The sequence below is a fragment of the Proteus sp. fly-1008 genome, from assembly GCF_040140305.1.
Taxonomy (GTDB): domain Bacteria; phylum Pseudomonadota; class Gammaproteobacteria; order Enterobacterales; family Enterobacteriaceae; genus Proteus; species Proteus vulgaris_B.
The window spans coordinates 1-230686 of sequence record NZ_JBEEWH010000004.1; the positions used below are offsets into that span (position 1 = coordinate 1).

Annotated in this window: 204 protein-coding genes, 2 tRNA genes, 5 pseudogenes, 1 riboswitch and 1 other annotated feature; of the genes and pseudogenes, 128 read left to right on the plus strand and 83 right to left on the minus strand. The window is 38.0% G+C overall.

What is annotated here, in order from left to right; translation table 11 throughout:
- Nucleotides 1-144 precede the first annotated feature (144 nt).
- The 24 genes from ABN256_RS08505 (at nucleotide 145) to ABN256_RS08620 (ending at nucleotide 20626) form a co-directional block, all read left to right on the plus strand.
- On the plus strand, nucleotides 145-408 hold the full coding sequence (locus ABN256_RS08505) for a hypothetical protein (protein ID WP_049257606.1): 264 nt from the start codon (nucleotides 145-147) through the stop codon (nucleotides 406-408).
- 196 nt (nucleotides 409-604) lie between these two features.
- Entirely contained in the window at nucleotides 605-787 is a 183-nt protein-coding gene (locus ABN256_RS08510; RefSeq protein ID WP_004247755.1) for a hypothetical protein, read from the plus strand.
- 16 nt (nucleotides 788-803) lie between these two features.
- Complete coding sequence (locus tag ABN256_RS08515) at nucleotides 804-1226, plus strand: DNA-packaging protein (protein WP_163897759.1); 423 nt, start codon at nucleotides 804-806, stop codon at nucleotides 1224-1226.
- Entirely contained in the window at nucleotides 1207-2451 is a 1245-nt protein-coding gene (locus ABN256_RS08520; protein WP_349439362.1) for a PBSX family phage terminase large subunit, read from the plus strand. Before ABN256_RS08515 ends, ABN256_RS08520 begins: the two co-directional genes overlap by 20 nt.
- Nucleotides 2451-3800 carry an anti-CBASS protein Acb1 family protein gene (locus ABN256_RS08525; protein WP_349439363.1) on the plus strand — a complete coding sequence of 450 codons (1350 nt, stop codon included), beginning with the start codon at nucleotides 2451-2453 and terminating at the stop codon, nucleotides 3798-3800. Before ABN256_RS08520 ends, ABN256_RS08525 begins: the two co-directional genes overlap by 1 nt.
- Nucleotides 3757-4686, plus strand: a complete 930-nt coding sequence (locus ABN256_RS08530) for a phage minor head protein (protein ID WP_349439364.1) — start codon at nucleotides 3757-3759, stop codon at nucleotides 4684-4686. Before ABN256_RS08525 ends, ABN256_RS08530 begins: the two co-directional genes overlap by 44 nt.
- Before the next feature lie 3 nt (nucleotides 4687-4689).
- On the plus strand, nucleotides 4690-5967 hold the full coding sequence (locus ABN256_RS08535; RefSeq protein ID WP_349439365.1) for a hypothetical protein: 1278 nt from the start codon (nucleotides 4690-4692) through the stop codon (nucleotides 5965-5967).
- Nucleotides 5967-6404: a gp53 minor capsid family protein gene (locus tag ABN256_RS08540; RefSeq protein ID WP_349439366.1), complete on the plus strand. Its 438-nt coding sequence runs from the start codon at nucleotides 5967-5969 to the stop codon at nucleotides 6402-6404. The genes ABN256_RS08535 and ABN256_RS08540 overlap by 1 nt, the downstream gene beginning before the upstream one ends.
- Before the next feature lie 16 nt (nucleotides 6405-6420).
- Nucleotides 6421-7515, plus strand: a complete 1095-nt coding sequence (locus tag ABN256_RS08545; RefSeq protein WP_349439367.1) for a major capsid protein — start codon at nucleotides 6421-6423, stop codon at nucleotides 7513-7515.
- Nucleotides 7516-7524: 9 nt separating this feature from the next.
- Nucleotides 7525-7698: a hypothetical protein gene (locus ABN256_RS08550; protein ID WP_004247764.1), complete on the plus strand. Its 174-nt coding sequence runs from the start codon at nucleotides 7525-7527 to the stop codon at nucleotides 7696-7698.
- Nucleotides 7699-7756: 58 nt separating this feature from the next.
- Nucleotides 7757-8155: a DUF7370 family protein gene (locus tag ABN256_RS08555; RefSeq protein ID WP_036905480.1), complete on the plus strand. Its 399-nt coding sequence runs from the start codon at nucleotides 7757-7759 to the stop codon at nucleotides 8153-8155.
- Nucleotides 8155-8496, plus strand: coding sequence for a hypothetical protein (locus ABN256_RS08560; RefSeq protein WP_049257615.1), 342 nt, complete (start codon nucleotides 8155-8157; stop codon nucleotides 8494-8496). The genes ABN256_RS08555 and ABN256_RS08560 overlap by 1 nt, the downstream gene beginning before the upstream one ends.
- Nucleotide 8497: 1 nt before the next feature.
- Nucleotides 8498-8866, plus strand: a complete 369-nt coding sequence (locus tag ABN256_RS08565; RefSeq protein WP_049257616.1) for a hypothetical protein — start codon at nucleotides 8498-8500, stop codon at nucleotides 8864-8866.
- A complete protein-coding gene (locus ABN256_RS08570; RefSeq protein WP_277273098.1) occupies nucleotides 8863-9231 on the plus strand; it encodes a phage tail termination protein in 369 nt (122 codons plus the stop codon). Before ABN256_RS08565 ends, ABN256_RS08570 begins: the two co-directional genes overlap by 4 nt.
- Before the next feature lie 64 nt (nucleotides 9232-9295).
- A complete protein-coding gene (locus ABN256_RS08575; RefSeq protein WP_349439368.1) occupies nucleotides 9296-10051 on the plus strand; it encodes an Ig-like domain-containing protein in 756 nt (251 codons plus the stop codon).
- A gap of 49 nt (nucleotides 10052-10100) precedes the next feature.
- A complete protein-coding gene (locus ABN256_RS08580) occupies nucleotides 10101-10793 on the plus strand; it encodes a DUF6246 family protein (RefSeq protein ID WP_349439369.1) in 693 nt (230 codons plus the stop codon).
- Between the two features lie 69 nt (nucleotides 10794-10862).
- Nucleotides 10863-11246 (plus strand): hypothetical protein, encoded by a 384-nt coding sequence (locus tag ABN256_RS08585; protein WP_211823912.1) that lies wholly within the window; start codon nucleotides 10863-10865, stop codon nucleotides 11244-11246.
- Nucleotides 11247-11312: 66 nt separating this feature from the next.
- Nucleotides 11313-14747: a tape measure protein gene (locus ABN256_RS08590; RefSeq protein WP_349439370.1), complete on the plus strand. Its 3435-nt coding sequence runs from the start codon at nucleotides 11313-11315 to the stop codon at nucleotides 14745-14747.
- 3 nt (nucleotides 14748-14750) lie between these two features.
- Nucleotides 14751-15227: a hypothetical protein gene (locus tag ABN256_RS08595; RefSeq protein ID WP_349439371.1), complete on the plus strand. Its 477-nt coding sequence runs from the start codon at nucleotides 14751-14753 to the stop codon at nucleotides 15225-15227.
- Nucleotides 15227-15697: a DUF1833 family protein gene (locus ABN256_RS08600; RefSeq protein ID WP_349439372.1), complete on the plus strand. Its 471-nt coding sequence runs from the start codon at nucleotides 15227-15229 to the stop codon at nucleotides 15695-15697. The genes ABN256_RS08595 and ABN256_RS08600 overlap by 1 nt, the downstream gene beginning before the upstream one ends.
- The gene (locus ABN256_RS08605) at nucleotides 15694-16086 is read left to right on the plus strand and encodes an NlpC/P60 family protein (RefSeq protein ID WP_349439373.1); all 393 of its coding nucleotides are present in this window, start codon (nucleotides 15694-15696) and stop codon (nucleotides 16084-16086) included. Before ABN256_RS08600 ends, ABN256_RS08605 begins: the two co-directional genes overlap by 4 nt.
- Nucleotides 16073-18541, plus strand: coding sequence for a host specificity factor TipJ family phage tail protein (locus tag ABN256_RS08610; RefSeq protein ID WP_349439374.1), 2469 nt, complete (start codon nucleotides 16073-16075; stop codon nucleotides 18539-18541). The genes ABN256_RS08605 and ABN256_RS08610 overlap by 14 nt, the downstream gene beginning before the upstream one ends.
- Before the next feature lie 57 nt (nucleotides 18542-18598).
- Nucleotides 18599-19843 carry a glycerophosphodiester phosphodiesterase family protein gene (locus ABN256_RS08615; RefSeq protein ID WP_349439375.1) on the plus strand — a complete coding sequence of 415 codons (1245 nt, stop codon included), beginning with the start codon at nucleotides 18599-18601 and terminating at the stop codon, nucleotides 19841-19843.
- Between the two features lie 12 nt (nucleotides 19844-19855).
- Entirely contained in the window at nucleotides 19856-20626 is a 771-nt protein-coding gene (locus tag ABN256_RS08620; protein ID WP_349439376.1) for a hypothetical protein, read from the plus strand.
- Between the two features lie 56 nt (nucleotides 20627-20682).
- Here ABN256_RS08620 and ABN256_RS08625 read toward each other — a convergent pair whose 3' ends face one another.
- The 3 genes and pseudogenes from ABN256_RS08625 to ABN256_RS08635 form a co-directional block, all read right to left on the minus strand.
- Nucleotides 20683-22137 carry a glucosyltransferase domain-containing protein gene (locus tag ABN256_RS08625; RefSeq protein ID WP_349439377.1) on the minus strand — a complete coding sequence of 485 codons (1455 nt, stop codon included), beginning with the start codon at nucleotides 22135-22137 and terminating at the stop codon, nucleotides 20683-20685.
- A pseudogene (locus ABN256_RS08630) lies at nucleotides 22137-23054 on the minus strand (glycosyltransferase family 2 protein). The gene ABN256_RS08625 and the pseudogene ABN256_RS08630 overlap by 1 nt, the downstream one beginning before the upstream one ends.
- Complete coding sequence (locus ABN256_RS08635; protein WP_349439378.1) at nucleotides 23054-23416, minus strand: GtrA family protein; 363 nt, start codon at nucleotides 23414-23416, stop codon at nucleotides 23054-23056. The pseudogene ABN256_RS08630 and the gene ABN256_RS08635 overlap by 1 nt, the downstream one beginning before the upstream one ends.
- Before the next feature lie 309 nt (nucleotides 23417-23725).
- Between ABN256_RS08635 and glnS the strand changes: the two genes are divergently transcribed.
- The 3 genes from glnS to ABN256_RS08650 all read left to right on the plus strand — a co-directional run bounded on the left by glnS (nucleotide 23726) and on the right by ABN256_RS08650 (nucleotide 28769).
- Nucleotides 23726-25393, plus strand: coding sequence for a glutamine--tRNA ligase (gene glnS, locus ABN256_RS08640; RefSeq protein ID WP_197269430.1), 1668 nt, complete (start codon nucleotides 23726-23728; stop codon nucleotides 25391-25393).
- Nucleotides 25394-26040: 647 nt separating this feature from the next.
- Nucleotides 26041-27435 carry a chitoporin ChiP gene (chiP, locus tag ABN256_RS08645; protein WP_099075900.1) on the plus strand — a complete coding sequence of 465 codons (1395 nt, stop codon included), beginning with the start codon at nucleotides 26041-26043 and terminating at the stop codon, nucleotides 27433-27435.
- Nucleotides 27436-27929: 494 nt separating this feature from the next.
- The gene (locus ABN256_RS08650) at nucleotides 27930-28769 is read left to right on the plus strand and encodes a DUF817 domain-containing protein (RefSeq protein WP_072070223.1); all 840 of its coding nucleotides are present in this window, start codon (nucleotides 27930-27932) and stop codon (nucleotides 28767-28769) included.
- An 84-nt stretch (nucleotides 28770-28853) separates the two neighbouring features.
- On the opposite strand, the gene fur is transcribed toward ABN256_RS08650, so the two are convergent.
- From fur to ybfF, 4 genes are all read right to left on the minus strand, one after another.
- Nucleotides 28854-29300: a ferric iron uptake transcriptional regulator gene (gene fur, locus ABN256_RS08655; protein ID WP_006537692.1), complete on the minus strand. Its 447-nt coding sequence runs from the start codon at nucleotides 29298-29300 to the stop codon at nucleotides 28854-28856.
- A 189-nt stretch (nucleotides 29301-29489) separates the two neighbouring features.
- Complete coding sequence (fldA, locus tag ABN256_RS08660) at nucleotides 29490-30017, minus strand: flavodoxin FldA (protein WP_115351382.1); 528 nt, start codon at nucleotides 30015-30017, stop codon at nucleotides 29490-29492.
- A 271-nt stretch (nucleotides 30018-30288) separates the two neighbouring features.
- Nucleotides 30289-30597, minus strand: coding sequence for a LexA regulated protein (ybfE, locus tag ABN256_RS08665; protein WP_109410031.1), 309 nt, complete (start codon nucleotides 30595-30597; stop codon nucleotides 30289-30291).
- 203 nt (nucleotides 30598-30800) lie between these two features.
- Nucleotides 30801-31583, minus strand: coding sequence for an esterase (gene ybfF, locus ABN256_RS08670; protein ID WP_349439379.1), 783 nt, complete (start codon nucleotides 31581-31583; stop codon nucleotides 30801-30803).
- Nucleotides 31584-32044: 461 nt separating this feature from the next.
- Here ybfF and seqA point away from each other — a divergent pair, with 461 nt between their 5' ends.
- From seqA to ABN256_RS08705, 7 genes and pseudogenes are all read left to right on the plus strand, one after another.
- Nucleotides 32045-32596, plus strand: coding sequence for a replication initiation negative regulator SeqA (gene seqA / locus ABN256_RS08675; RefSeq protein ID WP_072070220.1), 552 nt, complete (start codon nucleotides 32045-32047; stop codon nucleotides 32594-32596).
- 74 nt (nucleotides 32597-32670) lie between these two features.
- On the plus strand, nucleotides 32671-34311 hold the full coding sequence (gene pgm / locus ABN256_RS08680; protein WP_196553431.1) for a phosphoglucomutase (alpha-D-glucose-1,6-bisphosphate-dependent): 1641 nt from the start codon (nucleotides 32671-32673) through the stop codon (nucleotides 34309-34311).
- 141 nt (nucleotides 34312-34452) lie between these two features.
- Nucleotides 34453-34935: a YehS family protein gene (locus ABN256_RS08685; protein WP_072070218.1), complete on the plus strand. Its 483-nt coding sequence runs from the start codon at nucleotides 34453-34455 to the stop codon at nucleotides 34933-34935.
- Between the two features lie 140 nt (nucleotides 34936-35075).
- A pseudogene (locus tag ABN256_RS08690) lies at nucleotides 35076-35409 on the plus strand (type II toxin-antitoxin system RelE/ParE family toxin).
- A gap of 1 nt (nucleotide 35410) precedes the next feature.
- Nucleotides 35411-35695: a NadS family protein gene (nadS, locus tag ABN256_RS08695; protein ID WP_197269428.1), complete on the plus strand. Its 285-nt coding sequence runs from the start codon at nucleotides 35411-35413 to the stop codon at nucleotides 35693-35695.
- Between the two features lie 336 nt (nucleotides 35696-36031).
- Nucleotides 36032-36238 (plus strand): YbfA family protein, encoded by a 207-nt coding sequence (locus tag ABN256_RS08700; protein ID WP_072070216.1) that lies wholly within the window; start codon nucleotides 36032-36034, stop codon nucleotides 36236-36238.
- A gap of 226 nt (nucleotides 36239-36464) precedes the next feature.
- Nucleotides 36465-37208 carry a type 2 GTP cyclohydrolase I gene (locus ABN256_RS08705; RefSeq protein ID WP_349439380.1) on the plus strand — a complete coding sequence of 248 codons (744 nt, stop codon included), beginning with the start codon at nucleotides 36465-36467 and terminating at the stop codon, nucleotides 37206-37208.
- Nucleotides 37209-37277: 69 nt separating this feature from the next.
- Here the strand turns inward: ABN256_RS08705 and ABN256_RS08710 are convergent, their stop codons facing one another.
- The 7 genes from ABN256_RS08710 to ABN256_RS08740 form a co-directional block, all read right to left on the minus strand.
- Nucleotides 37278-39347 (minus strand): SWIM zinc finger family protein, encoded by a 2070-nt coding sequence (locus ABN256_RS08710; RefSeq protein WP_349439381.1) that lies wholly within the window; start codon nucleotides 39345-39347, stop codon nucleotides 37278-37280.
- Complete coding sequence (locus ABN256_RS08715; RefSeq protein WP_072070213.1) at nucleotides 39344-40498, minus strand: VWA domain-containing protein; 1155 nt, start codon at nucleotides 40496-40498, stop codon at nucleotides 39344-39346. Before ABN256_RS08715 ends, ABN256_RS08710 begins: the two co-directional genes overlap by 4 nt.
- Complete coding sequence (locus tag ABN256_RS08720; protein WP_349439382.1) at nucleotides 40485-43067, minus strand: DUF5682 family protein; 2583 nt, start codon at nucleotides 43065-43067, stop codon at nucleotides 40485-40487. The genes ABN256_RS08715 and ABN256_RS08720 overlap by 14 nt, the downstream gene beginning before the upstream one ends.
- 97 nt (nucleotides 43068-43164) lie before the next feature.
- Nucleotides 43165-44274, minus strand: a complete 1110-nt coding sequence (locus tag ABN256_RS08725) for an ATP-binding protein (RefSeq protein ID WP_349439383.1) — start codon at nucleotides 44272-44274, stop codon at nucleotides 43165-43167.
- Between the two features lie 25 nt (nucleotides 44275-44299).
- Nucleotides 44300-48028 carry a DUF4132 domain-containing protein gene (locus ABN256_RS08730; protein ID WP_349439384.1) on the minus strand — a complete coding sequence of 1243 codons (3729 nt, stop codon included), beginning with the start codon at nucleotides 48026-48028 and terminating at the stop codon, nucleotides 44300-44302.
- Between the two features lie 397 nt (nucleotides 48029-48425).
- Nucleotides 48426-51044 (minus strand): DUF4132 domain-containing protein, encoded by a 2619-nt coding sequence (locus ABN256_RS08735; RefSeq protein ID WP_349439385.1) that lies wholly within the window; start codon nucleotides 51042-51044, stop codon nucleotides 48426-48428.
- Between the two features lie 110 nt (nucleotides 51045-51154).
- Complete coding sequence (locus ABN256_RS08740; RefSeq protein ID WP_349439386.1) at nucleotides 51155-52285, minus strand: multidrug effflux MFS transporter; 1131 nt, start codon at nucleotides 52283-52285, stop codon at nucleotides 51155-51157.
- Nucleotides 52286-52386: 101 nt separating this feature from the next.
- Between ABN256_RS08740 and ABN256_RS08745 the strand changes: the two genes are divergently transcribed.
- Nucleotides 52387-53148 (plus strand): AraC family transcriptional regulator, encoded by a 762-nt coding sequence (locus ABN256_RS08745; protein WP_072070207.1) that lies wholly within the window; start codon nucleotides 52387-52389, stop codon nucleotides 53146-53148.
- Nucleotides 53149-53224: 76 nt separating this feature from the next.
- On the opposite strand, the gene ABN256_RS08750 is transcribed toward ABN256_RS08745, so the two are convergent.
- Nucleotides 53225-54508, minus strand: coding sequence for a citrate synthase (locus tag ABN256_RS08750; RefSeq protein ID WP_196553422.1), 1284 nt, complete (start codon nucleotides 54506-54508; stop codon nucleotides 53225-53227).
- Nucleotides 54509-55138: 630 nt separating this feature from the next.
- Here ABN256_RS08750 and sdhC point away from each other — a divergent pair.
- The 12 genes from sdhC (at nucleotide 55139) to ybgE (ending at nucleotide 69465) form a co-directional block, all read left to right on the plus strand.
- Nucleotides 55139-55519 carry a succinate dehydrogenase cytochrome b556 subunit gene (sdhC, locus tag ABN256_RS08755; RefSeq protein WP_129586864.1) on the plus strand — a complete coding sequence of 127 codons (381 nt, stop codon included), beginning with the start codon at nucleotides 55139-55141 and terminating at the stop codon, nucleotides 55517-55519.
- Nucleotides 55513-55857: a succinate dehydrogenase membrane anchor subunit gene (gene sdhD / locus ABN256_RS08760; RefSeq protein ID WP_006537664.1), complete on the plus strand. Its 345-nt coding sequence runs from the start codon at nucleotides 55513-55515 to the stop codon at nucleotides 55855-55857. The genes sdhC and sdhD overlap by 7 nt, the downstream gene beginning before the upstream one ends.
- Complete coding sequence (gene sdhA, locus ABN256_RS08765; protein ID WP_072070206.1) at nucleotides 55857-57623, plus strand: succinate dehydrogenase flavoprotein subunit; 1767 nt, start codon at nucleotides 55857-55859, stop codon at nucleotides 57621-57623. Before sdhD ends, sdhA begins: the two co-directional genes overlap by 1 nt.
- A 34-nt stretch (nucleotides 57624-57657) precedes the next feature.
- The gene (locus tag ABN256_RS08770) at nucleotides 57658-58374 is read left to right on the plus strand and encodes a succinate dehydrogenase iron-sulfur subunit (RefSeq protein ID WP_006537662.1); all 717 of its coding nucleotides are present in this window, start codon (nucleotides 57658-57660) and stop codon (nucleotides 58372-58374) included.
- A 243-nt stretch (nucleotides 58375-58617) separates the two neighbouring features.
- Complete coding sequence (gene sucA, locus ABN256_RS08775) at nucleotides 58618-61422, plus strand: 2-oxoglutarate dehydrogenase E1 component (protein WP_197269422.1); 2805 nt, start codon at nucleotides 58618-58620, stop codon at nucleotides 61420-61422.
- Nucleotides 61423-61435: 13 nt separating this feature from the next.
- Nucleotides 61436-62641 (plus strand): 2-oxoglutarate dehydrogenase complex dihydrolipoyllysine-residue succinyltransferase, encoded by a 1206-nt coding sequence (gene odhB / locus ABN256_RS08780; RefSeq protein ID WP_109410020.1) that lies wholly within the window; start codon nucleotides 61436-61438, stop codon nucleotides 62639-62641.
- A 161-nt stretch (nucleotides 62642-62802) separates the two neighbouring features.
- Entirely contained in the window at nucleotides 62803-63969 is a 1167-nt protein-coding gene (gene sucC, locus ABN256_RS08785) for an ADP-forming succinate--CoA ligase subunit beta (RefSeq protein WP_072070203.1), read from the plus strand.
- The gene (gene sucD / locus ABN256_RS08790) at nucleotides 63969-64838 is read left to right on the plus strand and encodes a succinate--CoA ligase subunit alpha (protein ID WP_349439387.1); all 870 of its coding nucleotides are present in this window, start codon (nucleotides 63969-63971) and stop codon (nucleotides 64836-64838) included. The genes sucC and sucD overlap by 1 nt, the downstream gene beginning before the upstream one ends.
- A gap of 1476 nt (nucleotides 64839-66314) precedes the next feature.
- On the plus strand, nucleotides 66315-67883 hold the full coding sequence (gene cydA / locus ABN256_RS08795) for a cytochrome ubiquinol oxidase subunit I (protein WP_072070597.1): 1569 nt from the start codon (nucleotides 66315-66317) through the stop codon (nucleotides 67881-67883).
- 14 nt (nucleotides 67884-67897) lie between these two features.
- Nucleotides 67898-69055 (plus strand): cytochrome d ubiquinol oxidase subunit II, encoded by a 1158-nt coding sequence (gene cydB, locus ABN256_RS08800; RefSeq protein WP_115350854.1) that lies wholly within the window; start codon nucleotides 67898-67900, stop codon nucleotides 69053-69055.
- Nucleotides 69056-69067: 12 nt separating this feature from the next.
- Entirely contained in the window at nucleotides 69068-69181 is a 114-nt protein-coding gene (gene cydX / locus ABN256_RS08805; protein ID WP_004244425.1) for a cytochrome bd-I oxidase subunit CydX, read from the plus strand.
- On the plus strand, nucleotides 69181-69465 hold the full coding sequence (gene ybgE / locus ABN256_RS08810; RefSeq protein ID WP_072070595.1) for a cyd operon protein YbgE: 285 nt from the start codon (nucleotides 69181-69183) through the stop codon (nucleotides 69463-69465). The genes cydX and ybgE overlap by 1 nt, the downstream gene beginning before the upstream one ends.
- 89 nt (nucleotides 69466-69554) lie before the next feature.
- Here the strand turns inward: ybgE and ABN256_RS08815 are convergent, their stop codons facing one another.
- Entirely contained in the window at nucleotides 69555-70442 is an 888-nt protein-coding gene (locus ABN256_RS08815) for a LysR family transcriptional regulator (protein WP_196553419.1), read from the minus strand.
- A gap of 89 nt (nucleotides 70443-70531) precedes the next feature.
- Between ABN256_RS08815 and ABN256_RS08820 the strand changes: the two genes are divergently transcribed.
- From ABN256_RS08820 to ABN256_RS08870, 11 genes are all read left to right on the plus strand, one after another.
- On the plus strand, nucleotides 70532-71902 hold the full coding sequence (locus ABN256_RS08820; protein ID WP_349439388.1) for an MFS transporter: 1371 nt from the start codon (nucleotides 70532-70534) through the stop codon (nucleotides 71900-71902).
- Nucleotides 71892-72299 carry a hypothetical protein gene (locus ABN256_RS08825; protein ID WP_196553417.1) on the plus strand — a complete coding sequence of 136 codons (408 nt, stop codon included), beginning with the start codon at nucleotides 71892-71894 and terminating at the stop codon, nucleotides 72297-72299. Before ABN256_RS08820 ends, ABN256_RS08825 begins: the two co-directional genes overlap by 11 nt.
- Before the next feature lie 310 nt (nucleotides 72300-72609).
- On the plus strand, nucleotides 72610-73005 hold the full coding sequence (gene ybgC / locus ABN256_RS08830; RefSeq protein ID WP_072070591.1) for a tol-pal system-associated acyl-CoA thioesterase: 396 nt from the start codon (nucleotides 72610-72612) through the stop codon (nucleotides 73003-73005).
- Nucleotides 73005-73691: a Tol-Pal system protein TolQ gene (gene tolQ / locus ABN256_RS08835; RefSeq protein WP_072070590.1), complete on the plus strand. Its 687-nt coding sequence runs from the start codon at nucleotides 73005-73007 to the stop codon at nucleotides 73689-73691. Before ybgC ends, tolQ begins: the two co-directional genes overlap by 1 nt.
- Before the next feature lie 22 nt (nucleotides 73692-73713).
- Nucleotides 73714-74139, plus strand: coding sequence for a colicin uptake protein TolR (gene tolR / locus ABN256_RS08840; RefSeq protein ID WP_072070589.1), 426 nt, complete (start codon nucleotides 73714-73716; stop codon nucleotides 74137-74139).
- A gap of 27 nt (nucleotides 74140-74166) precedes the next feature.
- Complete coding sequence (tolA, locus tag ABN256_RS08845) at nucleotides 74167-75234, plus strand: cell envelope integrity protein TolA (RefSeq protein ID WP_340895642.1); 1068 nt, start codon at nucleotides 74167-74169, stop codon at nucleotides 75232-75234.
- Nucleotides 75235-75376: 142 nt separating this feature from the next.
- A complete protein-coding gene (tolB, locus tag ABN256_RS08850; RefSeq protein WP_072070587.1) occupies nucleotides 75377-76672 on the plus strand; it encodes a Tol-Pal system beta propeller repeat protein TolB in 1296 nt (431 codons plus the stop codon).
- 46 nt (nucleotides 76673-76718) lie between these two features.
- Nucleotides 76719-77213, plus strand: a complete 495-nt coding sequence (gene pal, locus ABN256_RS08855) for a peptidoglycan-associated lipoprotein Pal (RefSeq protein WP_072070586.1) — start codon at nucleotides 76719-76721, stop codon at nucleotides 77211-77213.
- Between the two features lie 9 nt (nucleotides 77214-77222).
- Nucleotides 77223-77999 (plus strand): cell division protein CpoB, encoded by a 777-nt coding sequence (cpoB, locus tag ABN256_RS08860; RefSeq protein WP_196553415.1) that lies wholly within the window; start codon nucleotides 77223-77225, stop codon nucleotides 77997-77999.
- Nucleotides 78000-78153: 154 nt separating this feature from the next.
- Nucleotides 78154-78229: transfer RNA gene (locus ABN256_RS08865), tRNA-Lys, on the plus strand.
- A 31-nt stretch (nucleotides 78230-78260) separates the two neighbouring features.
- A tRNA-Lys gene (locus ABN256_RS08870) sits at nucleotides 78261-78336 on the plus strand.
- Nucleotides 78337-78507: 171 nt separating this feature from the next.
- Here ABN256_RS08870 and ABN256_RS08875 read toward each other — a convergent pair.
- Nucleotides 78508-79392 carry an aminoglycoside 6-adenylyltransferase gene (locus ABN256_RS08875; protein WP_115350859.1) on the minus strand — a complete coding sequence of 295 codons (885 nt, stop codon included), beginning with the start codon at nucleotides 79390-79392 and terminating at the stop codon, nucleotides 78508-78510.
- A gap of 251 nt (nucleotides 79393-79643) precedes the next feature.
- On the opposite strand from ABN256_RS08875, the gene pnuC reads away from it, so the two are divergent.
- On the plus strand, nucleotides 79644-80372 hold the full coding sequence (gene pnuC, locus ABN256_RS08880) for a nicotinamide riboside transporter PnuC (protein ID WP_115350860.1): 729 nt from the start codon (nucleotides 79644-79646) through the stop codon (nucleotides 80370-80372).
- 245 nt (nucleotides 80373-80617) lie between these two features.
- On the plus strand, nucleotides 80618-81670 hold the full coding sequence (gene aroG, locus ABN256_RS08885; protein ID WP_072070584.1) for a 3-deoxy-7-phosphoheptulonate synthase AroG: 1053 nt from the start codon (nucleotides 80618-80620) through the stop codon (nucleotides 81668-81670).
- 78 nt (nucleotides 81671-81748) lie between these two features.
- On the opposite strand, the gene ABN256_RS08890 is transcribed toward aroG, so the two are convergent.
- Nucleotides 81749-82555 (minus strand): tetratricopeptide repeat protein, encoded by an 807-nt coding sequence (locus ABN256_RS08890; RefSeq protein WP_196553414.1) that lies wholly within the window; start codon nucleotides 82553-82555, stop codon nucleotides 81749-81751.
- 88 nt (nucleotides 82556-82643) lie between these two features.
- On the opposite strand from ABN256_RS08890, the gene ABN256_RS08895 reads away from it, so the two are divergent.
- A complete protein-coding gene (locus ABN256_RS08895) occupies nucleotides 82644-83111 on the plus strand; it encodes an Hcp family type VI secretion system effector (protein ID WP_349439389.1) in 468 nt (155 codons plus the stop codon).
- 4 nt (nucleotides 83112-83115) lie between these two features.
- On the opposite strand, the gene ABN256_RS08900 is transcribed toward ABN256_RS08895, so the two are convergent.
- The 3 genes from ABN256_RS08900 to modF all read right to left on the minus strand — a co-directional run bounded on the left by ABN256_RS08900 (nucleotide 83116) and on the right by modF (nucleotide 86896).
- Nucleotides 83116-84021 (minus strand): hypothetical protein, encoded by a 906-nt coding sequence (locus ABN256_RS08900; RefSeq protein ID WP_349439390.1) that lies wholly within the window; start codon nucleotides 84019-84021, stop codon nucleotides 83116-83118.
- A 265-nt stretch (nucleotides 84022-84286) separates the two neighbouring features.
- Nucleotides 84287-85039: a 2,3-diphosphoglycerate-dependent phosphoglycerate mutase gene (gene gpmA, locus ABN256_RS08905; protein ID WP_036938379.1), complete on the minus strand. Its 753-nt coding sequence runs from the start codon at nucleotides 85037-85039 to the stop codon at nucleotides 84287-84289.
- A 390-nt stretch (nucleotides 85040-85429) separates the two neighbouring features.
- The gene (modF, locus tag ABN256_RS08910) at nucleotides 85430-86896 is read right to left on the minus strand and encodes a molybdate ABC transporter ATP-binding protein ModF (protein WP_349439391.1); all 1467 of its coding nucleotides are present in this window, start codon (nucleotides 86894-86896) and stop codon (nucleotides 85430-85432) included.
- A 181-nt stretch (nucleotides 86897-87077) separates the two neighbouring features.
- Here modF and ABN256_RS08915 point away from each other — a divergent pair, with 181 nt between their 5' ends.
- The 10 genes and pseudogenes from ABN256_RS08915 to ABN256_RS08960 all read left to right on the plus strand — a co-directional run bounded on the left by ABN256_RS08915 (nucleotide 87078) and on the right by ABN256_RS08960 (nucleotide 99223).
- A complete protein-coding gene (locus ABN256_RS08915; protein ID WP_349439392.1) occupies nucleotides 87078-88622 on the plus strand; it encodes a ShlB/FhaC/HecB family hemolysin secretion/activation protein in 1545 nt (514 codons plus the stop codon).
- A 16-nt stretch (nucleotides 88623-88638) separates the two neighbouring features.
- Nucleotides 88639-93972: a DUF637 domain-containing protein gene (locus ABN256_RS08920; RefSeq protein ID WP_349439393.1), complete on the plus strand. Its 5334-nt coding sequence runs from the start codon at nucleotides 88639-88641 to the stop codon at nucleotides 93970-93972.
- Nucleotides 93972-94478, plus strand: a complete 507-nt coding sequence (locus tag ABN256_RS08925; protein ID WP_196553409.1) for a contact-dependent growth inhibition system immunity protein — start codon at nucleotides 93972-93974, stop codon at nucleotides 94476-94478. Before ABN256_RS08920 ends, ABN256_RS08925 begins: the two co-directional genes overlap by 1 nt.
- A gap of 591 nt (nucleotides 94479-95069) precedes the next feature.
- Nucleotides 95070-95576, plus strand: coding sequence for a contact-dependent growth inhibition system immunity protein (locus ABN256_RS08930; protein ID WP_196553408.1), 507 nt, complete (start codon nucleotides 95070-95072; stop codon nucleotides 95574-95576).
- A gap of 57 nt (nucleotides 95577-95633) precedes the next feature.
- Nucleotides 95634-96047: a hypothetical protein gene (locus ABN256_RS08935; RefSeq protein ID WP_349439394.1), complete on the plus strand. Its 414-nt coding sequence runs from the start codon at nucleotides 95634-95636 to the stop codon at nucleotides 96045-96047.
- A 100-nt stretch (nucleotides 96048-96147) separates the two neighbouring features.
- The gene (locus ABN256_RS08940; RefSeq protein WP_502929695.1) at nucleotides 96148-97485 is read left to right on the plus strand and encodes a DUF637 domain-containing protein; all 1338 of its coding nucleotides are present in this window, start codon (nucleotides 96148-96150) and stop codon (nucleotides 97483-97485) included.
- A gap of 6 nt (nucleotides 97486-97491) precedes the next feature.
- Nucleotides 97492-97686, plus strand: coding sequence for a hypothetical protein (locus ABN256_RS08945; RefSeq protein ID WP_349439395.1), 195 nt, complete (start codon nucleotides 97492-97494; stop codon nucleotides 97684-97686).
- A gap of 149 nt (nucleotides 97687-97835) precedes the next feature.
- A complete protein-coding gene (locus ABN256_RS08950) occupies nucleotides 97836-98435 on the plus strand; it encodes a hypothetical protein (protein ID WP_196553405.1) in 600 nt (199 codons plus the stop codon).
- 108 nt (nucleotides 98436-98543) lie between these two features.
- Entirely contained in the window at nucleotides 98544-98729 is a 186-nt protein-coding gene (locus ABN256_RS08955; RefSeq protein ID WP_196553404.1) for an endonuclease toxin domain-containing protein, read from the plus strand.
- 3 nt (nucleotides 98730-98732) lie between these two features.
- Nucleotides 98733-99223, plus strand: a pseudogene (locus ABN256_RS08960) (contact-dependent growth inhibition system immunity protein).
- A 158-nt stretch (nucleotides 99224-99381) separates the two neighbouring features.
- Here the strand turns inward: ABN256_RS08960 and modE are convergent.
- Nucleotides 99382-100176: a molybdenum-dependent transcriptional regulator gene (gene modE, locus ABN256_RS08965; RefSeq protein ID WP_196553403.1), complete on the minus strand. Its 795-nt coding sequence runs from the start codon at nucleotides 100174-100176 to the stop codon at nucleotides 99382-99384.
- Between the two features lie 159 nt (nucleotides 100177-100335).
- Here modE and ABN256_RS08970 point away from each other — a divergent pair, with 159 nt between their 5' ends.
- The 4 genes from ABN256_RS08970 to modC all read left to right on the plus strand — a co-directional run bounded on the left by ABN256_RS08970 (nucleotide 100336) and on the right by modC (nucleotide 103500).
- A complete protein-coding gene (locus ABN256_RS08970; RefSeq protein ID WP_071788544.1) occupies nucleotides 100336-100479 on the plus strand; it encodes an AcrZ family multidrug efflux pump-associated protein in 144 nt (47 codons plus the stop codon).
- Nucleotides 100480-100961: 482 nt separating this feature from the next.
- On the plus strand, nucleotides 100962-101732 hold the full coding sequence (gene modA / locus ABN256_RS08975; protein ID WP_072070568.1) for a molybdate ABC transporter substrate-binding protein: 771 nt from the start codon (nucleotides 100962-100964) through the stop codon (nucleotides 101730-101732).
- A gap of 17 nt (nucleotides 101733-101749) precedes the next feature.
- Entirely contained in the window at nucleotides 101750-102442 is a 693-nt protein-coding gene (gene modB / locus ABN256_RS08980; protein WP_006537607.1) for a molybdate ABC transporter permease subunit, read from the plus strand.
- A complete protein-coding gene (gene modC / locus ABN256_RS08985; RefSeq protein WP_349439396.1) occupies nucleotides 102436-103500 on the plus strand; it encodes a molybdenum ABC transporter ATP-binding protein ModC in 1065 nt (354 codons plus the stop codon). The genes modB and modC overlap by 7 nt, the downstream gene beginning before the upstream one ends.
- Before the next feature lie 76 nt (nucleotides 103501-103576).
- Here the strand turns inward: modC and ABN256_RS08990 are convergent, their stop codons facing one another.
- Nucleotides 103577-104398, minus strand: a complete 822-nt coding sequence (locus tag ABN256_RS08990) for a pyridoxal phosphatase (RefSeq protein ID WP_340895669.1) — start codon at nucleotides 104396-104398, stop codon at nucleotides 103577-103579.
- 149 nt (nucleotides 104399-104547) lie between these two features.
- On the opposite strand from ABN256_RS08990, the gene pgl reads away from it, so the two are divergent.
- Nucleotides 104548-105537 (plus strand): 6-phosphogluconolactonase, encoded by a 990-nt coding sequence (gene pgl, locus ABN256_RS08995; RefSeq protein ID WP_349439397.1) that lies wholly within the window; start codon nucleotides 104548-104550, stop codon nucleotides 105535-105537.
- A gap of 51 nt (nucleotides 105538-105588) precedes the next feature.
- Here the strand turns inward: pgl and bioA are convergent, their stop codons facing one another.
- Nucleotides 105589-106863 (minus strand): adenosylmethionine--8-amino-7-oxononanoate transaminase, encoded by a 1275-nt coding sequence (gene bioA / locus ABN256_RS09000; RefSeq protein WP_349439398.1) that lies wholly within the window; start codon nucleotides 106861-106863, stop codon nucleotides 105589-105591.
- A gap of 103 nt (nucleotides 106864-106966) precedes the next feature.
- Here bioA and bioB point away from each other — a divergent pair, with 103 nt between their 5' ends.
- The 6 genes from bioB to ABN256_RS09030 all read left to right on the plus strand — a co-directional run bounded on the left by bioB (nucleotide 106967) and on the right by ABN256_RS09030 (nucleotide 114198).
- A complete protein-coding gene (bioB, locus tag ABN256_RS09005; protein WP_349439399.1) occupies nucleotides 106967-108004 on the plus strand; it encodes a biotin synthase BioB in 1038 nt (345 codons plus the stop codon).
- A complete protein-coding gene (bioF, locus tag ABN256_RS09010; protein WP_349439400.1) occupies nucleotides 108004-109167 on the plus strand; it encodes an 8-amino-7-oxononanoate synthase in 1164 nt (387 codons plus the stop codon). Before bioB ends, bioF begins: the two co-directional genes overlap by 1 nt.
- Entirely contained in the window at nucleotides 109142-109906 is a 765-nt protein-coding gene (gene bioC / locus ABN256_RS09015; protein ID WP_349439401.1) for a malonyl-ACP O-methyltransferase BioC, read from the plus strand. The genes bioF and bioC overlap by 26 nt, the downstream gene beginning before the upstream one ends.
- Entirely contained in the window at nucleotides 109899-110582 is a 684-nt protein-coding gene (gene bioD / locus ABN256_RS09020; protein ID WP_196553396.1) for a dethiobiotin synthase, read from the plus strand. The genes bioC and bioD overlap by 8 nt, the downstream gene beginning before the upstream one ends.
- A gap of 470 nt (nucleotides 110583-111052) precedes the next feature.
- Entirely contained in the window at nucleotides 111053-113062 is a 2010-nt protein-coding gene (uvrB, locus tag ABN256_RS09025) for an excinuclease ABC subunit UvrB (RefSeq protein WP_072070559.1), read from the plus strand.
- A gap of 185 nt (nucleotides 113063-113247) precedes the next feature.
- Entirely contained in the window at nucleotides 113248-114198 is a 951-nt protein-coding gene (locus ABN256_RS09030) for a DUF1266 domain-containing protein (RefSeq protein ID WP_340895682.1), read from the plus strand.
- Between the two features lie 105 nt (nucleotides 114199-114303).
- Here ABN256_RS09030 and yvcK read toward each other — a convergent pair whose 3' ends face one another.
- A complete protein-coding gene (gene yvcK, locus ABN256_RS09035; RefSeq protein ID WP_196553394.1) occupies nucleotides 114304-115242 on the minus strand; it encodes a uridine diphosphate-N-acetylglucosamine-binding protein YvcK in 939 nt (312 codons plus the stop codon).
- A 279-nt stretch (nucleotides 115243-115521) separates the two neighbouring features.
- Nucleotides 115522-115664, plus strand: a riboswitch (molybdenum cofactor riboswitch).
- On the opposite strand from yvcK, the gene moaA reads away from it, so the two are divergent.
- The 5 genes from moaA (at nucleotide 115654) to ABN256_RS09060 (ending at nucleotide 118763) form a co-directional block, all read left to right on the plus strand.
- Nucleotides 115654-116634, plus strand: coding sequence for a GTP 3',8-cyclase MoaA (moaA, locus tag ABN256_RS09040; RefSeq protein WP_115350881.1), 981 nt, complete (start codon nucleotides 115654-115656; stop codon nucleotides 116632-116634). (Overlaps the previous riboswitch by 11 nt.)
- A 39-nt stretch (nucleotides 116635-116673) precedes the next feature.
- Nucleotides 116674-117153, plus strand: coding sequence for a cyclic pyranopterin monophosphate synthase MoaC (gene moaC, locus ABN256_RS09045; RefSeq protein ID WP_023581221.1), 480 nt, complete (start codon nucleotides 116674-116676; stop codon nucleotides 117151-117153).
- The gene (moaD, locus tag ABN256_RS09050) at nucleotides 117150-117395 is read left to right on the plus strand and encodes a molybdopterin synthase sulfur carrier subunit (RefSeq protein ID WP_072070557.1); all 246 of its coding nucleotides are present in this window, start codon (nucleotides 117150-117152) and stop codon (nucleotides 117393-117395) included. Before moaC ends, moaD begins: the two co-directional genes overlap by 4 nt.
- A 1-nt stretch (nucleotide 117396) precedes the next feature.
- Nucleotides 117397-117858 (plus strand): molybdopterin synthase catalytic subunit MoaE, encoded by a 462-nt coding sequence (gene moaE / locus ABN256_RS09055; protein ID WP_197269407.1) that lies wholly within the window; start codon nucleotides 117397-117399, stop codon nucleotides 117856-117858.
- A gap of 194 nt (nucleotides 117859-118052) precedes the next feature.
- Nucleotides 118053-118763 (plus strand): Bax inhibitor-1/YccA family protein, encoded by a 711-nt coding sequence (locus ABN256_RS09060; protein ID WP_072070555.1) that lies wholly within the window; start codon nucleotides 118053-118055, stop codon nucleotides 118761-118763.
- A gap of 105 nt (nucleotides 118764-118868) precedes the next feature.
- On the opposite strand, the gene ABN256_RS09065 is transcribed toward ABN256_RS09060, so the two are convergent.
- Genes ABN256_RS09065 through ABN256_RS09085 form a run of 5 tightly spaced genes read right to left on the minus strand, consistent with a single transcriptional unit; the run spans nucleotide 118869 to nucleotide 124613 of the window.
- Complete coding sequence (locus tag ABN256_RS09065; RefSeq protein ID WP_197269406.1) at nucleotides 118869-119978, minus strand: ABC transporter permease; 1110 nt, start codon at nucleotides 119976-119978, stop codon at nucleotides 118869-118871.
- A gap of 13 nt (nucleotides 119979-119991) precedes the next feature.
- Nucleotides 119992-121143, minus strand: a complete 1152-nt coding sequence (locus ABN256_RS09070; protein ID WP_072070553.1) for an ABC transporter permease — start codon at nucleotides 121141-121143, stop codon at nucleotides 119992-119994.
- Entirely contained in the window at nucleotides 121136-122905 is a 1770-nt protein-coding gene (locus tag ABN256_RS09075) for an ATP-binding cassette domain-containing protein (RefSeq protein WP_197269405.1), read from the minus strand. Before ABN256_RS09075 ends, ABN256_RS09070 begins: the two co-directional genes overlap by 8 nt.
- Nucleotides 122906-122916: 11 nt before the next feature.
- On the minus strand, nucleotides 122917-123903 hold the full coding sequence (gene hlyD, locus ABN256_RS09080) for a secretion protein HlyD (protein ID WP_196553390.1): 987 nt from the start codon (nucleotides 123901-123903) through the stop codon (nucleotides 122917-122919).
- An 11-nt stretch (nucleotides 123904-123914) separates the two neighbouring features.
- Nucleotides 123915-124613 carry a CerR family C-terminal domain-containing protein gene (locus tag ABN256_RS09085; RefSeq protein ID WP_072070550.1) on the minus strand — a complete coding sequence of 233 codons (699 nt, stop codon included), beginning with the start codon at nucleotides 124611-124613 and terminating at the stop codon, nucleotides 123915-123917.
- Between the two features lie 371 nt (nucleotides 124614-124984).
- Between ABN256_RS09085 and rhlE the strand changes: the two genes are divergently transcribed.
- The 3 genes from rhlE (at nucleotide 124985) to ABN256_RS09100 (ending at nucleotide 127805) form a co-directional block, all read left to right on the plus strand.
- Nucleotides 124985-126412: an ATP-dependent RNA helicase RhlE gene (rhlE, locus tag ABN256_RS09090; protein ID WP_196553389.1), complete on the plus strand. Its 1428-nt coding sequence runs from the start codon at nucleotides 124985-124987 to the stop codon at nucleotides 126410-126412.
- Nucleotides 126413-126421: 9 nt separating this feature from the next.
- Nucleotides 126422-127354 (plus strand): tRNA dihydrouridine(16) synthase DusC, encoded by a 933-nt coding sequence (gene dusC, locus ABN256_RS09095; protein WP_196553388.1) that lies wholly within the window; start codon nucleotides 126422-126424, stop codon nucleotides 127352-127354.
- 202 nt (nucleotides 127355-127556) lie between these two features.
- Nucleotides 127557-127805 (plus strand): GlsB/YeaQ/YmgE family stress response membrane protein, encoded by a 249-nt coding sequence (locus tag ABN256_RS09100; RefSeq protein WP_036938310.1) that lies wholly within the window; start codon nucleotides 127557-127559, stop codon nucleotides 127803-127805.
- Nucleotides 127806-127882: 77 nt separating this feature from the next.
- On the opposite strand, the gene sseA is transcribed toward ABN256_RS09100, so the two are convergent.
- From sseA to metC, 4 genes are all read right to left on the minus strand, one after another.
- Nucleotides 127883-128725 (minus strand): 3-mercaptopyruvate sulfurtransferase, encoded by an 843-nt coding sequence (sseA, locus tag ABN256_RS09105; protein WP_197269403.1) that lies wholly within the window; start codon nucleotides 128723-128725, stop codon nucleotides 127883-127885.
- A 13-nt stretch (nucleotides 128726-128738) separates the two neighbouring features.
- The gene (locus ABN256_RS09110; RefSeq protein ID WP_036912140.1) at nucleotides 128739-128924 is read right to left on the minus strand and encodes a YohO family small membrane protein; all 186 of its coding nucleotides are present in this window, start codon (nucleotides 128922-128924) and stop codon (nucleotides 128739-128741) included.
- Nucleotides 128925-129189: 265 nt separating this feature from the next.
- Nucleotides 129190-130557: a C4-dicarboxylate transporter DcuC gene (gene dcuC, locus ABN256_RS09115; RefSeq protein ID WP_072070545.1), complete on the minus strand. Its 1368-nt coding sequence runs from the start codon at nucleotides 130555-130557 to the stop codon at nucleotides 129190-129192.
- A gap of 34 nt (nucleotides 130558-130591) precedes the next feature.
- A complete protein-coding gene (metC, locus tag ABN256_RS09120) occupies nucleotides 130592-131767 on the minus strand; it encodes a cystathionine beta-lyase (RefSeq protein ID WP_196553386.1) in 1176 nt (391 codons plus the stop codon).
- Between the two features lie 403 nt (nucleotides 131768-132170).
- On the opposite strand from metC, the gene purB reads away from it, so the two are divergent.
- Nucleotides 132171-133538, plus strand: a complete 1368-nt coding sequence (gene purB, locus ABN256_RS09125) for an adenylosuccinate lyase (RefSeq protein ID WP_196553385.1) — start codon at nucleotides 132171-132173, stop codon at nucleotides 133536-133538.
- A gap of 81 nt (nucleotides 133539-133619) precedes the next feature.
- Entirely contained in the window at nucleotides 133620-135008 is a 1389-nt protein-coding gene (locus ABN256_RS09130; protein WP_196553384.1) for an MmgE/PrpD family protein, read from the plus strand.
- A gap of 99 nt (nucleotides 135009-135107) precedes the next feature.
- On the opposite strand, the gene ABN256_RS09135 is transcribed toward ABN256_RS09130, so the two are convergent.
- The 3 genes from ABN256_RS09135 to ABN256_RS09145 form a co-directional block, all read right to left on the minus strand.
- The gene (locus tag ABN256_RS09135; protein WP_196553383.1) at nucleotides 135108-135533 is read right to left on the minus strand and encodes an ApeP family dehydratase; all 426 of its coding nucleotides are present in this window, start codon (nucleotides 135531-135533) and stop codon (nucleotides 135108-135110) included.
- Nucleotides 135534-135721: 188 nt separating this feature from the next.
- Complete coding sequence (locus ABN256_RS09140) at nucleotides 135722-136603, minus strand: dihydrodipicolinate synthase family protein (protein ID WP_196553382.1); 882 nt, start codon at nucleotides 136601-136603, stop codon at nucleotides 135722-135724.
- An 80-nt stretch (nucleotides 136604-136683) separates the two neighbouring features.
- Nucleotides 136684-137586, minus strand: a complete 903-nt coding sequence (locus ABN256_RS09145) for a LysR family transcriptional regulator (protein WP_072070539.1) — start codon at nucleotides 137584-137586, stop codon at nucleotides 136684-136686.
- 254 nt (nucleotides 137587-137840) lie between these two features.
- Here ABN256_RS09145 and dinG point away from each other — a divergent pair, with 254 nt between their 5' ends.
- A complete protein-coding gene (gene dinG / locus ABN256_RS09150; protein ID WP_197269401.1) occupies nucleotides 137841-139949 on the plus strand; it encodes an ATP-dependent DNA helicase DinG in 2109 nt (702 codons plus the stop codon).
- Between the two features lie 67 nt (nucleotides 139950-140016).
- Here the strand turns inward: dinG and dps are convergent, their stop codons facing one another.
- Both dps and rhtA read right to left on the minus strand, forming a co-directional pair.
- Nucleotides 140017-140523, minus strand: coding sequence for a DNA starvation/stationary phase protection protein Dps (gene dps / locus ABN256_RS09155; protein ID WP_072070537.1), 507 nt, complete (start codon nucleotides 140521-140523; stop codon nucleotides 140017-140019).
- 275 nt (nucleotides 140524-140798) lie between these two features.
- Complete coding sequence (gene rhtA, locus ABN256_RS09160) at nucleotides 140799-141689, minus strand: threonine/homoserine exporter RhtA (protein ID WP_196553380.1); 891 nt, start codon at nucleotides 141687-141689, stop codon at nucleotides 140799-140801.
- 329 nt (nucleotides 141690-142018) lie between these two features.
- Between rhtA and ABN256_RS09165 the strand changes: the two genes are divergently transcribed.
- Both ABN256_RS09165 and ABN256_RS09170 read left to right on the plus strand, forming a co-directional pair.
- Nucleotides 142019-142597 carry an LOG family protein gene (locus ABN256_RS09165; RefSeq protein WP_115350889.1) on the plus strand — a complete coding sequence of 193 codons (579 nt, stop codon included), beginning with the start codon at nucleotides 142019-142021 and terminating at the stop codon, nucleotides 142595-142597.
- 9 nt (nucleotides 142598-142606) lie between these two features.
- Nucleotides 142607-143071, plus strand: coding sequence for a GNAT family N-acetyltransferase (locus tag ABN256_RS09170; RefSeq protein ID WP_072070534.1), 465 nt, complete (start codon nucleotides 142607-142609; stop codon nucleotides 143069-143071).
- Between the two features lie 89 nt (nucleotides 143072-143160).
- On the opposite strand, the gene ABN256_RS09175 is transcribed toward ABN256_RS09170, so the two are convergent.
- The 3 genes from ABN256_RS09175 to moeA all read right to left on the minus strand — a co-directional run bounded on the left by ABN256_RS09175 (nucleotide 143161) and on the right by moeA (nucleotide 147144).
- Nucleotides 143161-144861, minus strand: coding sequence for an amidohydrolase (locus tag ABN256_RS09175; RefSeq protein ID WP_349439402.1), 1701 nt, complete (start codon nucleotides 144859-144861; stop codon nucleotides 143161-143163).
- 268 nt (nucleotides 144862-145129) lie between these two features.
- Complete coding sequence (moeB, locus tag ABN256_RS09180; protein ID WP_349439403.1) at nucleotides 145130-145897, minus strand: molybdopterin-synthase adenylyltransferase MoeB; 768 nt, start codon at nucleotides 145895-145897, stop codon at nucleotides 145130-145132.
- A gap of 5 nt (nucleotides 145898-145902) precedes the next feature.
- Nucleotides 145903-147144, minus strand: a complete 1242-nt coding sequence (gene moeA, locus ABN256_RS09185; protein WP_349439404.1) for a molybdopterin molybdotransferase MoeA — start codon at nucleotides 147142-147144, stop codon at nucleotides 145903-145905.
- A gap of 219 nt (nucleotides 147145-147363) precedes the next feature.
- Here moeA and ABN256_RS09190 point away from each other — a divergent pair, with 219 nt between their 5' ends.
- From ABN256_RS09190 to yeiB, 3 genes are all read left to right on the plus strand, one after another.
- The gene (locus ABN256_RS09190) at nucleotides 147364-148533 is read left to right on the plus strand and encodes a YbfB/YjiJ family MFS transporter (RefSeq protein ID WP_340895718.1); all 1170 of its coding nucleotides are present in this window, start codon (nucleotides 147364-147366) and stop codon (nucleotides 148531-148533) included.
- Between the two features lie 147 nt (nucleotides 148534-148680).
- Nucleotides 148681-149340: a GTP cyclohydrolase I FolE gene (gene folE / locus ABN256_RS09195; protein WP_072070529.1), complete on the plus strand. Its 660-nt coding sequence runs from the start codon at nucleotides 148681-148683 to the stop codon at nucleotides 149338-149340.
- Between the two features lie 12 nt (nucleotides 149341-149352).
- Complete coding sequence (yeiB, locus tag ABN256_RS09200; RefSeq protein ID WP_349439405.1) at nucleotides 149353-150504, plus strand: DUF418 domain-containing protein YeiB; 1152 nt, start codon at nucleotides 149353-149355, stop codon at nucleotides 150502-150504.
- On the opposite strand, the gene sanA is transcribed toward yeiB, so the two are convergent.
- The 6 genes from sanA to metG form a co-directional block, all read right to left on the minus strand.
- Nucleotides 150501-151232 carry an outer membrane permeability protein SanA gene (sanA, locus tag ABN256_RS09205; RefSeq protein ID WP_196553374.1) on the minus strand — a complete coding sequence of 244 codons (732 nt, stop codon included), beginning with the start codon at nucleotides 151230-151232 and terminating at the stop codon, nucleotides 150501-150503. The genes yeiB and sanA overlap by 4 nt on opposite strands.
- Nucleotides 151233-151363: 131 nt before the next feature.
- Nucleotides 151364-153061, minus strand: a complete 1698-nt coding sequence (locus tag ABN256_RS09210) for an NAD-dependent malic enzyme (protein ID WP_072070526.1) — start codon at nucleotides 153059-153061, stop codon at nucleotides 151364-151366.
- Nucleotides 153062-153274: 213 nt separating this feature from the next.
- Complete coding sequence (gene cdd, locus ABN256_RS09215; protein WP_196553373.1) at nucleotides 153275-154159, minus strand: cytidine deaminase; 885 nt, start codon at nucleotides 154157-154159, stop codon at nucleotides 153275-153277.
- Between the two features lie 200 nt (nucleotides 154160-154359).
- Nucleotides 154360-155055, minus strand: coding sequence for a CidB/LrgB family autolysis modulator (locus ABN256_RS09220; protein WP_072070598.1), 696 nt, complete (start codon nucleotides 155053-155055; stop codon nucleotides 154360-154362).
- A gap of 2 nt (nucleotides 155056-155057) precedes the next feature.
- On the minus strand, nucleotides 155058-155531 hold the full coding sequence (locus ABN256_RS09225) for a CidA/LrgA family protein (protein WP_072070524.1): 474 nt from the start codon (nucleotides 155529-155531) through the stop codon (nucleotides 155058-155060).
- A gap of 134 nt (nucleotides 155532-155665) precedes the next feature.
- Nucleotides 155666-157693, minus strand: a complete 2028-nt coding sequence (gene metG / locus ABN256_RS09230) for a methionine--tRNA ligase (protein ID WP_196553372.1) — start codon at nucleotides 157691-157693, stop codon at nucleotides 155666-155668.
- 204 nt (nucleotides 157694-157897) lie between these two features.
- Here metG and apbC point away from each other — a divergent pair, with 204 nt between their 5' ends.
- From apbC to dcuC (ABN256_RS09255), 5 genes are all read left to right on the plus strand, one after another.
- Entirely contained in the window at nucleotides 157898-159010 is a 1113-nt protein-coding gene (gene apbC, locus ABN256_RS09235; RefSeq protein ID WP_115350896.1) for an iron-sulfur cluster carrier protein ApbC, read from the plus strand.
- Between the two features lie 220 nt (nucleotides 159011-159230).
- Nucleotides 159231-159872 carry a uridine kinase gene (gene udk, locus ABN256_RS09240; RefSeq protein WP_072070521.1) on the plus strand — a complete coding sequence of 214 codons (642 nt, stop codon included), beginning with the start codon at nucleotides 159231-159233 and terminating at the stop codon, nucleotides 159870-159872.
- 67 nt (nucleotides 159873-159939) lie between these two features.
- Nucleotides 159940-160521, plus strand: a complete 582-nt coding sequence (gene dcd, locus ABN256_RS09245) for a dCTP deaminase (RefSeq protein ID WP_072070520.1) — start codon at nucleotides 159940-159942, stop codon at nucleotides 160519-160521.
- A 47-nt stretch (nucleotides 160522-160568) separates the two neighbouring features.
- Nucleotides 160569-162503: an outer membrane assembly protein AsmA gene (gene asmA, locus ABN256_RS09250; protein ID WP_196553371.1), complete on the plus strand. Its 1935-nt coding sequence runs from the start codon at nucleotides 160569-160571 to the stop codon at nucleotides 162501-162503.
- Nucleotides 162504-162778: 275 nt separating this feature from the next.
- Complete coding sequence (dcuC, locus tag ABN256_RS09255) at nucleotides 162779-164140, plus strand: anaerobic C4-dicarboxylate transporter DcuC (protein ID WP_072070517.1); 1362 nt, start codon at nucleotides 162779-162781, stop codon at nucleotides 164138-164140.
- A 113-nt stretch (nucleotides 164141-164253) separates the two neighbouring features.
- Here the strand turns inward: dcuC (ABN256_RS09255) and ABN256_RS09260 are convergent, their stop codons facing one another.
- Nucleotides 164254-164553, minus strand: a complete 300-nt coding sequence (locus ABN256_RS09260) for a hypothetical protein (protein WP_196553370.1) — start codon at nucleotides 164551-164553, stop codon at nucleotides 164254-164256.
- Between the two features lie 76 nt (nucleotides 164554-164629).
- On the minus strand, nucleotides 164630-166210 hold the full coding sequence (locus ABN256_RS09265; protein ID WP_340895733.1) for a TerC family protein: 1581 nt from the start codon (nucleotides 166208-166210) through the stop codon (nucleotides 164630-164632).
- A 244-nt stretch (nucleotides 166211-166454) separates the two neighbouring features.
- On the opposite strand from ABN256_RS09265, the gene gnd reads away from it, so the two are divergent.
- The gene (gnd, locus tag ABN256_RS09270) at nucleotides 166455-167861 is read left to right on the plus strand and encodes an NADP-dependent phosphogluconate dehydrogenase (RefSeq protein ID WP_023581264.1); all 1407 of its coding nucleotides are present in this window, start codon (nucleotides 166455-166457) and stop codon (nucleotides 167859-167861) included.
- 66 nt (nucleotides 167862-167927) lie between these two features.
- Here the strand turns inward: gnd and ABN256_RS09275 are convergent.
- Nucleotides 167928-168077: pseudogene (locus ABN256_RS09275) on the minus strand (pyocin activator PrtN family protein); the annotation flags it as partial.
- Nucleotides 168078-168101: 24 nt separating this feature from the next.
- Nucleotides 168102-168284 (minus strand): hypothetical protein, encoded by a 183-nt coding sequence (locus ABN256_RS09280; RefSeq protein ID WP_349439443.1) that lies wholly within the window; start codon nucleotides 168282-168284, stop codon nucleotides 168102-168104.
- Between ABN256_RS09280 and ABN256_RS09285 the strand changes: the two genes are divergently transcribed.
- Together ABN256_RS09285 and ABN256_RS09290 are read left to right on the plus strand one after the other, a co-directional pair.
- A complete protein-coding gene (locus tag ABN256_RS09285) occupies nucleotides 168205-169596 on the plus strand; it encodes a colicin E3/pyocin S6 family cytotoxin (protein WP_349439406.1) in 1392 nt (463 codons plus the stop codon). The genes ABN256_RS09280 and ABN256_RS09285 overlap by 80 nt on opposite strands.
- A 14-nt stretch (nucleotides 169597-169610) precedes the next feature.
- The gene (locus ABN256_RS09290) at nucleotides 169611-169868 is read left to right on the plus strand and encodes a colicin E3-like toxin immunity protein (protein ID WP_036894997.1); all 258 of its coding nucleotides are present in this window, start codon (nucleotides 169611-169613) and stop codon (nucleotides 169866-169868) included.
- 146 nt (nucleotides 169869-170014) lie between these two features.
- On the opposite strand, the pseudogene ABN256_RS09295 reads toward ABN256_RS09290, so the two are convergent.
- Together ABN256_RS09295 and ABN256_RS09300 are read right to left on the minus strand one after the other, a co-directional pair.
- Nucleotides 170015-170465: pseudogene (locus ABN256_RS09295) on the minus strand (tyrosine-type recombinase/integrase); the annotation flags it as partial.
- 77 nt (nucleotides 170466-170542) lie between these two features.
- On the minus strand, nucleotides 170543-170911 hold the full coding sequence (locus ABN256_RS09300) for a winged helix-turn-helix transcriptional regulator (RefSeq protein WP_072069721.1): 369 nt from the start codon (nucleotides 170909-170911) through the stop codon (nucleotides 170543-170545).
- A 98-nt stretch (nucleotides 170912-171009) separates the two neighbouring features.
- Between ABN256_RS09300 and nfsB the strand changes: the two genes are divergently transcribed.
- A complete protein-coding gene (gene nfsB, locus ABN256_RS09305) occupies nucleotides 171010-171663 on the plus strand; it encodes an oxygen-insensitive NAD(P)H nitroreductase (RefSeq protein ID WP_197269393.1) in 654 nt (217 codons plus the stop codon).
- 82 nt (nucleotides 171664-171745) lie between these two features.
- On the opposite strand, the gene ABN256_RS09310 is transcribed toward nfsB, so the two are convergent.
- From ABN256_RS09310 to ABN256_RS09320, 3 genes are all read right to left on the minus strand, one after another.
- Nucleotides 171746-173098: a dicarboxylate/amino acid:cation symporter gene (locus ABN256_RS09310; RefSeq protein WP_197269392.1), complete on the minus strand. Its 1353-nt coding sequence runs from the start codon at nucleotides 173096-173098 to the stop codon at nucleotides 171746-171748.
- 708 nt (nucleotides 173099-173806) lie between these two features.
- On the minus strand, nucleotides 173807-175156 hold the full coding sequence (locus ABN256_RS09315; RefSeq protein WP_072069718.1) for a dicarboxylate/amino acid:cation symporter: 1350 nt from the start codon (nucleotides 175154-175156) through the stop codon (nucleotides 173807-173809).
- 427 nt (nucleotides 175157-175583) lie between these two features.
- Nucleotides 175584-176081 carry a YbaK/prolyl-tRNA synthetase associated domain-containing protein gene (locus ABN256_RS09320; protein ID WP_072069717.1) on the minus strand — a complete coding sequence of 166 codons (498 nt, stop codon included), beginning with the start codon at nucleotides 176079-176081 and terminating at the stop codon, nucleotides 175584-175586.
- 312 nt (nucleotides 176082-176393) lie between these two features.
- Here ABN256_RS09320 and yiaY point away from each other — a divergent pair, with 312 nt between their 5' ends.
- Complete coding sequence (yiaY, locus tag ABN256_RS09325) at nucleotides 176394-177545, plus strand: L-threonine dehydrogenase (RefSeq protein WP_072069716.1); 1152 nt, start codon at nucleotides 176394-176396, stop codon at nucleotides 177543-177545.
- 146 nt (nucleotides 177546-177691) lie between these two features.
- On the opposite strand, the gene hisIE is transcribed toward yiaY, so the two are convergent.
- Genes hisIE through hisG form a run of 8 tightly spaced genes read right to left on the minus strand, consistent with a single transcriptional unit; the run spans nucleotide 177692 to nucleotide 184817 of the window.
- Nucleotides 177692-178309, minus strand: coding sequence for a bifunctional phosphoribosyl-AMP cyclohydrolase/phosphoribosyl-ATP diphosphatase HisIE (gene hisIE / locus ABN256_RS09330; RefSeq protein WP_082151811.1), 618 nt, complete (start codon nucleotides 178307-178309; stop codon nucleotides 177692-177694).
- Nucleotides 178309-179082, minus strand: a complete 774-nt coding sequence (gene hisF, locus ABN256_RS09335) for an imidazole glycerol phosphate synthase subunit HisF (RefSeq protein ID WP_072069714.1) — start codon at nucleotides 179080-179082, stop codon at nucleotides 178309-178311. Before hisF ends, hisIE begins: the two co-directional genes overlap by 1 nt.
- On the minus strand, nucleotides 179064-179801 hold the full coding sequence (gene hisA, locus ABN256_RS09340; protein ID WP_196553366.1) for a 1-(5-phosphoribosyl)-5-[(5-phosphoribosylamino)methylideneamino]imidazole-4-carboxamide isomerase: 738 nt from the start codon (nucleotides 179799-179801) through the stop codon (nucleotides 179064-179066). The genes hisF and hisA overlap by 19 nt, the downstream gene beginning before the upstream one ends.
- 6 nt (nucleotides 179802-179807) lie before the next feature.
- A complete protein-coding gene (gene hisH, locus ABN256_RS09345; protein WP_196553365.1) occupies nucleotides 179808-180398 on the minus strand; it encodes an imidazole glycerol phosphate synthase subunit HisH in 591 nt (196 codons plus the stop codon).
- Complete coding sequence (hisB, locus tag ABN256_RS09350) at nucleotides 180398-181465, minus strand: bifunctional histidinol-phosphatase/imidazoleglycerol-phosphate dehydratase HisB (protein WP_349439407.1); 1068 nt, start codon at nucleotides 181463-181465, stop codon at nucleotides 180398-180400. Before hisB ends, hisH begins: the two co-directional genes overlap by 1 nt.
- 45 nt (nucleotides 181466-181510) lie before the next feature.
- Nucleotides 181511-182593, minus strand: a complete 1083-nt coding sequence (gene hisC, locus ABN256_RS09355) for a histidinol-phosphate transaminase (RefSeq protein WP_349439408.1) — start codon at nucleotides 182591-182593, stop codon at nucleotides 181511-181513.
- Complete coding sequence (gene hisD, locus ABN256_RS09360) at nucleotides 182583-183911, minus strand: histidinol dehydrogenase (RefSeq protein ID WP_349439409.1); 1329 nt, start codon at nucleotides 183909-183911, stop codon at nucleotides 182583-182585. Before hisD ends, hisC begins: the two co-directional genes overlap by 11 nt.
- A gap of 6 nt (nucleotides 183912-183917) precedes the next feature.
- Nucleotides 183918-184817, minus strand: coding sequence for an ATP phosphoribosyltransferase (gene hisG, locus ABN256_RS09365; RefSeq protein WP_072069708.1), 900 nt, complete (start codon nucleotides 184815-184817; stop codon nucleotides 183918-183920).
- A gap of 44 nt (nucleotides 184818-184861) precedes the next feature.
- Nucleotides 184862-184992: a sequence feature (His leader region), on the minus strand.
- 360 nt (nucleotides 184993-185352) lie between these two features.
- Here hisG and ABN256_RS09370 point away from each other — a divergent pair.
- Nucleotides 185353-186174, plus strand: coding sequence for an SDR family oxidoreductase (locus ABN256_RS09370; protein ID WP_072069707.1), 822 nt, complete (start codon nucleotides 185353-185355; stop codon nucleotides 186172-186174).
- Here the strand turns inward: ABN256_RS09370 and ABN256_RS09375 are convergent.
- On the minus strand, nucleotides 186171-186791 hold the full coding sequence (locus ABN256_RS09375; protein ID WP_196553361.1) for a glutathione S-transferase family protein: 621 nt from the start codon (nucleotides 186789-186791) through the stop codon (nucleotides 186171-186173). The two genes, ABN256_RS09370 and ABN256_RS09375, sit on opposite strands and share 4 nt — an antisense overlap.
- Nucleotides 186792-186948: 157 nt before the next feature.
- Here ABN256_RS09375 and ABN256_RS09380 point away from each other — a divergent pair, with 157 nt between their 5' ends.
- A complete protein-coding gene (locus ABN256_RS09380; RefSeq protein ID WP_072069705.1) occupies nucleotides 186949-188151 on the plus strand; it encodes a serine hydrolase in 1203 nt (400 codons plus the stop codon).
- A gap of 149 nt (nucleotides 188152-188300) precedes the next feature.
- Here the strand turns inward: ABN256_RS09380 and ABN256_RS09385 are convergent, their stop codons facing one another.
- The 4 genes from ABN256_RS09385 to ybjG all read right to left on the minus strand — a co-directional run bounded on the left by ABN256_RS09385 (nucleotide 188301) and on the right by ybjG (nucleotide 194674).
- On the minus strand, nucleotides 188301-189971 hold the full coding sequence (locus ABN256_RS09385; protein ID WP_349439410.1) for a formate--tetrahydrofolate ligase: 1671 nt from the start codon (nucleotides 189969-189971) through the stop codon (nucleotides 188301-188303).
- Nucleotides 189972-190349: 378 nt separating this feature from the next.
- The gene (locus ABN256_RS09390; RefSeq protein ID WP_349439411.1) at nucleotides 190350-191714 is read right to left on the minus strand and encodes an L-serine ammonia-lyase; all 1365 of its coding nucleotides are present in this window, start codon (nucleotides 191712-191714) and stop codon (nucleotides 190350-190352) included.
- Nucleotides 191715-191838: 124 nt separating this feature from the next.
- The gene (locus tag ABN256_RS09395; protein WP_072069703.1) at nucleotides 191839-193155 is read right to left on the minus strand and encodes an HAAAP family serine/threonine permease; all 1317 of its coding nucleotides are present in this window, start codon (nucleotides 193153-193155) and stop codon (nucleotides 191839-191841) included.
- 907 nt (nucleotides 193156-194062) lie between these two features.
- Nucleotides 194063-194674, minus strand: coding sequence for an undecaprenyl-diphosphate phosphatase (ybjG, locus tag ABN256_RS09400; protein ID WP_072069702.1), 612 nt, complete (start codon nucleotides 194672-194674; stop codon nucleotides 194063-194065).
- 239 nt (nucleotides 194675-194913) lie between these two features.
- Here ybjG and ABN256_RS09405 point away from each other — a divergent pair, with 239 nt between their 5' ends.
- Nucleotides 194914-195339 carry a secondary thiamine-phosphate synthase enzyme YjbQ gene (locus ABN256_RS09405; protein ID WP_196553358.1) on the plus strand — a complete coding sequence of 142 codons (426 nt, stop codon included), beginning with the start codon at nucleotides 194914-194916 and terminating at the stop codon, nucleotides 195337-195339.
- 253 nt (nucleotides 195340-195592) lie between these two features.
- On the opposite strand, the gene ABN256_RS09410 is transcribed toward ABN256_RS09405, so the two are convergent.
- Complete coding sequence (locus ABN256_RS09410) at nucleotides 195593-195856, minus strand: GrxA family glutaredoxin (RefSeq protein ID WP_036938187.1); 264 nt, start codon at nucleotides 195854-195856, stop codon at nucleotides 195593-195595.
- 171 nt (nucleotides 195857-196027) lie between these two features.
- Between ABN256_RS09410 and ABN256_RS09415 the strand changes: the two genes are divergently transcribed.
- The 4 genes from ABN256_RS09415 to ABN256_RS09430 all read left to right on the plus strand — a co-directional run bounded on the left by ABN256_RS09415 (nucleotide 196028) and on the right by ABN256_RS09430 (nucleotide 199481).
- Complete coding sequence (locus tag ABN256_RS09415; RefSeq protein ID WP_072069700.1) at nucleotides 196028-196330, plus strand: YbjC family protein; 303 nt, start codon at nucleotides 196028-196030, stop codon at nucleotides 196328-196330.
- 168 nt (nucleotides 196331-196498) lie between these two features.
- On the plus strand, nucleotides 196499-197011 hold the full coding sequence (locus ABN256_RS09420; RefSeq protein WP_072069699.1) for a type III secretion system chaperone family protein: 513 nt from the start codon (nucleotides 196499-196501) through the stop codon (nucleotides 197009-197011).
- Nucleotides 197012-197041: 30 nt separating this feature from the next.
- Nucleotides 197042-198175, plus strand: a complete 1134-nt coding sequence (gene rlmC / locus ABN256_RS09425) for a 23S rRNA (uracil(747)-C(5))-methyltransferase RlmC (protein WP_349439412.1) — start codon at nucleotides 197042-197044, stop codon at nucleotides 198173-198175.
- 106 nt (nucleotides 198176-198281) lie between these two features.
- Nucleotides 198282-199481: a multidrug effflux MFS transporter gene (locus tag ABN256_RS09430; RefSeq protein WP_349439413.1), complete on the plus strand. Its 1200-nt coding sequence runs from the start codon at nucleotides 198282-198284 to the stop codon at nucleotides 199479-199481.
- A gap of 96 nt (nucleotides 199482-199577) precedes the next feature.
- Here ABN256_RS09430 and artM read toward each other — a convergent pair whose 3' ends face one another.
- From artM to ABN256_RS09460, 6 genes are all read right to left on the minus strand, one after another.
- Entirely contained in the window at nucleotides 199578-200246 is a 669-nt protein-coding gene (gene artM, locus ABN256_RS09435; protein WP_196553355.1) for an arginine ABC transporter permease ArtM, read from the minus strand.
- Nucleotides 200246-200950, minus strand: a complete 705-nt coding sequence (gene artQ / locus ABN256_RS09440; protein WP_072069696.1) for an arginine ABC transporter permease ArtQ — start codon at nucleotides 200948-200950, stop codon at nucleotides 200246-200248. The genes artM and artQ overlap by 1 nt, the downstream gene beginning before the upstream one ends.
- Nucleotides 200951-200967: 17 nt before the next feature.
- Complete coding sequence (artJ, locus tag ABN256_RS09445) at nucleotides 200968-201702, minus strand: arginine ABC transporter substrate-binding protein (RefSeq protein ID WP_349439414.1); 735 nt, start codon at nucleotides 201700-201702, stop codon at nucleotides 200968-200970.
- Between the two features lie 14 nt (nucleotides 201703-201716).
- On the minus strand, nucleotides 201717-202445 hold the full coding sequence (artP, locus tag ABN256_RS09450; protein ID WP_072069731.1) for an arginine ABC transporter ATP-binding protein ArtP: 729 nt from the start codon (nucleotides 202443-202445) through the stop codon (nucleotides 201717-201719).
- 112 nt (nucleotides 202446-202557) lie between these two features.
- A complete protein-coding gene (locus tag ABN256_RS09455) occupies nucleotides 202558-204015 on the minus strand; it encodes a DUF2867 domain-containing protein (protein WP_196553354.1) in 1458 nt (485 codons plus the stop codon).
- 52 nt (nucleotides 204016-204067) lie between these two features.
- Nucleotides 204068-204970, minus strand: a complete 903-nt coding sequence (locus ABN256_RS09460; protein WP_072062825.1) for a LysO family transporter — start codon at nucleotides 204968-204970, stop codon at nucleotides 204068-204070.
- 337 nt (nucleotides 204971-205307) lie between these two features.
- Between ABN256_RS09460 and ABN256_RS09465 the strand changes: the two genes are divergently transcribed.
- From ABN256_RS09465 to macB, 3 genes are all read left to right on the plus strand, one after another.
- Nucleotides 205308-206984 carry a DUF2813 domain-containing protein gene (locus ABN256_RS09465; protein ID WP_196553353.1) on the plus strand — a complete coding sequence of 559 codons (1677 nt, stop codon included), beginning with the start codon at nucleotides 205308-205310 and terminating at the stop codon, nucleotides 206982-206984.
- Between the two features lie 123 nt (nucleotides 206985-207107).
- Nucleotides 207108-208217, plus strand: a complete 1110-nt coding sequence (gene macA / locus ABN256_RS09470) for a macrolide transporter subunit MacA (RefSeq protein WP_197269386.1) — start codon at nucleotides 207108-207110, stop codon at nucleotides 208215-208217.
- The gene (gene macB / locus ABN256_RS09475) at nucleotides 208217-210163 is read left to right on the plus strand and encodes a macrolide ABC transporter ATP-binding protein/permease MacB (protein ID WP_349439415.1); all 1947 of its coding nucleotides are present in this window, start codon (nucleotides 208217-208219) and stop codon (nucleotides 210161-210163) included. Before macA ends, macB begins: the two co-directional genes overlap by 1 nt.
- A 136-nt stretch (nucleotides 210164-210299) precedes the next feature.
- Here the strand turns inward: macB and cspD are convergent, their stop codons facing one another.
- Nucleotides 210300-210509, minus strand: coding sequence for a cold shock domain-containing protein CspD (cspD, locus tag ABN256_RS09480; protein WP_072062820.1), 210 nt, complete (start codon nucleotides 210507-210509; stop codon nucleotides 210300-210302).
- A 288-nt stretch (nucleotides 210510-210797) separates the two neighbouring features.
- Here cspD and clpS point away from each other — a divergent pair, with 288 nt between their 5' ends.
- Both clpS and clpA read left to right on the plus strand, forming a co-directional pair.
- Nucleotides 210798-211112 carry an ATP-dependent Clp protease adapter ClpS gene (gene clpS / locus ABN256_RS09485; protein WP_036938154.1) on the plus strand — a complete coding sequence of 105 codons (315 nt, stop codon included), beginning with the start codon at nucleotides 210798-210800 and terminating at the stop codon, nucleotides 211110-211112.
- A 30-nt stretch (nucleotides 211113-211142) separates the two neighbouring features.
- On the plus strand, nucleotides 211143-213434 hold the full coding sequence (clpA, locus tag ABN256_RS09490; RefSeq protein ID WP_196553350.1) for an ATP-dependent Clp protease ATP-binding subunit ClpA: 2292 nt from the start codon (nucleotides 211143-211145) through the stop codon (nucleotides 213432-213434).
- 122 nt (nucleotides 213435-213556) lie between these two features.
- Here clpA and infA read toward each other — a convergent pair whose 3' ends face one another.
- The 5 genes from infA to trxB form a co-directional block, all read right to left on the minus strand.
- Complete coding sequence (gene infA / locus ABN256_RS09495; protein WP_004244560.1) at nucleotides 213557-213775, minus strand: translation initiation factor IF-1; 219 nt, start codon at nucleotides 213773-213775, stop codon at nucleotides 213557-213559.
- A gap of 341 nt (nucleotides 213776-214116) precedes the next feature.
- Nucleotides 214117-214809 (minus strand): leucyl/phenylalanyl-tRNA--protein transferase, encoded by a 693-nt coding sequence (aat, locus tag ABN256_RS09500; protein WP_349439416.1) that lies wholly within the window; start codon nucleotides 214807-214809, stop codon nucleotides 214117-214119.
- Between the two features lies 1 nt (nucleotide 214810).
- Nucleotides 214811-216562 carry a heme ABC transporter ATP-binding protein/permease CydC gene (gene cydC, locus ABN256_RS09505; protein ID WP_196553349.1) on the minus strand — a complete coding sequence of 584 codons (1752 nt, stop codon included), beginning with the start codon at nucleotides 216560-216562 and terminating at the stop codon, nucleotides 214811-214813.
- Nucleotides 216563-216564: 2 nt separating this feature from the next.
- A complete protein-coding gene (gene cydD / locus ABN256_RS09510) occupies nucleotides 216565-218334 on the minus strand; it encodes a heme ABC transporter permease/ATP-binding protein CydD (RefSeq protein WP_196553348.1) in 1770 nt (589 codons plus the stop codon).
- Nucleotides 218335-218474: 140 nt separating this feature from the next.
- Nucleotides 218475-219434, minus strand: coding sequence for a thioredoxin-disulfide reductase (gene trxB / locus ABN256_RS09515; RefSeq protein WP_036938142.1), 960 nt, complete (start codon nucleotides 219432-219434; stop codon nucleotides 218475-218477).
- Nucleotides 219435-219977: 543 nt separating this feature from the next.
- Here trxB and lrp point away from each other — a divergent pair.
- The 8 genes from lrp (at nucleotide 219978) to ABN256_RS09555 (ending at nucleotide 230655) form a co-directional block, all read left to right on the plus strand.
- Nucleotides 219978-220472 carry a leucine-responsive transcriptional regulator Lrp gene (gene lrp, locus ABN256_RS09520; RefSeq protein ID WP_004244566.1) on the plus strand — a complete coding sequence of 165 codons (495 nt, stop codon included), beginning with the start codon at nucleotides 219978-219980 and terminating at the stop codon, nucleotides 220470-220472.
- 133 nt (nucleotides 220473-220605) lie between these two features.
- Nucleotides 220606-224316, plus strand: coding sequence for a DNA translocase FtsK 4TM domain-containing protein (locus ABN256_RS09525; protein ID WP_349439417.1), 3711 nt, complete (start codon nucleotides 220606-220608; stop codon nucleotides 224314-224316).
- A gap of 112 nt (nucleotides 224317-224428) precedes the next feature.
- Nucleotides 224429-225037, plus strand: coding sequence for an outer membrane lipoprotein periplasmic chaperone LolA (lolA, locus tag ABN256_RS09530; RefSeq protein ID WP_196553346.1), 609 nt, complete (start codon nucleotides 224429-224431; stop codon nucleotides 225035-225037).
- A gap of 7 nt (nucleotides 225038-225044) precedes the next feature.
- Complete coding sequence (locus ABN256_RS09535) at nucleotides 225045-226394, plus strand: replication-associated recombination protein A (RefSeq protein ID WP_072069730.1); 1350 nt, start codon at nucleotides 225045-225047, stop codon at nucleotides 226392-226394.
- 117 nt (nucleotides 226395-226511) lie between these two features.
- Nucleotides 226512-227801: a serine--tRNA ligase gene (gene serS / locus ABN256_RS09540; protein WP_072069685.1), complete on the plus strand. Its 1290-nt coding sequence runs from the start codon at nucleotides 226512-226514 to the stop codon at nucleotides 227799-227801.
- Between the two features lie 304 nt (nucleotides 227802-228105).
- Nucleotides 228106-229092, plus strand: coding sequence for a methionine ABC transporter ATP-binding protein (locus tag ABN256_RS09545; RefSeq protein ID WP_197269381.1), 987 nt, complete (start codon nucleotides 228106-228108; stop codon nucleotides 229090-229092).
- 1 nt (nucleotide 229093) lies between these two features.
- Entirely contained in the window at nucleotides 229094-229780 is a 687-nt protein-coding gene (locus tag ABN256_RS09550) for a methionine ABC transporter permease (RefSeq protein WP_349439418.1), read from the plus strand.
- A gap of 50 nt (nucleotides 229781-229830) precedes the next feature.
- On the plus strand, nucleotides 229831-230655 hold the full coding sequence (locus tag ABN256_RS09555; RefSeq protein WP_082151810.1) for a MetQ/NlpA family ABC transporter substrate-binding protein: 825 nt from the start codon (nucleotides 229831-229833) through the stop codon (nucleotides 230653-230655).
- The last annotated feature ends 31 nt before the right edge of the window (nucleotides 230656-230686 follow it).

Consider the following 230686-nt stretch of genomic DNA (forward strand, 5'->3'; position numbering starts at 1 on the left):
TTACAGCAATCACTTGAATACCTAAATTGTGGCAGGGTTGATGATGGGCGGATAGTTGCTGAAATCGTCGAGCGAGAGTTAGGCAAGCTAGTCAACAAACAGAAAACCAAATAGGCCCTAGTGGCCTTTTTTATTGGGTGGAATATGAAAAATAATGACAACTTAGAAAACGATACCGATATCGCTATTGGATTGATTCCAGTATCTGATAATGGTCGTATTACCGCTTTCACATCAGATGGAAAGCCTATCCGAGGATTAGTCTGTTGTAATGTCGATAGTGATCATGGTGATTTAGTAAGAATGACATTAACAGTGGAAGTTACCAATCGAGATGGGAAGCTTGCAATATGTAACTTCAAAAAAGATGAAATTGAAGAAATAAGAGCAAACTTCTTAATGAAATAAACACCTGCATGCACTTTTCGCTTATTAGATAAGGTGGTGATTATGGGCAAAACACGAACATTTGATTGCAAAGTTACATTACGCCGTTATATGAAACCAGTGCTAATCATCGCTGCGTTAACTAATTGGCGATGACTTACGGGCTTATGCTTTAAGGTTGAAGTTGTACATCAAGGTCAAGAAGTGGAGTTGAGTAGTGAATAAATATCACGTAATAGCAACTAAGAAAGACGGTACAACCTACGAAGGCATGATGACCACTAAAGAGCCTCGTGTAACTAATGGTTTAATCGGTATCGCATCACTCGATGGATCATGGGTATACATATCACCTGATGAGATTAGTGATATTAAATATGTGCCAGTAGTTGAACAGTAAATATTAAGGAAATGGTATGGGACAACAATCTAAACAGGTTGGTTGCCCTAGCAAGCTGACTAATGAGCTAATCGCTAAGGCAAAGGAATACCTGTACGGCGGTTACAAAGAAAATGAAGGTCAGGTTATACCTAGTATTGCAGGTTTGGCGTGTTATTTGGGAATAGCTCGTTCAACTGTTTATGAGTACGGAAAGCAAGATAGTGATCTAGGTCGTGAGTTTTCGGACACGTTAGACGGAATTATGGCTTTTCAGGAAATGAAGCTAATTAATAGCGGATTGACTGGTGACTTTAACGCAACAATCACAAAACTAATGCTGGCTAATCACGGATACTCTGAGAAGCAAGAAGTTGATCACACCTCATCTGATAATTCGATGTCACCAACAAAAATAGTTCTGGTTGCCGGAGGTAACAATGACGGTAGCGAGGATTGAAATACCACCTAAACTAATTCCAGTTTTTGAAGGTGATTATCGCTATCGATGTTCGCATGGTGGACGAGGATCTGCAAAGACAAGAACATTTGCATTAATGACGGCAATTCGTGGTTACATGGCCGCAATGAATGGTCAATCTGGCGTGATACTTTGTGCTCGTGAATACATGAACTCGTTAGAAGAATCATCAATGGAAGAGGTAAAGCAGGCAATACGCTCTGTGCCTTGGTTGAATGACTTCTATGAACTCGGTGAGAAGTATATCCGCACAAAATGTCGTTCTGTTAATTATGTGTTTGCAGGGTTACGACACAACTTAGATAGCATTAAGTCTAAGGCGAGAATATTAATTGCTTGGGTTGATGAAGCTGAATCAGTATCAGAAATAGCATGGACTAAATTAACACCCACTGTTCGTGAGGCTGGATCTGAAATATGGGTGACATGGAACCCAGAAAGAGACGGTAGCGCTACTGATAAACGATTTAGAAAGAATCCTCCTGATAATGCCGTTGTTGTTGAGATGAACTACGGAGATAACCCGTGGTTTCCATCAGTGCTTGAAGAAGAACGATTAAGCGATCAGGAAAGATTGGACTCTGCTACTTACGCATGGATTTGGGAAGGCGCTTATCTTGAAAACTCCGATAAGCAGGTATTAGCCAATAAATACGTTGTTAAATCGTTCCCTGATGACTTATGGCAGAAAGCAGACAGATTACTATTCGGTGCTGACTTCGGTTTTGCAAAAGACCCAAATACATTGCTACGTCAGTTCATTTTAAACGACTGCCTGTACATCGAGTATGAGGTATATGGTGTAGGCGTTGAACTTGATTATATGCCAGCGTTTTACGACAAGATACCTGAGTCTCGCAAGTGGCCGATTAAAGCAGACTCCGCACGACCCGAAACAATCAGTTACCTAAAACGCCAAGGTTTCAATATCTCTGCCGCTAAAAAATGGCAGGGTAGCGTAGAAGATGGCATTACACATCTACGCGGATTCAAGCAAATAATCATCCATCCTCGCTGTAAAGAAACAGCAAAAGAAGCCCGTCTTTACTCGTATAAAACAGACCGGATCACAGGTGAGGTTCTTCCCGTTATTGAGGACAAGAACAACCACTGCTGGGATGCGGTTAGATATGGGCTTGATGGGTATATCACACAAAAATCAAATGCAGGCCTATTGGTTCCAAAACGATTACTGAGGCGATAATGCAAGAAAACATGAAACTAGCCGTCAATCACATGGTGAGTGATGCGATAGCTCGTGCCCGTATGGCTTTGGTTAATCCAACCATGGGGCTTGATGCAAAGCGATCATCTGCTTGGTGTGAGTACGGATTTAAACAAGATTTAACCTTTGAGGATTTATATAAGCTATTTCGCCGTGGTGGGATTGCCTTTGGTGGAGTAACAAAACTCGTAGGTAATTGCTGGAAAACATCACCTCAAGTGATTGAGGGTGACAAAGCAGATAAATACAAGAAAGAAACCTCTTGGGAAGCTTCATTTAAAAAGTACGTGAACAAGCGTATTTGGAAAGCTTTCAAAGAAGCAGATCAGAAGCGCCTTGTCGGTCGTTATGCAGGCTTAATTCTTCATATCAATGATAGTGGAAAGTGGAATGAGCCTGTCACGAAATCAAAGTTACTTAAAAAAGCCACTCCAGCTTGGGCGAATGCAATTAAGCCTACTGATTGGGTGACTGATATTAATTCTCCTAACTACGGTCAGCCTAGTATGTGGCAGTACACGGAGACGCTACCGAATGGCGGAACGAGAAATATCAATATCCATCCTGATAGGATTTTCATTTTAGGTGACTATTCAGTTGACGCTATCGGCTTTCTTGAACCTGCCTATAACGCCTTTGTAAGCCTTGAAAAGGTTGAGGGTGGTTCTGGTGAATCATTCCTTAAAAACGCAGCAAGACAGCTAAATATCAACTACGACAAAGAGTCTAGGTTAGATGAAATAGCACGGATGTACGGCGTTGATGTCTCTGGTTTGCAGGAAATATATAACGAAGTTGCCAGAGAAATTAACATCGGTAACGATTCGGTTCTTGTTACTCAAGGGGCTAACGTTTCACCACTGGTTAGTGCTGTATCAGATCCGACACCAACCTATATGGTTAACCTACAAACCGCATCAGCCGCAATGGATATTCCATCAAAAATACTTGTTGGCATGCAGACTGGCGAAAGAGCTAGCACGGAAGACCAGAAATATTTCAATGCACGATGCCAATCACGCAGAGAAAGCGAACTGTCATTTGAGATAGAGGACTTCATCGACCATCTAATTAACATCAAGGTGCTAGAGCCTATCGGTGAGAAAACGGTTGTTTGGGATGATTTGAACGAGCAATCAGCTATTGAGAAGCTCGATAGTGCTGAGAAGATGAGCCGAATTAATCAAACGGCTCTCGCTACTAGTGAGCCGGTGTTTAGTGTAGAAGAAATTAGGACGGCGGCTGGCTATGAAAATGATAGTGAAGAGCCATTAGGTGAAACTGATGAAGATACAGAAGATAAGGACGGCGATAAGACCTGGAACTAAAGCTGATCCAACATCAGTTGATAAACTAGAGCGTGGCGCAATGAGAGAGTTTGCGAAACGTATTCTGAGAATATCAAAAGGCTATATTCAACTTCTTAACAGGATCCCCTCTGAGCCAGTCGTCAATAGAAAATACCAATTCGATTTAGATCCTAACTATCTATCAATACTGTTGAGAGATGGTGAGCTAATGGTTGATGAGGTGCTTTTGAATGGTGGCGAGTTCGGTAACTTTCTTTTCCTCGAATACGTCAGTACAGCATACGAGAGAGGAACAGCGCAGCAGTATGCAAACTTAGCACAGCAATCAACTGTCTACGCAGCAACTCAACAAAGTGTTGCAACGATACTGATGAGTGAACCATATCAGTTAAGAATGGCTCTAGTTCGCGCTCGTGTGTTTGAGGAGATGAAAGGGTTGTCAGGTCAGGTTAAAGCTGACATGGCTCGCATTCTTACGGATGGTATCGCGAGAGGTTTAAATCCTCGTGAAGTGGCGAGAAACCTAACTAATCAAGCTGGCATTGAAACTCGCCGAGCGAATCGGATAGCAAGGACAGAGATAACAAGCGCATTACGTAGAGCGCGATTAGATGAAGCTGACGAAGCAAAGGAAATCCTTAACCTTGAAACTCGTGAAATTCATATCTCTGCACTAAGCCCAACGACAAGATCTAATCATGCCGCTAGGCACGGGAAGATGTTTACGTCTGATGAACAACGTGATTGGTGGGCTCGTGATGCTAATTCAATTAACTGTAAATGCTCAACTGTAACCGTTCTTGTTGATAAAGACGGCAAGCCTTACAACAAAACTCTCATCAATAAACTGTTAGAGGAAAAAGAAGCCATGAATAAACGTGGTTATCAATGGGCGGAGGAATAACTGATGCCAATTCAAGTAAACGTCACGACAAAAGTTAATAGCGCATCTATTCGGCGTGAAACATACAACGGTCGTGAGCACATTATTATCCCAAGTTACACGCTACCTGCAAATGTCATTATGAATGGCGAGTTTTACCCAGAAGCGGAAATCAAAGCTAACTACAAAAGCATGGAGGGCACGATAGCGCCATTAGGTCATCCAACGATTGAAGGTCATTTCGTTTCTGCTTTTTCACCGGAAGGGCTTAACCAGGGGTTTGTTGGTGCGTGGAATAGAAACGTAACTTTAAAAGGTAATCGCGTTTATTCCGAAAAATGGGTTGATGTTGAAAAAGCTATGGAGTCATCTGGCGGTCAGCGACTCATGGCTAAGCTGGTAGCCTTGGAAAAAGGCGAATCGTCAGATCCTATCTGGTCAAGCGTGGCAGTATTCAGGGAGCGCACAGAAGCACCAAAAGAACTGCAAGAGCAGGGCGCACAGTGGGTGGTAAAGATACACTCTATTGATCATGATGCCATTTTGTTAGATGAGCCACCTGCTGCTGGGCCAGATAAAGGCGTCGGCTTAATGGTTAACGCAGATCAAGCCGTTTCACTAAAACCAAACTCTGGCGCTCTTATCGGTGAATCTTACAGAGAAAAAGAGAACAGAATTGAACAAGCAGTGAAAGATAAATTCGTTCTTGCCAAGGATGATTACGCTTGGGTTGCTGATTTCACAGACTCGCAACTCGTAATTATTAAAAATGGCGGTAAGGCCGAGGTATTTGGCTACACGGACGAAGGCGGAAAGATACTAATCGATGACTCTGGGACTCAGGTGGCTAGACAGGAGTCATGGGTAGTTATTGCTGCCAATAAATTTAAATCATTATTCAGTAAACCGCAGGCAAGCCCTGCAATCAATAACAGCACGGAGGGCGACATGCCTTTAACTCAAGAAGAAAAGAAAGAACTCGTAGGTGATATCACTCAGGCATTAGCAGCGAACCTTGCCGAGCAACTAAAGCCAATTAACGAAAAGGTTGATGCGTTACAGGTTAACCACAAAAAGCTGGAAGAATCATTAACCGCAAATCAACGCGCAGAAGAAACAGAAATGCGTAAAGCAGTTGCCGAAAAATACGGTGAAGTGGTGGCTAACTCACTACAAGGCCAAGCGCTGATCGACATGCATAAACAAATTGGTGACGCAGCAAGCTTGGCTGGCAACTCAGGCGCAAAACAAGAGCAAACTGGCGCACCAGACTATGCGGAATACTTTGGAGGTGCTAAATAATGGCTACTAGTCGCTATCGCCGTGTAAACCTTGACGGCAAATCAATCACAGAAACTCGTGCAGCAAAAGCAGTTACGTTGCCAGGTACTTTTGTTGTTATTAACGCAGATAATGAGTTCGCTCAAGCCACTGCATTATCCGGTCGCATTTATGTAGCCAATCCAGCATATCACCAAGGGCTATCTATTCGTGATGGCATTCCTGCTGGTGATTCTCTAGTTGGTGAGTATGTAGAAGAAGGTCGAGAGCTGGCTGTATTGGTTCCTGCTGGAACTTATAAAAAAGACTCTCCGATCAAACTTGGTGCTGATGGTAAAGGCGCTCTTGCATCCGCTGATACGGAATCAGTAATTGGCTACTCTCAAGATGAAGTTACGCTAAAAGATGATGATTTCATTCGTGTTCGCTTTCGTGTTGGCACTGTGGCTGCTGCGTAATTAAAAGGAAAAAACTATGTTTTATACTGCTGAAACTTTAGCAACAAATAGCCGACTGCAACGCCAGTGGGATAGCCTATGGGCTACACGTAATATTTATAACACGCAACATAACTTGATGATTAACCAATATCAAAGCGTTATGGATGGTGAAACTTTAGCGGCAAACCAGTCAGGTGGTTTTTCTAAAGACTTTTGGAAAGAAGTTGATAACAACATCATTCAGTTGCGTGACCAAGAGACAGGCATGGAAATCGTCAATGATTTAATGGGCCTGCAAACAGTGTTAGCAATTGGTAAGACAGCAAAACTGTATAACGTGGTTGGCGATATTGCTGATGACGTATCAATCAGTATTGACGGTCAAGCGCCATACTCTCATGATCACACTGATTATGGTTCTGACGGCGACCCAATCCCAGTATTTACCGCTGGCTTTGGTGTTAACTGGCGTCATGCGGCTGGCTTAAGCACAGTTGGTATTGATCTTGTTCTTGATTCTCAAACTGCAAAAATGCGTCAATTCAATAAGAAAGTAGTTAACTACTTCTTAAATGGTGATGCATCTATTAGTGTTGAGGGATACAAAGGCCAAGGCCTGAAAAATCACCGCAACACAGCGAAAATCGATCTAGGTACTTCTGGTGCTAATATCGATTTAACCACAGCTGATTTGCCTGCATTGTTAGCGTTCTTTGGTTTTGGTGGTGCGTTCGGTCAGACTGCATTCAACAACAAAGTAGACGCCTACGATGTTATGTGGGTGAGTTACGAAGCATGGGGTAACTTAATTAAGCCTGTGGTTGTTTCTGTCGGTGCTGGTGCTGGTAATAGCGTGGTAAATGGTCGCATTATCGATACATTACTACCGTATGCTGGCGTGAAAGAAATTCGCCCTACTTATGCGCTTAAAGGCTCTGAGTTTATCGCTTATCAACGCCGTAAAGATGTAGTGACTCCGTTAGTTGGTATGGCAACAGGTGTTGTTCCTAAACCCCGCTTTATGCCACAGGAAAACTACAACTTCCAAATCATGAGCGCAGCAGGTCTGCAAATTACTCGTGACGGTGACGGAAAGTCAGGTGTGGTTTACGGTGCTAAACTGAGCTAAGGATCTGCAATGACAAAGTACGAGGTTATTATCCCTTGGCATGGTGTCGAAAAGGGTCAGGTGGTTGAGTTAGAAAATCTTCATCCAGCCTTTAAGGCTAATGTTAGAGCATTATCTAATGATGCCGCTGAGTTGGTCCCAGCCACACCAAAAGCCAAGTCTAAAAAAGACAAAGACGAATAGCCGCGAAAGCGGTTTTTTTATGCCCTCGAATTCGGGGGCTTTGCTTTGTGAGGTAATCATGATCACAAAAGAGCAAGCAAAAGAGTACCTGACAGGGCAGGGAATAGAATTACCTGATTTTATTCTCGAAGCACTTATTGAGCAGGTAGGCAGTATTCAGGAATGTCTTGATAAACACTATCCATCAGCAACCGCACTGTTAATCCAGATGTACTTACTATCACTTATGGCGCTTGGTCAAGGTGATAAGTATATCAGCTCACAAACAGCACCTAATGGCGCATCACGCTCATTTCGATATCAATCGTTTGGTGATAGATGGAAATCGGCTGCGTCACTACTGCGTGGTTTAGATAAGCACGGTTGTGCTAATGGGTTAATACCAGACGATCCAACTCAAACTGCTCATGCTGGTTTGTGGATAGCGAAAGGTGGCTGTATGTGTAGGGGGGCGTAATGAGTTCAGTTGCGAATTGGGCTTACACCTCGTGGGCTACTTTATGGCGACCAAACGGAAAAGATAAATACGGCAAAGTTACATTCTCAGAGCCGGTTCATTTTCTTTGTGGCTATGGTAGTGAGCTTAAATCTGGAAAGTTGGATGTTGGCTCTGAAATCACCATTAAGTTGGTTTTCTGGACTGAGTATGCTGATGCTAAAAAAGGTGACTTTATCGCTATTGGTAAGCACTCAGGCGATCCGTTATCTGTCGGTGCTGATGAAATAAAATTCATCAAACGCGATGAAGACCTATTTGAGCATATTGCAGATGACTACACTCTGATAACGGCGGTGTGATATGGGCGCAAAAGTAAGGGGTATTTCTCAGGCTAACGCAAACCTTAGAGCGCTTGTTGGTGATATACAGGGCAAGAAAGTGATGAGAGCTATTCAGTCGGCTTTGTTGATTGGTAGTGCTCAGGCGGCTATATACACACCTATTGATACATCAACACTTATCAACTCCCAATTCAGGGAAGTCACAGTTAATGGCACTAGAGTAACCGGTCGCGTCGGATATACAGCAAACTACGCGGTTTATGTTCATGATCCAAGAATTAAGCAAAACTTTAGGCGTTCAAGTGCTCGTAAAGAGTTCTTATCTCGTGGTTTTGAAGATGAACGCAAGGCTATTGATGACGCGGTGAGACGGGAGCTTCAAATATGATACACGAGAAGTTTGAGCGCTACTTAAACAGAGGTAATTTACTCGATGGTTTCATCGTTCAATATCTGACGTGGAATGAGCAACCAGACGAAAAGACTCAGCAATATGCTGTTATTCAGCCTGATGATGGTAGCGGACGATTTGCTGATTTGGGTGCTGATGATTTCGTGACGCTTGTTCTTGTGTCTGCACAGCATGATCCTGAGCCTGCACTGATAAGAGCTAATGAAATTCTAAAATTTGTTGCTAACAACTCGTTAGATTGCGAACTCAATTCAATCTACAACTTAGGTGGCCTACCAAGGCCCATACCAACAGAAGAAGGGCGGTTTATCCTTAAGCTTTCTTTCCGCTGTACATCTTAAATTAAACACATCTCAACAGGTCGCTTATGCGGCCTTTTTTATTTGCAAATAAAGAGGTTATAACATGTCACAATGTCCTGACAAAAAAGGGTTGGTGATGGGTAATGCGGGAATTATCCGTATTGCAAAAGGATGCCCTGACCAAGTACCAGCACAAGATCAGTTCTTACGTTTAGGTGCGTTAACAAGCAAGTCATTCGATTTTGGTATGGAGACGGTAACGTCTAATGCTGATGATATCAAAGGGTTAACAGAATCAATCGTCACTGGTGCTGATTTCACCATTAGTTTTGATGGTGAATTGAAGAAGGCTGGCGTAACTGGATCTACTTCTGCTTTCGATATTGCAAAAGAAATTCTTGATGAAATCAAAGCTGGTCGCCAACCAGATTATTGGATTCAACTTGATATGAAAGGTGATGGTTCTGATGTTGTTCAGGGCTATATGTTATTTACATCATGGTCTATGGAGTTTCCAACAAAAGAAATTTCCACTTACTCAGGTGAATTGAAAGTTGCCGATGCAGAAACGGTTGAGTGGCTACAAGAAGAAATCGTTGTTGAGAGTGTCGCAGTAGAACCAGCTACTCTGTCTGTAAAAGTGGGTGAAACTAAGACATTTACTGTCAAATTTACCCCAACCGATGCGACGAACAAAAACTATACTGCCGTAAGCGATAATCCGAACTTTGCAACAGTTACCCAGCTTGTGAATGTGGTCACTGTGCGTGGTGTTGCCGAAGGTACTGCAAATATCACTGTCACATCTGAAGATGGCAGTAAAACAGCAAAATGCGTGGTCAATGTTACTGCTGCTTAATATTACAAAGGGTGCTTTCGAGTGCCCTTGATAATATTCAGGAGGGATTATGACGCCTATTTTAGAAATCGGGGAGATGGTTATCTCTACTGATAAAAAGGATTACTTATTTAGACCATCGTTCATCAATATCACAAAAATTGGTGAGCCTAAACAGATTGTGAAATCCTACGGTCAATTAAATGGTGCCGAGGTGCAAGAGTTAATTACTCGTGCCGTAATGAGCTACAGGGTTATTCCTGAGTGGTTAATAAAGGCCATTAGCAAGCCAACATACGGACGCAATATCCTACAAACTGCAATGATGGTTATGCAGGCGTGCTGTGATGATGATTGTTCAGAAATTATTGGTGAATGGAGATCGGGTAAGCGAGGTATTGTCTATAAAAACGGTAAGATGCCAATCGCTGACATTATCGTCATTGCTCGAGAATTATTCACTCACGGAATTATCGGTAAAGCTAAGATCCGCAAACTTCAACGCAATGAGGGCAAAAACGAATTCTCAGATGAGTTTATGGCAATTGATTACATTAGTTCTGCTCGTGCGCACTTTGGAATGAATCGTGATGAAGCCGAACAGTTAACCATGACTGAATTTCAGATGATGCTCAAAGCTAAATATCCAGATGAGAAAGGATTCACTAAAGAAGAATACGACAACATCATGAAGCAAGATGACAAGCGTAATGATGAGCTGATCAGTGGTAAGCGTCGACTAGTTAGCAGGAAACGTAAATGAGTTAGTTTGCTTCCTTTTGCATCACCATCTATATAACATAATAACAAATTAACTAACGAGGATGGTGTTGTGAGGAAAATAGTATTAATAACCTTATCAATAATTTTTTGCGCATTCACATTCAATGCTAACGCTCTAGAAAAAAAACGTGATTTAACTAATGAAGAAAAAATAAAAGTAGAGGAAGCTGTAAAGAAAACATTAAAGGATCCTGATAGCGCTAAATTTAGGCATAGCAAACTTATTTTAATGGATGGAAGTGCAACTAGTCCATACTGTGGAATGGTTAACGCGAAAAACTCATATGGTGGATACACTGGTTATTCTATTTTCTTTGTTGGGGTAACGACAAATAAGAGTGGTGAGAGGGTTGTTATGTATCTAGGTCCAAATGATGAATCAGATACAGAACAGAGAGCAATGATTAATGTATGCGCTAAGTATGGTTATTAACCATAACGCATAACAACAAAATAACCCTGCCAATCGGCGGGGTTTTTTATTTTAAGGAGCCGATAAATGGCAAATGTAGGCGAAATCGTTTATCAAGTTCAAATGGATGTTCGGCAATTGCTTACATCGCAACAGCAGTTAGAGCAACGCCTTAATCGAATGGATAGCAGCTTTAACAGAACGTCTCAGTCGGTAAATAACACAGAACGTTCAATGCAGTCTCTATCTAAAGTTGCGGCGGCTCTGACTGGTTATTTGTCGGCTTCAATGGTTGCTAGTTACTCAGAGGCATGGACTGAATTAAACAACAAACTATCAAACTCAGTTCGCGCAAGTGAGTCACTGATTGATGTCACTCAACGAGTATTTGATATCTCTCAAGCAACGCGATCTAGTCTCGATGCCACTGCTACACTCTACGCACGACTTGAACGAGGAACGAGAGAATACAACACATCAGCGGCAGACCTAGCAAAATTAACATCCATTATCAACCAAGGCTTTATCGTCTCTGGTGCTACTGCGCAGGAAGCAGAAAATGCCATTATTCAGCTATCACAGGGTATCGCGTCAGGTGTTCTACGTGGTGAAGAATTTAACTCGGTAGCAGAACAAGGTAGCCGCTTAATGGTTGCACTTGCTGACTCGATGGGGGTTGGAATTGGTCAGCTTCGTAAGATGGCAGCAGAAGGCAAGCTAACCACTGATGTTGTTGTGAATGGTTTGCTGTCTCAGGGGGACTCGATAGGCAAAGAGTTCGCAAAAACTACTCGAACAATGTCACAGGCTTTCCAAGAGGCTGGTAGCAACTTAACTAAGTTTCTCGGTGAGAATACGACAATAAAGGCATCTATTAATGTATTCAGTGATGCTGTAATTACCGTTAGTCAAAATTTATCAGAAATGGGTGCTATTTTAACGGCGGTTGCTGCGGTAATAGGATCAAGATATGTTGGCGCTTTAGCTATGGCTAGCGTAGCGCAGATAAAAAAAGCTAGAGATACAATAACGGCTGTCATGGCAACTAGACAGGCAACCATAGCTGAAAGAGATGCGGCTGCAGTTCTTGCAAGGAAGGCTTTAGCAGATAAAGAGGCAGCCGCCTTCGCGCTAAAAAGAGCGAGAGATCAGCATCAGCTAACTATCGGAACAAATGCTGAGGCGACAGCATTGGCTAACGTTACTAGATTAAGAACTGCCTATACAAATGCCGCTATCGCATCAACACAAGCAAATCAGGCATTGAGTGCATCCCAAGCAAGAGTTGCGGCAACCGCTTTGACCATGTCAAATGCAATGAAGGCGCTTAATGCAGCGTCTGCCCCTCTTGGCGGTCCCATGGGTGCTTTAATGCTTATTGGTGCTGCTGTTTACTATGTAATAGATGCAATGAAAAGCGCCAAGCAAGCAGCTAGAGATTATAGTAATGAACTGCCAGATCTAATTGAAAGATTGAAGGAGCTAAACAAGGTACAGCTTGACGCAGCAAGGGTTAAAACCACTCAAAATATAAATCAGACGAAAAATGACATATCTGATTTAAAAGATGAGGTTGAGTCATTAACTAATCAGTTAAGCATACAGAAAAAACTTAATGAGTCTGGAGTTTGGAGACCTGACTCTGCAAGAGAAAAGGAAAGGGAATTAACTGATAGTTTAGCTATTGCAAAAGCAAATCTTGATAGTAAGACAACTCAACTTTCTTATTCTGAAAATGCGTTATTGCAAATAGATAAGCAAATAAATAAAGCTATATCAGATCAGATGGAAGAAGCTAGAAAGCTTCACGACGAACTTGGAAATGGTGTTCAGAAAGTGCAAATGCTATCTGATGCACAAGACTTCTTCGCTAAAAAATTAGGCATATCCACCCAAGCTATTAAAGACTTTAATGCTGAGAAGATTTCTGTTCAGTGGTCGGATAAGGGGCTTGATTTAAGAAAAACGCTGGAGCGAGAAACTAAGCTAGCAAACGCAAAAAGCGAAGTTGATAAAAGGTTACTTCAAGTTAAATTCTATGCTGAGGATAATGACTTATCAGAACAAGAAGTTCTTTCGTTAAATCAAGTGGCAATAGCTGCGCAAGAAGCAAGAGATGCTGAGTCAGAGAGAAATAGAACAACCAAGGAGTCAACTAAGTCAACAGACGCAGCATACGAAGCACTAAAGCGCCAAAGAGAAGAAATTGAGCTTTTAAACAAAGGTTACAAAGACGGCTCTCTTGAAATGGCTAAGTATGATGCGGTTAAATCTCTTGGTGACACTGCAACATCAAGTCAAATTGAAACCGCAAAGCAGTTAGCAGAAGAAAAGTACAATATACAAAGAGTAGCTAAAAACAAGGAGCTTGCTCTTGAGATTGACACGATAAGAAAGTTAGATGAAGAGAGAAAATCAAGATTAAACACACTGGATGAGTTACTAGCTAGTGAGGATATATCTTTTGAACTTCATCAAATAAAGCGCCTTGAAATAGCAAACGAGTATTCTCGCAAAATAGCAGAAGAAAACGCCAAGCTTTCAGCCAATCCAATTGAAGATAATAGGGCTCAGTTCGATCCTATTCAGCAATTAAAAAATGAGAACGCTAAAAAACTAGCGCTCATGGATAAGTATTATGCTGATGAAATGGCAATCATTAATCAAGCGTATGCAAATCAACAGATCTCACACGAGCAATTTACGACTGCCAAACAAATCACTGATGCACAATACCTTCAAATAAGAACAGCCCAGGAACGTCAATTCAATGAACAGCAAACTGCTGCACAGTGGCAGATGTTAAGTCAGCAAAGCTTAGGTTTTGACATGCTTACATCTGCTGTTGATGCAATGGCTGGAAGCGCATCTAACGCTATTACTGGATTATTGACTGGTACCATGACTGCCGCCGATGCAATGCGATCACTAGGTAACACAATACTAAACAGTGTTGTTAATTCCATCGTTCAGACTGGTGTTGAAATGCTGAAGAACTTCATCATTGGTAAAACAATGGGCGCTGCCGCCGCAGCAGCATCTATGGGTGAAGCTGCAATAGTTGCTTCCGCATGGGCTCCCGCTGCTGCTTTTGTTTCTCTAGCTACAATGGGTGCTAATGCCGCGCCAGCTAACGCAAGCTTAGTTGGTACCACTGGACTTGCTTCAACACTGGCAATTGCTGGCGCCCGTAAAAATGGCGGACCTGTTGATGCTGGTTCAATGTATCGAGTTGGTGAGGGTGGAAAACCTGAGATATTCAAGGCTAATAACGGTCGTCAATACATGATCCCCGGTGACAATGGAAAGGTTATTTCCAATAAAGATATGCAGGGTGGCGGTATGAATGTGAATGTTGTTTTTAATGACTATTCATCTGGTGGCCACAAGTTTGATGCGCAGACATCACAAGATGGAAACACGCTAACTATTCAGGCATTCATTATGGATATGGATAATAAAGGCCCTATGCTTCAATCCATCACAAGAAACACATCGGCAACAGCGAGAGCAAGAGGTTGATATATGGTTATTAATTACCCTGATTGGCTTCCTCTGGCGCAGAAAGCCGATAAAAGCATGACGCTAGATACTGGATTTTTGACTGATCAACCACAGGTTGGTGCGCGTATATTTCAGAAGCTCACTGATGACTTAAAAACTGTATGGAGTGTGAATTGGATATTTACACTTCAACAGGAGCGAGCGTTTGCCCAATGGTTGCGAAGTCCTAACTATCTTGATAATTGCAATCGCTGGTTCAGGATGAAAATTAATCTTGGTGGTAGTGGGTTACAGGAGCAGGAATTGCATTTTGTTTCATATCCAGTACAAACCAGTATTAATGGATCTTCTGTAACATGGACTGGTCAAGTTATTAGCAATAAACTTTATAATTCAGATGATGAATTCGACGATATTATTGTTGAGTTTCCGCCATCATTTGGAAGTTGGCTTGATATTATCGTCACTGAGACTCTACCTAAGCATAAGGAGTTGTAATGACTACACTAAGAGAGTATCGGGTGCAAAGGCCAAACAGAATACTTTATGAGACGCTGCAATTTAGTCATCCGTCATTTGGCGATATCTATCTCGTGTCTTATCAGGTATTCCCAAAGGTTCTAGGTGGTGTTGAATATCAACCTTGTAATTTCGAACTATCTGACAGTCAGCAAAGCAGAACGCCCATCATTGACGCTAGTGTTAAATTCAGCCGTGTCGCACAAGACTTTAAGCAGAAACTTAAACTATGGAAATCATTCAATAGAATGACACCCATAGAGGCCACCTATCGCTTATTTGACGAGAAAGATAAAGGCACAGCAATTACTCGATGGAAATTATTTGTGAAAGATGTGTCGATGGATCATGAAAGTGTCACTGTCACGCTATCTATGAGCAACCCATTGAATAAAAACATCGGGCGCATTTATGAGCCGCAAGAATGGCCTGGCTTGGAGGCTGTATGACAACTCAGGAATTCATCGATAAAGTTATCGGAAAGCCTTGGAAAAACAGGTCTTGTACATTTGATGCTATGGACTGTTGGGGGCTCGTCGTTCTCTATTATCGTCATGTGCTAGGTATTGAGATCCACCATGACGCTGGATATGAGTCGGAAATTGATTTTGTGACTTGCTATAAAAATGAAGTTGAGTTTTGGGAGAAAGTAAATCAACCAGAAAATAACGGAATATTTATAGGATATATAGGCTCAAAACCCGCTCATATTGGCTTGATTATCGATGGTAATGCATTACATAGTCGTGGTGAAAGCGGCTCTGTGAGAATGGATAGGCTGATTATTCTTGAGAGAAAGTTCACCAAGTTGGAGTTTATGAAATATGCCAATAATTGAAATTCAGCGTGTCGCTGGAGTGCCGAAAGAGAGAGTCGAGATAAAATCCGGCTCTCTTTTTTTTGATTGGTTAAAAGAGCAAAACTTTCATCATGACGTTGATATCTATGTTAATGGTGTAAAACTTAACGATGATGATAGGCTTGATTTTATTGTTAGTGAATTTCATCACATTCAAATATTCGACCAACCGAAAGGGATTATTGGCGACATTCTTAATCCAGTATTTAAGTTTGTTTCTAAGATATTTTCATTCTTAGCGCCCAAAGCGCCCTCATTTAGCGCGGCGGATGTAAATGCAAAGGAAAGCCCTAATAATCGTTTAACAGGTCAAACTAATATAGCGAGAACATATCAGGCTAGACCTGAAATTCACGGACAAGTTAGAGCCTTTCCCGATCTCATTCAGCAATCAATGTTTGAATACATCGACAATAAAAAGATGGTTACTGAATGGATGAACTTTGGTATTGGTTACTACACCATAGAAAATGTGAAATATTCAGAGTCTGAATTAATCGCTCTTGATGGTGCTAGTTATCAGATATTCCAACCGGGTGAAGTAATCCCCCAAATATTCGAGGGTTTCGAGTTCCCTGATGTTGATGGGCAAGAAATACCGGGTCCGAATGAAAGTGACGAAATTCCACAATATGAGGCCACTGCTAATAATGTTATTTCTGGTGAAATTAAAGGTGGTGAGGCGGCCATAAAGATAGGGAAGCAAGATGAGTTTCGATATTTTATGGATATCGTAAAGCCTAGATCAGTAAGCCTTGTTGTTAATGTGACTTATGATACTCCACAAGGTTCGGTTACAAAGGATATTAAGGTTGATGCTTATCTATCAGATGCGAAAGAAAGTGATGACGGGGCAATTATCTCACCAAAATATTACTACGAATTCTTTTTCACTAATCTAACCGGTGGTGATTTAGCGACTCTACCGCCTAATGCAATTGTTAACACATCCAAGTTCATTCTCTATGATAATCAATTCCTGACAGTAGGACCTTTCTTTTCCCCCTTAGATGGTGGTGAGTTATGGGTGCATTTAAACGCCCAGCTTGGTGATGGAGATTGGGCTAGCGCAAGAATTGAGTTCTGGAAGGTTGATGAGAATAACAATGAAATAACTGGAACAAGAGAGTCATTCAATAGAGGATTCCCATCTGCACCAAAAACAAAAACATACTATCTAACGGAAAAGTTCAAGCCGTTGGCTGGATATGGAAGGTATGCGCTTCAATTAACTCGATTAGAAAACAGTAATGATCACAGCATTCTTAAGCTAGAGGAAGTCTTTATTGTTAGAGAGAGGATTAACGAAGTACATGAAGAAGATACTCTTGTTAAAGTAACAGTGAGGGCAACAGAAGCACCAACAGGAGCAAGGGAGCGTAAATATAACGCACTAGCCACGCGCCATGTTATTAGCTACGACATGAATAGCCGTAGCGTTGATTATACATTAAGACCATCACGATCATTTGCTGATGCTGTCGCTCACACTTGGTTAGTTACTGCAGGGCAACCAGAAAGCACCATAGATTTATATGGTTTGTATTCAATCTATGAATCACTTCCAGATAAGCGCTTAGGATATTTTGATTACACGTTTGATGATGAAGATGTATCGCTGGGTCAGCGTATAGAAACAATATGCAATGTTGCTCGTGTTATTTCATTTTGGGATAACGGCGTGCTTACATTTACTCGTGAGGAGGAAAAGAAATATCCATCTGGCACCTTCAATAGAGCTAACACGACAGGAAATGGATTTTCTCTTTCTTATGATATGACAATGCCGAGCGGTAATGATGGTGTTGAAATTGAATATGTAAACCCTAAAACCAACAAAAAGACCTACCTTAAATATCGTATTGAAGATAACGAGATAGTTAACAAACCCGCTAAAAACCCTAACAAAATAACCATTCACGGTTGTCGTAATGAGTATCAGGCGACAGATAGGGCACTATTAGAAATGGATAGGTTAATACATCAGCGTATGAGTATCAGTGTGCAAACTCTCGCAGATGGTGATTATGTTTATCCGGGTGACTTAATTATTGTTGCTGACACATACGATAATAATCAACAGGCTGGTTATATAGTTGAGAGGATAGGCAATCAATTTTCAACAAATGAAAAAGTTGCCTTTGATGGTGAGATGTTTGTTTGTATCACTGATCACCTAGGTAACACAACAGAAAGGTTTAAAGCCACACCAAGAAGCGATACCGCTTACGGATTTATCGCTGATATACCTGATATCCAGATAAATATCTATGACGGCATGAATGTTCAGTCTCCGTCACGTTATGTTATATCCAATATCGTTGAAATGGACTCAATGAGATGGACTGTAAGCGACAAAAAGCCTAATGCAGACGGAACTTTCAGCATTACAGCAAGTGAGTATTTTTCTGCAAAGAAAGATTACAACGTTTAATTAAATTCATTTCAATCATAGCCAGCCTAATCGCTGGCTTTTTTATTGGGAAAAATTATGTCTACAATTCCAACACAAAATCAAGTTCCAAGCGAAGCAGCGAGCGATCTGAAGTACAACTCAGGTAAAGTTGACGAGTTCATTACGTCAAATAACCACTTTTACGTTGATCGCTTTGGTAAAAAACACTATACAATAGAGGGTATTAATTATTTATCAAAACAGGCAATGCTTAACTATGGCTATATCACGAAGAGGTCTTTTGAATCGGGTAATACCATCATCAATCCTAACGATGTTCTTCTCTGGGAAAGTAATGGCGAATACTACAGATGGGATGGCAAACTCCCCAAAGTAGTTAGCGCTGGCTCAACCCCTGAGTTAGCGGGTGGTATTGGTGACGGTAAATGGAAAGGCGTTGGTGATGCAACTTTAAGAACTGAATTAGCATCAAATAAAGGCGCATCAATCATAAAAACAAATAATGAGAATACAGTTCAACACGAGCTTGAACTGTCAAAAGAGTCAGTAAAAGAAACAAAGAACGTACAAAGGATGCAGATTCCAATATCTGACAGACGACTAATTATCAATGCACATCGTGGTTATTCTGAAACTTATTTTGAACAGACGTTACTCGCGTTTAGTCAATGTAGAGCTGATGCGATAGAAATTGATATGCAAACAACATCAGATGGGGTAGCTGTCTGTTTTCATGATGACGATTTATCAATCCAGACAACTGGAAGTGGGGCAATAAAAGACAACACTATTCAACAAATTAGAACGTACCGATACAAACGTGCTCAAGATACTCGTTATGCAGACATGCTGTCTATTCCTTCTCTTAGTGCTGTTTGTAAGGTTGCCGCAAGAACGGGTAAAAAGTTGTTAGCTGAAATTAAAGGGTATAGGACAATAGATGATTGCGCACAATACAATTCTATTATTTCAACGTATGGATTAGCATCCACAACAACATTCATTTGTTTTGATTTTCAAGTACTACAATATCTGCACAATATTAACCCGTTAGCATCCTACGGTTTAATATTGGCATCATACAACGAAGGAATGGATGAAAATATAAATGAGCTGATTTCTTGGGGTGGTGGGGTTATAGCACCGAGCAGGAATATAATTAGTGCCATAGGGATAGAGAAACTAAGGCAATGGGAAGCAAGTGGTTTAACTATAAACTCGTGGACAATCTATACGGTTGAACAATTAAACGAGGTTCTATCCTATGGTATTAGGCATCTAACGTTAGATAAAGATTTTGCTGATATTCTAAATAAATAACAGGAGATAGAAATGAGTTATGTTCACTCTGAAAGAGATTTTAGCAATTGGGCGTTTGGCACATCAGGGACAGGAAATGTACAAGTAACTAAAGATGGAATCCTTAGATTGCAAAACTCTGACGCATCATCTAGGGCGTTAGTATCAAGAAAGGTCATGTTAATGGCTGGTGATGAGGTTATTGTTAGTTGTATAGGACAAACTACCAGCCTCCAATCAGGTCGATTTATATTGGCTATTGAACAACCGTTTACAATTAGACGAAATCTAACTTACTTTGAGCACAATGAAGATGCTGTGTTGAGATCGGTAGCTTGGAAAGTGCCGACAGAATTTCCACCGACAGAAGTTTATCTTACAGTTGGTCTACCTAATGGGACTGAGGGAATCGCTTACATTACAGATTTAAGTTTTGAAGTAAAATCACAAAACTTAGGTTCTAGGCGAATTCTAATGGATGGTGTTGTAAAATTAACAAATGGCGTTGCTACATTGGATAACTCTTACGACCACAGAAATGTAGGTGAAGTAATAGCGTCGAGTATTAACCTAGATGTAAGACCAAAAGAGATTGTAGCTCTAGACAGACTTCCCATCGTAAACATAACATCAATTTATAACGCTGATGATAAACCAGTAAGAAACGCAATATTACAGCCTGTTGCATCATTTACAAAAGCAGGGGCGCTGAATATTAGATTACAGCACCCCATAGATGGAACGATGGTAGGGGTTGCTACGGAAGGGATAAATAAAACAATATCATTTTCTATTTTTATATAAAATGATGTATCAATATTATACTGCCTCCATGCTTTAAGCAAAGAGGCAGTAATTAATTATTTACATTTTTTATCAGAGTCAACAACTATTGTTTCACCAACTAAATATAAGTTGAAGTTTTTGCCACGAATATAGTCATCTGCATTACACATATTTTTTATTGCATAACTTGAAACATTATTAGCATTAGCTGGTCTACGAAGAGACAGGTTTTCCATTAGAATGCGCCTGTATGGCCAGTAAAAATTATTAAAATATTGAGGCACACTATATTTTAATAATGGAAAATTCTTTTCTGAATTGATTAGCATATTAGGTTTCATTTGTTTTCCTGTAAATGCAATATTACTATACTCCCAATTAACAGATAGAAATTTAATCTCATTAATTATAGATGTTGTATATTTATCTTGGACGTTTAATGCATTTCCATAAGCATATAAATACACAACTGTATACATAGAAACAATTGCTGAAGCTATTAATGATAATATGCTCACCAATTTTATTTCTAATAAGCTTAATGAGTAAAAAAGTAAAAATATAACGCCACCAAATCCAACGTAAATCCTAGTAAAATAAGGTATTGAAGATTTTAAAAATAACAGAGCTCCAACACAAAAGAACAGAGATATAAATGGTATGATAAGCATCACTAGTGATGAAATGAAGGACTTTATATTTTTATTAAAGCCCCTACTTACTAAAAATAACATACATATAAACATTACTACAACATAAGTTATGAAAAACAAATAAGCATGCTCACCAAATACATTTTTATTCAAAAAAGAATAGTATTTATTAATATTTAATAAAAAAGATGATATGAAATCACCTTCGGCTAACATTGGGTGATTCCCACCATGATTCCCACCAAAAAAATATGGTAAAATAATTTTAAGGTAGAGAATGGCTCCTATAATGAAAGATATAAACATTTCAGATAGAAATAACAATGGGTTATTTTTTTTGTTGAACCTATTGATGAATTCGCACATGGAAATTAAGATCAATAGGTTTATTGATGCTTGATAGGTTGAATAAGTCATACATACAATGGTTGTATATAAAATTATTCTTATATAACTTTTAGATGAATTAACTAATAATAGCAGTGTTGGTATGGCAATACTTGCAAGCATTGGAAGAGAATCAAATCTATATGATAAAACTTCACTCAATGCTGGGCTTATTATATAGATAAGTGGTAGTAAAATTGAGAAATAGTCAGTTTTATTAATTAATTTTCTATGTATAATAAATAAAGAAACAGATAGTAAAAATAAACCTATAAAAAGAGGTAGTGGATATAAATCAACAATATGAGTATTGAAGTTTAACAATATCATTAACAAATCGGAGAATGGTCTGCCATCTATTCCCCAATTTGTATATCCAATAGCAGCCCTTCCCATGTCATCAACATAATATGTGTTTGCAAGTAATATAGGAAAAGATATTAATAATAGTATTATAAAGTATAATACTATTTGCTTTCTGGCGTTCATCAGTTTTTCCCTTTTAATAAATATTTAGGTCTTTTTTTGCTTTCAACGTATATCCTTCCGATGTACTCGCCAAGAACACCGATTCCAATAAGCTGAATTCCACCAAGAAATAAAATAGAAACTAGTAGTGATGGGTAGCCTGGAACTGGATTGCCCCATATCATTTTATCTATAATCATCCATCCGCCATAAACAAATGAAATCGCACCAACAAATAATCCAATATAGGTCCACATACGCAGTGGGAAGGTTGAAAAACTGGTAATTCCTTCTAATGCAAGATTCCAAAGCTTCCATCCATTAAATTTTGACTCACCTGCAGAACGCTCAGCACGAGAATATTCGACGATATCTACTTTCCCGCCGACCCAAGATAGGACTCCTTTCATGAATAGATTACGCTCAGGAAGCAATTTAATATTCTCAACTGTTTCACGAGACATTAAACGGAAATCACCCACGTTTTCTTCAATCTTTGGTGTACTGATTTTGTTATGCAATTTATAGAACCATTCTGCTGTTTTTCGCTTCAACTAGCCATCAGTAGATCGATCAGTTCTTTTTGCTAAAACAACATCAGCACCTTGTTTCCATTTTTCTATTAATTGTGGAATAACTTCTATTGGGTCCTGAAGGTCAACATCAATAGGAATTATGGCTTCCCCCGTTGCATGATCTAAGCCAGCAAAAAGTGCGGGTTCTTTACCAAAGTTTCTAGTAAAGCTCAGTGCTGTTATTTTCTCATCAGCTAACGACAACGCATTGATGATATTTTCAGTTGAATCTTTACTACCATCGTTAATAAAAATAATTTCAACATCGTATTTTTTTAGTTCTTCATTTTCACGAACCGCTTTATAAAAAATAGGTATCGCTTCTTCTTCGTTAAAAACAGGAACAACTAAAGAAATTTTCATTACTCTATTCCTTTAAAGACAAATAATTTTGAGTAGAAAAAACCAATAACAAGGCTAATTGCTGAAAACGCAATTAAGGTAATTATAGGCATCACATCGAGTTTATCGGCAATAAACCCAGTCAAATAACTGAGTACACCCATAAATACTGTGAATGCTATGTATCTACCTCCAGTTGCTTTCTTTTTAAATGTAAACTTAGCATTAGCAAAGAAGGAGAAAGTGACGGCAATGATGAATGCGATCAGGTTCGCAGTGGCCTGTGTTGTGGAAACTAAATAAACCAAAATACCAAACACTACCCAATGCAAGAGAGTGTTAATAATGCCAACAGAGAAGTACCGTGCAAATAACTGGAGCATATTAAATTATCTATAATAAAAATTGATGGGAGAGTTTATCACTAATGTAAATTTAGGTCAGTAGTGGATATCCATCCAAGCGTTTTTTGGATGTTATGGTGGGGCATTTTTATGATAAAATGCACTCATTAAAACTTGTAATGCGTTGATTTATTTGTCTGGTATTGTCATGTTTTGACATGTATTTTCTTGTTAATTACATAATAATTCAATTGTAAATTGTTGATTTTAAAACAATAGCTTGATTTGAGTAAACTTATTGGATTATAGTGGGTTAATTATGCGTTTTGCTTTGAGGAAAAAATGACCATGAATGAGGCAGATGCCCGCCCAACTAACTTTATTCGTCAAATAATTGATGAAGATCTGGCAACAGGGAAACATGATAGCGTGCATACGCGTTTCCCACCTGAACCTAATGGCTATCTTCATATCGGCCATGCGAAATCAATTTGTCTGAATTTTGGTATTGCTAAAGATTACCAGGGTAAATGTAATTTACGTTTTGATGATACCAATCCAGTAAAAGAAGATATTGAGTACATCAACTCAATTCAAAAAGATGTTCAGTGGTTAGGTTTCCAATGGGAAGGTAGCGTTCATTACTCCTCAGATTATTTTGATCAACTTTATCAATATGCGATTGAGTTGATTAATAAAGGCTTAGCTTATGTTGATGAACTGAGCGCTGAAGAAATTCGTGAATATCGCGGTACATTAAAAGAGCCAGGTAAAAACAGTCCTTATCGCTCACGTAGCGTAGAAGAGAACTTAGCGCTGTTTGAAAAAATGCGTGCGGGTGGCTTTGAAGAAGGTAAAGCGTGCTTACGTGCGAAAATTGATATGGCATCACCTTTTATCGTTATGCGTGATCCGGTGCTTTATCGTATTAAATTCGCCGAGCACCACCAAACTGGAAATAAATGGTGCATTTATCCAATGTATGATTTTACCCACTGTATCTCAGATGCACTGGAAAATATCACTCATTCTTTATGTACGTTAGAATTCCAAGATAACCGTCGTTTATATGATTGGGTGCTGGATAATATCACTATCCCTTGTCATCCTCGTCAATATGAATTCTCTCGTCTTAACCTTGAATATACTGTGATGTCAAAGCGTAAGCTGAATCAGCTTGTGACAGAAAACATCGTCAATGGTTGGGATGATCCTCGTATGCCAACGATTTCAGGCTTACGTCGTCGTGGTTATACCGCTGACTCTATTCGTGAATTCTGTTTACGTATTGGTGTAACGAAACAAGAAAATAATGTTGAAATGGCTGCATTAGAATCTTGTATTCGTGATGATTTAAACGAAAATGCACCTCGTGCAATGGCTGTTATCGATCCAGTTCGTTTAGTTATTGAAAATATGCCAGAAGGTGAAGAGATTTTAACTGCGCCGAATCACCCAAATAAACCAGAAATGGGTACGCGTGAAGTACCATTTAGCCGTGAAATTTATATTGATCGCGCTGATTTTAAAGAAGAAGCAAATCGTCAATATAAACGTCTGGTACTAGGTAAAGAAGTTCGTTTACGTAATGCTTATGTTATTAAAGCTGAGCGTGTTGAAAAAGACGAGCAAGGTGAAATCACAACCATTTACTGTACTTATGATGCAGAAACATTAAATAAAGATCCTGCTGATGGACGTAAAGTAAAAGGAGTTATTCATTGGGTAAGCATTCCACATGCTGTTCCTGCTGAAATTCGTCTTTATGATCGTCTATTTAGTGTACCAAACCCAGCGGCAGAAGATGATTTCTTATCAACAATTAACCCTGAGTCTTTAGTTATTCGTGAAGGTTTTGTTGAACGTAGTTTAAAAGATGCGGTGGTTGAAAAAGCGTATCAATTTGAGCGTGAAGGCTACTTCTGTGCTGATAAGCTATCAACAGCAGATAAGTTAGTATTTAACCGTACAGTAGGCTTACGTGACACTTGGGCTAAGATTTCTCAACAAGGTTAATTTGAACCTTATTTTGAGTTGCATTAAGTATAGTTAGCGCCAAAATTAATAGAATGCTCGGTAATTATTTATCGAGCATTTTTTTATCTATTTTTCTTTTTAATGTCGTACAATTTTTCATCTATTTATATCCAGCATTTATTCTTTAGGGATTAATTAATCTTAATTTTTTCATTTAAAATGATAATTTTTTATTTGTTTCATTTGAAATAATTAACTTGTTATCACTTTATTCTTCTGTTTTTTCATAACATCTCATTAAATAAGGCTGTAGTAAGAAAAGTGTGATTAAAAGCACATATTTCACATCGTTAAAAAAGTTTATTTATAAGCGCTACTTATTATTCTTTTTAATAAAAACGAAATCTAATATTGTTTAAAGATTGATATAAAAAACAAATAAAATCAATTTGTTATATTTATTTTTAACGAGAGATTATAAAAGAAAGAAAATGAAACGATTATTTAGTTATGTGCCCTTGGTCATATTTTGATAAAAATTCTTTTTTTTTGGTTGATAATTCGCGTCGCGAAAAATATGCTGTTTCTAACCTAATTTAGGTTTTTTCCCCACTTGGGGTTTTATATTTGGAAATAGGCATTGTGCTTATTTCTTTTTTAGTCAAAGTCAAAGAGGAAACAATGCTATGGTTATGCAACATGCTAAACCAGGCAGGGTGGCACTTGCCGTTATGGGCGCATTGCTTGTAACTGCACTACCTGCAAAAATGTCTCATGCTGAAGGATTTATTGATGACTCAACCTTAACGGGGGGGCTTTTTTATTGGCAACGTGACCGTGATAGAAAAGAGTTAACACCAAATAGTCCTGATTACGGCAAATACAAAGCTAACTTACACCATTCTACTTTTAACGCTAATCTAGACTTCTCATCAGGTTACCTTGGTGATTTTATTGGTATTGATTTAGCCGCCTTTGGTGCTGCTGAATTGAATAACAGTGGCCCTGCGGCACCTAATGAAATCGGTTTTAGTGATGCAAAAAGTCGCTGGGATGAAAAATGGACAGGCGATCGCAGTGGTATGAGCGTGTATAAAGCCGCTGCAAAATTCAAATTAGGTAATTTCTGGGCACAAGGTGGATATATTCAACCTAAAGGCCAAAGTTTATTACGCCCGCACTGGAGCTTCTTACCGGGAACTTATCGTGGGGCGGAAGCTGGAGCAGTTTTCGATTTTGATAAAAGTGGTGAATTATCTTTCTCCTATATGTGGACAGATGAATACAAAGCACCATGGTATCGGAATATGTATAACTTTCGCAAAGCTGATCTAGAAACGAATATTAGCTATCTTCACTCTTTCGGCGCCAAATATGATTTTAAAAACAGCCTAGTGTTAGAAGCTGCATTTGGTCAGGCCGATGGTTATATCGATCAGTATTTTGGTAAAGTTTCTTATGATTTCCCAATTGCTGACAATGCATTAAGAACGTCTTACCAATTCTACGGTGCTAAAGATAAAGTGACCGGTGGTGGCGTTAATGATGTTTATGATGGGCTGGCATGGTTACAAGCACTGACTTTTGGTTATACCTACAATGTATTTGACTTCAAAGTAGAAGGAACGTGGGTTAAAGCTGAAGGTAATCAAGGTTATTTTTTACAGCGTATGACTCCGGGTTGGGCAACATCTAATGGTCGTCTTGATGTCTGGTGGGATGGTCGTTCTGACTTTAACGCTAATGGTGAAAAAGCACTTTATGCGGGTGTAATGTACGATCTGAAAAACTGGGATCTATCTGGCTGGGCGGTAGGTACTTCTTATGTTTACGCATGGGATGCTAAGCCAAGTGGTAAAGCCATTTATGATCAAGGTCAGCGTATTAGAGAAAGCGCATGGAATGCGGATATTATGTATACGGTTCAAGAAGGTCGAGCTAAAGGCACTCTCTTTAAACTTCACTATACCCGTTATGATAACCACTCCGATATTCCAAGTTATGAAGGTGGTTTTGGTAATATTTTCCAAGATGAAAAAGACGTTAAATTTAACGTGATAATGCCATTTACTATTTTCTAATATCAGCATAAGGATAAAGTGTATTCATTACACTTTATCCTGAATAAAACTAAAAAAGCTAAATACGATTACGATAAGTAAAAACAAACCTCATTAATGAAGTGAAATTGTCAGTAGTAGTAAGAAGTAGAAGAGTCGAAGTAAAAAGTAGTAAAGAGTCGTTTTAAAATCGCAGTATATAGTAAAAGTAATGAAGTAAAGTCGTCATGTCATGTCATGTCGTCTGAGATAAATGTGAGTGGGTTATGTTTATCTCTTGTGTTTCAGTTATTTCGCAAAATTTGCGTAAGGTATTTACCCTAAGTAAAGGCAGTCAGAGTGGGTATCGTAGTGGGGGGTAAATACCTTTATTTTTTCATTCCTTCCTTTTTCGTCCTTTTCATCCTTGTAGGTTTTTTTATTCTATGGCAAATTTCTTGCCATTCATTTTATCTCATCTTATTTATTATTCTGCATTGAATGCAGTTCGATAATGCACGTTTTCAGGAAGAAGCATGTTAAAGCGATTGGATGATTTTTTATTAGAACCACCATTGAAGCCCTTTAAAGGTATAAAACGATTTATTGTTGAATTTCTTTTTTTTGGTGTGAAAGAGGCGCGTTCTTGTTTATTTGCGGGATTTTTCTTTTTTATTTTATTTGCAACACCAAGTAAAGGAATATTAGGGATACCTCGTTATGATGTTTTACTTATTCTCGCTATTGCTTTCCAATTATGGATGGTATGGGGAAAACTTGAAACATGGGATGAATTAAAAGCGATCTGTTTTTTCCACATCGTTGGTTTTGTGATGGAATTATTTAAAACATCAGCAGCAATTGGATCGTGGAAATACCCTGATTTTGCTTACACTAAATTGTGGGAAGTGCCTTTATTTACAGGATTTATGTACTCTGCGGTAGGAAGTTATTTAATTCAAGCATGGCGTTTTTTAAAAGTACGAATTGAACATTATCCACCTTATTGGATGGCAACTTTAGTTGCACTCGCTATCTATATTAATTTCTTTTCTCATCACTTTATCGGTGATTATCGCTGGTATTTAACTGCTTTTATTTTAGGTCTTTATGCTCGTAGTGTGGTTTATTTTACGCCTTATGATACAGAGCGAAAAATGCCACTATTATTGGCTTTTGTTCTGATAGGTTTCTTTATTTGGCTTGCTGAGAATTTCGGTACATTTTTTGGTGTTTGGCAATATCCTAACCAGATTGGTGCTTGGTCTGCTGTGCATGCAGGGAAATGGGGCTCTTGGTCACTGTTAGTCATTGTTACATTTACTATCGTGGTTCATTTAAAACATATTAAACACAGTATCAGTGTGCCTAAGTAGAGTTATTTTATCCTCAAATTTAAGGTAATAAAAAAGGAACTGTGAACAGTTCCTTTTTTTTACTGAGAGATTATCCAGAATGAATTATTTCTCATCATGTGCGTGGCTATCTTCTTTACAATTGCCTTCAGCGCAGTGGCCATATAAATAAAGGCTATGATTGGAAAGCTTGATACCATGACGTTCAGCGATGTTTCTTTGGCGCACTTCAATCGCATCATCTGTAAACTCGATAACTTTGCCACAATCAAGACAAATTAAATGATCGTGATGGTGTTGTTGAGTTAATTCAAATACTGATTTACCACCTTCAAAATTATGTCGGGTAACAATACCAGCATCGTCAAATTGGTTTAAGACGCGATACACGGTTGCCAGACCAATCTCTTCACCGATATCGATGAGTTTTTTATAGAGATCTTCAGCACTGACATGATGGCACTCAGGATCCTGGAGCACTTCCAAGATCTTTAAGCGAGGAAGTGTAACTTTTAACCCAGCATTTTTTAACGCTTTATTATTGTCGGTCATGCGGATTTAATCCTGTTGCTAATGGTGAATTTAATTTTTGTGCTCACTAATAGGGTTGATTCATTAACACTCGGGTGAATAAATAACCTTATTGATTATAGGCATGATATTTAAAAATAAACACCCCTACCTATCACACTATCTTAGCACACCATTGAATAATTATCATTCTCAATATTGAGTATTTATTTATCCCAGAATTTCATCTAGGCTCATTTCTTCTTTGATTTGAGCAACCCAAGCATCAACACGCTCTTCGGTTAATTCTGGTTGACGGTCTTCATCAATCGCAAGGCCGATAAAGTGATTATCATCTGCAAGCCCTTTAGAGGCTTCAAAATGGTAACCTTCTGTTGGCCAGTGACCCACAATGACAGCACCACGAGGTTCGATAATATCGCGAATTGTGCCCATTGCATCACAGAAGTATTCTGCATAGTCTTCTTGGTCGCCACAACCGAACAGTGCAACCAACTTACCTTCAAAATTAATATCTTCTAGTGTTGGGAAAAAGTCATCCCAATCGCATTGTGCTTCACCATAATACCAAGTAGGAATACCTAGTAACAGAATATCAAATGCTTCGATATCTTCTTTACTGGATTTTGCGATATCATGAACTTCGGCATTATCAGCGCCCAGTCTTTCTTGAAGCATTTTGGCAATATTTTCAGTGTTGCCGGTATCACTGCCGAAGAATATACCTATGATTGCCATAAAGTGAGATAACCTCTTTTATTCTATATTCGTTATACTTCAAATTGTCGCGTTGTTGACTACGTTGATTCGTACTGATTACATACTTTGTATGTAACAGTAACGCCTTTACTTGCCAATTAGCCACACTTCGAAATAGTTAGAGTATATTTGTCTGTGTTTGAACAATTACTAGTGAAAAATAAACATCTTGTTTTCATAATAGAAAACTAAAAAACGTATTTTGACGAAAATAGCAGGGTAATTCTGTCAAATTTGTGTGGTTTAGCTACTAGCTATTCTCATTTTGATGTATTTTCAAGGCGTGATTTTGCGCCAATTGTTCTAGTAATATTTCTTCAATAAGTTCGCTACGGCTAACATTTCTTGCAGTCGCCAACTCATTAAGTGCATTCACAGCATCTTCATTTAATTTCAATTCAACTCGACGTAAACCATTGACTCTGTCTCGTCTTAATTGATTGCGTTTATTAATTCTAAGCTGTTCATCCCGAGAAAGCGGGTTTGTTTTAGGTCGCCCAGGTCTGCGTTCATCTGCGAACAAATCCAGTGTGGTGCGATCAGTTTGTTCTTTTGCCATAAATTTTGCTGTGAAAGGGCGTATACCAATGACTAAATTGCGAAACGCCCAATAATACCCCACATAGTGACGTCCTGCCACTGCTTCCTGAGTTTAACCTATTGTCATTTGGTGTTTTTATCGACAGACTGTGTGATTAAGTACAATAATTATACATTCAGCTAAATTATTACTTCCTTAATTACGCCACTTTCAGTAATAAATTATGCTTTTGATAAAAAACGACGAATAGCGTTAATAACAGTGTTAGGTTTTTCTGAATGTACCCAATGTCCAGTGTTTGCTACGACAAAAGCGCTAGCTTGCGGAAATTGGCGTGCAATATCATTACGATATTCATCTAATATGTAAGGCGATAAACCACCACGAATAAATAGCACCGGATAATTCCAAGCAGGGACTTCTTGCCAACCAATAATCTTTGAATAGGCATTTTTGATCGCAGATAAATTAAATAGCCATTCTCCACTTTTAAATGATTTAAGTAAAAACTGAATAACGCCCTCTTCTTTAATAAAGGGGCTCATAATTTCTACTGCATCTTGACGTCGTGTAACTTGAGCTTTAGTGACGGCTTCGAGTGCCGCAAAAATGTTATCGTGGCGGCGAACATTGTAAGCTACAGGTGACATATCTATTACGACAATGCGAGCAATTCGCTCAGGCGCTAATGCTGTCATTGCCATTGCAATTTTGCCTCCCATGGAGTGCCCGATAATGATGGCTTTTGAGATATGTAAACTATCGAGTAATGTAAGTACATCTTGTGCCATATCTTGATAGTTCATACTTTCACTATGAGGGGAATGTCCATGATTACGCACATCAATTTGGATCACGGTGTGGTCTTGGCGTAGATCACGCCCTAAGACGCCTAAATTATTTAAGTCACCAAAAAGGCCGTGGATCAAAACAATAGGTAAATTGGATGCAGGTGCTGTTTCAGGCTGATGTAATTGATAATTTAATAATGTATTGAGTTTCATGTTAATGACCAAAAAATAATTGTGATTTTTTCTATGATGACATGCACAAGATACTAAGCCAACTTATCGTAATAATATGCGTGAGTGATTAAGAGTAGAAATAATTGATAAGGGAGATTTATAAAAAACCACATAATTGACATTATTTAGATGTTTATTCTAAACTTATTTAAAAAGTTGAAATCTTGGCATTGCTCAAAAATAAATATTTAGAATTTTATATTATTTGATGGTTGGTGTGGTGTGAGAAGGCGGTATTTGAAGCAGGCTTTGTTTGAATAAGTTCAAAGAATAGAAGATGATACCGAGATAAACAATAGGATAAATACCAAGCTTAGCCATTGAAATGGCTGGATCTTGTATAGATCTTCTTTAAGTTATTGAAATTTTACCTATTTTGTTTTTAAAGATTATATCTTATAATCCTAATTACTTTTTTTTGAAAACAGTACTGGGTAGCAATGAAAAAGATAGAAATTGATGACGAACTTTACCGCTATATTGCTAGCGAAACTAGACATATCGGTGAAAGCGCTTCAGATATTTTAAGGCGTCTACTGAAGCTTGATGCCAAACAGCCCGTACAGCCAGTCGTTGTCACTGAGTCAGTACAAGCACCTGTTATTAAACAGGAAGCTGAACCTAAATCGATTACACCAGCAAAAAATCCGGTCCGTGAAATGCGAGAACTGTTGTTATCTGACAGCTATGCAGAAAAAACAAAATCAGTTGATCGTTTTTTACAGATCCTTTCTACGTTATATAGCCTAGATAGCGCTACTTTTACTCAATCTGCTGAAACAGTACATGGACGAACACGCATCTATTTTGCTGGTGATGAACAAACATTACTCGATAGTGGACGTCATACAAAACCGCGCCATATTTCAGGCACGCCATTTTGGGTTATTACTAACTCCAATACAGAGCGTAAAAGAACAATGGTACAAAGCATCATGCAGGATATGCAATTTCCTGCGAATGAGATTGATAAGGTGTGTGGAACTATCTAACCACTATTGTTAATTGATGCATTGCAAAGGCTTTTGTTTAAAGCGTGCTTGTGATGTCAAATAGGAGAAGATTTGTGGCAATTCATCCAAGAGCAGGGCAGCATACTCGCCAAAGTGATCTGATTAACGTGGCGCAATTAACGTCGCAATATTATTCACTTAAACCACAAGCTAGCATTAATGCTCATCGTGTGAAGTTCGGTACCTCTGGCCATCGCGGAAGTGCAAATCGCCATAGCTTCAATGAAGCCCATATTTTGGCAATTGCACAAGCTATTGCTGAAGTACGCGCAAAAAATGGAGTAACAGGCCCATGTTACGTGGGTAAAGATACCCATGGACTGTCAGAGCCTGCATTTATTTCTGTTTTAGAAGTACTCGCTGCTAATAAAGTGAAAGTGATTATCCAAGAAAATAATGGTTATACACCGACGCCAGCGGTCTCTTTTTCTATTTTGACTTACAACGATGCGCATCAAGATATTGCTGATGGTATTGTGATCACTCCATCACATAACCCCCCTGAAGATGGCGGTATTAAATATAACCCATCAAACGGTGGACCTGCTGATACCGATTTAACTTCTGTTATTGAAAAACGCGCTAATGAACTGCTTGAAAATAATTTAGCAGGGATCAAACGTCTTTCTTATGATGAAGCATTGGTGAGTGGTTATATTGAAGCTCAAGACTTAATTATGCCTTATGTCAAAGCGTTAGGTGACGTTGTTGATATGGAAGCCATTAAGAAAGCAGGCTTAAAATTAGGTGTTGACCCATTAGGTGGTTCCGGTATCGAGTACTGGAAACGCATTGGTGAATATTATGGTCTTGATCTTGAATTGGTTAACGATCAAGTCGATCAGACATTCCGTTTTATGACTCTTGATCATGATGGCGTTATTCGTATGGACTGTTCATCACCATGGGCAATGGAAGGTTTATTACAATTGCGTGATAAATTTGACTTAGCATTTGCCAACGATCCTGATTATGACCGTCATGGTATTGTGACGCCGTCAGGTTTAATGAACCCAAACCACTATTTAGCAGCTGCGATTAACTATCTTTTCCGTCATCGTCCGCAATGGGCTAACGATGTAAAAGTAGGTAAAACACTGGTTTCAAGTGCAATGATTGACCGTGTTGTAGCTGACTTAGGTCGTGAGCTAGTTGAAGTGCCAGTTGGTTTTAAATGGTTTGTTCAAGGCTTATTTAGTGGTGAATTTGGCTTTGGTGGTGAAGAGAGTGCAGGAGCATCTTTCTTGCGTTTTAACGGTAAACCATGGTCAACCGATAAAGACGGTATCATTTTATGTTTGTTAGCTGCTGAAATGAAAGCAGTCACAGGCAAAGATCCACAAGAACATTACAATGAACTAGCGCAGCGTTTTGGTTCACCAAGCTATAACCGTATTCAAGCATCAGCAACTCATGAACAAAAAGCATTGCTGTCACGTTTATCACCAGAAATGGTAACAGCAAGCACCTTAGCAGGCGACCCAATTACGGCTCGTTTAACACATGCTTCAGGTAATGGTGCCTCTATTGGTGGTTTAAAAGTGATGACAGATTACGGCTGGTTTGCGGCTCGTCCATCAGGCACTGAAGAAGCGTATAAAATTTACTGCGAAAGCTTCCGTGGTCCTGAGCATCGTGAGTTAATTGAAAAAGAAGCCATTGAAATAGTAAATAATGTCTTTGCTAACAAATAAGTTAGTGTAATAAGCTATTTATATAGAATACACTCTACCAAAAGGTAGAGTGTATTTTTTTAATCATTAAATATTTTTAGATCACAGCATTGATATCCATCATTGAGGTTGATTTAGAATTAAAAATAGAGTGGATAATCAATGCAAAATAATTTTGTTTTACGCAGTGTACGTTACATGCTGGATCTCAGTGATGCACATATGGTTGAGATCATGAAGCTAGCTGATTACACCGTTACGAAAGAGTTAGTTAATAGTTGGTTGAAAAAAGATGATGAACCTGAATTTGTCGAGTGTGACGATAATGCAATGGGGCATTTTTTAAATGGTCTAATTTTTTATCGTCGTGGAAAAGATGAAAACTTTCCAGCACCTGAAGTTGAAAAGCGTATTACAAATAACATTATCTTGAAAAAATTACGTGTCGCTTTTGAACTCAAGGATGTGGATATTCTAAAAATTTATGAGCTTGCGGACTTCCGTGTTTCTAAGCCTGAACTTAGTGCGGTATTCCGCAAACCAGGACATAAAAACTACCGTAACTGTGGTGATCAGCTGGTAAGGTATTTTCTTAAAGGATTAACCGAAACCCTACGTGGTAAAGGTAAAGCAGTTAAGAAATAAATAAATCTCAATTAAGAATTATTCCCTCTTTAATAGAGGGTTTTTTTTAAATGTTCTGTAGTACGAGAACCCGTATTTAATCTTTAATTTTTATGGTGTACATTGTACGCTTCAAGGTGACAGATTAGAAAGGGAACTTAATGAGTCATGCAATAGAATTTATTGAAACGTCAATATTTACTCAGCAAATCAAGTTATTAGCTACAGATGAAGAAATACGAACATTTCAAAATGAACTGATAGGTAGACCTGATAAAGGCGATCTAATTCAAGGAACTGGCGGGTTACGTAAAATAAGAATGGCGGTAGGTAACCAAGGAAAAAAGTGCAAGTGCTAGAGTTATTTATTTTTTAGCAACTAAAAGAGTTATCTATTTAGTTATGGCGTACCCAAAAAGAGTAAAAGTGAGTTTAACTGCTCTAGAAAAGATTGAGTTAAAAAAACTCACAAAACGACTTAAAGGCGAAATGTGATATGAGTTTCTTCAATGATTTAAAAGCCTCTTTAGAAGAAGCCGTAGAAATTAAAAATGGCGATAAAAAGGCATCGAAAGTTACTCGTTTTGAAGTTGCTGATGTAAAAGCAATTAGAAAACAACTTAACGTTTCACAAAGCGAGTTTGCAAATGCGCTGGGGACTAGTGTTGATACAGTCAAAAGTTGGGAACTGAAAAGACGTAATCCAACAGGGCTTACCGCAAAAGTGCTTATCGCAATTCATAACAATCCTAGCTTATTTAAAGAGTTAGCTAGTATCTAATTCCTTTAACTTTTTTACTGCTAAATTTGTCTTATTTGGCAGTAAACCCCTATTTTAGAATATTGCATATCTCCTCACTGGTTTGATTTTTTTCTTTTTTGATAATTTATCCTCGAAATTATTTACTATTCACTCAGTTAAGTAAAAACACTGATCTTGTTTTGTTAACAATTATGTCATTTATGTTTTATTTTTGTTTCTATTCTGAAATTTAATTACATATCAAGCAAAATAAAGGTGATTTTTCGCACGAATTGAGTGGTCTGATCAGTAGTAAAATTTCATCAAATGAGGTAAAATTTCAACATCAAATTAATCTCTATACAGGAGAGCACTATGCCAGCTTATAACGAATATACAAAAAAACATGTTTTAGCCCGTCGTACTGGTGCTGTTGCGCTAGGTGTTGCGGCATTTCCTGTTATGGTTTTTCATCCTAAACGCGCACAATTTTATAGCTATATACATCGTGTATGGTCTAAAACAAGTGATAAACCAGTTTGGCTGGCAAAATCAGAAGTGGCATTAAATAGCCACAAATAACAGAACATTAAAATAACGCCTACATATGTAGGCGTTATTTTTATCCTCTCTTTTTTAAGCATTTTAGCAATGCTATCTTCTCGTTTTTTCTTAACTTCAAATAATTCGCAAATTTTACGTTACAATAAAGAATAATAGTTTACTTAAACGGGTGCTTTTAACCTATTGCTATTTATTAGATTGTTATATAAATAGTGGCATTCGTGATAACAGGGAGATGAATGAAATGAAAAACACTGATCTGGAACGAGTGATTAATGAGAAACTAAGCATTGAAAACTTTCAAGATTATGCACCTAATGGCCTTCAAGTCGAAGGGCGCCCTCATATTCAAAAAATAATCACAGGGGTGACCGCTAGCCAAGCATTACTTGATGAAGCGGTACGATTAAATGCGGATGCGATTTTAGTTCACCATGGCTATTTTTGGAAAAATGAGCCGGTTGTAATTCGTTCAATGAAGCGTAACCGCTTAAAGACATTACTTTGCAATGACATTAATCTTTTTGGTTATCACTTGCCATTAGATGCGCACCCAATCTTAGGTAACAATGCTCAATTAGCATTAAAAATGGGCATTAAAGTTGAAGGTGAAATCATGCCTTTAGTTCCTAAAGGCGTATTTGATTTACCTTTAGCACCGCTTGAATTAAAAGCACGTTTAGAAAAATCATTACAACGCAATGTATTACATTGCGGTGATAATGCACCTGATACTATTCGTACTATTGCTTGGTGTACAGGAGGCGGACAAGGCTTTATTCAAGATGCAGCAGAGCATGGTGTAGATGCTTTTGTGACAGGCGAAGTCTCAGAACAGACCATTCATATCGCAAGAGAAATGGGGGTTCATTTCTTTGCTGCGGGGCACCATGCAACAGAGCGCTATGGCATTAAAGCATTAGGTGAATGGCTGACTCAAACACATCATTTAGATGTGACATTTGTTGATATTGATAATCCAGCGTAAACCCATTTATTGTTATCTTAAAAGCTATCTCTCTTTAATTTGAGAGATAGCTTTTTTTGTTAATACCAATTACTCGTTAAATTGAATAGGTAATGGACTTTGCAATTGTTGCAGGTTATCGCATAGCCAAATTAACTGTAATAACGCCCGTGAGTCACGGGAAGTTAATGTCAAATAATAAGCTAATTGATCAGCAATTAATGTCATTCCTAAATCATCTGCGGTGTGTTTGCTTATTTCTAATTGCTCTTTTTGCATTTCAGAGAGTAACTCCCGCCCAGTACATGCTTGGGCTTCTAATACTGACAAAATAGGGCGACAGAATTTTTGTGCCAAGGTCGGCTCACTGTGATGCATTGCTGTTTGTTGCTTACGTTTAGCCATATATTCTTGAATACGGCTAATAAAGCCTGATTGTTTTTTCTTATGTGGAAATTGGTCAAAATCGAGATAAAACAGTTCAATGCCTTTTTCTGTATTGATCCAAATGGTCGTTGGCAATAAGTCTATATTGAGATCGCGTCGAACGGGTTGTACTGTGATTGCGACAATTTCTAACTCTTTTTTGGTAATAAAGCGCAACTCTTCTAGATTATTTTGTGTTGTTCCTTCCCAATAAAGGCGCAAGAATGCTGAGTTTTCATGATTATCGGATACTTCCCAAATTACACATTGCTCTACCTCATACCAAATTAAAGGTTTGTAGTTTTTGATATGCAGAACAAGAGGGGAGAGAAATCCTTCTGTTTGATGGGCGAAGTAATCGGGTAAATCTTGCCAATTATTGATGCCTAGCTCAGTTTGTAAATTGTTATAGTTTGTAATACCAAGAAAATCCGCTTGATTTTGAGCAAAACTATCACCAATGGTGGCAAGCTTTCCTTCATCAGAAATACGAGGCTCTTGTAATAAAAAAGGACGACGCATTAATTTATCCGCAGTTTGTTTCCATAATGACAAACTGTTCCAAACACCATAACGATTAAACAAGGTATCTAGCTGATTAGGGCGAGCTTGTGTTGCTTGTAATAGCTGTTTTTCTTCACTATCCCAAAAGGTAAATGTTGCTCCTAATGCGCCACTTTGTGCTGTCCACCAATTTGCACCAATTGGAATAAGCGAGAGACTCTTTTTTTTATCGTCATATTGACGACGAAGTTGTCCTCGTAACACTTTTAGCTGTTCTGGTGTTGCATTAGATAATTGGAATAGATAGGCAGAAATATGGGCTAATAAACGCAAGACACGGCTTTCATCCATTGTGAAATGTCTTTCTGCTAACAGTTTAACTTGAGTACTTAATGTTCGTAAATAAGATGCTAAACGAGGCAAACCTTCCGCTCGGGCGGACATATTTAATAAGTGCAACTGTGTTGCACTGCTTAAGCTAATATGTGATAGCCCTTGACGTAATAAATCATAAATGAAGAGTTCGATGGTCTTAATTAGAGCTATTTCTTCATCATTCAGAGGACGTTTAGAAGATTGCACCGCAATTAAATTTTCAGGCCACGTCCAAGGCTTCGAGTGTTGCTCAAATAATTTAGCCACGATAGCAAGATGAAAGGCTTTTTTCTGTGAGTCAGAAAAAGGCGATAACATGCCATCATAACCACTCGCTTGTAAGAAAATAACAGGTTCATTCACATCAGGAAGTTGAATTTTTAACTGAGTTCCAGTGTCTTCTAGATTGAACGTTATATTTTCCCATTGCTCAATTAATTTAATCGCTGTTCGACACGCAGGTTTACCTGCTTTCTTGATCAGTAGTTCAGGATCAAGTGTAAATAAAGTGGGTAACAATGGCGTGATTTCAACAGATTCATTAATAGTTTCTGCTGATGTTTCAATACTATTATCGCTGTTTGAATGATCGACATTATTAGCTTGGAGCCACAAAACAGCAGCTAAAATATGCTTACAGCAACCAGAAGCAGAACAATCACAACTTGCTTGTTGAATCCCCGCTTCGTGTAAAACAACATTTTGTCCATCACTACTAAACTGCCCTGTATTGGGATCAGTGAGTGAAACTTTTTCGTTATCAACGTCTTTTTTAGCACGTCTTAGCAATCCTGCATTAGCAAAGACGGTGAGTGCATCTTCATCGTAATGAAAGTAAACGGTTTGCCAACTCATTGCATTACCTCTGCTAACCATTGCGCGAAATGTTCTGGTGTTAATGCCGCCACTTGCATACCTCTATCCGCGAGTTTTTGTGCAATCGCAGAGTCATAAACAGGTTGAGCTTCATCATCAAGTGCCGCAAGCCCTAATAATTTAACTTGTTGGCTATTAAGGCGTTGTGTGCAATCTAATAAGCGGTTTAATGAGCCACCTTCTTCAAAGTCGCTGATCAGTGAAATAACTGTACGTTTAGGGTTTTTGATCAAACTTTCACAGTATTGCATTGCACCAGCAATATCTGTACCGCCTCCTAATTGTACGGTCATTAAAACCTCAACAGGATCATCTGCTAAATGAGATAAATCGACAACTTGAGTATCAAAAACGACTAAAGAGACATTTACGGCAGGCAATGAAGCTAAAATACTGGCACAAACAGCCGCATACATAATGGAACTAGACATTGATGCACTTTGGTCAACGCAGAGAATAACATCCCACGGAAAATGCTGTTGCATCCGTGAGTTAAAATAAGGCGTTTCAATGACTAAGCGACGATTTTGGGTATCGTAATGTTTTAAATTTGCGGCAATCGTTGCACGCCAATCAAAGTTACGACTATTAGGCACCAAAGAGCGTCTAAAGCGATTACGACGTCCCGTTAATGATTGGCGAAAATTATTACGAATCTGACGTAAAATGTCTTCAACTACTTTGCGAATAATAGTTTTAACAGCATCTCGTGTTTCTTCGCTCATTCGCCCACGCAAGCTTAATAGTGTTTTGGCTAACGCTTTTGTAGGTTCCATTGCTTTTAACGTATTGGGATCTTTAAGAAAACTACTGATTTGATAACGCTCAATAGCTTGTGATTGCATACGTTCAAAGGTGCTATTAGGGAATAGCTTACGTGCTTGATTTAGCCAGTTTACCGCAGTAAGTTGCGATGCATCGAGTGAACCATGACGTCCTCGCTCTTGGCGAAGCCCTCGGCGCTGATATTCTCGGCGATAGAGAAAGTCGAGTGTACGTTCAACTTTTAAATCATCAGCATTAAAAGTCGCTTGCCCCAGAGCATCATCCGCATATTGACCTAAAATCAGGCGCCAGCGCTTTGCTTGTTGTATTTTATCTTCTGGCATATCGTCATTATGCTGACTCATGGACATTGTCTCCTTTCTCTGCTTTCTTAGTATCAAACCAAGAAATCATGCCTTGTTCCGTTATACGCTGTTGCAGTTTTTGATTGAGTTTTGTGGCTTCAATCATTTGTTTAGCACTAAATTCTGACTGCCATAATGATAGCGCTTGTGTGTCTAAACCAATATCGTTGGCAATATATTGTGCAAGCTCTGCATTTTGCTTGGGATTAAGTTGGCTAAAGGCAAAACGCAGATCAGGTAAGATCTGAATAAAACGTTCTTCATCCCATTGTTGTAACAAGGTATTTAAGTGATCAACCAATAAAGGTAAGCGGATCACAAGCTCTGGTGCTGTTCGCATAATTCCGACAAAATAGCCAATAGCCTGCTCAGGAGAACTTCCGGTACTAAACGTGGCATTTAATGCGTTTGTTAGAGTGGTTTCATCAATATATGAGCCTAAATAACGCAATGCATCAACAGCACCTTTTAATAAAGGCACTGCATCTAGTTGACCATCAAGGCGATTGAGCTGCTGATAGAAATCACTTTTGTAATCATGTGGATTATTAAGTGATGGCATAAATTCAATCAGTTCACGTAAAGAGAGCAAGGCTTGTAAATTGCTTTCTTGTTGTTGTTCATCACCTTGAGCGAGTTGTTCTAAGCAAAAAAATGCTTGAGGGATAACTTGATGTAGTCGATTTTCCAGTGCCAGTTCATCGGTAATATCAAGGTATTGACGACCTCGCCATAAATGGATCAATTTATGTCCACATTGAGTTAATGACTCAAGACGAAAATCTTGCTGAATATAGTTATCTAATAGTTTAAAGAGTGATGGAATACGCTGGTGGAGGCCAATTAATGCTACTTGGATTAATAACGTGACCGCACTCTGGCTTGAACGGCTTTGCCCTTGTTCTTCAAGCTGTTTTTCCATTGATAACAGCTTACTTAGGGCGATAGCTTCAAGTTGTGAGCCTTTCTCTGATAATGAAATCAGCTCACCTTCTACATTGGGTGTCCAAGCGTATTGCCACTCTTCAAATAACAGATCTAGTTGATGACCAGAAAGAAAATCAGGGCCATTTACACGGTGTGCAAAATGAATTTCTAAGAAGGCCAGTAAATGTAAAAAACGACTTCTTAAGCGATGTTGAGGATTGCGGTACACATCACATTTAGTGGTTTTTGCTAATGTATCATCAAGTTTAAAACGAAAACCTCTAGCACGTTCATAGGTTTCATTTACCAACGGTGGGGTTGCCGTGCCTAATGGAATTTTGCCTAATAGATAGCCGGAAAAACAGGTTTTAATTTCTGTCCACAACTCGTTTTGACTATCATCTAAACTGCCTTTAATAAAGGCACTTTGTAAACCATCAAGCAAATCATAGCGACCCATACCAGCGTGATCTCTAAGTAAAGCGAGACGTAAACTCTGTTCAGCCGCCAGTTTTACAGCTAAATAGCTCGGCGGATTATCAAATTGTTTTTCTCTGATCGCCTGAGCTACCGAGCTTAGAAAAGCAATCCCCATTTTATTGCGATAAATTTGAGTTGGTTGTTTTGCAGCATCATTATTCTCTAATTTATCATGATGTTGTTGCATCAAACTTTGCCAAACTTGTTGATAAAAAGCCGGAGATGGCATACCAGAAGAATAGCCATTCAGTGCATCTAATCTGTCAAAACTGTAGCGAATAAGCCAAGCTTGTTCATTTTCACCCATTTTTTGCATTTTAGTGAATTGCTTTTGTTCTGTGCTAGAAATGGCGAAAGATTGAGATTGTGGATCGGCTAGACCTTCAATTAATGCAAGGGTATGGAATCCCCCTGTGACGATTAAAATTTTGGCATTGGGCTCTTGTTGTTTGATGGTTTGAATATGAGTGAGCATATGTGCTTCACGTTGCGAAGAGCCTTCAGATTCAAGCACTTCAGGTTCATAATCAAGACGCGCAAGTGCACACCAAATAAAGGTATCATTAAAGAGTGCTTGCCAATCTGCTAAAGCTTCAATATTGCGTAGCTCAAAAAGATGCTCCCAAACATCATCATGATCACGGCAATGACATTTTTTGGCTAATTGTGCAATAAATTGGCTATGGGCTAAATAACGTTCTTTTTGTAAGCTACGACTTTGTGAATCACTATATTCTTCGTTATTAACTTGAGCGCCCCAAGGTAAATCGATAAAGCGTGTTTTTGCATTGATGCGTAAACCACCTCGTAATGCTTGCCATTCAGGTGAGTATTCACAAAATGGGAAATAGGCAGAGTGCAGTGATTTTTCTCGTTCTTCTTGGTTACCATCATTATGCAAATATTCTGCTTGCCCCATAATAGCCACCGGAGGCAGGGTATCTTTATCAATTAGGCTTGGAATAAGAGAATTAAAGGTATCAGGGCCTTCAATTAAAATATAGTCAGGCTTTACCGAATCAATTAGTGATAAGACGGCATAAGCACAAGCGGGGCTGTGATGGCGTACAGGGGCAAAATAGAGATGTTGTTGCTGTAACGACGTCCATTTCAGTCGTGCTTGGTCAATTCTTTCTGGCAAAGGTATTGAAGGTAGCGTCACCGTGTCGATCCCTTTTCTGGGTGAAAAGGCAGAGTCAGTAACTCTGCCTTTAATTGATAAATAACGTATTTATTTTGTAGCAATTAATCTCAGCGTGTTATTGCCAAAACTCTTTTGATGCATCAAAGAACGCTTTCCACTCTTTACTATTTCTTGCGCGTTCTCTAGCTACATTGTCCATGTAATAACGAATACGTTTAATATCATCAGCATTATCTTTTAATACAACCCCGATTAATTGGCGCGCAATCGCACCCGCATTCATTACGCCATCACCTAAGTAATGTGCTTCTAATGCACAAGCATAAGCAATATTGACCGCTTCTGCGGTAGACATAACCGCATCAGGGGTTTTGATATTACCGCCATCTTTTGTATTACCTGAACGCAATTCTTGGAAGGTGGTTACCAGCAATTCCACTACATCAGCAGGTACAGTCACTTCATTGGCTAAAGAGCCTAATTCATTTTCTAACTGTGATTGAATTAAGCTGATTTCAAATGCCGGATCACGAATGGGTTTTACAGTTTCGAAATTAAAACGACGTTTTAATGCAGCAGACATCTCGTGGACACCGCGATCACGTAAGTTTGCTGTACCGATAAGGTTAAACCCAGGTTTTGCACTAATACGCGCACCGTCACCCATTTCGGGGATCATTAACTGTTTTTCTGACATCAAAGAAACCAGTACGTCCTGAATTTCTGGAGGACAACGGGTTATCTCTTCAAAGCGAACAATTTTACCTTGTAACATACCTTGATAAAGCGGCGATCCCACTAAAGCGCGTTCTGTTGGGCCTTCTGCTAATAACAACGCATAGTTCCATGAGTACTTGATGTGATCTTCTGTTGTGCCCGCAGTACCCTGAATAGTTAGTCCTGAATCACCACTGATGGCAGCTGAAAAAAGCTCTGAGAGCATTGATTTTGCTGTACCTGGCTCACCAACTAGCATTAAACCTTGCTTGCCTAATAATGTGACAATTGCGCGATCAACCAAGGCATCGTCGCCGAAAAATTTAGGCGTGATACCTAATACATCATCACCTAAAATAAATTGGCGTACAGCACGAGGAGAGCGAAGCCATCCTTGTGGTTTAGGATTATTAACATCTGCTTTTGTTAAACGCTCTAGCTCTTGAGCAAATCGAACCTCAGCACTTTCCCTGATTGCTTGTTGTTCCGTGGGTACTTTTTTAGCCATATTCTTTCCTAGTTATCCCTAATTATTACCAAGGTGTTTTCTTTTCCCATTCAGGATCGAATCCTGCACAAGCTTCAGCGATTTTTAGATAATCAGCATAGCTTTCTGCTAATAAAATTGGCGGAACTTCTTTTAGCTCAATATTATTGCGATCCCAGTAATCTTGCTGATTTTTCTCAAAACTTAAATCAAATAAGACCGCAGGGATGTTTTCTTCTGGTACATAGCTACCACTGAAACCGATATTTACATAGTAGTTTAAACTAGAGAAGAATTTGTAATAGTGAGAGAACGAACCACCATCTTCAGCTGGCCCACGTTGATAGCCCATTTTGGTTAAAATGCCACGTAGTGTGAAGGTATCAGTGATCCAACCTTTTCTATCTTCAATCTCAGTCAGTTTTAGATCTAACTCAGGGATTTTATGTTCCATTTGTGAGAACAAGAATTTCACTTTGTAATCTTTGAAATGAGCAATCCATGCTTTACGTTCATCTTCATTAACTAATGCCGCGTGGGCTAATTGAATAAATGAGTCGTTTTGTAAAGTGACTTCGTCATCTTCAAGGTTAAGTAATGCGCCATCATCAGAAGGGCGGAACGTATTGATCACTTCGCCATCTTTTACTTCCTGCCAAACTAATTGTTCAATTAATTTATGCATAATTGGGTGAGCTAAAATATATTCCTGCCAATCTGCGCTTAACCACTGACGTTGAGCACACATGGCTTCATATAAACGCACACTTTGTAATTCAATAACTTGTTTAAGTTCTTTTTTACTTGAAGTGAAAAGTTTTTTCGCTTCTTTAATCAGCTCTGCATCATCATTTTTGCGCGCGGCAGGTAACGCTTTAACTTCTTTACCTTCTGGATTAAACAGAACAAGCTTTTGTTTTGCATCCATTTTTGCAGTGAAAATACGTTCACCATATTCCAGCACTAATGTTCCGGTATCATCAAAACCTGCGGTTGGAATAGTTCTATCGGCTAATTCATCAGCACTCCAGCCATTACGCTCTGCGATTTGCGTAACTAAATTACGGGCTTTTTCCTGAACAGATGCAGTGCGATAGCGACGAGATAACGAAAGAAGAAGCTGAATGATAATAGGATCATTGCTTGATGCTACCGCATCAATCATTGCTTCAATTTGTGCACGGCGCTGATAATGATCGCGCATATAGTTGCGCAATACAGATACCGCAACATGGCCTTCAATTCCGCAGATAAGCGCAAGCATACCTTTATCACTGATTGCTGAGCCTAAATAACGACGTAATACCTCATTTTTAATCTCTTCAACCACTTGTTCTAAAGTGAAATTTTCATATTTAGCATAATATTCAGGATAACGTTTAGCCCAGTTTTGATAATTACTTAAACGCCCCGGCGCTTCACGTTGTGCTTCTACCATCGCTTCTTCCAGTGATGGCCCTTTAATATCCTGAGCAACGAAGGTATGTAGAATAAAGCTTGAAAGTTTATGTTGGCTATCGGTAGAAAGCAGTCCGATATAACGTTGCAATAACGCGTTGCCTCCTGGCATTTTTAATTTTACTGCCAGAATAATCCACCAACGGATAATCGCGGGATCAACCGCTTTTTTATTTTCCCATGTGAGTGCTGGGATTGCCTCAAAGTTAAACCAAGCAAGGCTTGCTGGTGCTTTGGCTTTAAGGCCTTTTTCAGCTTCTGCTAATAACGTTTTTGGCGATAAGTAGCCTGAAATGTCTTCACCTAATTGCTCTAATGCAGTGAGTAAAGAGGCTCGAACTACTTCGCGTTTCTCTTTTTTCAATAAGGCATTAAGTGCAGGTAAGGAATCCGGATTATTTAAGCGAGCTAACCATTCAATGGCTGTAACACGGATCTCTTGTTTACTAGAGGTTAATCCTTCTTGTGCACTTAAATGAATATTAGGTAGTGTTTCTAATAATTTTTGTGCAGAAACGCGGTGTGTTTTATTTTCACCTAATGCCAATTCCATGATGCGTGGAACAAATTGTGCAGGAATTGTTGGGAAACGACCTAATACTTCAATACCTTGTGATGTTTCAAATTGGCGATAGCGATGTTCACTTTGGTTTGGCATTAAGTTTAGTGCTTCTGCAATATAATCAGTATGTTGAGAGAAAAAAGGCCAAACTTGTTCTGGTTTACGAAAACGACGTAAGCCATCTTGATAAGATTCTAAGCATAGTGCGGCGGTGATACGGGCTGCGCGTTTGAAGCTACATCTTTCTAATGCATTTTCAACTTGTCGTAATTCAATATCACTAAATAAACGCTCAGGAATATCGCCATTAAAGTAGTGAGAAGAAAAGTGATCGGCATGTTGGCGGTTGTTGGTTATCACACGCACAGCATGGAAGAATGTGTATTCTGGTAAATTAGGAATACGATTTTTGTGTTTAATAATTAGGATTTCATTCGACTGAATAGTACCTTGCCCGCTGTTGAGTTTATCAACTAATGCACGACATTGTTTTTCATCGATTTTAGATAAATCTTTATAATGACGTTGTGCCCAATTATAAGAGTGCTTCGATGTTTTATTTTCTTCAATTTCGCGTTCAGCATTTTCTTTCGCTTTAGCTAACATCTCATTGAAGTTACTGACCATAATATCACGGGCACTATCGGGTAATGGAGTATCTTCTAATGGCGTAAAATCAGGCGCTTCGATGGCATCAACGGTGTTTGCGTTATCAGCAACGCTAAAACGTTGTAGGGCACTTTCAATGCTCTTGATGACTGCTTTTGAGGTTTCATGTTTTAATGCTTCTTCAAGTACATCACGGTTTTCACCTTGGCGAGCAAATAAATCAGCTGCTTGTGTACGTTGTTTTGGCGTACCATTCATTAAAACATGGGTTAAATTTTCTTTTACAATTTTAGCCGGCAAGGTATTCAAAATAGGTTCTGCGGCTTTTTTCACTGTTTTTAAACTGCTGGTGGCAAGTAAAACAATAATATCTGCAAAGGTATCGCGTAATATCGTATTTTTATTTAGATAGTTAATTAGCTCAACTAAACCATTTGCTGAAAGTTTTTCAATTAATTCTGTTCTAATAAACTCTTGATGTGAAAGCAGATAATCTTTTAAATCATGGAGTTCATAAATACGCTTAAGATTAGAAGCATAATATTCAGAGATATCTTTTCTATCGAATACCGCGAATAATGCATTTTCACCTGCAATATTGGCCTCTGCTTCGGCCATTTTGGCGATAAATTCCATACTCCAATGTTTACGATGCTCTAAATTAAGATTACGTGCATTATCATAAGTGGTGTAAAACGCATCAACTAACAGGTAAATAACCCAAGTTGGCACTTCAGTTGTTGTTACTTTGATATTGATATCTTGGCATGCGGCTGCAATGACTTTCGCATAACGAGCAACTTGTTCTAAGGAAAAGCTTTCGCCAACTTTAGAGTAGAGTTTATGGCGGGCATTAAGACCTTGGGTGATAACTTTACTATATTTTCCTGTATCAATATTACTGGCATACCACCATTCTAATGTTCCTGCACGATGAAAATAAACGGCTGCTTTTGCTGCATCTAGTTTATTTAATTCAAAAAGAATTTCAGGGTTTTTACCTGTAAGTACATAATCTAATGCACGTTTAGGTAATCCTTCATCAAATATAGCAAGCAGTACAAGAGATTCTTGGAGATATTTCTCAGTAATATTGACGTCTTTTTTCCCAAAAATAGGAAAAATGTCTAAGATTTTTTTTATCACGCCAGTTCCTTAAGCTATGTATGGATAAACAGTTTTTTTTACCATGAAATAGCGAAACGAACAATTTGATTATTACAGTTGGGATCGTGGGCAAGATATATCATTTGTTAAATTTATAGATATAAACGCTAAAAAAGCTAACCTAGCTTTATTAATATTCAATTCTGCAATATATAAAACACTATATCAGGAAAAAGTGCTGAAAATGAAGAAGTGATAATAAAGGCATTTTTTGTGGTATTTAAAAAATTTAAGAATTGTCTGTTTAATAAAGTAAGCGTTAACCCTTAGCTAAACTGATTGAAAATTAACAGCAAAAAATGAAGCTTAATTCTGCTGGAAAAAATCCCGTACTTTTTATTTAGTACGGGATAAGAAAATCATCAGTGAATAGTGTTTACCAAGGTAGCTTCTTTTCCCAATCAGAAGAAAAACCCGCGCAAGCATCTGCGATTTTTAAGTATTCCGCATAGCTTTCTGCTAATAAAATAGGTGGAATATTTTTGATAGCTAATTGATGCCTATCTAATCCACTTTGGCGACCTTTTTCAAAAACTAACTCTAATAATGCGACAGTGACATTTTCTTCAGGTACGCAGTTACCACTAAAGTTGATAATGACACTGAGATCTAAGCCAGAAAAATATTTGTGATAACAGTTATAAAATCCAGCATCTTCTACTGATCCACGTTGATAGCCTAATTTTGTCATTGCGCTTCTTAATGTATAGGCGTCTGTTAACCAACCTTTTTTCTCTGTGATCTGGGTTTGTTTATCTTCTAATATTGGCATGTCATGTTCTAATTGGTTGAATAAAAACCTTACTTTGTAATCTTGAAAATGTGCTAACCATATGTGTTTTTCTTCTTTATTTAAAAATACACAATGTGCTAAACGAAGAGATGAATCACTTTGTAATGTAATTTCTTCATCTTCAATATTTAATAAAGCACCATCATTTGAAGGACGAAATGTATTAATAATTTTATCATTCTTGATTTCTTGCCAAATTAATCGCTCCATTAATTTATGCATAATTGGATTAGCTTGAAGAAATTCTTGCCAGTCAGTGCTTAACCATTGACGTTGAACGCACATTGCTTCGTATAAACGTAATGTCTGTGATTCGATAATCTGCTTTAACTCTTTTTTACTTGATGTGAGGTATTTTTTTGTCTCTTTAATTAGTGTGCTGTCCTCATTAACGCGAGGAGCTGGCAATGCTTTTATCACTTTGCCCTCGGTGTTAAATAGGATAAATTGCAGTTTGTCGTTAATTTTTGCAGTGAATGTGCGTTCACCATAATCTAAAGTCAGTACACCTGAGTCATCAAGTCCGGCAGTTGGTATGGTTCTATCTGCCAGTTCATCTTCAGTCCAATTATTGCGTTGGGCTATCTGGGTGATTAACTGTCGTGCTTTAGTTTGAATAGATGCTGCACGATAACGGCGAGAAATAGAAAGTAAAAATTGAATAATAATTGGGTCATTACTTCCACCAATAGCGTCAATCATCGCTTCTATTTGTGCTCGGCGTTCATAATGGTCACGCATATAATTTCGCAATAAAGGTACAGCAATATAGCCTTCAATTGGAAAAATAAGCCCTAACATCCCTTTTTCTTTAATTGCTGACATAGATGCTGAATAAGACACTCCTGAGCTTAAGTAAATTCTCTCTTCTGATGGCGTATCAACATCTTGAGTAATAAAGGCAATTAATAAGAATTGAGCCAGTGTTTGTTGGCTTTTCAAAGAAAGCAAATTGATATAACGGTGTAATAATGCGTTACTCGCAGGGAGCTTTAATTTTACCGCCAATACTATCCACCACTGAATAATTCTTGGTTCAACCGTTTTATTGTTTTTCCATGTTAGTTGAGGGAGGGTGTTAAAATCAAACCACGCTAAATTATCAGGAATTTTATTTTTCAGGCCAATTTCAGCTTCTGCCAATAACATTAATGGATCGAGATAATCTGATATATCTTCGCCAAAATGTTCGAGTGCAGTAATTAACAGAGTCCGAACGACTTCATCATTTTCTGTTTTTAATAAAGTGACTAAAGCGGGTACGGCATCATGATTATTGAGTTCAATTAACCAATTTATTGCAATAATTCGAGAGTTTTTTTTCTTTGAAATTAGACCTTCTTGAATAAATAAGTGAGGCTCTGGGAGTTTTTCAATAAGTTTTTGTGCATCAAAGCGATAAATTTGTGTATCCCCTAAAGCCAATTGTAATATTTTAGGAACAAATTGCGATGGAATAATAGGATAGGTTTCTAGCACACGAAGGGCATTATCAAGGCTAAATTGATCGCTCTCACTACTGCCTTGATTAGGGATAAGTTTTAATGCTTCAGCAATATATTCTGGGTGTTGGTAATAAAATGGCCAGATTTGTTCAGGTCGTAAGAACTCTTCTATGCCGTATTGTCCAAGGAAAAAATCAGCAACAATACGTGAAGCATTAGGGTAATTTCGTTGGATCAGAACTTCTTCAATATGACGTAATTCAATATGTTCAAAAATATGGGCTGAACCATAATCATTAATAGTATAACTGGAAATATATTTCGATGAAGGATCGTTATCTAATGAGCGAATAAGATGAAAAAGGGTGAACTCAGGTGAGCTTGGAATGCCATTCTTATAGGTAATGATCTGACAGTCAAACTTATTTAAAATACCGTTACTTGAATTAATCTGAATAAGAATGTTTTTTAAGCTACTTTCATTATATTGAGAAAAAGTATCATAATTTTCTTGAGCCTCTTTATAAACAAATGAAGAGTGTTTATTCCATTTTTTCTCCTCAATTGCTTTTTGCTTCATTTCTTTTAATAGTGCTTGATATGAGGTGATAATTATCTCATATGCCCTATCAGGCAAAGGTGTGTCTTCTAATTGAATTAATGCTGGTATCTCAATGGAATAAAGATTATTTTCGTTACTAAATTGTGCTAGTTTTTTGTCTAAATTCTTTTGTGCCATGCTTATTCCATTTGCCATTTTTTATCCTTATTCATTTTTAATTTGTTGATGTTGCTCCTTTTGAGTTTATATAAATATCACAAAATAAAAAGAACCTCTTATGGATATAAGAAGTTCTTTCGAATTTATTATTTTGTCGTTTGACGAGAAAAAGAGAGTAGCAATGAACCTAGACTACAAATTAGTAAGGTGATGGCTAGATCTTGTCCCCACCCTGCAAGTGCAAGTCCACCACCAATTAACAAATAGTAGAACAAGCCTAATAATGCCCCCGCAGTGCCTAAACGATCTTTATACTGTGCTAATGCTGTGGCTAAGATATTTGGAATAGCAATGCCATAAGCAATAACGCTCGTCATCATTGGAATAATAAAGCTAATGTGGTCACGTAAAAAATAAACACCCACAGCACTGACTAATGCAATAAAACTCGCGAGTAAAACTAGTCTTCCACATTGCCAATGACGGTTTAATAGTGCTTTATTAATATAAGAGCCAACACCGACACCTATTGCTAATACAATGCCACTATATCCAAAGACGCTTGCACTATAACCTTGTTTATCAAACATAAAAGGTGCTAACTGATAATAAGCAAAAAGGCTGATATTAAAAAAGGCAATTAATAATACTGTTTTAGCAATTTGCTTATCCTTAAGCATTTTTATTGCAGTTTCTCCTAACGGAGCTGTTTTTATTGTTTCAGGGCGACTTTCAGGTAAAGCAAAAGTACTCCATAACAGTAAAATCACAGCTAGGAGAGCTAGACCACTAAATACGCCTTGGTAACCGGCATAGCTGACTAATAATGAACCACTTAACATACCTATTGCTGGACTTAATGCGATAGCTGCTCCCATAACTGAGAATACTTTTGCTAACTCATCACCACTATAAACATCACGCATAATGGTTTGTGTGCCTACTGAGCCTACCGCAGCACCAAAAGCGGAAAGCATGCGCAATCCAAGTAATACTGAAAAATCTTGTGTCATGAAAACACTAAGACAAGCAATAGCATAAATAAACAATCCAGCTAACATTGTCGGACGACGACCAATGACATCGCATAACCGACCCCATATAATGACCCCTAATGCAAACGCAAAGAAATAGAGCGAAAGTGTTTGTCCAGCCTCGTTTGCACTGACATGAAAGCCGTTTGCAATATCAGTAAGTGCTGGGCTATAAATGGTCTCTGCAATTTGTGGAAACATCATTAACGCAATTGCTAACCATAAAGAGAGTTTTTTGTTCATCTTCTTATCCTACATCCTTAAATCTTGATGAGCAGAATACAGAGATAATGAATGTCTTGTTATAAACATAAAGACATATTATATTTCAAATAGGACAAGTAATGGCTTGGCTTAATCAATACGACCACTTTGTGCCGGAAGAGCATCTTGCATCAGTTGTGGGTATTGCAGCAGAAATGGGAAAGCACGATTCAGGATTTCATTCTCATGATAGAGGACAATTATTATTTACGCAGTCAGGATGTATGCGAATTACTTTAGCCTCTCGGGTTTCTGTTTTACCTCCCATGAGAATTGCGTGGATCCCCGCAAAGTTAGAACATCGAGTCGAAATGTATGCCTCTGTGGGATATCGCTCTGTTTATATTTCCGATAAATATCATGATAAATTTCCCAGTGAGAGTGAGATATTTACGCTTTCTCCTCTTTTGCGAGAAATTCTTGAACGTATTTCTGTGGCTGATTTTGATACACAATGGGAAGAAGGGCGTTATGCGAATCTATTAGCTGTTTTCTTTGATGAAATTACGCAGGCTCAACGACAACCCAATCATTTATTTATGCCGAAAGATAGGCGATTAAAGCGTTTATCATTTGATGATTTGCCTCCAGCATTACAAGATATGGCGAAATATGTGGGAGCAAGTGAAAAAACGATCACACGTTTATTTTATAAAGAAACAGGTTTAAGTTACCAGCAATGGCGTCAACAATGGCGATTAATGAAAGCCATTGAATTATTAGCAACTCATCATCGTTATATAGATATTAGTCAGATTTTAGGATTTGCCAGTGACAGTGCCTTTATTACATTTTTTAAGAAAATGACAGGTCAGACACCACAAGAATATTTAAAAAGCTGATTAATTTTTAGTAAATAAAACTATAAAGCCCCGATTTAAACGGGGCTTATCAAGATAAATAATTAATAGAATTCAATTATTTCTTTTTAATTTCACTTTTGAAATCGCGCTCATCATAACCAGTATAAAGCTGACGAGGTCGCGCAATTTTCAGTCCATCTTCGTGCATTTCATTCCAGTGAGCAATCCAGCCAATTGTACGTGCAATCGCAAAAATAACAGTAAACATATTGGATGGAATACCTAACGCTTTAAGGATAATACCAGAGTAGAAGTCTACGTTAGGGTACAGTTTTTTCTCAATAAAGTACGGGTCGTTTAATGCGATGCGTTCTAATTCCATTGCCACTTCAAGTAAGCTGTCATTGAGATTTAATTCTTTTAACACTTCATGACAGGTTTCACGCATAACTGTTGCACGAGGATCGTAGTTCTTGTAAACACGATGACCAAAGCCCATTAAACGGAAGGAGTCATTTTTGTCTTTTGCACGTTTAATGAACTCAGGAATGTGTTCAACTGTTTTGATCTCTTCTAGCATACGTAAACATGCTTCGTTCGCACCGCCATGAGCAGGTCCCCAAAGTGACGCGATACCCGCGGCGATACAGGCAAATGGATTTGCACCTGAAGAGCCTGCGGTACGTACTGTAGATGTTGACGCGTTTTGTTCGTGATCAGCATGAAGGATGAAAATTCTATCCATAGCACGCTCAAGTACTGGATTGACAACATATTCTTCGCATGGTGTTGCAAACATCATATGCAAGAAGTTACCCGCATAAGAAAGGTCATTCTTTGGATATACAAAAGGTTGACCAATAGAATATTTGTAACACATTGCTGCCACTGTTGGCATTTTGGATAATAGGCGATAAGCCGTGATATCGCGGTGAACCGGATTACTGACATCCAATGCATCATGATAGAACGCCGCTAAAGCCCCTGTTACACCACACAATACAGCCATTGGGTGAGAGTCACGACGGAAACCATTGAACAGGCGGGTGATTTGTTCATGGATCATCGTGTGGCGGGTGACAGTTGTTTTAAAATTATCGTATTGCTCTTGGGTCGGTGCTTCACCGTACAGCAGGATGTAACAAACTTCTAAGTATGTTGATTCAGTCGCTAATTGCCCGATAGGGAAACCACGGTGAAGTAAGATACCGTTATCACCATCAATAAAGGTGATTTTTGACTCACAAGAGGCGGTTGAGGTAAAGCCGGGATCATAGGTGTAATAACCTTTGGAGCCGAGAGTACGAATATCAATAACTTTGGAACCGAGTGTTGGGGATAGAACGTCCAAGTCTACAGATGTTTCATCAATCGTTAGCTTAGCTTTGTTATCAGCCATTTATAATCTCCTTAGCGCTTATATGTCTCCTAACAAAGTCGAGGGTATCTCCATAAAGAATAAAGATGCACTTCGATAGTGAAACTATAGTTGATGTAAGGTACCCAGTCGGGTTTTATTTTATGCCCGTCATATCTAGGTCTATAGTGTGTCACTTATGTTAAGGAGCTTTTGATGTTATGTTTTTTTAGGTGCTTTTTTATGCAATGCACTTAGAATTAGTACTGACAACACTTTTACATAAGTTTGAGGTTTCTGGAAGCGTGTTTGCGCACAAAAAAAACATAAACATTAAAATTATGCGTTAAATGTAATAAAAATGTTGTACGTGTGTCAAAAATGATAATCATTTTTGCATCAGATATATTAAATAGTGATCCCTCTCACTGTTCGAGGCAAATGTCTGGCACACAAGTTGTGTGGTAATTGTAATAAGTTTGTGAAGCACTTATACTGCGCGCAGGTCTCCGGAACCTTTGTTGTATGGAGAACCAGCGTAACGAATCCACAATTTTTGTAAAATAGACGGATTTAACATTTTACTTAAAATGTGCCTTTGTACCCCATTCGCTGTTTGATTTCCATCCAGGTCCGGAGGAAGGAAAAATTATAAAAGCTGTGTGGGCATAAATTGTGAAAAAACAAAGACCTGTCAATCTGGATTTACAGACGATACAGTTTCCACTCCCTGCTATCGCATCGATCTTGCATCGTGTCTCTGGGGTTATCATGTTAGTCGCAGTTGGCATTTTACTGTGGTTACTTGGCACCTCTCTCTCTTCTCCTGAAGGTTTTCAGCAAGCTGCTGAAATAATGACTGGCTTCTTCGCAAAATTTATTTTGTGGGGCATCCTGACGGCATTGGCATACCATATTTGTGGTGGTATTCGTCACATGCTAATGGACTTCGGCTTTATTGATGAAACCTTGATTGTGGGTCGCAATTCAGCGGCTGCATCTATGGTTATTACAGTAATTTTATCAATATTGGCGGGGGTATTAGTATGGTAAGTAATTCTTCTACTTTAGGCCGTACTGGTATACAGGATTGGTTATTTCTGCGTGCCTCAGCCATCATCATCGTTTTATATGTTCTTTATCTTGTGGGTTTTATTGCAACCACAGAAATTACCTATGAAGTATGGCGTGGGTTCTTTAGCTCATCCCTAACCAAAGTGTTCACCATCTTGACGTTGCTTTCTATTCTTATCCACGCGTGGATAGGCATGTGGCAAGTGTTAACGGACTATATTAAACCGCTGGCATTACGCCTGACTTTACAACTGATTATTGTTGTTGCGCTGTTGGTTTATCTTATTTATGGAACAATTGTGGTGTGGGGTGTGTAATGAATCTGCCAGTAAGAGAGTTTGATGCCGTTGTTATTGGTGCTGGTGGCGCGGGTATGCGTGCCGCTTTACAGATTTCCCAAATGGGTTTGTCTTGTGCACTAATTTCTAAAGTTTTTCCTACTCGTTCTCATACTGTTTCAGCTCAAGGCGGTATTACCGTTGCGCTAGGTAATACTCATGAGGATAACTGGGAATGGCACATGTACGATACAGTAAAAGGTTCCGATTATATCGGAGACCAAGATGCAATCGAATATATGTGTAAAACTGGTCCTGAAGCAATTTTAGAGCTGGAACATATGGGACTTCCATTTTCTCGTCTAGACGATGGCCGTATTTATCAACGTCCGTTTGGTGGTCAGTCTAAGAACTTCGGTGGCGAACAAGCTGCGCGTACTGCAGCGGCTGCTGACCGCACTGGGCACGCACTGTTGCATACCCTGTATCAGCAAAATTTAAAAAATCATACAACTATCTTTTCAGAGTGGTATTCACTGGATCTCGTGAAAAACCAAGATGGCGATATTGTTGGTTGTACTGCAATTTGCATCGAAACAGGTGAAGTTGTTTATTTCAAAGCTAATGCCACTATTTTAGCCACAGGTGGTGCAGGCCGTATTTATCAATCTACGACAAATGCACATATCAACACCGGTGACGGGGTTGGTATGGCGGTTCGTGCAGGTGTTCCACTGCAAGATATGGAAATGTGGCAATTCCACCCAACGGGTATTGCAGGCGCGGGTGTGTTAGTGACCGAAGGTTGTCGTGGTGAAGGCGGATATCTGTTGAATAAAGACGGTGAACGCTTTATGGAACGTTATGCGCCAAACGCTAAAGACCTTGCTGGTCGTGATGTGGTTGCACGTTCAATCATGATTGAAATTCGTGAAGGTCGTGGTTGTGATGGCCCTTGGGGTCCTCATGCGAAATTGAAACTCGACCATCTTGGTAAAGAAGTCCTTGAATCACGTTTACCAGGTATTCTTGATTTGTCTCGTACATTTGCACACGTTGATCCTATCAAAGAGCCAATTCCAGTTATTCCGACTTGTCACTATATGATGGGTGGTATTCCAACAAAAGTGACAGGCCAAGCCATTCGTGTAAATGAGAAGGGCGAAGATGTTGTTATTCCTGGACTGTTTGCTGTCGGTGAAATTGCTTGTGTATCTGTTCATGGTGCCAACCGCTTAGGCGGTAACTCACTGTTAGACCTCGTTGTATTTGGTCGTTCAGCAGGGGTTCACTTAAAAGAATCTCTGATGGAACAAGGCACGATGCGTGATGCAAGCGAGTCGGATGTTGATGCAGCATTAACACGCTTAAATCGCTGGGAAAACAATCGCTCTGGTGAAGATCCTGTTGAGATCCGTAAAGCACTGCAATCTTGTATGCAACATAACTTCTCGGTATTCCGTGAAGGTGATGCAATGGCTAAAGGCTTAGAAGAACTGAAAGTTATTCGTGAGCGCTTACAAAATGCACGACTGGATGATAATTCAAGTGAGTTTAATACACAGCGTATTGAGTGCTTAGAATTAGACAACCTGATGGAAACAGCTTATGCCACTGCGGTGTCTGCAAACTTCCGTACAGAAAGTCGTGGAGCTCATAGCCGTTTCGATTTCCCAGAGCGTGATGATGCGAACTGGTTATGTCATACATTATATCAACCGCAAACCGAAACAATGACACGACGTGAAGTCAATATGCAGCCAAAACTGCGTGAAGCCTTCCCACCAAAAGTGCGTACATATTAATTAGCGGTGTTATTGAAGTTGCGGAGACTTAAATATGAAACTTGAATTTTCGATTTATCGTTACAATCCCGACGTTGATAATGCGCCGCATATGCAAGATTACACCCTCGAAGTTCCAGAAGGGCGTGACATGATGCTGTTGGATGCATTAATTCAGCTAAAGGAAAAAGATCCTACCTTATCGTTCCGTCGTTCTTGCCGTGAAGGTGTTTGTGGCTCTGATGGCGTGAACATGAATGGTAAAAATGGTTTGGCTTGTATCACACCTATTTCATCTTTACAGAAAGGAAGTAAGAAAATTGTGATCAGACCGTTACCCGGTTTACCAGTAATTCGTGATTTAATAGTGGATATGACTCAGTTCTATACACAGTATGAGAAAATTCGTCCGTATTTAATTAATAATGGCAAAAATCCTCCTGCTCGTGAGAACTTACAGTCACCAGAACAACGTGAAAAGCTTGATGGACTTTACGATTGTATCCTTTGTGCTTGTTGTTCAACATCTTGCCCGTCATTCTGGTGGAATCCAGATAAGTTTATCGGGCCAGCTGGATTGTTAGCTGCATATCGTTTCTTGATTGATAGTCGCGATACAGAAACAGAATCTCGCCTTGATGATCTTAACGATGCGTTCAGCGTATTCCGTTGTCATGGCATTATGAACTGTGTCAGCGTATGTCCTAAAGGACTCAATCCAACAAAAGCGATTGGCCATATTAAGTCGATGTTGTTAAAACGTAGTGCATAAAATAATAACCGCCCTAAAATAGTTAGGGCGGTTAATGGAAAAACTAAGTTAGACGTTTGCGGTAAATAGTAAGGCACCTTTAAACACTGTTAGACAGTGCTTAAAGGTTCCTTGAGAGCTAAAGCTCCATATTTAAAGAACCTGCGAGATAGCGGGTCATGAGAGAACCTTGCAATCGACACCGTTTAATCACGGTATTAGTTATCCACGGCGAACTAAAGCTGTATAGCTTAAGGGATCATAATGCAGAACGGCGCAATGAAGGACTGGCTAGAATCAACATTTCTAGCAGGAGAGAATCAGTCTTACATAGAAGATATCTATGAAGATTACCTAACTGACCCAAACTCTGTTGACGAAAGTTGGAGAGAGATTTTTCAACAACTGCCCGCAAGTCAAGGCATAGAGCAGTCGCATTCTCAGACCCGCGACTACTTCAGACGCCTCGCAAAAGAATCCACTCGATATCATACCTCGGTAAGCGATCCGGCAACGGACTCAAAACAAGTCAAAGTTTTGCAGCTCATCAATGCTTTTCGTTTCCGTGGCCATCAAAATGCGAACCTCGACCCACTTGGTTTATGGAAACAAGAATCTGTTCCAGATTTAGATCCTGCTTTCCATAATCTGACTAAAGAAGATTTTGAAGAAACTTTCAACGTCGGTTCTTTTGCTATCGGCAAAGAAACCATGAAATTAAGTGATTTATATGAGGCCCTGAAACGCATTTATTGTGGTTCAATCGGTGCTGAATATATGCATATCACTAATACTGAAGAAAAACGCTGGATCCAACAACGTTTAGAATCAGTTAATGTTGCAGACCAATTTACAAAAGAAGAAAAGTTACGCTTCCTGACAGAGCTAACAGCTGCTGAAGGCTTAGAACGTTATTTAGGTGCGAAATTCCCAGGTGCGAAACGCTTCTCTTTAGAAGGTGGTGATGCATTAGTACCTATGTTGAAAGATTTAATCCGTCATGCCGGTAAACAAGACACTCGTGAAGTGGTTCTCGGTATGGCACACCGCGGACGTTTAAACGTTTTGGTTAATATCCTCGGTAAAAAACCTGCTGATTTATTTGATGAATTTGCGGGGATCCATAAAGAGCATTTGGGAACTGGTGACGTTAAATATCACCAAGGTTTTTCATCCGATTTTGCAACGGAAGGGGCTCAAGTTCACTTAGCATTAGCCTTTAACCCTTCTCACTTAGAGATTGTTAGCCCAGTTGTTATCGGTTCTGTTCGTGCTCGTCGTGATCGTTTAGATGAAGCGCGTAGTAATATGGTTCTTCCTATTACAATTCATGGTGATGCGGCGGTAACTGGTCAAGGTGTTGTTCAAGAAACCTTGAATATGTCGCAAGCGCGTGGTTATGAAGTTGGCGGTACAGTTCGTATCGTTATCAATAACCAAGTTGGTTTCACCACGTCAAATCCAAAAGATGCTCGTTCAACACAATACTGTACTGATATTGTGAAAATGGTTCAGGCACCAATTTTCCACGTTAATGCCGATGATCCGGAAGCCGTTGCTTTTGTAACTCGTCTTGCATTGGATTTCCGTAATACTTTTAAACGTGACGTAATGATTGATTTGGTGTGTTATCGCCGTCATGGCCATAACGAAGCGGATGAGCCAAATGCGACTCAGCCTCTGATGTATCAAAAAATCAAGAAACACCCAACACCACGTAAAATTTATGCAGATAAACTGGTTGCTCAATCACTGCTTGATGCCAATGATGTGACTGAACTGGTTAATCTCTATCGTGATGCACTAGATCGTGGTGATTGTGTTGTTGAAGAATATCGCCCAATGGGGCTGCATTCTTACACATGGGAGCCGTATTTAAATCACGAATGGAATGAAGAGTATCCACATAAAGTAGAGCAAACACGTTTACAAGATTTAGCGCGTCGTGTGAGTACTGTCCCGTCAGAAATCGTGATGCAATCTCGTGTTGAGAAAATTTACGCTGACCGTGCTGTCATGGCAGAAGGTGAGAAATTGCTCGACTGGGGTGCTGCGGAAACATTAGCGTATGCAACTTTAGTTGACCAAGGTATTACGATCCGTCTTTCTGGTGAAGATGCCGGCCGTGGTACATTCTTCCACCGTCACGCCGTTATTCATAATCAAACTAATGGTTCTGTTTATGTTCCATTGGCTAATATTCATAATGCTCAAGGGCAATTTAATGTCTGGGACTCTGTATTAACAGAAGAAGCTGTTCTTGCATTTGAATATGGTTATGCAACAACAGAGCCTCGTGGATTGACGATTTGGGAAGCGCAATTTGGTGACTTTGCAAACGTTGCTCAAGTCGTTATCGACCAATTTATTAGCTCTGGTGAGCAAAAATGGGGTCGTATGTGTGGTTTAGTGATGCTGTTACCACACGGTTATGAAGGCCAAGGCCCTGAACACTCTTCTGCACGTTTAGAGCGTTATCTGCAACTGTGTGCAGAGCAAAATATGCAGGTTTGTGTGCCATCAACGCCTGCTCAGGTTTACCATATGTTACGCCGTCAAGCATTACGTGGTATGCGTCGCCCACTTATCGTAATGTCACCAAAATCACTGTTACGTCACCCATTAGCAGTTTCTGCATTGGATGAATTAGCCAATGGTAAATTCTTACCTGTAATTGGTGAAATGGATGATTTAAAACCGGCTGATGTAAAACGTGTTGTGATGTGTTCAGGTAAGGTTTACTACGATTTATTAGAACAACGTCGTGCTAATGAGCAAAACAACGTTGCCATTATTCGTATTGAACAACTGTATCCATTCCCACACGAAGATATTGCACAAATTCTAGCATCTTACTCCCATGTGAAAGATTTTGTTTGGTGTCAAGAAGAGCCTTTAAATCAGGGGGCTTGGTATTGCAGCCAGCATAATTTCCGTGATGCGATCCCTACGGGCGCAACATTACGTTATGCAGGACGTCCTGCATCAGCCTCTCCAGCAGTTGGTTATACCTCTGTTCATCAGGAGCAACAAAAAGCTCTGGTTGAAGACGCACTGAAAGTTGAATAAATAAGGATAGAAAATGAGTAGTGTAGACATTCTAGTACCGGATCTCCCTGAATCAGTTGCTGACGCATCGGTCGCAACTTGGCATAAAAAACCTGGTGATAGCATTCAACGCGATGAAGTGCTGGTTGAAATCGAAACAGATAAAGTTGTTTTAGAAGTTCCTGCAAGTGAAGCGGGCGTATTAGAAAGCATCCTTGAAGATGAAGGCGCTACTGTTGGCTCACGCCAATTACTCGGACGCATTCGTTTAGGTGATAGCACCGGTATTCCTGCTGATGTGAAACCAGCTCAAGATAGCACACCTGCACAACGTCAAAGTGCTGACATTGCTGAAAAAGGCAATAACGATGCATTAAGCCCAACAGCGCGTCGTTTAGTGGCAGAGCACGATGTTAATCCTGCTGATGTGAAAGGTAGCGGTGTAGGTGGTCGTTTAACTCGCCAAGATATCGAAGGCCATGTTGCAAATAAAACGGCAACGAAACCTGTTGAAGAAGCGCCTCAAGCGCTGTTATCTCACCGTAGTGAAAAACGTGTTCCAATGACACGTTTACGCAAACGTGTTGCAGAACGTTTATTAGAAGCGAAAAACACTACTGCAATGTTGACAACGTTTAACGAAATCAACATGCAACCAATCAAAGATTTACGTGCTCAATATGGCGAAGCTTTCGAAAAACGCCACGGTGTCCGTTTAGGCTTTATGTCTTTCTATATTAAAGCGGTTGTTGAAGCACTGAAACGCTACCCAGAAGTGAATGCTTCTATTGATGGCACAGATGTGGTTTATCACAACTATTTCGATATCAGTATTGCGGTATCAACGCCTCGTGGCCTGGTAACACCAGTATTACGTGATGCGGATGCAATGAGCATGGCGGATATTGAGAAAAATATCAAAGCATTAGCAGTAAAAGGTCGTGATGGTAAGTTGACCGTTGAAGACTTAACGGGTGGTAACTTTACTATTACAAATGGTGGTGTTTTCGGCTCATTAATGTCAACGCCTATTATCAACCCACCACAAAGTGCCATTTTAGGGATGCATGCTATAAAAGATCGCCCAATGGCCGTTGATGGTCAGGTTGTTATTCTACCAATGATGTATCTGGCTCTATCTTATGACCACCGTTTAATTGACGGTCGTGAGTCTGTCGGTTTCTTAGTAACCGTCAAAGAGATGCTAGAAGATCCAGCCCGTTTATTACTTGATGTATAGGTAATAAATATCGCTTTTAGGCAGGAGATGCTCCTCCTGCCTACTTAGCAACAGACACAAGCATCAAAGAAGTACAGTGTGTTCGTGAAGTCAGATTTCTCTGGCTTATAGTCAAAAAAATAAGAAAGCCCGACTTTCAACAAGATTATGGATAGAACATCATGAATTTACACGAGTATCAGGCAAAACAGCTTTTCACACGGTATGGATTACCAGCTCCTGCTGGTTTCGCCTGCTCCACGCCGCGCGAGGCAGAAGAAGCTGCATCAAAAATCGGTCAAGGCCCTTGGGTCGTGAAATGTCAGGTTCACGCGGGTGGACGTGGTAAAGCGGGCGGCGTAAAAGTCGTTAAATCTAAAGAAGAGATCCGCGCATTTGCTGAACAATGGTTAGGCAAACGTTTAGTGACTTATCAAACAGACGCTAACGGTCAGCCTGTTACACAGATTTTGGTTGAAGCTGCAACTGATATCGCTAAAGAGCTTTATCTTGGTGCGGTTATTGACCGTGGTACCCGTCGCGTTGTCTTTATGGCTTCAACTGAAGGTGGCGTAGAAATTGAAAAAGTAGCGGAAGAAACGCCAGAACTTATTCATCGCGCAATTATTGATCCACTGACAGGCCCAATGCCTTATCAGGGAAGAGAACTGGCTTTTAAACTAGGTTTAAAAGGTAAGCAAGTCAGTCAATTTGCTAAGATCTTTATGGGATTAGCTACTATCTTCTTAGAGCGTGATCTTGCGCTAATTGAAATTAACCCTTTGGTTATCACTAAAGAAGATGATCTGATTTGTCTAGATGGCAAATTAGGCGTAGATAGCAATGCATTATATCGCCAGCCTGAAATGCGTGAACTGCACGATCCATCGCAAGAAGATCCGCGAGAAGCGCAAGCTGCCCAATGGGAACTGAACTATGTTGCATTAGATGGCAACATTGGTTGCATGGTTAATGGTGCTGGTTTAGCAATGGGTACTATGGATATTGTTAAACTTCACGGTGGTGAACCAGCTAACTTCCTCGATGTGGGTGGTGGTGCAACAAAAGAACGTGTAACAGAAGCATTTAAAATTATTTTGTCAGATGAAAATGTCAGTGCTGTATTAGTCAACATTTTTGGCGGTATTGTTCGTTGTGACTTAATCGCAGACGGTATTATTGGCGCGGTTGAAGAAGTTGGCGTTAATGTTCCTGTGGTTGTTCGTCTTGAAGGAAACAATGCAGAGTTAGGCACCAAGAAATTAGCAGATAGTGGATTAAATATTATCGCAGCTAAAAGCTTAACTGATGCCGCAAAACAAGTTGTTGCAGCAGCGGAGGCAAAATAATGTCTATTTTAATCGATAAAAACACCAAAGTAATTTGCCAAGGTTTTACTGGTAGCCAAGGAACATTCCACTCTGAGCAAGCAATTGCTTATGGTACACAAATGGTTGGAGGTGTTACGCCAGGTAAAGGTGGCACTACGCATTTAGGACTTCCAGTATTTAATACTGTACGCGAAGCTGTTGAGGCAACGGGGGCAACTGCGACAGTTATTTATGTACCTGCGCCATTTTGTAAAGATTCAATCTTAGAAGCGATTGAGGCAGGCATTAAACTCATCATTACTATTACAGAAGGCATCCCTACTTTGGATATGCTAACAGTAAAAGTAAAATTAGATGAAGCAGGCGTACGTATGATTGGCCCTAACTGCCCAGGTGTAATCACTCCGGGTGAATGTAAGATTGGTATTATGCCTGGCCATATTCATTTACCAGGCAAAGTTGGCATTGTATCTCGATCAGGTACATTAACGTATGAAGCAGTTAAACAGACAACAGATGTTGGTTTAGGCCAATCAACGTGTGTTGGTATTGGTGGTGACCCAATCCCAGGTTCTAACTTTATTGATATTCTGAAGCTATTCCAAGAAGATCCACAAACAGAAGCAATTGTGATGATCGGTGAAATTGGTGGTACAGCAGAAGAAGAAGCAGCTGCTTATATCAAAGATCATGTGACTAAACCAGTTGTAGGTTACATTGCTGGTGTGACAGCCCCTAAAGGTAAACGCATGGGACATGCGGGAGCTATTATTGCAGGCGGTAAAGGCACAGCAGATGAGAAATTTGCTGCTCTTGAAGCTGCGGGTGTTAAAACTGTGCGTAGCTTGGCCGATATTGGTGAAGCTATTAAATTAATGATCAAGTAAGTAACGATACTGTTAATAATTTCATATTGATACTATCTTAAATGCCAGTTTCTTAATAGGAAGCTGGCATTTTTATATCTAGCTTCATTTAAATATTTATATCTATATCGAGTATTATGATTAACATATCAAATATCTATATGAATTAAGGCTAATCATCTGTTTTAAATCGATTTTTTTAAATTTTAATCTCTATGCGTAATCGCTCTTTTTTCTTTTTCTAAGTTTTTTGCATAAACTGGAAATAACGATAAATATTGTTTGTATCCATTCTTCGTTGTTAAAAATAATATTTTAAATGCATGTTTTTAGGTGAAAAATGGACTAGAAAAAGAAAATAAATAGTTATTTTATGTTGTGAACATCATGCTCTTTTCTATAAACATCGTAACAATAGTCCCTAAATTTCCGCTTCAACATCGCTGTAAGGCAGGTTTTTACTGCGAAGATGTTTTTTTAAACATGTTAATGGATAAGTGAAAAGGGGGGCTGGTAAAGAAGGTTGTCTGAGAAAATATTCTTTTATTATGATAGGGCATCAAAAAGAGGATTAAAGCCGAAACTAGGCTCTTTTATACCTATCAAGTGTAATGATGAAACACTTATGATTGTTGTAAGAAATGTTCTACAAAAATAATAAAATACAATAAAGAAAGATTATTTTCCTTTTTCATTTGGCTGAGTTAGTGTTTTTTATTCTATTGATTTAAAAGATTATTTTCAATTTTATTGAATTGTTGATTTATATTTTAGATATATAATATAAATTAGTTACAGTTTACTTATCTGAAATAAAAAACAAAATAAGCAGTCATTAATATTAAAAATAGACAATCACTATTAGATTTTATTTTTATTTTTATTTGGCGAATTAACTAGATGTCATTTTCTGTATTTACACTTTTGTAAATTTCAACCCATTAATTAATAGATTATTTTTTTTAAATATTTATTTTTTACCTGCAAAAAAATGATTTTGATATTAAAATTAATAAAACACAACTAAAAGTGTTTATTTTTAGGGCTTTTATGAAAATAAAAAGTTAATTTTATTATGGAAAATATAAGGAGATAAATTACACTTAAAAATAAAAACAACATTGCGTTAACACAATGGTAACTATTGGGTAATTTATTCGCAACTAGTTAACATTAAAGTGTTTTTTTGATGTGGGTCAAGTTATTAATTGTGGCAAAATTTTCTGAATATGCTTAAATTGGCACACGATCAAATATGCTGTTACAAACCTAAAAGTCGTATTGTTGACCTAAGCTCAGAATTCAAATCTGGGTCACGCAAAATATATTTATTATATGTAAATATAAGCGTACTATTTGTAAGGTATTGTGTTTTTGGTCTTTAATATTCGTTGTTGTTTTTAGAGGCATTTATTGTTGGTAGTTATGAGGCTTTATAATTTAATAAAGTCGGGTTGCCGCAAGTCGGTGTCTTCCTGCTAGGAGCAAGGAGTCAAGATGTTTGATATTGTCGAACTGTCACGGTTACAGTTTGCCTTAACAGCGATGTATCACTTCCTGTTTGTCCCGTTAACGTTAGGTATGGCGTTTATGCTGGCAATCATGGAAACGATATATGTTCTGTCGGGTAAACAAGTTTACAAAGATATGACAAAGTTCTGGGGTAAGTTATTCGGTATTAACTTTGCTCTGGGTGTCGCAACTGGATTGACCATGGAGTTCCAATTTGGTACTAACTGGTCATATTTCTCTCATTACGTCGGTGATATCTTCGGTGCGCCTTTAGCAATCGAAGGTTTAATGGCGTTCTTCTTAGAATCAACATTCGTCGGATTGTTCTTCTTTGGCTGGGATCGTTTAGGTAAGAAGCAGCACTTGATGGTAACTTGGTTAGTTGCTTTCGGTTCTAACTTCTCTGCTCTGTGGATCCTTGTTGCGAATGGTTGGATGCAAAACCCTGTTGCTGCAGACTTCAACTTTGAAACCATGCGAATGGAAATGTTGAGTTTTGCTGATCTGGTTTTAAACCCAGTCGCTCAAGTTAAATTTGTTCACACAGTTGCAGCTGGTTATACAACTGGTGCTTTCTTTGTTCTGGGTATCAGCTCTTACTACCTGCTCAAAGGCCGTGATATTGGTTTTGCAAAACGTTCTTTTGCAGTTGCGGCAACTTTTGGTATTGCTGCTGTGTTATCTGTTATCGTATTAGGTGATGAATCTGGTTACGAAATGGGTGACGTACAAAAAACGAAGTTGGCTGCAATTGAAGGTGAATGGCATACAGAAGCAGCGCCTGCTGCATTTAATCTGATTGCATTCCCTAATCAAGAAAAAATGGAAAACTCGTTTGCATTACAAATACCTTATGTCATGGGTATTATCGCAACGCGTTCTTTCGATACACCAGTATTAGGTCTTAATGATCTGATGAGTCAGCATGAAGTTCGTATTCGTAACGGTATGAAAGCTTACGAATTATTAAGTGAACTGCGTTCAGGTAATACTGATCCTGCTATTCGTGCTGCATTTAATGACGCTAAACAAGATTTAGGCTATGGCTTATTACTGAAGCGTTATACTGAAAATGTCGTTGATGCAACAGAAGATCAAATCAAAGCTGCTGCAAAAGACACTATTCCTAACGTCGCACCACTATTCTGGTCATTCCGTATCATGGTTGCCTCAGGCTTCCTGATGTTACTGATTGTTGCGATTTCCTTCTGGACTGTTCTGTCAAACCGTATTGGCAAATATACATGGCTACTGCGTGCCGCCCTGTATAGTATTCCATTACCATGGATTGCAATTGAAGCAGGTTGGTTTGTTGCAGAATATGGACGTCAACCATGGGCAATTGGTGAAATTCTGCCTACGGCGGTGGCAACTTCTTCATTGACAGAGGCAGATATCCTAGTATCTATGGGGCTTATCTGTGGTCTGTATACATTGTTCCTAGTTGCTGAAATGTTCCTGATGTTCAAATTTGGTCGCCTTGGGCCGAGTAGCCTGAAGACGGGTCGCTATCACTTTGAACAGAAGAACGCTTCTTCTGCACAAAGTAAGTAACACAGGAGTCCACTATGTTTGATTATGAAGTATTGCGATTTGTTTGGTGGCTACTGATTGGTATCTTACTGATTGGCTTTGCAGTCACTGATGGTTTTGATATGGGTGTCGGTGTGTTACTACGCGTTATCGCGAAAGATGACACTGAACGCCGTATTTTGATTAACTCTGTTGCACCTCACTGGGATGGTAACCAAGTTTGGTTAATCACCGCCGGTGGTGCATTATTCGCTGCATGGCCAATGGTTTATGCTGCGGCATTCTCTGGTTTCTATTTTGGTATGATTTTCGTACTGGCGGCATTATTCTTCCGTCCTGTAGGTTTTGACTACCGTTCTAAACTAGAATCTCCGAAATGGCGTGGTATGTGGGATTGGGGTATCTTTATTGGTAGCTTCGTTCCACCATTAGTTATCGGTGTTGCTTTTGGTAACCTGTTACAAGGTGTTCCATTAGAAGTCGATAGCATGCAACGTGTCTCTTATAACGGTACAACTAACGCGTTAATCAACCTACTGTACCTATTAAACCCATACGGTTTATTAGCTGGTGTGATTAGCTTAATGATGATTGTTGCACATGGTGCAAGTTATCTTCAAATGCGTACCACTGGTGAGTTACATGAGCGTACACGTAAAGCTACTTACATCACCTCTTTAATCACGTTCATTGGTTTTGCTGTTGCGGGCGTATGGTTAATCTATGGTATTGATGGCTTTATCATAACAAGTGCAATTGATACAGCAGGTCCTTCATCTCCACTGCTGAAAACTGTTTCTCATGAAGCTGGTGCTTGGATGACTAACTACAACAATTATCCAGTATTGTGGGCATTGCCTGCATTAGGTCTGTTATCTCCTTTACTGGCGATTGTTGCAACTAAAGCAAATAAAGGTGGTTGGGCATTCCTGTTCACTTCACTGACTATTGCTTGTGTTATCCTGACTTGTGGTGTGACTATGTTCCCATTTGTGATGCCTTCAAGCACGTTCCCAGATGTGAGCTTAACAATGTGGGATGCAACTTCTAGCTTGTTTACTCTGCAAGTCATGACAGTTGTTGCGATTATCTTTGTACCTATCGTTCTCCTTTACACTATCTGGTGTTACTGGAAAATGCATGGTCGCCTCGATAAGAAATTTATCGAAGGTAATAATCATACTCTTTACTAAGGAGCATAGAGAATGTGGTATTTTGCATGGCTTCTCGGCACACTCTTCGCTTGTAGTATTGCGGTGATCGCAGGACTGGCTTACGAGCATGCTGAAGCGAAAAAAACTTCAGAAAGTGAAGAATAATGTTGGACAAAAGTTACCAACTACTAGACAAGGGCCCTATTAGGGCTCTTGTTTTAATCATGGCGTTGGTGATGGCATTTTGTGTTATGTGGGATCCTAGCCGATTTGCGGCGAACACCAGTTCATTGGCAATTTGGCAAGGTATCCTTCTTATTTGGTCGGTTTGTGCGGGGGCGACTTTTGGCCTAGCATTTCGTCCTAAACATGTAATTGCAAAATGTTTATTGCACCCAATCCCTGCAATTATTGTTTTAGTTGTAGGGCTAAGTTATTTCTTCTTTTAAAAAATACCTTATTTCTGCTCATTATATGAAAAAGAAATAAGGTATTTTCTTATCTAAGGATCCTATCAATATTATCTATCTTTTTGTTTTTATAAATGAATATTCTCTTTTAAGTAATCAATAAATAAACGTGCTTTTCTGGGGATGTGTTCACTATAAGGAAAAATAATATTCACGGACTGCGTTAACAATGAGTATTCAGGAAACAGCACGACTAATTGGCCTTCTAATAATTCTTGATGAATATACCAATGTGGCAAAATAGTCATCCCAGAATGTGCAAGAGCCATCTTTTTTAATGCGGCAATAGTATTAGTTTCAAAATAGGCATCTTGCGCTAATTGAGAGAGCAGGGCACTAAACTGTGCAGAAGTTGATAGTTTACTTTGACGTAAATTACTGTTTGCTAAATAGGGAATAGCACTTAAGTCGTTGATGGTTTTTATCGAGAATTTCTGCAACAAATCAGGTGAAATAACTAAACTTATCTCGTAATTAGCCAATTTGGTTGAGCGATAATTACTGTCTTTTAATGTACCTAAACGAATAGCTAAATCTAACTTATGATTTATTAAATCCTCAATGGAAGAATTAAAGGTGTACTGTACTTTCAACTTTGAGTGTAATTGCATAAATTGACTAAGTAACGGTAAAATATAATATTCACCAAATTCAGCCGTTGAACTTAATCGCAACGATCCCTGTAGTTCTTGCTGACCCAATCTCGCTTTATCTAATGTTTGCTCTAACTGAATTAACACTTGGCGGAAATCTTGATAAAGCATCTCGCCAGTCTCTGTCAGCGTAAATCGACGAGTATTACGATTGAGTAATGAGACATTTAACTCTATTTCTAATGCTTTGATATGAATACTCACCATTGATTTACTCAAGCGCAAATATTTCGCTGCTTGAGTAAATGATCCGGTATCAACAACAGCAATAAAAGAGCGAATTCGATCAATTTGATTTTGCATGATTGTTTACTCTGATTAAACAATAAGTTCTATTTTGTCAGATAGACGAAATTCGTCAATCTTCCGTACTCTATGCACGGAGGATTTTTATGACTTACCGCTATCAAATTGCAGCTATATTTCTACTCGGTTTCTTTATAGATTGTATTAATATTTTTATGTCAGCAATTGCATTACCTGCACTCGCTGATGATATGCAAATTTCCATTGTTTCAGTGACTTGGGTTTCAAATAGCTATATCTTGGGGTTGACGTTAATCATTCCATTAAGTCATTGGTTATCACAGCGTTTTGGAATTAGAGCATTGATGGTGACATCGATGTTGATGTTTAGTTTGTCTGTGGCGCTAGTGGGAAGCTCAGATTCATTTAGTGAGCTTATTTTGTGGCGTTTTATTCAAGGTGTTAGTGGTGGATTATTGATCCCAATTGGACAAGCGCTAACTTTTCAATATTTTCAAGGACATGAAAGAAGTAAAATATCTACGATCATTATGGCGATAGCTTTAATCGCTCCTGCAATATCGCCTACATTAGGTGGATTTATTGTTGATATGGCTTCTTGGCGTTGGGTGTTTTATAGCAATATTCCTTTCTCATTGCTAACTGCATTTTTAGCCTTTATTTGGGTAAAAGAGCCATTACCTAAAGAAAATGCTACACTGGATATTAAAGGTATCATTCTTATTAGTTTGCTCATTGTATCAGGGTTGTTTGCTCTATCGGCTTATGGTGAGTATCACTCAACCTTACTTGCATTAGTCATAGCGGTATTATCGGTATGTTTTGCAGTACTTTATTATTACCATTATCGACGCCATACATCTCCAGTTATTAATTTAGCACTATTAAAAAATAGAAACTTATCGATCTCTATTTTTATTTATTATTGTATTCCTGGTATTTTTACTGGTGTAAATATTCTTGCGATTTTTTATTTACAACAATATTTAAAATTTACTGCTCAAGGCACAGGTGTTTTCATGTTGTTATATGCACTTGGGGCTTTTATTTCAATGACAATAAGTGGCGTATTTTATAATAAATTGGGCATGAAACGTTTATTTGTTTTTGCTCTATTATTACACAGTACAGGTATTGCTTTATTAATATTTGTAAATAGTAATACTGATATATTTTTATTAATTATTGCTTATCTAGTTATCGGAATTGGTGGCGGAATTGGTGCTAATACTGCGCAAACAACGGCTTTATATGATTTTAACTCACAGAAATTAGTTCAAGCCAGTGTTATTTGGAATATTAATAGACAGGTCGTTTTTAGTGTCGGAGCAACCGTTGTTGCTATGTTATTTAATATTTTTTCTCTTTTTTGTTTGCCACAAACTGCTTATAACATGACATTTTTAATATGCGCTTTAATTGGCATATTGCCTCTCACACTATTATTTACATTAAAGAAAAAAAGTATTGCACAGGAAATAAAAGATGAAAATTAATACCGGTTTAATTATAGAAAGCATTAAATCTTTGCATGATGAGATTGAAGCTGTTTTTACACAATTTCCACTTTCTGTTGATGCAATAACTAAGATAGAAAATCTTTTATCTAGTGAGTTTTCGATGGTTGGGATCAACGGAAAAGCAGTGAGTTATGATGATGTTATTGTGATGTTCAGAGAAAATGCAGGGAAAAGAAGAGGTCTGAAAATAAAAACGGATGATTATAAAATAATTTATCAATCAGATTGTTTGGCGATTGTCAGATATCAAGAAATACACAGTGAAAATAAGAAAATTCTTATGCGGGAGTCAGTGGCGTTATTGAGACGCAATTCTCATGAAATGAGTTGGCAGTGGCACTACCTCCATGAGACACCAATCATAAATAATTAATTGATTTATATAAAAAACCGGTTTTAAAACTGGTTTTTTTATGCCATTAAAAATAATACTAATAAATAAGACAATCTATGAATTTCTAATTAGCAAGCATTTTTATGCTGTCTTAATGAAAATATTTTTTCTATTCAGAGCACAAAGCATATTGCGTGTTGCAAAGAAGAGTTTATGATTGGCGCCTGAAAACTGTGTTTTCTATTCTTTACGTTACTATGATTCCCTTAGAGCTACCTCTTAAGTATAGTTAAGTGACTTATAGCTTAATTATTTATGGACTTAACTCGGAAAATGTAAGGAAGATATTATGCAGTTTCTTTGGCCTGTTCGTGTTTATTATGAAGATACTGATGCCGGTGGTGTAGTCTATCACGCCAGCTATCTAAAATATTTTGAACGCGCCCGAACAGAACTACTCAGAGAAAAAGGTTTTCATCAGCATGATTTACGGGAGTATGATCATGTTGTATTTGTTGTACGTAAATTATCAATAGAATATATTGCACCAGCTCGACTTGATGAGCTTTTACAAGTAGAAAGTGAAATTACCACATTACGTGGTGCCTCAATGACATTTTCTCAAAAGCTTATTAATCAAGATGGTTATGTTTTGTGTAGCGCAGATGTGCTTGTTGTCTGCGTAGATTCATTAAAAATGAAGCCTGTAGCGCTTCCTAAGTCCATTATCGCGGAGTTTAAGTAGTGGCTGACATGAATGTTATCGATCTCTTTCTAAAAGCAGGGCTTTTAGTTAAGTTGATCATGTTGATTTTAATCGGATTTTCTATTGCATCTTGGGCGATTATTATTCAGCGAACTAAAGTTCTGAATGCCGCTGATCGTGAAGCTGCAGATTTTGAAGATAAATTCTGGTCAGGTACTGACTTGGCTCGTTTATATAAAGATAGCCAAGCTCGTCGTGATGAGTTATCAGGCTCAGAGCAAATTTTTCATTCCGGTTTTAAAGAGTTTGCACGTTTACATCAAGCAAGCGTTCATGCCCCTGATGCAGTTGTAAATGGTGCATCAAGAGCAATGCGAGTCTCTTTCAATCGTGAATTAGAATCACTAGAAACTCACATTCCTTTCCTTGGTACTGTTGGTTCTATCAGCCCATATATTGGCCTGTTTGGTACCGTATGGGGGATTATGCATGCATTTATTGCATTAGGTAGTGTTAAACAAGCAACATTACAAATGGTCGCACCCGGCATTGCTGAAGCATTGATTGCAACAGCTATCGGTTTATTTGCGGCGATCCCCGCAGTTATGGCTTATAACCGGTTTACGCAGCGTGTAACTAAACTGGAACAAAGTTACGATAACTTTATGGAAGAGTTCCTGACGATTTTACATCGCCAAGCTTTTGCCTCAGCAGAAAAGAAATAGTTAACGCAGAAGGAGATAGCTGATGGCACGAGGTCGCAGTAACCGCCGAGGCGTAAAATCAGAGATTAACATTGTTCCTTTGCTTGACGTATTGTTAGTGCTTTTGCTTATTTTTATGGCAACAGCGCCTATCATTTCGCAAAGTGTTGAAGTTGATCTTCCTGAAGCAACAGATACACAAACTGTTTCAACCAGTGATAATCCCCCGGTGATTGTCGAGGTTGCAGGAATTGGGCAATATAATATTCGTGTTGATCAAGAAGTATTAGAATTATTGCCTCAAGAACAGATTATGGCTGAAGCTAAACGACAATTGGAAAAAAATCCGAAAGTTATATTTCTGATTGGCGGTGCTAAAGATGTTCCTTATGATGAGATAATTAAAGCGCTCAACATGTTACGTCAAGCAGGTGTTAAATCTGTAGGTTTAATGACTCAGCCTATGTAATAGGTTGAAATAAGTTTGGATAATAGCGTGGGAAAGAAGACGAAGCCAATCCGAAGTAAATTGAGCCGTTCAGTTATCTTGTCTACTGCCTTGCATTTGCTTGTTATCGCATTGCTTATCTGGGGGTCATTAACTCAGAAGTGGGATTTAGGTGGTGGCGGTGGTGAAGGCGGGCAAGTTATTGATGCTATTATGGTCGATCCTAATGCTGTAGTACAACAGTATAACCAGCAAAAAGCGCAACAGGCTAACGTCCAAAAAGCAGAACAAGAACGTAAAGCGCGTGCAGAGCAACAAGAAGAAGAGTTGCGTCAGCAGCAAATGAAAGAACAAGAACGTTTGAAAACGTTAGAAGTTGAACGTTTACAAGCAAAAGAGGCAGCAGAGGCTCAAAAACGTGAAGCCGCGTTAGCTGCCGCCAAAGCGAAAGAAGAACAAAAAGTTGCTGAAGAAGCGGCCGCACAAGCGAAAGCAGAGCGTGATCGCATCTTAAAAGAACAAGCAGATGCGAAAAAACAAGCAGAAGCTGAAGCGAAAAAACAAGCAGAATTAGCAGCAAAACAAAAAGCAGAAGAAGCTAAGGCGAAAGCCGAAGCCGATGCGAAAGCAAAAGCTGAAGCAGATGCTAAAGCAAAGGCTGAAGCCGATGCTAAAGCCAAAGCTGCCGCTGAGGCAAAAGCAAAAGCCGCTGCAGAAGCTAAAGCAAAAGCAGCAGCTCAACAGCAAAGTAAAGCAGTAGATAGTCTGCTTGATGGTTTAGTGGCTGATGGTAGCAAACAAAGCGGAGCTTCAGCTGCGGGTCAAGGTGGTGGAAATCGCACTGGTGCAAATGGCGAAGGTGTCGATCGCTATAAAGGTCAGTTGAAAGTTGCAATAGAACAGAAGTTCATTGATCCAGAGTTATACAAAGGTAAAACTTGTGAGCTAAGAATTAGTATTGCACCTGATGGTCTACTAGTTAGTGCGAAGATTGAAGGTGGTGATCCAGCATTATGCCAAGTAGCACTGCGAGCAGCCAATACAGCGAAATTACCGAAGCCACCAAAAGATGTCTATGAACAAGTAAAATCATCAGTAATTGAGTTTAAACCCTAAAACTGTCTGATTGTAGGAAAACATACACTAATTTATAGCTATTTTAGAATGTTATTGATGTGTTGTATGGTGTTGTTGAAAAGCGTTTGTTACTATTCTGTGCGTTATTGCGTAATAACCGCAATAATAAAAGGGAGACATGATGAAGCAGGCATTAAATGTTATCTTCGGACTTTTAATTTTATGCGTAACCACTCTGGCTAACGCTGAAGTTCGAATTGAAATTACGCAAGGGGTGAATACTGCACGCCCTATCGGTGTTGTTCCTTTTAAATGGGAAGGCACAGGTCAAATGCCAGAAGATATCGCTGGTGTTATCGCAGCTGATTTACGCAATAGTGGAAAATTTAATCCTATTGATGTATCCCGTTTACCTCAACAGCCAGTCACAGCTTCTGAAGTCCAACCTGCACTTTGGACTGCATTAGGGATTGATTCTGTTGTTGTTGGACGCGTACAACCGTCAGCGGATGGCCAATATTTAGTAAGCTATCAATTAGTTGATGTTGCTGGCTCTCCAGGCGCGGTTTTATCTCAAAGTGAGTTTAAAGTTCCATCAAAATGGCTACGTTATTCTGCTCACACTGCCAGTGATGAAGTGTTTGAAAAACTGACTGGTATTCGTGGTGCATTCCGTACACGTATTGCTTATGTTGTTGTGACTAATGGTGGCGCATATCCTTATGAATTGCGTGTTTCTGACTATGATGGTTTTAACCAAGATCGTGTTTATCGCTCATCACAGCCATTAATGTCACCAGCGTGGTCACCAGATGGTGCTAAACTTGCTTATGTTACATTTGAAAGTGGTCAATCTGCTTTAGTTGTACAAACATTAGCGACAGGTGAAATTCGCCAAATAGCATCATTCCCAAGACATAATGGTGCACCTTCGTTTTCACCAGATGGCTCTAAGCTAGCATTTGCGCTTTCAAAGAGTGGTAGCTTAAATCTGTATGTTATGGATTTAGCAAGTGGGAATATGACACAGGTAACCAATGGCAGAAGCAACAATACTGAGCCAAATTGGATGCCAGATGGACAAACCTTAGTCTATACTTCAGATCAAGGTGGACGTCCACAAATATACAAAGTGAATATTAACGGTGGAACACCAGAGCGTATTACGTGGGAAGGTAAGCAAAACCAAAATCCTGCGGTAAGCCCAGATGGTAGTTTCTTAGTTATGGTGAGTTCTGAAAGCGGTAGGCAACATATCGCTAAGCAGGATCTGGAAACGAATTCCGTACAATATCTAACAGATACGTTTCTGGATGAAACGCCAAGCATCGCGCCTAACGGCACAATGGTTATTTATAGCTCTACACAAGGCTTAGGCACCATTTTGCAGCTAGTATCGACTGATGGACGTTTCAAAGCGCGTCTTCCGGCGACTGATGGTCAGGTTAAATCACCTGCCTGGTCACCGTTTATGTGATGCATAAAAATTATGTATGGCAAACAAAATAAAGGAACAAATAGAGATGCAATTAAACAAAGTGTTTAAAGGGTTGATGTTAGCATTACCACTCGTTGCTGTTGCAGCATGTAGCTCAAACAAAAACGAAGATCAAACTGATACAAACAATGTACCAGTTGTTGAACAAGGTCCTACTGCTGAAGAATTAGCACGTCAGCAATTAGAACAACTGAAACAACAAAACATCGTTTACTTCGGTTTTGACAAATATGACATTAGCTCAGACTACGCTAACCTGTTAGATGCACACGCTGCATTCCTGCGTGCTAATCCTTCAGTACGTATCACTGTAGAAGGTCATGCTGACGAACGCGGTACTCCAGAATACAACATCGCTCTGGGCGAACGTCGTGCTAACGCTGTGAAAATGTACCTACAAGGTAAAGGCGTATCTGCTGATCAACTGTCAATCGTATCTTACGGTAAAGAAAAACCAGCTGTACTGGGTCATGACGAAGCCGCTTATGCGAAAAACCGTCGTGCAGTACTGGATTACTAAGAGAACGGCATGAACAACAGTAACTTCAGACCTTTCTTGATGAGTCTGTTGTTACTGGTTGGCGTAGCGGCTCCTGTAGCCGCTATTGCCCAAGCGCCAATCAGTAATATCGGTTCAGGTTCGACCGATGAACGACTCGCCCAACTTGAGCGTTTTTCAAATGCTCACAGCCAGCTTTTGACCCAATTACAGCAACAACTTGCTGATTCTCAGCGTGATATTGATATGTTGCGTGGTCAAATTCAGGAAAATCAATATCAGTTAAATCAAGTTGTCGAACGCCAACGCAATATCTATCAACAATTAGATAGCCTTGGTGGCGGTGCTTCTACATCGACTACATCGACGGAAGCCACTCAACCTGATAATGCTACTTCTTCAACACCTTCTGCTACAACTAATTCTGGGCAAGGTGATGAGAAGGCTGATTATAATGCAGCAATTGATATCGTATTGAATTCAAAAGATTACGATAAGGCAATTGTTGAATTAAACAACTTTATCAATAACTATCCTAAATCTAGCTATCAATCAAATGCACATTTTTGGTTGGGTCAGATGTATTACTTAAAAGGTAATAAGGATCAGGCAGCAAGTACATTTGCTATTGTTGTTAAAAACTATCCGAAATCTCAAAAAGCAAGTGAAGCCTTTTATAAAATTGGTCTGATCATGCAAGAGAAAGGGCAAAAGGATAATGCTAAAGCTATTTATCAACAAGTGATTAAGCAATATCCAAATAGTGCTGGCGCTAAATTAGCACAAAAGCAGTTAGCAGCACTCTAATTATTGACCCCGTAATGTAAAATATTGCATTTTCGGGGTTAAATGATTGTTTTTTAAGCTATTGATTGTTTTTTTGAAAAAAAACATTGCACAAAAACATTAAATCAGTATTATTACCCGCCGTTGCCACAGAGAATGTGGCGGATTCGAAAAAGGGTCGTTAGCTCAGTCGGTAGAGCAGTTGACTTTTAATCAATTGGTCGGGCGTTCGAATCGCCCACGACCCACCATTTTCGAATACCAATCCGTTTTTATTGAAATGGGTCGTTAGCTCAGTCGGTAGAGCAGTTGACTTTTAATCAATTGGTCGGGCGTTCGAATCGCCCACGACCCACCATTTCAAACCCCTCCTTGACTACTTGCCATCATTCTAATAACTAACTACATTATCATTTAGTGTCTCTTCAGTTATCTTCTGATAACACTATCTAATCGCTGAATTGAGTAACTAAGATAGTTTTCTCAAAATTGAAAAAACTACCTCGCTTTAATTAAAAATCACTTTGAATCAGTAATGGCAAATAATCGATGACGTAATCTGGGTGTATTCATTTTCAGTCAAAAATTCATTGTCAATTAGCCAATTGCTAACAAGCTCTTGTGTTTTTGTCGCTGTATTAAGAGGGTGATTGAGTCGCTTTGATGCATCAATAAAAAATGCCATCATAATAGAAAGTGACGCGGCTGATTCATAAGGTGTACTCATTGCGAGTGTACTTTCTAGTGAGCGCAATGAATAAAACTTAGGTAACCACTCTTTGAGATTTTTTCCCTGATACCATACATCTTGTGTTGATGTTTGTAGTGCAACTTGCTCAAGTAATGTTATTAGCCATTCTCGCATATCATTCATGCGATAATTCGCAAACCAAAATTCATGGCGTAGAATGGCTATAGCGACTTGTGTGGCTTCAAACCAGAATTCTTGAGCATTGTTATCAGCTTGCTCTTTTGAGAGCGTAGGAGGCGTTATAACGCTAATTTCAGGAAGCCCAACGCATAAACCCGTTTTATCCAGTAAGATTTGATACCCACGTTGATAAACTGGGCTAAGTCCTTCAGTTTTCATATTAAAAATACGCTCAGGCTCTGCCATCATGATATCCATTTTTCTGCCTTGCGCTAAAACATGTAAATAAATGGGCGAAAATTTACCTTTAGGATCTTCACATTCTAATTGTAAGCTGACAAGTGCATCACCAAATTGTGACAACCAAGATTGGTTTTTTGCGAGTTCTGTCGCACCATAACCGATAAGTTCTATATCAATATCAGAATAACTGTCTATCTTTTTATTGCGACCTAATGATCCTGTTAGTATTACTGTCTCTATTCTAGGATCAAGCAATGCAAAAGAGAGCATGCGATCGATTAAACGTGTTGTTGGCTCCATATTTCTCTCTAATAATTAAAAGGTATAAAGTTATTTTTCGTTTTTATTGTTTAAAGCGTAAATTAGAATAATTTGTTTAGTATATAAAACATTTTTTTGTTATTTTTATAACTCAATAATATAATGTTTAGTATTGAAAACTAAGTACCATTATAAATATGAATTTATAATATATCTTTACTACTTTGCAAAGATGTCGCAATAACCCATATTTTCTTTGTTTTTTTCTATGATTAAGTCGGGGTTGTAAAATGGATGTCATGAGTTGGTTTAGTATCAATAATATTTTAGTCAACATTCCACTGGGACAAGGTGGCTACCCACTTTCGTGGATTGAAGCTGTGGGTACCATAGCTGGTCTCTTGTGCATATGGCTTGCAAGTCAGGAAAAAATAATTAATTACTTATTTGGACTGATTAACGTTACTTTATTTGCCATTATCTTTTTTCAAATTCAGTTATATGCGAGTTTGTTGCTTCAAATTTTCTTCTTTGCGGCCAATATTTATGGATGGTATGCATGGAGCAGAGTAAATGATTTCGAGCAAGCTGAACTAAGAATTCGTTGGTTAAAACCGAGCCACCGTCTCTTTTTAATTATTATTTCAATCGCGGCTATTGTCGCTTTGACCTTTAATATTGATACTGTATTTGGTTATTTAGCCGTTGTTGCTGTTGAAATATTAAATGTCTTTGGCGCAAATTTAGCTACACCAGTGCTTGAACCTGATGCTTACCCATTCTGGGATTCTACAATGACCGTTCTGTCGATTGTGGCGATGATTTTAATGACGCGGAAATTAGTTGAAAACTGGCTAGTTTGGTCTGTGATCAACGTGATTAGTGTCGTTATATTTTATAAGCAAGGTGTTTATGCCATGTCTGTTGAATACATCATCTTACTGGCTATCGCTATTAATGGTTCTCGTTTGTGGATCAAAACAGCAAAACGCTCTAGCAGAAATAATTACCTCTCCTAATAAAAAAGGCTGGTAGAGTTATCTTTCTCTCCAGCCTTACTATTCATTGTTTTTATTCTTGTCTTTAACGCAATTTTGAATCATTATTTTGCTTAAATGCGCTATTTCCATCTTTGACAATTTTTTAGAAAAATAACCATTGATGCTTTGAGGTGAAAGGGTGTTTACAGATAGAAAACGAATGGTTAGATTGGGAAAGCAATAATAACATTGACTAGATAACATAAAAGAGTGGATACACGGGAATGAATTATCAGAATGATGACCTTAAAATAACACAAATCAATGAACTTTTACCGCCCGTCGCTTTATTGGAAAAATTTCCAGCGACTGATAATGCGGCTTTTACAGTTCGTCATGCCCGTGAAGCTATTCATCAAATCCTAGCAGGAAAAGATGATCGTCTATTAGTGGTAATTGGGCCTTGTTCTATTCATGATCCGAAAGCTGCGATGGAGTATGCACAACGTTTAAGTCTTATTCGGGAAGAACTTAAAGACAAACTTGAAATTGTAATGCGTGTTTATTTTGAAAAACCGCGCACGACTGTTGGTTGGAAAGGTTTAATTAACGATCCTCATATGGATCATACTTTTGATATTAATGAAGGTTTGCGCATTGCTCGTAATCTTTTATTAACGATTAATGATAGTGGCTTGCCAACGGCTGGCGAGTTCTTAGATATGATAACACCTCAATATGTTGCTGATTTGATGAGTTGGGGCGCAATTGGCGCTCGTACTACAGAATCACAAGTGCATCGAGAGCTTTCATCGGGTCTATCTTGTCCTGTTGGTTTTAAAAATGGTACAGATGGAACAATTAAAGTTGCTATTGATGCAATCAATGCTGCGGGATCGCCACACTGCTTTCTTTCTGTCACTAAATGGGGCCATTCAGCCATTGTACGCACGGCAGGTAATGGTGATTGCCACATTATTTTACGTGGTGGCAAAGAGCCAAATTACAGCGCTGAACATGTTGCAGCGGTAAAAGAAGGGCTTAAAAAAGCCGGTCTGCCACAAAACGTCATGGTTGATTTCAGTCATGCCAATAGTTGCAAGAAATTTGAGAAACAAATGGAAGTGGGCGCTGATATTTGCCAACAAATTAGCTCAGGTGAAAAAGCATTAATTGGCGTGATGATTGAAAGTCATTTAGTGGAAGGTAGCCAATCATTAGAAAGCGGTGAACCTTTAGTCTATGGCAAAAGTATCACTGATGCCTGTATTGGGTGGGATGATACTGAAACACTATTACGCCAACTCGCTGATGCGGTTGTCGCTCGTCGCGGTTAACTGATATTATTTTAGTGCACAAACTGTAATACCGTTGATATTAATCAACGGTATTTTTTATAAAAAAAAGACAATAAGTTAGTCATGTATCTTCAGTAGATCAAGTCTAAATTTGGCGGGTTTAAATCCAAGCTCATATGACTTTTGATACCATTCGCTTGCTTTTTCTTTGTCAGCAACAACACCTAGCCCTTTTTCATATAAATAACCAATGTTATAAATAGCTGAGGGATCATTAACTTCAGCCGCTTTTAAATAAAAAGTCATCGCTTTTTGATAATCCTGCTCAACACCTAAGCCATGTTGATATGAATAAGCAATATTATTGTTTGCTTTGATATGTCCATTGTTAACAGCTTTTAGGTACCATTCCATTGCTTTTTTATAGTCTTGTTCGGCACCAAGACCATCTACATATAAAAGACCTAGATTATTCTGTGCTCTACTAAAATTTTGTTCTGCTGATTTTAAATACCACTCTCTAGCAGTATAATAATTTTGTGTAACGCCTAAACCATCATCATACATGTATCCTATATAAAACTGTGCGCTAGGATTATTTTTGTCTGCTGATTTTAATAACCATTCCATTGCTATCTCATAATCTTTAGGAAAAAATAGATCTCCTTTCATATAAAAGAAACCTATTTTTGTTTGAGCTTCAGCATTATCATTGTAAGCTGATAATAAATAAAATTTACGTGCTTTATTTTTATTATTTCGAGAAAAATAAATATCACCTAGATAGAGTTGATAATGTGACAGGCTTTGTTCAAATAAAGAGGGGGAATGATTATTTATTTTATCTTCCTTAAACGGAAATAAAACAAACATTATTGCAAACATAATGATAATAAATAGAATAGTAGCTATTTTTAATTTCATATTAATGTCCCTATTTTTTATTTGAACTGTGATATTTTATTATAGTAGTATGCTTAATGTTATTATAATTAAAGGATTAAAAAATAAAATGGGAAATTTAATTTATTTAACGATTGAAGGAAATCAACAAGGCTTAATTTCAAGGGGGTGTGGAACCCTTGACTCTATTGGAAATAAATGCCAAGAAGGTAAGGAAGATAAAATTATTATTATTGAATACAGTAGCACGATAACCAGAAACCAAAATGTATCACACCATCCAATAGAGTTTATTAAGAACATTGATAAATCATCACCCTTGTTATTAGTTGCTATTTCTAATAATGAAGTTCTGAAATTAACATTTGATTTCTATAGAACATCACAGCACGGTAAAAATGAAAAATATTATACTATTGTCTTAAATCAGGCTTCTATTGTTGATTACTCGACTCGTTATCCACACAGTATAAATAGCAATAGTTCCCAACCAGAAGAATCTGTTCTTGTGCAATATAGAGATATAACTTGTAGTCACCATATTGCAGGAACATCCGGATATAGTATCGCCGATTAATTATCTATTTGAGTTTACTAAATGCTTGTAAAAACTCGTATGTATCATGCGAGTTTTTATTTTCTATTATATTTAAAATAGGGCTAATATCTTCTTCAAAAAAAAGATAAGTCAGAGATAGCTGCTTGTTATCTAGCCTATAATATAACTCTGGACTAAGAGCGCGTAATCGTTTTGATGCTCTATCTAATTTTTCTATAAAACCATAGGAGCTTGCTAAAACAAGTGTAATATCTATCCACCCTTTTGATAAATTCTTTTTATTTTTTAAACTTGCTTTTGATTTAAATAATTTTAATCTTAAAATTGCATTTTTGGTAATTAGATAAATTATTATGGATAAAAGTAATTTTCTTACTACAGTGTTTTCTATAAAGGTGGGTGCTTCGTTAAATCCATTAAAATATGCAAATTCATTAATTTTATATTTATTTGCATTATCATCAATAAATAACTCTCGTTGATTTAACATTCTGTTCAGTTTGTTTTTTTGCTGATCATCTAAATTTTCATAAATATATTCACCAATAATAGTTCCTACAATTTTTACAATTTCAGAAGGATTTTTAGCATAAACTAAAAGGTGTATCGCTTCGACATCTCTATCAAAAATGGGATTTTTTGAGGCTGGTGCTCGTAATAAATGGTGATAAAGATAAAGATCGGATAACCTATCTAAACCTAGTGCTGTTGTTTCAATTAGACTCAGGGTTCCAGATACAGCTTGACCTGAAATAGCCTCAACCATCTCTTCTAATGATTTATTTTTTAGATTTTCATACCCTTTTCTAATTGAGCGAGATAGTGCTTGCCGTTCTGTATAAAAAGGTTGTTCGTGAAGTTCTAAAATTCTTCCTTCAGGTGAACAATACCACCAAGCTCCATAAGAGTTGTAATTGCACTCAGACATAAAATATCCCTATTTTAATAAGCATTTTAAATTTATAAATAATTAAATCACTTTAGATCCCATAGTGACAATATATTAAATATTTAATAACTGTAAGTGATAGTTTAATTTTAATTAATTTAAACTATTGAGTTAGATATTCTATTTTTTATAGAAAATAAATAGTAATGTAAAAAATTGGAGTTTGGAAATTTAATAAAAAAATACCGCTATTATTTTAGCGGTATTTACCATATAAACCTAAATAAATAGATTTAAGGTAAAATTATTTTGCTTTACCTTGGTTAGCAACAGCGGCTGCTTTTGCTGCAATTTCGTCAGCATTACCCAAGTAGTAACGTTTGATTGGTTTCATGTTTTCATCAAATTCGTAAACTAAAGGTACAGCTGTTGGGATATTCAGCTCAAGAATTTCATCTTCGCTCATGTTGTCTAGGTATTTAACTAGAGCACGCAGTGAGTTACCGTGAGCTGCAATAATGACTTTCTCACCAGAAGCAACACGTGGTTTGATAACTTCTTCCCAGTATGGTGTTACACGGTCGATAGTTAATGCTAGGCTTTCTGTTAATGGCAGTTCTGCCGCAGTTAAAGATGCATAACGAGGATCTTTACCAGGGAAACGTTCATCGTCTTTAGTTAATTCTGGTGGAGTGATAGCAAAACCACGACGCCATTGTTTAACTTGCTCGTCACCGTATTTTTCAGCAGTTTCAGCTTTGTTTAAGCCTTGTAGAGCACCGTAATGACGTTCGTTTAATTTCCAGCATTTTTCAACTGGCAGCCATTGTTGATCAACTTGATCAAGAATGTTCCACAGGGTGTGAATTGCGCGTTTCAGAACAGAAGTATATGCATAGTCAAAAACGAAACCTTCAGCTTTCAGCAGTTTACCTGCTTCTTGCGCTTCATTACGGCCTTTTTCGGACAGCTCAACGTCAGTCCAGCCTGTAAAACGGTTTTCTTTGTTCCATACACTTTCACCGTGTCGAACTAGCACAAGCTTAGTTACTGCCATAGTTTAGACTCCTATAATTACTTTCTTAATATAAGTTTAAAATTAGCACTTCAATCATTATATGGATCATCGACAAGAACGCCAAACATAAGTGACAAAACAAGGGGGATTAAGTCAAAAATATCGTTTGTTCGATGAATTATTGCACAGTTGTCACACCTTTTGCTTAATCGTTCAAGCTATTAATCTAGCGGGATCGGCGTAAAAAAACAAAATATCCATTTTGTATGAAAAATAGACGAAAATGGCGTCCATAAAAACGACATATTTTTTATTTATAATTGTTCGAATAATAAGCAAAAAAGCGTCGATTTAAATAAATAAAGTAAAGCTAAGTTTACCGTTTATTTCTAAAATCATTGCCCTGATTATGACAGTAAAAATCAACATTTAACAAATTTCTTGCTGGTAACGATAAATTTCGCCTTCTTTAATAAATGTCAATCGATGAGTAATACACGATGGCGCATCTTCTTGATGATGGCTCACAAATAAAAGTTGCGTATTACTGTGGCTTATCATGATATCAATAAAACGCTGTATTAAGAGCCTATTGGTTGTATCTAAGCCTTGTAGAGGCTCATCAAGAATAAGCAAAGTCGGGTGCTTAACAAATGCTCTAACAATTAATACTAAGCGTTGCTGTCCCCAAGATAAGGCATGAAATGGATGGTTAGCATGTGCGGTTAAACCAATCAACGCTAACCATTCATCCGCAAGTTTAAGCTGTTTATCTGTAATAGCTTGATAAATACCAATAGAGTCATGAAAACCTGAAATAATGACATTCTTTACTGTTGAAGAAACTCGATAACTCTGATGTAAGGCATTGCTGACATAACCGATATGGCGTTTAATTTCCCATATTGTTTCGCCACTTCCTCTTTTACGACCAAATAGCGTTAAGTCATTGCTATAACCTTGAGGATGATCGCCCGTAATTAAACTCAATAATGTCGATTTTCCCGCACCATTAGGACCTAAAATTTGCCAATGTTGTTGAGGTTTTACCTCCCAGCTTAAATGGTGAAGAACAGGTTTGTCGTTATAGCTCACTACGCCATTTTTTAGCACAATAGGGGAAAGTGTCGGTGATAATTGAGGAATGGCATCTGGTAGATCTTGTTCCGGTAATGTGAGATTTTCCAGCGTTTCACTGTGAGATAATTGCCCTATTACCGAGTCAGATAAAATCTGTTCTTTTTTACCGTTGGCGACTAATTCGCAATTAATTAGTAGACCTGCATACTGAATAAAATCAGGAATATCATTAAAACGATTTAAAATCAGTATAATAGTAAGATTTTGTTGATGTAATAGAGCTAATAGCTCATTTAAAGCGCGACGAGAATCAACATCTAAGCCATCAAAAGGCTCATCTAAAATAAGTAAATCAGGTTTATTCATTAACAGTTGAATAAGCAATATTTTTCGAGATTCACCAGTAGATAGATATTTAAACCGTCTTGATAAAAGATATTCAACGCCAAATTGCTTGGCTAATAAAAAGCATCTGTCATCATCTTTTACCTGCATTTGAATAACTTGAGCTACGGTTAAGCCTGTGTCTTCTTCACCTTCACTTAATAAATCCGTGTTATTACGACGCCACTCTTCTTCAATCATTTTTTGTAGTTTTTCAAAAGAGAGACTAATTGGACGAGAAAATATATTGATAAACTCACCAGAGAGCAAAATACCTTCTTGGCATAATGTATTGGCTAATGCCGTTTTGCCACTTCCATTACTGCCTACAAATGCCCAACTTTCACCTTCATTTATGGCTAAATTATCAATTTGTAAACAGAGTTTGTCGCTTAAGCGAAATTGTGTTTTTTTGAGTTGCAAGTATTTCATTATTCTTATCCGTCACTTTTTAGAACAAGTAGGGTACTTAGCAATATCGGGTTAACCAAAAATTGTCAATATCTGTTGAATTATTCTTAATTTAAAAATTAAAGGTCTTTTAAAAAATGATAACCATTGAGCTAGATAGTTTATGCAATGATATAAAAAATAATTCAAGGATGATTTTTATATGCATAAATTTAAAGATAAAAAGATTAAATTATTATTGTTTTTTTTATTAATATTAGTAAGTAAGATGAGTTTTTCTCATGTTAATAAAAATAATTGTTTTATAATTAATGAAATAAAAATAGAAGATACGAGTTTATTAATTAGTAAAAAACAAAATCAATTAATATTAAAATATTTACATCGATGTTTAACTGAAAATGATATACAGAGTATCGCTAATGTTATAACAAATGAATATATTAAAAAAGGTTATGTCACTTCACAGGCATTTATTTCTCATCAAGACTTCTCTAATAATAAATTCACAGTTAAAGTGATAGAGGGAAAAATAAAAGATATTTTTATTAATAATGCTTCTTCTCGATTAGTTAATGTTATCTTTCCATCGTACAAAGAAAAAATACTTAATTTACGCGATTTAGAGCATGGGCTTGAGCAACTTAATCGATTAACAACATCACAATATACATTGGATATAAAACCAAGCGATAGTGTGGAATATTCTTCTATTTTTGTTGTTCAAAACAATAAAAAAACTCCATTTAAAAATCAACTAACCGTTGATAACTCAGGTACCAAAACAACAGGTAAAATTCTATTAGCGAATACTACAACCATAGATTCTTTATTTGGCTTGGGTGAACAATGGATTTTTTCACTAAAAACAAATACTGATTTCACTCGCACTCACTATTCTCGTGCTTATACTGCAAGTGTGAATATTCCTTATGGTTATTGGTTTTATCAGTATCAAGTATCGCATAGCCAATCCTCTTATCCTTTTCAAAGCCATAATGCTCAATATAGTTATAAAAACAAAAATAGCGATCAACACTTTGATATTAGTCGTTTAGTCTATCGTGATAATAAGCAACGAATAATATTAAAGAGTTCCCTGAAACATAAAAAAGCAAGGACACAATTAGCACAACAAAAACTATTAATAACGAGTCCTACATTAACTTCTTTGTCATTTAGTCCTGAATATAATTTAAGTATACATAATGGATATTTAATCATTAATCCAATTGCCGAGCTCGGGATTTCTCTTTTTGGTGCAACACCTGATTATCTTTCTGAAAATTCACCTCGTAGCCATTATCGAAAACTAAGCCTAAACTTAAGCTATCAACATATATTTATTAATAAATTTTCCTATGTTACATCATTCTATGGGCAATATACGCCAGATAATCTTTATAGCATAGAACGGATCGCAATAGGTGGATTGAATTCTATTCGAGGATTTAAAAAAGAAAGTTTAAGTGCAAATCGAGGGTTTTATTGGCGTAATGAAATTAACACCTCTGGGATAATGTCTTTTTTAGGTCAATGGAAATTTATTGCTGCGATTGATTATGGCGTTATAAATTCAGATAAATATGAAACAAAACAGCAATCTTTATTAGGAAGTGCTATAGGAGCTTCTTTTTATCGCTCAACATTCTCTTCACAAATATTAATTAATAAACCTTTATTTTACCCTTCATCATTAAAACCCGATCACTGGTCTTTATTTTGGTCTATTTCTTTGGCGATTTAAAACTTGGAGTTTTTTTATGCACGAAAAGGATATTTCTCAAAAACAGCGTTTAATTAGCTATAGCATCATTTATCTAACAGCTATTTATCCATTACATCCCGCTTGGAGTTCTGCAATTACTCCAATTGATAAAACAATAAAAATAAGTCAGCAAAATACCGTTCCTATTATTAATATTGCAACACCTAATGATACTGGTGTTTCTCATAATCAATTTCACTCTTTTAATGTTGGTAAACAAGGTGTTGTACTTAATAATGCAACAATGCCTGTTAATACTCAATTAGCCAAACAAGTGAATGCTAATACCCATTTAAAAGGTAATGCAGCGCATTTAATTATTAATGAAGTAGTAGGAAATGGACATTCACAGTTATTAGGTAAATTAGAAGTTGCAGGTGAACAAGCGAAAGTTGTTATTGCCAATCCAAATGGTATCACTTGTGATGGCTGTTCGTTTATTAATACCCCAGCAATTACACTTACGACAGGAAAACCTCAATTTAGCTCTCAAGGTGCTTATTCAGCAATAGAAGTGAAAAAAGGCAGTGTTGTTATTGGCACGCAAGGTATAGATCTCCAAGCTCAGAATTATGCCGACATTATTAGCCGCAGTATTGAGTTAAATGGAAAAATTAACGCTAAAACTCTTTCTTTAATGCAAGGCAATAACCGTATTGATTTTGAAAAAGGAACGGTAAACAGCCTTACTGGAGAAGACATAAAGCCAACAATCTCGATTGATACTAAAGCGCTGGGAGGAATGTATGCCAATCAAATACGACTAGTCAGCACAGAAAAGGGTGTTGGTGTTAATTTAAGTGATATTCATACAAATCAAAACAGTGTGAATTTAACGGTTGATGGAAAAGTTATATTTAATGGCGATATTCAATCAGAGCAAGATATTAATGTTAGCAGTAAAGAACTACAAATTAATAATAATGCAAAGTTAAAAGCAAAAAGGGATATAACTTTAGCAACTCATGCGCTAGCTAATCATAGTGAAATTATCTCAGAAAAAGATATGCGTTTATTTGCAGATAAACTCACTAATAAAGGTGAAAAGGCACTAGTTCAAGCAAAAGATAACTTATGGATACAAAAAAATGCACAGGGTGATCCTAGCACTTTAATTGAAAATCAATCAGCCATTATAAAAACAGAAAAGGGTGATTTGATTATTAGAACAAAGAAGTTGGTCAATGAATCTATTACACCTTTATTTAAAGAGATTAAACAAGAGCCTGATTCTAAAAAATTTTATAGTGTTAGAAATCAATTTATTCCACCTTATCCTAGTAGCAGTTTTTCCCAGGGTAATTATGAAGCATATATTATTGCTTACATACCTGAGTTAATAGATGAGAGAAGAAAAAAATGGTTTGGGGTGGCAAATTTAAATGATGATTATGGTATAAATAGTGAGAGGAAAAAAGTAGATTTAATTTCAAGTTATATTGGTTCTAAAATTATCTCTGGTAATAATTTATATATTCAATCTAATAGTATATCAAATTATCAATCATATATTTTGGCAAATAATAATTCTATTTTAACTGGTAAGGATGCTTATTTTTTAGATTGTTCAATAGGCCAGTTAGATAAATGGGTAATATATAAAAATAGTGGTATTCTTCCAGAAATAAATCCTCTATTTGAGATCCCTAATAATCAGGTTGAGAAATCAAATTATAGAAAAGAATATATATATATACCATATGTTTCCACTGATATTCATAGTTATAATTTTAAATTTGAAAAAAATAATGAATATATTATAGCGAAGGGTAATTTGGTTTTAGATTTTAAAAACTCTATAAATATAGAAACTAAAGTACCATTTCAATATTCTAAAATAAAAAAAATAATAAATAAATCACACTCAGGATACAATGTTTTAGCTAGTAATATACTGCTTAATTCTAGTTCTATTAACGTATCGTCAAATATAAAATCAAATAATGATCTATCTGTTATTTCTAGTGGAGATCTTATAGTAAAAGATTCACATCTCTCATCTAAAAAATCATTAAACTTAATTTCCAATAAAAATATAGCACTTAGCCAAGTAGATTTAACAGCAAAAGACGGTGTTGTTCTTGCTAAAAATGGAAACATTGATTATACATTAAATCCTACTTCTGCATTTAATGAAAATAATATTTCAACTCCTCCTGTTATTAATGTTTATAATTCTATGTTATTTCAGTCTGGAGAGAATACTACTTTTAATAATATTGAGGTTAATAATGCTAACTCTTTCAATTTAATTTCATCTGGTGATATAAAAATCCAGAGAAATGAATCAGAACTTTTTAAGATATTACCATATTTCCATTTATATACTCAAGAACCTGTATTATCAAAAACGGAAAGCTGGAAAACGCGAGGTGATATTACATTCACTTCCGGTAAAGATATTATTAGTCAAGGAATAAAATATCATAGTGATAAAGCCATAACCTTTAATGCAGGACAAGATATTTTCCTTGCCTCTAAATCAATAAAAGAAGCCGATCCTTTCTTCAGTGATGTTTATTACCCCCAATTACAATCTAAATTATTTTCAGATAATAATCTTATTTTAAATGCCGCTCGTGATATTGATTTAAGTTCAACAATATTAAATTCAAAAGATAAAGCAGTTGTATTAGCAGGTAGAAATATAAAACTGGGTACAAACGCTTATTCTGCTATAAAAGATCCCGATGAAGATGCACAAGATATTCAGTATGCCACAACCGCTATTACGGGAAATAAAGGTATTTCTATTGCGTCATCAGGCACATTAATCACAGAAGGAAGTTCACTTAGATCAGAGGGTGATATTACGATATCCAGTGGTGGCAATATTCAATTAGGATCAGTAAGAACACATTTTCGTAAAGAGTCGGGTTCTGACTTAGAAGAGCTTCGCAAACAAGTTAGCACTGAAATTAATAGTGGCAATAATCTAACACTATTATCTGAAGGCAGTATTTTATTTCAGGCATCAAAATTAACGGTAAATAAAGAGATGGATATCGCTGCTAAAGGTGGATTTCTTTATGCACAAGCGATGGAAGAATCAAGTTATTACGAAGAGGAAAAGAAAAAATGTAATTGGTGGACTTTATGTACGACTAAAAAGAAATATACGAAAACATTTTATAATACCAATAATAAAGTTACCGAATTTATTGCAAATAGCGATATTAACTTATTTGCTAAAGATGATATTACCTTAGAAGCAAGCAAACTAGAAACAGCGAAGAATGCAAAATTAACCAGCAAAACAGGAAAAATTAATTTTAAAGCAGTAAAAAATACGGCATTTAAACAAGTTATTACTAATTCAAAAGATATTTATATTACTCAGCGTGATCAGGGATACACCAAAGGAATATGGGTATTACCTGAGCTCTATATTGGCGGAAAGCTCACTATTGATGCCCCCAAAGGCATATCTGCGGATATTAAAGCCCAGAAAGAACAATCACTAGAAAAAGCATTAACCGTTTTAAGTAATACACCAGAATATGCTTGGTTGAGTGATCTTCAACACCATAAGAACGTTAATTGGAATTTAGTGAAAGACACTTATTCCAGTTGGGATGATAAAACTCAGCAATTAAATCCTGTTATTGGTGCGGTTATTGCTATCGCGGTAGGGGTTGCCACTTACGGTACTGCAACGGCGGCAACCATTGGTGGAATGGCAAGTGAAGCCACCATTGCGGCAGGTGCATCAGCCAGTGTGGCTTCAACAGCATCGGTTGCAGCACAAGCAGGTTTTGCCTCTTTAGTATCGCAAGCTGCGGTGTCTTTAGCTGAGAACAAAGGCAATATTTCTAAAACTTTGGAGTCACTCGGTCGTAGTGACACTGTCAAGTCTGTTGTTACCAGTATGGTGGTTGCAGGGGCATTGCAAGGTCTTGACCAATTTATGGGTTGGGATCAGGCAATCCAAGGAGGAACCTTACCTTCAACAGGTAAGTTACTGCTTACTGATAACGCAACATGGAATCAAGTTGCCCAGCGTGTCGCCTCACATTCAGTTGTTAGCTCAACACTGGGTACGGCAATTCAAGGCGGCAGTTTTATTGATAATTTTAAAACCGCGCTATTAAGCAATATTGGCAGTCAATTTCATGCCGAAGGCGCCAATCTAATTGGTGATAACGGTGCCGTATTAGGGCATGCAGGAAAGGTGTTAAGTCATGCAACATTATCTGGTTTATCTGCACAAATTAGTGGAGGAAATGTTAAAGGTGCAATTATCGGTGGTTTGGCCGCTGAAATTGCGGCTATTTCGTTGGGTGATAACACTATTAAGGTTGAGGAGTGGCATAAAAAATCAGAATCACAAGCTCAATTTGTTAGGTTATTCGGTGGTATAGCAGGCGGTATTTTTACTGGTGAGCCAGGTGGTGTATATAGTGGTGCTAGTTCAGCTGAGAATATATTCCGTTTCAACCATTTATTTCATGATATTTCGATGGATTTCGATCGAGAAATACATAAATGTGGGTCTAATGCTGAATGCCTATCAAAGATAATCGACAAATATACAGTTTTTAGCAATGAAAATAGTTTAAAACTAGATGTTGAATTAAATACTAATCCGTTAGCAGTTATAGAGATCAAGAAAAAAAGAATTGAAAATGCACTTGAATTAACTAAAAGACCATATTGGGCTAGCTATCTTGGTGCTGATACAATGCAAACTGAGATAGCTAAACAATATGTTCAATATTGGAATTCGCAAGATTTAGATAAAATAGATGTAAACACTCCTTCTTGGTTAAAGTTTTCATCGTGGATCTCAGAGCCAGATAACCAGTTTTTTCTTGTTAGTGCTGGTTTTTTAGTTAAAGAATTAAGCGATTTTGCTATTAGATATTTTGGTAGAAATTCAGCAAGTAAAACAATTTCTGCTTCTGAAATTGGTATGAAATGGTCTTCTGGGGGAGGAAATATAAATACACAAGGAATGTCATGGGAAAACTCTATTGCGAAAAGCTTACCTGTTCACACTAGATTGCCAAAAAATTTTAAAACATTTGATTTTTATATTGCTAAAGATAAAGTAGCAATAAGTGCAAAAAGCCTAGATACTCAAACGATGAGTAAACTTAATCGACCAAAACAAATTTATAATACAATTAAAGGTAATATAGATGATGCTGCAAAATTTGAAGGTTATAGATTGTCAGGAGTTAATTTACATTCAGAAATGATAGCAAAACGAGAAATTTGGCTTGCTGTACCACAATCGACAACAAAGGCCCAATGGATTGAAATTAATCGTGCGGTAGCTTATGGAGAAAGTATGAATATTGAAGTAAAAATAACGCAGGTAAAATGATGACGTTTATTAACGATAATGAGTATTGTGCTTTGATAGTAATGACAGATAAATTTTTTTGCTTAAATACGGAATCTGGCTATGGGCTAATGACACTCGATCCTAATTTTTCATCAATTATACTTTCTTTAACATGTTCAAATAAGGAGCTTGGCGAAAGTTTAATTAAAGTTTTAGAGAATAGTCGAACTCAGCTCAAAGATGAGGAATATGACAAACTCTTTAAAAAGGAAAATATAAAAAAAAACTGGGATTCATGGCTAGAATTATTACAGTATAAATATAACTATCGCTCAAAACGTCAACTTTTAGCTAATATGCTAAATTGTTCTGTTTATCTTTATAATAACAAAATATTAATTTCACCTTCTCACCATTCAAGTCTTGAAGGATGGGAAGGAATAGGGGCATCCCATAAGGTTATTTTATCGCTAGATAGCTCATCTGATGAGATAGGTTTGGGTATTCGGCTTGCATTTAGTCGGTGTACTACGAAGAGATTTTAACTTAATGAAAGTGAGTATTTTTGTATAATTGAAATATAATATATATGTGAATTATTAGGCAATAAATAATTAAATGTTTTTAATTTGATTTTTAATTGAATTGATAGGAATTTTTCTTTTTTGAGTTTTTAATGAATTATATGAGTACCGCCCAGTAGGGTATGAAGGAGAAAATAAAATTGGTGATTATTTTCGTTTTATTGTCCCTAGTATTTATGCCTCGATTGAAGATATTCCTGAAGATTTAAGAAAATATGTTGTAGTCTCTGATAATATTGATTTTACTAAAGATAGATTACTCGATAATAATAAGATTAATGATTATTTTACTCGTATGTACTCAAAATAATTTTAGTTACTAAATTTTAATGAGAAAATTATTTAATCCAAAAACTATTGCTTAATATGACAATTAGGTGATGGTTTTTTATTTAACGATAATTATCTAAGTTGTTTATAAAAAGGGAAGTAAAGATGATTATAAACTACTGAATGACAGGAATTAATCAATGGAAAATAATTAGCTATTCAATTAAAAATGCATCTTCAAAGAATATTAGGTTTAATATTACTGTAATTGAGGAGTAGTTAATGATTATATCGAAGGGCTATAATTTATATGCGGATATTTACTTTAATTATGATTACTATATTATAGTAACTATCTCGGGATGCTATATCCACTTTATGGATTTAAAAAATGGATATAACGTTTTATCTAAGAATATCACTGATGATAAGTTAGGTCATTATTCAAAAATTTCTTTAATTAATAGTAGAAAAATAGAAAGTAACTCACAAGAATTTAATGAGATATATAATAATAAAAAATCTTATTCAGAGTGGGTGAAAAAAATAATTAAAGAATATAGTTATAAAAATAAAACAGCTCTATTTGAAAATATGAACTTATGTGGTTTAAGCTTTATAGGTAATGAAATTATTATTAAGCCTCAAAACCATTTACGTATGGATCATTGGGTAGGTGAGGGAATACCCGATAGTGCAATTATTGCATTAAAAACCAATTGTAGTGACGAGGTTTTAGGTGCCTCAATAAAAGAAGCTTTTACGCGTTGTATTAGTCGTAGAGTTTAAATAGATACTAAATAAAATCACTTTATGCTAATTATGGATAAGGTGATTTTTTATTATATGAATTTATCTATGAGTAATAATCAATTAATAAATGATTTACATTCTATCTATCCAGAGCTTCCTATCAATATTCATAAAATAAAGGGGTATTCTGATGATGAGATAAAGAAAATTGAACGTCTTTATGATATTAAAGTAGCTGGTCAGCTATATGACTTTTTGAATTGCATGGGGCGTTGCAGTGGTGGTTTCTTTGGTGATTCCTCGTTGTTATTTTACCGTAATAGTTTCTCTGTTAGAGATCATGTACAGTTTCAAATAGGTAGTTGTTCTGAGCTTTGTGGCATACAAAAACACGATTTATTAGATCAAAAACCTTTCTTTTTTTCGATAGAGTCAGAAACGCAACATCTATTTTTATTAACTTATCTAGTTTTATTTTTTAATAAAACTAATCATGTTAATAATTAATAAAGAATAGCAATAATTATCTGAACTTTATATTGGTGGAAAGCATCACAATTGATGTCCCAAACGGCATAACTGCGGATATTAAAGCCCAAAAAGAACAATCACTAGAACAGGCATTAACGGTTTTGCCTCTTTAGTATCGCAAGCTGCGGTGTCTTTACCCTCAACAGGCAAGTTATTGCTTACTGATAACGCCACATGGAATCAAGTTGCCCAGCGTGTTGCCTCGCATTCAGTCGTCAGTTCAACCCTCGGTACTGCCATTCAAGGCGGCAGTTTTATTGATAATTTTAAAACCGCGCTATTAAGCAATATTGGCAGTCAATTCCATGCAGAAGGCGCCAATTTAATTGGTAATAATGGCGCTGTATTAGGGCATGCAGGAAAGGTGTTAAGTCATGCAACATTATCTGGTTTATCTGCCCAAATTAGTGGAGGAAATGTTAAAGGTGCAATTATAGGTGGTTTGGCCGCTGAAATTGCGGCTATTTCGTTGGGTGATAACACTATTAAGGTTGAGGAGTGGCATAAAAAATCAGAATCACAAGCTCAATTTGTTAGGTTATTCGGTGGTATAGCAGGCGGTATTTTTACTGGTGAGCCTGGTGGTGTGTATAGCGGTGCAAGAGGAGCTGAAAATAGTTTCCGTTACAATTATCTCTCTCACCATCAGCAAAAGTTAATGGAGAAAGAATTATCTACTGAAACTAATTATTTTAAAAAGACAGCAATTTATCTTAAATGGCTATCAGTAGATATAGGACAAGATACAGGGTTTAATGCAGGTCTTATAGCAGGTATACCAACAGGATTGTATGAAACGATTGAAGGGCTCGCTTCTCTTGCTACAAATCCGTTAGAAACATACCAAGCTATCAAAGCGGTTATTCAAAGTGATAATGCTTTCGATACATTAACTCAAGCGGTTAAACAATCGTATATCGATCGTATTGAAAAGCTGGAGGCAGAATATCAAAAAGCAGGTGTATCTGGTTCATTTAATGCGGGTGTTGAAAGTGGAAAACTCATTTTTGATCTTGTAGGTTTATTTGCTGGTGGTGTTGGAGTTGCGAAAGGAAGTTCTCAGCTTATAGCTAAGACATCAGCTAAAATTACTACAAGAAATAAATTGATTTCTTCTATAAAAAGTGGACAAGTAGGATTAAGTGATCCTGATGCAGTTGATTTAATAAAAGCTGATATGCTTAAAAACTTTTATAGCTATAAAGCTCCATCAGGTATTATTGCTGGTTATATAGACAAAAAGGGTGTTTATTATGTAACGGAAGGCAACCATAGGATGGTTGCTGCAGTGGAAATATATAATGAAATAGGAGAAATAAAATATATTAATCAATTGTTAGATAATGGAAGCTGGACTAAAATAGACAATCCTATAGTTGATTCAAAACCATTACCTGTAAGAAAAATAAAGTGAGAATATATGACTAAAAATGAAATATATATAGATATGATGTATTGGATTTTACCTCAATTAAGAAATATTCAGTCTAGAGGAATGATAGCAAAAGCAAAGGATAAATCTTGTTATTATGAATTACAGTTAATTCATAATTTACCAAAAAAAATACTTAATCAAGATTTTGATGAAAGTGATATTTCATTTTTAAATTTTTAAGCCAAAACATATACTGAAAAATGCAGTTCAAAAATAAGTATATTATATGATGGCAATATAAAGTATATTAAAATGTTATTTAATTTGGTCCCTGATGAATTACGTCATCAATTACGATGGGATGGGCCTATCAATTAAAATGAGGATATATGGTTTTACCTCTAAGCCCAGAATGGGTGCCAGGTTCATCTTATACGTATGCATGGGTTGCCATGGATAATCAAGGGTATCTAGCAAAAATGTATAATAATAATAGTGGGTGGTTACCTAAAGTACTATTATCGATACCTGATATTAAATTATATTTAGATTACTTATCTGAATATATTGATGGTGAATCAGAAAAATACAACAATAAAATAAATAAGAAGCCTAACTATATTATTGATTTATGTTCAAGTTATACTTATAGAAAACATGATAAATCAAAAATAATAAAAGAATTTGATTTTGAATTTAAAAAGTGGGATGGGGATCATTGTGATGCGGGAATCGGGGCTAAAATGGGAATGTTTCTTTTTGAAGCCCTTAATGAATTATATGAAGATCATCCAGTAGGCTATGAAGGTAAAACCAAAATGGGTGACTATTTTCGTTTTATTGTTCCTACTATTTATGTAACGATAGAGGATATTCCTGAAGAGCTAAGAAAATATATTGTCGTCTCTGATATTCTTGATTTTACCAAAGATAGATTGCTCGATAACAATAAAATTAGCGATTATTTTACTTGTATGTATTCAGAGTAAATAAATTAGCTACTAATTTTTAATAGAAATATTAATCAAGCCAAAACCATTACTTAATATTATTTTAAAAATAATAACTAGGTAGTGGTTTTATTTATAAATACTTAAATGGATAAATATTCGGGAGAAAGAAGGGGAAGAGCTGAGATTTTACCAAGTGATGTTAAATCAAAAACTCTAGAATTAGGTGTTCCTGCAAGAACAAACAAAGAACAATGGGATGTAATTAATAATTCAATTAAAAATGCATCATCAAAAAATATTAAGATTAATATTACTGTAATTGAGGAGTAGTTAATGATTATATCGAAGGGATATAATTTATATACAGATATTTACTTTAATTATGATTACTATATTATAGTAACTATCTCTGGGTGCTATATCCACTTTGTGGATTTTAAAAATGGATATAACGTTTTATCTAAAAATATCACTGATGATAAGTTAGGTTATTATTCAAAAGTTTCTTTAAGTAATAGTAGAAAAATAGAAAGTAACTCACAAGAATGTAATGAGATGTATAATGATAAAAAATCTTATTCAGAGTGGATAAAAAAATAATTAAAGAATATAGTTATAAAAATAAAACAGCTCTATTTGAAAATATGAACTTATGTGGTTTAAGCTTTATAGGTAATGAAATTATTATTAAGCCTCAAAACCATTTACGTATGGATCATTGGGTAGGTGAGGGAATACCTGATAGTGCAATTATTACATTGAAAACCAATTGTAGTGACGAGGTTAGGTGCTTCAATAAAAGAAGCTTTTACATGTTGTATTAGTCGTAAAATTTAAATGGATATTAAAATTACCTTATATCAACCAAGTGTAAGGTAACTTTATATAATTTAATCAATTAAAAACCATCACTTAATATTATTTCTAAAATAATAACTAAGTGATGGTTTTATTTTTTATTTAAAAGCAATCATATTAATGATTAACACAGTGTTGCGACAATCACCTGATCAGCATTAAATAAAGCGGTTACGCTGTCATTAATATGCAGTTTTTGCTCTTTAACATGCTGATTAGAACAGGTTGCACAAACTTCTTGTCCGCCTTCTAATGTCACCACTAATTCACTGTTTTCACTACCCGTCTCAATTTGAGTGAGTGTGCCTGAAAGCGCGTTGTCATAATGTTGCGTTAAAGATGTGTCGCCTTTTTCAATATTGACCCAAGGTGCCTTAATTAAAATCAGTACTTCTTTACCTTTTTTAAGTCCTAGGCGATCAGCACTTTTTTCAGTTAGTGCAGCTCGAATAATGGTCTTTTTATCAGCAAGTTGAACATTAACATGTTGTTGAACTTGAAGGTTATCACGCTCAATAATGGTGCCGAAAAACTGGTTTCTGGCACTGGTTTGTAATGAAAAACGAGAAATAGCCGCTAAAAGGCTATCCAGAGGGAGTGAATCATCTTTCAATACATCAAAGGCTTTTTGCTGGATTTGACCTAACAGATCGTAAAGTTGTAGTAAGCGCTCGCAATAATGAGTGAGAGTTGCACCTCCGCCACCTTTACCGCCTGTTGCTCTATCAACAAGAAGCTCGTCTGCGAGTTGATTCATTTCATTAATGGCATCCCAAGCACTTTTATAACTAATGCCCGCCATTTTTGCCCCTTGGCTAATTGAACCCGTCGCCTTGATCTGTTTTAACAATGCTACGCGACGAGGATCGGCAAAGAGCTTATCTTGAAGTTTAAGAGTTAATAATATTTCTGCTTGCATAATGATAGGCTTCTTCTTTTTTTGTGTGTTTATCGCATTTTTTGTGCCGACACAAAGCGATAATTCTCTAGAATATATACATCTATAGCGTTATTATTCGTCATTCGTGAAGAAATGCCAACTCTGGCTTTCCGAATATACCATGATAAAGAGGTTATCATGCTTGAATTGTTGAAAAGTTTAGGGTTTGCTCTCTTGATGGTACCTGTTGTAATGGTACTGATTATGGGCATTATTTATGGTTTAGGTGAAGTGTTTAACTTGATTTCACCAAGTCAGCCAAAAGCAGACAAAAAATCATAATTTCTCCCTCCCTGATTTAGAATAGCCCTTTATCTTGAAGGGCTATTTTTTTACTCACGATACTCGTCATACTTCAAGCCACAGCGTTGTTGACTACGCTCATTCGCACTAGTCACATACTTATGTATGCTCCTAGCGACTCATTCACTCATCGCCTAGCTGTGACTTGAATTATTTAGAGTATCTACTGGTTATACTTTAAGTTGTAGATAGTTTGTCACTCATCGCCTAGCTGTGACTTGAATTATTTAGAGTATCTACTGGTTATACTTTAAGTTGTAGATTGTTTGTCACTCATCGCCTAGCTGTAACTTGAATTATTTAGAGTATGTAGATTTCTCTATCTCTATCTCCATTTTTTGTTTCTTTTTAATGGTTATATTTATTGATATATAACCAGTTTCTAGCATCTAATCCTTTCAATTTACGCTGTATCTTGATATATACAGCGTGTCATCCTTTAATTTAAGTGGAATTAGAACATGAAAAAATTATCAGGCAAGCTACTTGCTGGCGCAGTTATCTCTTTTGCTTTAGTAAGCCAAAGTTTTGCATCGGAAAAAGTAACGGTATTTGCTGCCGCTTCTCTTACCAATGCTCTTAATGAAATTTCGGCACAATATAAGCAAGAGAAACAAGCTGAAGTTGTTGCGTCTTATGCATCTTCTTCAACGCTAGCTCGTCAAATTGAACAAGGCGCACCTGCAAATCTGTTTATTTCAGCAGACCAGCAGTGGATGGACTACGCAATCGATAAGAATTTAATGGTTGCAGATTCACGTCATACACTATTAGGTAATGATTTAGTGCTTATTGCCCCTAAAGATAGTCAATTAAATGACGTTGTTATTAATAAGGAAACCAAATGGAAATCCTTACTTAATGGCGGAAAACTAGCGGTTGGCGATCCGGATCATGTGCCTGTTGGTATCTATGCGAAAGAATCATTAGAATATTTAGGTGCATGGGACACAGTAAGCCCAGAAATGGCTCGAACTAATAACGTACGTAGCGGTATGGCGTTGGTGGAACGTGATGAAGCACCATTAGGTATCGTATACGGTTCTGATGCGGTTGCGAGTGATAAAGTGAAAGTGGTCGGCGTATTCCCAGCTGATAGCCACAAACCTGTTGAGTATCCAATGGCAGTTGTAAAAGGTCAGGACAATAAAGCAGTTCGTGATTTTTATGACTATCTGAAAACACCTCAAGCCGCAGAAATCTTTAAGAAATACGGCTTTAGCCCACTGTAGGAATTATACTTTTGGAGATGTTAAGTGAATACGAATGGCAAGCCATTATACTAAGCCTTAAGGTATCGACTGTTGCGGTTATTATCAGTCTACCTTTTGGTATTTTTATGGCTTGGCTTTTAGTTAGGGTACGTTTTCCCGGTAAATCATTGCTTGATAGCATTATCCATTTACCTTTAGTTCTTCCTCCTGTTGTGGTCGGTTATCTTTTACTGATCAGTATGGGAAGACGTGGATTTATTGGTGAATGGTTGTATGACTGGTTTGGTTTTAGCTTTACATTTAGTTGGCGAGGCGCAGCACTTGCATCTGCAGTCGTTGCATTTCCACTAATGGTAAGGGCTATCAGATTAGCATTAGAGGCTGTCGATCAGCGTATGGAACAAGCGGCAAGAACCCTTGGGGCTTCACCATTACGCGTCTTTTTTACCATAACGTTACCTTTGTCTATGCCAGGGATCATCGCAGGAATTGTGTTGGCATTTGCGCGCTCATTGGGAGAATTTGGCGCAACAATCACTTTCGTCTCCAATATTCCTGGGGAAACAAGAACTATTCCTCTGGCAATGTATACCTTGATTGAAACACCGGGCGCAGAAATGGATGCCGCCCGTTTATGTGTTATTGCAATTATTTTGGCGCTCGTCTCTTTAATGGCTTCAGAGTGGCTAACTCGTTGGGGGCGTAAAAGATTGGGGGGCGTATGCTAGAGATGAATTTTAAACAGACGCTAGGATCACTGCGTCTGGAAGTCAATACTGAACTGCCAACAGAAAGTATTACCGCAGTCTTTGGTTTATCTGGGGCGGGTAAAACTTCCCTAATTAATGTGATTGGCGGTTTAACCAAACCCGATTCAGGTCGGATTGTATTAAATAATCACACACTGGTTGATACTGAAAAGAAAATTTATCTGCCACCTGAAAAACGTAAAGTGGGTTATGTATTCCAAGATGCCAGACTGTTTCCTCATTACACCGTAAGAGGAAATCTGCTTTACGGTATGTCGCCAACAATGAAAGTTCAGTTTGATCGCATTATTCATTTATTAGGGATTGGTCATTTACTCTCTCGGTTTCCTATCACCTTATCAGGCGGTGAAAAACAGCGTGTTGCCATAGGGCGAGCGTTGTTAACAGCGCCTGATATTATGTTGATGGATGAGCCTTTGGCTTCGCTTGATTTACCGCGTAAACGCGAGTTACTGCCATATTTAGAAAAGCTCTCACAAGATGTACAAATTCCGATTTTGTATGTAAGTCATAGTCTTGATGAAATTATTCGACTTGCTGATAATGTCATTGTGATGGATGCAGGAAAAATCAAGGCAACAGGTAAGCTGGAAGATGTATGGGCAAGTAGTGCATTACGCCCGTGGTTACAAAAAGAGACATTAAGTAGTATCGCTAATGTGATGGTAGTCGAACACCATAGTCATTACGATATGACAGCAACCGCTTTTGGTAATCAAGTGCTGTGGTTGCCTCAAATCGAGACTAAAATTGGTCGCGATGTGCGTGTGCGTATTGATGCTTCTGATGTGTCACTGACTACCACTCGTCCTTCAAATAGCAGTATTCGTAATATTTTGCATATGAAAGTGGTTGAAACCATTAAAAATGATGGCCAAGTTGATGTGAAACTTGTCAATGACGGTAATTATTTATGGGCAAGGATCACGCCTTGGGCAAAAGATGAGTTGAATATTCAAGAAGGGCAATGGCTTTATGCGCAAATTAAGAGTATTTCGCTAAGTCGCCATCTTTGATTATCAGTTATATTTATCGAGAAAAAGACCTTATTTTAAATGAGGTCTTTTTCTTTTGGGTGAGGTAAAAATAAGACTAAGACAAAATATATTTATGAATAGTTTCTGCAATACCCGGTTGTGAATTCACTTTGGTGACCATTTTAGCGCGAGCTTTTACTTCGTCAGAGGCATTACCCATTGCAACACCTAAGCCAACATGTTCTAGCATGCTAAGATCATTAAAATTATCACCAAAGGCAATAACATCACTCATATTCATGCCATTCGCTTCAACCCAGCGTTGTAAACGGTGGCCTTTACTGTTGCCTTTTTTGGCGATATCAACTTGATCAACCCAAGACCATTCGCACTCTAAACCGACTTGTTGCTCAATTTTTTCAACTAAAGCGCGTAATTCATCGTGATCAGGTGTTGTTGTTGCTATTTTCCAAATGGCATTAACATCATGCATGGCCTTATAGAAATCATCGACTTTAATTAAGTTTGGACGCTGTGCAGTGGGTAATGTTTCTGACCATTTTAAAGTACGCTGCACAGGGGCTGATAGTTGGTCATACATCATTGCATCATCAGCATAAACTAAGTGATGTACATCTGTTTGTTTAACGAGATCTAATACTGCGCTGGTTTCTTGAGTGGTTAATGGATCGGATTCCAGTACCTTTTTACCAATATAGTCATAAAGGTAGGTTCCATTACAGCAGATCGCAGGGGTATCAAGATCGAGTGCTTGATAGAATGGATGAATAGCAACATGATGACGACCTGTTACAATTAAAACTTTAACACCTGCCTTTCTTGCAAGATTGAGTGCTTCTAAAGATTCTGGCAGGATACGTTTTTGGTCATCAAGCAGTGTGCCATCAAGATCCAAAGCAATAACGCGATATGACATAAATAAGCCCCTTGATAGTATTAAGATGCAATGGTGTTGATGTTACACGTTAACCAATAAAAGATAAACTAGCTTAATCGTTACAATCAAACGTTGGTTTTTCTATTATTCTTTATAAATCAATGGGTAATGGATTTTAAGGAGAAGGAATGAAACAGGTAGTCTACGTAGCAAGTCCAGAGAGTCAGCAAATTCATGTTTATGCGTTAAACACCGAAGGTGAAATGGATTTATTGCAGGTTGTTGAGGTTGCAGGGCAAGTGCAACCCATGATTGCAAGCGCTGATGGAAAATACCTTTATGTAGGTATTCGTCCTCATTTTAGTGTGGTGACATTTGCGATTGCTGTCGATGGTCAGTTAGAGCAAAAGGCTATCACTTCCATTCCAAGTACACCTGTTCATTTATGCTTAGATAAAACGGGGCGATTTTTGTTTGTTCCTTCTTATCATCAAGGTAATTTAGCTGTTTTGCCTATTAATGCGCAGGGGATCCCCCAATCACCTATTCAAATTATTGAAGGCTTAAATAAGCCTCATTCATCTAATATTGATTGGAATAATAAACAACTGATTGTGCCTTGCTTAGGTGAAGATCATATTCGTTTATTTGATTTATCAGAAGACGGTCGTTTAACAGAAGCGGGTACTGAAGAGCTAACAACAGCACAAAATGCAGGTCCTCGTCATATGGTATTCCATCCTAATGGTGATGTGTTTTACTGCCTTAATGAATTAGATGCGACAATCAATGTATATCGTCGTATGGGGGATTTATATCGTTTAATGCAAACGGTGGATATCGTCCCTGAAACTTTCAACAGTACTCGTTGGGCGTCAGATATTCATATTACACCCGATGGCCGTTTTCTTTATGCAAGCGAACGTTCTGAAAGCTTTATTTGTGCGATGACAATTTCAGAAGCGGGCGATTATTTGCAACCTGTGGGTTATTACCCTACACAAACACAGCCTCGTGGCTTTAATCTTGATAATACAGGAAATTACCTGATTTCTTGTGGCCAAAAATCAGATTTTGCGTCTGTTTCTCGTATTGATAAACACACTGGCGCTTTAACTGAATTAGCGTGTTACCCAGTAGGCAAAGGTGCTATGTGGGTTACTGTTGTGACAAAATAAAAGTCACTTTAAACCTCTAGCGAAATATTTTATCGCTAGAGGTTTAATTCTTTATGAAAGATGAACCACTTTCTCAATAGCTTGAGTGAGTTTAGAGAGGTTTGCTGGTGGCATAATAAATGGCGGCATAATGTAAATCAGCTTGCCAAAAGGTCTGATCCAAACCCCTTCATCTACAAAGATTTTTTGTAGTTTTGCCATATTGACGGGCTCATTCATTTCGACCACACCAATCGCCCCTAAAACCCGCACATCTTTGACACTTTTTACCTGCTTTAGTGGTAATAGCTCTTTTTTAAGTTGTGCTTCTAGTCGTTCAACTTGGTTTATCCAATCGCCTTTTGCTAATAGAGATAAACTGGCATCTGCAACAGCACAAGCTAAAGGATTTCCCATATAAGTAGGACCATGCATAAAGCATCCTGCATCGCCTTGGCTTATGGTTTCTGCAATATGGCGCGTGGTTAAGGTTGCCGATAACGTCATATATCCACCTGTTAATGCTTTACCTACACACATAATATCAGGAGAAATTCCAGCGTGTTCACAGGCAAAAAGTTTACCTGTTCGGCCAAAACCAGTGGCTATTTCATCGGCAATGAGTAGTACATCAAACTCGTCACACAGTGCTCTTGTGTGTTTTAAATATTCAGGATGGTAAATCCGCATTCCACCCGCGCCTTGAACAATAGGCTCAAGCATTACTGCCGCAATTTCGTGGTGATGTTGTTCTAATGTTGAGCGTAATGAATTGATATCACTTGGGTTCCACTGTTCATAAAAGCCTGTTTGAGGCGCATCAACAAATAGGTGATTAGGCAAGTAGCCTTTATAAAGACTGTGCATGGAGTTATTCGGATCACACACTGACATTGCGCCAAAGGTATCACCATGATATCCCTGTTTTAACGCCACAATACGTTGACGTTTTTCTCCTTTAGCTTGCCAATATTGCAAGGCCATTTTCAGTGCGACTTCAACGGCAACCGAACCTGAATCCGCTAAGAATATGCATTCAAGAGGCTCAGGTGTTATTGCTAATAATTTTCGACAAAGTGATACTGCTGGAGGATGAGTAATGCCACCAAACATTACATGAGACATATTGCTTAGTTGTGTAGTAACCGCATTATTAAGCTCAGGATGATTATATCCATGAATTGCTGCCCACCATGAAGACATTCCATCTATCAGTTTTCTACCATCAGCCAAGACTAGTTCAACGCCTTTTGCACTGACGATAGGGTAAGCAGGTAACGGATTACTCATCGAGGTGTATGGATGCCAAATGTGGCGTAAATCAAAAGCGATATCTTCAGGTGTCATTCTATTTTTCACTTAATCATGTAAACCAATGGTGATCAATTTTAGTTGACATGATAACCCTATTATTTAAACTGGCAATCACTTTTAAATAGGAGATTGTATTGTGAGCACACTAAAACGCTGGACATTAAAAGAAGCCAGAGCATTGTTTGATATGCCATTTTTAGATTTGGTTTTTCAAGCGCAACAAGTGCATCGTCAACATTTTGATCCTTCACAGATCCAAGTCAGTACGTTGCTTTCTATCAAAACAGGGGCTTGTCCTGAAGATTGTAAATATTGTGCTCAAAGTGCGCGCTATAAAACGGGATTAGAAAAAGAACGTTTAATGGAAGTGCTGCAAGTAATTGAATCAGCAAAAAAAGCAAAAGCGGCTGGTTCAACGCGTTTTTGTATGGGAGCTGCTTGGAAAAATCCGCATGAACGTGACATGCCTTACCTTGAACAGATGGTGAAAGAAGTCAAAGCATTAGGTATGGAAACTTGTATGACACTGGGTAAGTTAGATGATTCACAAGCTAATAGATTAGCTGATGCGGGGCTAGATTTTTATAACCATAACCTCGATACCTCACCTGAATTTTACGGCAGCATTGTGACAACGCGAACGTACCAAGATCGTTTAGATACACTCGATAAAGTCCGCAATGCAGGCATTAAAGTCTGCTCTGGCGGAATTTTAGGTTTGGGTGAAGAAGTGAAAGACAGAGCCGCAATGTTGGTACAATTAGCTAATTTGCCACAACCTCCAGAAAGTGTACCAATTAATATGTTAGCCAAAATCAAAGGTACGCCATTGGCTGATAATGAAGATGTCGATCCTTTTGATTTTATTCGTACTATCGCCGTTGCTCGTATCATGATGCCACGCTCTTATGTTCGCCTTTCTGCTGGTCGTGAGCAAATGAGTGAACAAACACAAGCATTCTGCTTTATGGCTGGGGCGAACTCTATTTTCTATGGTTGCAAATTATTAACAACAACTAATCCAACTGAAGATAAAGACCACCAATTATTCCGTAAATTAGGCTTAAATCCTGAACGATTAGCAGTATCTATGGGCGACAATCAGCAAGAAGAAGCTTTAATACAAGCAGTTGCTAATAAAGACACTGAACAATTTTATAACGCGGCACTGTAATGAGTTGGCAAACCTATTTAAATGAGCAACTTAATGAGCGTAGAAATACGCCATTATGGCGAAAACGCAAAGTGATCAAACGAGTAGATGGGCGTTTTTTGATCACAATATCAGGTGAAAAGTACCTTAATTTTTCAGGCAATGATTATTTAGGTATTAGCCAGCATGCGGATGTTATTAAAGCATGGCAGCAAGGCGCTGATGAGTACGGTGTAGGTAGCGGTGGATCAGGACATATCACCGGATTTACACAAGCGCATGCACAATTAGAACAACATCTAGCAGATTGGCTAGGTTACGATAATGCATTGTTATTTTCATCAGGTTACAGTGCCAATCAAGGCGTTATTTCGGCATTACTTGAAAAAGACGATGCCATTATTGCGGATAAACTTTGCCATGCCTCGTTAATGGAAGCCGCTGTATTATCACCAGCTACATTATGGCGTTTTTTACACAATTCTTTTGACTCTTTATCTCAACGACTTAATAAAACGTCAGCTAGTAAAACCTTGGTGGTTACAGAAGGGGTATTTAGCATGGATGGAGATCAAGCACCATTAACAGAAATAGCAACAATAAGCCGACAACATGATGCATGGTTAATGGTCGATGATGCACACGGTATTGGTGTTTTAGGTAAAGAAGGTCGAGGCAGTTGTGATAAATCGGGTATCAAACCTGAGTTATTAGTGGTGACTTTTGGTAAGGCTTTTGGTATCAGTGGGGCGGCAGTGCTTTGTAACAAGCCAACAGCGGAATTTTTTGAACAATACGCTCGTCACCTTATTTATAGTACCTCAATGCCACCTGCACAGGCAGTCGCGTTACATTCAGCATTAAATATGATTAAGCAAGCTGATGGCGAGCGAGCATACCTTCAACAATTAATTGATACCTTTCGTCAAGGTGTTATGTCGCTTCCTATTAAATTATTACCTTCACAAACAGCTATTCAGCCATTAATTATTGGTGATGAACAATTATGCCAAACACTTTCAGATTATCTGCAATCTAAAGGGCTTTGGGTAAAATCTATCTTTCCACCTACAGTTCCACCTCATAGCGCACGTTTACGAATAACGTTAACCACTCGCCACCACCTTTCAGATATTAAGCTGTTAATCGAGACGCTTCATGCATTCTTTAGTCAAAACAGATAAACAACGTATAGCCCAAATATTTGGTAAAGCGGCTATTCATTATGATAATCACGCCAATATTCAGCGCTACAGTGGCAATAAATTAATGGATTTAGCGCGTTATGATAGTGGCAATATTGTCTTAGATGCAGGATGCGGAACAGGGTATTTCAGCCAAAAATGGAAACAACGCGGATACTTTGTTATTGCACTTGATTTATCACATAAGATGCTACAAGTGGCAAAACAACAACAACGGGCAAATGATTATCTACAAAGTGATATAGAGCATTGTGCAATTATGCCACAAAGTGTGGATATCGTGTTTAGCAATTTAGCGATGCAATGGTGCGATGATTTATCCGTTGCGATTAATTCACTCATGAATGTAGTAAATAAAACAGGAGCACTTTATTTCTCAACACTCGCTACGTTGACACTGCAAGAAGTCAGAGACGCTTGGCAATTTATTGATAACCACCCGCATGTTAATCCTTTTTTATCACTTCATGATATTGAGAAAGCGTGTTGTGGTTTTCATTGCCAATTTTCTACTGAAACTGTCACGGAACACTATGATTCATTACATGCGTTGTTTGCTTCTTTAAAGGGTGTTGGTGCCAATTTTGTACAAGGTGATAGACAAAAAGGGTTAATGACGCGACAAAAATTTCGTGCACTAGAAAAGGTATGGAAAACAGATTCAGGTAAATATGTACTTACCTATCAAATTGTTATAGGAAAAATATCACATGGCTAAAATAGTGTTCTTAACAGGTACAGATACAGAAGTAGGTAAAACCGTGGTAAGTAGTGCTCTATTACAATGTGCTACGCATCAAGGATATCAAACTGCGGGCTACAAACCTGTTGCTTCGGGAAGTGAGTGGCTAAATGAAGGTTTACGTAATTCAGATGCACTAACATTGCAAAAATTCAGTACGGTAAAGTTAGATTACCATCGTGTGAATCCTTATTGTTTTGAAACGCCAACATCTCCTCATATTATCAGTCAAGAGATGCATCAACCTATTGATTTTAATGTGATGTCAGAAGGCTTATCTTACTTAAAACAGCAAGCTAATTGGATTTTAGTTGAAGGGGCTGGTGGTTGGTTTACGCCACTATCAGAAAAGCAATTTTTTTCTGATTGGGTTATTAGTGAACAGCTTCCCGTTATTTTAACGGTAGGTGTTAAATTGGGTTGTATTAATCATGCGTTATTAACGCAACAAGCAATTATTCAGTCTGGTTTAACATTGGCGGGGTGGGTTGCCAATGAAGTTGAACCCGCAGGGCGATATCAGAAGGAATATCTGGCAACATTAAAGCAACATATTAAAGCACCATTCTTAGGCAAAATACCCTATTTAAATGAAGTAAAAGAGCATGATTTTACGTCTTACCTCGATCTTTCTTGTTTAAAACTAGGTTGATAAGCCATTATTGGATAAATGATCAAAGTCTATTTCTTATATCAATAAAAAAATAAAAAAAATAAATTTCTCCGATTTTGAGGGATATTTTAAGCTGGAAAAAAAGACGTAACCTACCGAGAGATAACAACTTTGTGTAGTTATCCACTATTCCTGTGGATAACCTTGTGTATTACCATTATAAAAATACTCTGAATAGAGAGAATACAAGGCATTGCTAAAGATTGGCGTTATTCTCAACTTTTATTTTTAATTCTTATATATCAATTAATTAAATAAAATCAATAGAGCGGATGTTGTTGACGTGTCTCTTTGAATAATTCACAAAATAGGGGCTTGCTTTTTGAAAAAATTCTAGTTCCGAAACTGGGGATAACTTATGCTAATTATTCAAACAAATTTTAGTAGATAGAGATTGAAGCTGGATTTTTATCCAGTATCATAAGGAGTGTCAGCGAGGAGAAGAAAATATGAGCAAAGCTTTTAAACTGCATTCTGAATTTAAGCCTGGTGGCGATCAACCTACGGCTATTGCTTCACTTTGTGAAGGATTAGACGATGGGCTTGCACATCAAACCCTCTTAGGGGTAACTGGTTCAGGTAAAACTTTTACTATTGCTAATGTGATAGCCAACTTAAATCGGCCTACGATGGTGCTTGCACCAAATAAAACTTTAGCAGCACAGCTTTACAGTGAAATGAAAGAATTCTTTCCTGAAAATGCAGTGGAATACTTTGTTTCTTATTACGATTATTATCAGCCAGAAGCCTATGTGCCAAGTTCTGACACCTTTATTGAAAAAGATGCCTCAGTTAACGAACATATTGAACAAATGCGTCTGTCTGCCACTAAAGCCTTATTAGAGCGCAAAGACGTGATTGTGGTGTCATCCGTTTCTGCGATTTATGGTTTGGGTGATCCTGACAGTTATTTAAAAATGATGCTTCACCTGACGAACGGCATGATAATCGACCAACGTGCGATTTTACGGCGTCTCGCTGATTTACAATATACTCGCAATGATCAAGCTTTTCAGCGCGGGACATTTCGTGTCCGTGGTGAGGTGATTGATATCTTCCCTGCTGAATCTGATGATTACGCTTTACGTGTTGAATTATTTGATGAAGAAGTCGAACGCCTTTCGCTCTTTGACCCTTTAACTGGGCAAATCCACTACAATGTGCCCCGTTTTACCGTTTACCCTAAAACGCACTATGTCACCCCACGCGAGCGTATTCTTGAAGCAATGGAGGAAATCAAAAAAGAACTTGCAGAGAGACGCAAAGTGCTTTTAGCGAATGATAAACTTGTTGAAGAACAACGTGTGACACAGCGCACCCAATTTGATCTAGAAATGATGAATGAGCTGGGATATTGCTCAGGTATCGAAAACTATTCACGTTATCTATCAGGTAGAGGGCCAGGTGAGCCACCACCAACCCTATTTGATTACCTTCCTGCTAACGGTCTATTAGTGATTGATGAATCACACGTTACCATTCCACAAATTGGTGGAATGTATAAAGGCGACCGTTCTCGTAAAGAAACTTTGGTTGAATATGGTTTCCGTTTACCCTCGGCACTCGATAACCGCCCATTACGTTTTGAAGAGTTTGAGGCGTTAGCACCACAAACAATTTATGTTTCAGCAACACCGGGTAAATATGAGCTTGAAAAATCAGGTGATGAAATTGTCGAACAAGTTGTAAGACCAACAGGCTTACTTGACCCGATTGTTGAAGTGCGACCGGTTTCTACACAAGTTGATGATTTACTATCTGAAATTCGTATTCGTGCTGCAAAAAATGAACGTGTACTGGTTACCACATTAACAAAACGAATGGCAGAAGATTTAACAGAATATCTAGAAGAGCATGGTGAGCGAGTTCGCTATTTACACTCTGATATTGATACGGTTGAACGTGTCGAAATTATTCGTGATTTGCGCCTTGGTGAGTTTGATGTATTAGTCGGTATCAACTTACTCCGAGAGGGATTGGATATGCCAGAGGTCTCTTTGGTTGCTATTTTGGATGCAGATAAAGAAGGTTTCTTGCGTTCAGAGCGTTCATTAATTCAGACTATCGGCCGTGCAGCTCGTAACCTTGAAGGTAAAGCGATTTTATATGGCGATAGAATTACGGACTCAATGGCGAAAGCAATTGGTGAAACTGAACGTCGCCGAGAGAAACAGCAACAATTTAACCTTGAACATGGCATTGTACCTAAAGGGTTAAATAAAAAAGTGGGTGATATTCTTAAAATTGGCCAGCCTTCTCAAGGTCGTAACAAGAAAGGGCATAAAGCAAAAGATATTCATGAAAATTACCCATTATTATCGACTGCTGAGCTAGAAAAAGAGATCCAGCGTTTAGAGGCTGAAATGTATCAACATGCCAAAGATCTTGAGTTTGAAAAAGCCGCAAGTACGCGAGATAAACTACAAGCGTTGCGAGCTCAATTTATTGCGAACTCTTAATAACAGAATTTAAACCAGCACAATAAAGGGATATCTGTATATTTACTCCAGATTATCCCTTTTTCCCTTTTATCTTTCACTTTTTCCCTAGTTTTATATTCCCTTAATGGCGTTCAACTGTTTAAATATCACCACAAACAAGCGTCAATTATTTACAAAGATAAAAAAGATATTAAGGACAGTGAATGAGCGGTTATGTTTATGCAGGGTTTCCCAGCTCTGCAGGGGTTATTATTGGTGTTATTCTTCTTATTTTGCTTTTTAAATGGTTACGCAAATTTGCTGTACAAGATAGTGAATTATCAAAACCATCAACAGCAGGGCAGGAGCCCATTTTATCTGAAGCAGAAGATACAACAGATCAATTATTACCTCATGAATGGGGATTATATGTAGCAGCACCTTACGCTGTGATGAATGAATGGACATATAACGAATATGACCAAGGTAAAGATGATGGTGGATTATCAGCAGGTTGGGGAATAAACGACCGTTGGGATTTAGTCTATCAACTATTTTGGTTGCTCACTCAAGGTCACACTAATGATTTTTATCAGCTACGTGACCAAATTTTGGATGGCAAAGAAGACGATGTTCAGTCATTAAAAAATGACATTTTGCTTTCAGAGTTAACAGAACATGATAAAAACGAGCGTTTATGGCAAATCGATATGATGAGCACTAATCGCATGAATATTCAAAATGTGAAATACCTTATTTGGGATCTCTGCCGTTTTAACAAGCTCTGTTTAGAAGGATGTCAGCAAGGTTATATTACCCAGCAAGAAGCGCAAACATGGTCGCTAATGAGTGCCTCAATGTTACGTCGAATTTACGATGGCTGGGAAGATATGTGGAAAAACTTTATTGCAGCGCGTTGGTTTTGGGCGAGTGGCGATCAAGATTGGGTTTCTTCTCATCAAGCTTTTACGGATGTTATACAAAATATTCTTAATGCAGAAGATACGTTGGCAACAGAAGAAAACTGGATAATGGATTTGCCACCATTGGATTTAACATCTTTCTCTCGTACTGTGGCTGGCCTCGGTTTAATGAAAAATGACGTGCCAATGACACTTTCTGAAATTGAAGAAACCATTAGCCAACGTATTACGTTAAAACACCTTAATAGTTAATAATGCGTTGAAAACCAATAGCAATATTATGTTTTTATCGACAAAAAAACCGCATTTGCTGTTTATTACAGATGCGGTTTTTTAATGAAATTAGGTAATTAAATTTTATTTAATAGCTTGAGTCGATGCGTTACGTTGCCCTAATTGTTGTAGTGTTAACTCAATAGCTTTACCTAATAAATGGCGATCGTGACGATAAGGAATATCTTTAGCTTCCAATTGAGCTTGTACAATTAATCGACCTTTCATGGATTCATATTGAGTTTCAGGGCTAATGATCACCGCATCTATTGTTTGTAAACCAATATAGTTCTCCATCATGGCGATTTTATCAGACATTGTCATACTGGCAGCTGCGGGACTTAATTCTTTGCCTAAATTACCAATATAAATGGTTGTTGCACTACTACGGCGCAAGGCTTGTGCAAGCTCTGGCAATAATAACAAAGGCATTAAACTGGTAAAAAAACTACCGGGGCCAATTAAGATAAGATCAGCTTGTTCAATGGCTTCAATAGCTTCTCTTGTCGTTGGTACTTTAGGATAAAGATCAAGTTTTTGTGGGATCTTAGGCAAAATATCAACGTTAACTTCACCATAAATCTCATTTCCTTGATCATCTATCGCCATAAGGTCAACAGCTTGTTCAGACATTGGGATAAGATGCGCATTGACTCTTAATAATCCACGAATAAGATTAATAGCTTCTAAAGGTCGAACACTTAAGTTATCTAACGCTTTTAGCATTAAATTTCCTAAATTGTGTCCAGCCAGCTCACCTGTACCTGAAAAGCGGTATTCAAACATTGCAGAAGCTACTGAAGGCTCTGTAATTAATTGATTAATGCAATTGCGCATATCACCCCACGCAATGCCACCTTCTTCTTGACGAATACGGCCAGTAGAACCGCCATTGTCCGTTGTTGTGACAATACCAGTAAGGCGAGAGCCTAAGTAGGAGAGTGCTGAAAGCACACGCCCAAGGCCATGACCTCCACCAAGGGCAACAACACGATCTAAATCACTTAGCGTGCGATTTCGCATATTTGTTCTACTCATCTTTAAAAATTTGTCGCTAATTTATCACAATTAAATTTTAAGCCTATGATCACGGCGTGATTTCATCACATTCCTAGTTTAATTTTACTTTTGACAGCCTAATATTTAATCAATGAAAGTGTTTTTATTTATGTTATTAGCGTGACTAAAGTTTTGTAAGTCGTTGTATTATAAATTATATAGCGAAAACATTATTCGCTTTTTACATAATTAGCAGGTAGAATCCACAATAAATATATAGGTATTAGAAACCTGTGAAAAACAGGTAAAGATAAACTCCTAGCCTTAACGTCTAAGTCGTGTTTTGACAAGATATGATGTTCTGGCCGTGACGAAATAAGTCACCAGGGTGCAAGGTAGAAATGTCTGCATCTCCCGATTTGGAAAGGTGTTATTATGCAACAACTCGTTGATGCGTTTTCCCGCAAGTTTTTCTATTTACGTCTTTCAATTACAGACGTGTGCAATTTCCGTTGTACTTATTGCCTGCCTAATGGTTATAAGCCTAATGGTCACAAATCATTCCTTTCATTAGATGAAATCAGTAGACTCACACAATCTTTTGCTGCATTAGGAACAGAAAAAATCCGCTTAACGGGTGGTGAACCAACAATGCGCCGTGATTTTACTGATATTATCGCGACAATCAAAGATAATGCAGCGATTAAAAAAATTGCAGTAACAACAAATGGTTATCGTTTATCACGCGATGTTGCACAATGGCGTGATGCTGGATTAAATGCGATTAATGTGAGTGTTGATAGTCTCGATCCCCGCCAATTCCACGCTATTACTGGACAAGATAAATTTAGCCAAGTGATGGAAGGTATTGATGCTGCATTTACCGCAGGGTTCGAAAAAGTCAAAGTTAACGTTGTGTTGATGCGCAATGTGAATGACAAAAATCTTCCTGATTTTCTTAATTGGATCAAAGACAGACCTATTCAGCTGCGCTTTATTGAATTAATGGAAACAGGTGACGGTAGTGATATTTTCAACCGCTTTCATTTGTCTGGTGAAGTTATTCGCCAGCGCTTACTCAATGAAGGTTGGTTACAAATTCCTCGCGCCCGTAGTGACGGGCCTGCTCAAGTATTTACTCATCCTGATTATCAAGGTGAAATAGGTCTGATCATGCCTTATGAGAAAGACTTTTGCCTAACCTGTAACCGTTTACGTGTTTCAGCTATTGGTAATCTCCATCTTTGTCTATTTGGTGAAAATGGTATTCCTTTACGTGACCTACTTGCTGACGATAGTCAACAAGAGGCATTACAACAACGTATTCAGGGTGGTCTTCTTCATAAACGAGAAACACATTTTCTTCATCAAGGTGATAGCGGTATTACACCGAACTTATCTGTTATTGGTGGGTAGTTTTTCGCTCTGTTATTTCGTTAATTTCAGGAGTTGTGCATGTCTCAACTAACTCATATTAATGCTGCCGGTGAAGCTCACATGGTGGATGTTAGTGCTAAAGCTGAAACAGTGCGAGAAGCGCGTGCTGAAGCCTTTGTTGAAATGTCAGCAGAAACATTAAGTATGATCACCGAAGGCAAACACCATAAAGGTGATGTATTTGCGACCGCAAGAATTGCAGGTATTCAAGCAGCAAAAAGAACATGGGAATTAATCCCACTATGTCATCCGCTGTTATTAACTAAAGTCGAAGTACGTTTAGAAGCACTCACTGGATCTAATCGTGTACGTATTGAATCTGTTTGCCGTTTAACGGGTAAAACAGGGGTTGAAATGGAAGCATTAACTGCGGCATCAGTAGCTGCGTTAACGATTTATGATATGTGTAAAGCCGTTCAAAAAGATATGGTGATAGGGCCTGTACGTTTATTAGAAAAAACAGGTGGTAAATCAGGTCATTTTAAGGTGGAAGCATGATTAAAGTTCTCTTTTTTGCTCAAGTCCGTGAGTTAGTCGGTGTTGATTCTCTTGAATTAGATTGTGAGTACCACACAGTAGACGATTTACGTAAAGCATTAATTACCAAAGGTGAACGTTGGTTGCTGGCGTTAGAAGATGGCAAGTTACTCTCTGCGGTAAACCAATCTTTTGTTCAAGGTTCTCACGTTATTAATGACGGTGATGAAATCGCCTTTTTCCCACCGGTTACAGGAGGATAAGATGAGCGCATCAACTCGTATTTCAGTACAAACCGAAAATTTTAATGTTGGCGATGAATACCAATGGCTTTCTGAGTGCGATAGCGATGGCGCCGTTGTGACCTTTACAGGTAAAGTGCGTAATCATAATCTCGGTGATGAAGTGAGTACGCTTACTCTTGAGCATTATCCCGGTATGACTGAAAAAGCACTTAATGACATTGTAAGTGAGGCGAGATCTCGTTGGCCTTTACAACGTGTAAGTGTTATTCACCGTGTAGGAACTTTGCATATTGGTGAAGAGATCGTGTTTGTGGGTGTTACCAGTTCTCATCGCAATAGCGCGTTTGAATCCGCTGAATTTATTATGGATTTTTTAAAAACACGCGCACCGTTTTGGAAAAAAGAAGGGCTTTCTGAAAATAACGATAGATGGGTGGATGCACGCCAAAGTGATTATGATTCAGCCGAGCGTTGGGAATAAATTATTACGTTCAATTAAACGCTACATTACTTTACCTAAATTTATTTTGTGATGACATTTCATACAGTTTATTTCATGGAAATGTAAAATCAGTGTGATAAAATTAAATTCTAATGAGTCCATAATGGGCTCTTTACTGAAATAAACGTTATTATTAAATCTAACGTTATCACTATGATTAAAGGGTAATCATCATGGATCGATTTTCACGTTCAAATGATTCAATCGTACAACGCACAGGTTCTGGCCTACAAACCTTTATGGCTCAGGTTTATGGTTGGATGACTGTAGGTCTGTTATTAACTGCGTTTGTTGCATTCTACGTTGCATCAAGCGAAGCATTATTATCAATGATTTTCTCAAGCAAGATCGTCTTCTTTGGTCTGATCATTGCTCAATTAGGATTAGTTTTCGTGTTATCAGGTATGGTTCATAAAATGAGTGGTGCAATGGCAACCTCATTATTTATGCTCTATTCCGTGTTAACGGGTGTGACTATCTCAAGCGTATTACTGCTTTATACCGCATCTTCAATCGCTAGCACATTCTTTATCTGTGCTGCTATGTTTGGTGCATTAAGCATTTACGGTTACACCACTAAGCGTAGCTTAACGGGTATGGGTAGCTTCCTGTTTATGGGGCTTATCGGTATCATTATTGCTTCTATCGTTAATATCTTTATGCAAAGCTCAATGATGAGCATGGTTATCTCTTATGCGGGTGTGTTAATTTTTGCAGGCTTAACGGCTTATGACACACAAAAACTAAAAGATATGGGTAATGAAATTAACCAAGAAGATAAAGAAAATATGCGCCGTTACTCAATTATGGGTGCATTAACGCTTTATTTAGATTTCATCAACCTGTTCTTAATGTTACTGCGTATTTTAGGTGATCGTCGTTAATTTTAACGATATCTGCGGATAAACGTAGTTTAAAAACAGCATAAAAAGTAAATCCCATAACTTTAATAAGTTGTGGGATTTTTTTGTGCTTTAATTGCTATTATTTTAAGCAATCTTTCGCTGGAAAAGATAATACGCAAAAGAGCCTGTACCTGCTGCAATCACTAATAAAGGCCATAAACTGTGCCATATTACTGTGATATCAGCATTTTTAAGGTAAATCTGCTTTGTAATATCGGTGAAATGACGAATTGGGTTTATCCATGTGGCATGTTGTAGCCAAACTGGCATGTTTTCTACGGGAGAAATATAGCCTGATAATAAAACGGCAGGCATCATAAATACGAAGACACCAATAAAAGCCTGTTGTTGTGTTGAACTTAATGCTGATATTAATAAGCCAAAACCCACCAGTGATAAACCATAAATTAGCATGGTAAAATAAAACAATAATAATGAACCTGAAAAGGGTATTTGATAACCAAATATCCCTATAATCAATACAATAGTACCTTGAATGGCGGCAACAACCATCGCCGGAACCGCTTTACCCACAAAAATTTGCCATGTTGATAGAGGGGAAACTAATAGTTGATCCAATGTACCTTGCTCTCGCTCTCTAGCAACTGATAGTGAAGTGACTATCATTACGCCAATGGTGATAATCAATGCTACTAATGAGGGCACAATAAACCATTTATAATTTAAATTTGGGTTATACCAATTACGAACAACAAGTTCTGTTTTATTCAGTAAAGACGGTGTATGTCCTGCTAATTCAGTTTGGTAATTTTGTACGATTTGTTGTACATAATTAGCAGCAATTTGCGCACTATTAGAATTTCGCCCATCTAAGATTAATTGCAATTTAACAGGGATTTGGCTTTCTAAATTAGCACTAAAGTTTTGTGGAAATCGAACCAATAAAAGTGCTTTACGATTATCAATGGTCTCTTTTATTTCATGTTCATTTTTCAGTAATAATGTTTGAGAAAATGCACTAGCTTTGGCAATACGTTGGGTTAACTCAATAGATTGTTTACCATTATCTTCATCAAAAATTGCGATTGAGGCATTGGTAACATCTAATGTTGCGGCAAAAGGAAATAAGATCATTTGAAAGATAACAGGCATTATCAAAATAATACGAGTCTGAGGCTCTTGTAATAATGACTGTAGCTCTTTCATTATTAGGGTGAGAAGACGATACAACATAAATACTCTCCCTTTAATCTAATCGACGTCGTGTTGCTAATGCTGTTAAGCCAATAAAAAATAGGGCAGAAACGATCAGCAACCACATATCTAATATTAATATCAATGGAATATCACCTGCTAAAAATAGCGTTTGTAAGCTACTGACAAAATAACGTGCGGGAATGAAATAAGTCACTACCTGAATAAAAAATGGCATGCTATCAATTTCAAACACAAAACCGGACAGCATAATCGCAGGTAAAAAAGCTGCATTTAGGGCAATCATGGCGGCATTAAATTGATTGCGAGTCAGTGTTGAAATGAGTAATCCCATTCCTAAGGCAGTGGCTAAAAAGAGCGAGGTGATCCCCCCTAAAATCCAAAGTGATCCTCGATAAGGTACTCCTAGCAAAAAGACGGTTACCACCATGCACAGTACCATGACAAAACTACCTAAAACTTGGTAAGGAATAAGTTTTGAAAGCAAGAGCTCGGTGCGTGTTATTTGGGTTGAAAGCAGAGCTTCCATTGTGCCACGTTCCCATTCACGAGCTATGACTAACGAAGTGAGAATTGCACCCACAACGGTAATAATAATAGTAACGGCACCCGGAATAATATAGTGCTGACTAATTGCCGCCGGGTTAAACCAATAGCGCGGTTCTATTTCAATTAGTGGTGTAGTATCAATACCCTTGCTGATGGCTTGTTGTTGTAGCCAGATTTGCCAAACCCCTTTGGTATAGGCTTGTACAAAGTTTGCAGTGTTAGGTTCACTGCCATCGGTGATCACCTGAATGGGCGCATGAGTATCTTGTCGGGTCAGTAATTCAGCAAAGTTCACAGGAATAACCACAATGCCCCGAATTTGTCCCGCTTGCATCTTATCAATCAATAATTGGCGATTATCGCTAATAGTTGCGTTGATATATGGTGAATTGGTAAAAGTGTAAACGAGCTCTTGTGCAGGTTGGCTTTGTTGATTAGTCAAAATACCAATATTTAACTTACTTGAATCCAAGTTAATACCGTAGCCAAAAATAAACAACAGAGTGAGAGGGATAACAAAAGCGATGAGGGCACTACTGGGATCACGGGTGATCTGTTTTGTTTCTTTTAAACATAATGCGAACAAACGCCGCCAAGAAAAATGGGCATGAGAGGATTGAGCTGAATTACGCATGTTTTTCGCTCCCTTTATCATTTTCACGTTCAAGTTTTTTATCGTAATCCAACACTAAACCTATAAAAGCATCTTCCATTGAAGGCGTCGGATTATCGTCGTTAGCAACCATTTTTTTGAGAGAATCTGGCTCTCCTGCAGCAATAATTTTTCCGCGATAAACCAAACCAATACGATCACAATATTCTGCTTCGTCCATAAAGTGAGTGGTCACCATTACGGTTACTCCCTTATCAACCATGCCATTAATATGTAACCAAAATTCTCTTCGCGTTAATGGGTCAACGCCTGATGTGGGTTCATCTAAAAAAAGAATATCAGGCTCGTGCATTAATGAGCATGCAAGGGCAAGGCGCTGCTTATAACCTAAAGGCAAGGTTTCAGTGATTTGATTCACCATCGGCTGTAAGCTAAAGGCAGTTATCATATCGTTGATTTTATTGCGTTGTTGTTTACCGTGTAATCCATAAACACCAGAGAAGAATTTCAAGTTCTGTCCCACTTTAAGATTGCCATAAAGTGAGAATTTTTGTGCCATATAACCTAAATGCTGACGAGCTTTACCTGAGCTCTCTTTTAAGTCCATACCTAATACCAGCGCTTTACCGCTGGTGGGAACTAATAAACCACACATCATTTTAAAGGTTGTCGATTTACCTGCACCATTAGGCCCCAATAACCCAAAAATTTCACCTCGTTTAACTTGAAAATCAACGTGATCGGTTGCTGCAAATTGACCAAACATTTTAGTTAGTTGCTGTGCTTCAATAACGGTTTCATTGGGAGCTGGAGGAATTTGAGGCATAATTTCAGCTAATTCAGATTTATGAGAAGGGCCACCTCCTAATAAATCAATAAAGGCATCCTCAAAGCGTGGTGTAGCTGGAATAAGTTTAGCATCAGGTTTACCCAAGGCATTGAGTAATTCGGATTGATTACTTTGTTTTTTCAATATCAAACGAACAGATTGTCCTTGAATAACTCCATCTGTCACTTGAGGTTGAATGATAGCTTGTTGTAATATTTTTCTTCGCTGATGGCCTTCAACATCAAGCAAAAAAGAACGACCTGCCATTTTCGCTGTTAAATCTTGTGGTATACCACTATAAAGTAACTCTCCTTTATTAAGTAAGAGAATGTTTTTACATTGCTCTGCTTCATCAAGATAAGAGGTACTCCACAGTATCAACATACCATCGCTGGCTAAGGCATGTACCATTTGCCAAAGCTCACGGCGTGCAATGGGATCAACGCCGACGCCAGGCTCATCAAGTAGCAAGACTTTAGGGCTACCTAATAAAGTACAAGCCAGTCCCAGTTTTTGTTTCATACCCCCTGAAAGATTACCTGCAAGGCGAGAGGTAAAACGTGTGAGATCGGTAAAAGAGAGCAACTGTTGGTAAACTTTTTTGCGCTCTTCACCGATGACATTTTTTAAATCAGCATAAAGATTAAGGTTTTCTAATACCGTTAAATCTTCATAGAGACCAAATTTTTGAGGCATATAGCCAAGAATAGCTCGGACATCTACACTTTGTTTTTGTGGCTCCATTCCTAAAATACGAATATCACCAGCATCTGGTTTTAATAGCCCTGCAAGCATACGAATTAATGTGGTTTTACCTGCACCATCTGGGCCGACTAAGCCTGTGACAGAGCCACCCGTTATGGTGGCTGTTAATGCAGAAACCGCTGGGCTTTCTAGTCCGGTAAAGCGTTTTTCAACGCCTTGTAGCTCGATAGTGTAATCAGTGTGTTCCATTTCGCCTCCACTTAATGAGTGGGTGCAAATTTTAAAGTCACGGGCATTCCTTGACGTAATGCATCGTCAGCATCCGTCACAACAATGCGGAGTCGATAAACTAAATCAGTTCTTAATTCCGGTGTTTCGACACTCTTTGGCGTAAATTCTGCTGTCGGTGAAACAAAACCAATCGTGCCATGATAAGGCTTATCTTTACGTCCATCAGTGTAGAGATAGACTTCTCGATTAGGGATTGCTTCACTTAAGTGGGTTTCACTAATATACGCTCTAACCCAAACAGGAGTAGTTAAAGACACCGTAAATACGGGATTACCAGCAGACAAAATAGTGCCAGGTTCAACGGCCCTTGTTAATATTGTACCTTGTGAAGGTGAGACTAACTGTGTGTCTTGAAGGTTTAACTCCGCTTGAGCAACGGCGGCTTTTGCCTGCATAACTTGCCCTTTAGCCGCATCAATATCTTCTTTTCGATAACCATTTTGATATTGATTTAATTTATCTTGGGCTGCTTTTAAGGCTGCGGCTGCTTGATTGCGATTATTTCTTGCGCTATCTAAATCATTGGCTGAAATTACTTTTCGGTTAGCCAAATCTTGCTGGCGTTTATAAAAGTTGTCGGCATATTGCCAAGCGGCTTGTTTTAATGACACGTCAGATTGGGCTTGTGCAATTTCTTCACTGCGATAACCAGCTTCCATTAACGCTAATGCAGCAATAGCGCTATCACGCTCACCATAAGCTTTATTTAGTGCATTACGATAGGGGGCATCATCAAGTTTTCCTAACAATTGCCCTTGTTTGACGGGGGCTCCTTCATCAACGAGTAGGGAATCTAATTTCCCTGCAACACGAAAACTCAGGTTAACAGTACGTATATCGACATTACCATAGAGTACTAATTCAGACTCTTTGTTTTCTTCGTAATAATAGATACCTGCAATAATACCGATAATAATCATTAAGATGATAAAGAAACTGATTTTTTTAGTTTTCATAATAACTCTATTTATGCATGATGTGGGTGAGTGTAAATTTCTCTTAATCCATTGAGTAATAAAGTAATATGTGTTTTTAAAGTATTAGAGATAATTTGATACTCATTCTTACCAATTCTATCCCATCCTGTTTGTCTTAGAATGGTTTCTCTCACTAAGCGAAATGATAGCACTTCTCCTAAAATAGCGTGAGTGTGTAGCATTGTCGTCGGAAGAGTGGGATCTAAACCAATATAGATAGCTAATAATTTATTCACACGCGTTAAAAGTGGTGATAACGCTTGCTGGTGGATAAGGGAATACGCTTCGGTAGGAACAAGCTGTTCTCTTGCCATGATACGACTAAGATGAATATTGGCTTTATCAAGTACCAGTTGAGCATATTGTAAAAAGCTATCTATGATCAGCGTTTGTAGCAATGGTAGATGCTCTGTGGGATTGGGCCGCTCAAGAAATTCGTCAAGGATGGTAACAGTAGGTTCAAAATCAAGACGGATAAGATCAGCAATATGTTGCGCAACGGCGAGATACAATCCTTCTTTAGAACCAAAATAATAAGCGATAGCGGCAATATTTTGTTGAGCAGCTTGTGCAATTTGGCGTGTGGTGGCGGCATCAGGGCCATTTTTACCAAAGATCTCACATGCCGCTTCCAATAATTGTCGTTTTGCTAGTTCACCACGAGTCGTCTTCTGATGGGTTTCTGACATAATAGAAGATACCTTACTTAAGTAAAATGTAACAAAACCAATGATATTAAAAACAGCGATAACAAGGAGTATTATATTAGATGATATTGAACAATAGGGAAATTTTGTAATAAATAATCTAATAAAGGTGTTTTGTAATAAAAAACGCCATCTATTATTGAAAATTATTTTTGTATTCTGAATACAGCAAAAACTGTTAAAATAGGGGTTATTAGGTTAATCTAGCAAGGTTCATTCTCTTTCATCACTGTCTTACTAACTAAATGATAGTACCTATAGAGTAATAATACCTATAGATTGACAGCATGAAAGCCCGTCATTTTTAATTTCAATCACCGTGTTATACGTTCTGGTTGTAGGAGACTACTGTTTTGACCGATTTTACATCGCTTGGTTTAAGTGAGGCGCTTCTCCGCGCTATTGATGAACAAGGGTATAAAACCCCAACCCCTATTCAACAGCAGGCGATTGAGCCGATTTTGGCGGGTAAAGACGTATTAGCCAGTGCGCAAACAGGGACAGGAAAAACGGCGGCTTTTACATTGCCGATCTTGGAAAAGTTAGCTCAATCAGCAGAAAAAACTAAAGGTCGTCAACCAGTTAAAGCACTAATTTTAACACCAACCCGTGAACTCGCTGCGCAAATTGCTGAGAATGTGAAAGCTTATAGTCGCTATTTACCAATCCGTTCACTGGTCGTTTTTGGTGGTGTGAGTATTAACCCACAAATGATGAAATTGCGCGGTGGCGTTGATGTATTGATAGCAACACCTGGACGCTTACTCGACCTTGAACATCAAAATGCAGTCGATCTTTCTCGTGTTGAAGTCTTAGTGCTTGATGAAGCTGATCGTATGTTAGATATGGGCTTTATTCATGATATTCGCCGTGTGATCAATAAATTACCTAAAAAACGTCAAAATTTATTGTTCTCTGCGACATTCTCTAAAGAGATCACAGGACTTGCCAACTCGTTGTTAAACAATCCTGTGAGTATTTCCGTTGCACCAAAAAATTCAGCAGCTGAATCTGTAGATCAATATGTCCATTTAGTGGATAAAAAACGCAAAACAGAGTTGTTATCACATTTAATTGGCTTAGAAAACTGGTCACAAGTGCTTATTTTTACGCGTACTAAGCACGGTGCTAATAAGCTTGCTGAACATTTAAATGCTGATGGTATCAAATCAGCCGCTATTCATGGTAATAAAAGCCAAGGTGCAAGAACTCGTGCTTTAGCTGACTTTAAAGATGGTAAATTAAAAGCACTGGTGGCAACTGATATTGCAGCTCGTGGCCTTGATATTGACCAACTGCCTTATGTTGTCAATTTTGAATTACCGCAAGTTGCAGAAGATTATGTTCACCGTATTGGTAGAACCGGTCGAGCAGCTGCAACAGGTAAAGCTATTTCATTGGTTTGTGTTGATGAACATGGATTATTAGCTGATATCGAGCGTCTATTAAAACGTGAAATTCCGCGTTTAGCGTTAGATGGTTACGATCCTGATCCTTCGATTAAAGCGGCTCCATTGCATAAAAAGCCAAAAAATAATGCTCCACGTAGAAATGGCGGTGGTCATGGACGTGCAGATATTCGTGGCAAAGATAATCGTAACAACGCTCGTAAAGAGAATGATAGTGAAGGCAGTAAAGAAGGCGGTCGTAATAAAAGCAAAGAAAATTACCGTAATAAAGATGGCTCACGTACTGGTAAATTAGGGCCTCGTCGTTCACGTAAAAGTGATGAAGGTAGTGCTAATCAAAGCCCTTGGTCAAAAGCTAGAAAAGAGTTTTGAGGTTAAAAAGTGCGAGTTCTATTAGCGCCAATGGAGGGGGTTTTAGACCCCCTTGTGAGAGAATTACTTACTTCGATTAACGATTACGATCTCTGTATTACAGAATTTGTGCGTGTTGTTGATTCATTATTACCAACAAAAGCCTTTTATCGCTTATGTCCTGAATTACATACAGAAAGTCGCACAAAAAGTGGTACGCTTGTACGGGTGCAATTACTAGGTCAACACCCTCAATGGTTGGCTGAAAATGCGTTTAGAGCCGTATCGTTAGGCTCTTGGGGCGTTGATTTAAACTGTGGTTGCCCTTCAAAAACGGTTAATGGTAGTGGTGGAGGAGCTTCACTTTTAAAACAGCCTGAAACTATTTATCAAGCAACTAAAGAGATGCGTAATGCAGTACCTTTAGAATTACCCGTATCAGTAAAAGTCAGACTTGGTTGGGATTCTTCTACATATAGCCATGAAATTGCTGATGCCGTAGCACAGGGTGGCGCAACAGAAATCACAGTACATGGCAGAACAAAAGAAGATGGTTATAATGCTGAAAAAATCAATTGGCAGGCCATTGGTGATATTCGTCAAAGACTCTCAATACCTGTAATTGCCAATGGTGAAATTTGGAACCGCGAAGATGCATTGGCCTGTTTAGCCACAACAGGTTGTGATGCGATAATGATTGGTCGTGGTGCAATGAATACGCCTAACTTAAGTCGTGTTGTAAAAGGTATAGAAACAAGGATGCCTTGGTCTGAGGTTATTGAATTATTAAAGCGCTATATTCGCTTAGAAAAGCGCGGTGATACGACAATTTATCATGCATCACGGATTAAACAGTGGTTTAGTTATTTACGCAAAGAGTATCCAGAAGCTGATGAATTATTTAGACAAATTAGAACATTAAAAACGTCGCCAGAAATTGCAGTGGCAATAGAGGCTCTGTAGTTTAAAAATAATCTTATCCAATAAAAAATAGCGCTAATTAATCAGCGCTATTTTTTTATTTATTGAGAAATAATCCATCCATTTATCCTAAATATTATGTAATTTATTTCTAATAATTGGAAAAAATTACTTTTTCGACTTACACTCAATAGGTGACTTTTTTAGGTATGTTGTTTATATCATGACTATTTTAGGGGGAAATATGGGAATTCTTGCTTGGATTATCTTTGGTTTAATCGCAGGTATTTTGGCGAAATTCTTAATGCCAGGCTCTTATGATATTGGTCTGATATGGACTTGTATTCTTGGTATTGTAGGTGCGGTTGTCGGTGGTGCAATTAGTAGCTTCTTTGGCAAAGGTAAAGTGGATGGCTTTAATTTTGGTAGCTTTGTTGTCGCTGTGATTGGTGCCATTGTTGTGCTCTACCTTGCAAAAATATTTGCAAGTTAATGCCTTCACATCAAATAGATATTGATAATAAACCCGCGTAATGCGGGTTTACTTTTTTAAAGAGTGGACTGATTAAATCAGCATTCACAGGGAAGGGCACTTTCAGCACCCCATTGCGCCCAAGAGCCGTCATAAAGTGCGATAGATTGGCAACCTAATACAGTTAATGCTAAAAATAAAATTGCCGCAGTCATACCAGAGCCACAGGTAACAATAATGGGTTGTGATAAATCAACACCAGCCTGTTCAAATATTTGTTTTAATTCAGTTTTATCTTTTAATTTTCCATCTATAACTAATTCATTCCAAGGCACATTTTTACTACCGGGGATATGTCCACTGCGCAAGCCTGGGCGGGGTTCTGGTGCTCTACCATAAAAGCGATCAGCAGAACGCGCATCAACCATCTGTTTTTGCTTTGTCGCTAGATTATCAATAAGTTGTTGTTTATTGGCATAACGTTGGGAGTGACGTTCAACTACAAATGGGGATTGCCCAGGTGTCTTGATAGCTTCACCTTGTTCTATAGGAAATCCAGAATCAATCCATGCTTGTAGACCGCCAGCAAGAATGCGCACATTACGGCAACCTAGAGTGGTTAATGTCCACCAACCTCTAGGTGCAGAAAATAAGTTACCTTGATCGTAAAGAATAACAGTTGTGGTATTAGAGATACCTAATTGCGTCAGCGTTTCTGAAAATAGTGCATCAGATGGCAACATATGTGGCAATGTTGTTGTTTTATCTGCGACTTCATCGAGATTAAAAAAATGCGCATGTGGAATATGACGTTCAAGGTAAAGCGCTTGATAATCAATCTGTTGGGTTGGCATTGGTGCGCTGACATCAAGGATCACAACATCAGCATTATGTTGATGTTCAAATAGCCATTTGGGTGTAACAAAGTAATCGTATTCCACGGTGCGACCTCATTTATTTAGCAGAAGGTGAGCTGTCTGGGATAGCTGGAAATTGCTGTGTAGGTGATGTTTCAGGTTGCGTTTGCTCTGTTTCTATTGGTGTGGTGGAGCGTGTATAGATATTTAAGCCCGCAAGGAAAACACCACCGATAGAACCGAAAGCAAGTAGTGCGATAATAACAATAATTATTTTTTTCATAATGTTCATTTGCAGATGAATGTTGCGCAAAAGTATATCTAGATATGAAGTTGAAACAAGTGCTAAGTCAGTTTAATCGACAAATGAGAGTGGCTAAAAAAGAGATGAATAGATAAATAAAAAGGCTATTTATTTTTTATAAATAGCCTGAGTAAAGTTAGCGTTGACGTTAATTATTTCAATCAAAGGTTACAGTCAATGATAAGAAAAAAACCCTTAAACTCAGGAGTAAATGAGTTTAAGGGCAAGGGGTAACGCAACTTAATTAGGAATATAAAAACCAGAATGTCATTGCTAAGTTCACAATAGCTGCGACAGCCATAGGAATGGCAGTACGTTTAACTATTTGGAAAGGTGAGACATTCGCAATACCAGCAATGGCAACAATGGCGGCTGTAATGGGTGAAACAGTACGACCAAAGCTTGTCATTATTTGCATTGGTAAAATTAAAGTAATGACATCGACTTTTAAGAAAGCGGCAATTTTTGGTGTTAAGGCTGCAAATGAGAAGAATGCCGCATTACCTGATCCCATTAAAAAGGCCGCTAATGCAAGAATGGCACTCATTACAATGATCATCGCGGCAATGCCGAAGCCTGCATCTTGAGCAGAGCTAATTAGCGTATCGACGGCACCACTTTTAAGTAGACCATTAGCAAAGAACTCACCAGACACAATTAACGAGACCACTAAGACAAATTGCTTACCCATTCCTTCAAAGAACAGCATAAAGCTATTCATCACCGCTTTTGCATCACGTAAGCGAACATATTCGAAAAGAAGTGCAATTACGGTACTAATAATCATTGCCGTGGTGACTTCTAATTTAATGTAAGGGTGTAGCAAAGGACTGAAACCGATAATCAGAATTAAAGGGATCACAGGTAATAGAGCATAAGACAGTGGAATTTTATTGCCTTCTTCTTTTACAACATCAATGGTTGTTGGGTCAAAAACAAAACCTTCACGTTTATCCCACCAGCGTTGAATAAAGAAGTGAGTGATAGCAACAGCAATAATAATAGGAATAGTAACGGGTAATTGGTGCTGAACAAAATAGACGGCAGGTTCGATATCCGCTGTTTTTGCAGCCATAATCACATTACCAGAGCCAGGACCATGGTCGATAAACTGGCAGCATCCAATAACGGCTAAAGCAGAAAGTGGACTAATACCAGAACGAATTAATATCGGATACATAGTGACCATTAACAGCATACCTAAACCAGCATGGCTAGGAATAAAAATAACCAAGATTTGAGTGACTAGAAATGAAATCACTAACAGTAAGTAAGGTGATTTTATGGCTTTTAATGGCTTTTCAAAAATTGCGAATAAAGCACGACTTGCGCCAACGTGTTCCATATAACGAGAAAAGCCCGCAATAGCCATTAACGTTAAACCAAGACCAGCAAGACGAGAACTCATAATATCCGTGAAAATTTGGAAGACATCAAAATACTTAAATTGAGTTGTCTTATTTTCAGGTAATAACGGATTAAGATCGAGAGAAGCCGTTAGGAGCAGTAACAACAAGCCCCCGAGTAATAATACTGGCTGAGGTTTATAACCCCGTGCCAGTAAATAAACCACCAACGCTGTTACCAGCGCGGCAATGATTAAACCTGTCATAGTGAATTCCCCGGTAATGATGCAATATTTTTTGTTATTGGTTTAATGCTGAAAAAGCTTGTGTAATATCTGCAATAAGATCATCTGTTGCTTCAAGGCCGATGTGTAAACGTACAAAAGGGCCATGACCTTCACGCCAATTAGAGGCTGTTCTTGCGCCAACGACATTGGCGGGTAATGCAAGACTTTCAAACCCACCCCAAGATGCACCAATACCAAATAGTTCAAGCGCATCAATAAATTGCTCTGATTGTTTTGTGGTAAATTCTTGTTTAAATTCAATAGTTAATAGGCCATTACTGCCTTTGCAGTCACGTTTCCACAAATCATGACGAGGGTGATTTGGTAATTCAGGGAACCATACTTTTTCAACTTCAGGACGTGTCTCTAACCACTGTGCGATAGCCAAAGCTGATTTACCATGAGCAGCAATACGTTGACCTAATGTTCTCATTCCGCGAAGTACGAGTGCTGCATCATCAGGGCTACTGGCTTGACCTAATGCTTCAGGTAATGCACCAATTTTTTCCCATGCTTTTTCATTCGCAACCATAATGCCCATCATGACATCAGAGTGACCGCACAAATATTTAGTTGCCGCAATAACAGAGACATCAGCACCTAATTCAAGCGGGTTATAAAGCCATGCAGAACCCCATGTATTATCAACACCGACAGGAATATTTCTTTCATGAGCAATACGGCAGATTTCAGGTAAATCAAGCATTTCATAAAGGAGTGAACCTGGTGATTCGACAAAAATAAGCTGTGTATTTTGTTGAATTTTTTGCTCAAAATCTGAACCATCTGTTTTAAAGAAGCTATAAGCAATGTTATTGGGTTCAAGGAAAGCAGATGCGATTTTACGCACAGGTTCATAAACAGAATCTGCAAATAAAACATGTCCACCACTACGCGCATATCCCATGATGGTCACTGCGATAGCCGCCAATCCAGTCGGGAATAACTGTGCACGATGACCGCCTTCTAACTCGGTCACTAATGCTTCTAATGCAAAAGCGGTTTCGGTACCACGTGCGCCATAGCTCAATACACGTTCTGTTGCACGACGATCACGCACATCACGCCAGCTTTTTATTGAGTCAAAAACAATAGTACTGGCTCTCATAACGGGTGGATTAATAGGGCCAGAAGTTTTAATTTCTTGACGTCCACTGTGTATCAATTTTGTTTGTTTATTTTGTTTCATTATTAATATCTCCAAATATAGAAATAGAGTTCCCCGGTAATTAAATAAAATGATTAATTACTGTTTGTGCTTATTTTGTTTCTATTATTTATAACAAACTTATTTATTTTTAAAATAGCTATTTTCTAAAAATGATGATCTTCCTCTAACTTTTTAGCATTAATTATTCTAATTAAATCTTAAATGTTATTTAAGAATCAAAAGTTATAACTAATAAATAAAGGGTTATTTGTAACGCGTTGAATTAATGTTATTTTTTAATTGATAAGAAATATTTGAAATTAGATTAAAATTATCAAAGTGTTTTTTTTGAGATTATATTGCATAAATAAAATAACAATCTAACAAGTCGTTTGATTAAAAAAACGATTTTTTTATTATTTTTTTAACAGGGGAAATAATTATGGGAACCAGCGTTTTTGATTCGGTTTTATTAAAGAATTTATGGTCAACAGAAGAGATGAGAACTATTTTTTCTGATAAAACAAGAATGCAAAATTGGCTTGATTATGAAGCAGCATTAGCTATTGAACAAGCCGAATTAGATTTGATCCCGAAAGAGGCGGCAAAAGTTATTGCAGATACCGCGAAACTTGAAAAGCTCGATATGGATTATGTATTAGAACAAGTGCGTCTTACTCGCCATCCATTAGTGCCAACAATTCGTGGTTTAGAGCATGCTTGCCCAGAACATTATGGGGAATATGTTCATTTTGGCCCAACAACACAAGATGTCATTGATACTGGCCTTGTATTGCAACTAAAAGATGCTCATCATACTTTTTTACGTGATATCAAAGTATTAGGTCGTGCATTGCTTTCATTAAGTGAACAACATCGCAACACGCCAATGGTTGGACGTACGTTAGCATTACAAGCTCTGCCAATTACATTTGGGCATAAAACAGCGATCTGGCTAACTGAATTAGCGCGTCATTATCAACGACTTAAAGAGATAGAACCTCGCTTATTTGTTGGCAGTGTTGTCGGTGCGGTAGGTACAAAAGCTTCTTTAAGCGATAAAGCTGATGAATTAGAAGCTCGTGTATTAAAACGCTTAGGCTTAGGTGTACCTGAAATTTCATGGCAACCTGCGCGCGATAGATTCAGTGAATATGGCATGTTAATCGGTTTAATTAGCGGTACGCTAGGTAAAATTGCTAATGAAATCCTACTATTAGCGCATAACGAAATTGATGAGTTATCTGAGCCATTTAGTAAAGGTCAAGTGGGCTCTTCGACTATGCCACATAAACGTAATCCTGCTATTGTGGAAAATGCGGCCTGTGTGAGTAATACCCTAAAAGCAAATCTATCTGTATTAACGGATATGATGAAACATCAGCATGAGCGCGATGGTGCGATTTGGAAAATGGAATGGAAAATCATGCCAGAAATGTGCCTGATGCTGTCTGTTATCTTCGATAATATGAAAACAGTATTAGGTGGATTAAATGTGCATGTAGAAAAAATGCGTGAAAATATGGACATTTTGGGTGGCTTTATGTTGGCAGAGCGAGTGATGTTTGCATTATCTGATAAAGCGGGTAAACAAACTGCACATGAAATTGTGTATGAAGCATCAATGTCAGGGCAAGAAGAAGGTATCACTTTTGTTGAAGCGATTAATCGTGATACCCGTATTCGTGATCACATTACTCAAGAAGAGCTTGATGCACTTTTAGATCCAACAACTTATGTAGGAAATGCACCGACCCAAGTTGATCGTGTTGTTGCGCAAACTAAAGCGTCTGGTTGGTTAAATGACTAAGTGACTTGATTGAACTCAACCTTCTTATTATCTAAAAGCCGGTGATATTACTGGCTTTTTCTTATCTATTTCGAGGTGTTTATGACATTAAGTCAGCAGTTAGCCCAATTTATTACGACAACCACTTTCTCTGATTTACCAGCTCAAGTTATTAGCCGAGCTAAAATTCATTTATTAGATACATTAGGTGTTGCACTTGCGGGGAGTGCACAACAAAGTGCGATTCAAAGTCGTCAGGGCATCACTTTTTTACCTGATAGCCAAGGCACTATTCCAATTTGGGGCAGTTCACTCACAACAAGTACAACTGTAGCTGCACTTACAAATGGTATTGCATCACATGCATTAGATTTTGATGATACACATACCGATTCTATTACACATGGTAGCGCGGTATTAACGCCGATTGCTTTTGCATTGGGTGAGTCAATCGGTGCGTCATCACAAGATATTTTAACGGCTTGGGTGATTGGCTGGGAAGTTGCGGCTAGAGTCGGCTTAGCAAGCCATAGTGGATTTCATCAACGAGGCTTTCATGCCACTGCGATTGCAGGTATTTTTGGCGCAACAGCTTGTGCGGCCTCGTTATTAAAATTAACACCAGAACAGACTGTGAATGCATTAGGGCTCACAGGAAGCCAAGCAGGAGGAGTGGCTGAATATCTTACCAATAGTTCTTCTTCTAAATGCTTTCATGCGGGATGGGCTGCGCAATCAGGTATTATTGCCGCATCATTGGCGAAAGGTGGAATGACTGGCCCTGAAACGATATTCGAAGGTCGCTATAGCCTCTATCAAACCCATGGTATTCGAGAGCAAGCACACCCCGAACAAGTGGCATTGGGATTAGGTGATGTATGGGAATTTTTAAATGTTTCGATTAAACCTTATCCGGTGTGCCATTTTGCCCATGCGACTGTGGATTGTGGGCGTAATTTGCTGAAAAAAGGGATCACGGCTGATGATATTGAAAGTGTGGAATGCGTGGTTGATCCTGTCGCAGCTGCCTTGATTTGTGAGCCTCCTGAAACAAAATGGGCACCTCAAACAGCCTACGGAGCTAAATTTAGTTTGCCATGGTTATTTGCTGCAGGTTTTTTAGATAACGCTTTAACGCTCTCTTCATTATTACCTGAAAACCTACAACGGGAAGATATCCAATCATTAGCAAAGCGTGTAAGTTATCGTTATCCCGAAAAAGGAGAGATCCCATTTCCTACCTATTTCCCCGGATTAATTTTCGTGACATTAAAAAATGGCGAGAAGATCACAGAGAGATTAGATATTCAATATGGCAATCCACAAAATCCAATGACAGATAAAGATGTGATCAGTAAGTTTTACGATAATGCATCTTTGGCGATAGAAGCAGAACAAGCAGCACAATTAGTTGAAAAAATACTGCATTTCGACAATGCCACCATTTCAGAAATAACACAATTATTACGTATTAAAGAAATAGAAGGTTAGGCAGAAATAAAATAGACAAGATGATTGTGTAACAGCTTGATGTGAAAGGGCAGTGTAAAAGATGAGTGTAAAGGATTGGTTTGAGCTACCAATCCTTTTTTATTGCCTTGCACACATAAATTCAGATGTACAAATAATCTTTTCACCATTACGAACAACACCAGAAAAACTAACAATAGTACGGCGCTGCCGACGAAATTCGATCTCAATAAGTAGTTGATCACCTGCTTTTACTGCATCATGAAAACGTGCTTTTTTTATACTGGCAAAATAACATTGCTGGCCTTCTTCCATGGGGGAAAGGTAGTAATGTGCAAGAACTCCAGCGGCTTGAGCCATACTTTCAAGGAGTAGTAAGGGAGGGTAAAATCCGCCAAAAACAACAGTGTCATTGGTGGTGATATTTTTAATTGCGATTAATTTGCCACTAGCAAGTTCAGCTGGCTCAGAAATAACACCATCAATTAATAAGAATGGATAACGATGAGGTAATATTTCCATTATTTCACTGACGGAAATGGGCATACATTTTCTCCTCGTTATGGTGATAGAATAAACACGATTTTGTAATAATGTCGGCTATTATTTCATTCTTATTCAATATCGTACAGTACAACCTAATGATTTTAGACAGGAAATAGTCATAAAAATAATAACAATGGCTAGAAAAGTATAAAATCTAGCCATTAGTATGACTCAATAAGAATAGCTTATTAATCAAGGCGAGCAATAATTTGGCGTAGATCCGCCATTGCGACATCGTTTAGAGGCTCTTGCGGTAAAATAGGCAAGCCCACATCAAAACCTTGAATATTTAGAGAGGCTTTAATACATGATGCTAACGAATATTTGGTAAAGGCTTCGTTGATTTGCCACATTTCTTTTTGTTTTGCTAATGCCGTATCAAAGTCACCTTTTGTTGCGAGGTCATATAGTTCAACACATTGCTTTGGTAATACACAAGCAGGGCCGGCCATCCAACCGACACCACCAAGTTTTAATACAAGTAATGGAATATGTGCCGAAGCACTAAAGATCTTCACGCGTTCACCAAAGGTGTTGATCATAGTAAGCAATCGACCTGTATTGCTTGAAGCATCTTTAATATATTCAATATTGGGAATATAGCTAAGTTCATTAAATAAAGAGATGGGAAGAACATCACCCAAAAGTCCCGGATTAGTATAAATTGTCATGGATTTTTCAGGAAATGCTTCAGCGATAGTTCGGAAATAACCTGCTTGTGCGGTTTCACTTAACGGGTACATTTTTTGTGAAATCAGCACCATGCCATCTACACCTAATTGGGCGTATTGTTCGGCTTGATGACAAGCATCTGCGGTTGAAAAACCGGCAACCCCTGCGATAACAGGAATACGTCCCGCAGTTTGATCAACAGTGATACGCACAATTTCATTACGCTGTGCTTGAGAGAGATAAGCGTATTCACCCGTGCTACCTAACGGGCTTAAACCATGAACGCCACACGAGATCAAATGTTCGACCAATCGACGTAATGAAGATTCAAGAATGGTGCCTTTAGTTTGATCAACTGGGGAAACAAGGTAAGGAAAAATACCATGGAATTGGGTCATAATCGGTGTCCTGTTTTATGGTTTTAATATTTTATTGCTTTGGTTATCAACACTATTTAAGGGCTTTGAAATCTCTATTCTTATTGAAGTGTAATATCAGCATGATTAATCACTTCATTTTGCTCATTCTTTAACGAATCAAACAGTATTTGTGCGGCTTTTCCTGGGCTATTGGCATTGAGATATAGGTTATAACTAATTGCTGGTAAAGGGGGTAAGCCTTCTTTTTCGCCTAAAATACGCAAATCGTCACCTGAAAGCTCAATTGAACGAGCCATAATACCTAAGCCCGCACGTACAGCAGCTCTTGCACCTGAAAGCGTTGTAGCAATATAAGCGATCCGCCAACGAATACCTTGTTGATCAAGGTGATTTATCATCATATCGCGGTATGTACTGGGTTCATCTAATACAACTAATGGCAAGGGTTCATCAAGATCAAACCTGAAATGTTTTCCGCAATACCATAAGGAAGGGGAAACTCGTAGCACAATTTTGGGGTAACCCACATGTTCTTCAGTAGAAATGGCTAAATCAAGCTCGTTGTTTTCTAGCATCGACATTAAAAACGGACTACGTTTAACAATGATTTCCATAATAAGACGAGGATATGCCCCTGAAAAACGTGCAAGTAGATCAGGTAAAATTGTGTTTGCCGTATCATCAGGGGAGCCAATTTTTAAGATCCCATCAATTTCTTCATGCATTAATGAAAGACAAGCTTCATCATTTAGGCGCAAAATACGGCGAGCATAGTTAAGCAGTTGTGTACCCGCTTCTGTCAGTGTTTTATTTCGACCTTGGCGAGCAAACAGCTCTTTGCCTATCAACGATTCAAGGCGTTGCATTTGCTGGCTTACCGCAGATTGAGTACGGCAAACAGATTCTGCGGCCGCGGCAAAGGTATTTCCATCGACAACAGCAACAAAGGTTCGGAGTAAATCAAGTTCTAAGTTAAAAATAGGGCGTTTTGTAGGGGTCATTATGGTGTCTCTTAACTGGTGTTGTTGTATTTAATCAAACAAAAAGTATTATTTTTTATAAGGCTATTTTTAGAAGTTATGGCATCAATACTCATACTATGAAGAGTTGGATTAATAATCTATAACAAAGCTCAATAATTTCGAGGCGTTATCCATTCTTTGATGAAAGAAGAGAGCAAATGAAGGTAACTACTGATTTTTATACAGTGTTATGAGACAATAGCGCCCTTCTTAAAATCAGTCACAGAGTAGTTATGTCTCTTTCTCAATCAGTTAAAAATCAAATAAGTCAGTGGTATAAAGCCCTACCAGAACATATTGAAGGGTTTATTCCGCGTGCGCCACAGCGTGAAATGATAGCTGAAGTGGCCAAGACTTTTTCTGATGAAATGGGACGACACTTAGTGATTGAAGCTCCGACTGGGGTAGGTAAAACACTTTCTTATCTTATTCCGGGTATTGCTATCAGTCGTGATGAAAAAAAACCACTGATTATCAGTACAGCCAATGTGGCACTGCAAGATCAGATTTTTAGCAAAGATCTCCCATTACTTAAAAAAATCATTCCAGATCTTACTTTTACGGGTGCTTTTGGCCGTGGGCGCTATTTATGTCCACGTAATTTAGACGCGATTTGTGTAACAGAAGGTGAACAAATCGACTTAATGTTTTTGCTTGAAGACAAAGTGGATGTGGCGACCAGCGCAGAAAGAGAAATTTGCCAAGAGCTAAAAAATGATTTTACCAGTTTCGGTTGGGATGGTTTACGTGATCATCATAAACGGGCATTAACAGACAGTTTATGGCGTAAAATTAGCACCGATAAAATGAACTGTTTAGGACGTAATTGCCAATATTATCATCGTTGCCCTTTTTTTATTGCACGCCGTGAAATTGATGAAGTGGATGTTGTTATTACCAATCACGCTTTAGTGATGGCAGCAATGGAAAGCGAATCGGTATTACCCGATGCCAAAAACCTGCTGTTAGTGTTGGATGAAGGCCATCATATTCCTGATGTTGCGCGAGATGCACTCGAAGTCGAAGGGGAAATTACCTTAGTTGCCCTTAATAATCAGCTGGATAATATTACTCGCCATGTTAGTCAGTATTTAGCGCAATTTATTCCTGTAAAACCACCTAAGTTGGCTGATCCTATTCGTTTTGATGCTCATATTGCTAAGTTACGTGAAGCTTATCAAGAGGTTGATACCTTTACGCGAGCATTATTACCAGAACGTAGTGAACAAGACGAATATCTCTTTCCATTAGGCGAATTACCTGAACAGCTTCTGTTAAGTTGTCAGACATTATTTAAGCTAACAGATAGTTTAAAAATGTTGGGTGAAGCTATTTTAAATGATTTAACAGAGCGTACAGCAAAAGAAGATGTTGTGCGTTTACATCGTGCCATTTTAACTACCAGTAGAATGGTCGGTTATTTAGAGAATATGGCCAAATTGTGGCGCTTAGCCACATTAGAGCAAACCTCAAAAGCACCTGTATCGAAATGGCTCACTCGGCGTTACGATAAAAAGCAGTCTCATCTCTATTTCCATTGCGCAGGTATTCGAGTAAGCGAACAACTGACACAATTGTTATGGAAAAATATCCCACATGTGGTTATTACATCTGCAACGTTACGCTCGTTAAATAGCTATTCTCGCATTCAAGAATTAACAGGATTAAGTGAGCATTTTGATGATCGCTTTATTACGTTGTCTTCACCTTTTGAACATAAAGATCAGGGTAGATTAGTTATTCCTAAAATGCGCTATGAACCGACGATGACTCATGAACGTGAACATTTAAAAGAAATGGCACGTTATTTTCGACAAAGCATGGAAGAGAATAACCACAGAGGACAATTGGTTTTATTTAGTAGCCAACGGGCAATGGATGGCTTTTTAGAGGAAGTGAAAGACTTACGGTTATGCTTATTGGTGCAAGGGGATCAGCCTCGTTATCGTTTGGTAGAAACACATTGTAAGCGTATAGATGCAGGAGATAATAGTGTATTGATAGGTTTGCAATCATTTGCCGAAGGACTCGATTTAAAAGGCGATTATTTAACGCAGGTGCATATTCATAAAATTGCTTTTCCGCCAGTGACCGATCCAGTGATTGTGACAGAAGGCGAGTGGCTAAAATCGCTGAAACGTTATCCTTTTGAAGTGCAGAGCTTGCCAAGTGCATCGTTTAATTTAATTCAGCAAGTTGGGCGTCTTATCCGCAGCCATCATTGCCACGGTGAAATTATCATTTATGACAGACGTTTACTAACCAAAAACTATGGCTCACGCTTATTAACAGCACTACCTGTTTTCCCTATTTATCAACCTGATATGCCTAAAGAGAAATAAAGAGAAAGGCTACCTATATCAAGAGAGGTAGCCTTTCTAAGTCATAATAGCAATTTGTTATTACGAATTAATTCTCAATATTGGCTTCAATAAACCATAAGAATTTATCAAGATCACGCGATGCTGCGGTAAACATATCGGCGGTGTCTTCGTCTTCAACTTCATCAATGGCTTTACGGATATCATTTGCAACGATAGCGTAACGATCAGCCAGTGCTTTTAAATGGTCTTGTACATCATGAATATCCAGAGGATAAGCTTTCAATGGGGTTTTCTTGCTGACAACTTGTGCGGTGCCTAATACAGTGCCACCTAATTGAACAATACGCTCTGCAAATTCATCGGTATGCTCATTTATGGTGTCACGGAAGCCGTCAACCATTTCATGAACAGAAATAAAGTTTCTACCACGCATATTCCAATGCGCTTGTTTTGTGATGAGAGATAGGTCGATAAACTGCGTCACCATTTGTTGCAGTAACTCGATAGCGTGCAGTTTTACGCTGTCATCGAGATTATTACGGGTATAAAGCAGAGTTGAAGGTGTGGATTTGACTAATTTAGCAGTACTCATAATCGTTCTCCCTAAATAATTAATAAATCAATATCTTAATTTCTGTAAATCATGATAGTGAATTATTAATGGTTAGTCTTATCGATTGATACTATTAAATTGATAGGTCATCTATTAAAAAAATCTAATCTATCGAAATAGTCTATTTAGGGTAAGACAATGAGCGCAAAATAGCAATGATAGGTCAGTAAAGTTATTATTTAATAAGTAAAAAGGATCATAAGATCCTTTTTAAATTAATATTTATTTCTTACTGAGTAAAATGAGTTAAATATCTATTTTACTTCCTCAATTTTGGTTTTACTTTTCATTGTTGCTGTTGAGCCAATAGAAGCTAAAACAATAAAGGCTAAGGCAACCCATTGTATTAACGTCAAATGCTCATGTAAGAAAATAATACCAATAAAGGCACCCATACAAGGCTCTAAGCTCATTAAAGTACCAAATGTTTTGGCGGGTAAGCGCGTAAGTGCGATCATTTCCAAGGTATAAGGAAACGCGGTTGATAAAATCGCAATCGCTAAGGCAATGGGTAAGATAGACCAGCTAAACATAATATCAGGGCTGCTTTGTAATATACCGATAGGCACAAAAATAAAAGCGGCTACTAATGAACCAATTGATACAGTTGCCGCACCATAGCCTTTTCCAGCACGTTGTCCGAATACGATATATAATGCCCACCCCACACCTGCGCCTAAGGCATAAAGAATACCCAGTGGGTCAAGACCATGAATATTATCACCAATAGGCAGTAATAATCCTAAGCCGGCGATGACTAAAATTATCCATAAAAAGTCGATAGCTCTGCGCGATGAAAACATTGCAACGGCTAAAGGGCCTGTAAATTCAAGGGCTACAGCAATACCTAGCGGGATAGTTTCAAGTGCAAGGTAGAAAAGATAATTCATGGCACCTAAAGATAAGCCATATAAAAACAGTGGCATAATTGACTCGCGATTAAATTTGAGTCGCCATGGTTTAAAGATAAAAAATAGGATCAAAGTCCCCAATAATAAGCGTAACGCTGTTACCGCAGGGGCACCAATAACTGGAAATAGGCTTTTAGCAAGGGATGCGCCACTTTGTATCGAAAGCATAGAAAGGAGCAAAAGAAGCACAGGGTAAAACACCTGTAATTTAGCTGAGTGTCTGGCTGACAACATCCTATAAAACCTCGTCAATAATCAATCGTATGTGTGCTCTGTTAGCGAGATAACAAAGGATCGCATAATATAGAATAAATTTACGTGCTTTAATATAGTTATTTATTAATAAATATTTTCAGTTAAATTTAGTTGAATAAACTTAGCTAAAATATAAATTAATTAATATTTTTTAAAATAAAAATTAGGATAATTTAAATATTAGATTTAATAATAATTAATAATATATGTACGATAAAAAGTGCAAAAACACTTTTTTAACCTTTTTTATCTAAGTAGGCTTAAGTATAATTCAAAATTCGTTTTAACTAGCAAAATGAGAATAACAAATGAATAAAATAAAATCTATCGCAGTGTATTGTGGCTCTAGTTTAGGCGCATCACCTATTTATAAAGAACAGGCCATTATTTTTGCCAAAGAGCTGGTTAAACGTAATATCACCTTAATTTATGGTGGTGCAAGTGTAGGAATTATGGGGACACTCGCCGATACAGTATTAGCTGAAGGCGGAAAGGTGATTGGCGTTATTCCTACGCTATTAGAAGGGCGTGAAATATCTCATAATAATCTGACTGAACTGCATATTGTTGAGACCATGCATCAGCGTAAAAGTAAAATGATAGAACTGGCTGAAGGTTTTGTCGCTTTACCGGGTGGTTTTGGTACATTAGAAGAGTTTAGTGAAGTCTTTACATGGAGCCAAATTGGTTTGCATCAAAAACCATTGGGCATACTTAATATCAATCAGTTTTATTCACCATTATTAATGATGATTGATAAAATGGCAGACGAACAATTCTTACATGAAAAGTACCGCAATATGGCAATTGTAGAACAATGTCCTATTCAATTATTAGATAAATTTGAAACATATATTGCACCTCCAGTAAAAACCTACAACAAATAAAGGTAAAAAATGATAATAATAAGAAAAGCAATTTTGTCTGATGTAGAAGAAATTAATGACCTTTATACCCATTTATTTAATGAAATGGCTAATTTACAACCCGATCGATTAAAGCCGGGTAAGCAAGACGAAGCTTTTATTATTAATGGAATAAAAAATAATAAATTTCATCTTTTGGTCGCAGATTTAGATGGCAAAGTAATTGGATTTAGCATTGCACAAATTCAAGAAACGCCTATGTTTAACTGTTTAGTTCAACGTAAATATGCCTATATTTACGATATTGTTACTGATCCTACAATACGTAACCAAGGTGTCGGCCGTTTATTGCTAACTGCAATGAAAGAGTGGGCGATATCAGAAAAAATGACACATCTTGAGTTATCTGTATTAGCTGAAAATGGCGCAGCAAAACGTTTTTACGAACGTGAAGGGTTAAAAGAAGTGAGCACAGTGATGGGGATTGCTTTATAACAGACTAAATTTATATTAATTCTCATAGGATTAAGCGCATTGATAAAAATAAACCCGCTTAACGCGGGTTTATTACTTATATTATTCAGCTAAATTGTGGGTTTCCCCGCAATGATCGTACACAATACCCTGACATTTTCAACATCTTCTGCCGATATTTCAAACAGGTTTCTATCTAATACTATAAAATCGGCAAATTTTCCGACTTCTAATGATCCAATTTGAGTATCCATATCCAAAGCTTCTGCCGCATTAATGGTGGCTGCACGTAAGACTTCCACTAATGTCAGATTACGATCGTTATCAAGACGTGGACTTGTTGCATCTTTTTGGCGAGTCATCGCAACTTTAAAATCGTACCATTCATTAAGTGGATCAATCGGCCAGTCGCTACCAAAAGCTACGGTGACACCCGCATCAATAAATTTCCCTGCCGTTTCCAAATATTCACAGCGAGATTTACCAAGCATTTCAATATCTTTCTCAATATTGTTCTGATCTACAGCAGCCCATTGGAAAGAGAGAAAAGGGTAGGTTTTTAATTGTGTAAAACGAGCATAATCTTTTTCACACATCAATTCATTATGTGCAAGCCCCGGTCTAATGTCTTTTTCAGGTAACACTTTACGCATTTCACTGATAGCGTCTAGAGCCGTACTAATTGCACCTTCAGCAACGGTATGAATATGAGGATGATAACCCGCACGGGCAATTTCTGTGACTAACGGCGTTAAAATTTCAGGTGAGAAATAGAGATCGCCAATATGTTCAGAGTCTTGCCAATGAGGAGTGTCATCAGTCCCGACATTAATCCGATAAGGGGCATGAAGGCGTGCCGTCATAATTGGTGCTTGTAATACACCATCAAGAAAAAGTTTGATATGGCGGATCGCAACACTAGGTTGAGCCCCATCGCTGATTTGATGCCATTGTGAAAAACGAGTAGCTGCATGGTGTACAGCATTTGGAATAGCATCAATAGATGGCACATCATCAGGCGTAATTTCAACGGCATTTTCAACACGAAGAGTCAGTTCACCGGCTTTTCTTAATGTATTAAAGGCGCGTAATTGAGGCTCACCCACACGTGCATCCATAATAGTGGTTACACCTTGTTCATTTAATAATTTTTGAACATGACGGGCGATTTGCAGGTTTTGTGCTTCAGTGAGTGGTGGCAAGCTATCAATAGCTTGCATTGCAGGTGCGTCTTCAAGAATACCTATTGGTGTTCTATCACCATCACGTTCAATGTTTCCATCAGGAGGATCAGGTGTTTCCGCAGTGATATTTAACAGCGCTAAAGCGCGTGAATTAGCCAATACGCTATGGCAATCACTTGAAAAAAGCAAAATAGGGCGAGCTGTATTTAAGGTATCAAGGTGATAGCGTGTCATTTGTACGCCTTCTGGTTGCATACCTTCACGATACCACGCAGAAACTTTTAGCCATTCAGTATCATTATCAATAAAGTTTTCATCAAGGTATTTTTGAATACGCGATAAAATGTCATCGATAGCAAGTGATTGATAATCAAGATGGCAACCCGCTAATGTTGCACCTCCCCAGAATGGGTGCATATGTGCATCAATAATGCCCGGCATGACCATTCTTCCCTGTAAATCAATTTGTTCAGTATTTTCATTACAGTAAGAAAGTAAACCCTCTTTTTTACCAGAAGCAATAATTACACCTTGGCTGATCGCGATAGCATCAACAATATTGTTATTATGATCAGCGGTATAAATAAGCCCGTTGTAATAGAGAGTGTCTGCAATTTGAAATGTCATTCTTCTACCTTGTATTGCTTTTTTAGCACGTTGAGCTTGTGCTTAAATGATAGTTTTGCTTATAGGGCATCCTGTTGCGTTTTGACGCGGGCGGTCATAGTAGAATTAAATCAGAGTGAATACTACAAGCTTGTCACGTCGATTTAGCGAGAAATACGACTTAGAGGATGATTAAATTGCTAAGAAAATAGATTGATACCTCTATTTTTGGGAAGCGATAAGGTAAGTTTAAATAGGTTAGACTTACCTTATCTAGAATAAAAAGTAGTTAGTTATCTGGTAAATCGGCAGAGCATACTTCGCAATGTGGGTTTTTAGGTAGCTTAAACTCACGAAATTGCATTCGCATTGCGTCAAACATTAATACTTTGCCATGCAAGTTTTCACCGTAGCCAGTGAGTAACTTTATTGCTTCAACAGCTTGTAATGTGCCAATAGTACCTACAACAGGTGCCATTATGCCCGCTTCAACACAACTTAAAGCGTTGTCGCCAAAAAGATGGCTCAGACAACGATAGCAAGGCTCGTCATCTTGATAAGTGAATACACTGATTTGACCTTCCATTCTAATCGCTGCACCAGATACTAGTGGTTTTTTTTGATGAAAGCAGAGGCGATTAAGTTGCTCGCGTACTGCCACATTATCCGTACAGTCCATTACGATATTATGTTGGCTAATAAGTTTATCTAAAGCCTCATCTTCAAGTAATGCATCAACGGTGTCTATTGTGACATGAGGATTAATTGCTTCTAATGTTACTTTTGCAGATAGTACTTTGGGTTGGCCAATCGTAGCGTCACGATGAAGAATTTGGCGCTGAAGATTAGAAAGGGAAACTGTATCAAAATCTAATAATGTGAGTTTTCCTACACCTGCGGCTGTAAGATATTGCGAAGCACTACATCCTAAGCCACCTGCGCCAACAATCAATACAGAGGCACTTTTCAGTGCCTCTTGACCATCAAAATCAAAGCCCCTCAATACAATCTGGCGATTGTAGCGCAGTGTTTCTTCATCGGTTAATTCGATACTCATAAAAACTATTCGCTTTTTAACAGAGAATTAAATAGCTCGATTGTGACGGTTTCACCCGCAGCCACTTTACCACGCTCACGTTCTAAGACGATAAAGCAGTTAGCGACACTAAAGGAGCTATAAACGTGTGAGCCTTGGTGACCTGAAGTGTCTACTTGCCACACACCTTCTGCATTAATACTTGCGATACCACGTTGAAAATCAAGACGACCCACTGATTTTTTCAATGGTGATTGTGTTATGGCTTGGAAACGTTGTGGTGCTTTCCAATGACTAAAACCTGATAACCGCGCAATCAAAGGCTGAACTAATTGATAGAATGTGACGGTTGCTGAGACAGGGTTACCCGGTAAACCGCAGAACCATGCATTGTGCAATCGACCAAATGCAAATGGTTTTCCTGGTTTAATGGCTAATTTCCAAAAACCAATCTCTCCAATTTCATCAAGAATTTGTTTGGTGTAATCTGCTTCACCTACAGAAACACCGCCACTGCTGATCACTAAATCTGCTTCTTGATCTGCTTTTTTAAAGGTTTCACGGAGTTTTTCAGGTGAGTCAGGAATAACGCCTAAATCTAAAACTTCACAACCTAATTTTTCAAGCATTAAGCGTACAGCAAAACGGTTAGTATCATATATTTGCCCCGTTTTTAATGGCTGACCGATAGTTTGTAATTCATCACCTGTTGAGAAAACGGCAACTTTTAAGCGTCGATAAACTTGTACAGTGGCGATCCCTAAAGAGGCGATTAATGGCAATTGTGCTGTTGAAAGCTTAGTGCCAGCAGATAATACAATATCGTTTTCTTTAATATCTTCACCAATACGGCGAATATTTTGGCCTTTCTTAGCAGGTTGTGAAAAATGAACACCATGTTCAGTGACTTCAGCTTCTTCTTGCATAATGACAGTATCAACGCCTGTAGGAACCATTGCTCCTGTCATAATGCGGACACATTGACCAGCAGGAAGTTCTCCCTCAAAAGGAATACCCGCAAACGATTTTCCCGCCACCGGAAGAGGAATTTGGGTGTCTAAGTCAGCGTAACGAAGTCCGTAACCATCCATTGCAGAATTATCAAAAGGTGGAACATTGAGTGGAGATGTAATATCTGCACTTAGAATATAATCGGCTGCATTATTTAATGGGATGTTAAGGGTATCGGTAATTGCCAGCGGTTTTTCAAGTAGTTTTTCTAGCGCTTCATCAAGAGATAATAAACCGCTAACGTGACATTGACTCATCATATACTCCAAGATCTATCGAAATGTTCTGTTTTATTTCATGATACTAATCTATCACGATGGACATCATCATGTCAGAGATCATCTTGTGACTAGAAAGAAACGAAACGTATTATTACAAAAGTGTTAACTATCTGTGGTTAATATGTTGCTCATTCTGTTATTAATGAACAGCACATTTAAAATGTATAAAACGATAAAACAAAATAATGGATATCAATGAATACTTCAAATCACCAAAGTCATTCAGCGCAAGCTTTTCATATCGCGTTTAGTGGTTTTCTTGCTTTAGTCGTTGCAATGGGTATAGGGCGCTTTACCTTTACACCACAAGTGCCATTAATGATTGCAGAATATCAATTGACGCTAACAAGTGCTGGTATTGTCGCCGCATTTAATTATCTTGGTTATCTTGCTGGCTCCTATGATGCAATGAAAGCAGTTAAAGGTGTGGGGTATCGTTTGTGGGCGGGACTTTGGGGGGCGGTGATAATTACTCTGTTGTCCGCTTTTTTAAATGACGCATTTACACACAGTATTGCTCGTTTTTTTATCGGTTGGGCAAGTGGTTGGACGTTGGTGCTGGTGGCGTCATGGGCCAATGAATTATTGGCTCGCCTTAATCGCCCCGCATTAAGCGTTGCTGTTTATGCTGGAACAGGGGCAGGTATATTTATTAGCGGAATGCTCGCTGTATTAATTATGAAATGGCAAATGAATGCGATGACTGGCTGGCTTATTTATGGTTCGCTTGCTTTTATTTGTGCAATATATGTGTGTTACCACCTTCCTAAACCTTGGGCGATGAGTCGAGAAGAGGTAAAAATTGCACCTTTAACACTGACACCAGCAATGAAAAAGTTGATTTTGGGTTATACCTTTGCGGGTTTTGGTTATATTTTACCGGCTACATTTCTTTCTCAAATGGCAGCAGAGCGCTTCCCAGGGAGCTTAATCGCACAATTTGTTTGGCCCATATTTGGTGCTTCTGCTGCATTATGTATCGGAATTGCCATTTTAACGCGTAATGTATTAAACACGCAGTTACGCTTAGCCATTACGCTTTGGTTACAAGCATTAGGTATTTTGATCGCAGAGTGGATACCGACAATAACAGGGCTTGCGATAGGTGCTTTTTTAATTGGTGGCGGTTTGATGTGTGCGGTACAACTTGCTTTTTTACGAGGTAGAGAGTTAGCACCTGATCATGGGCGTTATATGGCGGGTTTACTCACGACTTTTTATGCTATTGGACAATTGGTTGGTCCTATTGTTTCTTCGCTTTCAACGGCATTAACCGGGAAATTAGAACCTGCGCTTTATGTTGCCTTTATTGTGTTGATAATCGGTGGTTTTCTGGTGTGTTTAAAAGAGAAAAAAAAGGCTTAATCTAAAAATAGTTCATACAAAAATGCAATAATTTCATAACGAAAAATGCGGTATCGCTGGATAATGTGATTCATGTCATCTAAAGTGTAGGCTGTTGTCGCTGACAGCGAAACAGATACTTCATTAATGTGTTTATCGGAGAGTCCAATGTCATCATTAAGTAAAGAGGCGCAATGGGTGCACGCTGCGTTAGTTGAACGCGGTTTGGAAACGCCTCTTCGTGAATCAAAGCTATCTCCAAGTGAGAGTAAACAGCAAATTGAACATCATATGACCGAAGTGATGAAGCTGTTAAATCTGGATTTAACTGACGATAGTTTAGCTGAAACGCCTCGTCGTATTGCTAAAATGTATGTTGATGAAATTTTCTCAGGACTGGATTATCACAACTTCCCAAAAATCACACTAATTGAAAATAAAATGCAAGTTGATGAAATGGTGACAGTACGAGATATCACATTAACCAGTACTTGCGAACATCACTTTGTTACCATTGATGGCAAGGCGATTGTGGCTTATATTCCAAAAGATAAAGTGATTGGCTTATCAAAAATTAATCGTATTGTGCAATTTTTTGCTCAACGTCCTCAAGTTCAAGAACGTTTAACCCAGCAAATTCTTATCGCATTACAAACGTTACTAGGCACAAAAAATGTGGCTGTTTCTATTGATGCGGTTCATTACTGTGTTAAAGCTCGTGGTATTCGTGATGCAACGAGTGCAACCACGACAACCTCGTTAGGTGGGTTATTTAAATCGAGTCAAAATACGCGTCAGGAATTTTTACGCGCTGTTCGTCACCTTTGAGATTTCAAATAAATGAATGAATCGTCTCATCAACGTATCGAAGCACTTGATGCGTTGAGAGGAATGGCGATCCTTGGCATTTTATTGCTCAATATTTCAGGTTTTGCCTTATTAAGAGTGGCTTCATTTAACCCGTTACATTCGGGGGAAGCCTCTTTTGGTGATCGTATAACATGGATGGCATTAAACCTTTTTGCCCAAGGCAAGTTCCTCTTTATTTTTGCGTTATTATTTGGTGGTACGCTTTACTTGCTACTACGCAAAGGAACACGTTTTAATTTATCGCGGTTAGTTGTGTTAGCGTTGATTGGTGTTATTCACACACTATTTCTTTGGGAAGGTGATATCTTATTTCCATATAGTGTGTGTGGATTATTTGTTTTTGTTTTTATCAAATCAATAACGACAAAGAACCAATTTATATTGGGAGCGATACTCTATTTTTGTGGTGCACTTATTTTAGGTGTGTTGTTTTATTATTATCGTGATTTTATTGATACCGTTTGGTACAGCACGCCATATTCCCAAATGGTTGAATCCGATTGGAAAACAGGGCCTTATTTAAATAGTATTTATTATCGTTTGAATGAATTAAGTATTTTTGTTTTTAATTTGGTACGTCAATATAGTTGGTTTTTATTTGGTGCAATGTTGATGGGTGCTGCGCTAATGGCATCAGGCTGGTTACAGCAGAAATTTAGCCGTACACACTATGGTTATGTGGCACTTTGTTTTCTCTCAATCAGTTTAAGCTTACAAACAATTGTTGTGCTGGTGGATTATTTTTTTGATTGGGATTATCGCTGGGCTGCGGTTTGGGCACAGCCTTTGACGATGTTGATCCAAGTTATACAAAGCTTGGGGTATATTGCGTTATTTTATTGGAGTTGGAATACAATTAGTCACTCTTATTTTGCCTATGCTTTACGTTGCGTAGGAAAAATGGCGCTGACGACCTATTTAATGCAAAGTCTTATCGGCATTATCCTATTTCAGCGGATGGGATTATTTAACCAATTTACCTTACCTGAACTGATGCCTTTTGTTGTGGTTATTTGGGCAATCAATATTGCTTTTGCCGTAATTTGGCTACGCTATTTCCCACAAGGCCCAATAGAGTGGATTTGGCGTAAATCAGCCTCAAAATTAGCGCAATTCTTTTAGGTTTTCTCGTGATTATTGTCACTTAGAGGAAGTGATTCAACTTCCTCTGGTGAAACTGCGGGATATCCTTTAATGCCATCAGGAATAGATTGTATCGCGGGAATTGTTTCTGGTGGCCCTAAAAAGCGCGGCTCTCGATTTAGAATATATACATCAATTATTGCACCTGCTCTGGCAAATACCTCACGTATGCGTACTTTAAACATACTTTTAGGGGATGCAACTGCGAAACATTGCGCATCAATTCCTTTTTCTAATGCGATAAAAACAGCTCGTTCACAGTGAAAACGTTGCGTAATAATAGTAAAGCCATCAGTCCCAAAAACTTCTTTTGTCCGCACAACAGAATCAAGCGTTCTGAATCCTGCAAAATCCATTACGATACGAGAAGCCGGAATACCCGCTTTAATGAGATCTTTACGCATTGTATTAGGCTCATTATAGCTATGCTTTGCATTATCCCCGCTTAATAATAAATACTGGATTTTACCACTATTATAGGCATTAACAGCACCTTGGATGCGATATTGATAAAATTGGTTAATGTAACCACTGGTGTAATATTTTGATGTACCTAACACCATGCCCACTTTTTTAGCGGGTAACCTATCAATATCTTCAAAAATATAAGGATTTGTTTTCCACCCGATCCAGCGATCGCAGGCAATCAAGGTGACTGCAAGTAGAATAAAAAGCGTGAGAAAAAGATAAATGAGGCGTTTTAGCATGTCCTTGCCTTAATGACGCAAATAACAAATGACTTTCATAATGGTTAAGGCTACTTGAGCAGAGATAGGGAAGCAAGAAAAAAGCGCCTCATATTAAGTAATGATGCGCTTTTCAGAATGGTACTTAGTATTTAGAACGACGTTCTTTTGTAAATACGGTATTCAGGCTGCCAATAGTTGCGTTCAATTGCTTCTTCTAAGGCTGAATCTGAGGTGACAGTAGCAACACCTTGTACTTGTGCTTCTTTTGCAACTTGTTTTGCAATATAACGCGAAACTTGTTGAATATCAGCCAGTAAAGGTAATAGGGAGCCGTCACCCTCTTTTGCCATTGGTGAGCAATCAGCTAATGCACGACTTGCAACCATTAACATGGCATCAGTCACACGTTTAGCACCACAGGCAATAACACCTAACCCAATGCCTGGGAAGATATAAGAGTTATTACATTGTGCAATTGGATACTCTTTATCTTTGTATTTTACAGGTGCAAATGGGCTGCCAGTTGCAACTAAAGCTTGGCCATCTGTCCAATTGATAATATCTTCAGGGCGGGCTTCAACACGTGAAGTTGGATTAGATAATGGCATCACGATAGGGCGTTCACAGTGTTTGTGCATTTCACGAATAATTTCTTCAGTGAATAACCCAGCTTGTCCTGAAACACCAATTAAGATTGTTGGTTTTGCATTCTTAACTACTTCTAACAGAGAAATCGCATCGCTTTCTGTTTTCCAATCAGCAATGGCTTCACTTTTTTGGATAAGCTTGCTTTGGAAATCAAGTAAATTTGGTAGTTTATCAGTTAATAAGCCAAAACGGTCAACCATGAAGATACGCTCACGCGCTTGCTCATCGCTTAAGCCTTCAGATTTCATTTGGGCAATGATTTGCTCAGCAATACCACAACCCGCAGAGCCTGCACCTAAGAAAGTGACTGTTTGGTCTTTTAATTGGCGTCCCGCAGCACGGCTAGCCGCGATAAGACTACCTAAAGTAACAGACGCAGTACCTTGAATATCATCGTTAAAGCAACATAATTCATCACGATAACGGTTTAGTAAAGGCATCGCATTTTTTTGCGCGAAGTCTTCAAATTGCAGCAAAACATTTGGCCAGCGACGTTTAACAGCTTGAATAAATTCATCAACGAACTCGTTATATTCATCACCAGTAATACGAGGATGGCGCCATCCCATATATAGTGGATCGTTTAAACGTTGTGGATTGTTAGTACCAACATCAAGTACAACAGGCAATGTGTACGCTGGGCTGATACCCCCACACGCGGTATATAAAGAGAGTTTACCGATAGGAATACCCATACCACCGATGCCTTGGTCACCTAGACCAAGAATACGTTCGCCATCAGTGACAACAATCACTTTTACGTTTTGTTTAGTGGCGTTTTGTAGCATATCGTCGATATTGGCGCGGTTAGGGTAAGAGATAAACAAACCGCGAGCACGACGATAAATATCAGAGAAATGTTCGCAAGCTTCACCCACTGTTGGTGTGTAAATGATTGGCATCATTTCAGTAAGGTGAGATTCCAATAAACGGTAAAACAGCGTTTCATTGGTGTCTTGGATGTTTCTTAGGTAAATATGTTTGTCGTTATCGTTTTTGAAATCAAGATATTGGCGATAAGCGCGTTCAACCTGCTCTTCAATAGTTTCAACTGCTTCAGGCAGTAAACCATGTAAGTTAAAGGTGCTGCGTTCTTCTTCGCTGAAAGCACTACCTTTATTTAACAGGGGAAATTCAAGCAGGATTGGGCCTGCATACGGGATGTAGAGAGGGCGTTTACTTTCGTGTTCCAGTTCCATGAAAAATACTCTTGTAAGGCAGTTAGTCACATGACAATTGTAGATCCTACAAAATAATAAAAATATGTACAGCTTATGTTATTTTTTTATGATTTTAATGCTTAGAAATGAGAGATAGATACAGTTGTTACAACTTTTTCTGGTAAGCATCAGCAAAATTTACATGCTGATGCTTTTTTAGGAGAGATTTTTAGAGGAATAAGTTAAAACTTTTTACAAAGTGATGCGTTGCATCTGGCGACAACCTAAAGCTGTTAATGTGGCTTGAGTTGCATCCCATTGTGTTAAGATTGTTTCTGCTTTTTCAATTAGGACAGCAGATTCAATTTCCATCACACTCTCACCTGCCATATTTAATAAAATTAATGCGGCTTGTAATGGCGGTAAGCTTGGGTTAAATGCGGCATTTTCTGCGTAGCTACCTTGGAAAATTTTGCCATTTTTCATTTGAACAGCAATACCACTGTGAGACTCACTATAAGGTGCATGACTACGATTGGCAGCTTGTAGCGCCTGTTGTGCTAATTCACTAGGGTTATCAATTTTGTAACCGTGATTAACCTTATCCATTAATAAAGAGGTGATATTGAGATCCTTCGGGCCAAAGCTATCAGGTAAATAATCCCCTAATGTCGCTACCTTTCTACCAGGTAATTGGATCTGAATATGGGTGCCGCTGTTGAGTTCGTTCATAAACTGGCGACAATGACCACAAGGTGTATAGTTAACGGTGATTGAAATTAAGCGAGATTCACCACGTAGCCATGCGTGAGTTACCGCACTTTGTTCAGCATGGACTGTTTGTTGTAATGGTGCGCCAGCAAATTCCATATTGGCACCGAAGTAAAGATTACCACTTTCACCACGAGCAACCGCACCTACTTTGAAGTTAGAGATAGGTGCAACAGCGCAAGCCGCAGCAACAGGCAAAAGTGCAAGGGCTAAGGCATCATCATTACATTGTAACTGTGTTTTTATGGCGTTGACCTGTTCTGTCGTGAACATTGCAGGGAATGCATCCTGCTCAAGATAAGGAGCAAGTGCGTGTTGTAACTGCGGAGATAAATCTGACCAAATTGCCTGAAAACGAGTATGCATACATGAGTCTCCCATTAATCTTTCTGTATTATAAGATTCTAGGCATCTTTACCCATTCTTATATGTGATGAAAATCATATTTTCAATGAAACAATTGCAACAAATTCATTAATTGAGAGATGTATCTCAAATTTATAGTAAAAATCCCCGAAATAAATTTAATTAAATCGGGGATTTAAGAATGGAGAGTAAGAAAGAGATCAACTATAAAGATGCAAAATAATAGGGAATATAAACGGAGCAAGTAAAGAAGTAATAATCCCACAGGTCATTAATGCTAATGAACTATAAGCACCTTCGATATAATCTACTTCTGCAGCTCTTGCTGTTCCCACTGCATGCGAAACGGTTCCCATAGCTAAACCTCGAGAGGCGTGAGTCGGAATTCGCAATATCTTGAATAGAGTGTGACCAAAAATGGCACCTAAAATACCTACTGCAATAACACATGCAGCACTGATTGCAGGAATACCACCTATGGAGTCTGCGACTGCCATCGCGATAGGTGTTGTGACGGATTTAGGTAAGATTGATGCTGCGATTTCAGGTGTTGCACCAGCCCATAAGGCAATCGCAGTACCACTAGCCATGGCAGCAACACTACCAATAAAGCAAATACTAATTAATGATTTCCACTGTGCGCGAATTTGGTGTAATTGCTGATAAAGCGGGATTGCTAAAGCGACAACCGCAGGTTGTAGTAAGTCATTTAAAATACGACTACCTGCAAAATAATTTTCATAAGGTATTTTAGTTATTAATAAAATAGGAATAATCACCACAATAGCAATTAAAAGCGGATTTAAAATAGGCAATTTAAATCGGGCTGCAAGCTTACGAGCTAAGTAAAAAATAAAAATACTTAAAGGTAGTGACCACCAAATATTCATCAATATGGCTAACATTTTTTCTTCTCGCTTAACGCGTTATCGTCGTCTTTCTTTTTTGTTTCAACAATATCTTTAACTTGGTCTGGTTTTGAACCCACGATAATGCGTTCACGATGAACGTAGTGTGAGCAATATGCAACGAGTGCCATAACACCAAAGGTACTCACGACGCAGGCTAAAACGATGGGAAAAAGTTGCTGACTTAACAAATCATAATAGTTCATTACACCAACACCGATAGGGATAAAGAGTAATGACATGTTTTTTAATAGGATATTGGCACCGGGTTTAACCCAACGTAAAGGGATAAGCTGGAAAGCAAGTAGACCAAAAAGGATCAGTAAGCCAACAATACTGCCTGGAACCGCAAAGGGTAGAAGGGCTGAAATAAGATTACCAGCAAAGAGACAAAGATAAAGTACCAAAAAAGATCGTAGATAATGCCAAAGTGTAATCTGCAATCGTGCCCGTTTAGATTTCATAAGTAAGTGTCCCAAATCAACTAACAGAATTATCATACACCGATTTTGAAAGTGTGCTATGGATCACAATAAAAAAAGAGCGGGGCTCTAATAGAACCCCGCCATTTATTTACTTGGCAAATGAATCTTGGTTGTTATTTCACTTGTTGGCCCGGTTTTGCACCAGTATCTGGGCTGAGTAAGAAGATATCTTTATCACCCGGGCCGGCAGCCATTACCATGCCTTCTGAAATACCAAAACGCATTTTACGAGGTGCTAAGTTTGCCACCATTACTGTTAAGCGACCTTCTAACACTTTAGGATCTGGGTATGCTGTACGAATACCGGAAAATACTTGGCGAGTTTCTCCACCTAAGTCCAAAATTAATTTCAACAGTTTGTCTGAGCCTTCAACAAAATCTGCTTGTTTAATTTCAGCGATACGCATATCAATTTTTGCAAAATCATCAAACTTGATGGTTTCTTGGATCGGTGAATCAGCTAATGGACCAGAGACTTCTTTTACGGGTGCAATGGTACTTTTAGATGCTTCAACCATTGCATTGGCTTTATCCATTTCAATACGGTTAAACAGCGCTTTGAATTTAGTGATTTCTTGGCCTAACAGCGGTTGTGCAAGTGCATCCCATGTTAATTGAGTTTGCAAAAATGCTTCTGAACGTTCTGTTAGTGAAGGTAAGACTGGTTTCAGATACGTCATCAACACGCGGAACAAGTTAATTCCCATGGTGCAGATTGCTTGTAACTGAGCGTCTTGACCTTCTTGTTTTGCCACTACCCAAGGTGCTTTTTCGTCAATATAACGGTTAGCTTCATCAGCTAATGCCATAATTTCACGGATGGCTTTACTAAATTCACGATTTTCGAATGATTGTGCAATGGTTTCTTGCATATCAACAAAGTGCTGATAAAGCTTAGCATCATCTAAAGAATCTGCTAATTTGCCATCAAAACGCTTGCTGATAAAACCAGCGGTACGTGATGCTAGGTTAACGACTTTATTTACGATGTCGCTATTTACGCGCTGAACAAAGTCTTCTAAGTTTAGGTCAATATCGTCAATGCGTGATGAAAGTTTTGCTGCATAATAATAACGTAGGCAATCAGCATCAAAATGATCAAGATAGGCACGAGCAGTAATAAATGTGCCACGAGACTTAGACATCTTGGCGCCATTTACAGTGACATAACCATGAACAAATAGGTTTGTTGGCTTGCGATATTCACTGCCTTCTAACATAGCAGGCCAGAATAAGCTGTGGAAATAGACGATATCTTTGCCAATAAAGTGATAAAGGTCAGCTTTGCTGTCTTTATTCCAAAACTCATCAAAATTTAAATCACCGCGTTTTTCACATAAGTTTAAGAATGAACTCATGTAGCCAATCGGTGCATCTAGCCATACATAGAAATATTTACCTGGTGCATCTGGAATTTCGAAACCGAAATAAGGCGCATCACGAGTGATATCCCATTGCTGTAAACCACTATCGAACCATTCTTGCATTTTATTCGCAACTTGTTCTTGCAGTGCGCCTGAACGGATCCATGCTTGTAGCATGTTGCTGAATGCAGGTAAGTCAAAGAAGTAGTGTTCTGTTTCGCGCATTACAGGTGTTGATCCTGAAACGACAGAACGTGGATTAATTAATTCTGTAGGGCTGTATGTTGAGCCACATACTTCACAGTTATCACCGTATTGGTCTTGTGCTTTACATTTAGGGCACGTGCCTTTTACAAAACGGTCAGGAAGAAACATGCCTTTTTCTTCATCATACAGCTGAGAAATTGTTTTGCTTTTGATGTGACCATTTTTCTTCAGTGCTAGATAAATTTTCGTCGATAATTCACGACTTTCTTCACTGTGTGTAGAGTGATAATTATCATAGCTGATATTGAAGCCAGCAAAATCCTGCTGATGCTCTTTGCTCATTTCTTCAATCATGGCTTCTGGGGTTATACCCAATTGTTGAGCTTTCAACATAATTGGAGTGCCGTGGGCATCGTCAGCGCAGATGAAATGAACTTCTTTGCCGCGCATTCGTTGATAACGGACCCAGATATCTGCCTGAATGTGCTCAAGGATATGACCGAGATGAATTGAACCGTTAGCATAAGGTAACGCGCAGGTTACCAATAATTTATTCGCGACGTGAGACATAGTAAGGATCTTACTTCCATAAAATTAATAAAAGGGACTTTGATGGTAACCGATCCGTCATGATGTCGCTAGGGCAATAATGGAGTTTTTGCAAGAGAAATTTCAGTTGGCAAATTGAGGTAAGGCATTATCGTAGTCATCTACTATCTGATATGATAGATACACTCATATAGTTAATAAATAATGAAAACGAGAGGAGCCGGGATGAGTGATAAATCCCCCGAGCAGACCACCCCTGAGATTCTGAACGAAAAGGTTTCAGGTGTCTTGTCTACTTTTGAACACCCGACATTGAAACGTAATCTGCTTTCTCTAAAAGCATTACATCAATGTGCGATGATTGACGATGTTCTTCATATCGAATTAGTGATGCCATTTGTTTGGAAAAAACCTTTCCAAGCGCTAATCGAAGAAAAGACAGCTGAACTTCGTGACATTACAGGCGCAAAAGCGATTGAATGGAAACTCAAGCATAATATTTCAACCTTACGTCGTGCAAATGATCTGCCTGGCGTTAATGGCGTGCGTAATATTCTTGCTGTGAGCTCTGGTAAAGGTGGTGTAGGTAAATCAAGTACAGCCGTTAACCTTGCATTAGCCCTTGCACAAGAAGGTGCTAAAGTGGGTATTCTTGATGCGGATATTTATGGGCCGTCTATTCCTAATATGTTAGGTACCACAATGGAGCGTCCAACGTCTCCTGATGGACAACATATGGCGCCAATTATGGCTTATGGATTAGCGTCTAACTCTATCGGTTATTTAGTGACTGATGATAATGCGATGGTATGGCGTGGTCCTATGGCAAGCAAGGCGTTAATGCAAATGCTCCAAGATACGTTGTGGCCTGACTTAGATTATCTCGTTATCGATATGCCACCAGGAACAGGTGATATTCAATTAACCTTATCCCAAAATATCCCTGTAACCGCAGCGGTTGTGGTAACAACACCTCAAGATATTGCGCTGGTGGATGCAATGAAAGGGATTGTCATGTTTAAGAAAGTCAATGTGCCAGTATTAGGTATTATTGAAAACATGAGTGCGCATATTTGTAGTAACTGTGGTCACCTTGAGCCTATCTTTGGTACAGGTGGCGCGGCGAAATTGGCGGAGAAATATCATTGCCAATTATTAGGTCAAGTTCCTCTTCATATCTCTTTACGTGAAGACTTAGACCGTGGACAGCCAACAGTGATGCGTGATCCAGAAGGTGAATTTGCTGATATTTATCGCGAAATAGCGTCAACCGTTTCTGCTCAAATGTATTGGGATGGTGATGCAATTCCAACGGAAATTTCTTTCCGCGCAGTGTAATCGCAGTAGAATAATGCCTGAAATTATTTACTGATTTAAATGGAGAGTCATTTGGCTTTCCATTTTTTACATGTGATTTCCGGCTGTTTTTGATAAAAAACAAATAGATTTCTGGTTTTACGCTGGAACCAGAGTGATTTCAAAACTATAATCTGCGCTAGCGTAATATTTACATATTATTACGTTATCCCTCTTTTTATTTCAAACCAGGTTTTTGATTATGGCTGACACAGCACATCAGTGCACAATTGTAGGTATCGCTGGAGCTTCTGCTTCGGGTAAAAGTCTTATTGCAAGTACGCTTTACCGTGAATTAAGAGCGCAAGTAGGTGATCATAATATCGGTGTGATACCAGAAGATTGTTATTATCGTGACCAAAGTGATTTAACGATGGAAGAACGATATAAGGTCAATTATGACCACCCAAATTCGATGGATCACTCACTTTTATACCAACATTTGTGTGAATTAAAAGCAGGAAAAGCCATCGAACTCCCCCAATATGATTACGTCGCTCACACACGCAAAGCAGAATCCATTCCTTTTAGACCAAAAAAAGTTATCATCATTGAAGGCATTTTGTTATTAACAGACAAACGCCTACGTGAAGAGATGGATTTTTCTATTTTTGTTGATACGCCATTAGATATCTGTTTAATGCGTAGAATTAAACGTGATGTAAATGAACGTGGGCGTAGCTTAGACTCAGTCATTGAACAATATAATAAAACTGTTCGTCCGATGTTTTTCCAGTTTATTGAACCTTCTAAACAATATGCCGATATTATTGTGCCAAGAGGGGGTAAAAACCGCGTTGCGATTGATATTCTGAAAGCAAAAATAGGGCAGTTCTGCGAATAATAGGTTCATTTATGGGCAGCTTTCATGCATGATGAAACTGCCTAATTAACTTGAAGAAGGAAATAAAATGCGATTATGCGACCGTGATATTATTCAGTGGCTGGATGAAGGTAAATTAGTCATTGAGCCTCGCCCGCCTGTCGAGCGAATTAACGGCGCAACAGCAGATGTTCGCTTAGGAAACCAGTTTCGTGTTTTCCAAGGACATACTGCCGCTTATATTGATCTGAGTGGCCCAAAAGCTGAAGTGAATGCTGCATTAGAACGTGTGATGAGTGATGAAATTGTTTTACCTGAAGGTGAAGCGTTTTACTTACATCCTGGTGAATTAGCATTAGCTGTGACACTAGAGTCAGTCACATTACCTGATAATGTGGTGGGGTGGTTAGATGGACGCTCATCATTAGCACGCTTAGGTTTGATGGTGCACGTTACTGCACATCGTATTGATCCTGGTTGGCATGGACAAATCGTATTAGAATTCTTTAATTCAGGTAAACTACCTCTTGCATTAAGACCGGGCATGGTGATTGGTGCATTAAGTTTTGAACCTATGTCAGGCCCTGCGGATAGACCTTATAATCGTCGTCAAGATGCTAAGTATAAAAATCAACAAGGTGCGGTAGGTAGTCGAATTAGTGAAGATTAACTATCTTTATAATCATCATTATCAGATTTCACTAAACGGGTAATTATATGAAAAGGTTTTTGACAACACTGGCTATTTTGCTTGTGGTTATTTTGGCAGGCTTAACAGCATTAGTTTTACTCATTAACCCTAATGATTTCCGTGGATATCTTGTTGAAAGAGTTGAAAAACAAAGCGGTTATAAACTCACATTACAAGATGATATGCGTTGGCATGTTTGGCCAAAACTGAGCATTATCAGTGGTAAAATGTCATTGACAGCACCTGGTGCTGAAATGCCTTTAATTACTGCGGATAATATGCGTCTGGATGTTGAGTTATTACCGCTTCTTTCTCATCAACTTGAAGTAAAAGAAGTCATGCTTAAAGGTGCCGTAGTACGTCAAACACCCGAAAGTAAGGCTATTCCAAAAATAGTTTCTCCTTCTACACCTAAAGATGTTTCTCACCCAGTGATTGAAACAAGAGCGAATAATTGGCAGTTAAATATTGCCAAAGTTAAAATTTCAGACAGCTTAATTATTTGGCAAATGAAAGATGGCGAGCAGCTTAATTTGCGTGATATTAATTTATCGCTGAAAACAGATGATAAAAAACAAATTAATCTAGAGATGAGTACGAAAGTAAATCGTGATCGTCGTGAGATAACGCTAAATGTTGCTGCTAATGCTGATATGAACAGCTATCCTTACCAAATCAATGGTACGATCACACAGTTAGATTATGCATTATCCGGAGTAGAAATCCCTGAAAATGGCATAACAGGAAGTTTAACCTCGGATTTTATGATCCAAAATGAGGGTGTGAGAAAAATTTCATTTGATAACCTAAATCTCACTGCTAATGATAGTCAATTACAAGGCAGTGTTAGTGCGGAGTTTGCAAATAAAACACGTTATCAGGTTGATTTAAAAGGTGAACAATTAAATTTAAATACGTTGTTACCAGAGTTAGCAGCGACTAAAATAACTGAAACCGCATTATTGGTTCCTAAAGATAATAAAATACCATCATCATTTTCATTATTTAATACTGCGCATGCGGCTCCAGCACCAAATGCCACGATTATGGCCAAGCCGGTTATTACTTCAGTGACTATTGAAAATAAAGAATATGATTTAACCCATTGGGGCAATATTGAATTTACGCTGAAATTAGCACTAAATAAGCTCCTTTATAAAGATTTAGAGATTAATAATTTTAAACTTGATGCGCTAAATAACCCTAATTCGCTAAATATTCAAACTTTAACAGGAAAAATTCTTCAGGGTGATTTTTCACTTCCTACCGTGATTTCTACAAGTATTGTGCCAGCACATATTAGTATGGATATCACAATGAATAATATTCCGTTACAACCTCTATTGCATGCGTTCAATCAGCCTGAAAATTTCAGTGGATTAATTTCAGCCAAAGGAAATGTTGAAGGTGCGGGATATAACCGAAAAGCCTTTTATCATTACTGGCAGGGCACACTGAATACCTCATTAACTCAATTTAAGATGCAGGGCTTAAATGTCCCTCAGGTGATCCAGCAATCTATTGCCCAAGCGACAGATAAAGTGATTTATCCTGAAGATATCGAAAGTTACACTCAAGCAGATAATGTCATTGCCCAATTTAAATTAACACCCAAAGGACAATTGGCGGTTAATTCCCTTGATGCTCAAGCTGATGCTTATCAAATTAAAGGGCAGGGTAAAGTTAACCTTCAACGTCATGATCTTGATGTAACATTATTGGTTAATATTAAAAAAGGGTGGGGTAAAGAAAATGAATTTATCCGCCAACTGGCTAAAATTGATATTCCATTAAGACTTTATGGGGATTGGAATGCGGTGCAATATGAGCTCAATGTTGAAAAATTATTGCGCGATCAATTACAGCAAAAAGCGAAACAAGCTATCGATAATTGGCTGAATAAGCAAGATGCTGAAAGCCCAGAAGTAAAAGCACTTAATCAGCTTTTGAAGAAAATTTAATCTCACGACTTTTAACTTCATCACACTCTTAATAAAAGCACACAATTTTGATAATTGTGTGCTTTTTGCTTTATATCTATCATTTAATTTATGTTTTGAATGAAAAGTAAGCATTCGTGCTATATCTATACAAAAAAATAGTCGTTTTTTTTGATATATGTCATACACTGCAACGTTGCCTTTGGGCAGAGTGTGTCAATCACACTAAACGCAAAAATGATGATAAAAATAAAAAACTTCATTTTATAAATGATTACTTTAGACAGGATAAATAAATGATTGAAATTCTTATCGGCGCCTTAGTTGCTGTAGGCGTTGGACGCTATATTGTAAAAGGCTATTCACCAACCGGCGTTTTAATGACAGGTGGTCTGTTATTACTGATCATCAGCGTTATTATGGGAAGGGCTGTTTTACCTGCAAGTGCAACTGCGACAGGCTACGGCTTAATCGATATTGTTGAGTATGTGAAAAATCTACTAATGAGCCGTGGTGGCGATTTAGGTATGATGATCATGATACTTTGTGGTTTTGCTTCTTATATGACACACATTGGTGCTAATGATGTTGTTGTTAAATTAGCATCACGCCCGCTGAAAATGATCAACTCACCTTATCTGCTGATGGTTGCTGCTTATATTGTTGCATGCCTAATGTCACTGGCCGTTTCATCAGCAACAGGTTTAGGGGTGTTGTTAATGGCAACACTGTTCCCTGTTATGGTGAATATGGGAATTAGTCGCGGTGCGGCAGCTGCAATTTGTGCGTCTCCAGCCTCTATCATTTTAGCGCCAACATCGGGCGATGTTATTTTAGCTGCTGAAGCATCTCAAATGCCACTGATTGATTTTGCATTTAAAACCACATTACCTATCTCTATTGCTGCAATTATTGGTATGTGTATTGCACACTTCTTCTGGCAACGTTACCTTGACCGCAAAGAGCACATTGAAACTGAAATGTTAGACGTGAATGAAATCAAAACTCACGCACCAAGTTTCTATGCTATTTTACCTTTTACGCCAATCATTGGTGTTTTAGTTTTTGATGGTAAATGGTTACCAGAGCTTCATATCGTTGCCATTATTATCATCTGTATGATTTTAGCAGCTATTATCGAATTTATTCGTAGCTTCAGTGCAAAACAAGTTTTTGAAGGTTTAGAAGTCGCTTACCGCGGTATGGCAGATGCATTTGCTCAAGTTGTTATGTTATTAGTTGCTGCGGGAGTATTTGCTCAAGGCTTAACAACTGTTGGTTTTATTAATGCCTTAATTGAAGGAGCTCAGTCATTAGGCTCAGGTGCCATTGTGATGATGATTGCACTGGTATTAATTACGATGTTAGCTGCAATGACAACGGGCTCTGGGAATGCACCATTCTATGCTTTTGTTGAATTAATTCCTCGCTTAGCAAGCAATATGGGTGTTAACCCTGCTTATTTAACTATTCCTATGTTACAAGCTTCAAACTTAGGCCGTACATTATCGCCTGTTTCTGGTGTTGTGGTTGCGGTATCCGGTATGGCAAAAATTTCACCGTTTGAAGTGATGAAACGTGTTTCTGTACCAGTATTAGTAGGGTTGATTATTGTTATTGTTGCGACTGAAATTCTAGTACCAAGTACATTAGGTTAATTGTTAACCAATTGAATTAATAGAAAATTATTGTTTTAAATTTTATTGACGGGCTTTGTCATTAAACAAAGCCCGTTTTTTTATTTGTTTAAGAAAAGTCGTATAAAAAATAATTAGTTAAACTGAATAAAAGCATCCGCGACTTTTTTAGGGCCTTCATAAATTTCAATTTTTTCTAATTTTTCTAATAAATGATGAGGAGCATGTTCAACTAAAAACTGCATATTTCCCTCACTTATCCAATGTTCAGGCTCTTGTTTGGTGTGAGTGATTTCAATGGCAAGACTCCAGCTATTTGGTTCATAAGGTAGTTGAGTGGTTGGATAATAAAAACCAGCTAAAGGCGGTGGAGATTGTCTTCCTCCTTCAACAGAGGTTAACCAGACGATTTTAACGCAGACATTGGTATGCATATGACTTTCCAGTAGATACTATCTTCAGATAAAAAATATCCGCCTTTAAGGCGGATATTTTGCTATTTGACAGGGATTACGCTTCGTCAACGTTTTCTTCGTCTTCAGGTGTAGGTTCCACAATTCGAACTTTATTAATTCGATGGTTGTTCACTTCTAATGGCTCAAATTCAATACCATCAATAAGGATCTTCTCACCAACAGTTGGAACACGTTGTAAATGCTCCATTAATAAGCCTGCTAAAGTTTCATACTCACGTTTTTCATCCAATTTTATTGGAATATAAAGTACTAAGTCTTCAAGTGGTGTAAAGCCATTAACAGTCCATGAACCGTCTTCATTTTGAACCAAATCGTGGCGTGAATCGTTTTCTTCAGAACTGACAGGCAAGTTACCTGCTATGGTTTCCATTACGTCAGTTAACGTGACGATACCCTCAACTGAACCAAATTCATCTACAACAAAAGCGAAGTGAGTATGAGCATTTCGGAATTGTTCTAATGCTTGTAATAAGGATAAACCTTCAGGGAAGATCAGTGGCTGTGTTACTAACAATCGTAAGTTTAACGGCTCATTACGTAATTGTTGATTCAACAGCTGAATAACATTCACAACTCCAACAGGTTCATCACTGTGTTGTTCATCAGTAATCACTAGGCGAGAGTGAGGATCTTTTTCCAATAATTGGCGGATATCATCTTGCGTTGAATTTAAGTCTACATATTCAACATCATGGCGAGAAGTCATGATACTGTTGACATTACGTTGACTTAAACCAAGCACACGCACAATCATTTGACGTTCTTGAGGATCAAATACCTCTTCAGCATTAGAGACTAAATCGGATGTGTGATGATCTAATTCGGATGATTCAGGCTTACCATTAATAATACGTAACACGGCTTCAGCTGTTCGTTCACGTAAAGAACGAGAGGCTGATAAGAAACGGCGACGATTAAATTGTGCTAGCTGATTAAAGACTTCTATCATGATAGAGAAGCCGATCGCTGCATATAGGTAACCTTTTGGAATGGCGTAGCCAAAGCCTTCGGCAACTAATGCAAAACCAATCATCAGTAAGAAACTTAAACACAAAATCACAATGGTTGGGTGGTTATTAACGAAGTTCGTTAAAGGCTTACTTGCCAGGATCATTAAGAACATTGCGATAGTAACAGCCGCAATCATAACACCTAAATGATCAACCATACCCACAGCAGTTATTACTGAGTCAAGCGAGAATACCGCATCCAGCACGATAATTTGGGCAACAACAGACCAAAAGCTGGTTGTTTTACGTTGTTTTCCCTCATTGTGGTCTTTACCTTCTAGCCGTTCATTAAGCTCCATAGTGGCTTTGAACAGCAAGAATATCCCTCCGAGAAGCATAATTAAATCTCTTGCACTGAAAGGATGATCAAACAGTGTAATAAGAGGTTTTGTCAGAGTGATAAGCCAAGAGAGACTAAATAACAACACAACACGCATTATTAAGGCACATAATAGCCCTGTTATACGCGCTTTATCTCTTAGTTTTGCTGGGAGTTTATCTGCCAGAATAGCAATAAAAACAAGGTTATCAATACCAAGTACGATTTCGAGAACAATTAGGGTGGAAAGTCCTACCCAGATCGTCGGATCCAAGATCCATTCCATACAGTTTGTTTTACCTTCTATAAAGACGGCATATGCCGACTTGGGAATAATGAGCAATTTGGAGGAATTTTTCAATAATTTATTATCAATAGAAGGGTAATAATTTCATTTTGTATAAAAGATTGTGATACCAATTACATCAATAACTACCACCAAGTGAGAGAGTGAGTTACTATGTGATCAGGTTAACAAATTGTCAGTACATTGATACTGGCAGGTTTATTTTCAGACGGGAGTTATTTTCATGTCAAAACAGCAAATCGGCGTGGTTGGTATGGCAGTAATGGGACGTAACCTAGCGCTAAATATTGAAAGCCGCGGTTATTCTGTTTCTATCTACAACCGCTCAAGCGATAAAACTAATGAAGTTATCGCTGAAAATCCAGGTAAAAAACTGGTTCCGAATTATTCTATTGAAGAGTTTGTTGATTCGTTAGAAAAACCGCGCCGTATCTTATTAATGGTAAAAGCGGGTGAAGCAACGGATAAAACAATTGCTGCATTGACACCGCATTTAGATAAAGGCGATATCCTTATCGATGGCGGAAATACATTCTTTAAAGACACTATTCGTCGTAACCGTGAGTTATCAGCGCAAGGCTTTAATTTCATCGGCACAGGTGTTTCTGGCGGTGAAGAAGGTGCATTAAAAGGCCCTTCAATCATGCCTGGCGGACAAAAAGAAGCTTACGAATTAGTCGCGCCAATCCTTGAAAAAATTGCGGCTGTTGCTGAAGGCGAACCTTGTGTGACTTATATCGGTGCTGATGGCGCGGGTCACTATGTGAAAATGGTTCACAATGGTATTGAATATGGCGATATGCAATTGATCGCAGAAGCCTATTCCGTATTAAAACACTCTTTAGGCCTGACTAATGAAGAATTAGCAGAAACCTTCACTGAGTGGAATAAAGGTGAATTAAGTAGCTACTTGATTGAGATTACTGCTGATATTTTCCGTAAAAAAGATGATGAAGGTAAATACCTTGTTGATGTTATCCTTGATGAAGCTGCAAATAAAGGTACTGGTAAATGGACTAGCCAAAGCTCTTTAGACTTAGGTGTACCTGTTACTCTTATCACTGAATCTGTGTTTGCTCGTTATATCTCTTCATTAAAAGATCAACGTGTGGCGGCATCTAAAGTATTATCAGGTCCAACCCCTAAAGCATTCTCTGGTGACAAAAAAGCCTTTATTGAAAATGTTCGTCGTGCACTGTATTTAGGAAAAATTGTTTCTTATGCGCAGGGTTTCCAACAACTGAAAGCGGCATCAGATGAATATAACTGGGATTTAAACTACGGTGAAATCGCGAAGATTTTCCGTGCGGGTTGTATCATTCGTGCGCAATTCCTGCAAAAAATTACAGATGCATATAATGAAGATGCAAGTATTGCAAATCTGCTGTTAGCGCCTTACTTCAAACAAATCGCGGATGATTACCAACAAGCGCTACGTGATGTTGTTTGTTACGGTGTACAAGCTGGTATTCCTACGCCAACATTCTCTGCTGCTATTTCTTACTACGATAGCTATCGTGCAGAAGTATTGCCAGCAAACTTAATCCAAGCACAACGTGACTACTTTGGTGCACATACGTATAAACGCACTGATAAAGATGGCGTATTCCACACAGAGTGGATGGAATAAAGCTTTAAAACAATAGTTTATAACCTTTAGGGGTGCTATAGGGGTGCTGATAATACAGCACCTTTTTTATTTTGAGCGATTAAATTCAATTACTGCTTCGTCTCTTTGCTGGTCTATATAAGATGCTAAGTCATTTACATGGATCATCCTAGGTGATTTTTGACTATTATTTAAGCGATATGTTGGTATCGGTAATTCACCTGCATTAGCTTTTCTTCCTGCTTTAGGTTTTCTTACTTATCAAGGAGTTCTCAGTTTTACATCAAGTCCATTTGTTTCCGCTAACGTTAAGAGTGCTTTTTCTAAATCACTAACAGCGCTAAGAACTAGTGCAGTTGAAGCAATGTCAGTTGCGCCAAAGCTTGCTAGGGTTACAGGTGTTGGAATTGCAATCGAAGGATTGTGGCCAAGTAGCAATATCATGTCTACTCAAGCTGAAATGGCTTTATTGAATAATTATGGCATTTTGGATAGGGATATATTTGATAGAAATAAAGCACGCAAAGTTACCACAATGCCTGCGGATATTGTTACTAATCAAATTAGTGATATTGGTAAAAAAAAATCATTAAGCATACATACTCAGGTCATGTCTGCTTTAGATAAGAATACTGGAAAGCAACGAAGCATTGTATCTACAGGTCAGGCTATTAGTATTCCAATCGTAAAGGCAACAGCAACAAGCACACCTAACATTTATACAGCCCCTATTATTACGGGGGCAAAGCCAGTACGCATTAGCGTTTCTGAAAACAAAGCAGATAAAAATAAACAGGTGATCATCAACTCTAAGCCTAATGCTGGATACTATATTCCTTCATCTAAATTAAAGACCCATCATGCCATTGTTGATTTTGGTGGTAAACATGAAGCTCTTTATGTCTCTATTATTGATGTCATTGATGTCAATAATGAAAAGCAAATAGTAGAAACAGAATGGGCTGAATGGTCGACATTGCATCCGTTAGAAGCTGCATTATTAGAGCTTGAAGAAGCCAAGAAAAGATTAGCGAATATTGATAAACAGTATCAGGCACAAGTTGCTGTTATTAATAAACTCAAAGCCACACCAGAAGGTTTAACATTAGCTGATCCTGTTAAAAATCCTCTTGTTTATAAACAGGATAATAAGCAAATTAGTGTGACCAAAGTTGAAGTTAAGATTGCTGATAAGATTCTACTTAATACTCTTCTAACTAAAGGAATGGGTGCATATTTAGGTGAAGTAGAAAAAAGAATAGCTATAAATAAGCCAGATAGAATACAAACTTACCTAATTAAACTATTTTATGAGCGACTTGGTGATCAGGTAGTATCATATAACAATCAATTAGCCAAATCGGAGGAAATCCTAGCTCCTATCCTCGAATCGCGAAAAAAAGCAGAAGGAAAGAAAAAAGCCGCTGAGGATAAGCTTAAGGCTGAGCAGGATAAAAAACGCCAGGGCGTTAAGGAAAAAGGTCATGGTTACCATGAGCCACCGAAAACTCAAGATATTAAGGGATTGGGGGAATTAAAAGAAAGCAAGCCCAAAACACCTAAGCAAGGCGGAGCTGGTAAACGAGCTCGTTGGCTCGGGGATAAAGGACGTAAAATTTATGAGTGGGATTATCAGCATGGTGAAATTGAAGGTTATCGTGCTAGCGATGGACAACATATTGGGGCATTTGACCCGAAAACGGGTAAGCAACTTAAACCGGCAGATCCGAAACGCAATATCAAAAAATATTTATAAGGAGATGACAAATCATGGGATTGAAATTAAGAGTTTATTGGTTCGATAAAAAGACAGAAGACTTTATTGGTGAAGAATATTCCAAAGATTTTGGAGATGACGATTTTTTAATTGGAGAAACGGTTAATCCAAAAAATGAGAATATTATCAATAATGGTGAGTTTGACTTGGAAAAAGAATGGATAGATACAATTCAAAAGCATATAACTCATAAAATTGAACAAAATAAGTATGATTATTTTATTGCTTTTGCTTACCGAGATAAGTGGTAATTAATTATCGTCAGGGATGAAAGGAAGGCGAATACCCGTTACTCACGGATGAGTGGCGGGTATTCATTAACTGGCGTGTTAATATCGTGGGTAACATCTATCCTACAATAAGAGAATGAGAATAGATGTAAATCATAAGGCTGAATTTATTTATTAGTGAGCATGTTATATTTGTCATGTAACGTTTGGGGGAACAGTTCAGTGTAAACTTGCCAGAGGGTTGTAAGTGACTTGTGCTACTTCCTCTATACTAAATCTTGCCTCAAATAAACGACTAGCTCCTTCACGTCTAAGGTCGTGATATCGGAAGTCAATAATTCCCAGTTTATCCCTAACCTTGTGAACACCTTTAGATACAGACTGAGAATTATATGGAAAAATCCTATCATTAGTTTTGCTTTGTCGGCTCAAAATTTCCCAAGCTTCACCAAGTAAAGGCACCACCATGTGATTGCCGATTTTTTTTCTTGGATCTTTTCTATCTATAACTAAAACCGAACGACTAGCATAATCGACATCAGTCCATAAAATCTTACAGACTTCACCTATTCGCATACATGAAAGTATAGAAAACATAAAAATATCCCTGTATGGAATAATATCTATTTAAACTTACTTTAAAACTAAGCTTAATATGCATGTTAATTAACTGAAATCGTCTATTTTAATTATCTTTATTTCCTATGGGCAGATTTTTCTAATAGAGGTATTGCTCTTTCTTCTCCCCAGCTTTGTAGTGCAGCTAAAACGTGAGAGAGTGATTCTCCGTCTTCACTTAATTTATATTCAACTTTGGGTGGAATTTCGGCATATACTTTGCGCTCAATAAGCCCATCAGACTCAAGTTCACGTAATTGTTTAGTTAGCATTCTAGGCGTTATTGAAATAAGTTTTCTTTTTAGTTCATTAAACCGCAGTATTTTCCCCTGTAAATGGTAAAGGATCATGCCTTTTCCTTTACCTCCCATTAGCTCTAAAGAAGCCTCAACCGGGCATCCATCATAGGTATAGTTGTTATATCTGTTCTTTTTGACAGTATCCATTTGTATCCTATATACATAAATTGTGCGTACTTGCTAGATGGTAAATTATTATTAAAATAGCACAGATACAAGTGTCTTATTTGGAATAGGTGTAATAAATGAATTTATTAAAGATATTGAAAACACGTTATGCGACAAAACATTTTGATAAAAATAAAGTGATCCCTGAGCAAGAGTTAGAACAAATAAAAGCATTATTACAACTAAGCCCATCAAGTGTGAATACTCAGCCATGGCATTTTTTTATAGCAAAAAGTGATGATGCAAAGCAGAAAATTGCGGGATCAACAGAAGGCGGATATGAATTTAATAAAGAGAAAATATTAAGTGCTTCACATGTTGTGGTTATGTGTGCAAAAAATGCTTTATCTGAAGAATATCTCTCTCATCTGCTTGAATTAGAAGATAAAGCTGGACGATATTCTACAGCAGAATTTAAAGAGCAGAATAAACTTGCTCGATCATTTTTTGTTAATTTACATGAAAAGCAACTTGATGATTTATCTCATTGGATAGAGAAACAAGTTTATTTAAATATGGGCTCTTTGTTATTAGGAGCTGCAACGTTAGGAATTGATGCTTTACCAATGGAAGGCTTTGACCTATCAAAAATAGATTCAACATTTTCTTTAAATGATAAAGGCCTCCATGCCGTGGCAATTGTTGCATTAGGCTATAGAGAAGAAGATGATTTCAACTACAATTTGCCAAAATCAAGATTGCCACAGAGTGAAATTATCACAGATATTTAAATTTTAAGTTTTTGATTTAAACCTCACTTAATAAAGTGAGGTTTTCTCGTGATATTTTGTATTTTATTAAGAAATATAAAAACTATTGTTCAGATGCTTTTATATAGTGTGTTTTTTCATTTATTTTCTCTGATACTAAATCAGAATCTAGCTTAGTTTCTATTGATACATTTCCACTAAAAACATCATTCATTCTCTCTTTGTCTAATGCATTTTCCCAGCGAGCGACAACAATACAAGCGCAAGCATTACCCACAAGATTAGTTAATGCGCGACATTCTGACATAAAACGATCAATACCTAGGATCAAAGCCATACCGGCAACGGGAACGCTAGGAACAACCGATAATGTTGCGGCAAGAGTAATGAAACCAGCTCCTGTAACACCTGCTGCACCTTTTGAGCTGATCATGGCAACAAACAGTAATGTAATTTGCTCTGTTAACGACAAATCAACGCCTGTTGCTTGAGCGATAAATAATGCCGCCATGGTCATATAGATATTAGTACCATCCAAATTAAAGGAATAACCAGTAGGAATAACTAAACCAACGACTGATTTTTTACAGCCAAGTTGTTCCATTTTACTCATTAATGTGGGCAACGCAGCTTCAGATGAAGAGGTGCCTAATACCAACCAAAGCTCATCTTTTATGTATTTAATTAAAGAGAGGATAGAAAAACCATTATATTTAGCAACAGCACCTAAAACTACCAACACAAAAAGTAATGCAGTTAGATAAAAAGTAATCACCAACAACATTAAATTACCAATGGAAGAAATGCCGTATTTGCCTATAGTAAAAGCCATTGCACCAAAAGCACCAATAGGCGCTAACTTCATTAGCATACCAACCATCTTAAAAACCGGATCGCAAAGATGCTGTAAGAATTTTAATACAGGTTCACCTCGTGAGCCTATTGATGCTAATGCCAAACCAAAAATCACAGAAACAAACAGCACTTGTAAGATATTGCCGTTAACTAATGGGCTAACGATAGTATCAGGGATGATATTCATGAAAAAATCAACAAGAGAAGAGCTGTGTGCCTGAGTGACATACATTTCTACTCGGCTACTGTCTAATGATTCAGGAGAGATATTTAAACCATCACCAGGGCGAATAATATTGGCAGTGATTAATCCAATAACAAGTGCAATTGTAGAAAATGTAAGAAAGTAAATCATCGATTTACCCGCTACTTTTCCAACGGCTTTCATATTGTTCATACCAGCAATGCCGGTTACTACGGTTAGAAAAATAACAGGAGCAATGATCATTTTTACTATTTTGATAAATCCATCACCTAACGGTTTGAAAGATTCACCAATATCAGGATAAAAATGGCCTAATAAAATACCGAAAATGATAGCTATAATGACTTGGATATATAACACACGATAAAAGGGGAGCTTGCGGGATGAAGTCTGCATAAAAATTCCCTGTAACTGAAAGATATTGACTAAATAAAAAAGAAATTATGATGTAAATTATTATTTACATTTATTTTGTTGTGACAGGTAACTTAAAGGTATGAGTAAACTAGGTCAATAAAATAAAGTTGATTTTATCAAATATTGTGCTCTTCATCTAAAAAATTAGATTTTAATTCCTGTTTTTATGTTTTTTTTGAAATTTATTTAACCTAAACATTAGGTTAATAAAATTATTTTTTTGTTTGGTTTTATTGCGCTTATTTAATGATATGTATATTTAAATCGATTTTAAAGTGAATAAAAAAAGAGAAATGTAAATAAAAGTGGACGAGTAAAAATTAGTTTAAGAGGTAATAAGCAAATTATTTTTATTCTTAGGTTTATTATGGAAAGTATGTACCATTCACAAAATCCGTAATAAAAATAAATTCTAACCAACAAACAAAGAAAAATTCAGAAAGAATAATAAAGGCGAATATTGAGCGGAATTCTGAGATATCTCGTATTAAAATAAACAGAGAGGTATTATGATTGCAGAAAATAGAAATTTTAGTGAATATCTATTTTATTAGTTCTTTTAGTTTGTTCATAATATTATTTCTTATTTATAAATTATAAAAAAATAAGTATTTATTTTTGAAGGTAATAGATATGAAAAATAGAAGAGCACATAAGTGCTCTTCTATTGATTATAAAAAATACTTTTTATTTCACTGGGATTTTAATTGCATTATCAGATTCAATTTCAATAGCATCTAATGGAGCATCTTCAATAAATTCACTTGATGTTCTACCACTAAAGACATCATTCATTCTTTCTTTATCTAAGGCATTTTCCCAACGAGCAACCACGATGCAGGCGCAAGCATTGCCCACAAGATTGGTTAATGCACGACACTCTGACATAAAGCGGTCAATGCCTAGAATTAATGCCATACCTGCAACAGGAACACTTGGTACAACGGATAAAGTTGCAGCTAAAGTAATAAAGCCTGCACCAGTAACACCAGCAGCACCTTTTGAACTTATCATTGCGACTAAAAGCAGTGTAATTTGTTCTGTTAATGAAAGGTCGATACCAGTAGCTTGTGCAATAAATAAAGCTGCCATGGTCATATAGATGTTAGTGCCGTCTAAGTTAAAGGAATAACCTGTTGGAATAACTAAACCGACAACTGATTTTTTACAACCTACATTTTCCATTTTACGCATTAAGCTAGGTAAAGCCGCTTCTGAAGAAGAGGTCCCTAATACTAACCAAAGCTCATCTTTTATATATTTAATTAAAGAGAGAATAGAGAAGCCATTATATTTTGCAACAGCACCTAACACGACAAGAACGAATAATAATGAAGTTATATAGAAAGTCAGAACAAGTAATACCAAGTTACTGATTGATGAAATACCATATTTACCAATGGTAAAGGCCATTGCACCAAAAGCACCGATAGGGGCTAATTTCATTAGCATACCGACCATTTTGAATACAGGTTCAGAGAAGTTTTGTAAAAATTTAAGAACCGGTTCACCACGAGCACCGATAGACGCTAAGGCAATACCAAAGATCACAGAAACAAATAGTACTTGTAAAATATTCCCATTAACCAATGGGCTAATAACCGTATCAGGAATAATATTCATTAAGAAGCCAACAATTGAAGAGTCATGCGCTTTTGCTACATAACTTTCTACTTTGCTCGCATCTAATGAGGCTGGAGAAATATTGAGACCATCACCAGGGCGAATAATATTTGCAACAATTAAACCGATAATTAATGCAATGGTAGAGAAAGTAAGGAAGTAAGCCATGGATTTACCCGCGACTGTGCCTACCGCTTTCATATTATTCATACCAGCAATACCCGTTACGACAGTTAAGAAGATAACCGGTGCGATGATCATTTTTACGATTTTAATAAAAGCATCACCAAGTGGTTTAAATGATTCACCAACGTCAGGATAGAAGTGACCAAGTAAGATGCCGAGTAAAATAGCAACAATCACTTGCACATATAATACTTTATAAAGCGGTTGTTTTTTAGTTGAAGTTTGCATGAAAGTGTCCCTGCACCTATTGGTACATTATTTATATATTTATAAGTTAGAAAAAAACAGAGTTGTAAATAAAATTTTACATTATTGTAATTTTATTGATGCTAACTTAAATGTACGAGTAAATCAGGTCAATAACATAAAATCTATTTAGTTAATTATTGAGTGCTGAATCGAAAAAAATAGTAAAAAAATTCTATTCCGTACATTTTTTAGTGTTAAATGTAACCGGACATGGAATTTAAGAGATAAAATCTACCTTTTAAATAATTGTTAGTATTAAATCTTGGCGAGGTTTTTGAGCAGATAATTTAAATATTGCTTTTGGCGTGTAAATCTATATATACAGTAAGAATTGATATCATGATAACAATTACCCTTAGCTGAATGATGACTAGGGTAATTGTTAAAAATAAATTAGCTCTTTTTATTACTCACTTTCTTCTTCACGAATAAAAGAAATTAATTCAGGTTGTGCAATACGTTTGTAATCTTGCGTATTAAGAATAATTGAGCGTTCTAATGTACCCGCATTAAAAGCGAGTTCATCAAAGCGTTCAAAAAGTAGCGGGTCAGCCACAAGCTTTAACGCTGGGTGAAAACTAAAGGGAGGGATAGCACCAAATACACATTGGGTAAGATCATCAACTTCCTTAGGGCTTGCCAGAGACGCTCTAGTTCCACCAATTTGATGCGCAAGTTTTGATAGATCGGCTTGTTTATCAGCGGGTAATATTGCAAGAACATGTTGTTTAATACCGTTACCTTTAATATGGCAAACAAGTCCTTTTGCTCCTTGTCCTAATTGTGTTCCTCTTATTTTTGCAACTTCTTCAGAACGACCTGCGGTAGGGTGTTCCATTACACGGTAAGTAGCATGATTTTGATCTAATAAAGCAGTCAGTTGCTCAAAAATAGTCAAAGACATCAATGACTCCTGATTAATAAGTTATTTATTTAAGGTCATTATACGACTTTAAAAAAAATATTCTGCTGTGATGTTTATGGTTGGTTTTGATTATTTTGATAAGCTTTTCAAATTATTTTGTTACAAATGATAATATGTTAATAGTATTATCCTATTGAATTAATAGGGTAATTGGGCTTCTTTATTTAATTACCTGTAATAACATGACAAACAAATTGATATTTATTCATTATCTTGATGATGATCAATTTAAGAACAAAAAGAATAGAACATATTAAAACATAGATTTAATTACTAAAAAGGAAGTCAATAATGGCAGTTTCAACATTCTATATCCCTTCTGTAAATAAAATTGGTTCGGGTTGTCTGGCTGAAGCGGTAAGTTCAATGAAAGACTTTGGCTTTCATAAGGCACTTATCGTCACTGATAGTATTTTAAATCAACTGGGTGTTGTTGATAAAGTCAGTAAGTTACTGACAGAAGCTGGTATTTCTAGTGTAACTTATGATGGTACTGCACCAAACCCTACGGTTGAAAACGTAGAAGCGGGTTTAGCTCTGCTGAAAGAAAATCAATGTGACTGTGTGATTTCTTTAGGCGGTGGTTCTCCACATGATTGCGCTAAAGGTATCGCGTTAGTGGCTTCTAATGGCGGAAAAATCGCTGATTATGAAGGTGTTGATCGTTCTGCAAAACCTCAATTACCTTTAATTTCTATTAATACTACCGCAGGTACGGCTTCTGAAATGACGCGTTTTTGTATCATCACTGATACTGCTCGTCATATTAAAATGGCTATCGTTGATAAAAACGTTACTCCAATCTTGTCTGTAAATGATTCAGAATTAATGATTGGTATGCCAAAAGGTTTAACCGCTGCAACAGGTATGGATGCATTAACCCATGCAGTTGAAGCGTATGTTTCAATTGCTGCAAACCCAATCACTGATGCGTGTGCATTAAAAGCAGTCACTATGATCAGCGAGTCTTTACGTAAAGTTGTTGATAACGGCGGTGATGAGCAAGCACGTGAAAATATGGCTTACGCACAATTCTTAGCGGGTATGGCATTTAATAATGCTTCTTTAGGTTATGTGCATGCTATGGCTCACCAATTAGGTGGCTTCTATAATTTACCTCATGGCGTGTGTAATGCAGTGTTATTACCTCATGTTCAAGCTTATAATATCCAAGCTGCCGCGGGTCGTTTAAAAGATATCGCACAAGCAATGGGTGTTGATGTTTCTGCAATGAGCGATGAGCAAGGTGCTAAAGCGTGTATCGAAGAAATTCGTAAAATGGCTAAAGATGTGGGTATTCCAGCAGGTCTGAAAGAATTAGGCGTAAAAGAAGAAGACTTCAAAACATTAGCTGAAAATGCGCTGAAAGATGCTTGTGCAATCACTAACCCTGTTCAGGGCACTGAAAGTGATGTTATCGAGTTATTCCGCCAAGCAATGTAATACTCAAGAAATAAATAACAACTAATATTTGTTATTTTATGTCTTAACTGAGTAATAAAAGCACCTCAAATTTTTCATGAGGTGCTTTTTTGTTTATGTGTTATTTTCTCGTTTGATAGCTCTAGACAGGGTTAATTAGCTAGAAATTATTCAGCTTTTTTATGGCGCTCTTGCAAGCAACCAATGACATCAGAGAGTGATAATGATTGGTCTTGTAACAATACCATTAAGTGATAGAGCAAATCAGAGGCTTCATTTCTTAGCTCTTCTCTGTCATTAACTGTGGCAGCTAATGCGGTTTCTACACCTTCTTCTCCGACTTTTTGAGCTATTCGTTTTGTACCACTGGCGTAAAGACGGGCAGTGTAAGAGCTATCTGGTGAGGCATTTTTACGCTCACGTAATATATTTTCCAGCTCATAGAGAAATCCCCATTGGCTTTGTGCAGGAGCAAAGCAACTCTCAGTGCCATTATGGCAAGTTGGTCCAATCGGATTCGCTAAAATAAGTAAAGTATCATTATCACAGTCAGGATAAATATTGACTAACTTGAGAAAATTGCCTGATGTTTCACCTTTTGTCCATAAACGTTGTTTAGTGCGAGAATAGAAAGTGACATTTCTACTTTTTAGTGTCACATCTAGCGCTTCTCTATTCATGTAGCCTAGCATTAATACATCACCTGAAATGGCATTTTGGATAATAACAGGCATGAGATTATCCACTTTTTCCCAATCTAATTGCGCTAATGTTTCACTATTCATTATATTCTTACCTTAACGTCATTTTCTGCAAGATATTGTTTTAATTCGTTAATGTTAATAATTTGTTTGTGAAAAACAGACGCTGCAAGTGCGCCATCAACATTGGCTAATTTAAAGGCATCAAGAAAGTGTGACATCTCGCCAGCACCACCAGAAGCAATAAGAGGTACATCGGCAACTTGGCGCACATGAGCTAATTGTTTTAAGTCATAACCTTGTCTGACACCATCTTGATTCATCATATTTAAAACAATTTCACCTGCGCCTAGCTTCTGAACTTCTCGTACCCAATCAAGTGTTTTCCAATGTGTTTGTTGAGTGCGTTTTTCATCTCCAGTGAATTGATAAACTAGGTATTCACCTGTTTTTTCATCAAACCAAGTATCAATGCCTACAACAACACATTGCACACCGTAACGTTCTGCTAAGCGTGAAATCAATGTTGGATCAGAAAGCGCAGGGGAGTTGATCGAAATCTTATCTGCCCCAAAAGAGAGAATTTTTCCTGCATCCTCAACGGAACGAATGCCACCAGCAACACAAAAGGGGATATCAATGACTTCAGCTACACGTGACACCCAGCTTTTATCAACAACTCGACCATCAGAAGAGGCGGTAATATCATAAAATACAAGCTCATCAGCGCCTTCTTTGGCATAGCGTTCAGCAAGAGGAACAATATCACCAATGATTTCATGATTTCGAAATTGAACACCTTTAACAACTTGTCCATCACGAACATCAAGACAAGGAATTATGCGTTTTGCCAACATGATATCGCCTCTTTTAATGTAAATTTGCCTTCTAATAATGCTCTACCAACAATAATACCAGCGACGCCAGATGCCGGAAGTGCTGCGATATCTTGTAAATTACCAATACCACCAGAAGCTTGAAATAGAATGTCAGGAAAACGTTGGCTAATTTCTGTATATAATTCAACGTTAGAGCCTGTTAATGTGCCGTCACGAGAAATATCGGTACACAACACATGTTTTAATCCGACACTTTGATAAAGTTCGATGATCTCTTCGAGGGTATAAAGAGAATTCTCTTGCCAGCCACTCACCGCTACCCATTTTTTGCCTTGTTTATCAATACGAACATCAAGGGCTAATACAATGCTATCTGCGCCATAACGCTCAAACCAAGTTTTTACCATTTCGGGCTGACTGATCGCGGTAGAGCCAATAACAACTCTACTTGCTCCTGCATCGAGTAATGATTTCACATCAGCTTCAGTGCGAATACCTCCACCTACTTGTACTGGTACATTCACACAAGCAACAAGCGCTTTTAATAGTGAAATTTGGCGAGCAGAAGGATCTTTTGCACCCGTTAGATCTACTAAATGAAGCAGTTTTGCACCGTCTTTTTCATATTGTTGATAACGAGTCAGCGGATTATCATCGTAATCGCGTTGTTTGGCGTAATCACCTTGATGAAGGCGAACGACTTTTCCGTCAATTAAATCTAATGCTGGAATGATCATAACGCGTTACATCTCCAAAAAATTCTTGATAAGTTGAGCTCCAGATTTTCCAGAGCGCTCTGGGTGAAATTGCACACCATAAAAATTATCTTTTTGAATTGCGCTACTAAAACGAGAGCCATATTCAGTTTCAGCAATGGTTGATCCATTTAATGCTAAACCATAACTGTGAACAAAATAGAACCAAGCATCGTTATCAAGAGAACGAAAAAGAGGATGGGCAGGTTTCGCTAATACTTGATTCCAACCCATATGAGGTAACGGTAAACCTGCTGTATCTAACTTATCAATGGTGCCATCAACTAGCCCTAATAAAGGGACACTCTTTCCTTCTTCGCTTAGTGAAGCCAATATTTGCATACCTAAACAAATCCCTAAAACAGGCTGTGTTAACGCTTTAATTAAAGGAATTAATTCGCGTGCTTCCAGTTGTTCCATTGCTGCACGAGCTGTTCCCACTCCAGGTAAAAAGAGTTTATCCGCAGATAGCACAACGTTTTTTTCATAGGAAATAATGGGATCATAACCGAGTCGCTTAACGGCATAAGCGACAGAGGCTAAATTGGCACAACCTGTATCGAGAATAACCACTTTCATCACAGAATACCTTTTGAGCTTGGTAAAGTATTACCTTCAACACGAATGGCTTGGCGTAATGTACGACCAAAGACTTTAAATAAGCTTTCCGCTTTGTGGTGATCGTTTTTGCCTTTCGATTTTAGGTGTAATGTGCAACCCATGGTGTAAGAGAGTGAACGGAAAAAGTGTTCTATCATTTCCGTACTTAGATCACCGACACGTTGATATTTAAATTCTGCTTTGTATTCAAGGTGTGGGCGACCTGAAATATCTAATGCACAGCTTGCAAGGCATTCATCCATCGGTAATGTAAAACCAAAGCGAGCAATGCCGCGTTTATCACCCAATGCTTCACGCAGGGCTTCACCTAAAGCAAGGCCCGTGTCTTCAACAGTGTGGTGGTCGTCAATCACTAAGTCGCCTTGTACGTCGATATTCATACGAAAACCGCCATGAGTGGCAATTTGATCAAGCATATGATCAAAGAAACCAACACCAGTGCTGATTTGGCTGTCACCTTCACGATCAAGCCAGATATCAATAGCAATTTGCGTCTCTTTTGTTTTACGCTCAACGTGAGCGTAGCGATCTTTTTTGGTGAGTTGTTCTGTGATGACCGTCCAATTAAGCTCATTGGTATTATAAAGTAAGCCTTTAATACCCATATTTTCAGCTAACTGAATATCTGTTTGTCTATCACCAATAACGTAGCTGTTATCTTTATCGAGTGCACCATCAACTAAGTATTGTGTGACAAGCCCTGTTTCAGGTTTGCGACAAGGGCAGTTATCTTCAGGTTTATGAGGACAAATTAAAACATCATCAAAGGTTATTCCTTGTGATGAGAAAATTTGCATCATCAAATTATGTGGCGGATCAAAATCTGCCTGAGGAAAACTTTCTGTGCCTAATCCATCTTGATTAGTGATCATAATAAGCTTGTAACCGGCCTTTTGTAGCGCGGTCAGTGCGGGGATCACGTCATTTTCAAAGGCGAGTTTATCGAGTCTATCAACTTGATAATCTGTAGGTGGCTCGGTGATTAAAGTACCATCACGGTCAATAAAAAGAATTTTTTGGCTCATGGTAAGTTCCCTCAGTTGCGATTTTTATTGTTATCGTTTTATATTTTATACGTTTGCAGTTTGAATATTTTTTATGGCATTGATCACGCTATCACATTCTTCGGTTGTACCGATAGAAATACGCAAGCAACCATTAAGCCCATATTGACGTTGTTGATCGCGTAAAATGATCCCTTGCTCCCATAAAGTACGGAAAACCAGATTAGCATCAGTGAATTTCACTAAAATATAGTTGGTTTCGCTGTTATAAACCTGCTCAACATTCGGTAATTTTTTTAATGCATCAGATAAAACCGTTCTGTTACGTGATATTTCAGCAACACGATTTTTCATCACGTCAATACCCGCTTCAGTTAATGCTTGTGCTGCAATGTCGGCAACAGGTGTTGACAGTGGATATGGTGCGATCACTTTTAGCAATAATTCAATGATGGGTGGATTGGCAAGCGTAAATCCACAGCGCAATCCAGCTAATGCAAATGCTTTCGATAAGGTTCGCAAAATGACTAAATTCGGATAATCTTCAAGCCATGAAACAATGGATGCTTGTGGGCAGAATTCTATATAAGCTTCATCAACTGCAACTATAGTTTTACCTTTAGCAAGTTCTAATACATCACGAATAAGTGAAGGGTTAACAATGTTTCCAGTTGGGTTATTAGGGCTACAAAGATAGATCAGTTTTACATTATCAAGCTGTGATGACATTGTTTTAACATCGGGGTTCCAATCAGCGAGCGTAGGAATAACACGTTGTTCTATACCAAATGTTTCTGCACTTACGCTATACATGCCGTAAGTAGGAGGGCAATAAAGCACTGCATCTTTACCCGGTTCGCAAAAAGCACGAATAAGCAGTTCAATGGCTTCATCTGCACCACGGCTGACTAAGACTTGATTTGGATTAACACCCGCATATGCGGCATAACGATTAATGACATTAACAGGCTGACACTCAGGGTAACGGTTTAAATTTTTTTCATTAAAAGTAAATTCGGGTGCAACAGGGTATTCGTTTGCATTTAACCAAACCGAACCATTCCCGCCTAAACGTCTTGCCGACTGATAAGGCGTTAACTCACGTACATTTTTCCGGGCAAGTGAGGTGATATCAAATTCATTTTTCATCGTTATTTTTCCCCTGAGCCAAAGCATTAACACGAAGTGTGACTGCATTTTTGTGAGCGGTTAATTGTTCAGCTTGCGCTAATATTTCAATAGTTTGTGCTAAATCAGATAAACCTTGTGCCGTGAGTTTTTGTACAGTCATGCGTTTCATAAAGTCAGCCAAACCTAAACTTGAGTAGGTTGAGGTGTAGCCATAAGTCGGTAAAACGTGATTAGTGCCTGAAGCATAATCTCCCGCTGATTCAGGAGACCAAGCACCAAGAAAAACAGAACCAGCACTGGTAATGCTATCAACACGTGTATCAGCATCATTAGTTTGAATAATCAAGTGCTCAGGGCCATAGCTATTGCTGATTTCAATACATTGATTGAGATCGCGAGTAATAATGACTCGACTTTCAGCTAAAGCTTGTTTGGCAATTTCAGCTCGGCTTAATTGTGTAAGTTGTGTTTCAGTTTCAGCAATAACTGCTTTGGCTAATGTTTCATCTGGAGTTAATAACACAACTTGTGAATCAGGGCCGTGCTCTGCTTGTGACAGTAAGTCAGCAGCAATAAATGCAGGATTTGCATCGGCATCAGCAATCACCAAAACTTCTGAAGGGCCTGCTGGCATATCAATAGCTGCACCTTGTAGTGATTGGCTGACTTGGCGTTTGGCTTCGGTAACATAAGCATTACCGGGGCCAAAGATTTTATCTACTTTAGGAATAGATTCTGTACCAAACGCCATTGCCGCAATCGCCTGCGCACCACCGACTTGGAAAATTTCATCAATACCAATTTGTTGAGCAATATATAAAATTTCATCAGCAATAGGAGGAGGAGAGCAAAGAATAACTTTGCGACAACCTGCAATACGCGCTGGGATACCTAACATCATTACGGTTGAAAGTAATGGAGCCGAGCCACCAGGAATATAAAGTCCTACTGCATCAATGGGTCTGCTTACTTGTTGACAAAATACTCCTGGCTGAGTTTCTACTTCAATAGTGTTAGGAATTTGAGCTTCATGAAAACGGCGAATATTATTCATCGCCTGTGCTATTGCTTGTTTTATTTCGTTATTAAGTCTTGTTGTGGCTTCATCAATTTGCGTTTTTGGCACCAAAACACTTTCCGGCGCTGCCTTATCGAATTTTTGGCTAAGTGCTTTAAGCGCTTTATCCCCATCATTGCGTACCTGTGAAATGATGCTAGCAACTTGTTCTGTAATTGAACCGGATGCTGAAATAGCAGGGCGAGTTAATAGCACTTGTTGCTGTTCTTGTGTGCATTCATTCCAGTAAGTTAATGTATTAAAACCCGTTTTCATCATTTCACCTTATTCCATCATTTTTTCAATTGGTAAAACAAGAATTGAACTTGCACCTAATGCTTTTAACTTTTCCATTGTTTCCCAGAATAGGGTTTCACTGCTGACCATGTGCATTGCAACGCGATTCTGGTCACCTGCAAGAGGCAGAATAGTTGGTCTTTCAGCACCAGGAAGTAACGCAATGACATCTTCGAGGCAATCACTTGGTGCGTGTAACATAATGTATTTTGATTCTCGAGCTTGGATAACGCCTTGAATACGCGTCAGTAAACGGTCGATAAGGGCTTGTTTGTCGGTTTCCATTTCCCCGTCGCGTTGGATCAAACACGCTTTTGAACGATAAATAACTTCAACTTCTTTTAAACCGTTAGCTTCTAATGTTGCACCAGTAGAAACTAAGTCACAGATAGAGTCAGCAAGACCTGCACGAGGAGCGACTTCAACAGAACCATTTAATAGGCATGATTTAAACTTGATACCTTTTTGGTCTAAATAACGTTTTAGTAGATTGGGGTAAGAGGTGGCAATGCGTGTATTATCTAGGCATTCAGCACCTTGATAGTTAAAATCAACAGGGGTTGCAAGAGATAAACGGCAACCACCAAAATCAAGACGTCGTAGTGTGAGATAACTCGGGTTTTCGCCTTGTGCTCGGCGTTTTAATAACTCTTCTTCTAATACGTTTTCCCCAATAATTCCTAAATCAACCACACCGTCCATCACCAGACCTGGAATATCGTCATCTCTTACACGTAAAATATCGATTGGCATATTTTCCGCATAAGCGATCAGACGTTGTTGGTTTAAGTTAATTTTGATGCCACAACGTGCTAAAAGGGCACGAGACTCATCACTTAAACGACCTGATTTTTGCATTGCTATTCTTAATCTTGTTTTGTCTAACATAATATTACCCTGTCCTTGTCTTAATTTTTTGTTTGAAAATTAGCTATAAAAAAACCCCGGAAGTTGCCTTCCGGGGTTTTTATTGTTTGTCTGCATTCAGACCACCGGAAGCGTTACTTAAACGTCTTCCAGCACTCATCGCCTGAAAGACTAGTCAGGATGATGGTGATGATGGTGGTTTAGTTGAATGCTATACATAATTATTTTCCTAGCTAATTACACTATTTGTTATTTGATGTGCTCGTTACTATTAATTTGTATGTATGTAGTAACCAACATTCAGAATTTGTCTGCCTTTCAACCTACATGATTTGCAAAGTGAAAAGCAACCTATTTTTTAATAATAATTTAATTATTTTGTAACCTTTTGTTTTTAATGCTATTTTAATATTTCTCTTATTTACTTAATGTCGCAAGTGAGCGAGTATATAGGGGTATGCTAAAAATTAACGAAATATAAGTAGTATTTATATGTAATGGCGAAATGAAAATTTTATAGCATACTTTAACTAAGCCATTTAAGTAGGGGAGCAAAATGAAACGAATAACCATCGTTGGATTAGGTTGGTTAGGTTTACCACTTGCCGCTGCGTTGCGTGATGCAGGTTATCAAGTTAAAGGGACTAAAACCACCGAAGATGGCGTAGAAGCAGCAAGAATGAGTGGCGTTGATTGCTGTTTAGTGAATTTAACACCCGCAATTGAATGTGATAGAGATGATTTTGATTACTTAATGGAAACTGACGTACTGATCATCACGTTGCCGCCAAGTGCCGCTGGTGGCGGTTATGATTATGTTGAAGCTATTCAAACGTTAGTGGATAGTGCAATGTCTCGCCATGTTACAAGAGTGATTTACATTAGCTCTACTTCTGTATATGGCAATCAAACAGGTAATATCACAGAAGAAATGGATATTCGACCAGAAACACAATCGGCAAAAATGTTAGCTGAAGTTGAAAACTGGTTACATCGTTTACCGTTAACCACTGTTGATATTCTTCGATTAGCTGGGTTAGTTGGCCCAGGTCGTCATGCCGGACGTTTTTTATCGGGTAAAAAACAAGTAAAAGGCGCGCATCAGTGTGTCAATTTAGTTCATTTAGATGATGTGATTTTTGCGGTTGAACAACTGCTTGCACAAAACGAAGGTGGTCATTTATATAATTTATGTGCCCCAATTCATCCTAAAAAGAAAGATTTTTACTCAAGAGTATCCTCTCAACTTGATCTTATTCCCCCTGAATTTGCAGATGAAGAGAAGCCGTTAATACGGGAAATTGACGGTCAGGAGATCTGTCGAGATCTTGGATTCCATTATCATTATCCAGATCCCGACAAAATGCCAATGAATTAACTTATAGGCAGTAATACAACATCACGGAAAATAGATCTTTCACTTAATTGTGCAAACCAGCGCTCAATATGTGGGAAGTGAGGTCTATCTTTACAAACCTCGAGCCATGGATAAACCAGTGGCGCGATAGCGATATCAGCAAGAGAGATTTCATCTCCAGCAAAATAAGTTGTTTTTGCCAGTTGGTTATCTGCAATTTTGATCAGTTTGTTAAGCTTTTCTTTTAATGCTTCAACAAGCTCGGGGTTCTGTTGCTCTTTAGGTGTGCGAACAATCATTATCATCATTTGTTGAATGGGTGAAAATAGGCTGCCATTTGACCAATCCATCCATTTTTCTACATTTGCTCGTTGTTTAGGATCAATTGGATAGAGTGCGTTATTCTCATATTTTGAGCATAAATAACGAATAATGGTATTAGACTCCCATAAAACAAAGTCATCATCTTGTAATGTTGGGATAGAAGCGTTGGGATTCATTGCTAAATAATTTGCTTCATTGAGTCCACCAAATGGACCACCAACATCAATTTGCTCATAAGGTACGTTTAACTCCTTTAAGCACCAAAGAACTTTTTTAACGTTAGATGAGTTTTTTCTACCCCAGACTTTTAACATAAAGGTCTCCTAAACCACGATAAGTAATAAAATTTCCCTCTATAGGGCGTTAAACATGAATATAAGATAAATCTCTATATATCAATGTTGGCGTCTTATTCCAGAAAGCCATATAGTAGGAAAGCTTTAACAAATTGATATAAAAGGGTGATCGGTAATGAAAAAAAATATTCCATCTGTTCTGGGTAAGGTTACCGCGGGAATGGGTTTACTGCTAATTATTTCTAGTCCTTCATTTGCGGTAAATAATCCTGTACCTCCTCAAATAGAGGCAAAATCTTATGTATTAATGGATTACAATAGCGGAAAAATTCTGGCATCGGAAAAACCTGATGAGCGTTTAGATCCCGCAAGTCTGACAAAAATCATGAGTAGTTATGTGGTTGGACAAGCCATCAAAGAAGGGCGGATGTCGCCAGACGATATGGTGATTGTAGGGCGCAATGCATGGGCAACAGGTAATCCGGTATTAAAAGGTTCATCATTGATGTTCTTGAAACCGGGTGATCAGGTCAAAGTTATTGATTTAAATAGAGGTATGGTCATTCAATCAGGTAATGATGCTAGTATCGCATTAGCTGAACATGTTGCGGGTAGTCAGGAAACCTTTGTGGATTTAATGAACTCCTATGCCAAAAATCTCGGTTTAACCAATACACATTTTAAAACAGTCCATGGATTAGATTCTGACGGGCAATATACAACAGCGCAAGATATGGCACTGTTAACAGCGGCTATGATCCGTGATGTACCATCAGAATACGAAATACATAAAGAAAAAGAATTTACATTCAACAATATTCGTCAGCCAAACCGCAATCGTTTATTGTGGAATAAGAATATGAATGTTGATGGCGTGAAAACCGGTCACACGAATGGTGCTGGATATAACCTTGTATCTTCAGCAACTGAAGGTGATATGCGCTTAATTGCGGTTGTTTTAGGAACTCCATCAGATAAAGTCCGTTTTGCTGAAAGTGAAAAATTATTAGGTTGGGGTTTCCGCTTTTTTGAAACGGTAACACCAGTTAAAGAAAATACACCACTAACAACACAAAAAGTATGGTATGGCGATAAAGGTGAAGTGGCTTTAGGTGTAGCTAATGATGCTTCAATCACTATTCCTAAAGGTGAACTGAAAAATTTAAAAGCCTCGTTTACTTTAACCAATCCAGTATTAGAAGCACCTTTAACGCAAAATCAGGTTGTGGGTACAGTTAACTTTTTATTAAACGATGAAGTCATTGAACAACGTCCTTTAGTGGTAAAAGAAGCGGTTGAAGAAGGTGGTTTCTTTAGTCGTATCTGGGATTTTGTGGTTAAAACAGTATCTGGCTGGTTCAACGCTATTTTTGGTTAATTTATCAATAATAGTTTTATCAACGCGTTACTGAGATTTCACCCATAAAGAAAGACTCGTTGTTGTTTTTGTACAAAAAATCCGTAATTGAAATACGATTACGGATTTTTTTGTATTTAATGAAATAAAGAGATTGCACACTTTAGCGTTTATATAAGTCCATCAATCTTCCCTTGATTATCAACATTTACGGCAATGGCCGCTGGTGTTTTCGGTAATCCAGGCATAGTGGTAATAGAGCCTGTCAACACAACAACAAAACCGGCACCTGCTGAAACATACACTTCACGCACATTTATCGTAAAATCAGTAGGGCGACCTAATAACGCGGGATTATCTGAGAGTGAATATTGTGTTTTTGCCATACATACAGGGAAATGGCCGAACCCCATATTTTCTATTTTTTCCAACATATTGCGAGCATGTTGGCTATAGGTCACACCATTTGCTCCATAGATCTCTTTTGCGACAGTATTAATTTTTTCATTAAGCGAGGCATTATCAGGATAAATTAATTGAAATTGGCTATGCTCATTTTCAAGTGTATCAATGACTTGATTTGCTAATTCAATACCGCCTGCGCCTCCTTTTTCCCACACTTTTGTAATTGCAAATCGACAATCTCTATCTAGACAAAATTGCTCTATAAACTGATGTTCTGCAACACTATCAGTAATATAGGCATTAAGTGAGATAATCACAGGTAAGCCATATTTTTTTAGGTTTTCAATATGTTTTTCTAGATTTACAATTCCTTTTTCAAGCGCAACTAAATCTTCATTATTCCATTCGCCTTTACCTAAACCACCGTTGTATTTTAGTGCTTTTGTCGTCACAACAATCACTGCACAATCTGGGCGTAACCCACTCATTCGGCATTTTATATCAAAGAATTTTTCAGCACCTAAATCAGCGCCAAAACCAGCTTCCGTAATAGTGATATCAGCAAGTTGAAGGGCTAATTTTGTTGCTCTCACACTATTGCAACCATGAGCAATATTAGCGAATGGGCCACCATGAATAATTGCAGGCGTATTTTCGAGTGTTTGCACTAGATTAGGGTTAATAGCATCTTTTAACAAACTGGCCATTGCGCCAACAGCTTGTAAATCGTTGGCAGTGACAGGGTTGCCATTGTAAGAATAAGCAACAATGATCTGAGAAAGCCTTTGCTTTAAATCTTGAATATCCTCAGCTAAACATAGAATTGACATAATTTCAGAAGCAACAGTAATAACAAAGTTATCTTCTCTTGTAATACCGTCTTTTTCGCCACCCAATCCCACAACAATATTTCGTAAAGCGCGATCGTTCATATCCATACAACGTTTAAACACGATTTGCTTGGGATCGATATTTAAAGGATTACCTTGATAGATGGAGTTATCAAGCATGGCGGCCAGTAAATTGTTTGCTGACGTAATTGCATGAAAATCGCCAGTAAAATGAAGATTAAGATCTTCCATTGGTACAACTTGAGAATAACCCCCTCCGGCGGCCCCCCCTTTAATACCAAAACAAGGGCCTAATGAGGGTTCGCGTAACGCGATAATGGCACTTTTTCCAATATGGTTAAGGGCTTGCCCTAATCCAACGGTGACGGTTGTTTTACCTTCGCCTGCGGGGGTAGGATTAATTGCTGTGACTAAAACGAGTTTTCCTGTTTTTTTTGTAGCAACTTTAGACCAAATGCTGTGGCTAAATTTAGCTTTGTATTTGCCATAAAACTCGATATCATCTTGATCAATATTTAAATTTTTAGCGATATCTTGAATTGGTAAGAGGTGTGCTTCTTGGGAGATTTGAATATCTGATTTCATTTTAGTTCTCTTTTTTATCCCGTTTCTGATGTCTCTAGTGATCTTTACTCATCAACTGTAGCCAAGGATCTAAATAAGGCCAATAGATTGATTAAGTTGTAATTATTTTCTATTCGATAACGTGTTTATCGTCACACCCTTTAAATAATTTTTGTAACAGACTCCTATCTTTGACATTTTGCTACTTATATTGAGTAAGATTTTTTTTCAATATCGAGTTTTCTTCTACACGTATTTTAACTAAGGATGATAATTTAATCTCATCCAAAAAAGATATTCAAAGAGAAGAGCATCATCCTTTATTTTAGATAATAATAAAAAAGGCGCTGATATCAGCGCCTTATCCATTATAAATATCTGTATTTCGGACTCTCAGGTTTAGTCACAAGAAATTTTAATGGCTAATCCACCTTGAGAGGTTTCACGATACTTAGCATTAATGTCTTTACCTGTTTCGTACATTGTTTCAATGACTTTATCTAAACAAATACGAGGGTCGCTGACACGACGCAAAGCCATACGAGATGAGTTTACGGCTTGTACGGCTGCGATAGCATTACGTTCAATACAAGGAACTTGTACTTGTCCTGCAACTGGGTCGCAGGTAAGCCCTAAGTTATGCTCCATTGCAATTTCTGCAGCAATACAAACTTGCTCTGGGCTACCGCCTAAAAGCTCAGTTAATGCACCCGCTGCCATTGAACAAGCAACACCTACTTCGCCTTGGCAACCTACTTCAGCGCCTGAGATAGATGCATTCATTTTGTAAAGAGAACCAATAACACCTGCGACTAAGAAAAAGCGAGTATAAGAATTTTCATTTACAGGACGAATGAATTTATCGTAGTAAGAAAGTACAGCAGGGATAATGCCACATGCTCCGTTTGTCGGTGCTGTTACAACACGTCCACCAGCCGCATTTTCTTCATTGACGGCAAGGGCAAACATATTGATCCAGTCAACAACAGTCATAGGATCGGTTGTGGTTTTATCTTCTGTTACTAACATACGGCGTAATGCAGAAGCACGGCGCGGTACGCGTAATGGTCCAGGTAATAAGCCTTCGGTATTAACACCACGCTCAATACCGGACTTCATCACTTCCCATACGGCACCGAGATGAGCAGAAATTTCTTCTTTACTGCGCAATGCTAATTCGTTTTGCATCACTAATGCAGATAAAGAGAGGCCTGTTTCTTTACAGTGGCGACGTAAATCAGTCGCATATTGATAAGGATAAGGGACTTGAACCGTATTTTCTTCAGGTTGACCAAAATGCTCTTCATCAACAATAAAACCACCGCCAATAGAATAATAGGTTTTTTTTAATAGAACCTGTTCACCATTATAAGCGGTGATGGACATGCCATTCTCATGGAGGGGTAAATTGCTTTTATGAAAATTCATACCACCATCAACAGGGAAATCTACTTCTTTAATGCCATTTGCTAGCATTAAGCGACCGGTTGCTTCCACTTGTTTAATGAACGGTGTAATAGAATCTATATCAACAGTATCGGGTAAGTTTCCTGCTAATCCCATAATAATTGCCGTATCAGTGGCGTGACCTTTACCGGTTAAAGATAAAGAGCCATAAACATCAACGATAACGCGGGAAACAGAAGAGAGAAGGTTTTTTTCAGCAAGGATATCAACGAATTCTTTCCCAGCTTTCATTGGGCCTACGGTGTGTGAGCTTGAAGGACCGATACCAATTTTAAAAATATCAAAGACGCTAACCATAATATTCGCCTCCCTAATTAATTAAAGGCGCAACTGTGTGATTATTAGAGTGATAAGTGTCAGTTTTGAAGTCTAAATCTGTAATGGCTACTTCCTTTTACGAAAGTAGCCATTAGATGCCTTATTAGCCCATGAAAGAGTTAATTAAGCTATAGAAAACTGCTGAGATTGCGATAAGACCCATGATTACAACGAATACGTTGCTGATATGGCCTTCGTATTTCTTCATCGCTGGTACTTTGCGGATTGCATACATAGGCATCAGGAACAGTAACATTGCGATAATTGGGCCACCTAATGTTTCAATCATACCTAAAATGCTTGGGTTTAATGTTGCAACGATCCACGTTGTAACCAGCATAAACAGTGCAGTGATTTTGTTTAAACGATCTTTTTCGATTGTTTTACCTTTTTCACGCAGTGATTTGATGATTAAACCGTTGAAACCTTCACGAGCACCTAAGTAGTGACCTAAGAAAGATTTAGTGATCGCAACGAAAGCAATAAATGGAGCAATATAAGCAATAACGGGTGCTTCAAAATGGTTAGCTAGGTAAGACAGGATACTGATGTTCTGTGCTTTTGCTTCTGCTAAGTTTTCTGGTGTTAAGCTAAATACACAGCTAAACACGAAGAACATAACAGTGATAACCATCATAATGTGAGCATAAGCTAAAATGCGTGAACATTTTTTCTCAGCGTTTTCACCGTATTCTTCTCGTTTTGCAACAGCAAATGCAGAGATAATAGGCGAGTGGTTGAAAGAGAACACCATAACTGGGATAGCCAACCATAGTGTGACTAACAGACCTTGGCCCATACCTGATGTTGTTGCGTGATCAAAAGAGAGCGTATCAAGGATAGCACTATTCCACTCAGGAATAAGATACAGCGCTAAAACCATCAATACTGCAACAAATGGGAACACTAACACGCTCATTGCTTTAACGATAGCTTGTTCACCAAAACGAATAATCGACATGATACCAAGGATCAGTACCAGTGATAAAATTGCACGAGGTGGTGCAGACATGTGCATTTGGTTCACAATAAAGCTTTCTACTGTATTGGTGATAGCAACACTATAAACCAATAAAATAGGATAAATAGCAAAGAAATAGAGCAGAGTAATCAGTTTACCTGCTGTTTTACCAAAGTGTTCTTCAACAACTTCAGTGATATCTTCACCTGGGTTTTTACCTGATAACACAAAGCGAGCCATACCGCGGTGTGCAAAGAAGGTCATTGGGAATGCAAGAACTAACATAATCAACAGAGGAATTAATCCACCAATCCCTGCGTTGATAGGTAAAAATAGAACACCAGCACCGATAGCCGTACCGTATAAACCTAACATCCATACTGTATCTGACTTACGCCATGCTTTGTAATCACCTTGGGTGTTACCCGATGCGATAGAACCAGCTTTGGTTGTATCCATAATACTCTCCGAAATAACGCGGTAAAAAATAATGAATAAAAATAAGTGTGCGATTTTATTTCTTATCAGAAAAAATCACGACATAAATTTAATTATGAATAAATGAGTGCATTGAGTACCTGGTGTTATCTCAATATCTTCAATTACCACATACTAAAATCTTTAAATTTCAAAAGAATTAGACTCTTTTAAAATTTGAAAAAATATTCGATAAGTTTATATCCAGACTTAAGAGGTGCAGAATATAGTGTTTTTCAGGATAAACTACCGTGATCACCATCTCAAATGCTAAATATAACTGAAAAACCTAAAAATGTAACATTTTTTATATTTTGTGTTTTCAGAGGGGGTTTTTAAAACATTTTGAAATACTTTTCCATTTTTAATTGGTATTAAAAATAAATCTAAATACCTAAATGTTCATATGTTAATGATTAAATTCAGGCTTTTTTATTTCTTATGAAATAAATGATTTAAATCAATTGAGTTATTTTTGTTCACAATCAAAACATTATATTAACATCGTATGTTATTGATATATAAGAATTAATTATTTTATTTTATTTGTGTATAAAACTAGACAAAAGAATATAAAAATAAGGGAATACGATTATTTATTAATGATTTTACTTTATTCTATGAAATAAATATAACAATAACTCAATCATAAGTAGAATATTGTTTATTATTACGGCAATAAATTTGTTAATAAATGAGTTTGATACATTACTATATAGCGAATATAAAAACTTCATTTTGATTAAAATAACAACATATTTATTTTTGGACAAATAATATAATAATAGAGGATATTTTTATTTATATATTAATATATCGAAGTGGAAGTTTACTTAAGTTAAATATAAAAAGACCACAATAAATGTGGTCTTTTTTAATGTAAGAAAGGTTAGGCTTTTGTCCAACCTTTACGAATAGGATAAGCAAAACAGAGCTGATAAAGCTGTTGTACCCATTTTTGGAGTATATCGCCGCCTTTAGACCAAAAGATCTGGCTTAAACCACAAGACAGTAGTGCAACGATAAATGCGCCTACCATATCGATTGGCCAATGCACACCAAGGTAAATACGAGCCCAAGCAATCGCTAGTCCTAAACCCAGCATAATATAACCAATACGTTTACTGTTATGCCAAAACAGATAAGCTAAGGCAATGGTAAAAACAAATGTACCGTGGTTGCTAGGGAATGAAGGTGTTGCATCATGGTCAAGGAAGTTATGGCCAATATTAGCGGCAAACGGGCGTTCATGAGGGGCGATTGCACCAATCAGCCAAGAAATAGAGAGCGCAATACCCAAAGATACAGCTGCTTTACATGCTAATGTTCTTTGCTGGCTAAGATATTTTTCATTACCCCATAGCCAATAGAACGCTAAAGAGAGCGGAAAAAGATAGACAAGGTACTTAGCAATAATAACCGCCATGCCAATTTCGAAAGGTGATGCTGCAGGCGTTGCATTCATCATTGAAAATACGGCTAAATTAAGTTGTTCCAGCAAAGTAAGCTCCATACATGTCGTGCTGATAAGCGATGTTTATGATACATAATACGCAAGTTTTCAAGGGTAAATGAGGGAGTAATAGGGGTAAAGTGTTTTTTTCTTATTTAATTGTGCTTTTTTTAAAAGATTTGTCAGTTTTAGCTCAAATTGACCAAAAACACGCTTAAAAAGAGTATTACGCTTACCGTATTGCCCTCACATTGCTCTTTTTCTTATCTTCAATGAGGAATAAATAAATGTGGCTCCAAAAAAATATTGTACTTAATGCCAAGCCAAGAGGGTTTCATTTAATTACACAAACATTGATCCAAGAATTACCCGAACTAAGACAATACAAAATCGGAATTGCTCACTTTTTTATTCAACATACTTCAGCTTCATTGACGATAAATGAAAATGCCGATCCGACAGTACGAAGTGACTTTGAAAGCTTCTTTAATCAAAGTGTAAAAGAGAATGAAGATTACTATCTTCACACTTATGAAGGTAGTGATGATATGCCAGCCCATATAAAAAGTAGCTTACTTGGGCAAAGCGTCACTATTCCTATTAGCCAAGGTGAACTTAATTTAGGAATTTGGCAGGGGATTTATCTCGGGGAGCACCGTGATCGTGGTGGGCGTCGTCGTATTATAGTGACATTGCAAGGTGAGTGTTATTAGATTGCAGGCAATAAAAAACCCGACAGTTATTTCACCAAAGGGGTTGAAACTATCGGGCTCCTCAATATTTGGGGACATCAAAGAAAAGCAGTGGCACTAATTCAGACTCCGGGTTAGACAGAAAGTTCTCTGACTAATGAAAAAAAATAGAATTATTTTTTGGAAAGAGGGGAATATAAAGAGATAATGAATGAAATAAAAAAGGAAAAGCGCTAAAACATATTGAATATTAAGCTGTTTTAGCGCTTTTTAATTAGTTGTAGATGCCTAAATTTTCTTTAGCATATGCTTCAAAATCTGTGCAACCACCAATGTGTTTCTCATCAATGAAAATTTGTGGCACAGTTTCAACTTCTTTACCGACGGTTTTAGATAAATCAGCTTTTGTAATTCCTTCAGCTTGGATATCTACATAGCGGAAATCAAAATCGTCACGTTTTTCAGCCAGAGTTTCAGCCAGTTGTTTAGCACGTACACAATATGGGCAACCCGGACGACCAAAAATAACAACAAACATACGACACTCCTTATTGAGGAAATAAAATTCAGGCATAATAGTCTTTATTGTTTGATACTATGCCCTTTTATTAGACTAAACAAAAACAGTTATTGCCTTTTAGTGTAATAAATTATACCAATTTGCCGAATAATGAGATAGGACTGCGATACAGCATTTAGCGGAGAAAATATGGAAAAGCCTTCTAAACGGGATATGAAATCACTGTCTGATATGCCAAAACCCATCATAATCATAGAGATCGTGGGGATTATTTTATTAGTAGTTGCTTACTTATATATCAATCAATATATCACCTCTCCGCAGTGGTTAGGCACCTACACAGGGCAATTAACTCTGATTGTTCTAGGGGTTATCTGTATGATCCCACCTTCTATTCATATTGTATGGCGGGCGATTTATCGTTTAACGTTTTTAGGTATTGATAACAATCTTGCGAATAATAAAAAGAAAAAAGAGAATAACAAAGAATAGCGTACTGTTTTTTCTCAACAAAGCATGAAAAACTAAGAAAACCCAATTTGTAAATTGGCTTAATTTTCTTAGTTTTTCTATTTATTAGTGCCTTCAAGATAGAAAAAGTGGCAAAATAGCCTCAATGCCAAAAGGCACTCTTTTCTTTAGCGCGTAAAGGTTATTTGAATGAACGCTGTTGTTACCCCCGATCTGGATCAGCTAAAATCTTGGCTTGATGAACTACAGATTGCTTATTATGAATGTGACTCTTGTCAGGCGTTACATTTACCACATCTTCAATATATCAGCGGCATATTTGACGCTAAAATTGATATTCTTGAAGATGTGCTTGTATTTACCGCTATCGCTGAATTAAAACCCTCAGCAATAGTGCCTTTAATGGCCAATCTTAGCCAAATTAATGCAAGTTCTTTGTTTATTAAAACATTTTTAGAAATTAGTGATGAAAACTTACCTAAATTAGTATTCTGCCAGTCATTCCCTGTTGCTGCGGGGATCTCACTGAATCAGTTTGATCTGTTCTTACAAAAAGCAGAAGAACAATCGGCTGAAGTTGTCAGTGAAATTTTTAATAATGGTTTCTTGTATGGTGAAAAACAAGAAAGCGAAAATGAAGAAGATGAAGAAGAAGTTGAAATAAGTAGTTCATCAACGGACTCCTCCTATACTGTACATTAATATTAATCTCCATAACGGTCTCAAAATCTTATGCAATGCGCACGATTTAGTGCGGGTGATTGTCATTCTTGTGAATGGCTTTCTCTTGCTTATTCTGAACAAATCAAGAAAAAACAGCACAGCTTATTAGCATTACTACCTGAAAATTATTCTTTTGATAAATTAGCGCCTGTTGAAAGCCGACAAGCGCAATTTCGTAACAAAGCTAAAATGGTAGTTAGTGGCAGTGTTGAAAAACCAGTATTAGGCCTAAAAACACGAGAGGGTGTGGCCGTCGATTTATGTGAATGTCCTCTTTATCCTGACTCATTTGTACCTATATTCCCGATTTTAAAAACATTTATAGCGATAGCAGGATTAGTACCTTACGATATTGAGCGTCGTCGTGGCGAACTTAAGTTTATTTTATTAACCGAAAGCAGAAGCAATGGCTCGATGATGTTGCGTTTTGTTTTGCGTTCAGAAAAAAAATTAGAACAACTTTATAAAGCACTTCCGTGGTTACAAGAACAATTGCCTCAATTAGCTGTTATCTCTGTGAATATTCAACCTATTCATATGGCTATTCTTGAGGGTGAAAAAGAGATTATTCTGACTGAAAAAACATTTTTAGATGAATCTTTTAATCAAATTCCATTACATATTCGCCCTAGAGGTTTTTTTCAAACTAATCCAGAGGTCGCTTCATCACTTTATGCAACGGCAGGTCGTTGGGTAAGAGAATTAAATATCTCACATTTGTGGGATATGTTTTGTGGATCAGGAGGTTTTGGATTGCATTGCGCAGATAAATCAACCCAATTGACAGGAATTGAGATCAGTCCTGAAGCAATAGAATGTGCGCGTTTATCTGCTCATGAATTAGGATTAGAGCATGTTGAGTTTCAAGCCTTAGATTCAACAGGTTATGCATTAGCTAAAGAGTCAGTACCTGAATTAGTGCTTGTTAATCCGCCAAGACGGGGGATCGGTGAGGCACTGTGTGGCTATTTAAATAAAATGAAACCTCGCTTTATTCTGTACTCTAGTTGTAATGCTCAAACCATGGCAAAAGATATCCAGCAACTTTCTCATTATCGTATTGATAGAGTGCAGTTGTTTGATATGTTTCCTCATACTGCTCACTATGAAGTGCTTACATTATTGGTATTACAAGACAGTTAAGATATTCATTACAAAATAGGTAATGGGTGTTAGTATAAATAAGTATTTAACGCTCGATGGATAACATCGGGCGTTTTCTTTTTTGATTAGATAGGCATTCTATTTTATGCAGAATTTAAAAGCGTTGTTATTAGTGATGGTGCTATTAGGGCCATTAGGGATCGATCTCTATTTACCGACCATACCTGCTATTGCTCAAGACTTAGAAAGTAGTGAATCCCTTATTCAATCGACTATCGCTTTATTTATTTTAGTGTTGGGGATAGGGCAACTTATATCAGGGCCTTTGGTGGATAGGTTTGGTCGTAAACCTATCGCTATTGTTGGGATCTTTATCTATATTGTAGGTTCTATTATTGCTACGATCTCAACAGACTCAACACTTTTTATTATTTCACGATTATTACAAGCGTCTGCGGTGTGTTGTACTTCCGTTGTGGCTTTTACCTGTGTTCGTGACTGCTTTAATGGTAATGATGCTGCTCGTGTTTTCGGCTTTTTAAATGGTACTTTAAATATTATTCCCGCACTCGCACCCTTATTAGGTGGATTATTGGCTGAGTATTGGGGGTGGCGCGCACCTTTCGGATTTTTAATTTTCTATTCAGTATTTGTGCTAGTTTTGATCACTCGTTTCTTACCTGAAACTAAGCCTGAAAATACAGCTCAATCAAAACAGAAATTAGGTAAAACATACCTTGAGATTTTGTGCAGTAAACGTTTTTTAACTTTTGCCCTAGTGAATGCAGGCACAATGGGAATGGCATTAACTTATGTTTCATTTGCCCCTATTGTTTTGATGAATGATGCGAAACTATCACCGCTGATTTTTTCCATTGTTTTTGGTGTAAATGGTTTTTGGATAATGTTTGTTAGTTTTTATGTAAACCGTGTGATCCACCGTGTTGGCAGACCAATTTGTTTGATCTTAGGAGGCGGATTAATGGGATTAGGCAGTGTGAGCTTGTTATTAAGCTTAATGTTTATTCCTGCTGGAATACAAAACCATTGGCTGATTTATATGCTCCCTGTAGCAAGTGCTTGTGCCGGATTAGCCTTTATTATGGGGCCTGCGACAAGTTATGCACTTGAGCCATATTCGCAAACGGCAGGTATTGCCTCTGCTTTAGTTGGTTTTATTCAAATGGCAGGCGGTGCTGCTTTTGGTTTAACGGCACTGGCATCACCAGTACAACCTAAATTAGCGTTAGCCGTTGTCATGTTAATTGGGAGCTTGTTGGCATGGAATGCATATCGAGTAAGCCATAAAGAAGCATCAATAGAAAAGCTGGCGACACAAGAATAGAGCCATTATTTGCTATTATTTATTCAGCAATAAAAAATACCCCAGAGTGAAAAAATTCTGGGGTGTTTTTTTATCGGCAGCTTGGTTTACGTATTTTTAATTACGATGTTCAAACTCTAAGGCTTTTTTCTCAATCAATCTCATTAGAAGTGTCAGTATTCCGTTGATGCCTAAATAAATAATGCCTGCAGCAACAAAGACCATCACATCATAACTTTGACCAAATACTTGCCGGCTATAACCAGTTAATTCAAGCAAAGTGATCGTACTGGCGAGTGAGGTACTTTTAAATATTAATACAACTTCGTTTGAATAGGATGAAAGCGCACGTTTAAATGCATAAGGCAATATTACTCTTGCCGTTTGCACTGGTGACATACCTAATGCTTGGCAAGATTGCCATTGTCCTGAAGGAATAGCTCTTACTGCACCATAGAAAAGTAAGGTTGAATAAGCGGCACTATTTAATGCTAATGTGACCATGGCACAAAACCAAGGTGTTGATAATAACTCCCAAATCATAGGGAATTTTTGCAACACAGGAAATTGTCCCGGGCCATAATAGATTAAGAAAAACTGCACTAATAACGGTGTACCGGTAAATAAGGTGATATATGCCTTTACAATTTGAGTAATAACAGGTGTTTTTAATGCCAAAATAAATGTCATTAAAACTGAAAGTGTAAATGCTACCAATAAAGCCACTAATGTTAATGACAAGCTGGTTGGTAATCCCGGTAAAATATCAACAATATAATCCCACATTATGAGGCACTCCGTTCAAATCGAGTTGTTCTCATTTCTAACCATTTCAGGATATATTGACTGACCAGCGTAATGGCTAAATAAATCAGTGCAACAATACTATACCAAGTAAAAGGTTCTTGGGTTCTATTAGCTATACTTTGTGTTTGTAACATTAAATCATTAACACTGATTAATGAGACTAAAGCCGTATCTTTTAATAAAACTAACCACTGATTACCTAAACCGGGTAAAGCATGACGCCACATTTGAGGCATAATAAAGCGGAAGAAAATAGTAATCCGACCCATACCTAATGCTTGGCCGGCTTCCCATTGGCCTGTTGGTACCGCTTTTAAGGCGCCACGTAATGTTTGTGAAGCATAAGAAGCATAAAGAAGTGAAAGGGCGATAACACCACAATAGAAAGGTAGAGATTCAGTATCACCAAAATCTATTTGTAAGGTGAAAGAACCTAATTCAATGCCATCCATTAAGATCATGACACCTTGTAAGGTGCCATAATAGACAAAAAGAACCACCAGCATTTCTGGTAGTCCTCTGATTAGTGTTACCCAGCATGTTCCTAAGAAAGCAAAGGCTTTCCATCTCGCGGATTCCCATGCTGTAAACAACATGGCGAGAACTAATCCAATGATAAGAGCAGAAATAGCAAGTGAGACCGTAGTAACGGCCGCACCTGCTAGAGTTGTTATTTCATTCATTTATTAAGCTATTATTGTTATTCAAACCATTTTTTATAAATGACATCATAAGTGCCATCAGCTTTTACTTCAGCTAATGCTTTGTTCAATTTATCTTGTAAATCAGCATTGCCTTTTCTTACTGCGATCGCAAGGCCTGTACCAAAATAGTTAGGATCTGCAACTTTATCGCCTACAATACCTAATTCAGGATTTTTTTTCAGCCATTCATTTACAACTGCAGTGTCACCAAAGATAGCTTCAATACGACCATTTTTAAGATCTAATACTGCATTTTGGTAACTGTCATAAGGAACAGTTTTCATTTCTTTGTGTTGCTCATTGACGAATTTCTGATGGGTTGTCCCATTCTGAACACCAATTTGTTTGCCTTTTAAGCTAGCAACATCAGAGATTTTACCTGTTACTGTAATAAATACAGCGGAGTTATCATAGTAAGAATCCGTGAAATCAACTTGTTTTTGACGCTCAGGGGTAATATCAATACCCGCCATTAAGGCTTCAAAACGACGGAATTTTAGACTTGGAATTAAGCTATCAAAAGACTGATTGGTAAAGGTACAATCTGCATTAATTTTTGCACACATTGCATTAGCGAGATCAACATCAAATCCTACAATTTGGTTATTGGCATCAATCATTTCAAAGGGCGGATATGTTGCTTCAGTGGCAAAACGGATTGTCTCTTTCTCAGCCGCAGTTGCAGAAAGTGTAATACTGGTCAGAAGTGCCGCAAATAATATTTTTTTCATTGTCTGATCCCGATTTAGTGTGACAAGTAATTAGCAAAAGCTTCCGTTTGTGGAGCTGTGAAACGATAGTTATCACCTTGCTCTATAATACGGCCGTTTTCCATATATACAACTTTGCTCGCGGCTTTGCGTGCAATTTCAACTTCATGGGTCACAATCACTTGTGTAATACCCGTTTCAGAAAGCTCTTTAATAATATCAACAACTTGAGCTGTAATTTCAGGATCTAATGCCGCTGTCGGTTCATCAAATAAGAGAACTTGAGGCTCCATCATTAATGCTCTTGCAATGGCAACACGTTGTTGCTGTCCACCCGATAAATGTAGTGGGAAGCGTCCTGCATAATCACTTAAACGTAAACGCTCAAGTAACTTCATCGCTTTTTCTTTAGCCTGCGGTTTTGATAAACCTAATACACGACAAGGTGCTTCAATTAAATTATCAATAACTGTCAAATGCGGCCATAAATTATATTGTTGAAATACCATGCCTACATTTTGGCGTAATGAACGAATTGCCTTTGCGTTAGGCTGTTGGCTAAAGTCAAAATGTAGACCCGCAATTTCTAATTCGCCTGAACGTGGCATTTCTAATAAATTAAGAACTCTCATTAATGAGCTCTTACCTGCACCGCTTGGCCCTAATAGAACCATTGTTTCACCAGCAGAGCATTCCAGATTAATATCATAGAGTGCTTGGTGCGAACCGTAGAAACAATTTATGTTTTTTAATTGAATACTCATGCGTTTTTTCTGAATAGTCATTAACTAGTTCGAATAATAAAACGGTAAGAATAATTATGCAACTAAAACTGCATAATAAAGTGGTTTTTTTACGTAAAAATGGGTAATAAGGCTATTTTTTTTCACTGTTAGGTGAATTTTTATCCAGTTTGTAAGCGTTAGTACTTATCGTTTTAGCCATACCTTTGAAAATAAATAAGTGTGCAGGCATCATCGCAAACCAATAAAGTAATCCACTAAAACCGGCAGGATGCCACCAAGCACGAACATCGATTGAACGAAGGTTGCCACTATCATGGATAGTAAAAGAAAGACGACCTAAACCGGGTGCTTTCATCCCAAATAATAAGGTAAGTTGTTTTTCTGGCTCTAGTTTGATCACTCGCCAGCCATCAATCATATCACCAAGCTCTAATGTGTCTCTGGGCGGTCGGCCATAAGTCACTTTATTTCCGACTATATCATCCATGATGGCGCGGGTTTTCCATAGCGCGTTACCATAAAAGTAGCCTTGTTCACCGCCAATCTGTTGTACTGTATGCCAAAGAGATGCAGCGCTAGCGGGTGTTGAGACAGTACAACCTGCATTTTTAGGGTAATAACCGTACCCCGGTTTCCAGCGATTACGAACCGCTGGAGAATATCCCCAATCCTGATTATCTAAAGCTGCTTCTTCATCAGCCAATGTTTCTTTTACTGCGTCATCAAATTTAATTAGGGATTGAGGAATAAGTTCGCGTAAAGGAGCATCGTTGGCTGGAAGATCATGTTTTAACCCTTGAATAAGCTCTTTAGCAATGGAAGTTGGTACGGACGTTATCATACTGATAAAGCCCGCAGAAATAAGACTGCCCGGCATAGGTAAGGGGATCAAGACACGCTTTTTACCTGAAATTTTAATAAAGCGCTCAAAAAGAGTTTGATAGCTAATATATTCGGGGCCACCAGCATCAAAAATACGATGTTGATGTGTGGGATGATGGATAATTTCTGTTAAATAGTGAATTAAGTTTTTTAAGGCAATAGGGGAAGATTTTGAACGAACCCAGCGTGGGGGCGTAAGAATAGGGAGGTTATAAACCATATCACGCATAATTTCAAAGGCGGCGGAGCCTGGGCCGACAATCATTGAGGTACGAATTTCAGTCACAGGGATCGCACTCGTTCTTAATACCTCACCTGTGAGTTTTCGGGCAATGAGATGGGGAGAATATTGCTGATCTTCATGTTGTAAGGCACTTAAAAAGATAATTTGTTTAACTTCTGTACCTTCTAATGCGTCTACAACATTAATTGCCGCTTTACGCTCTTGTTCAACTAAATTATGTGCATCGCCCATGCTATGGACAAGGTAGTACACGATATCAGTATCATGCATGACTTTGCTTAAGGTTTCTGGATTGTGCAAGTCCACAAAAATACAGCGTGTATTTTCCCAACCTTGAGACATCATCCAGTCAACTCTGCGCGCTCCCGCAGTGACTTGATGACCTTGTTTTATCAGAGCTGGAATAAGATTTTGACCAATATGACCACTTGCACCAAGTACTAATACACGCTGTTGATTCATTGTTAATCCACTGTAAAAAGAGAACGTTATTGTTCTATTGTTACTGATTTTTCTATGAAGTAAAGAAAGCCATTAATATTGGGGTGATTAAACTTAACACAAATCCATGCACAATAGCCGCAGGCACAATGGCAACACCACCACTTCTTTGTAAAACAGGTAACGTAAAGTCCATGGAAGTTGAACCACAAATCCCTAATGCTGTATTTCTATAACGATTAACAATGATAGGTATAAGCATAATTGCCGCTAATTCACGCATTAAGTCATTGAAAAACGCAGTACTACCAATAACAGGACCAAATGCATCGGTAAGTACAATCCCAGATAAAGAGTACCAACCATATCCAGATGCAATGGCTAATCCCATTTTCATTGGTAATCCTAGTAAATAAGCAGCTAAAGCACCACCTGCAAGCGCACTTACCCCCATGACGACAGCAACGGTTGTTCCTCTGCGGTTAATTAAAATTTGTTTTGGGCTCATTCCGCTATTACGCAATTGTAATCCGACTAACCACAGCAAGAAGATAAGTGCACCTTGGCTGGCATGAGATGCATAATGAAAAATTGACCAGCCTGTTAAGCCAACAAAAAAACCGACAACAACGACACCGCATAATTGTAACGATTCAAGAACCATTTTTATGCGTGATGGTGGCTTAGATTGCTTATGTGCAGGGACATGCCAAGGATCTTTTTTATCCAACAACCATAAAAATAGTAAATTTGCACCAAAGGTACATAAAAAGAAAACGCTGGCATAAGCAAGAATAGAGACTAAATTTTCACCAATATTATCTAACATGGCTAAACTGACGCCCATTAGAAATAGGATAACGTAGACCATCGCACTAAGTAGGCGATTTGCCAAATGAAGTAATGGGCGATTGTTTAACTTAATCAAATACCCTACAAAAAGTGGAAGTAGGATAATCAATAACCCTGATAACATTTCTATTCCTTACTGAGTGCACTCAAATTATAAAACAAACTAATAACGTGACTTGTATTATAACATTTACTTATGTTGTTGTGGATACAGAAGCTGAGATAAATCTAAAATTTTTATTGAAGGCATGAGCCTAACATGTTTATCAATAAGTGGCTTTAATTGTTTGAAAAGCGAACGATTTGGGTATATATCGAATAGTTGAGTAAATTTTATTACGACACTCTTTAACTGTGATTTAATGAAAATATTCATTAAGTGAAATTATTGGCAGATTAAGCATAAAATTAAGGTAGGAAGAATAAAAAACATAGCTTAGTCGTAACTAACGAGGGGATTTATGTATTTAGAAAGAGTGGAAATAGTTGGATTCCGTGGACTTAATCGTCTTTCACTACCTCTTGATATGAATACAGTTTTAGTGGGTGAAAATGCGTGGGGTAAAAGCTCATTACTTGATGCGTTAACACTCAGCTTGGGTATTGAAACCTATCAATATGCATTTACACCTGATGATTTCCATCGTCTGCCGAATGAGTCGGAAGAAAATAGTAAAAAAACCCTACAAATTATTCTGACATTTACTGAATCACGCCCTGGACGACATCGTTCTTATCGTTTCCATAAAATAGCACCTGTATGGGTTGCAAATGGTGATGAGCTAAAACATATCTATTACCGCATCAGTGCAGAATTAGATGAACAAAAGAATGTAAAAACATTTCGCTATTTTCTTGATAAAGAAGGAAAGCAAATTCGCTTACCTAATGGGCAAACTCAAGAAATCATTGCAGAGATTGTTAGGCTTTATCCTGTTCTTCGCTTGCAAGATGCGCGTTTTGTTCGTGATCTTACCTCTGACGTTATCGATCCTCATAAGGATCCTCATCGAGAAGCGTTTAATAATAAAATGAGTGAGTTAACCAAGGCATTAGTCAAAAATCCAGACGAGTTGTCAGATGAGGATTTACGTGAAGGGCTAGATGCCATGCAACAGCTATTAGGGCACTATTTTGCCGACCATGGTTCGTTGTTGTTTAAATCACATGCTCGTCATCGCAAAGTCAATGAGCCTCATGTGCGTGGCTGGCATGCGTTAGAAAATATTAATAAGGTGTTGGCAAAACCAAATCAACGAAGTATTCGATTAATTATCTTAGGCATGTTCTCCTCTATATTACAGTCTCGAGGTAGCGTTGCATTAGATCCTTATGCAAGGCCTATTGTCATTGTAGAAAACCCTGAAACACGTTTGCATCCTATTATGCTTTCAGTGGCTTGGGGCTTACTTAATCTTTTCTCACTACAACGGATAACAACGACTAATTCAGGTGAGTTACTGTCACTAGCACCATTAGAAAGTGTGTGTCGTTTAGTGCGTGATACTGACAAAGTAGCTGCTTATCGCGTTGGTAATCAACAATTACATTCAGATGAAGAACGACGCATTTCATTTCATATTCGTTATAACAGGCCGTCTGCACTTTTTGCTCGTTGCTGGCTATTAGTTGAAGGTGAAACGGAAATTTGGCTAATGAACGAGCTGGCAAGACAATGTAATTATTTTTTTGAAGCCGAAGGAATAAAAGTTATTGAATTTGCGCAATGTGGACTTAAGCCATTATTAAAGTATGCAACATATATGGGAATAGAATGGCATACCTTAGTGGATGGTGATGAAGCGGGTAAGAAATATGCCGCAACTGTTAAAGATTTTGCATCAAAAAGCAATGATGCTGAGCGTGATAGATTAACAAAACTTCCCGCCTTAGATATGGAACATTTCTTATATAAAGAAGGCTTTCGTAATGTGTATCATGATGTTGCAGGTGTGCCTGATAATGAAAAATGGCCAACCCGACGTGTGATTATTAAAGCTATCCAACGCTCATCAAAACCTGATCTCGCACTAACGGTAGCTAACAATGCTGCTCAACGAGGAGTAGACTCCATCCCCTCCATACTGAAAAGTATGTTTTCTCGTGTTGCATGGCTTGCTAGAGGCAAAGCAAATTAGGCCGTTATAGCAAGAAAGATAAACGCACGAGATCAATGTAGATTCTATTTAGCGATGAAGGTGAATATCATCGCTAAAGTTTTTTATGGCTTATTAAATTGTTATGTTTAGGAAGGATATTGTATGGCTTTTTTATCTTTAAAAAAGCGCGGGAGAGTGCTCACCCTTATTTTAATTACGTTTGCTATTGTCGCCTATTTTTTTTGGCCGAAAGAAAATGTACCGTCATATCAAACACAAATCATTACGAGAGGTGATCTGTCAAAAGAAGTGACAGCAACAGGTAAGCTTGATGCCGTGCGTAAAGTTGATGTGGGCGCGCAAGTCAGTGGCCAATTACAAACTTTGTTTGTGAAAGAGGGTGATGCGGTTAAAAAAGGTGATTTATTAGCGATTATTGATCCAAAAAAAGCGCAAAATGAAGTCACTGAATCGCAGGAAACCAACAATGAGCTTAGAGCGAATCTTCAACAAGCACAGGCCGAATTACGTTTAGCGCAACTTACATATCAACGTCAGTTAAAGTTGATTGGTACACATGCAATTGCACAAGATGAGCTTGATCGTACTAAAACGGATGTTGATGTTAAAAAAGCGCGCATTATTACCTATGAAGCGCAAATTAAAAAGAATCAAGCGACCTTAGATACAGCGAAAACTAACCTCCAATATACACGTATCACAGCACCTATGGATGGTATTGTGACGTTTATTAAAACCCTAGAAGGTCAAACCGTCATTGCGGCGCAAGAAGCACCAACGATTTTAACTTTAGCCGATTTAGATACGATGTTGGTAAAGGCGGAAGTATCTGAAGCAGATGTTATTTATTTAAAACCTGATCTTAATGCTTCTTTTACAGTGTTAGGTGCGCCTGATAAAGCCTTTAGTGGCAAGTTAAAAGATATTCTGCCAACGCCTGAAAAAATTAATGATGCTATTTTCTACTATGCCCGTTTTGAAGTACCTAATGAACAACATTTACTACGTTTACAAATGACCGCGCAAGTTAAAATTCTTATCGAAAATAAGAAAAATGTACTCCTCATACCACTTTCTGTTTTAGGCGATGATGCTGGTATTAATGAATATTACGTTGATGTTTTAGTTAATGGTCAGCCAGAAAAACGCACGGTAAAAATAGGTATGCGTACTGATGTTTATGCTGAAGTTCTCAGCGGATTAAAAGAGAACGATGCGGTTATTCTGGGTGAAACTTCAGGAGATGCATAATGCCAGCATTATTAGAACTCAATGAGGTTAGTCGCACATATAGCAATGGTGAAGAAGAAACTGTTGTTCTTAATAAAGTCTCATTAACGATTAATGCGGGTGAAATGGTCGCTATTATGGGGGCGTCGGGCTCTGGTAAATCGACCTTAATGAATATCTTAGGATGTTTGGATAAACCAAGTAGCGGTGAATATAAAGTTGCAGGTCAAAGTGTTGCACAAATGGAAGGTGATCAACTTGCAGCATTACGTCGTGAACACTTTGGATTTATTTTTCAACGCTATCATTTAATGGCACACTTAAGTGCAGAGCAAAATGTTGAAATTCCAGCCATTTATGCAGATAAAAATGCCACTCAACGTAAAGAAAGAGCGCGTGAATTATTAACTCGTTTAGGATTAGGTGAGCGAGTTAATTATCGACCTAATCAGCTTTCTGGCGGTCAGCAACAACGTGTAAGTATTGCGAGAGCGTTGATGAATGGAGGCGAGGTCATTCTTGCTGATGAGCCTACTGGCGCATTAGATAGTCATTCTGGTAAAGAAGTAATGGCTATTTTGAAGCAATTAAATGAACAAGGACATACAGTTATTATCGTAACGCATGATCCTTTAATTGCAGAACAAGCTGAACGAATTATCGAAATAAAAGACGGTAAGATTATTAGTGATAACCGTCATCAAACAACGATACATAAAGTTAAAAAAGAAACGACAACGGTTTTAACTTCCTCCTATTTTGGCCAAATTGTAGGGCGCTTTACTCAAGCACTAGAAATGGCTTGGCGTGCCATGGTTGTTAATAAAGTACGCACATTATTGACAATGCTCGGCATTATTATAGGGATCGCTTCTGTCGTAACGATTATTGTCATTGGTGATGCTGCAAAAAGTATGGTGCTTTCTGATATAAAAGCCATTGGTTCGAATACCATTGATATTTATCCGGGGAAAGATTTTGGTAGTGATTCCCCTGAAGACAGACAATCATTAACACTACAAGATGTCTTCGCTTTAAAGCAGCAACCTTATGTGCAAGCGGTCACACCACAAGTGCAATTTAGTACTCGATTACGCCGTGGAAACCAAGACTCTCCAGCCTCTGTTGCGGGTGTGAGTGAAGATTATTTTATTGTATATGCTATGAAGTTTTCACAAGGTCGCTCATTTACTCAAGATATGATCCTGCGACAAGCGCAGGTTGTTGTGATTGATGAAAATACTCGCCATCGATTTTTCCCGGTTAAGAAAGATGTGATTGGTGAGCAAATTATTATTCGCAATATTCCTTCTACGATTGTTGGGGTTATTGCAGATAAAAAATCAGCTTTTGGTAATGGGCAGTCATTACGTGTTTGGGTGCCTTATAGTACGTTAAATAGTCGTATTTTAAATCGCTCATATCTTGATAGCATTACGGTAAGAGCAATAGAAGGTTATGATGCCAGTGTAGCAGAGCAACAAATGATCCGTTTGCTCACGATCAGACATGGTAAAAAAGATATTTTCACTTATAACCTTGATAGTTTTATTAAAGCGGCTGAGAGTACTACGCAAACAATGCAATTATTTCTTACACTTGTCGCCGTTATTTCATTAGTAGTTGGTGGCATTGGTGTTATGAATATTATGCTAGTTTCTGTGACTGAAAGAACGCGAGAAATTGGTATTAGAATGGCGGTTGGTGCGAGAGCAAGTGATGTGATGCAACAGTTTCTCATTGAGTCTGTGCTGGTTTGTTTAGTTGGGGGAGTGTTAGGAATTGCTCTTTCGTTTAGTATCGCAATGATTGCAAGCGTAATGTTACCGGATTGGCATTTTGTCTTCCAACCTATTGCATTAATCAGTGCTTTTATTTGTTCAACTGCTATTGGGGTTATTTTCGGATTTTTACCTGCAAGAAGTGCCGCAAAAATGAATCCTATTGATGCATTAGCAAGAGAATAATTCAAACAATAAGATAAAAGCCCTCAAGTATATAAAGGGCTTTTATTTGAATGAATTAGGTATCATTCTTGACTGAAAATACCCGATTTCATTGGGCAAAATGTATTATCAGGTTTATCTATACTGTGCGTATCTTCTATTCAATGATAGGAATGATAAGGTCAGCATGGTCACCTTTAGGCCCTTTTATCGTGCTATAATTAACTTTCTGCCCCGCTTTAAGTGTGCGGTAGCCTTCCATTCTAATTGTTGAATAGTGGGCAAAAATATCCTCGCCACCTTTTTCTGGGGTAATAAAACCAAAGCCCTTAGCATTATTGAACCACTTTACTGTACCTGTCTCCATACTTAGCTTCTCTCATATACTTGTATTTATTTGTTTAACATCACTTTCAGTATATTTACTGAGCTGTTCATAAAACATACTCTATTTTATTGTTTCAGTCGTCAAGAGGTGAAAGGGACAGAAAGTGTTCCGATAAGGCGAAATTTTGATGTAGCTAACGCTTTGTTATTTTTTAGATGTAAAAAGAGGGAATAAAAAAGCGTTGATAGGCAGACTTTCCTGTGAGATGGTAAACTAAATGTCATAATTGAAAGTGACGTTTAACAAAACTATGAGTAATACAAAACAATGGGTCAGTTTGATTTTTTAACAGAAACCACGTTAAGGGATGATGTTCATCAGGTAAATGAGCCACCAGCAATGTATAAGGTGATCTTGAATAATGATGATTACACCCCCATGGATTTTGTTGTAGAAGTGCTTACGATGTATTTTTTTCTCAGTGAGGAAAAAGCAACACAAATTATGCTGGACGTTCATCATAAAGGGAAAGGAGTTTGTGGGGTTTATAGTGCGGATATTGCTGAAACAAAAGTGGCACAAGTTAATCTGTATGCAAGAGAAAACGAATACCCACTTTTATGTACTCTTGAACAAGCATGATCCGGTTAGTCTTTTAAGGAGGAGGTGCTTATGCTTAATCACGAATTAGAGCTGAGTCTTAATGTTGCATTCGCGAAAGCCCGTGATAACAGACACGAATTTATGACTGTAGAGCACCTGTTGTTGGCGCTATTAAGTAATAAATCGGCACGCGAAGCATTGGAAGCTTGTAAAGTCGATCTGGCAGTCTTACGCGAAGAACTTGAAGTTTTTATTCGTAAAACAACCCCTATTTTGCCTGAAAATGTAGACAGAGAAACACAACCAACGCTGAGTTTTCAGCGTGTCTTACAGCGTGCTGTTTTTCATGTTCAATCATCAGGTAAAAATGAAGTCTCTGGCGCTAATGTGCTGGTGGCTATTTTTAGTGAACAAGAATCTCACGCAGCTTATTTATTACGTAAGCATGACGTTAGTCGCCTTGATGTCGTGAATTTTATTTCTCATGGTATTTCAAAAGAAGATCAACAAAACGAAGATCTTTCTGACATGAATGATATGAACGCGCAATCTCAGCAAGAGATACCTCAAGGTGACGATCATATGGATAATTTTACAACTAACCTTAATCAGTTAGCGCGGCAAGGTAAAATAGATCCTCTGATTGGGCGTCAAGCTGAATTAGAACGAACCATTCAAGTATTATGTCGTCGTCGCAAAAATAATCCGCTATTAGTGGGGGAATCAGGCGTCGGTAAAACCGCAATTGCAGAAGGGCTTGCATGGCGTATTGAGCAAGATGATGTTCCTGACGTTATGAAAGGCTACACCATTTACTCACTAGATATTGGCTCGCTATTAGCGGGAACTAAATATCGTGGCGATTTCGAAAAACGCTTTAAAGCGTTACTGAAAACCCTTGAAAAAGATGAGAAAAGCATCTTATTTATTGATGAGATCCACACTATTATTGGTGCAGGAGCCGCATCAGGTGGGCAGGTAGACGCGGCAAACTTAATTAAACCGCTGTTATCAGGTGGGCGAATTCGAGTTATAGGCTCTACGACTTATCAAGAATTTAGTAATATTTTTGAAAAAGACAGAGCACTTGCGCGTCGTTTCCAAAAAATTGATGTAACAGAACCTTCACCTGATGAAACCGTTTTAATCATCAAAGGATTGCGTCAGAAATATGAAGCGCACCACGATGTACGTTATACCAATAAAGCGATTCAGGCTGCGGTGGATTTATCTGTTAAATACATTACAGATAGACATCTACCAGATAAAGCCATTGATGTTATTGATGAAGCTGGTGCAAAAACACGTTTAATTGCGCCGAGTAAACGCAAAAAAACGATCAATGTTTCTGATATTGAATCTGTAGTTGCTAAAATCGCACGTATCCCTGAAAAAACAGTTTCTAGTAGCGATAAATCGATACTGAAAAATCTCGATAACCAATTAAAAATGTTGGTATTTGGTCAAGATCCTGCAATTCATGCATTATCTGAAGCCATTAAAATGAGTCGAGCAGGCTTAGGCCAAGATAACAAACCAGTAGGTTCATTCTTATTTGCTGGCCCAACAGGGGTAGGTAAAACAGAAGTTACTGTGCAATTAGCGAAAGCGTTGAATGTTAAATTACTGCGCTTTGATATGTCTGAATATATGGAACGACATACTGTTAGCCGTTTAATTGGTGCGCCTCCTGGTTATGTTGGTTTTGATCAAGGTGGATTATTAACTGATGCAGTAATCAAAAACCCTTATTCTGTTGTGTTGCTTGATGAAATTGAAAAAGCACATCCAGATGTGTTCAATATTCTTCTACAAGTCATGGATAATGGTACATTAACAGACAACAATGGTCGCAAAGCAGATTTCCGTAATGTTATTTTAGTAATGACGACTAATGCGGGTGTGCGTGAAACGCAACGCAAGTCGATTGGATTTACAGAACAAGACAATAGCACCGATGCTATGGCGGAAATTAAAAAAGCGTTCTCACCTGAATTCCGTAACCGTTTAGATAACATTATTTGGTTTAATGCATTATCACCTGAAATTATCTCTATGGTAGTGGATAAATTTATTGTCGAGTTACAAGTACAGCTAGATGATAAAGGGGTATCGTTAGAAGTTAGTCAAGAAGCACGTCAATGGTTGTGTGATAAAGGCTATGATAAAGCGATGGGCGCAAGACCTATGGCGCGTGTAATCCAAGAAAATCTGAAAAAACCATTAGCCAACGAGATTTTATTTGGCTCTCTTGTTAATGGCGGTTCAGTTTCTGTCACATTAGATAAACTAGCAGATAAGTTAAACTACGAGTTTGTCAGTCAAGAAAAGCTGGCTAAGAATGAAGATACCGTTATCTAAAAAATAGCAGTTAACTTACTAAGCCATAAACGCATACACCACAGGTGAGCATCAATAAATGCCTTGCCTGTGGTGTTTTTTTCACCCGTTATATAACAATAACGGGAGAGAACAGATTGGGATCAACGGCTACGGAAGATGATACGGCCTTTGCTCAGGTCATATGGGGTCAGCTCAACGGTAACCTTGTCGCCTGTCAGGATACGAATATAGTTTTTACGCATTTTTCCTGAGATATGAGCGGTAACGACGTGTCCGTTTTCTAATTCTACGCGGAACATCGTGTTTGGCAGAGTATCCAGTACAGTGCCTTGCATTTCAATGTTGTCTTCTTTGGCCATCTAATCCTCTAAGTTTTAATAACCATATTTTTTAAACGGCAAGATAATGCCGAAAATATTGTCCTATGTAAAGGAATGTTATCGGATAGCAATGGTGTTCACCTTGCTATTGCACTTAACATCCTTACCGTGACTTGCGTTTTACTGAGCTAAAGCAAAAGTAATAACAGAAGTCGTAATTCTTTATTTTGTGGTATTTATAACAATAAAATAGCAACACACCTTAACCACATAATAGGTGTGTAAGATAAAATTTTTGTATAAACCTTTTTGTATAAATAACAGAATGGCATTCTCAATTCTGTCTTAAATAAGAAGGGCTTTACAAAAACAAGCAGTGATTATAATTCCAACGATTGCTGATACCAACACTTTTTATCAATAATCACTTTTTTCCAGCGAGATAATGCATCTAAATAATGGTCACGCGAGATCTCACTGGCGCCTAACGAGGCAGTATGAGAGTTTAGCACCTGACAATCAAATAGTTGACCCCCATAACGAAGAAAATGGTTATAAAAAGCAATAAAGGCACATTTAGAAGCGTTATCTCTGCGACTAAACATCGATTCACCACAAAAAACCGCACCAATATTGACTCCATATAAGCCACCTACGAGTTCATCGCCTTCCCATACTTCAACAGAATGTGCTTCACCTTGATGATACAGCGCTTCATAACCTTCTTTAATATCAGGGCCTATCCATGTACCTTCATCACGAATAGAACAGGCCTCTATCACTGAAGTAAAGGCGTGATTTAACGTTATTTTATACGGATGATGACGAATAAATTTACGTAAACTACGCCCAATATGCAAATCACCAGCAGGCAAGACAGCTCTTGGATCAGGTGACCACCATAATGGTTCTTCGTAGGGGAAGTACCAAGGGAAGATCCCTGATTGATATGCAACACGTAATCGAGAAGAGGAGATTTCTCCTCCTATCGCTAATAATCCATTAGGCTCTTTTAATGCTAAATGAGGCTCTGGAAAATCCAAATCACTATCGTCTAATTGAAACAACGGCATATTATGCCTCGTGAGCCGGAGTTAATAGTGCCTGTCTCTGGTGGAATTTAGCATAATGTCCTTGTTGTTTTAACAACGAAGCATGAGTGCCTGTTTCAACGATTTTTCCGCCATCCATAACGCAAATTTTATCCATTTTATCTAAACCGTGAAGTCGGTGAGTGATCATTAATACTGCTTTACCCTGACAATGTTGGTGTAAGAGAGCAAGGATCTGCTGTTCTGTGTCGGCGTCAAGGCCCTCTGTTGGCTCATCAAGCAATACAAGAGGTGCATTGTGGAGTAGGGCTCTTGCCAGTCCTAAACGTCGCTGTTCGCCACCTGAGAGCTGTCTACCACCATCGCCCATCCATGCGTTTAAGCCTTCATCATTTTCCAAAAGGTGTCCAAGGCCAACTTGTTGAAGTGCATAGATTAGCTCTTCATCCGTAGCCTCTTCTTTTGCCATAATTAAGTTTTCTCTTAGGGTATGACTAAAGACATGAACACGTTGAGGAACAACAGACATCATTGAACGCAAAGTCGTTTCATCATAATTGGCAATAGATGAATTATTTAAGCGGATCGTGCCGTGAGTTGGATCAAAAGCGCGGTTGATTAATTGTAAGAGTGTTGATTTACCACAACCTGTTTTTCCTAACAATGCAATATGTTGCCCTGCTTCAATAGTTAAATCTACATGATTAATAACTTGCATCGGCTGAGCTGGATAAGTAAAGCACACATTATGTAGGGTAAGTGAAGCACTCTTTTTTCTTTCTTCTCCTTTTTCAGGGAAAGTGACATCTGGTTTTTGCTCAATTAAATGAGAAATACGTGTTGCAGATGTCATCACTTGCCCCAAATGTTGGAAAGCAACCGTAACAGGGGCTAAAGACTCAAATGCTGCCAATGCACAGAATGTGAATAAAGCAATTAGAGCTTCAGGCATAAAGCTATGGTCTATTCCATCTGCTGCTAGCCATAAAATTAAGGTTGCAGTCAGCCCTGAGGCGAGGATCATCAATGATTGCGATAATCCTGTTAAGTTTGCTTGTTGTGCTTGTCGGTGTAACCACTTGGCTTCAAGTTGGGCTAAATTTGCTCTAAAACGAGGTAACGCACCAAAAACAGTTAGTTCTGCTTGCCCTTGTAACATGCTAGTTAGCACAGTGCGATATTGCCCACGTAAATCAGTCAGATCACGGCCGATAGGCTTACCCGCATAATAGAACACAAAAGGTAAAACAATCAGCAAGGTGAGCATAATGCCACCTAATGTATTGGCTAAGCGAGCATCAATTAACCCAAGGCCAAACATAATCATCATAATGACGACAAAAGCGGCAATAATAGGTGATATAACACGAATGTAGAGGTGATCTAATGTTTCAACATCAGCCACTAAGCGGTTAAGTAGCTCACCTTGACGAAAACGTGCAATTCCACCGGGAGAAAGAGGCAAGATCTTTTCAAAGGTGAATACCCGTAAGTGTGATAACACGCGAAATGTTGCATCATGACTAACGAGTCTTTCAAAATAACGGCCCGCAGTACGAAATATCGCTGCACCACGAACACCTGCCGCAGGTAGCATATAGTTAAAGCTATAAATCCCCGCAAAGCCGGCTAGAGAAGTACCTGCTAAAAACCAACCTGATAGTGTTAAAAGGCCAATGCTCGCCAATAAAGTTAAGATAGCAAGAATAATACCTAGCAATAACATAAACCAATGGCGACGATAGAGTGCGAGAAAAGGAAGCAATACTTTCATAATTAAAGTTCCTCTTTACGATGAGCAAGAAGACGAGCAAAAGCCCCTTGTTGCTGGCTTAATGATGCATAAGTGCCCGTTTCAATAATTTGACCTTTTTCCATTACCCAAATCTGATCATAACCTAATGTTTCTTCCAATAAATGGGTAACAAGCAACGTAGTTTGATTTAATGATGCATTATTGAGTGCATGCATCACACGTTGTTCGCTATGAGAATCAAGGCTTGCGGCTGGTTCATCTAGTAATAATAATTGGCAAGGAGATAATAGGGCACGGGCTACGGCAATTCGTTGTGCTTGACCAACAGAAAGACGTGCAGCACTATCGCCAATGACTGTATTTAACCCATCAGGTAAATCGTTAATAAAATCGCTGACATAGGCGTTTTCAATAGCCAGATTAATTTGTTCTGAACTGGCATTTGGAGCGCTTAAACGTACATTATCAAGTAAAGTTTGTTCAGGTAAATTTGGATTTTGTCCCACCCAACTTAAACATTGACGCCATGCTTCAGGTGAAAGCTGAGTTAATTCAATACCATTAACTTTTAATGAACCGCGATAAGGTAAGAAACCTAAAAGAGCGTTTAATAATGAGCTTTTTCCTGCACCACTTTGGCCTACAATCGCAATACGTTGTTGAGGATTAATTGTAAAACTTAATGGGCCAGCCAATTTTACGCCTTGATGCGATAAAATCTCTAGTTCATGTGCCGTTATTTCAATACTTTCGTTTGTATTGATACGCTCATTACCTGCTAATTGAGGTTTTTCACCATCAGTCTCTAAAAACTCAACCAGAGACTCCGCTGCGCCCACTGCTTGCGCTTTTGCATGATAATAAGTGCCTAAATCTCGTAAAGGTTGAAAAAATTCAGGAGCAAGGATCAGCGCTAAGAAACCTGAAAAGAGGGTAACACCCAAACCATAACTGCCAAAATTAAGTTCACCTAAATAAGAAAAACCGAAATAAACAGCAACAACAGCAATAGAAACAGCTGTAAAAAACTCCAATACACCAGAAGAAAGGAAAGCCATTCTTAGCACTTCCATCGTACGTTTACGGAAGTCTTCTGTTGCTTCTGTAATTTGTTTGACTTCAGCATTACCACGATTAAATAGCCGTAATGTGTCTAGTCCTCTTAATCTATCGAGGAAATTACCACTTAAACGGCCTAACGCGAGAAAGTTTCTACGGTTTGCATCAGCCGCACCTAAGCCAACCAAAGCCATAAATAGCGGAATAAGCGGAGCAGTAAAAAATAAAATTAGCCCCGCAACCCAGTTAACAGGGAATAGGGTGATAAGGATAAGAATAGGAACAATAGCGGAAAGATACATCTGTGGAAGATAACGTGCATAATAATCTTGCATATCTTCAATTTGTTCTAAGATAATCGTTGCCCAGCTTCCTGCTGGTTTGCCTTTAACCCAAACAGGGCCTAATTCTTCAAGTCTATCAAGGACAATTTTACGAATTTGTTGCCTAACAGCCATACCACAGCGATAACCAACACGCTCCCGTATTGCCATTACTGCTGCACGTAAGATAAAAATACCAATAAGGGTGAGAAAGGTAGGTATATGCGTATCACGGTTAATACTGTCCATGATAAATGCTTGAAGTAAAACAGCTAATAACCATGCTTGAGCAATAATTAATAAACCGCTTACAACACCTAGAATCATTGATAGCCGTAGCCATCGACGGGCTGGAGCACTTTGCTGTTTCAGCCATCGAACCAATTCATTTTGTTTAGTTTTATCCATAAGAAAAGATTCAAATCTGCAGGTGAGATACAAAGTATCAGAAAGGCCAAGGTAAGTAGTTATACTCTTTGGCAACCAGGTTAGTATGTTACATGGTAAAAGGCGCTACTGAAATAGCGCCTTGAAAGGAAGTGATGATTTTAGTTGGATTTTTGTGCGTCTAAGTAACGTTCTGCATCTAAAGCGGCCATACAACCGGTTCCTGCAGAGGTAATTGCTTGACGATAAATGTGATCCATTACGTCACCTGCTGCAAAAACACCTTCAATTGAGGTTTGAGTTGCATTACCTTGTGTGCCTGATTGTACCTTGATGTAACCGTTATCTAATTCCAATTGTCCATCAAAAATAGCGGTATTTGGGCTATGTCCAATGGCAATAAATACACCCATTACATCCAATTCTTCGGTTTTATCGCTCTTAGTATCTTTTAAACGAACTTTGGTCACTCCCATATCGTCGCCAAGAACTTCGTCTAAAGTACGATCAGTATGCAAAATAATATTGCCACTGTTTACTTTGTCCATTAAACGATTAATTAAGATTTTTTCAGAACGGAATGAATCACGGCGGTGTATCAGATGAACTTCGGATGCAATATTGGCTAAATACAGTGCTTCTTCTACTGCAGTATTACCGCCACCAACAACCGCGACTTTTTGGTTACGATAGAAGAAACCGTCACAGGTTGCACAAGCAGAGACACCACGGCCTTTAAAAGATTCTTCTGAAGGTAAGCCGATATAACGTGCAGAAGCACCTGTAGCGATAATTAATGCGTCACAGGTGTATTCTTGTTCATCACCAAATAGGCGGAAAGGACGGTTTTTCAGATCGACTTTATTAATATGGTCAGAGATAATCTCTGTATTAAATTTTTCAGCGTGCTGAAACATGCGATCCATTAAACCTGGGCCTGTTAACCCTTCAGGGTCACCGGGCCAGTTTTCGACTTCTGTTGTTGTTGTCAGCTGACCGCCTTTTTCAACACCCGTAATCAGTACTGGTTCTAAGTTTGCTCTTGCAGCATAAACGGCAGCGGTATAACCCGCAGGGCCTGAACCTAAAATAATAAGTTTGCTATGTTTGATGGTGCTCATGTGTACCTCATCTCTGATTAGGCGTGATGCGAATTGGGGGATTGTAGGAGAAATAAGACGTTAAAAAAAGCCAATGACGAGAAATAGACATAATATTTTAGCTATTTTAGCAATAGTTAATACTAATATAGTTTAATAATTATAGAGTTATATTGGGCTAACATCATCGAATCAACATGAAACATTTTGCTTTACAATTGATGACTATCTTGCGTATATAGAGAATAACATAGCGCCTTGTTCTGATTTTTACTCATTTGCTTTGACAATCCGCTGTACATTTGCGAAAACATGATTGTTAAAGATAATTATCTTCGGATGTTATAGGTACAATTTTTCGACAGACAGGGTGTAAGATAGTTACTTTGCGATATTTGCTAATGAGTATTTAGATAAAATAGATGTTTTATCTGGCATTAAAAGAAAATAGATTGGTAGTTTGCTCTGACCGTTTGATACCGAAGTTTCGACATTGATGCTGAAGGTGTACAGGTATGGGTATAGGAAAATAAAGTAAGAGAAAAAGAGAAAGAGAGTATAGAGATGATTGATAATAAAAAACGTCCGGGTAAAGATCTTGATAGAATAGACCGGAATATTCTAAATGAGCTCCAAAAAGATGGTCGTATTTCAAACGTTGAGTTATCTAAACGTGTTGGTTTATCACCAACACCTTGTTTAGAGCGAGTACGTCGTTTAGAGCGCCAAGGATTTATTTCTGGTTATACTGCGCTGTTAAACCCTCATTACCTCGATGCATCATTACTGGTATTTGTGGAAATCACACTAAACCGTGGCGCGCCAGATGTTTTTGAACAATTTAATATGGCTGTTCAAAAACTTGAAGAAATCCAAGAATGTCATTTAGTTTCTGGTGATTTTGACTATCTGTTGAAAACTCGTGTGCCTGATATGTCTGCTTACCGTAAATTACTGGGTGAAACTCTGTTACGTCTTCCGGGTGTTAATGACACACGTACTTACGTGGTTATGGAAGAAGTTAAACAAAGCAACCGCCTTGTAATCAAAACTCGCTAAGCCAACTTAATAGGTTGGTGCAAAGCAGGAAAAAATTAGGTACACTCCTGTTTATGCATACAGTTTCAACGCTGAGATATCTCAGCGTTGTTCCGTTTTAATTTAACCCTAAGTTAAACCTGGAGAGCCCTCTTTGAGCCAGGAATATACAGAAGACAAAAATATTCGTTTAACAAAGATAAGTAACCGTCGTCGTGTTTGGGAAGCTATTCTCATTTTAATCGGGATTGGTGCTGTCTTTTTGATGGTTTCTTTATTTAGCTTTCATCCCTCTGATCCTAGCTGGTCACAAACCACATGGAATGAACCTATTCAAAACCTAGGTGGCAGTATCGGAGCATGGTTAGCTGATATCCTATTTTCAGCATTTGGCTTACTCGCCTATGCCATTCCTGTTGTGGTTGTTTTTGGTTGTTGGAATTCATTGCGCTACCAAAAAAATCGCGAATATACTGACTTTTTCTCCCTTGCACTTCGCACGATTGGCGCCTTGGCTCTGGTTTTTACCTCTTGTGCATTAGCTGATCTTAATTTTGATGATATTTACAATTTTAGCTCAGGCGGTGTTATTGGCAGCTTATTTAGTAAGGCATTGTTACCTTGGTTTAATGTATTAGGCGCAACACTTGCATTGTTATCTGTTTGGGCTGTTGGTTTTACATTATTTACAGGATGGTCGTGGCTAACTATCACCGAAAAGATTGGTGCTGTTATCCTTGGTACGGTAGGTTTTATTACTAATCGAGGCCAACACGACGCTGAATATGAAGACGAACAAGATGATAACACTCAAGATTTTGTTGATGATGTTACTGAACATTCAAATCAAACAGAAAAACAATCATCAGAACTAACAACAGAAGAGAGTGATGACATCTTATTTTCTGCGCCTTCAGCGCTTGAACTTGCTCGTCAGCAAGATATTGATTCATCGCAGCCTTCTAAAACAGAAGAAGATGACTTGCCTTCATTCAGTGCAACAAATGATACCGACGATCATGTTCAATCATTAGCACCAGCTGCGCCTGTTATCGCCGAGTCTGTTGCAGAAAATACGTCTGAAATAACAGAAGAAGCACCTGAACATTACCGTTTTGATATTCCGGAAGCCTTCCTTAAAAAAGATATTCAGCCAGAAGCCAGTGCTCCTCAACATTCTGTTTATCCAATTCCAGAAGAGAACACATCTTCTGTGAAGCCATTAGTTGAAAATAATTCTATTGCACAACCTGCAGAGAGTTTTATGCCTGTAGGACGAGCTGAACCTACATTTTCACTGGCGCCAGATAGCGATGATACCTTAACACAAGTTGCAACGGTGACTGCTGGAGTCGCAACAAGCGCCTTAGTTAGTCACGGAGCACAAGTTAAACAGGGCTTAGGGCCTGAACTGCCACGACCAAATCCAGTACGTTTGCCTACTCGCCGTGAGCTTTATGGTATTCACATCCCTTCGCAACGTGAAGCAGAGTTACGCCGTCGTGAAGAAGCTGTTCAATCTGAGCCTGAAGATGAGTTAGCTGATATTCAAGACCAAGCGAATTTTGAACAAGAATTACGTCAGCAATTTCTAGAGCAACAGCGTAAACGCTATGGTGACGAAGCTGATGAGGTTATTGAGCAATCCACCTCTCATTATGAGCCGAATATTGAAACGCCACTTTCTTCCTTTGATCATCAACAAGATAATTATCGAGACGAACCTACTGTTACTGCAAATACATTCTCTTCAGCAGAAGATAATAGCCATGATATCGACGAAAACGAGCTTTATGAACAGCAACAACTCGCTGCGCAATTTAAGCAACAATTGCAGGATCGTTATGGTGATGATGTTTCGTTAGATGATGACAATGATGAATTTTTACCTCAAATATCAACATCAGCACCTTCATTACAAGCAACTACGGGTTATCAACCTCATATTCAACATTCGTTTGCCTCACAATCAGCAAAACCAACGCAAACAATGGAGAAAAAAGTAGAGTATCCAACCAGTAATGCGTTTTTACAAATCTCACCTCGTGATGATGACGAGGAAGAGTACACCCCAAAAATTGAGTTAGAAAAAGAACTCTCCGCATTAGAAGCTTTCTCACCTATTGATGATTTATTGGATGAAGAGCCGATAGAGCCGGTATTTACGCCGATTGTTTCTGAACCTGTTACGCCACGTGCTGTATCTCAAACTGCATCGCAATCACGTATTGAACCACAGCCAAATATGGCTCAGCATTTTGCACAGCAACAGCAACAGCAACAGCAACAGCAACAGCAACAGCAACAGCAACAGCAACAGCAAGAATCTTTAATTCACCCATTCTTGATGCGTAATGACAGACCGTTGCAAAAACCAACCACACCAATGCCTTCTCTGGATCTATTAACAACACCGCCAGTAGAAGAAGAACCTGTTGATATGTTTGAGCTTGAGCGTATTGGTAAACTTATTGAAGCGCGTCTTAATGATTACCGTGTTAAAGCCAAGGTGGTTGGTATTTCGCCGGGGCCTGTTATCACGCGATTTGAACTTGAACTTGCGCCGGGTGTAAAAGCCGCTCGTATTTCAAATTTATCACGCGACTTAGCACGTTCATTGTCTGCTATTGCAGTGCGTATTGTTGAGGTTATTCCAGGAAAACCGTATGTAGGATTGGAATTACCTAATAAAAAACGTCAAACCGTATATATGCGTGAGTTGTTAGATAGTGATGCATTTCGTGACAGTCGCTCTCCACTGACAGTTGTCTTAGGTAAAGATATTGGTGGACAACCTGTTGTTGCCAATCTTGCTAAGATGCCACACTTATTGGTGGCTGGTACAACAGGTTCAGGTAAATCTGTCGGTGTGAATGCGATGATTATCAGCATTCTCTATAAAGCGAAACCAGAAGATGTTCGTTTTATTATGATTGACCCTAAAATGCTTGAGTTATCTGTATATGAAGGTATTCCGCATCTTCTGACTGAAGTTGTGACAGATATGAAAGATGCCGCAAGTGCGTTGCGATGGAGCGTGGCGGAAATGGAGCGTCGTTATAAATTAATGTCCGCACTTGGTGTACGTAACCTTGCGGGTTATAACGAAAAAATTAAAGAAGCTGAAGCAATGGGACGCCCAATTCCAGATCCATTCTGGAAACCAACAGATACTATAGCGACAGAAATGCCAACGTTGGAAAAAGAACCTTATATCGTGGTTGTCGTCGATGAATTCGCTGATTTAATGATGACCGCAGGTAAAAAAGTGGAAGAGTTAATTGCTCGCTTAGCGCAAAAAGCACGTGCTGCGGGTATTCACCTTGTACTTGCAACACAAAGACCTTCAGTTGATATTATTACTGGGTTAATTAAAGCCAATATACCTAGCCGTATTGCCTTTACAGTTTCAAGCAAAATCGACTCTCGAACTATTTTAGATCAAGGTGGTGCTGAATCATTATTAGGCATGGGTGATATGCTTTATGCACCGAATGGTTTTGTGCCTGAGCGTGTTCATGGTGCTTTTGTTAGCGATGATGAAGTACATGCTGTTGCAACTGATTGGAAGGCACGAGGTCGCCCACAATATATTGAAGCTATTACTAAGTGTGGTGAAGAAGGCGAAAGTGGTAATGGTGGTGGTTACGATGACGGTGAAGAACTTGATCCATTATTTGACCAAGCAGTAGAATTTGTTGTTGAAAAACAACGAGTTTCTATTTCTGGTGTACAGCGTCAATTTAGAATTGGCTACAACCGTGCTGCAAGAATTGTAGAGCAAATGGAGATGCAAGGTATTGTCAGTACGCCAAATCACAACAATACGCGTGATGTACTTTCACCACCACCGTCTGATATGTAATATCTTGAAAACTCAGTTATCAGCTAATTAGATAGCATGATAACCTGCACAATATCATTAAAATTTATACGCCGACATTATGTCGGCGTAATCTCATGCCGAGGCTTGTAGAATGAAAAAAGTATTATTTGCAGTGTGCGCGATGACATTAATAAGTAGCCAAGCCGCTTGGGCTGATGCGCGCCAAGATCTGCAACAACGATTAAATAAAGTAAATAGTTTTCAAGCTAACTTTAGTCAAACTGTCACTAGTAATGAAGGTGCCCTTATTCAAAAAGGGGAAGGTAATTTAAAAGTACAACGTCCAGATTTGTTTAATTGGCAAATGACTGCGCCTGATGAGAGCACATTGATTTCTGATGGCAAAACATTATGGTTTTATAATCCCTTTGTAGAGCAAGTCACAGCGAGTTGGCTTGAAAGTGCGACAACCAACACTCCGTTTATGTTGATCGCGCGTAACGACAGTAAAGAATGGCAAAATTACGAAATTAAACAAACGGGTGACCGTTTTGAGCTAACACCAAAAGTAGAAAATAACTTAAAACATTTTACGATCACCGTGTTACCTAATGGGCAAATCCAGCAATTTGCTGCCACAGAACAAGATGGTCAGGTGAGTAATTATCAACTCACGGCTCAAACGGTTACGCCAATCGATGCATCCGCATTTCGCTTTACACCTCCTGCGGGTGTGACTGTGGATGACCAACGTCAGTGAGGATATTTTGAGTAATTTATCACTCGATTTTTCACGCAATGAGTTCCAACCTCTGGCTGCAAGAATGCGACCTGAAACATTGGAGCAATATATCGGACAAACGCATTTGCTTGCCGAAGGTAAGCCATTACCTCGTGCTATTAAGGCAGGGCAATTGCATTCCATGATTTTATGGGGGCCACCAGGAACAGGGAAAACAACCCTTGCTGAGATTATTGGTCGCTATGCACAAGCTGATATAGAACGTTTATCTGCGGTAACATCGGGTATTAAAGAAATCAGAGAGTCTATTGAAATTGCGCGCCAAAATCGTAATGCAGGGCGCAGAACAATACTGTTTGTTGATGAAGTACATCGTTTTAATAAAAGCCAGCAAGATGCTTTTTTACCTCATATTGAAGATGGAACTATCACTTTTATTGGCGCAACGACCGAAAATCCTTCTTTTGAACTTAATTCAGCCTTGCTCTCTAGGGCGAGAGTTTATCTATTACGTTCATTGAGTGAAGCTGATATTGAGTTAGTACTTCAACAAGCATTAGATGATACTGAGCGTGGTTTAGGTGGTCGCAATATCATTTTACCTACTGACACCCGTAAAATGATTGCACAATTGGTTAATGGTGATGCACGTCGTTCATTAAATTTACTTGAAATGATGGCAGATATTGCTGAAGTAGATAGCCAAGGAAAACGTACATTGACACCCGCGTTACTCACTGAAATCAGTGGTGAGCGTAGTGCGCGTTTTGATAATAAAGGTGATCGCTTTTACGATCTTATCTCTGCATTGCATAAATCAGTAAGAGGGTCTGCACCTGATGCAGCACTTTATTGGTACGCAAGGATCATAACAGCAGGTGGCGATCCACTTTATGTTGCTCGCCGTTTATTGGCAATCGCATCAGAAGATGTAGGTAATGCCGATCCTCGTGCAATGCAAGTTGCTATTGCTGCATGGGATTGCTTTACGCGTGTAGGGCCTGCTGAAGGTGAACGCGCGATTGCGCAAGCCATTGTGTATTTGTCTTGCGCACCAAAAAGTAATGCGGTTTATACTGCATTTAAAGCAGCTATTGCAGATGCCAAAAGTAAACCTGATTATGATGTGCCTGAACATTTGCGTAATGCACCGACAAAACTCATGAAAGATATGGGGCTTGGTGCTGAGTATCGTTATGCTCATGATGAGCCTAATGCTTATGCGGCTGGAGAGGTTTATTTTCCTAAAGAAATGGCCAATACGCAGTACTATTACCCAGTAAAAAGAGGGTTAGAGATCAAGGTTGCAGAGAAATTAGACTGGCTTTCTCAACAAGATCAAAATAGTGCTACAAAACGCTATCGCAAAATGTAAAGATGCGGTAAGGTTATTAAATTATCATTAATTTCTTAACTATGCCTTGTCTCAGATATCTTTTTATAAGATAGGAGAGAAGGTTTTTATTAATCTATCAATAAGCACAGGATAAGCATGCTCGATCCAAATCTACTGCGTAATGAGCTAGACGCGGTCGCCGAAAAACTGGCTCGCAGGGGGTTCACCCTCGATGTGGAAAAAATCCGTCAACAAGAAGAACGCCGTAAGGTGTTACAAGTTGAAACCGAATCCCTGCAAGCAGAACGTAATTCTCGATCGAAGTCCATCGGTGCGGCAAAAGCGCGTGGTGAAGATATTGAGCCACTTCGTCAGGAAGTTAACCTGTTAGGTGAAAAACTTGAAGCTGCAAAAGCAGAACTTGAAGTTCTTCAAGCAGAAATCCGCGATTACGTTTTAACTATCCCGAATATGCCAGATGATGCTGTGCCAAATGGTAAAGATGATAGCGAAAACGTAGAAGTTTCTCGTTGGGGCACACCAAAGACTTATGATTTCGAATTAAAAGATCATGTGACTTTAGGTGAGTTGACTGATGGTTTAGATTTCGCTTCTGCGGTGAAAATTACTGGTTCACGTTTTGTTGTGATGAAAGGTCAAATTGCACGTTTACATCGTGCTATCACACAATTTATGCTGAATCTGCATACCGAAGAGCACGGCTACCAAGAAATGTATGTTCCTTACTTGGTTAACCACGCAACTCTGTACGGTACAGGTCAGTTACCTAAATTTAGTGAAGACTTATTCCATACTAAACCGTTAGAAGAAGAAGCAGAAAGCCAATACGCGCTTATTCCAACAGCAGAAGTGCCAGTTACCAACATGGTAAGAGACGTTATTCTCGAAGAAGACGATTTACCATTGAAAATGACAGCTCATACGCCATGTTTCCGTTCAGAAGCGGGCTCTTATGGCCGTGATACTCGTGGCCTTATTCGTATGCACCAATTTGATAAAGTTGAGCTGGTTCAAATTGCTCATCCTGAAAAATCAATGGAAGCATTAGAAGAGCTAACAGGTCATGCTGAAAAAGTACTGCAATTACTGAATCTGCCATATCGTAAAGTTGTGCTTTGCACAGGTGATATCGGTTTTGGTTCACGTAAAACTTACGACTTAGAAGTTTGGGTTCCGGCTCAAAATACTTACCGTGAAATTTCTTCATGCTCAAATATGTGGGATTTCCAAGCACGTCGTATGCAAGCGCGTTTCCGTTCTAAAGGTGACAAGAAAACACAACTGGTTCATACATTAAATGGTTCTGGTTTAGCAGTAGGTCGTACCTTAGTCGCAATCATGGAAAATTATCAAATGGCTGATGGTCGTATTGAAATTCCAGAAGTGCTACGTCCTTATATGAATGGTTTAGAATATATCGGTTAATTATTATCTAATTAATTGAATATTAATAATTTAACCCTCTGCTTAGGCAGGGGGTTTTTTATTGATCGTAATAAATATTTATCTCTATGAATTTAATTTATCTTAGAGATTAAAGCTAATGTGTAAAGATATAATCGAGTAAATGTTTTCTAAAAAGATAATTAGGAACCGTTTAATTCTAAGATATGCCATTTTTATTTATCGCATTTTCATTCCCTGCTTGACAATTTCTCTCATTAACATTAATTTGGATTTCTGGATGTTTAGCCGTCTAGATTTCCATTTGATAAGTAGGTTACTTAAAATGATAACACTAAAAAATGTCAGCAAAATTTATCTGCGAGGTAAAAAACAAACTGTTGCTGTTGATGATATTAATCTCAATATTGAACAAGGGGATATCTTTGGCATTATTGGTTATAGTGGCGCAGGGAAAAGTAGTTTGATCCGACTATTAAATCGCTTAGAGCCAGTTACTAAAGGTGAGGTGATTGTAGGTAAATATAATATTACTACGAGTAGTGAGCGCGAGATCCGTAAAATTCGTCACTCGATAGGCATGATTTTTCAACATTTTAATTTATTGTGGTCACGCACAGTTAGAGAAAATATTGAGTTTCCACTTGAAATTTCCGGTTTAGATAAAAAACAACGTTTTCAGCGAGCAAGTGAACTTATGACGTTGGTTGGGCTTGCTGATAAAGCAGATGAATACCCATCAACATTAAGTGGTGGACAAAAGCAACGTGTGGGCATTGCTAGAGCGCTAGCAAACAATCCTGATGTTTTATTATGTGATGAAGCGACATCTGCATTAGATCCAAAAACAACACAAACAATTTTAGCACTGCTTGCTGAAATTAATAAAAAAATGAATATTACGATAGTGTTGATCACACATGAAATGCAAGTTGTAAAAGCAATATGCAATAAAGTTGCAGTTATTGAGCAAGGAAGAATAATAGAACAAGGTGAAGTGCTAAAAATATTTAATCAGCCAAAACATAATGTGACGCAACAATTTTTATCTCAATCAATACAGGTTATAGATAATAATGATGATATTGATGATATAAAACAACAAAGCACAGTAATAAAGCTGTTACTGCAAGAGGGTAAAAAATATGACTATTTACTTTATGATTTAATTTCTAAATTTAATGAGCCTGTTAATTTAATAAAAGGTAGTTTTTCACAAGAGAATGGATTTATTTATCTACAGTTAAATAATAAATCGGATGAAATAATCCAATATCTTGAGAGCAATAATTTTGATATAGCGGTTTTATGATATGGATGAAATACAAATTTTAGTTAATAATTATTTCCCTCATTTAAAACTCAATGTCTTAGGAGAAGAAACATTAAATACTCTATATATGACATTAGTTTCGGGTCTATTATCTTGCTTATTAGGTATATTAATTGGTGTCGCATTATTTTTAACAGCAAAAGAAGGCTATAAAGAGCAGATTTCTATTTATAGAACGCTCTCATTTATTGTAAATATTTTTAGAGCCGTTCCTTTTATTATTTTAATTATCTTATTGTTTCCTTTTACCAAATGGATTGTGGGAACTATATTAGGTGTTAATGCAGCACTACCTGCATTAGTGATTTCTGCAGCTGCTTTTTATGCTCGATTGGTTGAATTAGCACTACGTGAAGTTGATAAAGGCGTAATAGAAGCAAGCCTTTCAATGGGGGCTAATTTACCTACATTAATATTTAAAGTGTTACTGCCTGAATCATCCCCTGCGCTGGTTTCTGGATTAACCGTAACATTAATTTCTTTAGTTGGAGGAACAGCTGTTGCTGGGGCGATTGGTGCCGGTGGATTAGGGAACTTAGCTTATTTAGAAGGATTTCAGCGCAGTCATCTTGATGTGGTTTGGGTTGCTACATTAGTTATTTTATTAATTGTGTTATGTATTCAGCTATTGGGAGATAGCGTTGTAAGAAATATAGATAAACGTTAATCAAAGAATAAACTTAATTAAAAATCAAATTTAAAAATAAGGTTATAACAATGAAATTAACAGTAATAAAAAAACTGGGTTCACTGCTACTTGTTAGCTTAGCTTTATCTGCTTGTAAGCCAACGAATGAAAAGTCAGAAAATAAATTAATTATAGGTGCATCAAGTACACCTCATGCTGAAATCCTAGAGTTTATAAAACCCCAATTAGAAAAAGAAGGGTTAGAGTTAGATATTCGGATCTTTAATGATTATATTATTCCTAACCAAGCATTAGCAGAAAAAGAATTAGATGCGAATTTTTTCCAACATGTGCCTTATTTAAATAAAACCTTAGCAGATCATCCTGATTGGAAATTAGTTTCTGCTGGCGCTGTGCATATGCACCCTTATCGTTTTTTCTCACAAAAATATAAAAGCTTACAGGATTTGCCTAATGGAGCGAAAATGATAAGTAGTAATAATCTGGCACAGCATGGACATATATTAAAATTATTCCAAGACGAAGGAATAATTAAATTACGTGATGGCATCGATCCTGATGATTCTACAATTGACGATATTGTAGAAAATCCTCGTAATATTAAATTCCTATTTACTTATGATGGTCCATTATTACCACAAATTTATAAAAATGGTGAAGCAGATGTCGCTTCTATTGATGGACACTTTGCTATTAATGCGGGGCTAGATTTAACCAAAGAAGTGATTTATACCGAGCCTGCTGCAAACAGTAAGTTTGCTAACGTGGTTGTGATTAGAGAAGAAGATAAAAATGATCCACGTATTGCTAAATTAATGACGCAATTACGAGCTCCAGAGACAAAACAATTTATTCTAGAAACGTTTAAGGGCGAAGCTGTTCCTGTTCCATAATATTATCTGTAGCAAAAAGTTGTGATCAAAT

Excerpts from the sequence above, each read along its gene's own strand:
- ABN256_RS08505 (WP_049257606.1), top strand. The coding sequence starts at position 145 with ATGAAAAATAATGACAACTTAGAAAACGATACCGATATCGCTATTGGA.
- ABN256_RS08515 (WP_163897759.1), top strand. The coding sequence starts at position 804 with ATGGGACAACAATCTAAACAGGTTGGTTGCCCTAGCAAGCTGACTAAT.
- ABN256_RS08520 (WP_349439362.1), top strand. The coding sequence starts at position 1,207 with ATGACGGTAGCGAGGATTGAAATACCACCTAAACTAATTCCAGTTTTT.
- ABN256_RS08525 (WP_349439363.1), top strand. The coding sequence starts at position 2,451 with ATGCAAGAAAACATGAAACTAGCCGTCAATCACATGGTGAGTGATGCG.
- ABN256_RS08530 (WP_349439364.1), top strand. The coding sequence starts at position 3,757 with ATGAAGATACAGAAGATAAGGACGGCGATAAGACCTGGAACTAAAGCT.
- ABN256_RS08535 (WP_349439365.1), top strand. The coding sequence starts at position 4,690 with ATGCCAATTCAAGTAAACGTCACGACAAAAGTTAATAGCGCATCTATT.
- ABN256_RS08540 (WP_349439366.1), top strand. The coding sequence starts at position 5,967 with ATGGCTACTAGTCGCTATCGCCGTGTAAACCTTGACGGCAAATCAATC.
- ABN256_RS08545 (WP_349439367.1), top strand. The coding sequence starts at position 6,421 with ATGTTTTATACTGCTGAAACTTTAGCAACAAATAGCCGACTGCAACGC.
- ABN256_RS08550 (WP_004247764.1), top strand. The coding sequence starts at position 7,525 with ATGACAAAGTACGAGGTTATTATCCCTTGGCATGGTGTCGAAAAGGGT.
- ABN256_RS08555 (WP_036905480.1), top strand. The coding sequence starts at position 7,757 with ATGATCACAAAAGAGCAAGCAAAAGAGTACCTGACAGGGCAGGGAATA.
- ABN256_RS08560 (WP_049257615.1), top strand. The coding sequence starts at position 8,155 with ATGAGTTCAGTTGCGAATTGGGCTTACACCTCGTGGGCTACTTTATGG.
- ABN256_RS08565 (WP_049257616.1), top strand. The coding sequence starts at position 8,498 with ATGGGCGCAAAAGTAAGGGGTATTTCTCAGGCTAACGCAAACCTTAGA.
- ABN256_RS08570 (WP_277273098.1), top strand. The coding sequence starts at position 8,863 with ATGATACACGAGAAGTTTGAGCGCTACTTAAACAGAGGTAATTTACTC.
- ABN256_RS08575 (WP_349439368.1), top strand. The coding sequence starts at position 9,296 with ATGTCACAATGTCCTGACAAAAAAGGGTTGGTGATGGGTAATGCGGGA.
- ABN256_RS08580 (WP_349439369.1), top strand. The coding sequence starts at position 10,101 with ATGACGCCTATTTTAGAAATCGGGGAGATGGTTATCTCTACTGATAAA.
- ABN256_RS08590 (WP_349439370.1), top strand. The coding sequence starts at position 11,313 with ATGGCAAATGTAGGCGAAATCGTTTATCAAGTTCAAATGGATGTTCGG.
- ABN256_RS08595 (WP_349439371.1), top strand. The coding sequence starts at position 14,751 with ATGGTTATTAATTACCCTGATTGGCTTCCTCTGGCGCAGAAAGCCGAT.
- ABN256_RS08600 (WP_349439372.1), top strand. The coding sequence starts at position 15,227 with ATGACTACACTAAGAGAGTATCGGGTGCAAAGGCCAAACAGAATACTT.
- ABN256_RS08605 (WP_349439373.1), top strand. The coding sequence starts at position 15,694 with ATGACAACTCAGGAATTCATCGATAAAGTTATCGGAAAGCCTTGGAAA.
- ABN256_RS08610 (WP_349439374.1), top strand. The coding sequence starts at position 16,073 with ATGCCAATAATTGAAATTCAGCGTGTCGCTGGAGTGCCGAAAGAGAGA.
- ABN256_RS08615 (WP_349439375.1), top strand. The coding sequence starts at position 18,599 with ATGTCTACAATTCCAACACAAAATCAAGTTCCAAGCGAAGCAGCGAGC.
- ABN256_RS08620 (WP_349439376.1), top strand. The coding sequence starts at position 19,856 with ATGAGTTATGTTCACTCTGAAAGAGATTTTAGCAATTGGGCGTTTGGC.
- ABN256_RS08625 (WP_349439377.1), bottom strand. The coding sequence starts at position 22,137 with ATGAACGCCAGAAAGCAAATAGTATTATACTTTATAATACTATTATTA.
- ABN256_RS08635 (WP_349439378.1), bottom strand. The coding sequence starts at position 23,416 with ATGCTCCAGTTATTTGCACGGTACTTCTCTGTTGGCATTATTAACACT.
- glnS (WP_197269430.1), top strand. The coding sequence starts at position 23,726 with ATGAATGAGGCAGATGCCCGCCCAACTAACTTTATTCGTCAAATAATT.
- chiP (WP_099075900.1), top strand. The coding sequence starts at position 26,041 with ATGGTTATGCAACATGCTAAACCAGGCAGGGTGGCACTTGCCGTTATG.
- ABN256_RS08650 (WP_072070223.1), top strand. The coding sequence starts at position 27,930 with ATGTTAAAGCGATTGGATGATTTTTTATTAGAACCACCATTGAAGCCC.
- fur (WP_006537692.1), bottom strand. The coding sequence starts at position 29,300 with ATGACCGACAATAATAAAGCGTTAAAAAATGCTGGGTTAAAAGTTACA.
- fldA (WP_115351382.1), bottom strand. The coding sequence starts at position 30,017 with ATGGCAATCATAGGTATATTCTTCGGCAGTGATACCGGCAACACTGAA.
- ybfE (WP_109410031.1), bottom strand. The coding sequence starts at position 30,597 with ATGGCAAAAGAACAAACTGATCGCACCACACTGGATTTGTTCGCAGAT.
- ybfF (WP_349439379.1), bottom strand. The coding sequence starts at position 31,583 with ATGAAACTCAATACATTATTAAATTATCAATTACATCAGCCTGAAACA.
- seqA (WP_072070220.1), top strand. The coding sequence starts at position 32,045 with ATGAAAAAGATAGAAATTGATGACGAACTTTACCGCTATATTGCTAGC.
- ABN256_RS08685 (WP_072070218.1), top strand. The coding sequence starts at position 34,453 with ATGCAAAATAATTTTGTTTTACGCAGTGTACGTTACATGCTGGATCTC.
- nadS (WP_197269428.1), top strand. The coding sequence starts at position 35,411 with ATGAGTTTCTTCAATGATTTAAAAGCCTCTTTAGAAGAAGCCGTAGAA.
- ABN256_RS08700 (WP_072070216.1), top strand. The coding sequence starts at position 36,032 with ATGCCAGCTTATAACGAATATACAAAAAAACATGTTTTAGCCCGTCGT.
- ABN256_RS08705 (WP_349439380.1), top strand. The coding sequence starts at position 36,465 with ATGAAAAACACTGATCTGGAACGAGTGATTAATGAGAAACTAAGCATT.
- ABN256_RS08710 (WP_349439381.1), bottom strand. The coding sequence starts at position 39,347 with ATGAGTTGGCAAACCGTTTACTTTCATTACGATGAAGATGCACTCACC.
- ABN256_RS08715 (WP_072070213.1), bottom strand. The coding sequence starts at position 40,498 with ATGAGTCAGCATAATGACGATATGCCAGAAGATAAAATACAACAAGCA.
- ABN256_RS08725 (WP_349439383.1), bottom strand. The coding sequence starts at position 44,274 with ATGGCTAAAAAAGTACCCACGGAACAACAAGCAATCAGGGAAAGTGCT.
- ABN256_RS08735 (WP_349439385.1), bottom strand. The coding sequence starts at position 51,044 with ATGGCAAATGGAATAAGCATGGCACAAAAGAATTTAGACAAAAAACTA.
- ABN256_RS08740 (WP_349439386.1), bottom strand. The coding sequence starts at position 52,285 with ATGAACAAAAAACTCTCTTTATGGTTAGCAATTGCGTTAATGATGTTT.
- ABN256_RS08745 (WP_072070207.1), top strand. The coding sequence starts at position 52,387 with ATGGCTTGGCTTAATCAATACGACCACTTTGTGCCGGAAGAGCATCTT.
- ABN256_RS08750 (WP_196553422.1), bottom strand. The coding sequence starts at position 54,508 with ATGGCTGATAACAAAGCTAAGCTAACGATTGATGAAACATCTGTAGAC.
- sdhD (WP_006537664.1), top strand. The coding sequence starts at position 55,513 with ATGGTAAGTAATTCTTCTACTTTAGGCCGTACTGGTATACAGGATTGG.
- sdhA (WP_072070206.1), top strand. The coding sequence starts at position 55,857 with ATGAATCTGCCAGTAAGAGAGTTTGATGCCGTTGTTATTGGTGCTGGT.
- ABN256_RS08770 (WP_006537662.1), top strand. The coding sequence starts at position 57,658 with ATGAAACTTGAATTTTCGATTTATCGTTACAATCCCGACGTTGATAAT.
- sucA (WP_197269422.1), top strand. The coding sequence starts at position 58,618 with ATGCAGAACGGCGCAATGAAGGACTGGCTAGAATCAACATTTCTAGCA.
- odhB (WP_109410020.1), top strand. The coding sequence starts at position 61,436 with ATGAGTAGTGTAGACATTCTAGTACCGGATCTCCCTGAATCAGTTGCT.
- sucC (WP_072070203.1), top strand. The coding sequence starts at position 62,803 with ATGAATTTACACGAGTATCAGGCAAAACAGCTTTTCACACGGTATGGA.
- sucD (WP_349439387.1), top strand. The coding sequence starts at position 63,969 with ATGTCTATTTTAATCGATAAAAACACCAAAGTAATTTGCCAAGGTTTT.
- cydA (WP_072070597.1), top strand. The coding sequence starts at position 66,315 with ATGTTTGATATTGTCGAACTGTCACGGTTACAGTTTGCCTTAACAGCG.
- cydB (WP_115350854.1), top strand. The coding sequence starts at position 67,898 with ATGTTTGATTATGAAGTATTGCGATTTGTTTGGTGGCTACTGATTGGT.
- cydX (WP_004244425.1), top strand. The coding sequence starts at position 69,068 with ATGTGGTATTTTGCATGGCTTCTCGGCACACTCTTCGCTTGTAGTATT.
- ybgE (WP_072070595.1), top strand. The coding sequence starts at position 69,181 with ATGTTGGACAAAAGTTACCAACTACTAGACAAGGGCCCTATTAGGGCT.
- ABN256_RS08815 (WP_196553419.1), bottom strand. The coding sequence starts at position 70,442 with ATGCAAAATCAAATTGATCGAATTCGCTCTTTTATTGCTGTTGTTGAT.
- ABN256_RS08820 (WP_349439388.1), top strand. The coding sequence starts at position 70,532 with ATGACTTACCGCTATCAAATTGCAGCTATATTTCTACTCGGTTTCTTT.
- ABN256_RS08825 (WP_196553417.1), top strand. The coding sequence starts at position 71,892 with ATGAAAATTAATACCGGTTTAATTATAGAAAGCATTAAATCTTTGCAT.
- ybgC (WP_072070591.1), top strand. The coding sequence starts at position 72,610 with ATGCAGTTTCTTTGGCCTGTTCGTGTTTATTATGAAGATACTGATGCC.
- tolR (WP_072070589.1), top strand. The coding sequence starts at position 73,714 with ATGGCACGAGGTCGCAGTAACCGCCGAGGCGTAAAATCAGAGATTAAC.
- tolB (WP_072070587.1), top strand. The coding sequence starts at position 75,377 with ATGAAGCAGGCATTAAATGTTATCTTCGGACTTTTAATTTTATGCGTA.
- pal (WP_072070586.1), top strand. The coding sequence starts at position 76,719 with ATGCAATTAAACAAAGTGTTTAAAGGGTTGATGTTAGCATTACCACTC.
- cpoB (WP_196553415.1), top strand. The coding sequence starts at position 77,223 with ATGAACAACAGTAACTTCAGACCTTTCTTGATGAGTCTGTTGTTACTG.
- ABN256_RS08875 (WP_115350859.1), bottom strand. The coding sequence starts at position 79,392 with ATGGAGCCAACAACACGTTTAATCGATCGCATGCTCTCTTTTGCATTG.
- pnuC (WP_115350860.1), top strand. The coding sequence starts at position 79,644 with ATGGATGTCATGAGTTGGTTTAGTATCAATAATATTTTAGTCAACATT.
- aroG (WP_072070584.1), top strand. The coding sequence starts at position 80,618 with ATGAATTATCAGAATGATGACCTTAAAATAACACAAATCAATGAACTT.
- ABN256_RS08890 (WP_196553414.1), bottom strand. The coding sequence starts at position 82,555 with ATGAAATTAAAAATAGCTACTATTCTATTTATTATCATTATGTTTGCA.
- ABN256_RS08895 (WP_349439389.1), top strand. The coding sequence starts at position 82,644 with ATGGGAAATTTAATTTATTTAACGATTGAAGGAAATCAACAAGGCTTA.
- ABN256_RS08900 (WP_349439390.1), bottom strand. The coding sequence starts at position 84,021 with ATGTCTGAGTGCAATTACAACTCTTATGGAGCTTGGTGGTATTGTTCA.
- gpmA (WP_036938379.1), bottom strand. The coding sequence starts at position 85,039 with ATGGCAGTAACTAAGCTTGTGCTAGTTCGACACGGTGAAAGTGTATGG.
- modF (WP_349439391.1), bottom strand. The coding sequence starts at position 86,896 with ATGAAATACTTGCAACTCAAAAAAACACAATTTCGCTTAAGCGACAAA.
- ABN256_RS08915 (WP_349439392.1), top strand. The coding sequence starts at position 87,078 with ATGCATAAATTTAAAGATAAAAAGATTAAATTATTATTGTTTTTTTTA.
- ABN256_RS08920 (WP_349439393.1), top strand. The coding sequence starts at position 88,639 with ATGCACGAAAAGGATATTTCTCAAAAACAGCGTTTAATTAGCTATAGC.
- ABN256_RS08925 (WP_196553409.1), top strand. The coding sequence starts at position 93,972 with ATGACGTTTATTAACGATAATGAGTATTGTGCTTTGATAGTAATGACA.
- ABN256_RS08930 (WP_196553408.1), top strand. The coding sequence starts at position 95,070 with ATGATTATATCGAAGGGCTATAATTTATATGCGGATATTTACTTTAAT.
- ABN256_RS08935 (WP_349439394.1), top strand. The coding sequence starts at position 95,634 with ATGAATTTATCTATGAGTAATAATCAATTAATAAATGATTTACATTCT.
- ABN256_RS08945 (WP_349439395.1), top strand. The coding sequence starts at position 97,492 with ATGACTAAAAATGAAATATATATAGATATGATGTATTGGATTTTACCT.
- ABN256_RS08950 (WP_196553405.1), top strand. The coding sequence starts at position 97,836 with ATGGTTTTACCTCTAAGCCCAGAATGGGTGCCAGGTTCATCTTATACG.
- ABN256_RS08955 (WP_196553404.1), top strand. The coding sequence starts at position 98,544 with ATGGATAAATATTCGGGAGAAAGAAGGGGAAGAGCTGAGATTTTACCA.
- modE (WP_196553403.1), bottom strand. The coding sequence starts at position 100,176 with ATGCAAGCAGAAATATTATTAACTCTTAAACTTCAAGATAAGCTCTTT.
- ABN256_RS08970 (WP_071788544.1), top strand. The coding sequence starts at position 100,336 with ATGCTTGAATTGTTGAAAAGTTTAGGGTTTGCTCTCTTGATGGTACCT.
- modA (WP_072070568.1), top strand. The coding sequence starts at position 100,962 with ATGAAAAAATTATCAGGCAAGCTACTTGCTGGCGCAGTTATCTCTTTT.
- modB (WP_006537607.1), top strand. The coding sequence starts at position 101,750 with ATGTTAAGTGAATACGAATGGCAAGCCATTATACTAAGCCTTAAGGTA.
- modC (WP_349439396.1), top strand. The coding sequence starts at position 102,436 with ATGCTAGAGATGAATTTTAAACAGACGCTAGGATCACTGCGTCTGGAA.
- ABN256_RS08990 (WP_340895669.1), bottom strand. The coding sequence starts at position 104,398 with ATGTCATATCGCGTTATTGCTTTGGATCTTGATGGCACACTGCTTGAT.
- pgl (WP_349439397.1), top strand. The coding sequence starts at position 104,548 with ATGAAACAGGTAGTCTACGTAGCAAGTCCAGAGAGTCAGCAAATTCAT.
- bioA (WP_349439398.1), bottom strand. The coding sequence starts at position 106,863 with ATGACACCTGAAGATATCGCTTTTGATTTACGCCACATTTGGCATCCA.
- bioF (WP_349439400.1), top strand. The coding sequence starts at position 108,004 with ATGAGTTGGCAAACCTATTTAAATGAGCAACTTAATGAGCGTAGAAAT.
- bioC (WP_349439401.1), top strand. The coding sequence starts at position 109,142 with ATGCATTCTTTAGTCAAAACAGATAAACAACGTATAGCCCAAATATTT.
- bioD (WP_196553396.1), top strand. The coding sequence starts at position 109,899 with ATGGCTAAAATAGTGTTCTTAACAGGTACAGATACAGAAGTAGGTAAA.
- uvrB (WP_072070559.1), top strand. The coding sequence starts at position 111,053 with ATGAGCAAAGCTTTTAAACTGCATTCTGAATTTAAGCCTGGTGGCGAT.
- ABN256_RS09030 (WP_340895682.1), top strand. The coding sequence starts at position 113,248 with ATGAGCGGTTATGTTTATGCAGGGTTTCCCAGCTCTGCAGGGGTTATT.
- yvcK (WP_196553394.1), bottom strand. The coding sequence starts at position 115,242 with ATGCGAAATCGCACGCTAAGTGATTTAGATCGTGTTGTTGCCCTTGGT.
- moaA (WP_115350881.1), top strand. The coding sequence starts at position 115,654 with ATGCAACAACTCGTTGATGCGTTTTCCCGCAAGTTTTTCTATTTACGT.
- moaC (WP_023581221.1), top strand. The coding sequence starts at position 116,674 with ATGTCTCAACTAACTCATATTAATGCTGCCGGTGAAGCTCACATGGTG.
- moaD (WP_072070557.1), top strand. The coding sequence starts at position 117,150 with ATGATTAAAGTTCTCTTTTTTGCTCAAGTCCGTGAGTTAGTCGGTGTT.
- moaE (WP_197269407.1), top strand. The coding sequence starts at position 117,397 with ATGAGCGCATCAACTCGTATTTCAGTACAAACCGAAAATTTTAATGTT.
- ABN256_RS09060 (WP_072070555.1), top strand. The coding sequence starts at position 118,053 with ATGGATCGATTTTCACGTTCAAATGATTCAATCGTACAACGCACAGGT.
- ABN256_RS09065 (WP_197269406.1), bottom strand. The coding sequence starts at position 119,978 with ATGTTGTATCGTCTTCTCACCCTAATAATGAAAGAGCTACAGTCATTA.
- ABN256_RS09070 (WP_072070553.1), bottom strand. The coding sequence starts at position 121,143 with ATGCGTAATTCAGCTCAATCCTCTCATGCCCATTTTTCTTGGCGGCGT.
- ABN256_RS09075 (WP_197269405.1), bottom strand. The coding sequence starts at position 122,905 with ATGGAACACACTGATTACACTATCGAGCTACAAGGCGTTGAAAAACGC.
- hlyD (WP_196553390.1), bottom strand. The coding sequence starts at position 123,903 with ATGAAAACTAAAAAAATCAGTTTCTTTATCATCTTAATGATTATTATC.
- ABN256_RS09085 (WP_072070550.1), bottom strand. The coding sequence starts at position 124,613 with ATGTCAGAAACCCATCAGAAGACGACTCGTGGTGAACTAGCAAAACGA.
- ABN256_RS09100 (WP_036938310.1), top strand. The coding sequence starts at position 127,557 with ATGGGAATTCTTGCTTGGATTATCTTTGGTTTAATCGCAGGTATTTTG.
- ABN256_RS09110 (WP_036912140.1), bottom strand. The coding sequence starts at position 128,924 with ATGAAAAAAATAATTATTGTTATTATCGCACTACTTGCTTTCGGTTCT.
- dcuC (WP_072070545.1), bottom strand. The coding sequence starts at position 130,557 with ATGACAGGTTTAATCATTGCCGCGCTGGTAACAGCGTTGGTGGTTTAT.
- metC (WP_196553386.1), bottom strand. The coding sequence starts at position 131,767 with ATGAAACAAAATAAACAAACAAAATTGATACACAGTGGACGTCAAGAA.
- purB (WP_196553385.1), top strand. The coding sequence starts at position 132,171 with ATGGGAACCAGCGTTTTTGATTCGGTTTTATTAAAGAATTTATGGTCA.
- ABN256_RS09130 (WP_196553384.1), top strand. The coding sequence starts at position 133,620 with ATGACATTAAGTCAGCAGTTAGCCCAATTTATTACGACAACCACTTTC.
- ABN256_RS09135 (WP_196553383.1), bottom strand. The coding sequence starts at position 135,533 with ATGCCCATTTCCGTCAGTGAAATAATGGAAATATTACCTCATCGTTAT.
- ABN256_RS09140 (WP_196553382.1), bottom strand. The coding sequence starts at position 136,603 with ATGACCCAATTCCATGGTATTTTTCCTTACCTTGTTTCCCCAGTTGAT.
- ABN256_RS09145 (WP_072070539.1), bottom strand. The coding sequence starts at position 137,586 with ATGACCCCTACAAAACGCCCTATTTTTAACTTAGAACTTGATTTACTC.
- dinG (WP_197269401.1), top strand. The coding sequence starts at position 137,841 with ATGTCTCTTTCTCAATCAGTTAAAAATCAAATAAGTCAGTGGTATAAA.
- dps (WP_072070537.1), bottom strand. The coding sequence starts at position 140,523 with ATGAGTACTGCTAAATTAGTCAAATCCACACCTTCAACTCTGCTTTAT.
- rhtA (WP_196553380.1), bottom strand. The coding sequence starts at position 141,689 with ATGTTGTCAGCCAGACACTCAGCTAAATTACAGGTGTTTTACCCTGTG.
- ABN256_RS09165 (WP_115350889.1), top strand. The coding sequence starts at position 142,019 with ATGAATAAAATAAAATCTATCGCAGTGTATTGTGGCTCTAGTTTAGGC.
- ABN256_RS09170 (WP_072070534.1), top strand. The coding sequence starts at position 142,607 with ATGATAATAATAAGAAAAGCAATTTTGTCTGATGTAGAAGAAATTAAT.
- ABN256_RS09175 (WP_349439402.1), bottom strand. The coding sequence starts at position 144,861 with ATGACATTTCAAATTGCAGACACTCTCTATTACAACGGGCTTATTTAT.
- moeB (WP_349439403.1), bottom strand. The coding sequence starts at position 145,897 with ATGAGTATCGAATTAACCGATGAAGAAACACTGCGCTACAATCGCCAG.
- moeA (WP_349439404.1), bottom strand. The coding sequence starts at position 147,144 with ATGAGTCAATGTCACGTTAGCGGTTTATTATCTCTTGATGAAGCGCTA.
- ABN256_RS09190 (WP_340895718.1), top strand. The coding sequence starts at position 147,364 with ATGAATACTTCAAATCACCAAAGTCATTCAGCGCAAGCTTTTCATATC.
- folE (WP_072070529.1), top strand. The coding sequence starts at position 148,681 with ATGTCATCATTAAGTAAAGAGGCGCAATGGGTGCACGCTGCGTTAGTT.
- yeiB (WP_349439405.1), top strand. The coding sequence starts at position 149,353 with ATGAATGAATCGTCTCATCAACGTATCGAAGCACTTGATGCGTTGAGA.
- sanA (WP_196553374.1), bottom strand. The coding sequence starts at position 151,232 with ATGCTAAAACGCCTCATTTATCTTTTTCTCACGCTTTTTATTCTACTT.
- ABN256_RS09210 (WP_072070526.1), bottom strand. The coding sequence starts at position 153,061 with ATGGAACTGGAACACGAAAGTAAACGCCCTCTCTACATCCCGTATGCA.
- cdd (WP_196553373.1), bottom strand. The coding sequence starts at position 154,159 with ATGCATACTCGTTTTCAGGCAATTTGGTCAGATTTATCTCCGCAGTTA.
- ABN256_RS09225 (WP_072070524.1), bottom strand. The coding sequence starts at position 155,531 with ATGAAATCTAAACGGGCACGATTGCAGATTACACTTTGGCATTATCTA.
- metG (WP_196553372.1), bottom strand. The coding sequence starts at position 157,693 with ATGTCTCACGTCGCGAATAAATTATTGGTAACCTGCGCGTTACCTTAT.
- apbC (WP_115350896.1), top strand. The coding sequence starts at position 157,898 with ATGAGTGATAAATCCCCCGAGCAGACCACCCCTGAGATTCTGAACGAA.
- udk (WP_072070521.1), top strand. The coding sequence starts at position 159,231 with ATGGCTGACACAGCACATCAGTGCACAATTGTAGGTATCGCTGGAGCT.
- dcd (WP_072070520.1), top strand. The coding sequence starts at position 159,940 with ATGCGATTATGCGACCGTGATATTATTCAGTGGCTGGATGAAGGTAAA.
- asmA (WP_196553371.1), top strand. The coding sequence starts at position 160,569 with ATGAAAAGGTTTTTGACAACACTGGCTATTTTGCTTGTGGTTATTTTG.
- dcuC (WP_072070517.1), top strand. The coding sequence starts at position 162,779 with ATGATTGAAATTCTTATCGGCGCCTTAGTTGCTGTAGGCGTTGGACGC.
- ABN256_RS09260 (WP_196553370.1), bottom strand. The coding sequence starts at position 164,553 with ATGCATACCAATGTCTGCGTTAAAATCGTCTGGTTAACCTCTGTTGAA.
- ABN256_RS09265 (WP_340895733.1), bottom strand. The coding sequence starts at position 166,210 with ATGGAATGGATCTTGGATCCGACGATCTGGGTAGGACTTTCCACCCTA.
- gnd (WP_023581264.1), top strand. The coding sequence starts at position 166,455 with ATGTCAAAACAGCAAATCGGCGTGGTTGGTATGGCAGTAATGGGACGT.
- ABN256_RS09285 (WP_349439406.1), top strand. The coding sequence starts at position 168,205 with ATGTCAGTTGCGCCAAAGCTTGCTAGGGTTACAGGTGTTGGAATTGCA.
- ABN256_RS09280 (WP_349439443.1), bottom strand. The coding sequence starts at position 168,284 with ATGATATTGCTACTTGGCCACAATCCTTCGATTGCAATTCCAACACCT.
- ABN256_RS09290 (WP_036894997.1), top strand. The coding sequence starts at position 169,611 with ATGGGATTGAAATTAAGAGTTTATTGGTTCGATAAAAAGACAGAAGAC.
- ABN256_RS09300 (WP_072069721.1), bottom strand. The coding sequence starts at position 170,911 with ATGGATACTGTCAAAAAGAACAGATATAACAACTATACCTATGATGGA.
- nfsB (WP_197269393.1), top strand. The coding sequence starts at position 171,010 with ATGAATTTATTAAAGATATTGAAAACACGTTATGCGACAAAACATTTT.
- ABN256_RS09310 (WP_197269392.1), bottom strand. The coding sequence starts at position 173,098 with ATGCAGACTTCATCCCGCAAGCTCCCCTTTTATCGTGTGTTATATATC.
- ABN256_RS09315 (WP_072069718.1), bottom strand. The coding sequence starts at position 175,156 with ATGCAAACTTCAACTAAAAAACAACCGCTTTATAAAGTATTATATGTG.
- ABN256_RS09320 (WP_072069717.1), bottom strand. The coding sequence starts at position 176,081 with ATGTCTTTGACTATTTTTGAGCAACTGACTGCTTTATTAGATCAAAAT.
- yiaY (WP_072069716.1), top strand. The coding sequence starts at position 176,394 with ATGGCAGTTTCAACATTCTATATCCCTTCTGTAAATAAAATTGGTTCG.
- hisIE (WP_082151811.1), bottom strand. The coding sequence starts at position 178,309 with ATGAATAGTGAAACATTAGCGCAATTAGATTGGGAAAAAGTGGATAAT.
- hisF (WP_072069714.1), bottom strand. The coding sequence starts at position 179,082 with ATGTTGGCAAAACGCATAATTCCTTGTCTTGATGTTCGTGATGGACAA.
- hisA (WP_196553366.1), bottom strand. The coding sequence starts at position 179,801 with ATGATCATTCCAGCATTAGATTTAATTGACGGAAAAGTCGTTCGCCTT.
- hisH (WP_196553365.1), bottom strand. The coding sequence starts at position 180,398 with ATGAAAGTGGTTATTCTCGATACAGGTTGTGCCAATTTAGCCTCTGTC.
- hisB (WP_349439407.1), bottom strand. The coding sequence starts at position 181,465 with ATGAGCCAAAAAATTCTTTTTATTGACCGTGATGGTACTTTAATCACC.
- hisC (WP_349439408.1), bottom strand. The coding sequence starts at position 182,593 with ATGAAAAATGAATTTGATATCACCTCACTTGCCCGGAAAAATGTACGT.
- hisD (WP_349439409.1), bottom strand. The coding sequence starts at position 183,911 with ATGATGAAAACGGGTTTTAATACATTAACTTACTGGAATGAATGCACA.
- hisG (WP_072069708.1), bottom strand. The coding sequence starts at position 184,817 with ATGTTAGACAAAACAAGATTAAGAATAGCAATGCAAAAATCAGGTCGT.
- ABN256_RS09370 (WP_072069707.1), top strand. The coding sequence starts at position 185,353 with ATGAAACGAATAACCATCGTTGGATTAGGTTGGTTAGGTTTACCACTT.
- ABN256_RS09375 (WP_196553361.1), bottom strand. The coding sequence starts at position 186,791 with ATGTTAAAAGTCTGGGGTAGAAAAAACTCATCTAACGTTAAAAAAGTT.
- ABN256_RS09380 (WP_072069705.1), top strand. The coding sequence starts at position 186,949 with ATGAAAAAAAATATTCCATCTGTTCTGGGTAAGGTTACCGCGGGAATG.
- ABN256_RS09385 (WP_349439410.1), bottom strand. The coding sequence starts at position 189,971 with ATGAAATCAGATATTCAAATCTCCCAAGAAGCACACCTCTTACCAATT.
- ABN256_RS09390 (WP_349439411.1), bottom strand. The coding sequence starts at position 191,714 with ATGGTTAGCGTCTTTGATATTTTTAAAATTGGTATCGGTCCTTCAAGC.
- ABN256_RS09395 (WP_072069703.1), bottom strand. The coding sequence starts at position 193,155 with ATGGATACAACCAAAGCTGGTTCTATCGCATCGGGTAACACCCAAGGT.
- ABN256_RS09405 (WP_196553358.1), top strand. The coding sequence starts at position 194,914 with ATGTGGCTCCAAAAAAATATTGTACTTAATGCCAAGCCAAGAGGGTTT.
- ABN256_RS09410 (WP_036938187.1), bottom strand. The coding sequence starts at position 195,856 with ATGTTTGTTGTTATTTTTGGTCGTCCGGGTTGCCCATATTGTGTACGT.
- ABN256_RS09415 (WP_072069700.1), top strand. The coding sequence starts at position 196,028 with ATGGAAAAGCCTTCTAAACGGGATATGAAATCACTGTCTGATATGCCA.
- ABN256_RS09420 (WP_072069699.1), top strand. The coding sequence starts at position 196,499 with ATGAACGCTGTTGTTACCCCCGATCTGGATCAGCTAAAATCTTGGCTT.
- rlmC (WP_349439412.1), top strand. The coding sequence starts at position 197,042 with ATGCAATGCGCACGATTTAGTGCGGGTGATTGTCATTCTTGTGAATGG.
- ABN256_RS09430 (WP_349439413.1), top strand. The coding sequence starts at position 198,282 with ATGCAGAATTTAAAAGCGTTGTTATTAGTGATGGTGCTATTAGGGCCA.
- artM (WP_196553355.1), bottom strand. The coding sequence starts at position 200,246 with ATGTGGGATTATATTGTTGATATTTTACCGGGATTACCAACCAGCTTG.
- artQ (WP_072069696.1), bottom strand. The coding sequence starts at position 200,950 with ATGAATGAAATAACAACTCTAGCAGGTGCGGCCGTTACTACGGTCTCA.
- artJ (WP_349439414.1), bottom strand. The coding sequence starts at position 201,702 with ATGAAAAAAATATTATTTGCGGCACTTCTGACCAGTATTACACTTTCT.
- artP (WP_072069731.1), bottom strand. The coding sequence starts at position 202,445 with ATGAGTATTCAATTAAAAAACATAAATTGTTTCTACGGTTCGCACCAA.
- ABN256_RS09455 (WP_196553354.1), bottom strand. The coding sequence starts at position 204,015 with ATGAATCAACAGCGTGTATTAGTACTTGGTGCAAGTGGTCATATTGGT.
- ABN256_RS09460 (WP_072062825.1), bottom strand. The coding sequence starts at position 204,970 with ATGTTATCAGGGTTATTGATTATCCTACTTCCACTTTTTGTAGGGTAT.
- ABN256_RS09465 (WP_196553353.1), top strand. The coding sequence starts at position 205,308 with ATGTATTTAGAAAGAGTGGAAATAGTTGGATTCCGTGGACTTAATCGT.
- macA (WP_197269386.1), top strand. The coding sequence starts at position 207,108 with ATGGCTTTTTTATCTTTAAAAAAGCGCGGGAGAGTGCTCACCCTTATT.
- macB (WP_349439415.1), top strand. The coding sequence starts at position 208,217 with ATGCCAGCATTATTAGAACTCAATGAGGTTAGTCGCACATATAGCAAT.
- cspD (WP_072062820.1), bottom strand. The coding sequence starts at position 210,509 with ATGGAGACAGGTACAGTAAAGTGGTTCAATAATGCTAAGGGCTTTGGT.
- clpS (WP_036938154.1), top strand. The coding sequence starts at position 210,798 with ATGGGTCAGTTTGATTTTTTAACAGAAACCACGTTAAGGGATGATGTT.
- clpA (WP_196553350.1), top strand. The coding sequence starts at position 211,143 with ATGCTTAATCACGAATTAGAGCTGAGTCTTAATGTTGCATTCGCGAAA.
- infA (WP_004244560.1), bottom strand. The coding sequence starts at position 213,775 with ATGGCCAAAGAAGACAACATTGAAATGCAAGGCACTGTACTGGATACT.
- aat (WP_349439416.1), bottom strand. The coding sequence starts at position 214,809 with ATGCCGTTGTTTCAATTAGACGATAGTGATTTGGATTTTCCAGAGCCT.
- cydC (WP_196553349.1), bottom strand. The coding sequence starts at position 216,562 with ATGAAAGTATTGCTTCCTTTTCTCGCACTCTATCGTCGCCATTGGTTT.
- cydD (WP_196553348.1), bottom strand. The coding sequence starts at position 218,334 with ATGGATAAAACTAAACAAAATGAATTGGTTCGATGGCTGAAACAGCAA.
- trxB (WP_036938142.1), bottom strand. The coding sequence starts at position 219,434 with ATGAGCACCATCAAACATAGCAAACTTATTATTTTAGGTTCAGGCCCT.
- lrp (WP_004244566.1), top strand. The coding sequence starts at position 219,978 with ATGATTGATAATAAAAAACGTCCGGGTAAAGATCTTGATAGAATAGAC.
- lolA (WP_196553346.1), top strand. The coding sequence starts at position 224,429 with ATGAAAAAAGTATTATTTGCAGTGTGCGCGATGACATTAATAAGTAGC.
- serS (WP_072069685.1), top strand. The coding sequence starts at position 226,512 with ATGCTCGATCCAAATCTACTGCGTAATGAGCTAGACGCGGTCGCCGAA.
- ABN256_RS09545 (WP_197269381.1), top strand. The coding sequence starts at position 228,106 with ATGATAACACTAAAAAATGTCAGCAAAATTTATCTGCGAGGTAAAAAA.
- ABN256_RS09550 (WP_349439418.1), top strand. The coding sequence starts at position 229,094 with ATGGATGAAATACAAATTTTAGTTAATAATTATTTCCCTCATTTAAAA.
- ABN256_RS09555 (WP_082151810.1), top strand. The coding sequence starts at position 229,831 with ATGAAATTAACAGTAATAAAAAAACTGGGTTCACTGCTACTTGTTAGC.